General features: G+C 71.7%; 211 protein-coding genes, 3 tRNA genes and 1 pseudogene (1 of these 215 running past the window's edge). 149 read left to right on the top strand and 66 right to left on the bottom strand.

Annotation, left to right across the window (positions count from 1 at the left end; translation table 11 throughout):
- From DEJ22_RS08555 to DEJ22_RS08545, 4 genes and pseudogenes are all read left to right on the top strand, one after another.
- Nucleotides 1-1091: the 3' end of a transglutaminase TgpA family protein gene (locus DEJ22_RS08555; RefSeq protein ID WP_111226167.1), read on the top strand. Its footprint begins 1324 nt before the window's first position; the window shows 1091 of its 2415 coding nt (coding positions 1325-2415); its start codon lies off the left edge, out of view; it ends in the stop codon at nucleotides 1089-1091.
- Nucleotides 1088-1156 (top strand): annotated as a pseudogene (locus DEJ22_RS15835) (zinc-ribbon domain-containing protein); the annotation flags it as partial. The gene DEJ22_RS08555 and the pseudogene DEJ22_RS15835, both read left to right, overlap by 4 nt.
- Nucleotides 1157-1201: 45 nt before the next feature.
- A complete protein-coding gene (locus tag DEJ22_RS08550) occupies nucleotides 1202-3187 on the top strand; it encodes an FHA domain-containing protein (RefSeq protein ID WP_146241673.1) in 1986 nt (661 codons plus the stop codon).
- Between the two features lie 156 nt (nucleotides 3188-3343).
- Nucleotides 3344-4345: a hypothetical protein gene (locus tag DEJ22_RS08545; protein ID WP_111226165.1), complete on the top strand. Its 1002-nt coding sequence runs from the start codon at nucleotides 3344-3346 to the stop codon at nucleotides 4343-4345.
- An 88-nt stretch (nucleotides 4346-4433) separates the two neighbouring features.
- On the opposite strand, the gene DEJ22_RS08540 is transcribed toward DEJ22_RS08545, so the two are convergent.
- Nucleotides 4434-5426 (bottom strand): asparaginase, encoded by a 993-nt coding sequence (locus DEJ22_RS08540; protein WP_111226435.1) that lies wholly within the window; start codon nucleotides 5424-5426, stop codon nucleotides 4434-4436.
- 104 nt (nucleotides 5427-5530) lie between these two features.
- Here DEJ22_RS08540 and DEJ22_RS08535 point away from each other — a divergent pair, with 104 nt between their 5' ends.
- The 12 genes from DEJ22_RS08535 (at nucleotide 5531) to rbfA (ending at nucleotide 19833) form a co-directional block, all read left to right on the top strand.
- Entirely contained in the window at nucleotides 5531-6007 is a 477-nt protein-coding gene (locus DEJ22_RS08535; protein ID WP_111226164.1) for an OsmC family protein, read from the top strand.
- A gap of 6 nt (nucleotides 6008-6013) precedes the next feature.
- The gene (locus DEJ22_RS08530; protein WP_111226163.1) at nucleotides 6014-6985 is read left to right on the top strand and encodes an FKBP-type peptidyl-prolyl cis-trans isomerase; all 972 of its coding nucleotides are present in this window, start codon (nucleotides 6014-6016) and stop codon (nucleotides 6983-6985) included.
- 3 nt (nucleotides 6986-6988) lie between these two features.
- Nucleotides 6989-8071, top strand: coding sequence for a 1-deoxy-D-xylulose-5-phosphate reductoisomerase (gene dxr / locus DEJ22_RS08525; protein ID WP_111226162.1), 1083 nt, complete (start codon nucleotides 6989-6991; stop codon nucleotides 8069-8071).
- 205 nt (nucleotides 8072-8276) lie between these two features.
- The gene (locus DEJ22_RS08520) at nucleotides 8277-9611 is read left to right on the top strand and encodes a M50 family metallopeptidase (RefSeq protein WP_258379533.1); all 1335 of its coding nucleotides are present in this window, start codon (nucleotides 8277-8279) and stop codon (nucleotides 9609-9611) included.
- Between the two features lie 48 nt (nucleotides 9612-9659).
- On the top strand, nucleotides 9660-11156 hold the full coding sequence (locus tag DEJ22_RS08515; RefSeq protein WP_111226161.1) for a purine-cytosine permease family protein: 1497 nt from the start codon (nucleotides 9660-9662) through the stop codon (nucleotides 11154-11156).
- A complete protein-coding gene (locus DEJ22_RS08510) occupies nucleotides 11153-11728 on the top strand; it encodes a cysteine hydrolase family protein (RefSeq protein WP_111226160.1) in 576 nt (191 codons plus the stop codon). Before DEJ22_RS08515 ends, DEJ22_RS08510 begins: the two co-directional genes overlap by 4 nt.
- Nucleotides 11729-11778: 50 nt before the next feature.
- Nucleotides 11779-12912 carry a flavodoxin-dependent (E)-4-hydroxy-3-methylbut-2-enyl-diphosphate synthase gene (gene ispG, locus DEJ22_RS08505; protein ID WP_111226433.1) on the top strand — a complete coding sequence of 378 codons (1134 nt, stop codon included), beginning with the start codon at nucleotides 11779-11781 and terminating at the stop codon, nucleotides 12910-12912.
- 109 nt (nucleotides 12913-13021) lie between these two features.
- Nucleotides 13022-14776, top strand: coding sequence for a proline--tRNA ligase (locus DEJ22_RS08500; protein WP_111226159.1), 1755 nt, complete (start codon nucleotides 13022-13024; stop codon nucleotides 14774-14776).
- A 145-nt stretch (nucleotides 14777-14921) separates the two neighbouring features.
- Nucleotides 14922-15917, top strand: a complete 996-nt coding sequence (gene nusA, locus DEJ22_RS08495; protein ID WP_111226158.1) for a transcription termination factor NusA — start codon at nucleotides 14922-14924, stop codon at nucleotides 15915-15917.
- Between the two features lie 156 nt (nucleotides 15918-16073).
- Nucleotides 16074-16391 (top strand): YlxR family protein, encoded by a 318-nt coding sequence (locus DEJ22_RS08490; RefSeq protein ID WP_111226157.1) that lies wholly within the window; start codon nucleotides 16074-16076, stop codon nucleotides 16389-16391.
- A gap of 75 nt (nucleotides 16392-16466) precedes the next feature.
- The gene (infB, locus tag DEJ22_RS08485) at nucleotides 16467-19283 is read left to right on the top strand and encodes a translation initiation factor IF-2 (protein WP_111226156.1); all 2817 of its coding nucleotides are present in this window, start codon (nucleotides 16467-16469) and stop codon (nucleotides 19281-19283) included.
- Nucleotides 19284-19371: 88 nt separating this feature from the next.
- A complete protein-coding gene (rbfA, locus tag DEJ22_RS08480; protein WP_111226155.1) occupies nucleotides 19372-19833 on the top strand; it encodes a 30S ribosome-binding factor RbfA in 462 nt (153 codons plus the stop codon).
- Between the two features lie 55 nt (nucleotides 19834-19888).
- Here rbfA and DEJ22_RS08475 read toward each other — a convergent pair whose 3' ends face one another.
- Nucleotides 19889-20785, bottom strand: a complete 897-nt coding sequence (locus tag DEJ22_RS08475; protein ID WP_111226154.1) for an iron-sulfur binding domain-containing protein — start codon at nucleotides 20783-20785, stop codon at nucleotides 19889-19891.
- Between the two features lie 80 nt (nucleotides 20786-20865).
- On the opposite strand from DEJ22_RS08475, the gene DEJ22_RS08470 reads away from it, so the two are divergent.
- The 5 genes from DEJ22_RS08470 to DEJ22_RS08450 all read left to right on the top strand — a co-directional run bounded on the left by DEJ22_RS08470 (nucleotide 20866) and on the right by DEJ22_RS08450 (nucleotide 24237).
- Nucleotides 20866-21312 carry a hypothetical protein gene (locus tag DEJ22_RS08470; RefSeq protein WP_111226153.1) on the top strand — a complete coding sequence of 149 codons (447 nt, stop codon included), beginning with the start codon at nucleotides 20866-20868 and terminating at the stop codon, nucleotides 21310-21312.
- 36 nt (nucleotides 21313-21348) lie between these two features.
- Nucleotides 21349-22329 (top strand): tRNA pseudouridine(55) synthase TruB, encoded by a 981-nt coding sequence (gene truB, locus DEJ22_RS08465; protein WP_111226152.1) that lies wholly within the window; start codon nucleotides 21349-21351, stop codon nucleotides 22327-22329.
- Nucleotides 22326-22691, top strand: a complete 366-nt coding sequence (locus DEJ22_RS08460; RefSeq protein WP_111226151.1) for a hypothetical protein — start codon at nucleotides 22326-22328, stop codon at nucleotides 22689-22691. The genes truB and DEJ22_RS08460 overlap by 4 nt, the downstream gene beginning before the upstream one ends.
- Nucleotides 22692-22820: 129 nt before the next feature.
- Entirely contained in the window at nucleotides 22821-23261 is a 441-nt protein-coding gene (locus DEJ22_RS08455) for a hypothetical protein (RefSeq protein WP_111226150.1), read from the top strand.
- A gap of 10 nt (nucleotides 23262-23271) precedes the next feature.
- A complete protein-coding gene (locus DEJ22_RS08450; RefSeq protein WP_111226149.1) occupies nucleotides 23272-24237 on the top strand; it encodes a bifunctional riboflavin kinase/FAD synthetase in 966 nt (321 codons plus the stop codon).
- 99 nt (nucleotides 24238-24336) lie between these two features.
- Here DEJ22_RS08450 and DEJ22_RS08445 read toward each other — a convergent pair whose 3' ends face one another.
- Both DEJ22_RS08445 and DEJ22_RS08440 read right to left on the bottom strand, forming a co-directional pair.
- On the bottom strand, nucleotides 24337-25569 hold the full coding sequence (locus tag DEJ22_RS08445) for a DUF349 domain-containing protein (protein ID WP_181430670.1): 1233 nt from the start codon (nucleotides 25567-25569) through the stop codon (nucleotides 24337-24339).
- Between the two features lie 135 nt (nucleotides 25570-25704).
- A complete protein-coding gene (locus DEJ22_RS08440; protein ID WP_111226148.1) occupies nucleotides 25705-26523 on the bottom strand; it encodes a peptidylprolyl isomerase in 819 nt (272 codons plus the stop codon).
- 129 nt (nucleotides 26524-26652) lie between these two features.
- On the opposite strand from DEJ22_RS08440, the gene DEJ22_RS08435 reads away from it, so the two are divergent.
- The 23 genes from DEJ22_RS08435 to DEJ22_RS08325 all read left to right on the top strand — a co-directional run bounded on the left by DEJ22_RS08435 (nucleotide 26653) and on the right by DEJ22_RS08325 (nucleotide 53372).
- Complete coding sequence (locus DEJ22_RS08435) at nucleotides 26653-28035, top strand: replication-associated recombination protein A (RefSeq protein WP_111226147.1); 1383 nt, start codon at nucleotides 26653-26655, stop codon at nucleotides 28033-28035.
- A 253-nt stretch (nucleotides 28036-28288) separates the two neighbouring features.
- A complete protein-coding gene (gene rpsD, locus DEJ22_RS08430) occupies nucleotides 28289-28918 on the top strand; it encodes a 30S ribosomal protein S4 (RefSeq protein ID WP_058726527.1) in 630 nt (209 codons plus the stop codon).
- A gap of 130 nt (nucleotides 28919-29048) precedes the next feature.
- Nucleotides 29049-29231: a hypothetical protein gene (locus DEJ22_RS08425; protein ID WP_111226146.1), complete on the top strand. Its 183-nt coding sequence runs from the start codon at nucleotides 29049-29051 to the stop codon at nucleotides 29229-29231.
- 72 nt (nucleotides 29232-29303) lie between these two features.
- Complete coding sequence (alaS, locus tag DEJ22_RS08420) at nucleotides 29304-31961, top strand: alanine--tRNA ligase (protein WP_111226145.1); 2658 nt, start codon at nucleotides 29304-29306, stop codon at nucleotides 31959-31961.
- Nucleotides 31962-31969: 8 nt separating this feature from the next.
- Nucleotides 31970-32413 (top strand): Holliday junction resolvase RuvX, encoded by a 444-nt coding sequence (ruvX, locus tag DEJ22_RS08415; RefSeq protein ID WP_181430689.1) that lies wholly within the window; start codon nucleotides 31970-31972, stop codon nucleotides 32411-32413.
- An 89-nt stretch (nucleotides 32414-32502) separates the two neighbouring features.
- The gene (gene mltG, locus DEJ22_RS08410) at nucleotides 32503-34026 is read left to right on the top strand and encodes an endolytic transglycosylase MltG (RefSeq protein WP_111226143.1); all 1524 of its coding nucleotides are present in this window, start codon (nucleotides 32503-32505) and stop codon (nucleotides 34024-34026) included.
- A gap of 57 nt (nucleotides 34027-34083) precedes the next feature.
- On the top strand, nucleotides 34084-35304 hold the full coding sequence (aroC, locus tag DEJ22_RS08405) for a chorismate synthase (RefSeq protein WP_111226142.1): 1221 nt from the start codon (nucleotides 34084-34086) through the stop codon (nucleotides 35302-35304).
- A 71-nt stretch (nucleotides 35305-35375) separates the two neighbouring features.
- Nucleotides 35376-35867 carry a shikimate kinase gene (locus tag DEJ22_RS08400; protein WP_111226431.1) on the top strand — a complete coding sequence of 164 codons (492 nt, stop codon included), beginning with the start codon at nucleotides 35376-35378 and terminating at the stop codon, nucleotides 35865-35867.
- Nucleotides 35864-36961 (top strand): 3-dehydroquinate synthase, encoded by a 1098-nt coding sequence (aroB, locus tag DEJ22_RS08395; protein ID WP_258379532.1) that lies wholly within the window; start codon nucleotides 35864-35866, stop codon nucleotides 36959-36961. Before DEJ22_RS08400 ends, aroB begins: the two co-directional genes overlap by 4 nt.
- Nucleotides 36962-37028: 67 nt before the next feature.
- Nucleotides 37029-38717, top strand: a complete 1689-nt coding sequence (locus DEJ22_RS08390) for an ABC1 kinase family protein (protein WP_111226141.1) — start codon at nucleotides 37029-37031, stop codon at nucleotides 38715-38717.
- 138 nt (nucleotides 38718-38855) lie between these two features.
- Complete coding sequence (gene efp / locus DEJ22_RS08385; RefSeq protein ID WP_058729119.1) at nucleotides 38856-39419, top strand: elongation factor P; 564 nt, start codon at nucleotides 38856-38858, stop codon at nucleotides 39417-39419.
- Nucleotides 39420-39429: 10 nt separating this feature from the next.
- Nucleotides 39430-39915 (top strand): transcription antitermination factor NusB, encoded by a 486-nt coding sequence (nusB, locus tag DEJ22_RS08380; protein WP_111226140.1) that lies wholly within the window; start codon nucleotides 39430-39432, stop codon nucleotides 39913-39915.
- 57 nt (nucleotides 39916-39972) lie between these two features.
- On the top strand, nucleotides 39973-40569 hold the full coding sequence (pyrR, locus tag DEJ22_RS08375) for a bifunctional pyr operon transcriptional regulator/uracil phosphoribosyltransferase PyrR (RefSeq protein ID WP_111226139.1): 597 nt from the start codon (nucleotides 39973-39975) through the stop codon (nucleotides 40567-40569).
- Nucleotides 40566-41528, top strand: coding sequence for an aspartate carbamoyltransferase catalytic subunit (locus DEJ22_RS08370; protein ID WP_111226138.1), 963 nt, complete (start codon nucleotides 40566-40568; stop codon nucleotides 41526-41528). The genes pyrR and DEJ22_RS08370 overlap by 4 nt, the downstream gene beginning before the upstream one ends.
- Nucleotides 41525-42871, top strand: coding sequence for a dihydroorotase (locus DEJ22_RS08365; RefSeq protein WP_111226137.1), 1347 nt, complete (start codon nucleotides 41525-41527; stop codon nucleotides 42869-42871). Before DEJ22_RS08370 ends, DEJ22_RS08365 begins: the two co-directional genes overlap by 4 nt.
- A 16-nt stretch (nucleotides 42872-42887) precedes the next feature.
- Entirely contained in the window at nucleotides 42888-43430 is a 543-nt protein-coding gene (locus DEJ22_RS08360; RefSeq protein WP_111226136.1) for a PH-like domain-containing protein, read from the top strand.
- A complete protein-coding gene (carA, locus tag DEJ22_RS08355; protein ID WP_111226135.1) occupies nucleotides 43430-44659 on the top strand; it encodes a glutamine-hydrolyzing carbamoyl-phosphate synthase small subunit in 1230 nt (409 codons plus the stop codon). Before DEJ22_RS08360 ends, carA begins: the two co-directional genes overlap by 1 nt.
- A complete protein-coding gene (gene carB, locus DEJ22_RS08350) occupies nucleotides 44659-47952 on the top strand; it encodes a carbamoyl-phosphate synthase large subunit (RefSeq protein WP_111226134.1) in 3294 nt (1097 codons plus the stop codon). Before carA ends, carB begins: the two co-directional genes overlap by 1 nt.
- Nucleotides 47953-47972: 20 nt before the next feature.
- A complete protein-coding gene (gene pyrF, locus DEJ22_RS08345; protein ID WP_502862533.1) occupies nucleotides 47973-48848 on the top strand; it encodes an orotidine-5'-phosphate decarboxylase in 876 nt (291 codons plus the stop codon).
- Nucleotides 48845-49783 (top strand): guanylate kinase, encoded by a 939-nt coding sequence (gene gmk / locus DEJ22_RS08340; RefSeq protein ID WP_111226132.1) that lies wholly within the window; start codon nucleotides 48845-48847, stop codon nucleotides 49781-49783. The genes pyrF and gmk overlap by 4 nt, the downstream gene beginning before the upstream one ends.
- Nucleotides 49784-49898: 115 nt before the next feature.
- Entirely contained in the window at nucleotides 49899-50162 is a 264-nt protein-coding gene (rpoZ, locus tag DEJ22_RS08335) for a DNA-directed RNA polymerase subunit omega (RefSeq protein ID WP_022906709.1), read from the top strand.
- A 4-nt stretch (nucleotides 50163-50166) separates the two neighbouring features.
- Nucleotides 50167-51381 (top strand): methionine adenosyltransferase, encoded by a 1215-nt coding sequence (metK, locus tag DEJ22_RS08330; protein WP_111226131.1) that lies wholly within the window; start codon nucleotides 50167-50169, stop codon nucleotides 51379-51381.
- 8 nt (nucleotides 51382-51389) lie between these two features.
- Nucleotides 51390-53372 (top strand): primosomal protein N' family DNA-binding protein, encoded by a 1983-nt coding sequence (locus tag DEJ22_RS08325; RefSeq protein ID WP_111226130.1) that lies wholly within the window; start codon nucleotides 51390-51392, stop codon nucleotides 53370-53372.
- 9 nt (nucleotides 53373-53381) lie between these two features.
- Here the strand turns inward: DEJ22_RS08325 and DEJ22_RS08320 are convergent, their stop codons facing one another.
- Together DEJ22_RS08320 and DEJ22_RS08315 are read right to left on the bottom strand one after the other, a co-directional pair.
- A complete protein-coding gene (locus DEJ22_RS08320; RefSeq protein WP_181430669.1) occupies nucleotides 53382-53837 on the bottom strand; it encodes a DUF4383 domain-containing protein in 456 nt (151 codons plus the stop codon).
- Between the two features lie 13 nt (nucleotides 53838-53850).
- Nucleotides 53851-54183, bottom strand: a complete 333-nt coding sequence (locus DEJ22_RS08315; protein WP_111226129.1) for a DUF8129 domain-containing protein — start codon at nucleotides 54181-54183, stop codon at nucleotides 53851-53853.
- Between the two features lie 168 nt (nucleotides 54184-54351).
- Between DEJ22_RS08315 and DEJ22_RS08310 the strand changes: the two genes are divergently transcribed.
- The 18 genes from DEJ22_RS08310 (at nucleotide 54352) to DEJ22_RS08225 (ending at nucleotide 75913) form a co-directional block, all read left to right on the top strand.
- The gene (locus tag DEJ22_RS08310; protein ID WP_111226128.1) at nucleotides 54352-55287 is read left to right on the top strand and encodes a methionyl-tRNA formyltransferase; all 936 of its coding nucleotides are present in this window, start codon (nucleotides 54352-54354) and stop codon (nucleotides 55285-55287) included.
- Entirely contained in the window at nucleotides 55284-56849 is a 1566-nt protein-coding gene (locus tag DEJ22_RS08305) for an RsmB/NOP family class I SAM-dependent RNA methyltransferase (RefSeq protein ID WP_111226127.1), read from the top strand. The genes DEJ22_RS08310 and DEJ22_RS08305 overlap by 4 nt, the downstream gene beginning before the upstream one ends.
- A gap of 28 nt (nucleotides 56850-56877) precedes the next feature.
- Nucleotides 56878-57537: a ribulose-phosphate 3-epimerase gene (gene rpe, locus DEJ22_RS08300; RefSeq protein ID WP_111226126.1), complete on the top strand. Its 660-nt coding sequence runs from the start codon at nucleotides 56878-56880 to the stop codon at nucleotides 57535-57537.
- Between the two features lie 92 nt (nucleotides 57538-57629).
- A complete protein-coding gene (locus DEJ22_RS08295) occupies nucleotides 57630-57893 on the top strand; it encodes a phosphoribosyl-ATP diphosphatase (RefSeq protein WP_058726551.1) in 264 nt (87 codons plus the stop codon).
- Between the two features lie 73 nt (nucleotides 57894-57966).
- On the top strand, nucleotides 57967-58806 hold the full coding sequence (gene hisG, locus DEJ22_RS08290; protein ID WP_111226125.1) for an ATP phosphoribosyltransferase: 840 nt from the start codon (nucleotides 57967-57969) through the stop codon (nucleotides 58804-58806).
- The gene (hisF, locus tag DEJ22_RS08285; RefSeq protein WP_258379530.1) at nucleotides 58803-59609 is read left to right on the top strand and encodes an imidazole glycerol phosphate synthase subunit HisF; all 807 of its coding nucleotides are present in this window, start codon (nucleotides 58803-58805) and stop codon (nucleotides 59607-59609) included. The genes hisG and hisF overlap by 4 nt, the downstream gene beginning before the upstream one ends.
- Before the next feature lie 25 nt (nucleotides 59610-59634).
- Nucleotides 59635-60060 (top strand): phosphoribosyl-AMP cyclohydrolase, encoded by a 426-nt coding sequence (gene hisI, locus DEJ22_RS08280; RefSeq protein WP_111226124.1) that lies wholly within the window; start codon nucleotides 59635-59637, stop codon nucleotides 60058-60060.
- Nucleotides 60057-61601, top strand: a complete 1545-nt coding sequence (locus tag DEJ22_RS08275) for an anthranilate synthase component I (RefSeq protein WP_111226123.1) — start codon at nucleotides 60057-60059, stop codon at nucleotides 61599-61601. The genes hisI and DEJ22_RS08275 overlap by 4 nt, the downstream gene beginning before the upstream one ends.
- Nucleotides 61598-62272 (top strand): Trp biosynthesis-associated membrane protein, encoded by a 675-nt coding sequence (locus DEJ22_RS08270; RefSeq protein ID WP_111226122.1) that lies wholly within the window; start codon nucleotides 61598-61600, stop codon nucleotides 62270-62272. Before DEJ22_RS08275 ends, DEJ22_RS08270 begins: the two co-directional genes overlap by 4 nt.
- A gap of 45 nt (nucleotides 62273-62317) precedes the next feature.
- A complete protein-coding gene (locus DEJ22_RS08265; RefSeq protein ID WP_058729692.1) occupies nucleotides 62318-62557 on the top strand; it encodes a DUF6704 family protein in 240 nt (79 codons plus the stop codon).
- 14 nt (nucleotides 62558-62571) lie between these two features.
- Entirely contained in the window at nucleotides 62572-63372 is an 801-nt protein-coding gene (trpC, locus tag DEJ22_RS08260) for an indole-3-glycerol phosphate synthase TrpC (RefSeq protein WP_111226427.1), read from the top strand.
- Nucleotides 63373-63437: 65 nt separating this feature from the next.
- On the top strand, nucleotides 63438-64652 hold the full coding sequence (gene trpB, locus DEJ22_RS08255; protein WP_181430668.1) for a tryptophan synthase subunit beta: 1215 nt from the start codon (nucleotides 63438-63440) through the stop codon (nucleotides 64650-64652).
- Nucleotides 64649-65452 (top strand): tryptophan synthase subunit alpha, encoded by an 804-nt coding sequence (gene trpA / locus DEJ22_RS08250; RefSeq protein WP_111226120.1) that lies wholly within the window; start codon nucleotides 64649-64651, stop codon nucleotides 65450-65452. Before trpB ends, trpA begins: the two co-directional genes overlap by 4 nt.
- A 224-nt stretch (nucleotides 65453-65676) precedes the next feature.
- Nucleotides 65677-66672 carry a prolipoprotein diacylglyceryl transferase gene (lgt, locus tag DEJ22_RS08245; protein WP_111226119.1) on the top strand — a complete coding sequence of 332 codons (996 nt, stop codon included), beginning with the start codon at nucleotides 65677-65679 and terminating at the stop codon, nucleotides 66670-66672.
- 216 nt (nucleotides 66673-66888) lie between these two features.
- Complete coding sequence (gltB, locus tag DEJ22_RS08240) at nucleotides 66889-71496, top strand: glutamate synthase large subunit (protein WP_258379529.1); 4608 nt, start codon at nucleotides 66889-66891, stop codon at nucleotides 71494-71496.
- A gap of 95 nt (nucleotides 71497-71591) precedes the next feature.
- A complete protein-coding gene (locus DEJ22_RS08235; protein ID WP_111226118.1) occupies nucleotides 71592-73049 on the top strand; it encodes a glutamate synthase subunit beta in 1458 nt (485 codons plus the stop codon).
- Between the two features lie 140 nt (nucleotides 73050-73189).
- Complete coding sequence (gene pyk, locus DEJ22_RS08230; protein WP_111226117.1) at nucleotides 73190-74635, top strand: pyruvate kinase; 1446 nt, start codon at nucleotides 73190-73192, stop codon at nucleotides 74633-74635.
- Between the two features lie 192 nt (nucleotides 74636-74827).
- On the top strand, nucleotides 74828-75913 hold the full coding sequence (locus DEJ22_RS08225) for a VIT1/CCC1 transporter family protein (protein WP_111226116.1): 1086 nt from the start codon (nucleotides 74828-74830) through the stop codon (nucleotides 75911-75913).
- A gap of 83 nt (nucleotides 75914-75996) precedes the next feature.
- Here the strand turns inward: DEJ22_RS08225 and DEJ22_RS08220 are convergent, their stop codons facing one another.
- Nucleotides 75997-76521 carry an HdeD family acid-resistance protein gene (locus DEJ22_RS08220; RefSeq protein ID WP_111226115.1) on the bottom strand — a complete coding sequence of 175 codons (525 nt, stop codon included), beginning with the start codon at nucleotides 76519-76521 and terminating at the stop codon, nucleotides 75997-75999.
- A 274-nt stretch (nucleotides 76522-76795) separates the two neighbouring features.
- Between DEJ22_RS08220 and DEJ22_RS08215 the strand changes: the two genes are divergently transcribed.
- The 4 genes from DEJ22_RS08215 (at nucleotide 76796) to DEJ22_RS08200 (ending at nucleotide 78935) form a co-directional block, all read left to right on the top strand.
- Nucleotides 76796-77431 carry an MOSC domain-containing protein gene (locus tag DEJ22_RS08215; protein WP_111226114.1) on the top strand — a complete coding sequence of 212 codons (636 nt, stop codon included), beginning with the start codon at nucleotides 76796-76798 and terminating at the stop codon, nucleotides 77429-77431.
- Between the two features lie 41 nt (nucleotides 77432-77472).
- Nucleotides 77473-77553 (top strand) — tRNA-Leu (locus tag DEJ22_RS08210).
- A gap of 167 nt (nucleotides 77554-77720) precedes the next feature.
- Entirely contained in the window at nucleotides 77721-78326 is a 606-nt protein-coding gene (locus tag DEJ22_RS08205) for an ANTAR domain-containing response regulator (RefSeq protein WP_022903868.1), read from the top strand.
- 138 nt (nucleotides 78327-78464) lie between these two features.
- On the top strand, nucleotides 78465-78935 hold the full coding sequence (locus tag DEJ22_RS08200; protein WP_111226425.1) for a GNAT family N-acetyltransferase: 471 nt from the start codon (nucleotides 78465-78467) through the stop codon (nucleotides 78933-78935).
- A gap of 19 nt (nucleotides 78936-78954) precedes the next feature.
- Here the strand turns inward: DEJ22_RS08200 and DEJ22_RS08195 are convergent, their stop codons facing one another.
- Nucleotides 78955-79323: a PaaI family thioesterase gene (locus DEJ22_RS08195; RefSeq protein WP_111226424.1), complete on the bottom strand. Its 369-nt coding sequence runs from the start codon at nucleotides 79321-79323 to the stop codon at nucleotides 78955-78957.
- A 112-nt stretch (nucleotides 79324-79435) separates the two neighbouring features.
- Here DEJ22_RS08195 and polA point away from each other — a divergent pair, with 112 nt between their 5' ends.
- The 15 genes from polA (at nucleotide 79436) to DEJ22_RS08120 (ending at nucleotide 101060) form a co-directional block, all read left to right on the top strand.
- Nucleotides 79436-82108, top strand: coding sequence for a DNA polymerase I (gene polA / locus DEJ22_RS08190; RefSeq protein WP_111226113.1), 2673 nt, complete (start codon nucleotides 79436-79438; stop codon nucleotides 82106-82108).
- A 366-nt stretch (nucleotides 82109-82474) separates the two neighbouring features.
- Complete coding sequence (locus tag DEJ22_RS08185; protein ID WP_111226112.1) at nucleotides 82475-84154, top strand: DUF885 domain-containing protein; 1680 nt, start codon at nucleotides 82475-82477, stop codon at nucleotides 84152-84154.
- A 255-nt stretch (nucleotides 84155-84409) separates the two neighbouring features.
- Nucleotides 84410-85879, top strand: coding sequence for a 30S ribosomal protein S1 (gene rpsA / locus DEJ22_RS08180; protein WP_111226111.1), 1470 nt, complete (start codon nucleotides 84410-84412; stop codon nucleotides 85877-85879).
- A 90-nt stretch (nucleotides 85880-85969) separates the two neighbouring features.
- On the top strand, nucleotides 85970-86572 hold the full coding sequence (coaE, locus tag DEJ22_RS08175) for a dephospho-CoA kinase (RefSeq protein WP_111226423.1): 603 nt from the start codon (nucleotides 85970-85972) through the stop codon (nucleotides 86570-86572).
- Between the two features lie 85 nt (nucleotides 86573-86657).
- Complete coding sequence (gene uvrB / locus DEJ22_RS08170; protein WP_181430667.1) at nucleotides 86658-88742, top strand: excinuclease ABC subunit UvrB; 2085 nt, start codon at nucleotides 86658-86660, stop codon at nucleotides 88740-88742.
- Between the two features lie 10 nt (nucleotides 88743-88752).
- Nucleotides 88753-89658 carry an SDR family NAD(P)-dependent oxidoreductase gene (locus tag DEJ22_RS08165; RefSeq protein ID WP_181430666.1) on the top strand — a complete coding sequence of 302 codons (906 nt, stop codon included), beginning with the start codon at nucleotides 88753-88755 and terminating at the stop codon, nucleotides 89656-89658.
- Nucleotides 89659-89707: 49 nt separating this feature from the next.
- A complete protein-coding gene (gene uvrA, locus DEJ22_RS08160) occupies nucleotides 89708-92743 on the top strand; it encodes an excinuclease ABC subunit UvrA (RefSeq protein ID WP_111226109.1) in 3036 nt (1011 codons plus the stop codon).
- The gene (gene uvrC / locus DEJ22_RS08155) at nucleotides 92744-94855 is read left to right on the top strand and encodes an excinuclease ABC subunit UvrC (protein WP_111226108.1); all 2112 of its coding nucleotides are present in this window, start codon (nucleotides 92744-92746) and stop codon (nucleotides 94853-94855) included.
- A 143-nt stretch (nucleotides 94856-94998) separates the two neighbouring features.
- Nucleotides 94999-96012: an RNase adapter RapZ gene (rapZ, locus tag DEJ22_RS08150; RefSeq protein WP_258379528.1), complete on the top strand. Its 1014-nt coding sequence runs from the start codon at nucleotides 94999-95001 to the stop codon at nucleotides 96010-96012.
- 75 nt (nucleotides 96013-96087) lie between these two features.
- A complete protein-coding gene (gene whiA / locus DEJ22_RS08145; protein ID WP_058749582.1) occupies nucleotides 96088-97068 on the top strand; it encodes a DNA-binding protein WhiA in 981 nt (326 codons plus the stop codon).
- A gap of 257 nt (nucleotides 97069-97325) precedes the next feature.
- Nucleotides 97326-98336 (top strand): type I glyceraldehyde-3-phosphate dehydrogenase, encoded by a 1011-nt coding sequence (gene gap, locus DEJ22_RS08140; RefSeq protein WP_058749583.1) that lies wholly within the window; start codon nucleotides 97326-97328, stop codon nucleotides 98334-98336.
- Nucleotides 98333-99550, top strand: a complete 1218-nt coding sequence (locus DEJ22_RS08135; protein ID WP_111226107.1) for a phosphoglycerate kinase — start codon at nucleotides 98333-98335, stop codon at nucleotides 99548-99550. The genes gap and DEJ22_RS08135 overlap by 4 nt, the downstream gene beginning before the upstream one ends.
- The gene (gene tpiA, locus DEJ22_RS08130; protein ID WP_111226420.1) at nucleotides 99547-100326 is read left to right on the top strand and encodes a triose-phosphate isomerase; all 780 of its coding nucleotides are present in this window, start codon (nucleotides 99547-99549) and stop codon (nucleotides 100324-100326) included. The genes DEJ22_RS08135 and tpiA overlap by 4 nt, the downstream gene beginning before the upstream one ends.
- Before the next feature lie 119 nt (nucleotides 100327-100445).
- The gene (gene secG, locus DEJ22_RS08125; RefSeq protein ID WP_058727797.1) at nucleotides 100446-100697 is read left to right on the top strand and encodes a preprotein translocase subunit SecG; all 252 of its coding nucleotides are present in this window, start codon (nucleotides 100446-100448) and stop codon (nucleotides 100695-100697) included.
- A 3-nt stretch (nucleotides 100698-100700) separates the two neighbouring features.
- Nucleotides 100701-101060 carry an RNA polymerase-binding protein RbpA gene (locus DEJ22_RS08120; protein ID WP_058727798.1) on the top strand — a complete coding sequence of 120 codons (360 nt, stop codon included), beginning with the start codon at nucleotides 100701-100703 and terminating at the stop codon, nucleotides 101058-101060.
- Between the two features lie 427 nt (nucleotides 101061-101487).
- On the opposite strand, the gene pgl is transcribed toward DEJ22_RS08120, so the two are convergent.
- The 5 genes from pgl to tkt form a co-directional block, all read right to left on the bottom strand.
- Complete coding sequence (gene pgl / locus DEJ22_RS08115; RefSeq protein WP_111226106.1) at nucleotides 101488-102258, bottom strand: 6-phosphogluconolactonase; 771 nt, start codon at nucleotides 102256-102258, stop codon at nucleotides 101488-101490.
- A gap of 107 nt (nucleotides 102259-102365) precedes the next feature.
- Nucleotides 102366-103310 carry a glucose-6-phosphate dehydrogenase assembly protein OpcA gene (locus tag DEJ22_RS08110; RefSeq protein WP_111226105.1) on the bottom strand — a complete coding sequence of 315 codons (945 nt, stop codon included), beginning with the start codon at nucleotides 103308-103310 and terminating at the stop codon, nucleotides 102366-102368.
- On the bottom strand, nucleotides 103307-104845 hold the full coding sequence (gene zwf / locus DEJ22_RS08105; RefSeq protein ID WP_111226104.1) for a glucose-6-phosphate dehydrogenase: 1539 nt from the start codon (nucleotides 104843-104845) through the stop codon (nucleotides 103307-103309). The genes DEJ22_RS08110 and zwf overlap by 4 nt, the downstream gene beginning before the upstream one ends.
- Nucleotides 104846-105038: 193 nt before the next feature.
- On the bottom strand, nucleotides 105039-106151 hold the full coding sequence (gene tal, locus DEJ22_RS08100; protein ID WP_111226103.1) for a transaldolase: 1113 nt from the start codon (nucleotides 106149-106151) through the stop codon (nucleotides 105039-105041).
- 156 nt (nucleotides 106152-106307) lie between these two features.
- Entirely contained in the window at nucleotides 106308-108401 is a 2094-nt protein-coding gene (gene tkt, locus DEJ22_RS08095) for a transketolase (RefSeq protein ID WP_111226102.1), read from the bottom strand.
- A 386-nt stretch (nucleotides 108402-108787) separates the two neighbouring features.
- On the opposite strand from tkt, the gene DEJ22_RS08090 reads away from it, so the two are divergent.
- On the top strand, nucleotides 108788-109720 hold the full coding sequence (locus tag DEJ22_RS08090) for a heme o synthase (RefSeq protein ID WP_111226101.1): 933 nt from the start codon (nucleotides 108788-108790) through the stop codon (nucleotides 109718-109720).
- Between the two features lie 504 nt (nucleotides 109721-110224).
- Here DEJ22_RS08090 and DEJ22_RS08085 read toward each other — a convergent pair.
- Nucleotides 110225-111211 carry a COX15/CtaA family protein gene (locus DEJ22_RS08085; protein ID WP_111226100.1) on the bottom strand — a complete coding sequence of 329 codons (987 nt, stop codon included), beginning with the start codon at nucleotides 111209-111211 and terminating at the stop codon, nucleotides 110225-110227.
- Nucleotides 111212-111462: 251 nt separating this feature from the next.
- Between DEJ22_RS08085 and sufB the strand changes: the two genes are divergently transcribed.
- From sufB to DEJ22_RS08060, 5 genes are all read left to right on the top strand, one after another.
- Nucleotides 111463-112881 (top strand): Fe-S cluster assembly protein SufB, encoded by a 1419-nt coding sequence (gene sufB, locus DEJ22_RS08080; protein ID WP_111226099.1) that lies wholly within the window; start codon nucleotides 111463-111465, stop codon nucleotides 112879-112881.
- Entirely contained in the window at nucleotides 112882-114252 is a 1371-nt protein-coding gene (sufD, locus tag DEJ22_RS08075) for a Fe-S cluster assembly protein SufD (protein ID WP_181430665.1), read from the top strand. It begins immediately after the preceding gene.
- On the top strand, nucleotides 114252-114578 hold the full coding sequence (locus tag DEJ22_RS08070) for a non-heme iron oxygenase ferredoxin subunit (protein WP_502861837.1): 327 nt from the start codon (nucleotides 114252-114254) through the stop codon (nucleotides 114576-114578). The genes sufD and DEJ22_RS08070 overlap by 1 nt, the downstream gene beginning before the upstream one ends.
- A gap of 62 nt (nucleotides 114579-114640) precedes the next feature.
- Nucleotides 114641-115408, top strand: coding sequence for a Fe-S cluster assembly ATPase SufC (gene sufC / locus DEJ22_RS08065; RefSeq protein WP_066654406.1), 768 nt, complete (start codon nucleotides 114641-114643; stop codon nucleotides 115406-115408).
- Entirely contained in the window at nucleotides 115408-115737 is a 330-nt protein-coding gene (locus tag DEJ22_RS08060) for a metal-sulfur cluster assembly factor (RefSeq protein WP_022902786.1), read from the top strand. The genes sufC and DEJ22_RS08060 overlap by 1 nt, the downstream gene beginning before the upstream one ends.
- 249 nt (nucleotides 115738-115986) lie before the next feature.
- Here DEJ22_RS08060 and DEJ22_RS08055 read toward each other — a convergent pair whose 3' ends face one another.
- Entirely contained in the window at nucleotides 115987-116586 is a 600-nt protein-coding gene (locus DEJ22_RS08055) for a biotin transporter BioY (RefSeq protein WP_111226098.1), read from the bottom strand.
- Nucleotides 116587-116702: 116 nt separating this feature from the next.
- Here DEJ22_RS08055 and DEJ22_RS08050 point away from each other — a divergent pair, with 116 nt between their 5' ends.
- Nucleotides 116703-118301 (top strand): ABC-F family ATP-binding cassette domain-containing protein, encoded by a 1599-nt coding sequence (locus DEJ22_RS08050; protein ID WP_111226097.1) that lies wholly within the window; start codon nucleotides 116703-116705, stop codon nucleotides 118299-118301.
- A gap of 105 nt (nucleotides 118302-118406) precedes the next feature.
- Here the strand turns inward: DEJ22_RS08050 and DEJ22_RS08045 are convergent, their stop codons facing one another.
- The 3 genes from DEJ22_RS08045 to DEJ22_RS08035 are packed head-to-tail and all read right to left on the bottom strand — an operon-like array spanning nucleotide 118407 to nucleotide 120162.
- On the bottom strand, nucleotides 118407-119381 hold the full coding sequence (locus tag DEJ22_RS08045) for an SURF1 family cytochrome oxidase biogenesis protein (protein WP_111226096.1): 975 nt from the start codon (nucleotides 119379-119381) through the stop codon (nucleotides 118407-118409).
- Complete coding sequence (locus DEJ22_RS08040; protein WP_502861836.1) at nucleotides 119378-119686, bottom strand: hypothetical protein; 309 nt, start codon at nucleotides 119684-119686, stop codon at nucleotides 119378-119380. The genes DEJ22_RS08045 and DEJ22_RS08040 overlap by 4 nt, the downstream gene beginning before the upstream one ends.
- On the bottom strand, nucleotides 119686-120162 hold the full coding sequence (locus DEJ22_RS08035; protein WP_284174498.1) for a DUF3099 domain-containing protein: 477 nt from the start codon (nucleotides 120160-120162) through the stop codon (nucleotides 119686-119688). The genes DEJ22_RS08040 and DEJ22_RS08035 overlap by 1 nt, the downstream gene beginning before the upstream one ends.
- Before the next feature lie 168 nt (nucleotides 120163-120330).
- Between DEJ22_RS08035 and fabG the strand changes: the two genes are divergently transcribed.
- The gene (fabG, locus tag DEJ22_RS08030) at nucleotides 120331-121044 is read left to right on the top strand and encodes a 3-oxoacyl-ACP reductase FabG (protein WP_111226094.1); all 714 of its coding nucleotides are present in this window, start codon (nucleotides 120331-120333) and stop codon (nucleotides 121042-121044) included.
- Nucleotides 121045-121075: 31 nt separating this feature from the next.
- On the opposite strand, the gene serB is transcribed toward fabG, so the two are convergent.
- On the bottom strand, nucleotides 121076-121714 hold the full coding sequence (gene serB / locus DEJ22_RS08025) for a phosphoserine phosphatase SerB (RefSeq protein ID WP_111226093.1): 639 nt from the start codon (nucleotides 121712-121714) through the stop codon (nucleotides 121076-121078).
- Nucleotides 121715-121792: 78 nt separating this feature from the next.
- Nucleotides 121793-123034, bottom strand: a complete 1242-nt coding sequence (locus DEJ22_RS08020) for a glucose-1-phosphate adenylyltransferase (RefSeq protein WP_111226092.1) — start codon at nucleotides 123032-123034, stop codon at nucleotides 121793-121795.
- Nucleotides 123035-123081: 47 nt separating this feature from the next.
- Here DEJ22_RS08020 and glgA point away from each other — a divergent pair, with 47 nt between their 5' ends.
- The 3 genes from glgA (at nucleotide 123082) to DEJ22_RS08005 (ending at nucleotide 125459) form a co-directional block, all read left to right on the top strand.
- Nucleotides 123082-124281 carry a glycogen synthase gene (glgA, locus tag DEJ22_RS08015; protein ID WP_111226091.1) on the top strand — a complete coding sequence of 400 codons (1200 nt, stop codon included), beginning with the start codon at nucleotides 123082-123084 and terminating at the stop codon, nucleotides 124279-124281.
- 9 nt (nucleotides 124282-124290) lie between these two features.
- Nucleotides 124291-125073, top strand: coding sequence for an ABC transporter ATP-binding protein (locus DEJ22_RS08010; RefSeq protein ID WP_111226090.1), 783 nt, complete (start codon nucleotides 124291-124293; stop codon nucleotides 125071-125073).
- 137 nt (nucleotides 125074-125210) lie between these two features.
- Nucleotides 125211-125459 (top strand): type B 50S ribosomal protein L31, encoded by a 249-nt coding sequence (locus tag DEJ22_RS08005; protein WP_022905175.1) that lies wholly within the window; start codon nucleotides 125211-125213, stop codon nucleotides 125457-125459.
- A 342-nt stretch (nucleotides 125460-125801) separates the two neighbouring features.
- On the opposite strand, the gene DEJ22_RS08000 is transcribed toward DEJ22_RS08005, so the two are convergent.
- Nucleotides 125802-126509 (bottom strand): 3'-5' exonuclease, encoded by a 708-nt coding sequence (locus DEJ22_RS08000; RefSeq protein WP_111226089.1) that lies wholly within the window; start codon nucleotides 126507-126509, stop codon nucleotides 125802-125804.
- A gap of 189 nt (nucleotides 126510-126698) precedes the next feature.
- Complete coding sequence (gene treS, locus DEJ22_RS07995; RefSeq protein ID WP_111226088.1) at nucleotides 126699-128411, bottom strand: maltose alpha-D-glucosyltransferase; 1713 nt, start codon at nucleotides 128409-128411, stop codon at nucleotides 126699-126701.
- 212 nt (nucleotides 128412-128623) lie between these two features.
- On the opposite strand from treS, the gene DEJ22_RS07990 reads away from it, so the two are divergent.
- Both DEJ22_RS07990 and DEJ22_RS07985 read left to right on the top strand, forming a co-directional pair.
- Nucleotides 128624-129673: an alpha/beta fold hydrolase gene (locus DEJ22_RS07990; RefSeq protein ID WP_111226087.1), complete on the top strand. Its 1050-nt coding sequence runs from the start codon at nucleotides 128624-128626 to the stop codon at nucleotides 129671-129673.
- Nucleotides 129670-130752 carry a glycosyltransferase family 4 protein gene (locus tag DEJ22_RS07985; protein WP_111226086.1) on the top strand — a complete coding sequence of 361 codons (1083 nt, stop codon included), beginning with the start codon at nucleotides 129670-129672 and terminating at the stop codon, nucleotides 130750-130752. The genes DEJ22_RS07990 and DEJ22_RS07985 overlap by 4 nt, the downstream gene beginning before the upstream one ends.
- Nucleotides 130753-130784: 32 nt before the next feature.
- Here DEJ22_RS07985 and DEJ22_RS07980 read toward each other — a convergent pair whose 3' ends face one another.
- From DEJ22_RS07980 to DEJ22_RS07970, 3 genes are all read right to left on the bottom strand, one after another.
- Nucleotides 130785-131525: a hypothetical protein gene (locus DEJ22_RS07980; protein WP_111226085.1), complete on the bottom strand. Its 741-nt coding sequence runs from the start codon at nucleotides 131523-131525 to the stop codon at nucleotides 130785-130787.
- Nucleotides 131526-131723: 198 nt separating this feature from the next.
- Entirely contained in the window at nucleotides 131724-132359 is a 636-nt protein-coding gene (locus DEJ22_RS07975; protein WP_111226084.1) for a histidine phosphatase family protein, read from the bottom strand.
- A gap of 7 nt (nucleotides 132360-132366) precedes the next feature.
- The gene (locus tag DEJ22_RS07970) at nucleotides 132367-133248 is read right to left on the bottom strand and encodes a Sir2 family NAD-dependent protein deacetylase (RefSeq protein ID WP_111226417.1); all 882 of its coding nucleotides are present in this window, start codon (nucleotides 133246-133248) and stop codon (nucleotides 132367-132369) included.
- Nucleotides 133249-133322: 74 nt separating this feature from the next.
- Between DEJ22_RS07970 and DEJ22_RS07965 the strand changes: the two genes are divergently transcribed.
- Nucleotides 133323-134150, top strand: a complete 828-nt coding sequence (locus DEJ22_RS07965) for a TrmH family RNA methyltransferase (protein ID WP_111226083.1) — start codon at nucleotides 133323-133325, stop codon at nucleotides 134148-134150.
- Between the two features lie 33 nt (nucleotides 134151-134183).
- On the opposite strand, the gene DEJ22_RS07960 is transcribed toward DEJ22_RS07965, so the two are convergent.
- Both DEJ22_RS07960 and DEJ22_RS07955 read right to left on the bottom strand, forming a co-directional pair.
- Complete coding sequence (locus DEJ22_RS07960) at nucleotides 134184-135758, bottom strand: AtzH-like domain-containing protein (protein ID WP_111226082.1); 1575 nt, start codon at nucleotides 135756-135758, stop codon at nucleotides 134184-134186.
- Nucleotides 135755-136915: an acetamidase/formamidase family protein gene (locus DEJ22_RS07955; protein WP_111226416.1), complete on the bottom strand. Its 1161-nt coding sequence runs from the start codon at nucleotides 136913-136915 to the stop codon at nucleotides 135755-135757. The genes DEJ22_RS07960 and DEJ22_RS07955 overlap by 4 nt, the downstream gene beginning before the upstream one ends.
- A 153-nt stretch (nucleotides 136916-137068) precedes the next feature.
- Between DEJ22_RS07955 and DEJ22_RS07950 the strand changes: the two genes are divergently transcribed.
- Nucleotides 137069-138367, top strand: coding sequence for a D-alanyl-D-alanine carboxypeptidase family protein (locus tag DEJ22_RS07950; protein ID WP_181430664.1), 1299 nt, complete (start codon nucleotides 137069-137071; stop codon nucleotides 138365-138367).
- A gap of 10 nt (nucleotides 138368-138377) precedes the next feature.
- Nucleotides 138378-139775 carry a serine hydrolase domain-containing protein gene (locus tag DEJ22_RS07945; protein WP_111226080.1) on the top strand — a complete coding sequence of 466 codons (1398 nt, stop codon included), beginning with the start codon at nucleotides 138378-138380 and terminating at the stop codon, nucleotides 139773-139775.
- Nucleotides 139776-139848: 73 nt separating this feature from the next.
- On the opposite strand, the gene DEJ22_RS07940 is transcribed toward DEJ22_RS07945, so the two are convergent.
- The gene (locus tag DEJ22_RS07940) at nucleotides 139849-140640 is read right to left on the bottom strand and encodes an SGNH/GDSL hydrolase family protein (protein WP_111226079.1); all 792 of its coding nucleotides are present in this window, start codon (nucleotides 140638-140640) and stop codon (nucleotides 139849-139851) included.
- Nucleotides 140641-140663: 23 nt separating this feature from the next.
- Between DEJ22_RS07940 and DEJ22_RS07935 the strand changes: the two genes are divergently transcribed.
- The 7 genes from DEJ22_RS07935 to DEJ22_RS07905 all read left to right on the top strand — a co-directional run bounded on the left by DEJ22_RS07935 (nucleotide 140664) and on the right by DEJ22_RS07905 (nucleotide 148622).
- A complete protein-coding gene (locus DEJ22_RS07935; protein WP_111226078.1) occupies nucleotides 140664-141821 on the top strand; it encodes an acyl-CoA dehydrogenase family protein in 1158 nt (385 codons plus the stop codon).
- Between the two features lie 55 nt (nucleotides 141822-141876).
- Nucleotides 141877-143127, top strand: coding sequence for a DNA polymerase IV (dinB, locus tag DEJ22_RS07930; RefSeq protein ID WP_111226077.1), 1251 nt, complete (start codon nucleotides 141877-141879; stop codon nucleotides 143125-143127).
- A 164-nt stretch (nucleotides 143128-143291) separates the two neighbouring features.
- Complete coding sequence (locus DEJ22_RS07925; protein ID WP_111226415.1) at nucleotides 143292-145091, top strand: DEAD/DEAH box helicase; 1800 nt, start codon at nucleotides 143292-143294, stop codon at nucleotides 145089-145091.
- A 43-nt stretch (nucleotides 145092-145134) separates the two neighbouring features.
- Nucleotides 145135-145344 (top strand): hypothetical protein, encoded by a 210-nt coding sequence (locus DEJ22_RS07920; RefSeq protein WP_058727828.1) that lies wholly within the window; start codon nucleotides 145135-145137, stop codon nucleotides 145342-145344.
- Nucleotides 145345-145432: 88 nt separating this feature from the next.
- Entirely contained in the window at nucleotides 145433-146761 is a 1329-nt protein-coding gene (locus DEJ22_RS07915; protein ID WP_111226076.1) for an NAD(P)/FAD-dependent oxidoreductase, read from the top strand.
- Between the two features lie 128 nt (nucleotides 146762-146889).
- Nucleotides 146890-148029: a zinc-dependent alcohol dehydrogenase gene (locus DEJ22_RS07910; RefSeq protein ID WP_111226075.1), complete on the top strand. Its 1140-nt coding sequence runs from the start codon at nucleotides 146890-146892 to the stop codon at nucleotides 148027-148029.
- Nucleotides 148030-148040: 11 nt separating this feature from the next.
- Nucleotides 148041-148622, top strand: a complete 582-nt coding sequence (locus tag DEJ22_RS07905; RefSeq protein ID WP_258379527.1) for a CxxCxxCC domain-containing protein — start codon at nucleotides 148041-148043, stop codon at nucleotides 148620-148622.
- A gap of 337 nt (nucleotides 148623-148959) precedes the next feature.
- On the opposite strand, the gene DEJ22_RS07900 is transcribed toward DEJ22_RS07905, so the two are convergent.
- Nucleotides 148960-149045 (bottom strand) — tRNA-Leu (locus DEJ22_RS07900).
- Nucleotides 149046-149245: 200 nt separating this feature from the next.
- On the opposite strand from DEJ22_RS07900, the gene DEJ22_RS07895 reads away from it, so the two are divergent.
- From DEJ22_RS07895 to mshC, 3 genes are all read left to right on the top strand, one after another.
- Nucleotides 149246-150562 carry a M20/M25/M40 family metallo-hydrolase gene (locus DEJ22_RS07895; RefSeq protein WP_111226074.1) on the top strand — a complete coding sequence of 439 codons (1317 nt, stop codon included), beginning with the start codon at nucleotides 149246-149248 and terminating at the stop codon, nucleotides 150560-150562.
- 61 nt (nucleotides 150563-150623) lie between these two features.
- Nucleotides 150624-151454 (top strand): undecaprenyl-diphosphate phosphatase, encoded by an 831-nt coding sequence (locus tag DEJ22_RS07890; RefSeq protein ID WP_111226073.1) that lies wholly within the window; start codon nucleotides 150624-150626, stop codon nucleotides 151452-151454.
- Entirely contained in the window at nucleotides 151451-152695 is a 1245-nt protein-coding gene (gene mshC / locus DEJ22_RS07885) for a cysteine--1-D-myo-inosityl 2-amino-2-deoxy-alpha-D-glucopyranoside ligase (protein ID WP_111226072.1), read from the top strand. The genes DEJ22_RS07890 and mshC overlap by 4 nt, the downstream gene beginning before the upstream one ends.
- Before the next feature lie 200 nt (nucleotides 152696-152895).
- Here mshC and DEJ22_RS07880 read toward each other — a convergent pair whose 3' ends face one another.
- Nucleotides 152896-153831, bottom strand: coding sequence for a proteasome assembly chaperone family protein (locus DEJ22_RS07880; RefSeq protein WP_111226071.1), 936 nt, complete (start codon nucleotides 153829-153831; stop codon nucleotides 152896-152898).
- A 148-nt stretch (nucleotides 153832-153979) separates the two neighbouring features.
- Here DEJ22_RS07880 and DEJ22_RS07875 point away from each other — a divergent pair, with 148 nt between their 5' ends.
- The 9 genes from DEJ22_RS07875 to DEJ22_RS07835 all read left to right on the top strand — a co-directional run bounded on the left by DEJ22_RS07875 (nucleotide 153980) and on the right by DEJ22_RS07835 (nucleotide 164395).
- The gene (locus tag DEJ22_RS07875; protein WP_258379526.1) at nucleotides 153980-154690 is read left to right on the top strand and encodes an HAD family hydrolase; all 711 of its coding nucleotides are present in this window, start codon (nucleotides 153980-153982) and stop codon (nucleotides 154688-154690) included.
- Nucleotides 154687-155781: a tRNA (adenine-N1)-methyltransferase gene (locus DEJ22_RS07870; RefSeq protein ID WP_258379525.1), complete on the top strand. Its 1095-nt coding sequence runs from the start codon at nucleotides 154687-154689 to the stop codon at nucleotides 155779-155781. The genes DEJ22_RS07875 and DEJ22_RS07870 overlap by 4 nt, the downstream gene beginning before the upstream one ends.
- A gap of 40 nt (nucleotides 155782-155821) precedes the next feature.
- Complete coding sequence (locus DEJ22_RS07865; RefSeq protein WP_111226070.1) at nucleotides 155822-156748, top strand: FKBP-type peptidyl-prolyl cis-trans isomerase; 927 nt, start codon at nucleotides 155822-155824, stop codon at nucleotides 156746-156748.
- 71 nt (nucleotides 156749-156819) lie between these two features.
- The gene (locus DEJ22_RS07860; protein WP_111226069.1) at nucleotides 156820-157860 is read left to right on the top strand and encodes a helix-turn-helix transcriptional regulator; all 1041 of its coding nucleotides are present in this window, start codon (nucleotides 156820-156822) and stop codon (nucleotides 157858-157860) included.
- Nucleotides 157853-158824 (top strand): helix-turn-helix transcriptional regulator, encoded by a 972-nt coding sequence (locus tag DEJ22_RS07855; RefSeq protein ID WP_111226068.1) that lies wholly within the window; start codon nucleotides 157853-157855, stop codon nucleotides 158822-158824. Before DEJ22_RS07860 ends, DEJ22_RS07855 begins: the two co-directional genes overlap by 8 nt.
- A 233-nt stretch (nucleotides 158825-159057) precedes the next feature.
- Nucleotides 159058-159810 carry a twin-arginine translocase subunit TatC gene (gene tatC / locus DEJ22_RS07850; RefSeq protein WP_111226411.1) on the top strand — a complete coding sequence of 251 codons (753 nt, stop codon included), beginning with the start codon at nucleotides 159058-159060 and terminating at the stop codon, nucleotides 159808-159810.
- Nucleotides 159810-162251, top strand: a complete 2442-nt coding sequence (locus tag DEJ22_RS07845; RefSeq protein WP_111226067.1) for a DEAD/DEAH box helicase — start codon at nucleotides 159810-159812, stop codon at nucleotides 162249-162251. Before tatC ends, DEJ22_RS07845 begins: the two co-directional genes overlap by 1 nt.
- A gap of 12 nt (nucleotides 162252-162263) precedes the next feature.
- Nucleotides 162264-163940 (top strand): apolipoprotein N-acyltransferase, encoded by a 1677-nt coding sequence (lnt, locus tag DEJ22_RS07840; RefSeq protein WP_258379524.1) that lies wholly within the window; start codon nucleotides 162264-162266, stop codon nucleotides 163938-163940.
- A gap of 104 nt (nucleotides 163941-164044) precedes the next feature.
- Nucleotides 164045-164395 (top strand): RNA polymerase-binding protein RbpA, encoded by a 351-nt coding sequence (locus tag DEJ22_RS07835; RefSeq protein ID WP_111226066.1) that lies wholly within the window; start codon nucleotides 164045-164047, stop codon nucleotides 164393-164395.
- A 63-nt stretch (nucleotides 164396-164458) separates the two neighbouring features.
- On the opposite strand, the gene DEJ22_RS07830 is transcribed toward DEJ22_RS07835, so the two are convergent.
- Nucleotides 164459-165613, bottom strand: coding sequence for an SPFH domain-containing protein (locus DEJ22_RS07830; protein WP_111226065.1), 1155 nt, complete (start codon nucleotides 165611-165613; stop codon nucleotides 164459-164461).
- The gene (locus tag DEJ22_RS07825; protein ID WP_258379523.1) at nucleotides 165610-166080 is read right to left on the bottom strand and encodes an NfeD family protein; all 471 of its coding nucleotides are present in this window, start codon (nucleotides 166078-166080) and stop codon (nucleotides 165610-165612) included. Before DEJ22_RS07825 ends, DEJ22_RS07830 begins: the two co-directional genes overlap by 4 nt.
- Before the next feature lie 184 nt (nucleotides 166081-166264).
- Here DEJ22_RS07825 and DEJ22_RS07820 point away from each other — a divergent pair, with 184 nt between their 5' ends.
- The 4 genes from DEJ22_RS07820 to DEJ22_RS07805 all read left to right on the top strand — a co-directional run bounded on the left by DEJ22_RS07820 (nucleotide 166265) and on the right by DEJ22_RS07805 (nucleotide 168236).
- Nucleotides 166265-167026: an SDR family oxidoreductase gene (locus DEJ22_RS07820; protein ID WP_111226064.1), complete on the top strand. Its 762-nt coding sequence runs from the start codon at nucleotides 166265-166267 to the stop codon at nucleotides 167024-167026.
- 34 nt (nucleotides 167027-167060) lie between these two features.
- Complete coding sequence (locus tag DEJ22_RS07815; protein ID WP_111226063.1) at nucleotides 167061-167516, top strand: NUDIX hydrolase; 456 nt, start codon at nucleotides 167061-167063, stop codon at nucleotides 167514-167516.
- 126 nt (nucleotides 167517-167642) lie between these two features.
- Nucleotides 167643-167942 (top strand): DUF4190 domain-containing protein, encoded by a 300-nt coding sequence (locus tag DEJ22_RS07810; RefSeq protein ID WP_111226062.1) that lies wholly within the window; start codon nucleotides 167643-167645, stop codon nucleotides 167940-167942.
- A gap of 129 nt (nucleotides 167943-168071) precedes the next feature.
- Nucleotides 168072-168236 (top strand): hypothetical protein, encoded by a 165-nt coding sequence (locus DEJ22_RS07805; protein ID WP_181430663.1) that lies wholly within the window; start codon nucleotides 168072-168074, stop codon nucleotides 168234-168236.
- A 178-nt stretch (nucleotides 168237-168414) separates the two neighbouring features.
- On the opposite strand, the gene DEJ22_RS07800 is transcribed toward DEJ22_RS07805, so the two are convergent.
- The gene (locus DEJ22_RS07800; protein ID WP_111226061.1) at nucleotides 168415-168759 is read right to left on the bottom strand and encodes a cupin domain-containing protein; all 345 of its coding nucleotides are present in this window, start codon (nucleotides 168757-168759) and stop codon (nucleotides 168415-168417) included.
- A gap of 85 nt (nucleotides 168760-168844) precedes the next feature.
- A complete protein-coding gene (locus tag DEJ22_RS07795) occupies nucleotides 168845-169876 on the bottom strand; it encodes a zinc-dependent alcohol dehydrogenase family protein (RefSeq protein WP_111226060.1) in 1032 nt (343 codons plus the stop codon).
- Between the two features lie 243 nt (nucleotides 169877-170119).
- Here DEJ22_RS07795 and DEJ22_RS07790 point away from each other — a divergent pair, with 243 nt between their 5' ends.
- A complete protein-coding gene (locus DEJ22_RS07790) occupies nucleotides 170120-170311 on the top strand; it encodes a hypothetical protein (protein ID WP_146241672.1) in 192 nt (63 codons plus the stop codon).
- A gap of 43 nt (nucleotides 170312-170354) precedes the next feature.
- On the opposite strand, the gene dhaM is transcribed toward DEJ22_RS07790, so the two are convergent.
- The 3 genes from dhaM to dhaK are packed head-to-tail and all read right to left on the bottom strand — an operon-like array spanning nucleotide 170355 to nucleotide 172727.
- Nucleotides 170355-171071 carry a dihydroxyacetone kinase phosphoryl donor subunit DhaM gene (gene dhaM / locus DEJ22_RS07785; protein WP_111226058.1) on the bottom strand — a complete coding sequence of 239 codons (717 nt, stop codon included), beginning with the start codon at nucleotides 171069-171071 and terminating at the stop codon, nucleotides 170355-170357.
- Nucleotides 171068-171694 carry a dihydroxyacetone kinase subunit DhaL gene (dhaL, locus tag DEJ22_RS07780; RefSeq protein WP_111226057.1) on the bottom strand — a complete coding sequence of 209 codons (627 nt, stop codon included), beginning with the start codon at nucleotides 171692-171694 and terminating at the stop codon, nucleotides 171068-171070. Before dhaL ends, dhaM begins: the two co-directional genes overlap by 4 nt.
- Nucleotides 171695-171725: 31 nt before the next feature.
- Nucleotides 171726-172727: a dihydroxyacetone kinase subunit DhaK gene (dhaK, locus tag DEJ22_RS07775; protein ID WP_111226408.1), complete on the bottom strand. Its 1002-nt coding sequence runs from the start codon at nucleotides 172725-172727 to the stop codon at nucleotides 171726-171728.
- Nucleotides 172728-173037: 310 nt separating this feature from the next.
- Here dhaK and DEJ22_RS07770 point away from each other — a divergent pair, with 310 nt between their 5' ends.
- A complete protein-coding gene (locus tag DEJ22_RS07770) occupies nucleotides 173038-173763 on the top strand; it encodes an MIP/aquaporin family protein (RefSeq protein ID WP_111226056.1) in 726 nt (241 codons plus the stop codon).
- Nucleotides 173764-173816: 53 nt separating this feature from the next.
- Nucleotides 173817-175328 carry a glycerol kinase GlpK gene (glpK, locus tag DEJ22_RS07765; RefSeq protein WP_111226055.1) on the top strand — a complete coding sequence of 504 codons (1512 nt, stop codon included), beginning with the start codon at nucleotides 173817-173819 and terminating at the stop codon, nucleotides 175326-175328.
- 201 nt (nucleotides 175329-175529) lie between these two features.
- On the opposite strand, the gene trpD is transcribed toward glpK, so the two are convergent.
- Nucleotides 175530-176585 (bottom strand): anthranilate phosphoribosyltransferase, encoded by a 1056-nt coding sequence (gene trpD, locus DEJ22_RS07760; protein ID WP_111226054.1) that lies wholly within the window; start codon nucleotides 176583-176585, stop codon nucleotides 175530-175532.
- 70 nt (nucleotides 176586-176655) lie between these two features.
- Here trpD and ctaE point away from each other — a divergent pair, with 70 nt between their 5' ends.
- The 5 genes from ctaE (at nucleotide 176656) to DEJ22_RS07735 (ending at nucleotide 182068) form a co-directional block, all read left to right on the top strand.
- Nucleotides 176656-177294: an aa3-type cytochrome oxidase subunit III gene (gene ctaE, locus DEJ22_RS07755; protein WP_058727853.1), complete on the top strand. Its 639-nt coding sequence runs from the start codon at nucleotides 176656-176658 to the stop codon at nucleotides 177292-177294.
- Nucleotides 177295-177315: 21 nt separating this feature from the next.
- On the top strand, nucleotides 177316-178122 hold the full coding sequence (gene qcrC / locus DEJ22_RS07750; protein WP_111226053.1) for a cytochrome bc1 complex diheme cytochrome c subunit: 807 nt from the start codon (nucleotides 177316-177318) through the stop codon (nucleotides 178120-178122).
- 33 nt (nucleotides 178123-178155) lie between these two features.
- Nucleotides 178156-179226 (top strand): cytochrome bc1 complex Rieske iron-sulfur subunit, encoded by a 1071-nt coding sequence (gene qcrA / locus DEJ22_RS07745; RefSeq protein ID WP_111226052.1) that lies wholly within the window; start codon nucleotides 178156-178158, stop codon nucleotides 179224-179226.
- Nucleotides 179226-180920, top strand: coding sequence for a cytochrome bc1 complex cytochrome b subunit (gene qcrB / locus DEJ22_RS07740; protein WP_111226051.1), 1695 nt, complete (start codon nucleotides 179226-179228; stop codon nucleotides 180918-180920). The genes qcrA and qcrB overlap by 1 nt, the downstream gene beginning before the upstream one ends.
- Nucleotides 180921-181108: 188 nt before the next feature.
- Nucleotides 181109-182068 carry a phosphodiesterase gene (locus tag DEJ22_RS07735; RefSeq protein WP_111226050.1) on the top strand — a complete coding sequence of 320 codons (960 nt, stop codon included), beginning with the start codon at nucleotides 181109-181111 and terminating at the stop codon, nucleotides 182066-182068.
- A gap of 227 nt (nucleotides 182069-182295) precedes the next feature.
- On the opposite strand, the gene DEJ22_RS07730 is transcribed toward DEJ22_RS07735, so the two are convergent.
- The 4 genes from DEJ22_RS07730 to DEJ22_RS07715 form a co-directional block, all read right to left on the bottom strand.
- Nucleotides 182296-183849, bottom strand: coding sequence for a stealth family protein (locus DEJ22_RS07730; RefSeq protein WP_111226049.1), 1554 nt, complete (start codon nucleotides 183847-183849; stop codon nucleotides 182296-182298).
- 153 nt (nucleotides 183850-184002) lie between these two features.
- Complete coding sequence (locus tag DEJ22_RS07725) at nucleotides 184003-184455, bottom strand: DUF6804 family protein (RefSeq protein ID WP_258379522.1); 453 nt, start codon at nucleotides 184453-184455, stop codon at nucleotides 184003-184005.
- Nucleotides 184455-185039 carry a GDSL-type esterase/lipase family protein gene (locus DEJ22_RS07720; RefSeq protein WP_111226048.1) on the bottom strand — a complete coding sequence of 195 codons (585 nt, stop codon included), beginning with the start codon at nucleotides 185037-185039 and terminating at the stop codon, nucleotides 184455-184457. Before DEJ22_RS07720 ends, DEJ22_RS07725 begins: the two co-directional genes overlap by 1 nt.
- A complete protein-coding gene (locus DEJ22_RS07715) occupies nucleotides 185036-186568 on the bottom strand; it encodes an SDR family oxidoreductase (RefSeq protein WP_111226047.1) in 1533 nt (510 codons plus the stop codon). Before DEJ22_RS07715 ends, DEJ22_RS07720 begins: the two co-directional genes overlap by 4 nt.
- 93 nt (nucleotides 186569-186661) lie before the next feature.
- Here DEJ22_RS07715 and deoC point away from each other — a divergent pair, with 93 nt between their 5' ends.
- The 3 genes from deoC to DEJ22_RS07700 all read left to right on the top strand — a co-directional run bounded on the left by deoC (nucleotide 186662) and on the right by DEJ22_RS07700 (nucleotide 189093).
- Nucleotides 186662-187372, top strand: coding sequence for a deoxyribose-phosphate aldolase (gene deoC / locus DEJ22_RS07710; protein ID WP_111226406.1), 711 nt, complete (start codon nucleotides 186662-186664; stop codon nucleotides 187370-187372).
- A 116-nt stretch (nucleotides 187373-187488) separates the two neighbouring features.
- A complete protein-coding gene (locus tag DEJ22_RS07705; protein ID WP_111226046.1) occupies nucleotides 187489-188448 on the top strand; it encodes an ROK family protein in 960 nt (319 codons plus the stop codon).
- 105 nt (nucleotides 188449-188553) lie between these two features.
- Nucleotides 188554-189093, top strand: coding sequence for a type IV toxin-antitoxin system AbiEi family antitoxin (locus DEJ22_RS07700; RefSeq protein ID WP_181430662.1), 540 nt, complete (start codon nucleotides 188554-188556; stop codon nucleotides 189091-189093).
- A gap of 26 nt (nucleotides 189094-189119) precedes the next feature.
- Here the strand turns inward: DEJ22_RS07700 and DEJ22_RS07695 are convergent, their stop codons facing one another.
- The 14 genes from DEJ22_RS07695 to DEJ22_RS07630 all read right to left on the bottom strand — a co-directional run bounded on the left by DEJ22_RS07695 (nucleotide 189120) and on the right by DEJ22_RS07630 (nucleotide 203322).
- Nucleotides 189120-191459, bottom strand: coding sequence for a RelA/SpoT family protein (locus DEJ22_RS07695; RefSeq protein WP_258379521.1), 2340 nt, complete (start codon nucleotides 191457-191459; stop codon nucleotides 189120-189122).
- A 57-nt stretch (nucleotides 191460-191516) separates the two neighbouring features.
- A complete protein-coding gene (locus tag DEJ22_RS07690) occupies nucleotides 191517-191882 on the bottom strand; it encodes a rhodanese-like domain-containing protein (RefSeq protein ID WP_111226043.1) in 366 nt (121 codons plus the stop codon).
- The gene (gene secF, locus DEJ22_RS07685; protein WP_111226042.1) at nucleotides 191882-192886 is read right to left on the bottom strand and encodes a protein translocase subunit SecF; all 1005 of its coding nucleotides are present in this window, start codon (nucleotides 192884-192886) and stop codon (nucleotides 191882-191884) included. The genes DEJ22_RS07690 and secF overlap by 1 nt, the downstream gene beginning before the upstream one ends.
- Nucleotides 192886-194634, bottom strand: a complete 1749-nt coding sequence (secD, locus tag DEJ22_RS07680) for a protein translocase subunit SecD (protein WP_111226041.1) — start codon at nucleotides 194632-194634, stop codon at nucleotides 192886-192888. Before secD ends, secF begins: the two co-directional genes overlap by 1 nt.
- A gap of 92 nt (nucleotides 194635-194726) precedes the next feature.
- The gene (locus DEJ22_RS07675) at nucleotides 194727-195140 is read right to left on the bottom strand and encodes a preprotein translocase subunit YajC (RefSeq protein WP_111226040.1); all 414 of its coding nucleotides are present in this window, start codon (nucleotides 195138-195140) and stop codon (nucleotides 194727-194729) included.
- Between the two features lie 178 nt (nucleotides 195141-195318).
- Nucleotides 195319-196347, bottom strand: coding sequence for a Holliday junction branch migration DNA helicase RuvB (ruvB, locus tag DEJ22_RS07670; RefSeq protein WP_111226039.1), 1029 nt, complete (start codon nucleotides 196345-196347; stop codon nucleotides 195319-195321).
- Nucleotides 196344-196964, bottom strand: coding sequence for a Holliday junction branch migration protein RuvA (gene ruvA / locus DEJ22_RS07665; RefSeq protein ID WP_111226405.1), 621 nt, complete (start codon nucleotides 196962-196964; stop codon nucleotides 196344-196346). Before ruvA ends, ruvB begins: the two co-directional genes overlap by 4 nt.
- A 10-nt stretch (nucleotides 196965-196974) precedes the next feature.
- On the bottom strand, nucleotides 196975-197598 hold the full coding sequence (ruvC, locus tag DEJ22_RS07660) for a crossover junction endodeoxyribonuclease RuvC (protein ID WP_258379520.1): 624 nt from the start codon (nucleotides 197596-197598) through the stop codon (nucleotides 196975-196977).
- A 4-nt stretch (nucleotides 197599-197602) separates the two neighbouring features.
- The gene (locus DEJ22_RS07655; protein WP_111226038.1) at nucleotides 197603-198367 is read right to left on the bottom strand and encodes a YebC/PmpR family DNA-binding transcriptional regulator; all 765 of its coding nucleotides are present in this window, start codon (nucleotides 198365-198367) and stop codon (nucleotides 197603-197605) included.
- A gap of 105 nt (nucleotides 198368-198472) precedes the next feature.
- Nucleotides 198473-199066 (bottom strand): pyridoxal 5'-phosphate synthase glutaminase subunit PdxT, encoded by a 594-nt coding sequence (pdxT, locus tag DEJ22_RS07650; protein ID WP_111226037.1) that lies wholly within the window; start codon nucleotides 199064-199066, stop codon nucleotides 198473-198475.
- Nucleotides 199063-199983, bottom strand: coding sequence for a pyridoxal 5'-phosphate synthase lyase subunit PdxS (gene pdxS / locus DEJ22_RS07645; protein ID WP_058727871.1), 921 nt, complete (start codon nucleotides 199981-199983; stop codon nucleotides 199063-199065). The genes pdxT and pdxS overlap by 4 nt, the downstream gene beginning before the upstream one ends.
- Nucleotides 199984-199995: 12 nt before the next feature.
- Nucleotides 199996-200697 (bottom strand): HIT family protein, encoded by a 702-nt coding sequence (locus DEJ22_RS07640; protein ID WP_181430661.1) that lies wholly within the window; start codon nucleotides 200695-200697, stop codon nucleotides 199996-199998.
- On the bottom strand, nucleotides 200697-202685 hold the full coding sequence (gene thrS / locus DEJ22_RS07635; RefSeq protein ID WP_111226402.1) for a threonine--tRNA ligase: 1989 nt from the start codon (nucleotides 202683-202685) through the stop codon (nucleotides 200697-200699). Before thrS ends, DEJ22_RS07640 begins: the two co-directional genes overlap by 1 nt.
- A 94-nt stretch (nucleotides 202686-202779) precedes the next feature.
- Nucleotides 202780-203322 (bottom strand): adenine phosphoribosyltransferase, encoded by a 543-nt coding sequence (locus tag DEJ22_RS07630; RefSeq protein ID WP_066654284.1) that lies wholly within the window; start codon nucleotides 203320-203322, stop codon nucleotides 202780-202782.
- Between the two features lie 175 nt (nucleotides 203323-203497).
- On the opposite strand from DEJ22_RS07630, the gene DEJ22_RS07625 reads away from it, so the two are divergent.
- Nucleotides 203498-204508 carry a glycoside hydrolase family 6 protein gene (locus DEJ22_RS07625; protein WP_181430660.1) on the top strand — a complete coding sequence of 337 codons (1011 nt, stop codon included), beginning with the start codon at nucleotides 203498-203500 and terminating at the stop codon, nucleotides 204506-204508.
- Between the two features lie 136 nt (nucleotides 204509-204644).
- Here the strand turns inward: DEJ22_RS07625 and DEJ22_RS07620 are convergent, their stop codons facing one another.
- The 3 genes from DEJ22_RS07620 to ybaK form a co-directional block, all read right to left on the bottom strand.
- Nucleotides 204645-204878 (bottom strand): hypothetical protein, encoded by a 234-nt coding sequence (locus tag DEJ22_RS07620; RefSeq protein WP_111226035.1) that lies wholly within the window; start codon nucleotides 204876-204878, stop codon nucleotides 204645-204647.
- Between the two features lie 693 nt (nucleotides 204879-205571).
- Complete coding sequence (locus tag DEJ22_RS07615) at nucleotides 205572-208160, bottom strand: ATP-dependent Clp protease ATP-binding subunit (protein ID WP_111226034.1); 2589 nt, start codon at nucleotides 208158-208160, stop codon at nucleotides 205572-205574.
- Between the two features lie 95 nt (nucleotides 208161-208255).
- On the bottom strand, nucleotides 208256-208741 hold the full coding sequence (gene ybaK, locus DEJ22_RS07610) for a Cys-tRNA(Pro) deacylase (RefSeq protein WP_111226033.1): 486 nt from the start codon (nucleotides 208739-208741) through the stop codon (nucleotides 208256-208258).
- 67 nt (nucleotides 208742-208808) lie between these two features.
- Here ybaK and DEJ22_RS07605 point away from each other — a divergent pair, with 67 nt between their 5' ends.
- Together DEJ22_RS07605 and DEJ22_RS07600 are read left to right on the top strand one after the other, a co-directional pair.
- Nucleotides 208809-209117 carry a DUF6412 domain-containing protein gene (locus DEJ22_RS07605; RefSeq protein ID WP_146241669.1) on the top strand — a complete coding sequence of 103 codons (309 nt, stop codon included), beginning with the start codon at nucleotides 208809-208811 and terminating at the stop codon, nucleotides 209115-209117.
- 56 nt (nucleotides 209118-209173) lie between these two features.
- Nucleotides 209174-209911, top strand: a complete 738-nt coding sequence (locus DEJ22_RS07600; RefSeq protein ID WP_111226401.1) for a YidC/Oxa1 family membrane protein insertase — start codon at nucleotides 209174-209176, stop codon at nucleotides 209909-209911.
- Between the two features lie 6 nt (nucleotides 209912-209917).
- On the opposite strand, the gene DEJ22_RS07595 is transcribed toward DEJ22_RS07600, so the two are convergent.
- Nucleotides 209918-210256, bottom strand: coding sequence for a hypothetical protein (locus tag DEJ22_RS07595; protein ID WP_111226031.1), 339 nt, complete (start codon nucleotides 210254-210256; stop codon nucleotides 209918-209920).
- Nucleotides 210257-210365: 109 nt separating this feature from the next.
- Between DEJ22_RS07595 and DEJ22_RS07590 the strand changes: the two genes are divergently transcribed.
- Together DEJ22_RS07590 and DEJ22_RS07585 are read left to right on the top strand one after the other, a co-directional pair.
- Complete coding sequence (locus DEJ22_RS07590) at nucleotides 210366-211268, top strand: hypothetical protein (RefSeq protein WP_284174816.1); 903 nt, start codon at nucleotides 210366-210368, stop codon at nucleotides 211266-211268.
- A 230-nt stretch (nucleotides 211269-211498) separates the two neighbouring features.
- Nucleotides 211499-212881, top strand: coding sequence for an MFS transporter (locus DEJ22_RS07585; protein WP_181430658.1), 1383 nt, complete (start codon nucleotides 211499-211501; stop codon nucleotides 212879-212881).
- A 63-nt stretch (nucleotides 212882-212944) separates the two neighbouring features.
- Here DEJ22_RS07585 and DEJ22_RS07580 read toward each other — a convergent pair whose 3' ends face one another.
- From DEJ22_RS07580 to DEJ22_RS07565, 4 genes are all read right to left on the bottom strand, one after another.
- Nucleotides 212945-213415, bottom strand: coding sequence for an NUDIX hydrolase (locus tag DEJ22_RS07580; RefSeq protein WP_258379519.1), 471 nt, complete (start codon nucleotides 213413-213415; stop codon nucleotides 212945-212947).
- Between the two features lie 77 nt (nucleotides 213416-213492).
- Nucleotides 213493-214542 carry an SGNH/GDSL hydrolase family protein gene (locus DEJ22_RS07575; RefSeq protein WP_111226029.1) on the bottom strand — a complete coding sequence of 350 codons (1050 nt, stop codon included), beginning with the start codon at nucleotides 214540-214542 and terminating at the stop codon, nucleotides 213493-213495.
- Nucleotides 214543-214670: 128 nt separating this feature from the next.
- Nucleotides 214671-215027 carry a PRC-barrel domain-containing protein gene (locus DEJ22_RS07570; protein ID WP_111226028.1) on the bottom strand — a complete coding sequence of 119 codons (357 nt, stop codon included), beginning with the start codon at nucleotides 215025-215027 and terminating at the stop codon, nucleotides 214671-214673.
- Nucleotides 215028-215088: 61 nt separating this feature from the next.
- Complete coding sequence (locus tag DEJ22_RS07565) at nucleotides 215089-216066, bottom strand: glycosyltransferase family 9 protein (protein ID WP_111226027.1); 978 nt, start codon at nucleotides 216064-216066, stop codon at nucleotides 215089-215091.
- A gap of 61 nt (nucleotides 216067-216127) precedes the next feature.
- Here DEJ22_RS07565 and DEJ22_RS07560 point away from each other — a divergent pair, with 61 nt between their 5' ends.
- From DEJ22_RS07560 to DEJ22_RS07530, 7 genes are all read left to right on the top strand, one after another.
- Nucleotides 216128-216679 (top strand): D-glycero-alpha-D-manno-heptose-1,7-bisphosphate 7-phosphatase, encoded by a 552-nt coding sequence (locus tag DEJ22_RS07560; protein WP_111226026.1) that lies wholly within the window; start codon nucleotides 216128-216130, stop codon nucleotides 216677-216679.
- Nucleotides 216676-217743 carry a glycosyltransferase family 9 protein gene (locus tag DEJ22_RS07555; RefSeq protein WP_111226025.1) on the top strand — a complete coding sequence of 356 codons (1068 nt, stop codon included), beginning with the start codon at nucleotides 216676-216678 and terminating at the stop codon, nucleotides 217741-217743. The genes DEJ22_RS07560 and DEJ22_RS07555 overlap by 4 nt, the downstream gene beginning before the upstream one ends.
- 146 nt (nucleotides 217744-217889) lie before the next feature.
- Nucleotides 217890-218891: a glycosyltransferase gene (locus DEJ22_RS07550; protein WP_111226024.1), complete on the top strand. Its 1002-nt coding sequence runs from the start codon at nucleotides 217890-217892 to the stop codon at nucleotides 218889-218891.
- On the top strand, nucleotides 218888-220291 hold the full coding sequence (locus DEJ22_RS07545; protein WP_111226023.1) for a glycosyltransferase: 1404 nt from the start codon (nucleotides 218888-218890) through the stop codon (nucleotides 220289-220291). Before DEJ22_RS07550 ends, DEJ22_RS07545 begins: the two co-directional genes overlap by 4 nt.
- Entirely contained in the window at nucleotides 220288-220914 is a 627-nt protein-coding gene (locus DEJ22_RS07540) for a D-sedoheptulose-7-phosphate isomerase (RefSeq protein WP_111226022.1), read from the top strand. Before DEJ22_RS07545 ends, DEJ22_RS07540 begins: the two co-directional genes overlap by 4 nt.
- Entirely contained in the window at nucleotides 220911-222344 is a 1434-nt protein-coding gene (locus DEJ22_RS07535) for a PfkB family carbohydrate kinase (RefSeq protein WP_111226021.1), read from the top strand. Before DEJ22_RS07540 ends, DEJ22_RS07535 begins: the two co-directional genes overlap by 4 nt.
- A 140-nt stretch (nucleotides 222345-222484) precedes the next feature.
- A complete protein-coding gene (locus DEJ22_RS07530; protein WP_111226020.1) occupies nucleotides 222485-223189 on the top strand; it encodes an SDR family oxidoreductase in 705 nt (234 codons plus the stop codon).
- A gap of 201 nt (nucleotides 223190-223390) precedes the next feature.
- On the opposite strand, the gene DEJ22_RS07525 is transcribed toward DEJ22_RS07530, so the two are convergent.
- On the bottom strand, nucleotides 223391-224512 hold the full coding sequence (locus DEJ22_RS07525; protein ID WP_111226019.1) for a glycosyltransferase family 9 protein: 1122 nt from the start codon (nucleotides 224510-224512) through the stop codon (nucleotides 223391-223393).
- Nucleotides 224513-224667: 155 nt separating this feature from the next.
- Here DEJ22_RS07525 and DEJ22_RS07520 point away from each other — a divergent pair, with 155 nt between their 5' ends.
- The 5 genes from DEJ22_RS07520 (at nucleotide 224668) to DEJ22_RS07500 (ending at nucleotide 230207) form a co-directional block, all read left to right on the top strand.
- A complete protein-coding gene (locus DEJ22_RS07520; RefSeq protein WP_111226399.1) occupies nucleotides 224668-226092 on the top strand; it encodes an aldehyde dehydrogenase family protein in 1425 nt (474 codons plus the stop codon).
- The gene (gene rfaE2 / locus DEJ22_RS07515) at nucleotides 226089-227642 is read left to right on the top strand and encodes a D-glycero-beta-D-manno-heptose 1-phosphate adenylyltransferase (protein WP_258379518.1); all 1554 of its coding nucleotides are present in this window, start codon (nucleotides 226089-226091) and stop codon (nucleotides 227640-227642) included. Before DEJ22_RS07520 ends, rfaE2 begins: the two co-directional genes overlap by 4 nt.
- Nucleotides 227643-227677: 35 nt before the next feature.
- Nucleotides 227678-228529: a glycosyltransferase family 2 protein gene (locus tag DEJ22_RS07510; RefSeq protein ID WP_181430657.1), complete on the top strand. Its 852-nt coding sequence runs from the start codon at nucleotides 227678-227680 to the stop codon at nucleotides 228527-228529.
- 290 nt (nucleotides 228530-228819) lie between these two features.
- Nucleotides 228820-229413: a molybdopterin-dependent oxidoreductase gene (locus tag DEJ22_RS07505; RefSeq protein ID WP_111226017.1), complete on the top strand. Its 594-nt coding sequence runs from the start codon at nucleotides 228820-228822 to the stop codon at nucleotides 229411-229413.
- The gene (locus DEJ22_RS07500) at nucleotides 229410-230207 is read left to right on the top strand and encodes an FAD-binding oxidoreductase (RefSeq protein WP_258379517.1); all 798 of its coding nucleotides are present in this window, start codon (nucleotides 229410-229412) and stop codon (nucleotides 230205-230207) included. Before DEJ22_RS07505 ends, DEJ22_RS07500 begins: the two co-directional genes overlap by 4 nt.
- Before the next feature lie 86 nt (nucleotides 230208-230293).
- Here DEJ22_RS07500 and DEJ22_RS07495 read toward each other — a convergent pair.
- Nucleotides 230294-230365: transfer RNA gene (locus DEJ22_RS07495), tRNA-Gly, on the bottom strand.
- Nucleotides 230366-230475: 110 nt separating this feature from the next.
- Between DEJ22_RS07495 and DEJ22_RS07490 the strand changes: the two genes are divergently transcribed.
- The gene (locus DEJ22_RS07490; protein ID WP_111226016.1) at nucleotides 230476-230682 is read left to right on the top strand and encodes a hypothetical protein; all 207 of its coding nucleotides are present in this window, start codon (nucleotides 230476-230478) and stop codon (nucleotides 230680-230682) included.
- Nucleotides 230683-230686: the final 4 nt, after the last annotated feature.

The raw sequence follows: 230686 nt of genomic DNA, 5'->3' as shown, positions 1-230686 counted from the left end.
TGGCGGCGATCGCGGCGCTCAAGCGCTCCGGGTACGTCAGCCACGGGGTCGGCGACGACCGCGCGAGCCGCTCGGGGCACGGCGCCGACCGCATCCAGGAGCTCCTCACCTCGCCGCTCATGATCGGCGACCAGGAGCAGTACGCCGTCGCCGCCGCGCTGATGGCTCGGGAACTCGGGTTCCCGGCGCGGGTCGTGATGGGGTTCACCCCCGGCGGCGACTCCGGGGGAGCGACGTCCGGCGGTGGCCCTGGCGGCACGACGACGCTCCGTGGCTCGGACGTCACCGCGCGGGTCGAGGTGGACACCGCCCAGTGGGGCTGGGTGACGATCAACCCGAACCCCGTGGTGCGGGAGATCCCGGACGAGCAGGACCAGACGCCGCAACCCGTCACCCGGCCGGAGACCATCGTGCCGCCGCCTCCCGCCGAGCAGCAGGACCAGGACCAGCAGGCACCCCCGCAGAGCGACCGGGACACCCCACCGGTGCAGCCGCTGTGGCTGCAGATCCTGCTCGCGGCGCTGCCGTGGGTGCTCGCGGCCCTCGGTCTCGTCGCCCTCGTGCTCCTGCCGTCCGCCGTGGTGGTCACGCTCAAGCGGGTGCGCCGCCGGCGACGGCGACGGGCACCCACCCCGCGTGCGCGGGTCGTCGGAGCCTGGGACGAGTACCGTGACGCCCTCGTCGACCGCGGGCACGAGGTCGGGCGTGCTGCCACGCGGCGCGAGGTCGTCGCCGGTGCGCCCGGCGAGGGCGGAGCGGGACTCGCGGCCCTGGCCGACCGGACCGTCTTCGGCCCGGACGACGTCGACGCCGCCACCGCCGACCGGATGTGGGCGGCGAGTGGGGCCGCCGTCGAGAGCCTGCGACAGGGGCGGACGCGGCGGGAACGCTGGCGCGACGCCGTCTCGCTCCGGTCGCTCCGGCACGGAGCCGCGCGGGCATCCACCCCGCAGCGGACGGGGACGGTCGGCACGACGGGTGTCGCCCTGCTGGTCCGTGGCGGCCAACGTCGTCGCGGGGGCCGTGACTACGATGGGCGGGAAGCCGGCGAGTGTCGTGGACGGCTGAGTGAGGACAGAGGCGAACCGTGATCAGATGCGAACACTGCGGCTCGGTGCTGCCCGACGGGGCGATCTTCTGCGGTGAGTGCGGGCGATCGGTGAACGTCTCCGCGAACCGCCGGCCCGCACCGGCTGCGCCCGTGGACGACACGCCGCCGCCGCCGCTGCGCCAGCCGGACCAGCAGGGCCGCCACCCCGACCCCGCATCCGAGGCGTGGCTGCCGGAAGCGACGCTCGACCCCGCCACCCGCGCGTGGCTCACGGGCGAGGACCGCCAGCGCGGCGGCTCGGTGCCGGCCGAGCGACCATCCGTTCCCCGTGTTCCCCGGACCCCCACGGCCGAGCGCGCGGCGACCGAACCGTCGCCGGATCCACAGCAGGCCCCGGCACGTTTGGACCGTGGCGCCCCCGGCACCCGCGACCTGGTCGGCAGTGACGGTTCCGAGCCCGCTGACCGTCCGGACGTCGCTGACCGTACCGACGTCACCGACCGTGCGGACTCCGTCGAGCGCCCGGGCTCCGTGGAGCGCCAGGACGCCACCCCCGCGGGCGAGCCACTGCCGACGTCGGACGTGACGGTCCTTCCGGAGCCGTCGCTCGATCCCGACGCACAGCCCGTTCCGGCGGAGGACCGCGCGAGCGCCACCGCCCCTGCGGCACTCCCGCGTGCGGAGGAGCCTGCCGGTCAGGACGTCGACGACCGTGGAGCGTCCCTCGACCCCGCTCTGCCCGCAGAACCGCGCGAGGCGCCGGTGTGGGCCCCGCCCGCGCAACAGGTCCCCGTCGCGCCGTCGCGCCCGTCCTGGTGGGTCGGCCGGAGCGCGTCGGAGGCGACCACGACCGACGGTCAGGAACGGCAGGACGACCTCACCGACCAGCGACCGCAGCCCGGCGACACGGCCGTGGTCGAGCCGCTCGTCGACCGCCGCCCGGCACCGACCCCGCTCGTCGCTCCGGGGAGCGGGCCGGCCGCGTGCCCGGTGTGCGGGCACACCCTCGAACCCGACGACATCTTCTGCGCGGAGTGCGGTGCCGTCCGACCGACGGTGACCGCGGCCTTCACCGGACCGGTGGTCCCGCTGCCGGTGGCCCGTCCGGACTGGGCGGCCGACGGAGAACTGTCCAGCGACGAACAGCCCGGCGACGAACAGCCCGGCGACGAACAGTCCGGCGACGAACAGCTCGGCGACGAACAGCCCGGTGACGAAGAGCCCGGAGCCGAACTGCGCGCGGACGGAGCGCGCGGCGATGTCCCGAGCAACGGGGCACCGAGTGAGCAGCGCCGTGGGCTGCGGTCGGACCTCCCGGGAGACGAGGCCGCGCCACCGAGCGACGGCGTCGGCGATGCCGACGTCCCGGTCGCGCCCGACACGACACCGCGCACGCCGGTGCCGCGAACATCGGGACTGCGTCTCCCCGGGCGCCGTCGCCGGGCCGCAGCTGCAGCCGCGGCCGCGGCCGCGGCCGACCCTGCCGGCGACGCCGCCACGGGGGCGCCGGCAGCTCCTGCGTCGCCGACAGTCCCTTCGTCCGCACCCCGCCACGGTGCCGACGCAGCCCCGCAGGTGCCGACCGCCGCACCGCTCCCGCCGCTGCCGACCGCGGAACCGTTCTCGCCGCTGCCGACCGCGGCACCGCTCCCGCCGCTGCCGACCGCGGAACCGCTCCCGCCGATGCCGGGCGCGACCGGTCCGGTGCTCCCCGCCGTCGGGCAGTCGACCGCCCCGACGAGCGGCGAGGCAGCTCCCGACGACGACGAGGACGTCGAGGAGACCCGCATCGTCGAGGCGAGCGCGACGAACGCCCCCTTCGTCCTGCACTTCAGCACGGGTGAGCGCTCTGCCGTCCGAGGCACCGGGTTGCTCGGACGCCTGCCTCGTCCGCAACCGGGCGAGCGGTTCGACGACCTGCTCACGGTTCACGACCCGGGCAAGTCGGTGTCGAAGACGCACCTCGAGCTCGGTCGCGACGCCGACGACCTGTGGGTGTCCGATCGCTTCTCCGGCAACGGCACGGTGATCCGGCACATCGACGGCAGCATCCGGCGGTGCGAGCCAGGGCGTCGCTACCGCGTCGAGCGTGGGGCACGAGTCGACATCGGGGAGCAGTTCTTCCTCGTGCAGTGACCGCCCGTCGACGGACGCGGTTGCCCGCCGCGCCGGCCCTCTCCGCGCCGGCCGTCGCTCCCAGCGGTTCCTGCACAGGATCACGAGGGGCGCTGGTCCACCCACAGGCACCACACCTCCGCACGACGGGGAGCGCCGAGCTGCTTCGCTCTGCACGTGTCCCCGTTCGCCGCTCGCTGTTGCCTCGTCGGAGCCGCCCTCCTGCTCGCGGCCCTCGGCGTGCTCGGTGACGTACCGGGAACGGCGCGAGTGGTGCTGCTCGTGGCGGCCGCGTGCTGCGGCGGGCTCGACGTGTTGGTCGTCCGGACGGCGCCCTCGGTCGAGACAGGCTCCGCACCCCTGATCGACCCACTCGGTGCGGACCCGTTCGCGACAGCGACGCCTGACGCGGACCCGCTCGCCGCCGGCCCGGTCGACACAGGCCGGCTCGGCGCCGATCCGCTCGGTGCCGGCACGACCGGCGCTGAGCCGGACGGCGCGCACCGACCCAGCGCAGACGAGGCCAGCGCAGACGAGGCCAGCGCAGACGAGGCCAGCGCAGACGAGGCCAGCGCAGACGAGGCCAGCGCGGACCAGCGCGGCGCGGACCGTCTCGAAGCGGCCCCGTTCAGCGATCCCGAGGAGGAGCGGCGACGGGGCGTGATCTCGCTCGGGCGGACGGCCGACGGCCGGCCGGTCCGGGTCTCGACGGGTGCGGACGGCACCTGTCACCTGGTCGTCGTGGGCGTCGGAGCGCTGGCCGATGCGGTGTTCGCCGCGATCGCCACGCAGCTCACCGTGCTCGACGGGAGCGCTCCGGGCGGCACCGCGGTCGAGGTGCGGGAGGCCTTCGGGCCGGGAGTCGGTCGAGGGGCGGTGACCGGAGCGGAGAGCCCCGCGTTGCCGGACGGCACGGCGGTCGCCGTCCGGCTCGAGCCCGACGGGGGACCACTCCTGACCGTCGTCCTCGTGCCGGGCCTCCACCTGCTGCCCAGGCAGTGGGACCACCTCGTCGAGGTCTCGCGGCACGGTTGCCGGGTCCAGGACCGGTCGGGGGCACGCTGGACCACGATCGAGCCGGTGCTGCCCGTCCTGACCGAGGCGGCCGACGCCGGACGGGTCGATGCCGGTCGGGGCCATGCCGGTCTCGCCGGTGCCGGTCGGGTCGAGCCCGGTTGAGTCGGCTCGGACGGATCGCGGCAGACGGGTCGGGGTCCGGAGGCCCGGGGCCGAACACGCGTGGCCGACGCCCGACGGACGCTACCGTTCAGCGCAGACCGGCACCCGCTCGCACCGTGCCGACGGGCACTCCGCCGCCGAGCACCTGCTCGCCGGTCGCCGCCATCACGTCCGCGACACCCGCGGCGTCGACCAGACCGTTCCGTTCGAGGAGCGTGAGCGCCGCGAGCGTGCCCGCACGCTGCGAGCCGTCCAGGGTCTTGACCGCCACGGCCGCTCCACCGGGGAGGCCCATCACCATGACCCCCTCGGCACCGAACTTCGCGAGCACCCGCAGGCGCTCGATCGTCACGGTGTTCGCGCGTCCGACGCCGTCGATCGCCCACGGGTGGTCGAGCACGGCATCGACGAGCGCCGCGGTGTCCTGGTCGGATCGGGCGACGACGCCGGCGAAGCCCCGTGCGAGTCCGCTCAGGGTCAGCGGGAAGACCGGGGCGCCGCAGCCGTCGGTGCCGACGACGTCGACGACCTCGCCCGTGTACTCCTCGACGGTCTCCCGGACGCGCTGCTGGAGCGGGTGCGCCACGTCGAGGTAGCTCGCCTCGTCCCAGCCGTTGACGCGACAGGCGGCGAGCATGCCCGCGTGCTTGCCGGAGCAGTTCATCGCCAGGCGCCGCGGACCCGTCATGGTGCGGGCCGTGGCCCGGTCGAAGGGCAGGTCCGGCGGACACCCGAGGTCGGCCTCCTGGTGGTCGAAGGACTCGAGCATGTGCAGCGCGAGCGCCTGGTGCGCGGCGGTCCCCGCGTGGCTCGCGGTGGTGAGGACGAGTTCCTCGTCACTGAAGGACGCACCGGCGCGGCGGATCGCGAGGGCCTGGAACGGCTTCATCGTCGATCGCGGGTAGATGCTCGCGCCGATGTCGCCCACTGCGTCGAGCACGCTGCCGTCCGCGGCGACGACGACACCGGCACCGATGTGCCGACTCTCGTCGAAACCGTTCCGGTCGAGTACCGCGAGCTCGACGGAGCCCTCGGCGGTGAGAGGATGGCGGTCGGTTCGGACGTCGGGGCTCACCGTCATGTCGTCATCGTAGCGAGCCGACCGCGAGCCGCGAGCCGCCGCGTCGGGCCGGACGACCCGCACGAGCACGCCGGACGACCTACACGAGCACGAAGGAGCGCACCGTGACCGACCACACCTACGAGGTCTCCGTCCGCTGGACCGGTGACCGCGGTACCGGTACGAGCGGGTACCGCGACTACGGGCGCGACCACGACGTGCTCGCCGACGGCAAGGCGGGCATCGCCGGGTCTGCCGATCCCGCGTTCCGCGGTGACCGCGACCGGTGGAACCCGGAGGAACTGGTGCTCGCCGCCCTCACGCAGTGCCACATGATGAGCTACCTGTACGTCGCCGTGCAGCAGGGCTTCACGGTCGTCGACTACGAGGACACCGCCACGGCGTCCCTCGACGTCCACCGGGACGGCACCGGCGAGCTCACCTCCGTGACGCTGCGTCCGGTGGTCACCGTGCTCGAGGCCGACCGCGTGGCCGACGCCGAGGCCGCGCACGCCGAGGCGAACCGGCTCTGCTTCATCGCCCGCTCGGTGGCGTTCCCCGTCCACCACACGCCCGTCACCAAGGTCCGTACGGCAGGATAGGTCCCCGTGAAGCGTCTCCGTCTGCTCCCGATCGCCATCGTCCCCGCCGTCGTGCTGGGACTCGCCGCCTGCTCCGGGAACGGCTCGGGTGACGCCTCGGCATCGCCCAGCGCGTCGGCGAGTGCCACCGCGACGCCCATCTCGTCGTGCCCGGAGTCGGGGTCCGCCTCGAAGTCGATCGAGGTCAGCGGGGCCGTCGGCGGCGACCAGGCACCGGAGGTGACGTTCGACAAGGGCATCAGCGCGAAGGAGCCGCAGGCGACCACCCTCGTCGAGGGCTCCGGCAAGGCCCTCGAGGACGGCGAGTTCGCCCAGGTCTCCTACGCCGTCTACAAGGCGTCGGACGCGTCGAAGCTCGGCGCGGTCGGCTTCGACCAGGGCAACCCGCAGGTGCTGTCGGTCGGCGGCACCGGCTTCGGCGCCCTCCTCGCGTGCACGAAGGTCGGCGACCGGGTCGCGGCCGTCGGTCAGTCCGCGTCGCTCGGTTTCACGACCGGCGGCGAGATCGTCGTGGTCGCCGACGTCATCGCCCAGACGCCGACCAAGGCGACCGGCACCCCGCAGCAGCAGGACCCCTCGCTGCCGACCGTGCAGGACAAGGCCGACGGCGAGCCCGAGATCACCATCCCGTCCGGTGCGAAGGCGCCCTCGAAGACCGAGGTCGAGGTGCTCAAGCAGGGCGACGGCGAGACGATCGCGAACGGCGACACCGCGCTGGTGCAGTACAAGGGCGTCCAGCTCGACGGCGGCAAGGAGTTCGACTCGTCCTGGTCGAAGGGCACCCCGACGACCTTCACCGTCTCCGAGAGCTCCCTCATCAAGGGCTTCGTGACCGGACTCGTCGGCCAGAAGGTCGGCTCGCAGGTGCTCATCGTCACCACGCCGGAGGACGCCTACGGCGCCAACCCGCCCGAGGGCTCGGGAATCCCGAAGGACGCGTCGCTCGTCTTCGTCGTCGACATCCTCGCCAAGGGCTGACCCGTGGACCGGCGCCGCATCGTCGTCCTCGGGAGCACCGGGTCCATCGGCACCCAGGCGCTGGACGTCGTCGCCCGGAACCCCGACCGCTTCGACGTCGTCGGCCTGACCGCCGACACGAACCGCGAGCTGGTCGCCGAGCAGGCCTCGCGGTTCGGGGTCCGGGACACGGCGTTCGGGGCCGAGGACGCGGAGCGGCTCGTCCGGAGCGTCGAGGCCGACGTGGTGCTCAACGGCATCACCGGCTCGGTCGGCCTCGGCCCCACGCTCGCCGCGCTGGAGTCCGGTGCCACGCTCGCCCTGGCGAACAAGGAGAGCCTCATCGTCGGCGGCCCGCTCGTGCAGCGGGCCGCAGCCCCGGGGCAGATCGTGCCCGTCGACAGCGAGCACTCCGCGATCGCGCAGGCGCTGCGGTCCGGCTCCGGCGCCGAGGTCCGTCGACTCGTCCTCACCGCGAGCGGTGGTCCGTTCCGCGGGCTCGGACGCGCCGACCTCCTGGACGTCACGCCGGCACAGGCGCTCGCGCACCCGACGTGGGACATGGGCCTCGTCGTCACGACCAACTCCGCGACGCTGGTCAACAAGGGGCTCGAGGTCATCGAGGCGCACCTGCTGTTCGACGTGCCCTACGACCGCATCGACGTGACCGTGCACGCGCAGTCGATCGTCCACTCGATGGTCGAGTTCGTCGACGGATCGACGATCGCCCAGGCTTCCCCGCCCGACATGCGGCTGCCGATCGCGCTCGGCCTCGCCTGGCCGGAGCGGGTCCCCGGCGTCGGGGTGCCGCTCGACTGGACGACGGCGAGCACCTGGACGTTCGAACCGCTCGACACCGACGCGTTCGGCGCGGTCGACCTCGCGAAGCACGTGGGCGTCCTCGGCGGCACGTTCCCGGCGGTCTTCAACGCGGCGAACGAACAGGCCGTCGCCGCGTTCCACGCCGGTACGATCGGCTTCCTCGACATCGTGGACACCGTCCGACGCGTCGTCGACCAGCACACCGCGGGGGAGTCGTCCCTCGAGGGCGTGCTCGCCGCCGAGCGCTGGGCGCGCGCCACGGCGGACCGCCTGCTGGCCCGCTGACGCGACCGGGCGTGGCGAGCCCGCCACGCGGACCGGTGACGGACGCGTCTGCGGTGATCCGTGCCTCCAGGCCGGCCGGGAGGCTGGGCCCACGCCGCCGGTTCCGGGGCGACGCGCCAGCGGCGGTCCGGCCGTGCCGGTGGGGAGGCAGACCTCCCAGGGCGCGCTCGGCTCCGTCATGGGCATGGTCCCGTACCCTCTGACGGTGACCGTCGAATCCGTGCTCCTCTTCGTCCTCGGCGTGGTCGTCTTCATCATCGGCCTGCTGGTCTCGATCGGACTCCACGAACTCGGACACCTGTCGTTCTCGAAGCTCTTCGGCGTCAAGGTGACGCAGTACTCGCTCGGGTTCGGCAAGGCCATCTGGTCGTTCCGCCGGGGCGAGACCGAGTACGGCATCCGACCGATCCTGCTCGGCGGCTACATCTCGATGGTCGGCATGCTCAAGCCCCGCGCCTCGGGTCGTCAGCGCGGGATCACGAACACCGGCATGTACGGCGCGTTCGTGCAGGACGCCCGCCAGGCGAGCGCGGAACAGATCGCGGACGCCGGCGGCGACGACGCTCGGGCGTTCTACCGCCTGACCCCGTGGAAGCGCATCATCGTCATGATCGCCGGACCCGCGATGAACCTGGTGATCGGCATCGTGCTGTTCGGTGTGCTGCTCTGCGGCTTCGGCGCTCCGACGACCACCTTCACGTCGAGCGTCGACTGCGTCCTTCCGACCAGCCAGTCGACCGCCTGCGCTCCCGGCGACGGAGCGTCCCCCGCGAAGGAGGCGGGCATCCGCGACGGCGACGTCGTGCTCGCGGTGAACGGCACGCAGGACCCCAGCATCGCCGAGGTCTCCCGGGTCTTCCAGCGGTCGGCGGGCGAGACGGTGACCGTCGTCGTCGAGCGCGACGGCCAGCGGAGGACGCTCGAGGTCACGCCGCAGCTCGCGACGCGCGACGTGGTCACGGACCGGGGCACCGTGGCGAAGAACGCGGACGGCACCACGAAGACCCAGCGCGTCGGCGTCGTCGGCGTGAGCATCGGGCAGTCGCTCGTGCGGCAGTCGCCCGCCGCCGTGCTGCCTGCGACCGGTGCACAGATCGCCGCGTCCGCGCACCTCATCATCGACCTGCCGCAGCGCCTGGTCGCCGTGTGGAACGCCGCGTTCGGCGCCCAGGAGCGGTCGCAGGACAGCCCGGTGTCGGTCGTCGGCGTCGGGCGCGCCATCGGCGAGGTCTCCTCGATGAGCGGTGTGCCGGTCGTCGACAAGGCCTACACGATCCTCGGGCTCCTCGCCTCGCTGAACATCGGCCTGTTCGTGCTCAACATGGTCCCGCTGCTGCCGCTCGACGGCGGGCACATCGCCGGAGCCCTGTGGGAGGCCGTGAAACGCCGCGCGTACAAGCTCGCGGGCAAGCCCGACCCGGGTGCGATCGACCTCGCGAAGTCGATGCCGCTCACGATGGTCGTCGTGGTCCTGCTCGCGGGGATGAGTGCGCTGCTCATCTACGCCGACCTCGTGCGCCCGGTGGACCTGTTCGGGTAGCGCGGACCGCTCGCGCGCACCGGCCCCGCCGCCCAGTACGCTCGGCGCATGAGCACCGCTGGTGAGGTCCGCGCCGTCGAGCGCCAGGGCATCGACGTCATCGCCGAGTCCGACCGCAAGGGTCGCCCGCGTGGCCTGTTCTGGCCGTGGTTCGCGGCCAACGTCTCGGTGCTCGGGCTGAGCTACGGGTCGTTCGTGCTCGGTTTCGGCATCTCGCTCGCGCAGGCAACGATCGTCTCCGTCGTGGGCGTCGCGTTCTCGTTCCTGCTCTGCGGCGTCGTCGCGATCGCCGGCAAGCGCGGATCCGCGCCGACGATGGTGCTCAGCCGCGCGGCCTTCGGAGTCCGCGGCAACCGCCTGCCGTCGTTCCTCAGCTGGGTGCTCACGGTCGGGTGGGAGACCGCGTTGGCCTCCCTCGCCGTGCTCGCCACGTCGACGGTGTTCCGCGAGCTCGGCTGGGACGACGGCGTCGTGACGAAGCTCGTCGCCCTGGTCGTGGTCGCCGCGCTCGTCGTCGGCGCGGGCATCGCCGGCTTCGACGTCATCATGCGGCTGCAGACCGTCATCACGGTCGTCACCGCGGTGCTCACCGTCGTCTACGTCGTCCTCGCGGTGCCGTCGATCGACCTCGGTACGCTCGGTGCCCTCCCCACGGGCAGCGCGCAGAACGTCATCGGCGCGCTGGTGCTCGTGATGACCGGTTTCGGGCTCGGCTGGGTGAACGCGGCGGCGGACTACTCGCGGTACCTGCCGCGGACGTCCTCGACGGGCGGTGTGGTGTGGTGGACGACCTTCGGCGGCGCCCTCGCCCCCGCGGTCCTCGTCGTCGTCGGCGTCCTGCTCGCCGGATCGTCGGAGGACCTGGACGGCGCGATCAGCGCCGACCCGATCGGCGCGCTCACGACGATCCTGCCGGTCTGGTTCCTCGTCCCCTTCGCCCTCGTCGCGATCCTCGGGCTCGTCGGCGGTGCGGTGCTGGACATCTACTCGTCCGGACTCGCGCTGCTGAGCGCCGGCGTCCGCATCCCGCGCCCGGTGGCAGCGGGGGTGGACGGCGTCTTCATGGTGGCAGGCGCCGTGTACGTGGTCTTCTTCGCGAAGGACTTCATCTCGCCCTTCCAGGCGTTCCTCGTCACCCTGGGCGTGCCGATCGCCGCGTGGGCAGGGGTCTTCGTGGCCGACGTCCTGCTGCGTCGCCGTGCGTACGCCGACGCCGAGCTCGACGACGTCCGTGGACGCTACGGCGACGTGCGGTGGCCGGCGATCGGGCTCGTCGCGCTCGGCACGGCGCTCGGCTGGGGTCTCGTCACGAACACGTACGGTGTGCCGTCCTGGCTCAACTGGCAGGGGTACCTGCTCGGCCCGTTCGGTCTCGGCGGTCGCGAGGGCGCGTGGGCGTACGCGAACCTCGGTGTCCTCGTCGCCCTGGTCGTCGGGTTCGCGGGCACGCTCCTCACGGCGCGTGGAGCGGTCCGGCGGCAGGAGCGCCTCCCGGTGTCCGTCGCCGAGCCTGCCGTCGACGCCCGTCGGGAGCCGACCGCGTGAGCGTCACGGTACCGGCCGACGCCTGGCTCGTGGCGATCGACCTGCAGGAGGTCTTCACCGGCGACAGCCCGTGGGCGACGCCCCGCTACGACGACGCCGCGGCCGGGACGGAACGGCTGCTGCCGCGGTTCGCCGGACGGACCGTGTTCACACGCTTCGTCGCGCCGGAGCGCCCGCAGGGCGCCTGGGTGCCCTACTACCGCGAGTGGCCCTTCGCCCTGGTCCCGGACGGTGATCCCCTGTACGACCTGACGGCTCCCTTCGCGGCCACCGCGGCGGACCACGGCGCCCCCGTCGTCACCGAGCCGACCTTCGGCAAGTGGGGGACGAGCCTCCGGGCCGTCGTCGGGGACCACCCGCACCTGGTGCTCACCGGGGTCTCCACCGACTGCTGCGTCATCACGACCGCCCTCGCTGCGGCGGACGCCGGGGTGACCGTCACGGTCGTCGCGGACGCCTGCGCCGGGGCGAGTGACGAGGACCACGAGCGGGCGCTCGCGCTCATGCGGCTCTACGCCCCGCTCATCACGGTGGTGGACCGCGGGTCGGACCTGGTCGCCGGCCAGGTGTGACGTCACCCGGAGCGCGTAGAGTCACCCCCGTGCCAGCAGTGAACCTCGGTCTGCCGAAAGTCCCCGAAACCCTGAGCCCGCGTCGGAAGTCGCGCCAGATCCGGGTGGGGAAGGTCCTCGTGGGCGGCGACGCACCGGTCTCCGTGCAGTCGATGACGACGACGCCGACGACGAACATCAACGCGACACTGCAGCAGATCGCCGAGCTGACGGCGTCCGGCTGTGACATCGTCCGCGTTGCCGTGCCGAGCCAGGACGACGCGGACGCGCTGCCGATCATCGCGAAGAAGTCGCAGATCCCGGTCATCGCCGACATCCACTTCCAGCCGAAGTACGTCTTCCAGGCCATCGACGCCGGGTGCGCCGCCGTCCGCGTGAACCCGGGCAACATCCGGAAGTTCGACGACCAGGTCGGTGCGATCGCCAAGGCCGCGAAGGACGCCGGCGTCTCGCTCCGCATCGGCGTCAACGCGGGGTCGCTCGAGCCGAGCCTGCTGCAGAAGTACGGCAAGGCCACGCCCGAGGCGCTCGTCGAGTCGGCCGTCTGGGAGGCGTCGCTGTTCGAGGAGCACGACTTCCACGACTTCAAGATCTCGGTCAAGCACAACGACCCGATCGTCATGGTCAAGGCCTACCGGCAGCTCGCCGCGGCGGGGGACTGGCCCCTGCACCTCGGTGTCACCGAGGCCGGGCCGGAGTTCCAGGGCACCATCAAGAGCGCGACCGCGTTCGGCATCCTGCTCGCCGAGGGGATCGGTGACACCATCCGCGTCTCCCTCTCGGCACCGCCCGCGCAGGAGGTGAAGGTCGGCCTGCAGATCCTGCAGTCGCTCAACCTGCGCGAGCGCAAGCTCGAGATCGTCTCGTGCCCGAGCTGCGGTCGCGCGCAGGTCGACGTCTACCAGCTGGCCAACGACGTCACGAAGGGGCTCGAGGGCATGACCGTCCCCCTGCGCGTCGCCGTCATGGGTTGCGTCGTGAACGGCCCGGGCGAGGCCCGCGAGGCCGACCTCGGCGTCGCCTCCGGCAACGGCAAGGGGCAGATCTTCGTGAAGGGCCAGGTCATCAAGACCGTGCCGGAGCGCGAGATCGTGCAGACGCTCATCGAGGAGGCGAACCGCATCGCCGACGAGATGGGTCCCGAGGCGGCCACCGGCACCCCGCAGGTGATCACCACCACCTGAGCCGTCGCGTCCGGCGACACCAGCAGGCGGACGGGAGGCGCGGTGCCGGCGTGCGCCGCGCCTCCCGTCCGTGGTCAGGCGACCCGAACGCGCCGGTAGGCTTGCGTCCGTGGTCACACGGCTCTCCCATCTCTTCCTCCGCACGCTCCGCGACGACCCCTCCGACGCCGAGGTCACGAGCCACAAGCTGCTCGTCCGCGCCGGGTACGTCCGTCGCCAGTCCCCGGGCATCTTCGCGTGGCTGCCGCTCGGCCTGCGGGTGCGGCACAAGATCGAGGACATCATCCGCGAGGAGATGGTCGCAGCCGGCGCGCAGGAGGTCCTGCTGCCCGCGCTCCTGCCCCGCGAGCCCTACGAGGCGACCAACCGCTGGACCGAGTACGGCGACGGCATGTTCCGGCTGCAGGACCGCAAGGGTTCCGACTACCTGCTCGCACCGACGCACGAGGAGATGTTCGCCCTCCTCGTGAAGGACCTGTACGGCTCGTACAAGGACCTCCCCGTCACGCTGTTCCAGATCCAGGACAAGTACCGCGACGAGGCCCGACCGCGCGCCGGTCTGCTGCGCGGCCGCGAGTTCACGATGAAGGACGCGTACTCGTTCGACCTCACCGACGAGGGGCTCGAGCGCAGCTACCAGGTGATGCGCGACGCGTACGAGGCGATCTTCGCGCGCCTGGGCCTGGAGTACGTCATCGTCAAGGCCGACGCCGGTGCGATGGGCGGCTCGAAGTCCGAGGAGTTCCTGCACCCGATCGGTGTCGGGGAGGACACCTTCGTCCGCAGCGCGGGCGGCTACGCGGCCAACGTCGAGGCGTACGTCACGCCGGTGCCCGACGCCCTGCCGATCGCGGGCCAGCCCGAGCCCGTGCTCCTGCCCGCCGCCGACACCCCGACGATCGACACGCTCGTCGCGCACGCCAACGAGGTCGCTCCGCGTGACGGAGCTCCCTGGACCGCCGCGGACACGCTGAAGAACGTCGTGCTGGCGCTCACCCACCTCGACGGCACCCGCGAGGTCGTGGTCGTCGGGCTGCCCGGCGACCGCGAGGTCGACCTGAAGCGCGCCGAGGTCGCCTTCGCGCCGGCCGAGGTCGAGGCCGCGGGTGACGACGACTTCCGGAAGCACCCGGGCGTCTTCGTGAAGGGGTACATCGGGCCGCAGGTCCTCGGTGCCGAGAGCGCGTCCGGCATCCGCTACTTCGTCGACCCGCGCGTGGTCGAGGGCACGAGCTGGATCACCGGCGCGAACGAGCGCGGCGTCCACGTCTCCGGTCTGGTCATGGGCCGCGACTTCACCGCCGACGGCGTCGCCGAGGTGTCCGACGTCCGCGCCGGGGACCCGGCACCCGACGGGTCCGGCCCGCTCGAGACCGCCCGTGGCATGGAGATCGGCCACGTGTTCCAGCTCGGCCGCAAGTACGCCGAGGCGCTCGACCTCAAGGTGCAGGACGAGAACGGCAAGCTCGCCACGGTCACGATGGGCTCGTACGGCATCGGCGTGACGCGCATCATGGCGATCCTCGCCGAGGCGCACAACGACGAGAAGGGCCTCGCCTGGCCGAAGGAGGTCGCCCCGTTCGACGTCCACGTCGTCGCCACGGGCAAGGACCAGGTCGCCTACGACCTCGCGTCGTCGCTCATCGACACCCTCGAGGGCGAGCGCTACGACGTCGTCTACGACGATCGTCCGAAGGTGTCGCCGGGCGTCAAGCTGCGGGACGCCGAGCTGCTCGGCGTGCCGGTGGTCGTCGTCGCCGGCCGGAACGCCGCCGACGGCGTCGTCGAGCTGTGGGACCGCCGCTCGGGCGAGCGGCGCGACGTGCCGGTCGCCGACCTGCTCGAGGCGATCCGCGCGATCTGATCGCAGCTCCACGACGCAACGGGAGGCGCGGTGCCAGCTGGCACCGCGCCTCCCGTTGCGTCTCGCGGTTCTGGGGTACGCTTGACGCCGACTTCCGCGCAGATCCATCCGCGGGAGCGACTCAGCTGAATACGGAGGCACCTCGGTGAAGATCGACCTCGCAGTCCTGCGACTCATGGAGCGCGAGCGGGAGATCCCGTTCGACGAACTCGTCCGCATCATCGAACAGGCCATCCTGACGGCGTACCAGAAGCACCGCGTGGAGAACGACGAGCCCGTCGACGCCCAGGCGCGCGTCGAGCTCGACCGGAAGTCCGGCGAGGTGTCGGTGTACGTCCCGGAGCGCGACGACGAGGGCACCGTCGTCGGCGAGGCCGTCGACCAGCCGAGCGACTTCGGCCGCATCGCCGCCTTCGCCGCGAAGCAGGTCATCAACCAGCGCCTGCGCGACATCGGCGACGACAAGATCCTCGGCCAGTTCCGGGGCAAGGAGGGCGACATCGTCGCCGGCGTCATCCAGCAGGGCCCGAACCCGAAGATGGTGCACGTGGACCTCGGCACGGTCGAGGCGATCCTGCCGCCCGAGGAGCAGGTGCCGGGCGAGGAGTACAAGCACGGCAACCGCATCCGCGTCTACGTCACGAGCGTCGGCCGCGGCGCGAAGGGCCCGCAGATCACCGTGTCCCGCACACACCCGGGCCTGGTCCGGAAGCTGTTCGCCCTCGAGGTGCCGGAGATCGCCTCGGGCGTCGTCGAGATCACCTCGATCGCTCGCGAGGCCGGACACCGCACCAAGCTCGCGGTGAAGGCGAACGAGCCGGGCGTCAACGCGAAGGGCGCCTGCATCGGCGAGCTCGGTGCCCGTGTCCGCGCGGTGACGACGGAGCTCGGGGCCGAGAAGATCGACATCGTCGACTACTCGTCCGACCTGGCGTCCTTCGTCGCGAGCGCGCTGTCGCCGGCGAAGGTGACGAGTGCGTTCGTGCTCGACGCGTCGACGAAGGCCGTCCGTGCCCTCGTGCCGGACTACCAGCTGTCCCTCGCGATCGGCAAGGAGGGGCAGAATGCCCGCCTCGCCGCGAAGCTGACCGGTGCGCGCATCGACATCCAGCCGGATTCGATCCTGGACGGCGACGAGTGATGATCGACATCCAGGCAGCGCCGGTCGGGGGCTCGGTCCTGGACGGCGACGAGTAGGACACGAGCAGTGCCGGGCGGCGACCGTCGCCCGACACCGTTCCGCTGGTGGCGTGACCGGTCCGGGCGCGCCGGATCGCGGTGGTCGGAGGCAAGGAGTATGGTGGTTCCCGTCAGAACATGCATCGGCAGTCGTCGTCGTGCTCCCCGGTCCTCCCTCCTCCGTGTCGTCGCCCTGAGTGACGGTCGCGTCGTGGCGGACCCGAAGGCAGTCATGCCGGGGCGGGGAGCCTGGCTCACCCCGACCGTCGAAGCACATGATCAGGCCGTCAAGCGCAGGGCCTACCGCCGCGCGCTCCGGCTCGACCGTGAACCCGACACGTCAGCGGTACGTGACTACCTCGAGGCGCTCGACGCCGAAGAGCAGGCGCGTCACCGGGACACGACAGAACAGGCTGAACGGCTTATGGACAACTGATGAGCGGCTCGAAATGAGACCCGTCATCCAGTGAGTCCTGCCCCCTTCGCGGGGTGGGACCCGTGAAGGAGAACAGTGGCAAAACCACGCGTACACGAGATCGCATCCGAACTCGGTGTCGACAGCAAGACCGCAATGGAGAAGCTCAAGGAACTCGGCGAGTTCGTCAAGGGCCCGAGCTCCAGTGTGGAACCCCCCGTCGCGCGCAAGCTCCGTGCTGCGCTGCAGGCGGACGGCGCCGCGACGGCGTCGAAGCCCGCGACCCCGAGCGCTCCCGCGAAGACCGCGGCTCCGCGGTCCGGTGCCCCGAAGCCCGGCGGTCCCCGCCCGGGTCCGGCGCGTCCGGCCCCGGCACCGAAGGCCGAGCCCGAGGTGCAGGCGCCAGTCGCCGACGCCCCGACGCCGGCCGCGCCGAAGTCCGTCGCGCAGCGCCAGGCCGAGGCCGAGGCTGCGCAGAAGGCCGCTGCCGCCGAGAAGGCAGCCGGTGGCTCGTCCGAGTCGAAGGGTGACGCCGTCAAGCCCGGCGGCGCGCCGAAGCCCGGCTCCGCAGCCGGCCCGAAGCCCGGCGGCCCCAAGCCGGGTGCCCGTCCGGGTAACAACCCCTACGCGTCGAGCCAGGGCATGGGCTCGCGCCCGCCGCGTCCGGGCAACAACCCGTTCGCGTCGAACCAGGGCATGGGTCAGCGTCCCGCCGGCGGTGCCGGTGGTGGCAACGGCATCCCGCGTCCGGCCCCGCCGCGTCCCGGTGTGCCCCGTCCGGGCGCTCCGCGTCCGGGTGGTCCCGGTCAGGCGAACCGTCCCAACGGCTTCGGGCAGCGCCCGGGCCAGGGTGGCGGTCGTGGCGGTCCCGGCGGTCGTCCGGGTGGTGCCGGTGGTGCCGGTGGTGGCTTCCCGCGTCCGGCCTTCAGCGGCCCGCGTCCCGGCGGTGGCGGTGGCCGTGGTCGTGGCCCCGGCGGCGGTACCGCTGGTGCCTTCGGTCGTGGTGGCGGCAAGAGCCGCGCCCGGAAGTCGAAGCGGACGAAGCGCGCCGAGTACGAGATGCGGCAGGCGCCGTCGCTCGGCGGTGTGCAGGTCCCTCGTGGCGACGGCAACACGGTCGTCCGTCTGCGTCGTGGTGCGAGCATCTCGGACTTCGCGGACAAGATCGACGCGAGCCCCGGCAACCTGGTGACCGTGCTGTTCCACCTCGGTGAGATGGCCACGGCGACCGAGTCGCTGGACGAGGCCACGTTCGAGGTCCTCGGCGAGGAGCTCGGCTACAAGATCCAGATCGTCTCGCCGGAGGACGAGGACCGCGAGCTCCTCGAGGGCTTCGACATCGACATCGACGCCGAGTACGCCGACGAAGACGACTCCGTCCTGCAGCAGCGTCCCCCGGTCGTCACCGTCATGGGTCACGTCGACCACGGCAAGACCCGCCTCCTCGACGCCATCCGCAACTCGAAGGTGGTCGAGGGCGAGGCCGGTGGCATCACGCAGCACATCGGTGCGTACCAGATCGTCACCGAGCACGAGGGCATCGAGCGTCCGATCACGTTCATCGACACCCCGGGTCACGAGGCCTTCACGGCCATGCGTGCCCGCGGTGCGCAGGTGACGGACATCGCGATCCTGGTGGTCGCGGCGGACGACGGCATCATGCCCCAGACAATCGAGGCACTGAACCACGCGCAGTCGGCCGGTGTGCCGATCGTGGTCGCGGTGAACAAGATCGACAAGGAGGGCGCGAACCCGGCGAAGGTCCGGCAGCAGCTCACCGAGTACAACCTGGTGGCCGAGGAGTACGGCGGCGACGTCATGTTCGTCGACGTGTCGGCGCGCAACAACGTCGGCATCCAGGACCTGCTCGACGCGGTGCTGCTCACGGCGGACGCCGGTCTCGACCTGCGTGCGAACCCCGACAAGGACGCCCGCGGTGTCGCGATCGAGGCCCGACTCGACAAGGGTCGCGGTTCCGTGGCGACGGTGCTCATCCAGTCCGGCACGCTGCACGTCGGTGACGCCATCGTGGCGGGCACGGCCTACGGCCGCGTCCGCGCCATGACGGACGAGAACGGTGTGGCGGTCAAGGCCGCGACGCCGAGCCGTCCGGTCCAGGTGCAGGGTCTGTCGTCGGTGCCGCGCGCCGGTGACACCTTCCTGGTCACGGAAGAGGACCGCACGGCCCGCCAGATCGCCGAGAAGCGTGAGGCCGCCGAGCGCAACGCCCAGCTGGCCAAGGCCCGCAAGCGCATCTCGCTCGAGGACTTCACCCGTGCGCTCGAAGAGGGCAAGGTCGACTCGCTCAACCTCATCATCAAGGGTGACGTCTCCGGTGCCGTCGAGGCACTCGAGCAGTCGCTCCTGGACATCGAGGTCGACGACAGCGTCCAGCTCCGCATCCTGCACCGCGGTGTGGGTGCGATCACGGAGTCGGACATCGACCTGGCCACGATCGACAACGCGATCGTCGTCGGCTTCAACGTCCGTCCGGACGTCAAGGCCCGCGAGCGTGCCGCCCGCGAAGGCATCGACGTGCGCTTCTACTCGGTCATCTACAACGCACTCGAGGACATCGAGCAGTCCCTCAAGGGCATGCTCAAGCCCGAGTACGAAGAGGTCCAGTCGGGTGTCGCCGAGATCCGCGAGGTGTTCCGTTCCTCGAAGTTCGGCAACATCGCGGGTGTCATCGTCCGCTCCGGCACGATCACGCGCAACGCCAAGGCGCGCGTCATCCGTGAAGGTGTGGTGCTCGCCGACGGCCTGGCCATCGAGTCGCTGCGTCGCTTCAAGGACGACGTCACCGAGGTCCGCACGGACTTCGAGGCCGGTATCGGTCTGGGCAAGTACAACGACATCCAGATCGGCGACGAGATCGAGACCACCGAGCTCGTCGAGAAGCCGCGCGACTGACGCTGGTTATCCTGGACCCCGCTCCTCCTCCGGGAGGGGCGGGGTCCGTCCCGTTCCACCAGAAGATCCCCTGCCCCAGGAGGCACCCATGGCCGATCCGCAGCGCGCTCGCAAGATGGCGGACCGCATCAAGGAAGTCGTCGCACGGCGGCTCGACAAGGGGCTGCGCGACCCGCGGCTCGGTTTCGTCACCATCACCGACGTCCGTGTGACCGGCGACCTGCAGCACGCGTCGGTCTTCTACACCGTCTACGGTTCGGAGCAGGAGCGCGCCGACTCGGCCGCCGCCCTCAAGGCGGCCACCGGCATGCTCCGCAGCGAGGTCGGCAAGAACATCACCGCCCGGCTCACCCCGTCGCTCGAGTTCATCGCGGACGCGCTGCCGGAGACGTCGGCGCACATGGAGGACCTGCTCGTCCAGGCGCAGCAGCGTGACGCGCAGGTGCGTGCCGCGTCGGCCGGCGCGCAGTACGCCGGTGACGCCGACCCGTACAAGCACGACGACGACGAGGGCGATGACGACGACGTGGAGCGCGAGCCCCGCGCCTGACCGCTGTCGCGCCCTGACGGCCGCCGGACACCACGTGTCCGGCGGCCGTCGGTCGTCAGGCGTCGGGGAGCCGGTAGCCCGTCGCGTCGTCGCCGACGACGAGCCCGTCGCGGAGCAGGGACGCGAGGGCCCGAGCGCGCTGTTCGGCGTCGGGCCAGACCAGGTCGATCTCGTCGCGCGTCACCGGGACGTCGCTCGCACGCAGCTCCGCCATCACCAGGCCGCGCACCTGCCGGTCGCTCCCGGCGAACCGCGCCTGCTTCGGCGCGCGCGGCCCGTCGTGGTCGGGGTAGCCGGCAGCACGCCACGCGCACCGGTCGGCGATCGGACACACGTCGCACGCGGGGGAGCGGGCGACGCACACGAGCGCGCCGAGCTCCATGACCGCGGCGTTCGTCGCGGCCGCGTCGTCGCGGTCCTCCGGGAGCACCGACTCCATGAGCGGCAGGTCGTGCTTCGCCCTCGCGGGTCCCGGCTCGCCGTGGCCGAGCACGGCCCGGGCGAGCACCCGACGGACGTTCACGTCGACGACGGGGTGTCGGTCTCCGTACGCGAAGACCGCCACCGCCCGTGCGGTGTAGTCGCCGATGCCGGGCAGCGCGAGGAGCGCGTCCACGTCCCTCGGCACGACGTTGCCGTGCCGTTCGGCGATGGCGGTCGCCGCTGCGTGCAGCGCGAGTGCGCGTCTCGGGTACCCCAGCCGGTCCCACGCGCGAACCGCCTCGCCCGGAGGCGACGCCGCGAGGTCCGCGGGGGTCGGCCACCGGGTGAGCCACGCCTCCAGTCGGGGGACGACGCGCGCCACCTGTGTCTGCTGGAGCATGATCTCGCTGACGAGCGTGCCCCACGCCGGGAACCCCGGTCGGCGCCACGGCAGGTCGCGCGCCTCGGTGCGGAACCAGGCGACGAGCGGCGTCGCGATGTCCGTCCCGTCGCGATCGGGTCCCTCCACAGCGACTGCAGCCGACGGATCGTCCACAACCTGCCCGGAGGCTCGACGCGCGTTCACCACGACAGCCTACGGTGGGAGCCATGGCACGCTGGGCACCGCAGGAGACCGACACGATGGCTGCGATCGCGCAGGAGGTGATCGCCCAGGTCGGCACGAACCGCACCGTCGTCGGCATCGACGGGCAGGACGGCGCAGACCTCGAGCGCGTCGCCGCGGGCCTGGTCACGGGCTTCCAGCAGCACGGCGTCTCCGCGATGGCGGCGGCGGCCCCGTCGTCGGACGTCGACGTGCTGCGTTCGGACATCGTCACGCCCTTCCGCACGACCGGTGCGGGTGAGGGGGTCCTCGTGGTGCACGGGCACGGGCTGCTCGCACAGGGCGCCCGCGGCCTCTGGCGCTGGTCGCTCTGGGTCGAGCAGGAGCAGGGGCGGTTGGAGCGCCGTGCCGACGTCAAGATCGCGGCGTCCGCGATCCTCGACGTCACCGATCCGGAGCACCCGCGCCGCGAGTGGAACGACGCCTGCTGACCCGCTGTCCGCCGGCGGCGCTGGTACCCTCGTCCGGTGCTCGCAACCGCGCCTGACGGCATCCTCCTCGTCGACAAGCCGCAGGGCATCTCCAGTCACAGGGTGGTGTCGATCGCCCGTCGTCGGCTCGGACTCAAGAAGATCGGCCACGCCGGCACACTCGACCCGATGGCGACCGGTCTCCTGCTGCTCGGCGCGGGGCCCTCGACGCGGCTGCTGACGCACCTCGTCGGACTCGGCAAGACCTACACGGCGACGATCCGCTTGGGGGTCGGCACCGACTCCGACGACGCCGACGGCACGCCCACGTCGACGCACGGTGTCGACGGCATCGACGTCTCCGAGGGTGCCGTGGAACGGGCGGTCGCCGCGCAGCGCGGGGTCATCGCCCAGGTCCCCTCGACCGTCAGCGCCATCAAGGTCGACGGCCGCCGCGCCTACGACCTCGCGCGCAAGGGTGAGGAGGTCGTCCTGCGCTCGCGCACCGTCACCGTCGCGCGGTTCGACGTCACCGGGCGGAACGACCGGACCGTGCGGGTCGACGGGCAGGACGTCGCCGTGGTCGACGTCGACGTCGTCGTCGACTGCTCGTCCGGCACCTACGTCCGCGCGCTCGCCCGTGACGTCGGTGCCGCGCTCGGCACGGGTGCCCACCTCACCGCGCTCCGCAGGACCGCCGTCGGGCCCTTCGACGTCGGGTCCGCGATCGACCTCGAGGACGACGGCGTGGACGTCGGCGCCGCACTCGTCCGTCCGGCAGACGTGGCGCGGCGCCTGTTCGACGTGGTCTCCCTCGACCCCGCCGCCGCGAAGGACCTGTCGGACGGCAAGCGGGTCGCTGTCGAGCACCCCGACTCGGACGGTCCGGTCGCTGCGATCGCCACCGAGGACGACCGGCTCGTGGGGCTGGTCTCGGTGCGACGCGGGCGGCTCCGTGCGATCACGAACTTCCCGGCACCGGCACCGGCACCGGCAGCGACCGGCGCGGGCAGGACCACGGACGGAGCGGACGCGTGATCGAGTGGTTCATGTGGGTGCAGCTCGCGGTGGCCGTGGTCGCGGGGCTGTTCGCCGTCGTGGTCGGGTTCATCGGGTGGAAGCCGAACGACTACACCGTCGGGTCGCTCGCGCTCATCGAGCTGCTGCTCCTGGTGCAGGGCGTGATCTCGCTCGTGCTCCCCGCGGTCGGCAGCCCGCCGCAGGGGAACGTGCTCGAGTTCGGTGTGTACGCAGTGTCCGTGCTGCTCGTGCCACCGGCAGCGATCCTCTGGGCGCTCATCGACCGGACGAAGTGGAGCACCGTCGTCCTCGGCGCCGGTGCCTTCACCGTCGCGGTGATGGTGTACCGGATGTACCAGATCTGGTTCGCCCTGAACTGACGCGTCCGTGCGTCCGCGTGGGCGCCTCGGTCCGACCGGGCCCGACCCGACGGCCGGGGCCGGACGACGCGCGGCGCGACGTCCCCGTGTGCGTCGCCCGGGTCGTCGCCCGTCGGTAGACTCGGTGCAATGGCGACCAGATCCTCCCTCGCGACCGGCGTCGGCCGAGTCCTCATCGCCGTGTACGGCATCCTCGCCCTCGCGGCGACCGGGCGCAGCGTCGTCCAGATCATCGAGAAGTTCTCCTTCGCGCCGTTCGCCTACACGCTCAGCGCCGTCGCGGCGGTCGTCTACATCGTCGCGATGATCGCCCTCATCGCACCTGGCCGCGCCTGGTACCGGGTCGCGTGCGTCACGATCGGCTTCGAGATGGCGGGCGTGCTGGTCGTCGGCACCCTGTCCCTGGTCGACCGCCAGCTCTTCCCCGACGACACCGTGTGGTCCTACTACGGTCTCGGGTACCTCTTCGCACCGCTCGTGCTGCCGATCGCCGGACTCTGGTGGCTCCGCAAGCACCACCGTGCCGCCGTGGCCGAGCCCGCACCGGCGACCGCGACGGCAGGCGAGTAGGGGGTCGGCCGTGCAGTACTACGACGACCTCGCGGACGTGGCGCAGGGCTTCGGTCCGAGCGCAGTGACGATCGGCAAGTTCGACGGCGTGCACGTCGGGCACCGGGCGGTCATCGCACACCTCGAACGTGCCGCGCGTGAACGTGGCCTGGTGTCGACCGTCGTGACCTTCGACCGGCACCCGCTCAGCGTGATCGACCCGGAGCGCGTCCCGCCGGCGCTGACGAGCACCGCGCAGCGACGGGAACTCCTCGAGGAGATCGGCGTCGACGCGATGCTCCTCCTGCGGTTCGACCAGGACCTGCAGTCCCAGGCGCCCGAGGCCTTCGTGTCCGAGGTCCTCGTCGGCACCCTGCACGCCGAGCTCGTGTTCGTGGGCAGCGACTTCCGCTTCGGGGCGCGCGGTGCCGGTGACGTCGCGCTGCTGCGACGCCTGGGGGAGCGGTACGGCTTCCAGGTCGAGCTCATCGACGACGTCGACCTCCGCGACGACGTCCGCCCGTCCGACGAGCGCCGGGTGTCCTCGACGTGGATCCGGGAGCTGCTCGGTGTCGGACGCGTCGCCGAGGCCGCCCGACTGCTCGGCCGCGAGCACGCCGTGCGCAGCACCGTCGTGCACGGCAACCAGCGCGGCAGGGCCATGGGTTACCCGACGGCGAACCTCGACCCGGCGTGCGAGGGCTTCGTCCCCGCGGACGGCGTCTACGCCGCACGCGTCCTGCACGAGGGCACCGTGTACCCGGCAGCCGTCTCGGTGGGCAACAACCCGACGTTCGAAGGCGTGCCTGCCAAGCAGATCGAGGCGCACCTGCTCGACGTCGACATCGACCTCTACGGTGACACGATCTCGGTGCTCTTCGTCTCGTACGTGCGGGGCATGGTCGCCTTCTCGTCGATGGACGAACTCGCCACCCAGATGCGACAGGACGACCTCGACATCCGCCTGCTGCTCGGGCTCCCCGCGCCGGTCCAGTAGACCGGTCCACGGGCGGGCGGTCCCGGCTGACGGTCCCCACAGACGAGAACCCCCGCGACCGATGGTCGCGGGGGTTCTCGTCGTGCGGTGCTCCGGGCGTCAGCCGCCGAGCGCGTCCAGCCAGATCTTGCGGGCGTCGAGGGCTTCCTGCGCTGCCTTGATCTTCCGGGCGTCGCCCGATGCCTGCGCCGCCTCGAGCTCCGACTGCAGCTTGCCGATCGCGTCCTCGAGCTGGCTCGCGAGACCGTTCTGCCGGGCCTTGCGCTCCGGGTCGGACGCCTTCCAGTGCTCGTCCTCGAGGCTGCGCACGTGGTCCTCGACCGCACGGAGCCGGTCCTCGATCCGGCGGACGTCACCGCGCGGGACCTTGCCGATCTCGTCCCAGCGGCGCTGGATGTCCGTCAGGGTGCGACGTGCGGCGATGCGGTCCCGCTGCTGGAGCAGCGGCTCCGCCTCGGTCAGCAGCGCCTGCTTCGCGACGAGGTTGGCGGAGAACTCCTCGTTCTCCGCTGCCGCCTCGGCGTGACGGTGCTCGAACAGGACGTCGCCGGCTGCCTTGAAGCGCGCCCACAGTGCGTCGTCGTGGCGCTTGCCGGCCCGTCCGGCACGCTTCCAGTCGTCGAGCAGCTCCCGGTAGGCCGGGATGCCGTCGGAGCCGCGCGACGCGAGGGCCTCGGCCTGCTGCACGAGCTCCTGCTTGCGGTTGCGGGCGTCTCGGTGCTGCGCGTCGAGCTCCGAGTAGAAGGCGCGCCGGTGCTGGTCGACGGTCGAGCGCGCGGCGCGGAAGCGCTTCCACAGCTCGTTCGCCTCGTTCTTCGGCAGTCGGGGACCGTCGTGCTGGTGCTGCTGCCACCGGGCGAAGACGTCGTCGAGCTGGGCGGTGACCTGCTTCCACTGCGCGCGAGCGGGATCGACCGCGGCGAGGGACTCGGCTTCCTCGACCAGCGCCGTGCGGTACGCGAGCGCCTCGGTGAGGGCCTGCTGCGCCTGCGCCTGCTGCTCCCTGGTGAGCGAACCGACCTGCTCGGACAGCGCCGCGACGCGGTTCTCGAGCGCCTTGAGGTCACCGACCACGCGGGCCTCCGACACCTGCGAGCGCAGGTGTTCGACGGTCCGGGCGACGTCGTTCGCCGAGGCACCACGCTGTGCGCGCTGCTCCGCGATCTTCACCTGCCCCTCGAGGTCGGCGTACTTGCGCGCGAAGTACGCGAGGGCCTCGTCCGGGGTGGCGTCCGGGTACTCACCGACCGCCTTCTCGGTGTCCTCGTACCGGACGTACACCGTCCCGTTCTCGTCGACCCGGCCCCAGGTCGTTGCTTCGTCAGGTCCCACAGGTCTCGCCTCGATCGTGGTCGTGCATCGCCGACGTCCCCGTCGGCACGGTCAGGTCGTCAGCCTATTGCACGGAAGGTCCCCTGCGACCAGCGTGACGTGCTGGCTGTGGACGAGCATCCGACGACGGACCGCTCAGTCGCCCTCGCGGATCGTCGCGCCGGTGATCGTCGTCGCCACCTTCGGCTCCCCGGTGCCGTCCGCCCCGGGCGAGGTGATGCCCTTCGAGGTGATCTCCGACTCGAGGTCGTCGAGGCCGCTGGTGACCTTGCCGACCACCGTGTACCCGCCGGACGAGCCGTCGAGGGTGGTGTCGCCGTAGACGATGAAGAACTGCGTGCTCTGCGAGTACGGTGACGCCCCGCGGGCGATCGCCAGCGTGCCCGCCGCGTACTCCCCGTCGCTCGGCACGTTCTCGAGCGGGCCGTACTCGAAGCCGGCGTCGCCGGTTCCGTCGCCGTTGGCGGACCCGCACTGCAGGAACCGGAAGTCGCTGCTGTCGGCGAGTCGGTGGCAGGTGGTGCCCTGGTAGAACTGCTTGCGGATGAGGTCGATCTCGACGCTCGCGGCCTGGGGTGCCCGCTCTCCGTCCAGCTCGATGCCGAGCTCGACGTCGTCGTTGAGCGTCAACGTCCCGGTCCAGGTCCTCCCGTCCGCGATGTCCTTGCTGGGCACCTCGCCGGTGTTCCCGGCGGTCGCACTGGCGCTCGGGGTCGGACTCGCCGAGGCGGTTGCGGTCGCGGTCGCGCGCGCGTGGTCGGCGCCGCGGGAACCGGCGAAGGCCAGCTGCGATCCGGTCGCGAGTGCCGCGACGAGCACGAGCACACCCACCCCGACCACGTCGTCCCGCACCCGACGGCGTCGCTGCCGCTCGTGCAGGCCCTGTCGGGCCTGGTACAGGCGGAGTCGCTCGCGCGCCTCGCGGTTGTCACGCGCCTGGTTCTTCGGTGCCACGGTGCTGATCGGACCTCTCGTCGACTGTGCCGACGAGCGTAGCGGAACGAGTGCCGCGCCCGGCCGGGAGGCGCGGAGCGCGTCGGTGGGTCGGCCTACGATTGGACCATGGCAGCGGATCGATCGGGCATGCGCGCGCCCACCACCGGCGGTCGCGCCGGGTTGGCCCAGGGCTCCGTCCCGCTCGCCGTGCGGATGCGTCCGACGAGCCTGGACGAGGTCGCCGGCCAGCAGCACCTGCTCGGGCGGGGGAGCCCGCTCGTCCAGCTCGCCACCGGGACGCGCGAGAACCCCGGCGGCGTCTCGGTGATCCTCTGGGGTCCGCCCGGCACGGGCAAGACGACCCTCGCACAGGCCATCGCGCGCCAGTCCGGCCGTGAGTTCGTGGAGCTCTCGGCCGTCACCGCGGGGGTGAAGGACGTGCGCGAGGTCATGGAGAAGGCCCTCACGCACCGCGACCTCTACGGGTCGACCACCGTGCTGTTCCTCGACGAGATCCACCGCTTCAGCAAGGCCCAGCAGGACGCCCTGCTGCCCGGCGTCGAGAACGGCTGGGTCATCCTCATCGCGGCGACGACCGAGAACCCCTCGTTCTCGGTCATCTCGCCGCTCCTCTCTCGGTCGTTGCTGTTGACGCTCAAGCCGCTCACCGACGAGGACCTCGGCATGCTCGTCGACCGCGCGGTCGAGGACCCCCGCGGTCTCGGCGGGTCCGTGGTGCTCGGTGACGACGCCCGGTCGGCCATCGTCCGGCTGTCCTCCGGCGACGCGCGACGCGCGCTCACGGCGCTCGAGGCGGCGGCGTCCTCGGCGATCGCGGCGCAGACCGACGACGACGAGGACGAGGACGTCTCCCTCGACGGCGTCGAGACGGTGCCGCTGGTCGACGCGGACACGGTCGCGGCAGCGGTCGACCGTGCCCTGCTCCGGTACGACCGTCAGGGCGACGAGCACTACGACGTGATCAGCGCCTTCATCAAGTCCGTCCGGGGGAGCGACGTCGATGCGGCGCTGCACTACCTCGCCCGCATGATCGAGGCCGGGGAGGACCCCCGGTTCATCGCCAGGCGCATCATCATCTCGGCGTCGGAGGACATCGGCATGGCCGACCCGCAGGCGCTGCCGATCGCGGTCGCCGCCGCGCAGGCGGTGCAGCTCATCGGCATGCCGGAGGGGCGGATCCCGCTGGCCGAAGCGGTGGTGTACCTGGCCACAGCGCCGAAGTCCAACGCGGCCTACAACGGCGTGAACGCAGCGATCGCCGACGTCAAGGCCGGTCGCATGGGTGTCGTGCCGGTGCACCTCCGCGACGCGCACTACCCCGGGGCGAAGCGCCTCGGGCACGGCAAGGGCTACGTGTACTCGCACGACGCCGAGCACGGTGTCGCCCGGCAGCAGTACCTGCCCGACGCGCTCGAGGGCACCGAGTACTACGCGCCGACCGCCAACGGGTACGAGCGCGAGGTCGGCCCGCGGCTGGAACGACTCCGGAAGATCACACGCGGCGAGTGAGCAGGGTGCTCCTGTCCACGGCGGAATGCTGCTATCGTTGACGGGCCTACGTCCTGGTCCTCGCGTGCGGCTGCGTCGAGGACAGAGTCCCACCGCGGTGGGACGGGGGCAGAGGTTCGGACTGTAGCCGTCCGATCCCACAGGCTCATCCCTCTGGATCCCGTCGTCGGGATCGATTCCCGCCGTGTGCCCAGCGTGCGCGGACGATCGAGTGTCCGGCGAGTCATTCAGTTCAGACAGAGAAAAGGACCCTGTGTCTACCAAGTCACGTACCCGCAGCAAGACCCGCCTCTCGCGTGCGCTCGGCATCCCGCTGACGCCGAAGGCGGCCCGTTACCTCGAGAAGCGCCCCTACGGCCCCGGTGAGCACGGCCGCACCCGCCGTCGCGCGGACAGCGACTACGCCGTCCGTCTCCGTGAGAAGCAGCGTCTGCGCGCCCAGTACGGCATCCGCGAGAAGCAGCTCCGCATCGTCTTCGAAGAGGCCCGCAAGACGAAGGGCCTGACCGGTGAGAACCTCGTCGAACTCCTCGAGCAGCGCCTCGACGCCCTCGTGCTCCGTGCCGGCTTCGCCCGCACCACCGCGCAGGCCCGTCAGCTGATCGTGCACCGTCACATCCTCGTCGACGGCAAGCTCGTCGACCGTCCGTCCTTCCGCGTCAAGGAGGGCCAGCTCATCCACGTGAAGCAGCGCTCCGAGTCGCTCGAGCCGTTCCAGGTCGCCGCCGCCGGTGGCCACCAGGAAGTGCTCCCGAAGGTCCCGGGCTACCTCGAGGTCGAGATCGACAAGCTCCAGGCCCGCCTGGTCCGTCGTCCGAAGCGCGCCGAGGTCCCCGTGACCTGTGAAGTGCAGCTCGTCGTCGAGTACTACGCAGCTCGCTGATCCACGGATCACACCCGAACGGCGGGTCGGCCTCTCAGGAGGGCGACCCGCCGTTCGGCGTCCCGGGGGTGCTGCGCCACTACACTCGTTCGGGCACGCACCGCTCGCGTGCGCGAGAGGGAGAGGCACCGTGAAGCAGCTGTTCTTCGTCGTGGTCGGCGTCGTCATCGGGTTCGCGGCCGCGCACCGGATCGCGAACACCCCGGGCGGCGCACGCTTCTTCGCGGACGTGAACGCCAGGACGAAGGCGTTCACGGATGCCGTGGCCGACGGGTACCGCTCCCGTGAGGCCGAACTCCGCACCGACGCCTGAGCGCCACCGTCGACCGACCCGTCCCCGCGCCCGCTCCACGTACCCTCCCGCCGACCTGAATCAGGAAGCACCATGCAGACCGCAGAGATCCGCCGCCGTTGGCTCCAGTTCTTCGGCGACCGCGGACACACCGTCGTCCCGTCCGCGTCGCTCGTCTCGGACGATCCGTCGCTGCTCTTCACGGTCGCCGGCATGGTCCCGTTCATCCCCTACCTCACCGGTCTGGTCCCTGCGCCGTACCCGCGTGCGACGAGCGTCCAGAAGTGCATCCGCACCAACGACATCGAGGAGGTCGGCAAGACCCCTCGGCACGGCACGTTCTTCCAGATGAACGGCAACTTCTCGTTCGGTGACTACTTCAAGGAGCAGGCGATCCAGTACGCCTGGGAGCTCCTGACCACGCCGGAGGCGGACGGCGGCCTCGGGTTCTCGCCGGACGACCTGTGGGTCACGGTGTACGAGGAGGACGACGAGGCGATCGTCTTCTGGAAGGAGCACTCGTCGCTCCCCGACGAGCGGATCCAGCGCCTCGGCAAGGACACCAACTACTGGTCGACGGGCCAGCCGGGCCCCGCCGGCCCGTGCTCCGAGATCTTCTTCGACCGCGGTCCGGCGTACGGCATCGACGGCGGTCCGGCGACCGACGACGACCGCTACGTCGAGATCTGGAACCTGGTCTTCATGCAGTACCAGATCGCGGACGTGCGATCGAAGTACGACTTCGCGATCACGGGCGAGCTGCCGAACAAGAACATCGACACCGGCATGGGGCTCGAGCGCGTCGCGTTCATCAAGCAGGGCGTCGACAACATGTACGAGATCGACCAGGTGCGTCCGGTGCTCGACCGTGCCGCCGCGATCTCCGGTCGTGAGTACGGTGCCGTGCACGAGGACGACGTCCGCATGCGCGTCATCGCGGACCACGTCCGCTCCTCGCTCATGCTCGTCGCCGACGGGGTCACGCCGTCCAACGAGGGCCGCGGCTACATCCTGCGCCGCCTGCTCCGCCGGACCGTGCGCGCCATGCGTCTGCTCGGTGTCGAGGGGGCGACCTTCCCCGAGCTCTTCCCCGCGTCGCGCGACGCGATGCAGGGGGCGTACCCCGAGGTCGCCGAGCAGTACGACCGCATCGCACGGATCGTCTACGCCGAGGAGGAGACGTTCCTCCGCACCCTGGCGCAGGGCACCACCATCCTCGACGTCGCGGTCGAGCGCGCCAAGCAGGACGGTGCCCCGTCGATCGGTGGGGACACGGCGTTCCTGCTGCACGACACCTTCGGGTTCCCGATCGACCTCACCATGGAGATGGCCGAGGAGGCCGGGGTCCGGGTGGACCGAAGTGCCTTCGAGACCCTGATGTCCGAGCAGCGTGCCCGGGCGAAGGCCGACGCGAAGAGCAAGAAGACCGCTCTCGCCGACCTCAGCGTGTACAGCGCCTTCCGTGCCGCCGGCGAGACCGTCTTCCTCGGCTACGACGCGCTCGAGGCCGAATCCGCCGTGCTCGGCATCATCGTCGACGGCGTGAGCGTCGACCGTGCGGTCGCCGGCGACATCGCCGAGGTCATCCTCGGGGAGACCTCGCTCTACGCGGAGTCCGGCGGTCAGGACGCCGACCAGGGCTCGATCGTCGGCAACGGGTTCGACCTCGAGGTCCTCGACGTGCAGCGTCCGGTCGCCGGGCTCTGGAGCCACAAGGTGCAGGTCCGCTCCGGCGAGGTCGGGGTCGGGGACGCCGCGACGACGGTGGTCGACGCCGAGTACCGCCGCGGGGCGACGCAGGCGCACTCCGCCACGCACCTCGTGAACGCGGCACTCCGCGACGTGCTCGGACCGGAGGCGCTCCAGGCCGGCTCGTACAACAAGTCCGGCTACATGCGGCTCGACTTCTCCTGGTCCCAGCCCGTCTCGGGTGAGACGCGCTCGGAGATCGAGGAGGTCGTCAACGCCGCGATCCGGTCCGACCTCGCGGTGCAGACCCGGGTGCTGCCGCTCGACGAGGCGAAGGCCCTCGGTGCCCAGGCCCTCTTCGGGGAGAAGTACGGTGCCGAGGTCCGCATGGTCGACATCGGTGGCCCGTGGTCGCGCGAGCTCTGCGGTGGCACCCACGTCGCCTCGAGCGCGCAGGTCGGGCTCGTCAACCTCGTGGGGGAGTCCAGCGTCGGGTCGACCAACCGTCGCGTCGAGGCGCTCGTCGGGCTGGAGGGCTTCCGTGACCTCGCGGTCGAGCGGACCATCGTGTCGCAGCTGTCGAGTGCACTCAAGGCGCCCCGCGAGGACCTGCCGACGCGTGTCCAGGGCCTGATGGAGGACCTGCGCGCCGCCCAGAAGCGGATCGCGGAGTTCGAGTCGGCGAACCTGCAGCAGCGCGTGCCCGCGATCGCACGCCAGGCGACGACCGTCGGGACGACCACGGTGGTCGCCGAGACCGTCGACGGCCTGCAGTCCGGTGACGACCTCCGCTCGCTCGCGACCGGCGTCCGAGGGCAGCTCGGTGACGGAGCAGCCGTGGTCGTCCTCGGCGCGGTGGTCGGCGGCAAGCCGGTCGTCATCGTGGCGACGAACGACGCGGCCCGTGCCGCTGGCGTCGCGGCAGGTCCGCTCGCGAAGGAGGCCGCCGGCGTCCTCGGCGGCGGTGGTGGCGGCAAGCCCGACCTGGCCCAGGGCGGTGGCACGGACGCGGGCGCGCTCCCGGCGGCGCTGCGTGCCGTGACGGCGCGCCTGGCGGGCTGAGCGTGGCGATCCGCACGGGCCGTCGGCTCGGTGTCGACGTCGGCAGGGCGCGCATCGGGGTCGCCGTCTGCGACCGGGACGGCCTGCTGGCCACCCCGGTCGAGACGGTGCCTCGGGACGAGGCGACGGACGTCCGTCGCATCGTCGAGCTCGCCGACGAGTACGACGTGCTCGAGGTCGTCGTGGGGCTGCCCCTGTCGATGTCCGGTGACGACACACCCTCGACCGCGGACGCCCGCGCCTTCGCCGAGCGCCTCGCGGAGCACCGACCCGTGCGCCTGGTCGACGAGCGGCTCTCCACGGTGACGGCCCAGCGCGGTCTGCACCAGGCGGGGCGGAACACGAAGAAGTCCCGGGCCGTGATCGACCAAGCGGCCGCTGTTATCATTCTGCAACACGCGCTCGACCACGAGCGTGCGTCCAGCGCCGCCCCCGGCGCCACGCTCCCCTGACCGACCGGCCCCGGAGCGGGTCGGGAGACCGACGTTCCCGGACCGTCGGGGCCCTGGTGGAGCCCCCGACCCGAGAGACCGAGGATCCCTTGGCAGACGACCTGGACTGGGACGCGATCATCGCGCCCGGCGACGATGCCGGCCGACGACGCCGGTCCGCCGACTCCGCAGCCGACCCGGACCGTCCGATGTCGCGCCGCGAGGCTCGGGCCGCCGAGGCGGCCGCAGCAGCCTCCGCGCCAGCGGGTCCTGAGGCCGAGGACGCCCGACCCGTGACCACCGACGTGGGCTCGGCGGGTACGCGACATCCGGTCGCACCGGCCGATGCGCCGGTCGCCCGGTCGCACGACGAACTGCACCCGGAGGTGCAGGCGCTCCTCACCGGCGAGGTTCCCGCGCCCGACGCCCGGGCGGTGGGCGACGCCCACGGCGGTACCGGAACCGGTCCGGACGGACCGCGCGACGGGGCCGGCGGTACGGGAGACGGCGGACGCGGGGGACGCGGCGGGGGAGGCGGTGCCTCCCGGCAGCCGCGCGGACCGCGACCGCCGCGTCGCCGTGGACCGCTCATCGCGGGGATCGTGATCGTCGCCCTCGTGCTCGCGGTCGGCGTCGGCGCCTACGCGTTCGCCGCGCCCAAGATCCAGCAGGTCGTCGGAGCGATCGGCGGATCGAGGGAGCCGGACGATTACACGGGCGACGGGACGAGCAAGGTCACCGTGACGATCAAGCAGGGCGACATCGGCGAGGACGTCGCCAAGACCCTGCAGCGCAGCGGCGTGGTGAAGAGCTCGAAGGTCTTCTACAAGCTGCTGCTGACCTCGCCGGACGTCTCGTTCCAGCCGGGGTCGTACGAGCTGAAGAAGGAGATGAGCTCGAAGGCCGCACTCGCCGCCCTCAGGGACTCCGACAACCGCGTCGAGGCCTCGATCGTGATCCCCGAGGGGACCGCGCTGCAGGACATCGAGGCGGGCATGGTCTCGAAGGCGGGACTGACGGAGGCTGAGGTGACCGCTGCAGCGAAGGACGTGCAGGCCTACGGCCTCCCGGCGGGCACGACGACGCTCGAGGGGTGGCTCTTCCCGGCGACCTACCCGATCAACCCCGGGTGGACCGCGAAGCAGTACTTCCAGTCGATGGTCGACACCATGAAGGAGCACCTCGCCGCCGCCGGCGTGGCCGAGGGCGACCAGGAGCGGGTGATCGTCTTCGCCTCGCTCGTGCAGAAGGAGGCCGGCCTCGCCGCCGACTACCCGAAGGTCGCCCGGGTCTTCCAGAACCGGCTCGACATCGACATGCCGCTGCAGTCGGACGCGACCGTCGCGTACGGGACGGGCAACACGCACAAGGTGACCACGACCGACGCCGAGCGTGCGGACGCGGGGAACGAGTACAACACCTACGTGCACAAAGGCCTGCCCCCGGCACCGATCTCCAACCCGGGCGACGTGGCCATCAAGGCCGTCACGAACATGGCGGACGGCAAGTGGCTGTACTTCGTGACCGTGGACCTGGACACGGGGGAGACCGTCTTCTCGGACACGTACGCGCAGCACCAGGTGGCGGTGAAGCAGTTCCAGGCCTGGCTCCGGGCGCACCCCGAGTACCAGTAGCGGCACGGCCGCCGGCGGCGGCGTCTCACGGCGACCCGCTGTGGGATGATTGACACCATGCTTCGTTGGTTGACCGCTGGTGAGTCCCACGGACCCGAACTCATCGCGATGCTCGAGGGCCTGCCCGCGGGCGTCCCGGTGTCGTTCGAGTCCATCCGCACCGACCTCGCGCGGCGCAAGCTCGGCTACGGACGCGGCTCGCGCATGAAGTTCGAGCAGGACGAGCTCCACGTCTCCGGCGGTGTCCGCCACGGCTTCTCGCTCGGCAGCCCGATCGCCATCCGCATCGGCAACACGGAGTGGCCGAAGTGGGTCGAGGTGATGAACCCCGAGCCCGTCGAGTCCACCGAGATGTCTCGCGGCCGCAGTGCGCCCCTCACCCGTCCTCGTCCCGGACACGCGGACCTGGTCGGCATGCAGAAGTACGGCTTCGACGAGGCGCGGCCGATCCTCGAGCGCGCTTCCGCCCGCGAGACCGCGGCCCGCGTGGCGCTCGGGGCCGTCGCGAAGTCGTTCCTCGCCGAGCTCGGCATGCGTTCGATCGCCCACACCCTCCAGGTCGGCACGGTCCGGGTGCCCGACGGCACCGCGCTCCCGCTTCCGGACGACGTCGACCGGCTCGACGAGGACCAGCTCCGCTGCGCCGACCCCGAGACCTCCGCACGCATGGTCACCGAGGTCGAGGCCGCGAAGAAGGACGGCGACACGCTCGGCGGCGTCGTCGAGGTCCTCTTCCACGGCGTCCCGCCGGGGCTCGGCTCGCACGTGCAGTGGGACCGACGACTCGACGCGCGCCTCGCCGCCGCGATCATGGGCATCCAGGCGATCAAGGGCGTCGAGGTCGGCGACGGGTTCGCGACGGCCGGTCGTCGCGGCTCCGCGGCACACGACGAGCTGTACCGCGAGGACGGTGAGATCATCCGCACGAGCGACCGCGCCGGCGGCACGGAGGGCGGCATGTCCACCGGCACCGTCCTGCGGGTCCGAGCTGCCATGAAGCCGATCGCAACCGTGCCCCACGCGCTCCACACCATCGACGTCGCCACGGGTGAGGACGCCTCCGCGCACCACCAGCGCAGCGACGTCTGCGCCGTCCCCGCCTCCGGTGTCGTCGCCGAGGCGATGGTCGCACTGGTGCTCGCCGACGCCGTGCTCGAGAAGTTCGGCGGCGACAGCCTGGCCGAGACGAAGCGCAACCTCGAGGCGTACCTCGCGTCCATCCCGGAGACCCTGCGCTCCCGTCGGACCGAGACCGCCGAGCCCTCGACGACCCGGTGAGCAGCACCGACGCGTCGACGCCCGACGGCCGCGTGCCGGGCGTCGACGCGGCCGTCGTGGTGATCGGACCGATGGGCGCCGGCAAGTCGAGTGTCGGCAAGCGTGTCGCGAAGGCCCTCGGCGTGTCGTTCACCGACACCGACAAGGTCATCGCGCGGACGCACGGACCCATCCCCGGCATCTTCGCCGACCGCGGAGAACCGGCGTTCCGGGAGCTCGAGGCCGAGGCGGTCCGGACCGCCGTCGCCACCGGGGGAGTGGTCTCGGTCGGCGGCGGCGCGGTGACGCACCCGGACACGCGCGCGGCCCTGCGCGGGGCCCGCATCGTGCTGCTCACCGTCTCGCCCGAGGCCGTCGCGGAGCGGATCGCGGGCAGCGACCGGCCGCTCCTCGCCCAGGGGGGCATCGATGCCTGGCAGACGATCGCCGACGCCAGGGCAGCCACCTACGCCGAGCTCGCCCACGCCACCTTCGACACGTCGCGACGCCCGATGTCGCACGTCGTCCGTGACGTGGTCGCCTGGCTCACCGAAGACCAGCACACCACCGGAGGGACACCGTGACCGCGTCGAACCTGCCCGAGGGCACCACCGAGATCCGCGTCGGCGGCGAGGACGGCTACCCCGTCGTGGTCGGCAACGGTCTGCTCGCCTCGGTCCCCGCGCTGCTCGGCCCCCGGGTCGCGAAGGTCCTCATCGTGCACGCGCCGACGCTCGGCGCCAGGGCGAACGACCTCCGTGCCGTCCTGGTCGAGGCCGGACTCGACGCGCTCATCGCCGAGGTGCCGGACGCCGAGGCCGCCAAGCGCGTCGAGGTCGCGGCGTTCTGCTGGCAGGTCATGGGCCAGGCCGACTTCACCCGCACCGACGCCGTCATCGGTCTCGGCGGCGGAGCCGTGACGGACCTCGCGGGCTTCGTCGCCGCGACCTGGTTGCGTGGCGTGGCGTTCGTCGCGATCCCGACGAGCGTGCTCGGGATGGTGGACGCGAGCGTCGGCGGCAAGACCGGGATCAACACGAACGAGGGCAAGAACCTCGTCGGGGCGTTCCACCACCCGCGCGCCGTCGTCGCCGACCTCGACCTCGTCCGGACGCTGCCGCGCAACGACGTGCTCACCGGCTTCGCGGAGATCGTGAAGGCCGGGTTCATCGCGGTGCCGGAGATCCTCGACGTGATCGAGGCGGACGTCGCGCGCGTCACCGACCCCACGACCCCGGAGTTCCGCCGCGTCGTCGAGCTCGCCATCGCGCTGAAGGCCGAGGTCGTCGCGGACGACTTCACCGAGCAGGGGCGCCGGGAGGTCCTGAACTACGGGCACACCCTCGGCCACGCGATCGAGCACGCCGAGCGCTACCAGTGGCGGCACGGCGCTGCCGTGTCGGTCGGGATGGTGTTCGCCGCCGAGCTCGCCAGGCTGACGGGACACCTGGACGACGCGACGGTGGACCGGCACCGCTCGATCCTCGAGTCCCTCGAGCTGCCCACGTCCTACGGGCTCGGGCGGTGGGAGGGGCTCCTCGCCACGATGCGGCGGGACAAGAAGGCGCGGGCCGGCATGCTCCGGTTCATCATCCTCGACGGCGTCGGCAAGCCGGTCACGCTCGAGGGTCCGGAGGACCACCTGCTGTTCACCGCCTACCAGGAGGTCGGCGTCTAGCGGAGGACGTCCTCCTGGCTGTGCAGGAACGGGGTGGGCCCGCAGGACGGGGGAGCACACTGGTCCGGTGCCCACCCCGCCCCGTCTGAGCGACCTCGGCCAGCAGGACGCCACCGTCGGCAGTCTGCGCTCCCGCGCGCGGCGCTTCGCCGAGCTGCTGGCGATCGCCCGCCGACACGGACTCGTCCCCTTCCGACGCCTCGACTTCTCACGCGACCCGGAGACCTCCGACCTGCGGCGACGGCAGGCCGAGCACCTGCGCCGTGCCCTCGAGGAGGCCGGAGGCGGGTTCGTGAAGATGGGACAGCTCCTCTCGACGCGCGACGACCTGCTGCCGGACGAGTGGACAGAGGGGCTCGCGCACCTGCAGCGGAGCGTCCGACCCGCGGACCCGGCAGCGGTCGCAACCCTGCTCGCGGAGGAGCTCGGCGCGCCCGTCGGAGCGGTCTTCGCCTCGTTCGACCCGGAACCGGTCGCCGCCGCGTCGATCGCCCAGGTGCACCGGGCGACACTGCGCGACGGCACCGTCGTCGCCGTCAAGGTCCAGCGCCCCGGGATCGACGTCGCGGTCCGCCGTGACGTCGAGATCGCGCTGCGGGTCGTCCGGTTCCTCGCGCGGACGAGCACCGAGGCCCGGCAGGTCGGCGTCGCCGACGTCGCGCAGCAGTACGCCGACGACCTCGTCCGGCAGGTGGACTTCACGTCGGAGATGCGGAACCTGACCGCCCTGCGTGCAGCGCAGACCCGGAGTGCCCGCCCCGACGCGGTCGCCTACCCGGAGCCCTACCGCGAGCTCTCGGGACGCCGGGTGATGGTGATGGAGTTCCTCGAGGGCGAGACCCTCAGTGCGCTGCGGGCGGCGGGCGCCGGGCCGGACCTCGACACCCCGATGCGCGCCGTGCTGGACGCCTTCCTCCGGCAGGTCGTCTTCGACGGGATCTACCACGCCGACCTCCACCCGGGGAACGTCGTGCTCCTGCCCGACGGGCGTCCCGCCCTCATCGACTTCGGGTCGGTCGGGCGACTCGACCCGGGGCTGCGGGCCACCGTCCAGGACCTCCTCGCCGGGTACATCCAGGACGACACCGAACGGATCGCCGACGCCGTGATGCGGATGGCGCCCGTCCGTGACGCCGAGGACGAGCCGGACTTCCGACGCGACATCGCCGCCTTCGTCGCGGACGAGCTCGGGCCGGGTGCTCGCATCGGGGTCGAGACGGTCGACGACGCCGTCGCGGTCTTCGGGCGCTACCGGCTCAAGCCGCCGCCGGACTTCGTCGCCGCCGCGCGGGCGCTCGCGATCTTCGAGGGGACGCTCCGCAGCCTCGCCCCGTCGTTCGACCTGCTCGAGGAGTCGCGGGACCTGGCGCGACGGCAGATCCGCGACCAGCTGCGTCCGCGGGCGGTGCGGGACCTCGCCCTCCGCGAACTGTTCGGCGTCGTCTCGACGGGCCGCAAGCTGCCGCGACGGGTGGACCGCATCGGGGAGGCGCTCGAGACGGGTCGGCTCGCGGTGAACATCCGGCTGTTCTCGGACCGGCGCGACCGCGAGGTGGTGTCCGGGCTGGTCCGTCGGGTGCTCCTCGTGCTCCTCGGTGCGGGTGCCGGAGTGCTCGCGATCGTGTACCTCGCGGCCCCGACGCGGCCGGGCGCGGTGCTGTCCACCGGCGCAGCGGGCGGGATCCTCGGCGGGGCGGCGGTGGTGCTGCTGGTGTGGGCAGCGGTCGACGCATGGTGGGCGCGCCGCCGACGGTGACGGGCCCGGAGCGGGGCCCGGGACGCGAGCCGTGGGTCCGCTACACTCGTCGGGGCGTCGGCACGGGCTCTGGCCCGCCGTCGCCGGGACCGGACGCACGTCCGGGAGACCTTCACAACCACATCGAACGGAAGACCCATGGCGAGTACCACTGACATCAAGAACGGCGCCGTTCTCATCATCGACGGGCAGCTCTGGTCGGTCGTCGAGTTCCAGCACGTCAAGCCGGGCAAGGGCGGCGCGTTCGTCCGGACCAAGCTGAAGAACGTCGTCTCGGGCAAGGTCGTCGACCGCACGTTCAACGCCGGTGCGAAGATCGACACCGCGACCGTGGACCGTCGCGACTACCAGTACCTGTACCAGGACGGCGAGTCCTACGTCTTCATGGACACCGACACCTACGACCAGGTCCCCGTCTCCGAGACCGTCGTCGGCGACGCGAAGAACTACCTGCTCGAGTCCGCCATGGTCACCATCGCGATGAACGAGGGCAACCCGCTCTACATCGAGCTCCCGACGTCCATCGTCACCGAGGTCGAGACCGAGCCGGGCCTGCAGGGCGACCGCTCCTCGGGCGGCACGAAGGACGCGACGATCATCGCGACCGGTCACCGCATCCAGGTCCCGCTGTACCTCGAGAACGGCACCACGGTGAAGATCGACACGCGCGACGGCAGCTTCCTCGGCCGCGTCAACAACTAGGCGCTCGCCCATGAGTGCTCGTTCGAAGGCCCGGAAGCGCGCCCTCGACATGCTGTACGTGGCGGAGGTCCGCGAGCTGCCGATCGCGGACGTCCTGGCCACCGAGACGGTCCGTCACCTCGACCAGCCCGAGCGAGCGTCGAGCTGGGACTACGCCCGGCAGATCGTCACGGGCATCGACGACGACCGTGCGGCGATCGACAAGGTGATCGTCGAGCACGCACAGGGCTGGTCCATCGCCCGGATGCCCGTGCTCGACCGGTGCATCCTGCGGATGGGTGTCTGGGAGCTCCGGTACAACCCGGAGGTCCCGGACGCGGTCGCGATCGCCGAGGCGGTCGAGCTCGCCCAGTCGCTGTCCACCGACGACTCCGCCGGCTTCGTCAACGGTGTGCTCGGTGCCGTCGCGGGTGGCCGTGCACCGTCCGGTCGGACCGCCGACCAGGCAGCCGCACCGTCCGGTCGGACGGTCGCAGGGGGCCAGGAGTCCGAGTAGGGTTGTCCACGTCAGCGTCCTTTAAGTCCGTCCGGTGAGGCGGGGAAGGAGGTCGGCGTGGGCACCAGAACGGTCCTGCAACACCCCGACATCACGCGTGCTCTGACACGCATCGCGCACGAGATCCTCGAGGCCAACCACGGTGCCTCGGACCTCGTGCTGCTGGGCATCCCGACACGGGGTGCCGTCCTGGCCGAGCGGCTCGACCGCGTCCTGGCCGACATCGAACCCGAGTGGGCAGCGGACCGCGACCAGCGGCTCGGCACGCTCGACGTCACGATGCACCGGGACGACCTCGGCCACGGCATCGGTCGTGCGCCGCACCGCACGACGATCCCGACGAGCGGCATCGACGGCAAGGTCGTCGTGCTGGTCGACGACGTGCTCTACTCCGGTCGTACCGTCCGGGCAGCGCTCGACGCCCTGCAGGGCATCGGGCGCCCCCGGGCGGTGCGGCTCGCGGTGCTCGTCGACCGTGGCCACCGCGAACTGCCCATCCGTGCGGACCACGTCGGCAAGAACCTGCCGACCGCGTCCGACGAGCGGGTCACGCTGCGCCTGACCGAGACCGACGGCAGCGACGAGGTCGTCATCGAGCAGAGCGATCCGCAGCAGGGCGACCCGCAGCAGTCCCAGCAGGGTGGTGCCTCGTGAAGCACCTCCTCTCCACCGCCGACCTGTCGCGTGCTGACGCAGTCCGGATCCTCGACGTCGCCGAGGAGATGGCCGAGGTCAACACCCGTGAGGTCCGGAAGCTCCCGGCCCTCCGCGGCAAGACCGTCGTGAACCTCTTCTTCGAGGACTCGACCCGCACCCGCATCTCCTTCGAGGCCGCCGCCAAGCGCCTGTCCGCCGACGTCATCAACTTCGCGGCGAAGGGCTCCAGCGTCTCGAAGGGCGAGTCCCTGAAGGACACCGTCCAGACCCTCGGCGCGATGGGCATCGACGGCATCGTCATGCGGCACCCGGCATCCGGTGCCCCGCGGGTGCTCGCCGAGGCCGACTGGATCGACGTCCCGGTCGTGAACGCCGGCGACGGTACGCACGAGCACCCCACGCAGGCCCTGCTCGACGCCTTCACGATGCGCCGCCGCCTGCACGGCGAGGCGAGCCGCGGGAAGGGCCTCGACGGCGTCCGGGTGACGATCGTCGGCGACGTCCTGCACAGTCGCGTCGCGCGGAGCAACGCCTGGCTGCTCGGCACGCTGGGTGCCGAGGTGACGTTCGCGGCCCCGCCGACCCTGCTGCCCGCCGTCGACCGTCCGTTCGGCGCCGCGGTGCACCACGACCTCGACGCCGCCCTCGCCGAGGACCCGGACGTCGTGATGCTCCTCCGCATCCAGCAGGAGCGGATGAACGACGCGTTCTTCCCGAACCCCCGCGAGTACACGCGGCACTTCGGCCTCACGGCGGCACGGGCGGCAGCGCTGTCCGAGCGCACGCTGATCATGCACCCGGGCCCGATGAACCGCGGCCTGGAGATCGCCGGTGTCGCCGCCGACGATCCGCGCTCGACCGTCGTCGAGCAGGTCGCCAACGGCGTCTCCGTCCGGATGGCCGTCCTGTACCTCGCCCTGACCGGCGAGCACGAACCGAAGGAGCCCGTCGCATGACCGCCCACCTCATCCGCGGCGCGCAGCTGGTGGACGGCTCGCGTGCCGACATCCGCCTGGAGGGACGACGCATCACCGCGGTCGGGTCCGGTCTCGACGCGACCGGTGCCACGGTCGTCGACGCGGACGGTCTGATCGCCCTGCCCGGTCTCGTGGACCTGCACACGCACCTCCGCGAGCCCGGCTTCGAGGAGTCGGAGACCGTCCTCACCGGCTCGCGCGCCGCGGCAGCCGGTGGCTTCACCGCCGTCAACGCCATGGCGAACTCCTCGCCGGTCGCGGACACGGCGGGCGTCGTCGAACAGGTGCAGGCGCTCGGGGACGACGCCGGCTACGTGACGGTCCGCCCGATCGGTGCGGTGTCACAGGGCCTGCAGGGCACGCACCTGTCGGAGATCGGCGCGATGGCGACGAGCCGCGCGAAGGTCCGCGTCTTCTCGGACGACGGCTCCTGCGTGGCGGACCCGCTCCTCATGCGCCGGGCGCTCGAGTACATCAAGGGCTTCGGCGGCGTGCTCGCACAGCACGCGCAGGAGCCCCGGTTGACCATCGGTGCGCAGATGAACGAGGGCCGGCTGTCGTCGGAGCTCGGGCTCGCCGGCTGGCCCGCAGTGGCGGAGGAGGCGATCATCGCCCGCGACGTCCTGCTCGCCGACCACGTCGGCGCCCGGCTGCACGTCTGCCACGTCTCGACCGCGGGCAGCGTCGAGGTCATCCGGTGGGCGAAGTCCCGCGGGATCGACGTCACCGCCGAGGTCACGCCGCACCACCTCGTGCTCACCGAAGACCTCATCGCCGGTGTCGACGGTGCCCCCGGGTACGACGCCCGCTACAAGGTCAACCCGCCGCTGCGCTCCCGCGAGGACGTCGACGCCCTGCGCACCGCCCTGGCCGACGGCACGATCGACATCGTCGCGACCGACCACGCCCCGCACACCGCCGAGGCGAAGTGCTGCGAGTGGCCCGCAGCGGCGAACGGCATGGTCGGGCTCGAGTCGGCGCTGAGCGTCGTGCACGCCGCCGTGGTCGAGGACGGCCGGCTCGACTGGGCCGACGTCGCCCGGGTGCTGTCCGAGGCCCCGGCACGCATCGGGCAGGTCGCGGGTCACGGCCAGCGCATCGCCGAGGGTGCCCCCGCCGAGGTCACGCTGTACGACCCGACCGCGGTCCGGGAGTTCTCGGTCGACGACCTCGCCGGCCAGTCGCAGAACTCCCCGTACCTCGGGATGCGCCTGCCCGGGCGGGTCGTCGCGACGTTCCACCAGGGGTACCCCACGCTCCTCGACGGGGCGCTCGTCGACACCGAGACCGTGGCGGCCGCGGCGAAGGCGGCGGCAGCGTGAGCCGGGCGGTGACCCGGTGAACGGTGACGCGCTCCGCTGGCTGGTCGGGGGAGTCGTCCTCCTCCTGGTGGCCGCGCTGTTCGTCGCGATGGCGCGCACGTGGCGGACGCGGACCCGGCGACAGGCCGACACCGTGCCTCCCGTCCCGGTCCCGGTCGACCCCGGGCCGGCGGTCGGGTCGTGGGACGGGTTCTCCGTCGCGACGACCCGCGCCGACGAACCCCTCGAACGGATCACGGCGGGCGGTCTCGGGTTCCGCGCACGCGGAGGCGTGACCGTGCACGACACCGGGGTGGTCCTGCACCACGCCGGCACCGCCGACCGGTGGATCGCCGCGGCCGACGTCCGCGGCGCCGACCGGGCCACCGTGGCCATCGACCGGGTGGTCGAACCCGGGGGACTGGTCCGTCTGCGATGGACGGCGACCGGCGCCGCAGCAGCGACGGACCTCGACACCTACTTCCGGTTCCCGGAGGGCGACGCAGCAGCACTCGCCGCCCTGCAGGGACTGACGACGACGCACGAACACCCGCACACCGCGGGCGAAGGGACGAACTGATGACACGCGAACGGGCCGTACTGGTCCTCGAGGACGGCACCCGCTACGACGGACGGGCCTACGGCGCCCGAGGCCGATCCCTGGGAGAGGTCGTCTTCGCCACCGGCATGACCGGCTACCAGGAGACGCTGACCGACCCGTCCTACGCCGGACAGATCGTGGTGCAGACCGCGCCGCACATCGGCAACACCGGCGTCAACGACGAGGACCCCGAGTCCCGTCGCATCTGGGTCGCCGGCTACGTGGTCCGCGACCCCAGCCGCGTCGTGTCGAACCACCGGGCGAACGCGACGCTCGACGACCACCTGGTGCGCGACGGCATCGTGGGCATCTCCGGCGTCGACACCCGCGCGCTCACCCGACGCATCCGCGACGCCGGTGCCATGAAGGGCGGCGTGTTCAGCGGCGCGGACGCGGAACTGTCCGCCGACGAGCAGCTGCAGGCCGTGCGCGACCAGGCCGCCATGGCCGGCGCGAGCTTCTCGTCGATCGTGTCGACCCCGGAGACCTACGTGGTCCCCGCGGTGGGCGAGCAGATCGGCACGCTGGCCGTGCTCGACCTCGGGGTGAAGGCCTCGACCACCCGCTACCTCGCCGAGCGCGGCTTCGAGGTGCACGTCGTGCCGCAGGACATCACGGCGTCCGCGCTGCAGGAACTCGACCCCGACGCGCTCTTCTACTCGAACGGCCCCGGTGACCCGGCGGCGTCCGACGCGCAGGTGTCGCTGCTGCAGGAGTCCCTGAAGACCGGCCGCCCGTTCTTCGGCATCTGCTTCGGCAACCAGCTCCTCGGCCGCGCGCTCGGCTTCGGTACGTACAAGCTGCCCTTCGGCCACCGCGGCATCAACCAGCCCGTGCTCGACACCGCCACCGGCAAGGTCGAGATCACGAGCCAGAACCACGGCTTCGCGGTCGACGCGCCCCTGGGCGAGGTGCTCGAGTCGCCGGCCGGGTTCGGTCGGGTCGAGGTCTCGCACTACTCCCTGAACGACCAGGTCGTCGAGGGCCTCCGCGCGCTCGACGTGCCCGCGTTCAGCGTGCAGTACCACCCCGAGGCGGCGGCCGGCCCGCACGACTCCATGTACCTGTTCGACCGGTTCGCGGACCTGGTCCGTGCGCGACGCGAGGGCAAGCCGCTCGACGCGGCGACCGCCACCGCCACGACCCCCGCAGCCGACCCGACGACCGACGCCGGCGCGTCGGCCGCGCAGAACGAAAGCAGCAACTGATGCCGAAGCGCGCAGACATCAACTCCGTCCTCGTCATCGGCTCGGGCCCGATCGTCATCGGTCAGGCCGCCGAGTTCGACTACTCCGGCACCCAGGCGTGCCGAGTCCTCCGCGCCGAGGGCGTCCGCGTCATCCTCGTCAACCCGAACCCGGCGACGATCATGACCGACCCGGACTTCGCCGACGCGACCTACATCGAGCCCATCACGAGCGCGTCGCTCGAGGAGATCATCAAGATCGAGCGCCCTGATGCGGTGCTGCCGACGCTCGGCGGTCAGACGGCGCTGAACGCGGCGATCAAGCTCGACGCCGAGGGCATCCTCGCGAAGTACGACGTCGAGCTCATCGGCGCGAAGGTCGACGCGATCCAGCGCGGCGAGGACCGGCAGCTCTTCAAGGAGCTCGTCCTCGAGTCCGGCGCCGATGTCGCCCGCAGCCACATCGCGCACACCCTCGAGGAAGCCAAGGAGTACGCGCAGGACCTCGGCTACCCGCTCGTCGTTCGACCGTCCTTCACGATGGGCGGCCTCGGTTCCGGCTTCGCCTACAACGAGGAAGAGCTCGTCCGCTTCGTGGGCGACGGCCTGCAGTCCAGCCCGACCACCGAGGTGCTCCTCGAGGAGTCGATCCTCGGTTGGAAGGAGTACGAGCTCGAGCTCATGCGCGACAACTTCGACAACACCGTCGTCATCTGCTCGATCGAGAACGTCGACCCGGTGGGCGTGCACACCGGCGACTCGATCACCGTCGCCCCCGCGCTGACGCTGACCGACCGCGAGTACCAGAACATGCGGAACATCGGCATCGACATCATCCGCCGCGTCGGTGTCGACACCGGTGGCTGCAACATCCAGTTCGCCGTCGACCCGTCCAACGGGCGCGTGATCGTCATCGAGATGAACCCGCGCGTGTCCCGCTCGTCCGCGCTCGCGTCGAAGGCGACGGGCTTCCCGATCGCGAAGATCGCCGCGAAGCTCGCCATCGGGTACCGCCTCGACGAGATCGAGAACGACATCACCCGCGTGACCCCGGCGAGCTTCGAGCCGACGCTCGACTACGTCGTCGTGAAGACCCCGCGGTTCGCGTTCGAGAAGTTCCCGGCCGCCGACGCGACACTCACCACGACCATGAAGAGCGTCGGCGAGGCGATGGCCATCGGCCGGAACTACGCCACCGCGCTGCAGAAGTCGCTCCGTTCCCTCGAGAAGCGCGGCTCGAGCTTCCACTGGGACACCCCGGCGGCCGAGCTCGACAAGGACGCACTGCTCGAGAAGGCGAAGACACCGACCGACGGCCGGATCGTCACGGTGCAGCAGGCCCTCGTCGCCGGTGCCACCGCGGACGAGGTGTTCGAGGCCACGAAGATCGACCCCTGGTTCATCGACCAGATCGTCCTCATCAACGACGTCGCGGACGAGGTCCGGGCGGCGGAGACCCTCGACGCCGACACGCTGCGCTGGGCCAAGGAGCACGGCTTCAGCGACGCGCAGATCGCCTCGCTGCGGAGCAGCGGCGACCAGCAGGTCACCGAGCAGGACGTCCGCGCCACCCGCCACGAGCAGGGCATCCGCCCGGTCTTCAAGACCGTGGACACCTGCGCCGGCGAGTTCCCGGCCCTGACGCCGTACCACTACTCGTCGTACGACGCCGAGACCGAGGTCGCCCCGAGCGACCGGAAGAAGGTCGTCATCCTCGGGTCCGGCCCGAACCGCATCGGCCAGGGCGTCGAGTTCGACTACTCGTGCGTGCACGCCTCGTTCGCGCTGTCGGACGCCGGCTACGAGACGATCATGATCAACTGCAACCCGGAGACGGTGAGCACCGACTACGACACCTCGGACCGGCTCTACTTCGAGCCGCTCACCACCGAGGACGTCCTCGAGGTCATCGAGGCCGAGGCGGCGTCCGGCGAGCTCGTCGGCGTCGTCGTCCAGCTCGGCGGGCAGACCGCCCTCGGGCTGGCGAAGCCGCTCGAGGCCGCCGGCATCCCGATCCTCGGCACGACCCCGAGCGCGATCGACTCCGCCGAGGAGCGCGGCCAGTTCGCCGCGATCCTCGAGCAGGCCGGGCTGCTCGCACCGCGCAACGGCACCGCGCACGACCTCGCCAGCGCGACCGCGGTCGCGGAGGAGATCGGCTACCCCGTCCTCGTCCGCCCGTCCTTCGTGCTCGGCGGCCGCGGCATGGAGATCGTCTACGACCCGACCGCCCTGGCGGACTACTTCGAGCGGATGGCCGACCAGGCGATCATCGGCCCGGACCTGCCGCTGCTGGTCGACCGGTTCCTCGACGACGCAGTGGAGATCGACGTCGACGCGCTCTTCGACGGCGAGCGGCTCTACGTCGGCGGCATCATGGAGCACATCGAGGAGGCCGGCATCCACTCCGGTGACTCGGCCTGCACCCTGCCGCCGGTCGGACTCGGCAAGGCGGAGATCCGTGGCGTGGTCGAGGCGACCGAGAAGATCGCCCGCGGCATCGGCGTGCAGGGCCTGCTCAACGTGCAGTTCGCGATCGGCGCGGGCGTGCTCTACGTCCTCGAGGCGAACCCGCGCGCCAGCCGGACGGTCCCGTTCGTGTCCAAGGCGCTCGGCATCCCGCTCGCCAAGGCGGCCTCGCGGGTGATGACCGGCACGTCGATCGACGCGCTCGTCGCCGAGGGCCTGCTGCCGGAGCGCGACGGCTCCTCGGTGCCGCCGCAGGCACCGGTCGCGGTCAAGGAGGCCGTGCTGCCCTTCCGCCGCTTCCGCACCCACGACGGTCAGGTCGTCGACTCGGTGCTCAGCCCCGAGATGCGTTCGACCGGTGAGGTCATGGGCATCGACCGCGACTTCCCGCGCGCGTTCCTCAAGTCGCAGGACGCCGCGTACGGTGGCCTGCCGACGAGCGGCACGGTCTTCGTGAGCGTCGCCGACACCGACAAGCGCCAGGTCGTCCTGCCCGTGCACCGCCTGCAGCAGCTCGGGTTCACGATCACCGCGACGGAGGGGACCGCCGAGGTCCTGCGCCGCAACGGCATCGAGGTCACGCTGGTCGGCAAGTACAGCGAGGGCGGTGAGAGCGTCGTGGACCTGCTCGCGCGGGACGCGGTCGACATCGTCATCAACACCCCGTCCGGCGCCGCCGGTCGTGCGGACGGCTACGAGATCCGCGCGGCCACGGTCGCCGCGGACAAGCCGCTGTTCACGACGATCGCGCAGCTCGGCGCGGCGGTCGCGGCGATCGAGACGATCGGCACCCCGCTCAGCGCCCGCAGCCTGCAGGACTACGCGCTCGAGCGCGCGACCTGGTGACGGCTGTCGACGTGACCACCGTGCAGCCGGGAGGCGCGGCCTCCTTCGGCGTCCGGCTCGCCGCCGCCGTCGGGGAGCGTTCCCCCCTGTGCGTCGGCATCGACCCCCACGCCGCCACCCTGGCGGCGTGGGGGCTCGGCCGCGACGAGCAGGGCCTGACCGCCTTCGGCGCGACCCTGGTCGACGCGGCCGCCGGCCGCGCAGCGATCGTGAAGCCGCAGATCGCCTTCTTCGAGGCGGCCGGGATCCCCGGCTACCGCGCGCTCGACGCGACCCTGCGTCGTGCGCGTGATGCGGGCCTCCTGGTCGTCGCGGACGTGAAGCGGGGCGACATCGGGTCGACCGGTGACGACTACGCGCTCGCGTGGCTCGACCGCGACGGGCCGTTCCGCGCGGACGCGATGACCGTGTCGCCGTACCTCGGGTACGGCTCGCTCGCCGGCACGGTCGACGTCGCCCGGCGGAACGACGCCGGCGTCTTCGTCCTCGCCGCGACGAGCAACCCCGAGGCGCGCGTGCTGCAGACCGCGGTGCTCGCCGAGGGGCCGCGTGCCGGACGGTCCGTCGCTGCCGGTATCGTCCTTGATGTGGCAGACGACAACCGGACCGGCGGCGACCAGCCGCTCGGGGACGTCGGGCTCGTGCTCGGCGCCACCCTCGACCTCGACGACTTCGGCATCGACGCGGCGACCATCGGCACCGCGCCGGTGCTCGCCCCGGGCTTCGGTGCCCAGGGTGCGCGGATCGAGGACCTGCGCGCGCGGTACGGTGCGCGCGCGGAGCAGGTCCTGGTGAACGAGTCGCGCGGGCTGCTGACCGACGGTCCGGACGGGGTCGCCGGGCTCGTGCAGGACCGTGTCGACCGCATCGCCGCCGCACTCGGGGTCGCCGCGTGACGGACGAGACGCCCGGCTCCGGAGCCCCCGACCGCAGCGACCTCCCCGCGCACCGCAACCCGCCGGAGGTCGACCGCGTCGCGGCCGCCCGGGCAGCGGTCGCCGCACGTCGCGCCCGTGCCGCGGTCAAGGCGCAGGTGGCGTCGGGGGAGCGCAGTGCCCTCGAGGTCGCCCGCGCCGCCTGGTCCGACGAGGACCTGCCCGCCGAGAAGTCCCTGCGCGTGCGGGACCTGCTCACGAGCATGTCCGGCATCGGACCGGCGCGCGCCGAGGCCGTGATGGGGGAGCTCCGCATCGCCCCGTCGAAGCGGCTCGGCGGTCTCGGCACCCGGCAGCGCGCGGCCCTGGCCGACTGGCTGGCCGCGCGGGGGCGGAAGCGCGGTGCGTCGAAGCTCGTCGTGCTGGCCGGACCGACCGCGGTCGGCAAGGGCACCGTCAGCGCCCACATCCGCGAGCACTACCCCGACGTGAACCTCAGCGTCTCGGCGACGACCCGCAAGCCCCGTCCGGGCGAGGTCGACGGCGTGCACTACTACTTCGTCGACGACGCCGAGTTCGACCGGATGATCCGCGATCGCGAGCTGCTCGAGTGGGCGGTCGTGCACAACTCCTACCGGTACGGCACGCCGCGACCGCCGATCGACCGTGCGCTCGACGCCGGCGACAAGGTCATGCTCGAGATCGACCTGCAGGGTGCCCGTCAGGTCCGCGACGCCATGCCCGAGGCGGTGCTCGTGTTCCTGCTCCCGCCGACGTGGGAGGAGCTCGTCCGCCGGCTCATCGGCCGGGGCACCGAGTCCGCCGAGGAACAGGCGCGTCGTCTCGAGACCGCGAAGGTCGAACTGGCGGCGCAGGACGAGTTCGACGTGCGGATCGTGAACTCCGATGTCGGCACGGCGGCACGCGAGGTCGTAGACTTGTTCTCTGCGCCCTGACACGGCGCACCCGCGCGCGCCTCCTCGGCGCCGCGCCCGCGCAGCCCGACCTCGGTCGGGCGGTCCGATCCGGTCGGACCCGCGCCCCACGCACCCGCAGCCGACAGGAGACACCATGGCCAACCCCCAGGGCATCATCGACCCGCCCATCGACGACCTGCTCGCCAAGGTGGAGTCGAAGTACGCGCTCGTCATCTTCGCCTCGAAGCGCGCCCGCCAGATCAACGACTACTACGCCGACCTGCACGAGGGCTCGCTCTTCGACAACGTCGGCCCGCTGGTCGACTCGACGATCGACGACAAGCCGCTCTCGGTGGCGCTGCACGAGATCAACGAGGACAAGCTGACCGTCACCAAGCAGCAGCAGCCCACCGACTGATCCGGTGAGCGGCACCAACCTGCGCCTCTTCACGTCCGAGTCGGTGACGGAGGGGCACCCCGACAAGATCTGCGACCAGATCTCGGACACGATCCTCGACGCCCTGCTCACGGTCGACCCGCACGCGCGCGTCGCCGTCGAGACGATGGTGACGACCGGGCTCGTGCACGTCGCCGGCGAGGTCACGACCTCCGGCTACGTCGAGATCCCGAAGCTCGTCCGCGACGTCATCACGGGCATCGGCTACGACTCGTCCGAGGTCTCCTTCGACGGCCGCACCTGCGGCGTCGAGGTGTCGATCGGTGCGCAGTCCCCGGACATCGCCCAGGGCGTCGACGAGTCGCTCGACAGCCGTTCCGGCGCGGGCGTCGACCCGCTCGACCGCCAGGGCGCGGGCGACCAGGGCATCATGTTCGGCTTCGCGACGAACGAGACCCCCGAGTACATGCCCGTCGCGATCTGGCTCGCGCACCGCCTGGCGGAGCGTCTGGCCGAGGTCCGCAAGACCGGTCTGCTCGACTTCCTCCGTCCGGACGGCAAGACGCAGGTCACGGTCGGGTACGACGGTGTCGTCCCGAAGACCGTCGAGACGGTCGTGCTCTCCACGCAGCACTCGCCGGCGGTGACGCTCGACGAGCTGACCGCGCAGATCACCGAGCACGTGATCCGTCCGGTCCTCGACCTGGTCGACCTCGACTCGTCCCACGTCGACGTCATCGTGAACCCGACCGGCCGGTTCGAGATCGGTGGGCCGCAGGGCGACGCCGGACTCACCGGACGCAAGGTGATCGTCGACACGTACGGCGGTGCCTCCCGGCACGGCGGTGGGGCGTTCAGCGGCAAGGACCCGTCGAAGGTCGACCGCTCGGCCGCCTACGCGCTCCGCTGGGTCGCGAAGAACGCCGTCGCCGCGGGACTCGCGGACCGGCTCGAGGTGCAGGTCGCCTACGCGATCGGCCGGGCCAAGCCGGTCGGGCTGTACGTCGAGTCGTTCGGCACCGGACACGTCGACGACGCCACGATCGAGGCAGCGATCACCGAGGTGTTCGACCTGCGTCCGGCCGCGATCATCCGCGACCTCGACCTGCTCAAGCCGCGGTACGCGCAGACCGCCGCGTACGGTCACTTCGGCCGCGAGCTGCCCGGCTTCACGTGGGAGCAGCTCGATCGCGTCGAGGAGCTCCGCGCCGCAGCAGGACTCGTCACCGCCGCCGTCTAGGGCACGGTGTGACCACCGTCGCGCGCGTCGTCCTCGACTCGCCGCTCCCGCAGTTGGACCGTCTGTTCGACTACCGGGTGCCGGCCGAGCTCGAGGACGACTGCGTGCCGGGGGTCCGCGTCAAGGTGCCGCTGCGCACCGGTGCGCGGATGTCCGACGCGTACGTCGTCGAGGTGGTCTCGGAGGGGGACTGGCCGGGCGAACTCAGCTCCGTCGAGCAGGTCGTCTCGCCGGTGCCGGTCCTGGCTCCCGAGATCTGGTCGCTCGCGCGCGCTGTCGCCGATCGTGCCGCCGGCGTCGCCTCCGACGTCCTGCGGCTCGCCGTGCCGACCCGACAGGTCCGTGCCGAGAAGGCCTGGCTGGCCCGCGACACCTCGTGGTCGCCCCCGTCGATCGAGCCCGCCCCTGTCACGGGCTACGCCGAGGGCGTCCTGGAGGCACTGCTCGCCGAGCGCGGACGGGCCGCGGTCGACGCCGTCCCCCACCCCGTCGACCTCGGGACCGCCGACGACCCCGTGTGGGTGCCCGGCTGGGCCGCGACGCTCGCGCAGGCCGCGTCGCACGTCGTCGCCCGCGAGCAGTCGGCCGTGCTCGCGGTGCCGGACTTCCGTGACGTCACCGACCTGGAGCGTGCGCTCCTCGCCGTGCTGCCGCCGGAGCGCGTCGTCCGGTTCGACGCGAAGCAGACGAACGGGCAGCGGGCGAAGGCGCTGCTGCAGGCACGGACGCACGCGGTCGTCGCGATCGGCAACCGGACGGCAGCGTTCGCGCCCGCCTCCGAGCTCGGACTCGTCGCGATGTGGGACGACGGCGACGCGTCCTTCGTCGAGCCCCGGGCGCCGTACGTGCACACGCGCGACGTGGCACTCGTGCGGACCGCCCAGTCCGGCGCCGCGCTCCTCTTCCTCGCGCACGCCCGGTCGACCGACGTCCAGCGGCTCGTCGAGCTGCACTGGCTCCAGGAGCTCGCGCCGTACCGGGTGCCGTCGCCGAAGGTGATCCCGACCGCGCAGCAGGCGAGCGCCGAGGGCTTCGCCGCTCAGGCGCGCATCCCGAGCACGGCGTGGCGCGCCGCGCGCGAGGCCAGTCAGCACGGCCCGGTCCTCGTGCAGGTGGCGAACCCCGGCTTCGGCACCGGGCTGGTCTGCGCCGACTGCGGGGAGCGTGCGCACTGCCGGGTGTGCGGGGGACCGCTGGGCAGCCCGCACCGGAACGCGACCCCGCAGTGCCGGTTCTGCGGTGCCCTGGCCGTGGGCTTCCGTTGTCCGACGTGCGGCGGCGGGAAGCTCAAGCCCGTCGGTCAGGGTGCGCAGCGGACGGCCGACGAGCTCGGTCGGGCGTTCCCCGGCACCCGGATCGTGGTCGCGGACGGCTCCCGTCCGCTCGACGAGGTCCCGGCCCGCCCCGCGGTCGTCGTCGCCACTCGCGGCGCGGAACCGAGCGTGCCGGGTGGCTACGCGTGCGTGCTGCTGCTCGACGGCGAGCGGCTCCTGGCCCGCGAGGGGCTCCGGGTGCAGGAGGACGTGCTCCGCTTCTGGACGAACGCCGCCGCGAAGGGTGCGCCCGGGGCCGAGGTGTACCTCGTCGGCATCGGCGGGAAGCTCGCCACGGCGATGGCGCTCTGGCGACTCGACGGGCCGGCACACGACGAACTCGTCGACCGACGGGCCCTGCACTTCCCGCCGGCCGTCCGGGTGGCGACGCTCACCGGTACGGACGAGGCGGTGACCGCGGCGGTCGAGGCCCTCGGCGACGCGGTCGTCGGCGCGGTGCTCGGACCGGTGCCGGTGCCCGAGGACCCGGTGCCCGGCACGGTCCGCGCGATCGTGCGTTTCGCCTACGCGCACGGGGCCGAGGTCGCGGCGACGCTCAAGGCCGAGGTCATCCGTCGGTCGTCGACGCGGCGGGTGCTGCCGGGCGGCAACCGGCGTCGTGCGGCCCCGACGCTGCGCGTGCGGCTCGACGACGCCGAGCCCTTCACCGAGGTCTGAGAGCGAGGGTCAGGCGCCGACCGGGCGGCGACGCTCCCGCGGGAAGACGACGCCGAGCGCGACCATGCCGATCGCGAGCACGAGGTGCAGCCAGTTGTCCGCCCAGTTGAGGGGGACGAAGTTGGCGCCGGACATCGTGCCCGCCGTGAACAGGCCGTAGACCCAGAGCACGAAGTACACGACTCCGCCGATCACGAGGTACATGCGCGACCCGCTTGCACGGTTCGCCGCGAGCAACCCGACGACGCCGAACAGCAGGTGCACGACGTTGTGCAGGACCGACACCTGGAAGATCCCGAGCAGCATCGCCATGGAGTGGTGCCCGGCACCGCCGAGCTCGCCGGTGGTCAGCCCCGGCACGAACCCGGCGATCCCGACGAGCAGGAACACGATGCCGACGACGAGCGCGACCTTCTGGATCGACGAGCCGGCGTAGCGGTTGCTGGAGGTGGTGACGTCACTCATGGGTGCTCCTTCGTCAGCGGCGCGGCTGCGCCGGGTTGGTCGGGACGCCGTGCGAGGGCGGGTTGATCGTCGGGCCGGCGGTGTCCGGGGACACCTGCTCGGGCGCCGCCACGCCGTCGGCGACCTCGGGGAGGTCGTGCGGCACGGAACCGCTCGGCTCCGCGCTGGCGTCGAGTGCCTCGGCGCGGTGCCGGAGGACCTCGAGGACCGGCAGCCGGTCACCGTGCGCCTGCTCGTGGTCGAGCAGGGCCTGCAGCTGCGTCCGGTCGAGCGGTCGGATGCGTTCGGCGAGGTTCCCCAACGGCAGGTGGTCGAAGTCCGGCAGGGGCAGGTCGGTGTCGGTCATGGTGCTCCTCCTGGCGTGCTGTGGTCCGGGTGCTGCGGAACGGGTACTGCGGAACGGGTACTGCGAGTCCGCGTCGCCCCGGACGCTACCCAGCACCCCCTCCGCGCGTCCGGAGACCGCTCCGGCCCCGCGCACGCGGGACACCTCGCCCGTGGGACGATGGAACCCATGCGCCTCGTCGTCGCCGGCAGCCCCGCTGCGGCCGTCCCCACCCTCCGCCGTCTCGCGGCGTCCGACCACGAGATCGCGGCGGTGCTCACCCGTCCGCCGACACCCCAGGGTCGGAAGCGCGTCCTCACGCCCACCCCGGTGGCGCAGGCGGCACAGGAACTCGGACTGCCCGTCATCGAGGCCACCCGCGTGGACGATGCCGTGACCGCGCGGCTCGTCGAGCTCCGGGCCGACCTCGGGGTCATCGTCGCGTACGGTGCGCTCCTCCGCCGTCCCGCCCTCGACGCTCCGCGCCTCGGCTGGGTCAACCTGCACTTCTCCGACCTGCCGGCGTACCGCGGGGCTGCGCCCGTGCAGCGCGCCGTGATGGCGGGGGACACCCGGACCGCCGCGACGGTCTTCCAGCTGGTCGAGGCGCTCGACGCCGGACCGGTCTACGCATCCGACCCGTTCACGATCGACCCGGACGCGACGAGCGGGGACGTCCTCGCCGCGATGGCCGAGACCGGAGCGGACACCGTCCTGCGGGTCGTCGACGCCCTGGCTGACGGGAGCGCGGTCGCCGTCGAGCAGTCCGGGCCGGTGACCCTCGCCCCGAAGCCGACGGCCGACGACGCGCACGTGGCCTTCCACGAGTCGGCCCTCGCCGTCCACGCCCACATCCGCGGTGTGACGCCCGAGCCCGGCGCCTTCGCCCACCTCGGCGAGACGCGCGTGAAGCTGCTCCGCAGCGCGCTCCTGCCGGGAGGCACGCCCTCGTCGGTGCCGCACCTCGCGCCCGGCGCACTCGCGCTGGTCGACGGTCGGCTGCTGGTCGGGACCGCCGACGAACCCCTCGAGCTCGTCGAGGTGCAACCCGCGGGGAAGAAGCCCATGGCGGCCGCCGCCTGGGCTCGTGGCCTCGGTCGCCTGGAGGGGGTGGTGCTCTCGTGAACCCGTCGCCGCAGGCCCGCACCGACCGTCGCCCCCGCGCGACCAGCGCCCGCCGGGTCGCGTTCGACGTGCTGCGCGCGGTGCAGGTCGAGGACGCCTACGCCAACCTGCTCCTGCCGACCCGCATCCGCCGTGCCGGCCTGTCCGCGCGCGATGCGGCCTTCGCCACCGAGCTGACGTACGGGTCGATCCGGATGCTCGGGCGGTACGACGCGATCGTCGGGGTCGCCTCCGGCCGCCGCGTCGACAACATCGAGTCCGACGTGCTCGACGTCATGCGGCTCGGTGTGCACCAACTGCTCGGGATGCGCACCCCGACGCACGCCGCGGTCTCGGCCACGGTGGAACTCGCGCGCGAGGTCGGCGCCCGCCGTGCCACCGGCTTCGTCAACGCGGTCCTGCGCAAGGTCGCCGCGCGCACCGACGACGAGTGGGACGCGCTCATCACGGAGGGCCGGAGCGGCGACGCCCTGCTCGCGACGCGCTGGTCGCACCCGTCGTGGGTCGTCTCCGCGCTCCGGGACGCCCTGGCGGCCGAGCGTTCCCGCGATGAACTCGCCGCCCTGCTCGCCGCCGACAACGTGGCGCCGAGGGTGCAGCTCGTCGCCCTGCCCGGGCTCGCCACCGACGAGGACGTCCGCACCGCGACCACCGGCGCCACGACCGGCCCGGGCGACGACGCGGACCCGCTCGGGCCCGCCACCGCGACTGACGGTGTGCCCGGCACCGATGACGAGACCGTGGACGAGGACGAGGACGAGAGCGAGGCCGAGACCGCCACCGCGCCTCCCGTCCGGGCCCCCGAGGCGGACGCCGGTCCGGTGTCGCCCGTCGGCATCCGCGGCACGGCCGGTGACCCCGCACGGGTCCCCGGTGTCGCCGCCGGTCGCCTCCGGGTGCAGGACGAGGGCTCGCAGCTCGCGGCCCTCGCGCTCACGCGGTCCTCGCCGGTGCGTGCGGGCGAGCGGTGGCTCGACATGTGCGCCGGCCCCGGCGGCAAGGCCGCGCTCCTCGCTGCCGAGGCCGCGCAGGGCGGAGCGACCCTGCTGGCGAACGAGCTCGTGCCCGCGCGCGCCGGACTCGTGCGCAAGGCGCTGGCCACGGTCGCCGACCAGGACGTCGTCAGCGTCGTCGAGGGCGACGGCCGTCGGTTCGGCCGTCCGGGCGACGAGCCCTTCGACCGCATCCTGCTGGACGCGCCCTGCACGGGCCTCGGTGCACTCCGTCGTCGTCCCGAGGCGCGGTGGCGCAAGCAGCCCGAGGACGTCCCCGAGCTCGCGGCACTGCAGGCCGAGCTGCTCGACGCGGCGGTCCGTGCGCTCGCACCCGGCGGCACGCTGGCGTACGTGACGTGCTCGCCGCACCTCGCCGAGACGCGCGGACAGGTCGACGCGCTCATGGCCCGTCACGGCGACGTCCTCGAGCAGCTCGACACCGCCGGTGTGGTCCGGTCGGTGGCGGCGCGGGACCCGCAGGTCGCCGACGGCCCGACGGTGCAGCTCTGGCCCCACCGCATCGGCACCGACGCGATGTTCGTCGCACTCTTCCGTCGTCGCGCCTGACCCCGGTGGTGCTCGGTAGGGTTGCACGGTGACGATCCGCATCTCGCCGAGCATCCTGTCCGCCGACTTCGCGAACCTCGAACGCGAGCTCCACCGCATCGAGACGGCCGACATGGTGCACGTCGACGTGATGGACAACCACTTCGTGCCGAACCTCACCCTGGGCCTGCCGATCGTGCAGCGCCTGCAGGAGGTCTCGCCGGTGCCGCTCGACGTGCACCTCATGGTCACCGACGCGGACACGCAGGCGCCGAAGTACGCCGAGACGGGGGCCTCGAGCGTCACGTTCCACTTCGAGGCCGCCGACGACCCGGTGGCGACCGCCGCGGCGATCCGCTCGAACGGCGCCCGAGCGGCTGTCGCCGTGAAGCCCGGAACGCCGATCACGCAGGTGCTCCACCACCTCGACGCCTACGACATGATCCTGCTCATGACCGTCGAGCCCGGGTTCGGCGGGCAGTCGTTCATGCCTTCCGTGATGCCCAAGCTCGCCGATGCGCGCGCGGCGGTCGACGCCTCCGGCCTCGAGGTCTGGCTCGAGGTCGACGGCGGCATCGCGGTCGACACCGTGCCCGAAGCGGTGCGCAGCGGTGCGGACACGCTCGTGGCCGGGTCCGCCGTCTACGGCGGCGAGCCCGCGCAGCGCATCGCCGACCTGCGCGAGGCGGCCGCGGCGGCACGCGCGTGACCGACCAGGTGGGTGGCGAGCCCGAGGCGACCAGCGCCTCCCGTCCGGACGGTGCGTCCGGCGCACCCGCGCGGGACGGTAGCCTGGTCCCCGTGAAGACGTTCGACGACCTGTTCGCGGAGCTGACCGAGAAGGCGCGCACGCGGCCCGAGGGCTCCGGCACCGTCGCCGAACTGGACGCCGGCGTGCACCAGATCGGCAAGAAGATCGTGGAAGAGGCCGCCGAGGTCTGGATGGCGGCCGAGTACGAGGGCGACGAGCGCACCTCGGAGGAGATCTCCCAGCTGATCTACCACCTCCAGGTGCTCATGGTCGCGAAGGGGCTCACCCCGGCGGACGTCTGGCGACATCTGTAGGCACCCGCGACGCGCCGACGAGCGCAGCCGCGACCCGCAGTCGTCCGACCTCCAGCAGAAAGCAGACCCACTGATGCTCCGCATCGCCGTGCCCAACAAGGGCTCGCTGTCCGAGACCGCCTCCGAGATGCTCAAGGAGGCCGGGTACGCCGGCCGCCGCGACCCGAAGGCACTCCACCTGCTCGACGAGCGCAACGGCGTCGAGTTCTTCTTCCTCCGTCCGCGCGACATCGCGACGTACGTCGGCTCCGGGGCACTCGACGTCGGCATCACCGGCCGCGACCTGCTGCTCGACTCCGGTTCGGCGGCGCACGAGGTCGACGCGCTCGGGTTCGCCGACTCGACGTTCCGGTTCGCCGGGACGCCCGGGCGGTTCACCGACCTGCAGGACCTCGACGGCGTCCGGGTGGCGACGAGCTACCCGGGTCTGGTCGGTGAGTTCCTCGCGCAGCACGGCGTCACCGCGACGCTCGTCAAGCTCGACGGCGCCGTGGAGAGCGCGGTCCGCCTCGGGGTCGCCGACGCCGTCGCCGACGTCGTGTCCACCGGCAGCACGCTCCGCGCCGCCGGCCTCGAGATCTTCGGCCCGGTCATCCTCGAGTCGACCGCCCTGCTCATCTCGACCGACGAGACCATCCCGGGCATCGACGTCCTCCGGCGCCGTCTGCAGGGCGTGCTCGTCGCGCGCGGCTACGTCATGCTCGACTACGACATCCCGACGGACCTGCTCGAGCAGGCCACGGCCGTGGCGTCGGGCATCGAGTCGCCGACCGTCTCCCCGCTGCACGGCCGCGACTGGTCGGCGGTCCGGGTGATGATCCCGCGCGAGGACGCGAACCTCATCATGGACGCGCTCTACGACCTCGGCGCCCGCGCGATCCTCGTCAGCCCGATCCACGCCGCACGCCTGTGAACGCGGCCGCGACGCCGGACAGCGGCGCGGCCGGCGTCGCCGGGGGCGTGTCGGTCCGGGTCATCCCGTGCCTCGACGTGCAGGGCGGTCGCGTCGTCAAGGGCGTGAACTTCCTCGACCTGCAGGACGCCGGCGATCCGGTCGAGCTCGCGGCCCGCTACTACGAGCAGGGCGCCGACGAGCTGACCTTCCTCGACGTCGGGGCGACGGTCGAGAACCGCGCGACGATGTACGACACCGTGACCCGCACGGCGGAGCAGGTCTTCATCCCGCTCACCGTCGGCGGCGGCGTCCGGAGCGTCGACGACGTGTCCCGCCTGCAGCAGTGCGGTGCGGACAAGATCGGCGTGAACAGCGCGGCGATCGCCCGGCCGGAGCTGGTCAGCGAGATCGCGGACCGCTTCGGCGCGCAGGCGGTGGTGCTGTCGCTCGACGTGAAGCGCTCGGACCGGATGCCGTCCGGCTTCGTCGTCACGACGCACGGCGGTCGCACGGAGTCCGACCTCGACGCGATCGCCTGGGCCCGCGAGGGCGTGGAGCGGGGCGCGGGTGAACTGCTCGTCAACTCGATCGACGCCGACGGCACGAAGAACGGCTTCGACCTCGAACTCATCGCCGCGGTCCGCGCGGTCTCGTCGGTCCCGGTCATCGGCTCGGGAGGCGCGGGTCGCCTCGAGCACTTCGCTCCTGCCGTCGAGGCGGGCGCGGACGCCGTGCTCGCCGCCAGCGTCTTCCACCGCGGCGAGATGACCATCGGGGACGTCAAGGCGGCGCTGCGCGCCGCCGGCCAGCCCGTCCGCTGACACCCCGCCGTAGGCTAGGAGTCCCATGACCGACAGCACCAGCACCAGCACGGAGGCGGTCCTCGACCGCGCACGGTTCGGGCACGACGGGCTGCTCCCCGCAGTCGTGCAGGAGGAGTCCTCGAAGGACGTCCTCATGCTCGGCTGGATGGACCGCGAAGCCCTCCGCCGCACCCTGACCGAGGGCCGCGTGACCTTCTGGTCGCGCTCGCGCCAGGAGTACTGGCGGAAGGGCGACACGTCCGGGCACGCGCAGTACGTGCGGGCGGCCGCGCTCGACTGCGACGACGACACCCTGCTCGTCACCGTGGAGCAGGTCGGTGCGGCGTGCCACACCGGTGCCCACAGCTGCTTCGAGGTCGACCCGCTCGACCCGGTGACGGCGTCCGCGCCGGCCGGAGCCACGACCGGTGCGCCTGGACCGACCACGGCCGTGGAGGAGACCCGATGAGCACCGCCACCGGCGCGGAGGAACCGCGCACGACCTCCCGTGCGGCGTTCGACGAGCTGCTCGACGACCACCGCGTGGTCCCCGTCGTCCGGGCGCTGTACGCCGACAGCGAGACGCCCGTCGGCGTGTACCGCAAGCTCGCCGACGGCCGCCCCGGTTCGTTCCTGCTGGAGTCCGCCGGACAGGGTGGGCTCTGGTCGCGCTGGTCGTTCGTCGGTGTCCGGAGCTTCGGCGTCCTGACCCAGGACGGCGACAGCGCCGCGTGGATCGACACCGGCATCCCGGCGTCCCGCGCCGTGGACTCGCTCGAGGGCGCGCCCCTCGACGTGCTCGCCCGTCTGCACGAGCGCTGGGCGACCCCGCGCGTCCCCGGAACCCCGCCGCTCGTCGGCGGCACCGTCGGGTTCATCGGGTGGGAGGCCGTCCGGCAGCTCGAACACCTGCCGAACGTGCCGGCCGCCGACTTCGAGGTGCCGGGTCAGGCGCTCGCCTTCGTGTCCGAGCTCGCCGCGCTCGACCACCGGACCGGCCTCGTGCTGCTCGTCGCCAGTGTCCTCAACGACGGCACCGACGACGCCGACACCTTGTGGTCCGACGCGCAGGCCCGGCTCGACCGGATGCAGGCGGACCTGGTGCAGCCGAGCCCGGCGACCGTCGCCGAGGCCTTCGAGATCGCCGAGCCGACGCCCCGTCACCGGACGTCCCCCGAGGACTACATGGCCGCGGTCGAGCGGTCGAAGGACTTCATCCGCGACGGCGACGTCTTCCAGGTCGTGGTCTCGCAGCGGTTCGACCACGACGTGACGGCCGACCCGCTCGACGTGTACCGGGTGCTGCGGACGCTCAACCCGAGCCCCTACATGTACTTCCTGGCCCTGGCGGACACCGCGGACGAGCGCTTCTGGATCGTCGGCGCCTCACCCGAGGCGCTCGTGAAGGTGCAGGACGGGCGTGCGATCACCCACCCGATCGCCGGATCGCGCCCGCGCGGCGGCTCCCCGGTCGAGGACGTCCGGCTCGGCGACGAACTGCTCGCCGACCCGAAGGAGCGGGCGGAGCACCTCATGCTCGTCGACCTCGCGCGCAACGACCTGCAGAAGGTCTGCGAGCCGGGGACCGTCGCGGTGACCGAGTTCATGACGGTCGAGCGCTTCAGCCACATCATGCACCTGGTGTCGAGCGTCGAGGGGTCGGTCCGGCCGGAGGCGTCCGCGATCGACGTGTTCCGGGCGACCTTCCCGGCAGGCACGCTCTCCGGCGCGCCGAAGCCGCGTGCGCTCGAGATCATCGACGAGCTGGAGCCCGCGAAGCGCGGCGCCTACGCAGGCGTGGTCGGGTACTTCGACTTCGCCGGTGACGCCGACCTCGCCATCGCCATCCGAACGGCGCTCATCAAGGACGGCGTCGCGCGGGTGCAGGCCGGCGCCGGACTCGTCGCCGATTCCGACCCGCACACCGAGCACGTCGAGGCCGTCAACAAGGCCGCCGCACCGCTCCGTGCGGTCGCGACCGCGAACCGGATGCGTGAGGTGCGCTCGTGAAGCGCTCCCGTCCGCTCGTCGTCGTCGCGGGCCTCGCGGTCGCCGGCATCGTGATGCTCTCGTGGACCCAGACGTGGTTCACGGTGCACCTGCACGCCGGTACCGCGGTCGTGCCGCGGGTCGTCGCCGACGGCGCGGCGGTCGTGCCGCAGTACACGGCGCTGGCCATCGCGAGCCTGGCGCTGTTCCTCGCACTGACGATCGCGGGTCGGGTGCTCCGCGTCGTGCTCGCGGCGGTCGAGGTGCTGCTCGGCCTCGCGGTCGTGGCGACCGGGATCGGCGCCCTGGCGGACCCGGTCGCCGCGTCGAAGGGCGCGGTCGGCGAGGTCGCCGGTGTCAGCGACACCGGGGCCGTGCGCCAGGTCGTGGACCGGGTGGACGTCACCGCCTGGCCTGCCGTCGGTATCGCCGGTGGCGTGCTCGCCGTGGCCCTCGGCATCGTCGTGTTCGTGGTGCAGCGGAACTGGCCCGGGCCGACCCGGAAGTACGCTGCGGCGACCGCCGGTGCCACCGCCGACGCCCGCGCTGCGGCCCCGACCCAGCGCGACGCGATCACCGACTGGGACGACCTGAGCGCCGGTGACGACCCGACCGCCGATCCCGCGGCCGGCCCCGACGCTCGGGACGGCGCGGTGGGGGAGTCGCCCACGAGCGGCACGGTAGGATCGTGAGCGGCGTCGATCGGACGACGGCGCCGGAGCAGAACGAGGAGCACCGTGAGCAACACTGAGCCCGCAGAACTCGGCGAAGGCCACTCGCCCGCCGCCTGGACCGCCGTCGTGATCATGCTGATCGGCTTCGCGGCAGGCACGCTGTTCTTCTGGTTCGACCTGGCCTGGGGCGTCTGGGCCTCCGCCGCCGTCGTCGTGATCGGCCTCGTCGTCGGTGCCGTGATGGCGAAGGCCGGCTACGGCGTGAACGGTCCGAAGTTCGTCCCCAAGCACCACTCGGAGTAGTCGCCGTGCCGAACGTGCTCGAGACCCTCGTCGCGGGCGCGCTCGAGGACGCCGCCACCCGTCGTGCCGACCGTCCGCTCTCGGACGTCGAGCGCGACCTGGACCGGGTGGCGTCGCCGCTCGACGCCCTCGAGTTCCTGTCGCCCGGCGACCGCGTCAAGATCCTCGCCGAGGTCAAGCGCGCGAGCCCGTCGCGCGGTTCCATGGCGCCCATCGAGGACCCGGCCGCCCTCGCCGCCGACTACGAGCGTGGGGGAGCCTCGACGATCAGCGTGCTCACCGAGGGGCGGAAGTTCCTCGGCAGCCTCGCCGACCTCGAGGCCGTGAAGGCCCGGGTCGCGCTGCCGGTGCTGCGCAAGGACTTCATCGCCGACCCGTACCAGGTGCTCGAGGCCCGTGCCGCCGGTGCCGACCTGGTGCTGCTCATCGTGGCCGCGCTCGAGCAGCGGCAGCTCGTCGAACTGCACGAGCTCGCCGAGCAGCTCGGCATGCGCGTGCTCGTCGAGGCCCACTCCGGCGACGAGGTCTCCCGCGGCCTCGACGCCGGCGCGCGCATCCTCGGTGTCAACGCCCGCGACCTGACCGACTTCTCGCTGGACCGCGACCTGTTCGGCTCGCTCGCCGACCGCATCCCCGACGGGGTCGTGCGCGTCGCCGAGTCCGCCGTCGCCGGTCCTGCCGACGTCGCGCACTACCGCGCCGCGGGCGCCGACGTCGTCCTGGTGGGGGAGGCGCTCGTCACCGGCGCCGACCCCGCCGCCACCCTCGCGTCGTTCATCGCCGCAGCGGACGGCCTCGGCCGCCCGCGCGTCTGACCGGCCCCGTCCCACCGGCCACCGGCACCCGCCGGGTCCGGCCGCTCCACCCCGGGAGACCCACCGTGACCTCACTCCGTGACCTGCAGGGCCCGTACTTCGGTGACTTCGGCGGACGCTTCGTCCCCGAGTCCCTGGTGCTCGCGCTCGACGAGCTGGAGACCGCCTTCCGCGAGGCCTGGGCGGACCCGGCGTTCCGCGAGGAGCTCGACACGCTCCAGCGCGAGTACACCGGTCGCCCGTCGATCATCACCGAGGCGCCCCGGTTCGCGAAGCACGCCGGTGGTGCGCGCATCATCCTCAAGCGCGAGGACCTCAACCACACCGGCTCGCACAAGATCAACAACGTGCTCGGGCAGGCGCTCGTGGCGAAGCGGCTGGGCAAGACCCGGCTCATCGCCGAGACGGGTGCGGGCCAGCACGGCGTCGCCACCGCGACGGCCGCTGCGCTCTTCGGGATGGACTGCGTCGTCTACATGGGCGCCGTCGACACCGAGCGCCAGGCGCTCAACGTCGCCCGGATGCGGCTGCTCGGGGCCGAGGTGATCCCGGTCGAGACCGGATCCCGCACGCTGAAGGACGCCATCAACGACGCGCTGCGCGACTGGGTGGCGAACGTCGAGTCGACGCACTACCTGCTCGGGACGGTGGCCGGACCTCACCCGTTCCCGGAGATGGTCCGTGAGTTCCACAAGGTGATCGGGGAAGAGGCGCGCCAGCAGGTCCTCGACCGGGTCGGCCGGCTGCCGGACGCCGTCGCCGCGTGCGTCGGTGGCGGTTCGAACGCGATGGGCATCTTCGAGGCGTTCCTCGACGACGAGTCCGTCCGACTGCACGGCTTCGAGGCGGGCGGCGACGGCATCGAGACCGGTCGCCACGCCGCGAGCATCTCGCTCGGACGCACGGGTGTGCTGCAGGGCACGATGTCCTACCTCATGCAGGACGAGGACGGCCAGACGATCGAGAGCCACAGCATCTCCGCGGGCCTCGACTACCCGAGCGTCGGGCCGGAGCACGCCTACCTGGCGTCGATCGGCCGCGCGCAGTACGCGTCGATCACGGACGCCGAGGCGATGGAGGCCTTCCGCCTGCTCGGTCGGACCGAGGGCATCCTGCCGGCCATCGAGTCGGCGCACGCCCTGGCCGGGGCGATCAAGCTCGGCAAGGAGCTCGGCCCCGACGGCGTCGTGCTCGTGTCCCTGTCCGGCCGCGGCGACAAGGACGTGGCGTCCGCCAGCCGCTACTTCGGCATCCTCGACGAGAACGCGGTGCAACTGTGACGAACACCGAGAGCAACCGGTCGGTCGCGACGACGATCGACACCGCGAACGCCGAGCGTGCGGGCGCCGTCGTCGGGTACCTGCCCGCCGGGTTCCCGGACCTGCGGACCAGCGTGGACGCCGCCGTCGCCCTCGCCGAGAACGGCGTGGACGTCATCGAGCTCGGCCTGCCGTACTCGGACCCCGTGATGGACGGGCCGGTCATCCAGCGTGCGGCCGAGGAGAGCCTGGCGAACGGGTTCCGTGTCGCGCAGGTGTTCGACGCGGTCGACCAGATCACCAGCCGCGTGGACGTGCCGGTCCTCGTGATGACGTACTGGAACCCGGTGCTCCGCTACGGCGTCGACCGGTTCGCCGACGACCTCGTGGCCGCCGGCGCGTCCGGGCTCATCACGCCGGACCTCATCCCCGACGAGGGCCGGGCGTGGATCGACGCCTCGGAACGCACCGGGCTCGACCGTGTCTTCCTCGCGGCGCCGTCCTCGACGGACACCCGCATGGAGCAGGCGGTCCGGTCCAGCCGGGGCTTCGTCTACGCCGTCTCGACGATGGGCGTGACCGGAGCCCGCGTCGGCGTCGACACCGCCGCGCGCACGGTCGTGTCACGGCTCCGCGACGCGGGCGTCGAGCGCACCTGCGTCGGCCTCGGCATCTCGACCGCCGACCAGGTGGCCGAGGTGCTCGAGTACGCCGACGGCGCGATCGTCGGGTCCGCCTTCGTGCGTGCCCTCGCCGACCTCGGCGTGCAGGGCGTGGCGGGCCGAGCCGCCGACCTGACCAGCGGCGCCCGACGCGGCTGAGGCGGTCTGGTCCGACACGCACGACACCGGCGACGCCGGACGGGAGGCGCGGTGCGGGTAGGCCGACCGGCGCACCTGCACCGCGCCTCCCGTGCGTGTCGGTCACAGTTCCCACAGGACCGCACCCCTGGTTCCTGGTCGGCGCGGTTCCCGCGCTACAGTGAGCGGGGCCGACCCTCCAGCGGCACCGCGGCCGTCCAGCACCGAAAGGCGACAGCACCTCCATGCCCCTCCTGAGCATCCCGAGCCCGAGCACCGCGTGGCAGTACTTCGACCTGACCGCCTGGCTCCGCGACGCGTTCGGGTGGTCGCTGCCGCTCGACTTCCGGATCCACGCCTACGCCATCTGCATCCTGCTGGGGATCGTCGCGGCGGTCGTGCTCGCGAACCGGCGGCTCAACGCCCGCGGGGTCGAGCGGTGGATCATCATCGACATCGCGATCTGGGCCGTGCCGGCCGGCATCATCGGTGGGCGCCTGTTCCACGTCTTCACGCACGTCAGCGACTACTTCGGCCCGGGTCGGGACCCGTTCTCGCTCTTCTACATCTGGGAGGGCGGCCTGGCGATCTTCGGCGCGCTCATCCTCGGGTCCGTCGGCGCGTACATCGGGTGCCGACAGGTGGGCCTGCGGTTCTCGACCCTGATCGACGCGATCGCCCCGGGCGTGCTGCTCGCGCAGGCCTTCGGCCGTCTCGGCAACTACTTCAACCACGAGCTGTTCGGCATGCCGACCAGCCTGCCGTGGGGCCTCGAGATCGAGTCCTCCAACCCGGCGTTCCCGAAGGGGCTGCCCGAGGGGACGCTGTTCCACCCGACGTTCCTCTACGAGATCATCTGGAACGTCGTCGGCGTCGTCGTGATCCTGCTGCTCGACAAGCGGTTCCGTCTGCAGTGGGGCAAGGTCATGGCCCTCTACCTGATCTGGTACGGCACCGGCCGCTCGGTCCTCGAGTCGATCCGCGTCGACACGAGCGAGACCTTCGCGGGCATCCGCACGAACGTCTGGATGTCCTTCGCCGCGATCCTGCTCGGCATCGTCATCTTCCTGGTGCAGTCGCGTCGCCACACCGGAAACGAGCCGAGCCCGTACCTGCCGGGTCGCGAGCCGCGTCGGAGCACCGATGTAGACTCGGACGACACCTGGTCGGAACACGACGACGACGCTCCTGCGGCGGACGCCGACGCCGATCCGGTCCCCGCAGCGGGTCCCGCCCGGTAACACCCCGACCGGCCGACCCGCTCCGTGGACGGCACCCGCCGGTCACGAGCACCCGCCGCAACACGGTCGGGCCACCACGAGCGGCCCCGCCACCTCGCGCGTCGTCCGCGCACCCTGCACGACGACGCGCACGGGCACCAGTCCCGCCCGTTCGGGCGGAACGCACCACCGGGCCACCGACGTCCCTGTTCCACTTCCTCGTGAGGACGGTTCCCCATGGCGCTCCAGCCAGACCCTGCCCCCCGTTCGACGCGCTCCCTGCAGCCGGCGCACCGACGCTTCTCGGCCGTGCCGGAGGCGACGGGTGCGTACGACCCGGCGAACGAGAAGGACGCCTGCGGCCTGGCGATGGTCGCCACGCTCCGCGGTTCCGCGGGCCACGACATCGTCGACGCCGCGCTCGGCGCGCTCCGGAACCTCGAGCACCGCGGCGCCGTGGGGTCCGATGCGGGCACCGGTGACGGCGCGGGCATCCTGTGCCAGGTGCCGGACGCGTTCCTGCGCGACGAGGTGCCGTTCGAACTGCCCGCGGCTGGGGAGTACGCCGTGGGAACGGCCTACCTGCCCGTCGACGAGGACGAGCGCCACGCGGTGAAGGGCGCCGTCGAGCGCATCGCGCGCGAGGAGGGCCTCAAGGTCCTCGGCTGGCGCGAGGTCCCGGTGCGCCCCGAGGTCCTCGGTACGCTCGCGCGCGCCGCGATGCCGGCCTTCGAGCAGCTCTTCGTCGCGTCGACGCGGCACGACGTGCACGGTGCGTCGTGGAGCGGGATCGCGCTCGACCGCCAGGCCTTCCGGCTCCGCAAGCGCGCGGAGCACGGCGTCGAGGTCTACTTCATGTCGCTGTCGAGCCGGACCATGGTCTACAAGGGCATGGTCACGACGCTCCAGCTCGAGCCGTTCTACCCGGACCTCAGCGACGAGCGCTTCGCCTCGAAGCTCGCGATCGTCCACTCGCGCTACTCGACCAACACCTTCCCCTCGTGGCCGCTGGCGCAGCCGTTCCGGACGCTCGCGCACAACGGAGAGATCAACACCGTCCGCGGCAACCGCAACTGGATGCGCGCCCGCCAGTCGCAGCTCGAGAGCGAGCTGCTCGGCGACCTCGCGCCGCTGCTGCCGATCGTCAGCCCGGGTGCGAGCGACTCCGCGTCCTTCGACGAGACCCTCGAGCTGCTCACGCTGACCGGCCGGAGCCTGCCCCACGCGGTGTCGATGATGGTGCCGGAGGCCTGGGAGAACCAGGTCGGCATGGACCCGGACCTCCGCGCCTTCTACGAGTACCACTCGATGCTCATGGAGCCGTGGGACGGTCCGGCGGCCATCACCTTCACCGACGGTGCGATCGTCGGCGCGACGCTCGACCGCAACGGTCTGCGTCCCGGGCGCTTCCTCGTCACCGACGACGGTCTCATCGTGATGGGGTCCGAGACCGGTGTGATCGACGTGCCGCCGGGCAAGGTGGTGCGCAAGGGGCGCCTGCGTCCCGGTCGCATGTTCGTCGTCGACACCGAGGCCGGACGCATCATCGAGGACGACGAGGTCAAGCGCGACCTCGCGGCCTCCGGCCCCTGGGCGCAGTGGCTCGACGAGGGCCGGATCAACCTGTCCGACCTGCCGGAGCGCGAGCACATCGTGCACACCCCGGCGTCGGTGACCCGGCGGCAGCGCGCCTTCGGTTACACCGAGGAAGAGGTCCGCATCCTGCTGCGTCCGATGGCGCAGACCGGTGCGGAGCCCCTCGGTGCCATGGGTTCGGACACACCGATCGCCGTGTTGTCCGAGCGTCCGCGCCTGCTGTTCGACTACTTCACGCAGCAGTTCGCGCAGGTGACCAACCCGCCGCTCGACTCGATCCGCGAGCAGGTCATCACGTCGATGGGCATGGGGCTCGGTCCGGAGCGCAACCTGTTGAGCGCGGGCCCCGAGCACGCGAAGCAGATCGTGCTCGACTTCCCGGTCATCGACAACGACGAGCTCGCCAAGATCCAGCACTTCGAGACGGAGTCCGGCCGGCACCTCACGGTGACGATCAAGGGCCTGTACCGGGTGGACGCGGGTAAGAAGGCGATGCAGAAGCGCATCGCCGCGGTGTGCGACGAGGTCGACCAGGCCATCGAGTCGGGCAAGCAGTTCATCGTGTTGTCCGACCGTGACGGCAACGCCGAGCAGGCGCCCGTGCCGAGCCTGCTGCTGCTCGCGGCCGTCCACCACCACCTCATCCGCACCGAGCAGCGCATGAAGGTCGGGCTCATCGTCGAGGCCGGCGACGTGCGCGAGGTCCACCACGTCGCGACCCTGATCGGCTACGGCGCCTCGGCGATCAACCCGTACCTGGCGATGGAGACGTGCGAGAACCTCGTGCGCTCGGGGATGATCCCCGGCATCACGCCGGAGCAGGCCGTGAAGAACGTGATCAAGGCGCTCGGCAAGGGCGTGCTGAAGATCATGTCCAAGATGGGCATCTCGACCGTGTCCAGCTACGCGGGCGCCCAGGCCTTCGAGGCGGTCGGGCTCAGCCAGGAGTTCGTCGACCGGTACTTCACCGGGACGTCGTCGATCCTCGGCGGCGTCGGCATCGAGGTCATCGCGAAGGAGAACGCCGAGCGGCACGCCCAGGCATACCCGCAGGACGGTGCGGTGCTGTCGCACGAGCGGCTGCAGACGGGTGGCGAGTACCAGTGGCGCCGCGAGGGGCCGCCCCACCTCTTCAACCCGGACACCGTCTTCCGCCTGCAGCACGCGACCCGCGCCCGCCGCTACGACATCTTCCGCGAGTACTCGCAGGCGGTCGACGACCAGTCCGAGGAGCTCATGACGCTCCGCGGTCTGTTCCGGTTCCGTCACGGTGTCCGGAAGCCGATCGCGCTGGACGAGGTCGAGCCGATCGAGTCGATCGTCAAGCGGTTCAACACCGGTGCGATGTCCTACGGGTCGATCTCGCAAGAGGCCCACGAGACCCTGGCGATCGCGATGAACCGTCTCGGCGCGCGCTCGAACACGGGCGAGGGCGGCGAGGACGTCGAACGCCTGCTCGACCCGGAGCGGCGGAGCGCCATCAAGCAGGTCGCCTCCGGGCGCTTCGGCGTCACGAGCATGTACCTGACGCACGCGACGGACATCCAGCTCAAGATGGCGCAGGGCGCGAAGCCGGGCGAGGGCGGGCAGCTGCCCCCGACGAAGGTGTACCCGTGGGTCGCGCGCACCCGGCACGCGACCGCCGGTGTCGGGCTCATCTCGCCGCCGCCGCACCACGACATCTACTCGATCGAGGACCTCAAGCAGCTGATCTTCGACGTGAAGCGGGCCAACCCGTCCGCACGCGTCCACGTGAAGCTCGTGAGCCAGTCCGGCATCGGCGCGGTCGCAGCCGGGGTGACGAAGGCGCTGGCCGACGTCGTGCTCGTCTCCGGCCACGACGGCGGCACCGGTGCGTCCCCGCTCAACTCGCTCAAGCACGCGGGCACCCCGTGGGAGATCGGCCTGGCCGAGACCCAGCAGACCCTCATGCTGAACGGCATGCGCGACCGCGTGGTCGTGCAGGTCGACGGGCAGATGAAGACCGGCCGCGACGTGGTCGTGGCGGCGCTGCTCGGGGCCGAGGAGTACGGCTTCGCGACGGCTCCGCTCGTCGTCGAGGGCTGCATCCTCATGCGTGTGTGCCACCTGGACACGTGCCCGGTGGGCGTCGCGACGCAGAACCCGGAGCTCCGCAAGCGCTTCACGGGCAAGCCCGAGTTCGTCGTGAACTTCTTCGAGTTCATCGCGCAGGAGGTCCGCGAGCTCCTCGCAGAGCTCGGCTTCCGGTCCCTCGACGAGGCGATCGGGCAGGTCGACGCGCTCGACACCGACCGTGCCGTCGAGCACTGGAAGGCGTCCGGCCTCGACCTCGCGCCGGTCCTGCACGGACCGGAGTTCGGCCGGGACGAGCCCCGGCGCCACCTGCGCGAGCAGGACCACGAGCTCGACGAGCACTTCGACGTCCAGCTCATCCAGCAGACGGCCGACGTGCTCGAGCACGGCGGCTCCGTCGCCCTCGACCTGCCGATCCGGAACACCGAGCGCGCGGTCGGCACGATGCTCGGACACGAGGTCACGCTCCGCCACGGCGAGCACGGGCTGCCCGCAGGATCGATCGACATCACCCTGCGCGGCTCCGCCGGGCAGTCGCTCGGAGCGTTCCTGCCCGCCGGCATCACGCTCCGACTCGTCGGCGACAGCAACGACTACGTCGGCAAGGGCCTGTCCGGCGGCGCGATCGTCGTGCGGCCGGACTCCGAGTCGGCCTTCGAGCCGTCGGAGAACGTCATCGCCGGCAACGTCATCGGCTACGGTGCGACCCAGGGCAGCATGTTCATCCGCGGGATCGTGGGCGAGCGCTTCCTGGTCCGCAACTCCGGTGCCACCGCCGTCGTCGAGGGTGTGGGCGACCACGCACTCGAGTACATGACGGGCGGCCTCGCGCTCATCCTCGGTGAGACCGGCCGCAACCTCGGCGCGGGCATGTCCGGCGGGACCGCCTACGTCCGCGGACTCCGGCGCGAGCACGTGAACGCCGACGCGCTCGCGAGCGGCGAGCTCCGGCTCGAGGAGCTGGACAGCGCCGACGTCGAGATCGTCAGCGACCTGCTCCGGCAGCACCACGCCGAGACCGGGTCGACCGTGGCCGGCGACCTGCTCGAGTCGGGCGACCTGGGCGACTTCGTCAAGGTGCTCCCGCGCGACTACGCAGCCGTCCTCGAGACCCGCAGGCAGGCGGTCGACGAGGGGCTCGACCCGGACGGCACCGTCGTCTGGAACCGCATCCTCGAGGTGACCGGTGGCTGACACGACCCCGAGCGCCACGCGGCGGCCGATCCGGACCGACCCGCGCACGCAGACCCACACCCCAGTACAGACCAAGACCGAACAGGAGGCGGACCATGGCTGACCCGAAGGGCTTCCTCAAGGTGCAGGAGCGCGAGCTCCCGCCCCGTCGCCCCGTCCCCGTGCGGCTCATGGACTGGAAGGAGGTCTACGAGCAGCAGGAGTCCGGTGCCCTCAAGCGCCAGGCCGGGCGCTGCATGGACTGCGGCGTGCCGTTCTGCCACCAGGGCTGCCCGCTCGGGAACCTCATCCCGGAGTGGAACGACCTGACCTGGCGTGGCGAGGGCCGACAGGCCATCGAACGGCTGCACGCGACGAACAACTTCCCGGAGTTCACCGGGAAGCTCTGCCCGGCCCCGTGCGAGGCGTCCTGCGTGCTCGGCATCAACCAGCCGCCGGTGACGATCAAGCAGGTCGAGGTCTCGATCATCGACGAGGCCTACAAGAACGGCTGGGTGACCCCGCACCCGCCGGAGCGCCTGACCGGCAAGACCGTCGCGGTCGTCGGGTCGGGCCCGGCCGGGCTCGCCGCCGCGCAGCAGCTCACGCGCGCCGGGCACACCGTCGCCGTGTACGAGCGCGACGACCGCATCGGCGGCCTGCTCCGCTACGGGATCCCGGACTTCAAGATGGAGAAGCGGCAGATCGACGCGCGTCTCGCGCAGATGCAAGCCGAGGGCACCCGGTTCCGTGCGGGCGTCGAGATCGGCGTCGACATCACCTGGGACGACCTGAAGTCGCGGTACGACGCGGTCGTCGTCGCCACCGGCGCCACGGTGCCGCGTGACCTGCCGATCCCGGGGCGCGACCTCGAGGGCGTCCACTACGCGATGGACTACCTGGTCCAGCAGAACAAGGCGAACGCCGGCACGACGGTCGACAACCAGGTCACCGCGGAGGGCAAGCACGTCGTCGTCATCGGCGGCGGCGACACCGGCGCGGACTGCATCGGCACGGCCCACCGGCAGGGCGCACTGAGCGTGACGAACCTGGCGATCGGCAAGCAGCCGCCGCTCGAGCGCCCGTCCGAGCAGCCCTGGCCGATGTTCCCGACCGTGTTCGAGGTCACGAGCGCGCACGAGGAGGGCGGGGAGCGCCAGTTCCTCGCGTCGACGGTCGAGTTCCTCGGCAACGCCGCGGGCGAGGTCCGGGCGCTCCGCGTCGCCGAGACCGAGTACCTCGACGGCCGCCGCGTGCCGAAGGCCGGCACGGAGCGCGAGATCCCCGCGGACCTCGTCCTCATCGCCATGGGCTTCACCGGTCCGGAGACCGCGACGCTCGAGCCGCAGCTCGGGCTGCCGGTGACGGTGTCGGGCGCGGTCTCCCGCCAGGCGGACTACTCGACGAACGAGCCCGGCGTGTTCGTCGCCGGGGACGCCGGGCGCGGGCAGTCGCTCATCGTCTGGGCGATCGCGGAGGGCCGTGCCGCCGCTTCCAAGGTCGACGAGTACCTCGAGGGTTCGACGATCCTCCCGGCCCCCGTCAAGGCCACCGACCGCGCGCTCACGATCTGACGTCGTGAACGCCCACGGAACACCGGTCCGCCGGTGAGCAGCAGGCCACCGGCACTCGATAGGGTGCTGGTGGCCTGCTCTCGTTCCGCGCGGCCCCACAGCGCGGAAACCCGGCACCACCCACCACACGAAGGAATCCATTGAGACGCGCAAAGATCGTTTCGACGCTCGGTCCGGCTACGTCGGACTACGAGACCGTCAAGGAGATCATCGAAGCGGGCGTCGACGTCGCCCGCCTCAACCTCAGCCACGGTGACTACAGCGTCCACGAGGCCAACTACGAGAACGTCCGCCGTGCCGCCGAGGACCTCGGCAAGCCGGTCGCGATCCTGGTCGACCTGCAGGGCCCGAAGATCCGTCTCGCGAAGTTCGCCGACGGCCCGCACGAGCTCGCCGTCGGTGACGTCTTCACGATCACGACCGAGGACGTCCCCGGCTCGAAGGAGATCTGCGGCACGACGTTCAAGGGCCTGCCGCAGGACGTCAAGCCCGGCGACCCGCTGCTCATCGACGACGGCCGGGTCCGTCTGCGCGTGCTCGACACCGACGGCGTGCGCGTGCGCACCGAGGTCGTCGTCGCCGGCACGGTCTCGAACAACAAGGGCATCAACCTGCCCGGCGTCGCGGTCAACGTGCCGGCACTGAGCGAGAAGGACGAGGCCGACCTGCGCTGGGCGATCCGCCAGGGCGCAGACCTCATCGCGCTCTCCTTCGTGCGCAACGCCAAGGACGTCGAGCGTGCCCACGAGATCATGGACGAGGAGGGCAAGCGCCTCCCGGTCATCGCCAAGGTCGAGAAGCCGCAGGCGGTCGACGCGCTCGAGGAGATCATCGACGCCTTCGACAGCATCATGGTCGCCCGCGGTGACCTCGGCGTGGAGCTCCCGCTCGAAGCCGTCCCGATCGTGCAGAAGCGCGCGGTCGAGCTGTCGCGCCGCATGGCGAAGCCGGTCATCGTCGCGACCCAGATGCTCGAGTCGATGATCTCGTCGCCCATCCCGACGCGCGCCGAGACCTCCGACGTCGCCAACGCCGTCCTCGACGGCGCGGACGCGGTCATGCTCTCGGGGGAGACCAGCGTCGGCGAGTACCCGGTGCAGACGGTCCGCACGATGGCCCGCATCGTCGAGTCGACCGAGGACCACGGCCTCGAGCGCATCGCCCCGCTCGGCACGAAGCCGCGCACACTGGGCGGTGCCATCACGCTCGCCGCGGTGGAGATCGCGGAGTTCACCGAGGCGTCGTACCTCTGCGTGTTCACCGAGTCGGGCGACTCGGCTCGCCGCATGTCGCGTCTGCGCCACGGCCTGCCGATCATCGCCTTCACCCCGAACGAGGCGACGCGTCGCCGCATGGCGCTCACGTGGGGCGTCCGCTCGTTCCTCGTGGAGCGCAAGACCCACACCGACGAGCTGTTCTCGCAGGTCGACGACGTGCTGCTCGCGAACGGCCTGGCCGCTCCCGGCGACCGGGTCATCGTGACGGCGGGTTCGCCCCCCGGACTCGAGGGGTCGACGAACGACCTCCGCGTGCACCGCGTCGGTGACGCGCACGCAGAGGCAGCCCCGGCCTACGTGCGGGACTGACCCCGACCACCACGCCGACAGGGCGCGGACGGGAGGCACGGCGCAGCACGCGCACGTCGCCTCCGGTCCGCGCCCTGTCGCATCGTGCCCGCCCTGTCGCATCGCGCCCGCCCTGTCCCGCCACCCGCCGCTCGCCGTCGGGGAGTGCCCGGTGGGCTCGTCGTCACCCGACCGTCGGAGCGAGCGGGCAGGATGGCTGCTGTGAGCCTCCAGGACGAACGCCCCACCGCACCCACCGCCGCGGACGTGCGCCGCTGGCGCCGCTACCTGGCGGACGAGCGGGCCGAGGCGGCCGTCTACCGGAACCTCGCCGCGCGGCGGTCCGGGGAGGAACGCGAGATCCTCGCCGCCCTGGCAGAGGCGGAGGGACGCCACGAGCAGCACTGGCTCGACCTGCTCGGGGACGACGTCGGGCGTCCGCTCCGGGGGAGCCTGCGCACCCGGGTGCTCGCTGCGCTGGCCGGGCGCTTCGGCTCGGTGTTCGTCCTCGCGCTCATGCAGCGCGCCGAGGACCGGTCGCCCTACGCCGACGACGACGACGCGACCGCCCGCATGGCGGCCGATGAACGGATCCACGGGGAGGTCGTCCGCGGGCTCGCGAACCGAGGACGGATGCGGCTGTCCGGCACCTTCCGGGCTGCCGTGTTCGGTGCGAACGACGGTCTCGTCTCGAACCTGGCGCTCATCATCGGCATCAGTGCCTCCGGGGCCGACCGGCACTTCGTGCTGCTCAGCGGGATCGCGGGTCTGCTCGCCGGTGCGCTCTCGATGGGGGCGGGGGAGTACGTGTCGGTGCGGTCGCAGCGCGAGCTGCTGGCCGCTTCGGCGCCGCATCCGGAGGCCGGCCGGGCCGTCGCGGACCTCGACGTGGACGCGAACGAGCTCGCCCTGGTCTACCGGGCCAGGGGGATGAGCGGGGCCGACGCGCAGGCGCACGCCGCCGAGGTCCTGGGCGGTCGGACGGCCACCGCGTCCACCGCCGTCGACGACCACGAGGCGGTCGGCAACGGCATGAGTGCCGCCGTCTCGAGCTTCTGCTTCTTCGCCTCGGGAGCGGTCATCCCGGTGCTGCCGTACCTGATCGGGCTCGAGGGCTGGCCGGCGATCGTGCTGGCGGCCGTCCTCGTCGGCATCGCGTTGCTCGGCACCGGCGCGGTGGTGGGCGTGCTCAGCGGGGCGTCCCCCCTGAAGCGTGCACTGCGGCAACTGGCGATCGGCTTCGGCGCCGCAGTCGTCACGTACGGGCTCGGCCTGCTGTTCGGCACCGGGAGCGCCTAGCCCGGGTCATCGGCGACCCGGCGTCGTCGGCGTTCAACGTCGTCGGCAGCTCGGCGGCGAGTGCGATCCGGCGGCGTCGGCGGTCAGCGGCGCACCGCGGCGCGTGGCGGCAGCAGCAGGAGCGCGGCCGCCCCGACCACGACGAGTGCGATCCCGGAAAAGACCGTGAACACCGTGAGCGCGAGCCCCGGGGCGACGAGCACCACGACACCGCCGATGATCGACAGCAGGCCGCTCACCACGGTGGGCAGGCGCGAGGAACCAGGGTGCCCGACGATCGCACCCACGAGTGCCGTCACGCCCTCGACGAGGAACGCGACCCCGGCGAGCACCGCGTACGCCAGCAGGGGGATCGCGGGGTCGAGCAGGGCGACGAGCCCGGCCACCCCGACCAGGCCACCGACCACCCCTGAGGTCCAGCGCCAGACCGCAGGCGTCCCGTGGCCGCGCACGGCGGCCACCGCGCGCATCACGCCCGAGACCACCAGGTAGACGCCGAACACCAGCGCGACGAGCACGAGCGACGGTCGCGGCCAGACGACCGCGACCACGCCGAGCACGATCGCCACCGTCGCCGACATGACGACGAACGCGCGGAACGTGCGCACGGCACGAGAGTCCACGGGTGCACCTCCCTCTCGGTCCCGCGAGGACCCCGACGGTACCCGGCACGGGGCGGCCCCGTCCGGCGCGGCCGGATGCGACCCATCGGGGGATCGGCCGGCCCGTGCGCTCCCGGTACGAGGCACCTGGCCAGGAGGCACGGCAAGGCGTGTACCGCGGGACGACCGACCCACGTGTGGCGCCACCACCGGTGTCACTCGTGCAGCGCGGCTGCAACCGGGGCTCGACCCGGTCCACCGGCGCCGCTAGCGTCGGAACATGGACAGGGACACACTGCTCGACGAGGCGCACCCCGACCGCGGACTCCACCCGGAGGAGGCGACGGCGGAGGACCGTGGCGCGGGCGGTCCGCCCCCGGGGCGCGTCGTCTCGGTCAGCCGCGACGACGAGCACCGGTTCAGCAAGCCCGTCGTCGAGGAGATCACGCTGGTCGCGGGCTGGGGCATCGAGGGCGACGCGCACGCCGGCACCACCGTGCAGCACCGGTCGCGCGTCGCCCGTGACCCGTCGCAGCCGAACCTGCGGCAGGTGCACCTGCTGCACGCCGAGGTGTTCGACGAGGTCGCCGAGGCCGGGCACCACGTCGTCGCCGGCGACATGGGTGAGAACGTCACCACCCGGGGCGTCGATCTGCTCGGACTGCCCACCGGCACGCTGCTCCACCTCGGCGACCGAGCCTGCGTCCGCGTGACGGGCCTCCGGAACCCGTGCCAGCAGATCAACGACTTCGACCCGGGGCTGCTCCGCGCGGTCCTCGGGCGCGCGGAGGACGGATCCGTCGAGCGCAAGGGCGGCGTGATGGGCGTCGTGGTGTCCGGCGGCGTCGTCCGGGCCGGCGACGCAGTGCGGGTGGAGCTGCCCGAGGGGGCGCCGCAGCCGCTCGTACCGGTGTGACGGCCGTCAGCGCGCGTCGTCCCTGCTAGCCTGGGGCCCTCGCGAGTGTGGTGGAACGGTAGACACGGGGCACTCAAAATGCTCTGCCTCACGGCGTGCGGGTTCGAATCCCGCCACTCGTACAAGGTCGCTCACGGCGTGCGGGGCTGCGCACACCGAGGATCCCGCCACTCGTACAAGGTCGCTCACGGCGTGCGGGGCTGCGCACGCCGAGGGTCCCGCCACTCCTCCGAGGAGCTGGACGAACGGCTGACGGAAGCCTCGCGCTCCGTCTAGTAGGCTCTCGGTCGTGAGTGACACAGAAGCAACCCCAGCAGCACCGCGTCGCGTCGTCGTCGCCGAGGACGAGTCGCTCATCCGTCTCGACATCGTCGAGATCCTCCGCGACAACGGGTTCGACGTGGTGGGCGAGGCCGGCGACGGCGAGACCGCCGTCCAGCTCGCGACCGACCTCCGCCCGGACCTCGTCGTCATGGACGTCAAGATGCCCCAGCTCGACGGCATCTCCGCTGCCGAGAAGCTCTCCAAGAACCACATCGCTCCGGTGGTCCTCCTCACGGCGTTCAGCCAGAAGGACCTCGTCGAGCGTGCGACCGAGGCCGGCGCCCTGGCCTACGTCGTGAAGCCGTTCACCCCGAACGACCTGCTCCCCGCGATCGAGATCGCTCTCTCGCGGCACCAGCAGATCATCACGCTCGAGGCCGAGGTCGCCGACCTCGTCGAACGCTTCGAGACCCGCAAGCTCGTCGACCGCGCCAAGGGCCTGCTCAACGAGAAGATGGGCCTCACCGAGCCCGAAGCGTTCCGCTGGATCCAGAAGGCGTCGATGGACCGCCGTCTGACCATGCACGACGTCGCCAAGGCGATCATCGAGCAGCTCAGCGCCAAGAAGTAACGAGCACCCGCTCGCTCACGCGGAGAGCGCCGCCGGACCTGGTCCGGCGGCGCTCTCCGCGTCCCGGGCCGTGGCACGAGCCGGACGGGAGGCGCGGCTCGGCCCCGCCGCAGACCGTCAGCTGGCAGGGTGGACCCCGTGGACGACGTGGTGATCCGTTCCTCCCGGCCGGAGGACATGCCGACGGTGGCCGACCTGCGCTGGCGGTGGAGCGTGGACGAGGACGGACGGGCCCCGTCCGTGACCCGGGACGAGTACCGCGAGGCGATGACCGCCTTCGCCCGTGAGCACGCCGACTCGCACCGCTGTGTGGTCGCGGAGCGCGACGGGCTCGTGCTGGGCACGGCGTGGCTCGCGCTGAACCCGCGTCCGCCGGTGCCGCACCGACCGCGGGGACGTGTCGCCGCCGAGCTGCAGAGCGTCTACGTGCACCCGGACCTGCGTGGCGCGGGCGTCGCGAGGAAGCTCGTCGCCGCCCTGCTCGACGCCGCCGACGAGGCGGGTGCGGAGCGTGTCGTCGTCCACTCGAGCGTCGACGGCGAGACGCTCTACCGACGGCTCGGGTTCGGGGATGCCCGTCTGCTCCTGCAGCGACCGCCGGAGGACTGACCGGGAGCCTCCGAGCGGGCTAGCGCCGCTCGCGGATCATGTTCGTGATCCGCACGGTGGAGCAGCGTCGGCCCTCGTCGTCGGTCAGGACGATCTCGTGCGTCGTGAGCGTCCCGCCGAGGTGGATCGCGGTGCAGGTCCCGGTCACGCGACCGCTCGTGGCGCTCCGCGAGTGCGACGCACTCAGCTCGATGCCGACGGCGTAGCGACCGGGACCGGCGTGCACGTTCGCGGCCATCGACCCGAGGCTCTCGGCGAGCACGACGTAGGCGCCGCCGTGCAGCAGTCCGACCGGCTGGCGGTTGCCCTCGACGGGGATCGATCCGACGGCGCGCTCGGCCGTGAGCTCGGTGATCTCCATGCCCATCTTCGTTGCGAGTTCACCCATCCCGCGGTCGGACAGTCGCTCGTCGACGGCTCCGGAGGTGGTCGGTTCGTGGGTCACGTCGTCGGTCACGCTCGCGGACTCCCGTGTCGGATGGCGTCGGTAGGCTGTCCGGGTGTCGGACTCCGCAAAGCCTACCCTCATGGTCATCGACGGCCACTCGCTCGCCTTCCGGGCCTTCTACGCGCTCCCGGTCGACAGCTTCGTGAACCGCGAGGGGCAGCACACGAACGCCATCCACGGCTTCATCTCGATGCTGCTCATGCTCCTGCAGCGCGAGAAGCCGACGCACCTGGCGGTCGCGTTCGACATCTCCCGGTTCTCCTTCCGCACGCGCGAGTACGAGGACTACAAGGGCACCCGCTCCGAGACCCCGCCGGAGTTCAAGGGCCAGATCCCGCTGCTGCAGCAGGCGCTCGAGGCGATGGGCATCACGACGGTCACGAAGGAGGACTACGAGGCCGACGACATCCTCGCGACCCTCGCGCGTCAGGGGTCCGAGCAGGGCTACCAGGTGTACGTCGTGTCCGGTGACCGCGACTCCATCCAGCTCGTGAACGACGACGTCACGCTGCTGTACCCGTCCGTGCGCGGCGTCTCGGAGCTCACCCGCTACGACCGCGACAAGGTGTACGAGCGGTACGGCATCGAGCCGCACCAGTACCCGGACATCGCGGCACTCGTCGGTGAGACCAGCGACAACCTGATCGGCATCGACAAGGTCGGCGAGAAGACCGCGGTGAAGTGGATCACCGCGTACGGGTCGCTCGACGGTGTGCTCGAGCACGCCGACGAGATCAAGGGCGTCGTCGGCAACAACCTCCGCGAGCAGAAGGACCGGGCGATCCGGAACCGGAAGCTGAACCGGCTCGTGAACGACGTCGAGCTGCCCGTCGGCCCGGCCGACGTCGCCCTCCGACCGCTCGACGAGCAGGCCGTGCGCGACCTCTTCGCGAAGCTGCAGTTCCGCACGCTGCTCGACCGGGTCGTCAAGGTCGCCGGCACCGGTGAGCCGAGCGAGGCGGCCGACGCCCCCGGCTCCGTCGACAGCGGCGCGCCGACCCCACCGAAGGTGACGACGGTCATCGACGAAGAGCTCGGCTACTGGCTCGAGCGCAAGGGCGCGAACGACGCCGAGAACGGGTTCGGCGTCGCGGTCGAGGTCATCGACGGCCGGCTCAGTGCCATCGGCATCGCCACCCACGACGACGCGGTCCTGGTCCCCGGTGGCAGCGGCGCGAAGGACTACGAGCAGCTCGCCGCCTGGTTCGCCTCCGACGCTCCGAAGCACTTCCACGACGCCAAGGCCGCCATCAAGGCCCTCGGCACGGTCGGCATCTCCGTGCACGGGATCGCCGGTGACGCGCGCATCACGGGATGGCTCGCGCAGCCCGGCAAGCAGGGGCAGCCCCTCGCCGACCTCGTGTACCAGGAGCTGGGCGAGGAGCTGCCGACCGCCGACCCGAACCAGCTCGTCCCCGAGACCGAACCGGTCAACGTCGGCGTGCACGCCTGGTACGTGCTGCGGGTCGACACCGCGCTGCGCTCCCGCGTCGACGAGTCCTCGCTCCGCGTGCTCGACACGATCGAGCTGCCGCTCGTCCCGGTGCTCGCCGGCATGGAGACGATCGGCGTCGGCATCGACCGTCCCGTGCTGACCGGGCTGTCGCACGACCTGGGGGAGCGTGCGGCCGAGCTGGCGCAGCAGGCCTTCGCCGAGATCGGGCACGAGGTGAACCTGGGTTCGCCGAAGCAGCTGCAGGAGGTCCTGTTCACCGAGCTCGCGATGCCGAAGACCCGGAAGACGAAGACCGGCTTCTCGACCGACGCCGCGAGCCTGGCGGACCTGCAGGAGCAGCACCCGCACCCGTTCCTCGGCCTGCTGCTGCAGCACCGCGACGCGACGAAGCTCCGGCAGATCGTCGACACGCTGGACGCCGCGGTCGTCGACGGCCGCATCCACACCCGCTACGAGCAGACCGGCACGAGCACGGGCCGCGTCTCGTCGACGGACCCGAACCTGCAGAACATCCCGGTCAAGACCGCGGTCGGTCGCCGCATCCGTTCGGCCTTCGCCGTCGCCGAGCCCTACACGACGCTCGTCACGGCGGACTACTCGCAGATCGAGATGCGGATCATGGCGCACCTGTCCGGTGACCCCGGGCTCATCCAGGCCTTCAACGAGGGCGAGGACCTGCACCGCTTCGTCGGCGCCCGGGTCTTCTCGGTCGAGCCGGCGGACGTGACGCCCGAGATGCGCACCAAGGTCAAGGCGATGTCGTACGGCCTGGCGTACGGTCTGAGCCCGTTCGGCCTGTCGAAGCAGCTCCGGATCGAGCAGTCCGAGGCGCGCACGCTCATGAACGAGTACTTCGCCCGCTTCGGCGCGGTCCGCGACTACCTGCGCGGCGTGGTCGAGCAGGCCCGCGAGGACGGCTACACCGAGACGATCTTCGGGCGCCGTCGCCCGTTCCCGGACCTGAAGAGCCCGAACCGCGTGCTCCGCGAGAACGCCGAGCGCGCCGCGCTGAACGCGCCGATCCAGGGATCGGCCGCCGACATCATGAAGATCGCCATGCTCGGCGTCGACGAGGACCTCCGCGAGGGCTCGCTCGAGTCGCACCTGCTGCTCCAGGTGCACGACGAGCTCATCCTCGAGGTCGCGCCGGGGGAGCAGGAGCGGGTCGAGGAGATCCTGCGCACCCGGATGGGTGCGGCCGCCGAGCTGAGCGTCCCGCTCGACGTGTCCGTCGGCGTCGGCCCGAACTGGGAGTCCGCGGCGCACTGACATGTGATGGCGGTGTGGTGGTGTGGCGCTGCGGTCACGCCGCGACCGACTCGGACGGGAGGCACGGTGCCGGACGGCACCGTGCCTCCCGTCCGTCGTCGAGCCTGTCGCGAGCCGCGGTCGCGTCCGTCGCCTGCGCACCGCGACGCCGCCGTCGCGTCGAGGCGCCGCCGGAGCGTCGAGGCGCCGCCGACCCGTCGAGACGCCGCCGAACACGGGGCGTCTCGCCTGAGGGAGGGCGTCTCACGTCGACACCCCCGTCTCGCCGACCGGATGGTGCGGACGCGACGGCGGCGTCTCGTGTCGACGCCCCCGTCTCGCGGTCCGGACCTCCGCCCGCGCCGCACGGCTCGGTAGGGTCGGGGCATGAGCGAAGACCGACCCGTCCGCCAGCCGTCCGCCGTCGACCGCGTCGCCGAGGACTGGGTGTCCACCCTCGTCGATCTCGACCCCACCGTCGCCACGTACATCGGCGTCCGGGGGCGTACCGACGGCTACGGTGATGCCTCGCCCGCCGGCGCGGACGCCCTCGCCGACGCTGCACGCTCCGCCCGTCGCGCCCTGGAGGTCGCCGAGTCCACCGACGACGTGGACCGCGTGACGAAGACCGACCTCGGCGCGGAGCTCGACCTGGTCGTCGAGTCGCACGAGCGGAAGCTGCACCTGCGGAACCTCAACGTGATCGCGAGCCCCGCGCAGGAGCTCCGCGACGTCCTCGACCTCATGCCGACGGCGACGGCCGACGACTGGCAGGACGTCGCCGGCCGCCTGCACGCGCTGCCGGACGCCCTCGAGGGCTACCGTGAGACCCTGCTCCAGGGCACCCGCGACCAGGTGACGCCCGCGAAGCGCCAGGTCGAGCTGGTCGCCGAGCAGGCCGCACGCAACGGTGCCGAGGACGGGTTCTTCCGGCAGCTCGTCGACGGTGCCGTGCTCGAGGGCGGCGCGCCGGTGCCGGACGCGCTCCGCACCGAACTCGTCCGCGGAGCCGAGGTCGCCGCGGCCGCCTACCGGTCGTTCAGCGGCTTCCTGGAGCACGAGCTCCTGCCGCTCGCCACCCCGGTCGACGCGGTCGGACGCGAGGACTACGAGCTGCACTCCCGGCGCTTCCTCGGCGCGGTCGTCGACCTCGACGAGACGTACGAGTGGGGCATCGAGGAGCTCGCCCGGATGCGCGACGAGCAGGAGCGCATCGCCGACCGCATCGAGTCCGGCGCCTCGGTGGCGCGCGCGATCGAGGTGCTCGACGCCGACCCCGCCCGCATCCTGCACGGCACCGACGCCCTGCAGCGGTGGATGCAGGAGACGAGCGACGCGTCGATCCGGGCGATGGACGGGGAGTACTTCGACATCGCCGACCCGATCAAGCGCCTGGAGTGCCGGATCGCCCCGACGCAGGAGGGCGGCATCTACTACACCGGCCCCTCCGACGACTTCTCCCGTGCGGGGCGGATGTGGTGGTCCGTGCCGCAGGGCGTGACGGAGTTCGGCACGTGGCGAGAGAAGACGACGGTCTACCACGAGGGCGTCCCCGGTCACCACCTGCAGATCAGCCAGGCGGTCTACAACCGCGGTGAGCTGAACACCTGGCGCCGCCAGCTGGCGGGTCCCTCGGGTCACGTCGAGGGCTGGGCGCTCTACGCCGAGCGGCTCATGGAGCAGCTCGGGTTCCTCGACGACGACGGTGACCGTCTCGGCATGCTCGACGGCCAGCGGATGCGGGCGGCGCGCGTGGTGCTCGACATCGGCGTGCACCTGCAGAAGACGAACCCCGACGGCGGCGGCTGGACCTGGGAGTACGCGCTCGACTTCATGGGGCAGAACGTCAACATGGCGCCGGAGTTCGTGCAGTTCGAGGTCGCCCGGTACTTCGGCTGGCCGGGACAGGCACCGTCCTACAAGGTCGGGCAGCGTGTCTGGGAGTCGGTCCGCGACGAGCTCGCCGCGCGCGAGGGTGCCGCGTTCGACCTGAAGGCGTTCCACCACCGCGCGCTCGCGCTCGGCGGCGTGGGCCTGGACACGCTCCGGAGCGCCCTGCTCGGCTGATGCATCCGGACGGCTGAGCGGCGGGTCTTCGGACAGGAGGCGCACGGCGGCGCCGCCACGCGCCTCCCGTCCGTCCCGCGTCACCGGGCGACACGCCCGGTTGTCACCGCGGTCGCGCTGCGGTTAGACTCGAGCGGCGCAATCCGCGCCAACCAACACACCGCTGCGACGGCTCGCACCTGCGACAGGTGCGGACCAGGGGGTCGCTCCCTCGCCGTCACGGCCCGACTCATGTCCGTTCGGAGCAATCTCTACATGACAACCACCACGACCAAGGCTCCCAAGCAGGTCGCCATCAACGACATCGGCTCGGCTGATGACTTCCTGGCCGAGGTCGAGAAGACCCTGAAGTTCTTCAACGACGGAGACCTCATCTCCGGCACCGTCGTGAAGATCGACCGCGACGAGGTCCTCCTCGACGTCGGGTACAAGACCGAGGGTGTCATCCCCTCGCGCGAACTCTCGATCAAGCACGACGTCGACCCCAACGAGGTCGTCGAGGTCGGCGACGAGGTCGAGGCCCTGGTCCTCCAGAAGGAGGACAAGGAAGGTCGCCTCATCCTGTCGAAGAAGCGTGCGCAGTACGAGCGCGCGTGGGGCGACGTCGAGAAGATCAAGGAGTCCGACGGCGTCGTGACCGGAACGGTCATCGAGGTCGTCAAGGGCGGTCTCATCGTCGACATCGGCCTCCGTGGCTTCCTCCCGGCCTCGCTCATCGAGCTGCGTCGCGTCCGCGACCTGACCCCGTACCTGGGCCAGGAGCTCGAGGCGAAGATCCTGGAGCTCGACAAGAACCGCAACAACGTGGTCCTCTCGCGCCGCGCCCTGCTCGAGCAGACGCAGTCCGAGTCGCGCACCACCTTCCTCAACAACCTCCACAAGGGCCAGGTCCGCAAGGGCATCGTGTCGTCGATCGTCAACTTCGGTGCGTTCGTCGACCTGGGTGGCGTCGACGGTCTCGTCCACGTCTCCGAGCTCTCCTGGAAGCACATCGAGCACGCCAGCGAGGTCGTCGAGGTCGGTCAGGAAGTCACCGTCGAGATCCTCGAGGTGGACCTGGACCGCGAGCGCGTGTCGCTCTCGCTCAAGGCCACGCAGGAGGACCCGTGGCAGGTCTTCGCCCGCACCCACGCGATCGGTCAGATCGCACCGGGCAAGGTCACGAAGCTCGTGCCGTTCGGTGCCTTCGTCCGCGTCGCCGACGGCATCGAGGGTCTCGTCCACATCTCGGAGCTCTCGAACAAGCACGTCGAGCTCGCCGAGCAGGTCGTCTCCGTCGGTGACGAGGTCTTCGTCAAGATCATCGACATCGACCTCGACCGCCGCCGCATCTCGCTCAGCCTCAAGCAGGCCAACGAGGGCGTGGACCCGGAGGGCACCGAGTTCGACCCGGCGCTCTACGGCATGCCGACCGAGTACGACGAGCAGGGCAACTACAAGTACCCCGAGGGCTTCGACCCGGAGACCAACGAGTGGCTCGAGGGCTACGACACCCAGCGCACCGAGTGGGAGGGCCAGTACGCGGCCGCCCAGTCGCGCTGGGAGGCGCACAAGGCGCAGGTCGCGAAGACCATCGCCGAGGAGGCGCAGGGTGGCTTCGACCTCCCCGCCACCGCGTCGAGCTCGTCCTCGTCGTCCTTCTCGAGCGAGTCGAACGGGCAGGGCACCCTGGCCGACGACGCCTCGCTCGCGGCGCTCCGCGAGAAGCTCAGCTCGAACAACTGATCGAGCGGGTCGCACCGTACCGGAAGCCCGGTACCCCTGCGGGGGTGCCGGGCTTCCGGCGTTCCCGGACGGTCTCGGTAGCCTGTGCTCGTGCGCATCATCGGTCTGACGGGCGGCATCGCCGCGGGCAAGTCCACCGTGTCCCGGCGGTGGCTGGAGCACGGGGCAGTGGTGGTCGACGCGGACCAGCTCGCCCGCCGGGCCGTGGGCCCGGGGAGTCCGGGGCTCGCACGGGTCGTCGAGCGCTTCGGCGACGGCGTGCTCGCTCCCGACGGGTCGCTGGACCGGCCGGCGCTCGGCAGGATCGTCTTCGCGGACGAGGCGGCACGGAAGGACCTCGAGGGCATCACCCACCCGGAGGTCTGGCGACTGGCGCAGCAGGCCTTCGACGCGGCCGAGGCAGCGGACCCGGACGCGGTCGTCGTCTACGACGTCCCGCTGCTCGCCGAGGCCCGGGGGAGCCGAACGATCCGGTTCGACCAGGTCGTCGTCGTCGACGCGCCGGCGGCACAGCGGGTGGAGCGCCTCGTCGAGCACCGGGGGATGCCCCGTGAGGAGGCCGAGCGGCGGGTGGCGGCGCAGGCCTCCGACGCCGACCGGCTCGCCCTCGCCGACCACGTCGTCGACGCGACGGGCACGCTCGCGGACACGCTGCGGTCGGCGGACGAGGTGTGGGAACGCGTCTCCCGCTGAGCGATCCCGCGACGGCTCAGTCGGGCGCTCTGCTGTGGGCGATCAGGGCCGTCCGGTGTCAGGGGTCGCGACTACCGTTGACGGCATGGCAGTGTCGATCGAGCCCACGCGGGCGATCCGTCCGTTCGAGGTGATCAGCGAGTACTCGCCGAGCGGTGACCAGCCGGCGGCGATCGCCGAGCTGGCCGGTCGCATCAACGCCGGTGAGACGGACGTGGTGCTGCTGGGCGCCACGGGTACCGGCAAGTCGGCCACCACGGCCTGGCTCATCGAGCAGGTGCAGCGGCCGACGCTCGTGCTCGCGCACAACAAGACCCTCGCGGCGCAGCTCGCGAACGAGTTCCGCGGACTGCTGCCGAACAACGCGGTCGAGTACTTCGTCTCGTACTACGACTACTACCAGCCCGAGGCGTACGTCCCGCAGACCGACACCTTCATCGAGAAGGACTCCTCGGTCAACGCCGAGGTCGAGCGCCTCCGGCACTCGACGACGAACTCCCTGCTCAGTCGGCGCGACGTCGTCGTGGTCTCGACCGTGTCCTGCATCTACGGCCTCGGCACCCCCGAGCAGTACATGAACGCGTCCATCGCGCTGCACGTCGGCCAGACGATCTCGCGCGACCAGCTCGTCCGCAAGTTCGTCGGCATGCAGTACCAGCGCAACGACGTCGACTTCGCACGCGGCACCTTCCGCGTCCGCGGGGACACCATCGAGATCATCCCGATGTACGAGGAGCACGCGATCCGCATCGAGATGTTCGGTGACGAGATCGAGGCGCTGACGTCGCTGCACCCCCTGACGGGCAACGTCATCGCCGACCTGCCGGGTGTGTCGATCTTCCCCGCGTCGCACTACGTGGCGGACACCGACGTCATGCACCGGGCGATCGAGCGGATCAAGGACGAGCTGGCCGAACGCCTCGCCGAGCTCGAGGGGCAGGGCAAGCTGCTCGAGGCGCAGCGGCTGCGGATGCGCACGACGTTCGACATCGAGATGATGGAGCAGATCGGCTTCTGCTCCGGCATCGAGAACTACTCGCGCCACATGGACGGGCGCGAGGCTGGCGAGGCGCCGCACTGTCTCATCGACTACTTCCCGGACGACTTCCTCATCGTCATCGACGAGTCCCACGTCACCGTGCCGCAGATCGGGGCGATGTACGAGGGCGACGCGTCCCGCAAGCGCACGCTCGTCGAGCACGGCTTCCGTCTGCCGAGCGCGCTCGACAACCGACCGCTGACGTGGGAGGAGTTCCTCGACCGCGTCGGGCAGAAGGTGTACCTGTCGGCCACCCCGGGCAAGTACGAGCTCGGCGTCACGGACAGCGTGGTCGAGCAGATCATCCGGCCGACCGGCCTGGTCGACCCGGAGATCGTGGTGAAGCCGAGCGACGGCCAGATCGACGACCTGCTCGAGGAGATCAAGGTCCGCGTCGAGCGCGACGAGCGCGTGCTCGTGACGACGTTGACGAAGCGCATGGCCGAGGAGCTCACCGACTTCCTCGGCAACGCGGGGGTCCGGGTGCGCTACCTGCACTCCGACGTCGACACGCTCAAGCGCGTCGAGCTCCTGACCGAGCTGCGCCAGGGTGTCTACGACGTCCTCATCGGCATCAACCTGCTCCGCGAGGGCCTGGACCTGCCCGAGGTGTCGCTCGTGGCGATCCTCGACGCCGACAAGGAGGGCTTCCTCCGGTCGTCGACGTCACTCATCCAGACCATCGGCCGTGCAGCCCGCAACGTGTCCGGCCAGGTGCTCATGTACGCGGACAAGATGACCGACTCGATGCGCAACGCGATCGAGGAGACCGACCGTCGCCGCGAGAAGCAGATCGCGTACAACACCGAGCACGGCATCGACCCGCAGCCCCTCCGCAAGAAGATCGCCGACATCACCGAGGTGCTGCAGCGCGAGAGCGACGACACCAAGGCGCTGCTCGAGGGCCGACCCGCTGCCGACGGTCGTCGCTCGCCCACGCCGAACCTCCGGCGCGAGGGCATCGCGGGCGAGGGCGCGAGCCAGCTCGAGGCGACGATCGCCGACCTCAACGACCAGATGCTGCAGGCGGCTGCGGAGCTGAAGTTCGAGCTCGCCGCGCGCCTCCGCGACGAGGTCCAGGACCTCAAGAAGGCGCTGCGCCAGATGGAGTCCGCGGGGCATGTCCGCTGACGCTCGTCGTGTGACGGAGCCGCGCACGGTCGTCGTCACCGGCGCGAGCGCCGGCCTCGGGTACCACGCGGCCGAGCAGCTCGCTGCTCGGGGGTACCGCGTCGTCCTCGGAACGCGGAACGCGGAGCGCGGCGCTGCCGCCGAACGCAGCATCCGGAAGCACGTCGACGGCGCCGACCTGGCGCACCTGCACCTCGACCTGGCGGACCTGGAGAGCGTGCGCTCCGCGGCACGGGCCCTGGCCGGGTTCGGTCCCGTGCACGCGCTCCTCAACAACGCGGGTGTCGTGGGGTCGGCCGCACGGCAGGACACCGCGCAGGGCTTCGAGCTCCAGGTGGGGACGAACCACCTCGGACACTTCGCGTGGACGGCACTCGCACTGCCGGCGCTCGACCAGGAAGTCGGTCGCGTCGTACACCTCGGCTCCATCGCGCACCGGTTCGCGACGCTCGACCGGTCGGACCCGCTCGCGGTCGGACGGTACGAGGGACACCGGCAGTACGCCAGGAGCAAGCTCGCGGTGATGCTGTTCGGCTTCGAGCTCGCGCAGCGCCTGGGCGACGCCGGCTCCCGCGTCCGCAGCATCGTCGCCCACCCCGGGCTCGCGCTCGACGCGGCGGCGCCGCCGCGACCCGACATCGCGCCGACCCGCTCGGAGCCGGCGTGGATGCGTGCCGGAGCGGGATGGGTCGCGCAGGGCAAGGACGCCGGGGCCTGGCCGCTCGTGCACGCCGTCGCCGGCGACGACGTCCGGTCGGGGGAGTACTGGGGTCCGGGCGGCCCGTTCCAGTTCGTCGGCCCTGCGGCGCTGGTACCGGCACGTCCCCGTGCGCACGACCGCAACGCCGCGGCCCGTCTCTGGACCGCGAGCGAGCGGGCCACCGGGATCGCGTTCGCTCTCGACGCACTCGGGTGAGGCGCCACGCCCGGACGGATGTCGGTCCCGCTTCGTAGAATCATCTGCGATGACCATCACCTCTGACCGCGGTACCGCGACCCCTGGCCGGAACGCCTTCGGCGAGCCTGCTGACCTCCACATCCCCGGTGGGACGGCACCGCACAGCACCTCGACGCTCAGCGTCCGCGGTGCCCGCGTCCACAACCTCCGCGACGTCGACCTCGAGATCCCGCGGGACTCGCTCGTCGTCTTCACCGGGCTCTCCGGGTCGGGCAAGTCCTCGCTGGCGTTCGACACGATCTTCGCCGAGGGGCAGCGCCGCTACGTCGAGTCGCTGTCCGCCTACGCACGGCAGTTCCTCGGCCAGGTGGACCGCCCGGACGTCGACTTCATCGAGGGCCTGTCGCCCGCGGTGTCGATCGACCAGAAGTCCACCAACCGCAACCCCCGGTCGACCGTCGGCACCATCACCGAGGTCTACGACTACATGCGCCTGCTCTGGGCACGCATCGGCGTCCCGCACTGCCCCGTCTGCGGTGAGGTCATCAGCAAGCAGAGCGTGCAGCAGATCGCCGACCAGCTCATGGAGTTCGAGTCCGGTACGCGCTTCCAGGTGCTCGCTCCGGTCGTGTCGAAGAAGAAGGGCGAGTTCGTCGACCTCTTCCAGGAGCTCGCGGCGTCCGGGTACGCTCGCGCGATCGTCGACGGCGAGCGGATCCAGCTGAGCGACCCGCCCAAGCTGAAGAAGCAGGTCAAGCACGACATCTCGGTCATCGTGGACCGTCTCGTGGCGAACGAGGACATCCTCGGGCGCCTGACCGACTCGCTCGAGACGGCGCTGCGGCTGACGAACGGCACCGTGGCGATCGACCTGGTCGACCACGAGGGGCCCGGAGCCGTCCGCACGTACTCCGAGAACCTGTCCTGCCCGAACAACCACCCGCTCGCGCTCACCGAGATCGAGCCTCGCACCTTCTCGTTCAACGCGCCCTTCGGCGCCTGCCCCGAGTGCTCCGGTCTCGGCACCCGCATGTCGGTCGACCCGGACCTCGTGCTCGGCGACCCCGAGGCATCGTTGCGTGATGGCGTCCTGCTGCCCTGGACGGGGACGAGCGGCCTGTACTCCTACTTCGAGAAGCTCCTCGCGGGTCTCGGCAAGGACCTCGGGTTCAGCCTCGACACCCCGTGGAACCAGCTCGACCCGTCGGTCCAGGCGGCGATCCTGACCGGCAAGGACTTCCAGGTCTCCGTGTCGTGGAAGAACCGGTTCGGTCGTGAGATGCGCTACACGAGCGGGTTCGAGGGTGTCATGCCCTACATCGAGCGCAAGTTCGCCGAGGCCGAGTCGGACTCGCAGCGCCAGCGCTTCCAGGGGTACCTGCGCGAAGTGCCGTGCCCCGTCTGCGACGGCACCCGCCTCAAGCCCGAGGTCCTGGCCGTGACGGTCGACGGCCGCAGCATCGCGGACGTCACCGACATGTCCCTCGACCAGGCCTACGGCTTCATGGAGTCCCTCACGCTCACGGAGCGCGAGGCCCACATCGCCGCCGCGGTCCTCCGCGAGATCCGGGCGCGTCTCGAGTTCCTGCTCGAGGTCGGGCTGAACTACCTCACGCTCGCGCGTGGTGCGGGTGGCCTCTCCGGTGGCGAGGCGCAGCGCATCCGGCTCGCGACGCAGATCGGATCGGGCCTGACGGGCGTGCTCTACGTCCTCGACGAGCCGAGCATCGGTCTGCACCAGCGCGACAACCGGCGGCTCATCGACACGCTCGTCAAGCTCAAGGACCTCGGCAACACGCTCATCGTCGTCGAGCACGACGAGGACACGATCCGCACGGCCGACTGGGTCGTCGACATCGGACCGGGCGCCGGCGTGAACGGCGGCAAGGTCGTCCACTCGGGCTCGTACGAGGGGATCATCGCGAACCGCGAGTCGGTCACGGGCGACTACCTGGCGGGTCGACGTGCGATCGAGGTGCCGAAGGAGCGTCGGAAGATCAACCCGAAGCGCGTCATCAGCGTGCAGGGTGCCCGGGCGAACAACCTCAAGCAGGTCGACGTCGACTTCCCGCTCGGCGTCTTCACCGCCGTCACCGGCGTCAGTGGCTCCGGCAAGTCCACCCTGGTGAACGACATCCTGTACAAGGTGCTCGCCAACCAGCTCAACGGCGCACGGCACATCGCCGGCAAGCACACGCGTGTCAAGGGTCTCGACCAGCTCGACAAGGTCGTGCACGTCGACCAGGCACCGATCGGTCGCACCCCGCGGTCGAACCCGGCGACCTACACGGGCGTCTTCGACCGTATCCGGCAGCTCTTCGCCGAGACCCCAGAGGCGAAGGCGCGCGGGTACCAGCCCGGGCGCTTCAGCTTCAACGTCAAGGGCGGCCGCTGCGAGAACTGCTCGGGTGACGGCACCATCAAGATCGAGATGAACTTCCTGCCCGACGTCTACGTCGCGTGCGAGGTCTGCGGCGGGGCACGGTACAACCGTGAGACGCTGCAGGTGCACTACAAGGGCAAGGACATCTCCGAGGTCCTGGACATGCCGATCAGCGAGGCGGCCGAGTTCTTCGAGCCGATCTCCGCGATCCACCGCTACATGGCGACCCTCGTCGACGTCGGCCTGGGCTACGTCCGGCTCGGCCAGAGTGCGACGACGCTGTCGGGTGGTGAAGCACAGCGTGTGAAGCTCGCCACCGAGCTCCAGCGCCGGTCGAACGGTCGCACCGTGTACGTGCTCGACGAGCCGACGACGGGGCTGCACTTCGAGGACGTCCGCAAGCTGCTCCTCGTGCTGCAGAGCCTGGTCGACAAGGGCAACACGGTGATCACCATCGAGCACAACCTCGACGTGATCAAGTCGGCCGACTGGCTGGTGGACATGGGGCCCGAGGGCGGCGCCGGCGGCGGGACCGTCCTGGCCGTCGGCACCCCGGAACACGTGGCCGACGTGCCCGAGAGCCACACCGGCGTCTTCCTGCGCGAGATCTTCGATGCGCAGGACGCCCGTGTCGGCAAGGAACAGGCGGTCGGCGCGCGTCAGGCCACGCAGCAGCACCAGGGCAAGCAGCAGAGCAAGCAGAAGGCGGGTGCGCGCTAGGTGGCGAACACCGTCTCCTGGCGGCCGAAGGCGAGTGAGATCCCGACCGACCCGGGGGTCTACCGGTGGCGTGACGAGGCCGGTCGGGTACTCTACGTCGGCAAGGCGAAGAACCTCCGCGCCCGTCTCAGCAACTACTTCGCTCCGCTGCCGACGTTGCACGAGCGCACCCGGCGCATGGTGCTCACGGCGCGCAGCGTCGAGTGGACCACCGTCGGCTCCGAGATCGAGGCACTCCAGCTCGAGTACACGTGGATCAAGGAGTTCGATCCGCCGTTCAACGTCAAGTTCCGGGACGACAAGTCGTACCCGTACATGGCGATCACCCTGGGCGAGGAGTCGCCGCGGGTGATGGTGACGAGGAACCGGAAGATCAAGGGCGCGAAGTACTTCGGGCCCTACCCGAAGATCTGGGCGGTGCACGACACCATCGACCTGATGATCAAGGTGTTCCCGATCCGCACCTGCTCGGACTCGTCGTACAAGAAGGCGATGCAGACCGGCAAGCCGTGCTTCCCGGGGCAGATCGGCAAGTGCGGCGGGCCCTGCTCGCAGAAGGTCACGATCGCCGAGCACCGGGCGATCGTCGAGCAGTTCGTCCGTTTCATGTCGAGCTACGACCGCCGGGTGATCACCGAGCTGCGCCAGCGGATGGCGGCGTCCGCCGATGCCATGCAGTACGAGCAGGCCGCGCGGTACCGCGACCAGGTCGGCGCGCTCGAGGCCGTCCTCGAGAAGTCGGCCGTCGTCCTCCGCGACTCCGTCGACCTCGACCTGTTCGGCGTCGCCGAGGACGAGCTCGCTGCCGCCGTGCAGCTGTTCTCCGTCCGCGGCGGCCGCATCCGTGGTGTCCGGGGGTGGGTGGTCGACAAGGAGCTCGACATCAGCACGGGCGACCTCGTCGAGCAGATCGTCCAGGGGCAGTACGCGACGAGCGACGACGTCCCGCGCGAGGTCGTCGTGCCCGAGCTGCCCGAGGACGCCGACGCGCTGCAGCAGTGGCTGAGCGAGCGCCGTGGCGGTCGCGGCACGAAGCTCAGCACCGCGCAGCGCGGTGACCGTGCCGGGCTCGCGCGCACCGCGGCACAGAACGCCGCGCAGGCGCTCATGCTCTACAAGACGAAGCGCAGCGCCGACTACACGACCCGTTCGGCCGCGCTCGCGGACATCCAGGACGCCCTGGGAATGACCGAGGCGCCGCTGCGCATGGAGTGCTACGACATCTCGCACCTGCAGGGCACGAACGTGGTCGCGTCGATGGTCGTGTTCGAGGACGGACTGCCCCGCAAGGACCAGTACCGCCGCTACACGATCGCCGAGACGACGGACGACACCGACAGCATGTACCAGGTGCTGTCGCGGCGGCTCGCCCGGCTCGACGAGGACGCGACGGTGCCGGACGTACCGGACGCCACGAGCGACGACGTGGTCGAGGGCACGAAGCCCACGAAGCGCTTCGCCTACCGTCCGCAGCTCCTCATCGTCGACGGCGGGCAGCCGCAGGTGCAGGCGGCGAAGCGGGCCATGGACGAGGCCGGCGTGCACGACATCGCCCTCGTCGGGATCGCGAAGCGACTCGAGGAGCTCTGGTTGCCGGACGACGACTTCCCGGTGATCATGCCGCGGAACTCGGAGGCACTGTTCCTCATCCAGCGGATCCGTGACGAGGCACACCGGTTCGCCATCACCCACCAGCGGACGCGGCGGAAGCGTGACGTCCGGTCGCAGCTGTCGGAGATCCCCGGGCTCGGGCCGTCGCGGGTGAACGCACTGCTCAAGCACTTCGGGTCGGTGGCGCGACTGCGCGATGCCACGGCGGAGCAGATCGCCGAGGTGAACGGCGTCGGACCGACGACCGCGGCCGCCGTGGTGGACAAGCTGGCGCAGGCGCCCCGCAGCGCCCTGACGGCGAGTGCGGCGAGCCCGACGAGTGCGGCCAGTCCGACCGAGGCGACGGGCACGACCTCCTCGCCCGTCCACGCCGACGCGTCGGTCCGCGCCGACGCGTCGGTCCGCGCCGACGGGTCGGTCCGCGCCGATGGGTCGGTCCGAGCCGACGGGCCGGTCCGGGTCCCCGACGTGACCGACGACGGGCCGCAGCGACCGCTGTGACGCCGGCCGAGCACGGTGCCGGACGCGGCCGCCCGGGGCTGCGTCCGGCCCGGCCCGGGCTCGCACGCGGACGGTAGCCTGGACGCGCAGCCGAGACCTCCCCGGGCCCTGGCCCGGGCCGCCACGACGGAGCCCTCCCACACATGAGCGACACGAGCGACGACCACGCCCGCGACGACGACCGCGCCCGCGACGACGACCGCGCCCACGACACGTCCGCGGGCGACCCGCACGCGGGCGACCCGCACACCACAGACGACCGTGCGCACGGCGTGACGACGTCGGCGTCGCAGCAGCACGACATCCTCATCGTCACCGGCATGTCGGGTGCGGGCCGGTCGACCGTCGGCAAGGCCCTCGAGGACCTCGGCTGGTACGTGGTGGACAACCTGCCGACGCAGATGCTCGGCCCGCTCACCGAGCTCGCGGACCGTGCGGGGGAGAAGATCCCGAAGATCGCCACGGTGGTGGACGTCCGCGGCGGTCGGTTCTTCACCGATCCGGAGCAGGCGGTCGAGCAGGTCCGCGCGAGCACCTCGGCTCGGGTGCGGGTGCTGTTCCTCGAGGCCACGGACGCCGTTCTGGTGCGCCGCTTCGAGCAGGTCCGCCGTCCGCACCCGCTCCAGGGCGACGGCACCCTGCTCGACGGCATCGGCCTCGAGCGGTCGCGTCTCTCGGGCCTCCGCGAGGCCTCCGACGTCGTCATCGACACTTCGGACCTCAACATCCACCAGCTCGCGAACACCGTGACCGAGCGTTTCGCGGACGACCACTTCGTCGGTGTGCAGGTCACGCTGATGAGCTTCGGGTTCAAGTACGGACTGCCCGCGGACGCCGACATGGTGGCCGACGTCCGCTTCATCCCGAACCCCTACTGGGTGCCGGAACTCCGGCCGCACACGGGCCTCGACGCCCCCGTCTCCGAGTACGTGCTGGCGCAGCCCGGCGCCCGCTCCTTCGTGGAGCGCTACGCCGCCGTGCTCGAGCCCGTGCTGGCCGGCTACCAGCGCGAGAACAAAAGACACGCTACGATCGCCATCGGCTGTACCGGCGGCAAGCACCGCTCGGTCGCCGTCGTCGCCGAGTTGGCGAACCTCCTCCGCGGGATGTCCGACGTCGCCGTGCGTGTGAAGAACCGAGATCTCGGCCGGGAGTGACCGTTCCTCCGGCCGCTCCACACGACGTGCGCCGGGGCCGCGGACCCCACCAGAGAAAACGTTAGGAATGATGCTGTGCCGTTGACTGCCGAGGTCAAGGACGAACTGGCCCGGGTCGTCGTGAACCGCAACACGGTCCGCGCCGCCGAACTCGCGACCATCCTGCGGTTCGCGGGCGGCCTGCACGTCATCTCGGGCAGGATCGCGGTCGAGGTCGAGCTCGACACCCGGATCATCGTCCACCGTGTGCGCAAGGACCTGGCGGAGCTGTACGGCGTGCGGAGCGAGGCGTCGGTGGGGTCGTCCGCCTCCTCCCGCCGCGGCACCCGCTACCTGGTGCGCGTGCTCGAGGCGGGGGAGACCCTCGCCCGTCAGACCGGGCTCATGGACGCCCGCCGTCGTCCGGTGCGCGGCCTGCCGAACCGCCTGACGACCGGCAACCGGGAGGACCTCGCCGCCATCTGGCGTGGTGCGTTCCTCGCCTCCGGCACGCTCACGGACCCGGGTCGTGCCGCGGCCCTCGAGGTCACCTGCCCGGGCAACGAGGCAGCGATGGCCCTGGTCGGCGCCGCGTCGCGCCTCGGCATCGCCGCGAAGGGCCGTGAGGTCCGTGGCGTCCACCGCGTGGTCATCCGCGACGGCGAGGCCATCGGGCAGATGCTCACCGTCATGGGGGCCGCCCGCACCACCGCTGAGTGGGAGGAGATGCGGCAGCGCCGCGAGGTCCGCGCCACCGCCAACCGCCTGGTGAACTTCGACGACGCCAACCTCCGCCGCTCGGCGCAGGCCGCCGTCGCCGCGTGCGCTCGCGTCGAGCGCGCACTCGAGATCCTCGGCGACGAGGTCCCGGACCACCTCAAGTACGCCGGATCGCTCCGCCTCGAGCACCGCGACGCGTCGCTCGACGAGCTCGGCCAGCACGCCGAGCCGCCCATGACCAAGGACGCCATCGCCGGCCGCATCCGCCGCCTGCTCGCGATGGCCGACAAGAAGGCGTCGGACCTGGGGATCCCCGGGACCGAGGCCAGCGTGCCGGAGGAGCTCGAGGGGGCGTAGCCCCGGGAGTCCCCACGCTCGGACGGGAGGCGCGGTGCCGGCTGGTACCGCGCCTCCCGTCCGTCCGGGGGAGCGTCCACCGCCACCCTCACCACCGTCCGGACGGACCGTCATCCGGCGCGGGCGTGCAGTGTCCGACTGCTAGGGTCGTTACGGCGACGTTACGGGGCGTATCGTCCACCACACGTGGGTCCGCAGGGCCGCACGACTCCGAAAAGCAGCGCCCCCGGGGCGCTCCACACCCACCAGGAGATCCATTGACCGTCAAGATCGGCATCAACGGCTTCGGCCGCATCGGCCGTAACTTCTTCCGGGCCGCCCTCGCCAAGGGCTCCGACCTCGAGATCGTGGCGGTGAACGACCTCACCGACAACGCAGCCCTCGCGAACCTGCTGAAGTTCGACTCCATCACGGGTCGTCTCGGCGTCTCCGTCGAGCTCGACGGCGACAGCATCGTCGTCGACGGCAAGCCGATCAAGGTCCTCGCGGAGCGCGACCCCGCGAACCTCCCCTGGGGCGAGCTGGGCGTCGACATCGTCATCGAGTCGACCGGCTTCTTCACCAAGGCCGCCGACGCGCAGAAGCACATCGACGCGGGCGCCAAGAAGGTCATCATCTCCGCCCCGGCGACCGGTGACGACGTCACCATCGTCCTCGGCGTGAACGAGGACCAGTACGACCCCGAGAACCACAACATCATCTCGAACGCGTCGTGCACCACGAACAGCCTCGCGCCGCTGGCCAAGGTCTTCCACGACAAGTTCGGCATCGAGCGTGGCCTCATGACGACGGTCCACGCGTACACCGCTGACCAGAACCTGCAGGACGGCCCGCACAAGGACCCGCGTCGTGCCCGTGCCGCCGCGCTGAACATCGTCCCGACCTCGACCGGTGCGGCGAAGGCCATCGGCCTCGTCATGCCCGAGCTCGCCGGCAAGCTCGACGGGTACGCGCTCCGCGTGCCGGTGCCCACCGGTTCGATCACCGACCTGACCCTCGAGACGTCGTCCGAGGTCACCGTCGACGAGATCAACGCCGCGTACAAGGAGGCCGCCGAGGGCCCGCTCAAGGGCATCCTGCTCTACAGCGAGGACCCGCTGGTGTCGACCGACATCACCACGGACCCGCACTCCTCGATCTACGACTCCGGCCTGACCAAGGTCATCGGCAAGCTCGTGAAGATCACCTCGTGGTACGACAACGAGTGGGGCTACTCGAACCGCCTCGTCGACCTGACCGAGTACGTGGGCGAGCGACTCTCGGCATGAGCCTCCGCACCCTCGAGGACCTCGGCGACCTCGCCGGCAAGCGCGTCGTCGTCCGGTGTGACCTGAACGTCCCGCTCAAGGACGGCACGATCACCGACGACGGCCGCGTGCGGGCGTCGCTGGGCACGCTCAACACGCTCGTCAACGCCGGGGCGCGGGTGATCGTGATCTCGCACCTCGGCCGTCCCGACGGCACGCCCGCGCAGGAGTACTCGCTCGCCCCCGTGGCGCAGCGCCTCTCCGAGCTGCTGGGCAAGGAGGTCACCTTCGTCGGCGAGACCGTCGGCGACGAGGCGACCTCGGCCGCCGAGGCCCTCGGGGACGGCGACGTCCTGCTGCTCGAGAACCTCCGCTTCAACCCGGAGGAGACCTCGAAGGACGCGTCGGAGCGCCAGGCCTTCGCCGAGCGGATCGCCGCCCTCGGCGACGCGTTCGTCTCGGACGGCTTCGGTGTCGTGCACCGGAAGCAGGCTTCGGTGTACGAGCTGGCGGCGGCGCTCCCCAGCGCGGCCGGCTCGCTCATCGAGTCCGAGCTGACGGTGCTCGAGCGGCTGACGAAGGACCCGGAGCGGCCGTACACGGTCGTGCTCGGCGGATCGAAGGTCAGCGACAAGCTCGGCGTCATCGAGCACCTGCTCCCGCAGGTCGACACGCTCTGCATCGGCGGCGGCATGCTCTTCACGTTCCTCGCGGCCCAGGGCCACGGGGTCGCGAAGTCGCTGCTCGAGCAGGACCAGCTCGACACGGTCCGCGCGTACCTCTCCAGGGCCGACGAGCTCGGCGTCACGATCGACCTGCCGACCGACGTCGTGGTGGCCTCCGGGTTCGCCGCTGACGCCGATCACGAGACCGTCGCGGCCGACGCGATCGAATCGTCGTCGTTCGGTGCGGACGGCATCGGCCTCGACATCGGCCCGGAGACGGCGTCGCGCTTCGCGACGGCGGTGTCCGGCTCGAAGACGGTGTTCTGGAACGGGCCGATGGGCGTGTTCGAGTTCCCGGCGTTCGCGGCCGGGACGAAGACCGTCGCGCAGGCCCTGACCGAGGTCGACGGCCTCGGCGTCGTCGGCGGTGGCGACTCCGCCGCTGCCGTCCGATCCCTCGGGTTCTCGGACGACCGGTTCGGGCACATCTCGACCGGTGGCGGTGCGAGCCTCGAGTTCCTCGAGGGCAAGTCGCTGCCCGGTCTCGAAGCGCTGGGGTGGTCGCGATGAGCCGCACCCCGTTCATCGCGGGCAATTGGAAGATGAACCTGGACCACCTCCAGGCCATCGCCACCGTGCAGAAGCTCGCGTGGACGCTGAAGGACGCCCGCCACGACCACGACGACGTCGAGGTCGCGGTGTTCCCGCCCTTCACCGACCTCCGCAGCGTGCAGACGCTCATCTCGGCGGACAAGCTGTCCATCCGGTTCGGCGCCCAGGACCTCTCGCAGTACGACTCCGGTGCCTACACCGGTGACGTCTCGGGAGCCTTCCTCGCCGCACTCGACGCGCAGTACGTCATCGTCGGGCACTCCGAGCGTCGCACGATGCACGGCGAGACCGACGAGGTCGTCGCCGCGAAGACCGCCGCAGCCGTCAAGCACGGCCTCGTGCCCGTCGTCTGCGTCGGCGAGACCGGCGAGGAGCGCGAGCAGCGCGGAGCGGGCGTCGTCCCGGTCGAGCAGCTCCGGGTGGTCCTCGACGCAGTGAAGCCGTCCGAGATCGTCGTGGCGTACGAGCCGGTCTGGGCCATCGGCTCCGGCCAGGCAGCCACGCCCGAGCAGGCGCAGGACGACTGCGCGGCCCTCCGTCGTGCGATCGCAGCAGCCTGGGGCGACGAAACCGCCGCGGCCACGCGCGTGCTCTACGGCGGATCCGTGAAGTCGGGCAACATCGCCGGCTTCCTCCGCGAGCCGGACATCGACGGCGCGCTCGTCGGTGGCGCCTCGCTCGACGTGCAGGAGTTCGCGGCGATCGCGCGCTTCCGGCAGCACGTCGGACTCTGATCCACCCCGCTCAGGCCGGCCGCGTCGACGTGGCCGGCCTGAGCCACGCCCGTGCCGGTGCTCCGGTGGCCCACACAGCCCGGTACACTTGCATGGCTGACTGACACGAAAGGTACGTCGTGGCGATACTCTCCGTCGTGCTGCAGGTCCTGCTCGCGATCACGAGCCTCCTGCTCACGCTCCTCATCCTCCTGCACAAGGGCCGCGGTGGCGGTCTCTCCGACATGTTCGGCGGCGGCGTGACGAGCAACCTCGGGGCGTCCGGCGTCGCCGAGCGCAACCTCAACCGCATCACGGTGATCCTCGGTCTGGTCTGGATCGTGTCGATCATCGTGCTCGGTCTCATCAACAAGTTCACGGCGGGGAGCTGATCCATGGCAACCGGAGGCAGTGCAATCCGAGGGTCGCGCGTCGGCGCGGGCCCGATGGGGGAGCAGGACCGCGGCGTCCAGGCGGAGCGCGTGGCCGTCTCGTACTGGGACGCACTCGGCAACGAGGTGGTGCGGTACTTCTCCGCCACCCTGCCGGAGGACGAGATCCCGGAGACGGTCGACTCGCCGTCCACGGGTCTCCCGGCCGGTCGTGACAAGGAGAACCCTCCCGTCGTCGCGAAGACCGAGCCGTACAAGACGCACCTCGCGTACGTGAAGGAGCGCCGCACCGAGGAAGAGGCAGCGCAGCTCCTCGAGGACGCGCTGCAGCAGCTCCGGCAGCGCCGCGGTACCGCGAAGTAGCACCAGACGTCCGAAGGCCCCTGCACCGATCCGGTGCAGGGGCCTTCGTCGTACGCGGTCGCGGCGTCGAACGAGCGGGACATGCCGCGGCCGGTGCGCCGGGTGGGCACGATCCGTCGTCGCGCGACGTCGATCGGGCCAGGTGCGGCTCGTTCGCGCAACACCGTCGCTGCGCTCCGAGCCGTCTGCTCCGCCCACCGGGTGGTCGCATCGTCCAAGAGCTCCGAGGGCGAGCGGGCGGACGCGCCGTGTGTCACTCGTCTTGCGGGAGAGATCTGTCGGCGGGCGATGCCGAACATGACAGATCTCGCCCGCTCGGCGGAGCCGCCGTCCCGGGCCGACCGACGGGGTCGGGCACGGACGGACGGACGGACGGGAGGCGCGGTGCCAGCTGGCACCGCGCCTCCCGTCCGTCAGTGGGTCGCGTCTAGTACGTCGATGCGATGAGGTTCTCGGGGACGTCGCGAGCGGCATCCTGGTCCACGAAGAACACCGTGCGCTTCCGGCCCTGCACACCGCCGACAGGGACCTCGTCCACCGCGGCGCCGGCCAGGGCGAGACCGAGCACGGACGCCTTCTCCGCACCCGACAGGATGACCCACACGCGCTGCGAGGCGTTGATCACCGGGAACGAGAGCGTCAGGCGCTGCGGCGGCGGCTTGGGGGAGTCGTCGACGGTGAGCACCGCGCGGTCGATGACCGCGAGCTGCGGGAACTCCGGGAACAGCGAGGCCGTGTGCCCGTCCGGACCCACCCCGAGCAGCGTGATGTCGAAGCGCGGGGCGACGGCGCCCTCGGGCGCGGCGTCCTGCAGCTCCCGCTCGTACTGCGCAGCAGCCTCGTCGATCGACAGACCCGCGTCGGACGCAGCCATCGGGTGGATGTTCTCCTGCGGGACGTCCACGTGCGCGAAGAAGTCGCTCTGCGTGCCGGTGACGTTGCGGTCCGCGTCGCCCTCGGCGACCCAGCGCTCGTCGACCCACCACACGTGCACCTTCGACCAGTCGACGCTCTCACGCGCAGGCGACTGCCCGATCGCCGCGAGGACGAGGGACGACACCGAGCCACCGCTGATCGCGATGTCGGCGCGCTCCTGCTCGTCGAGCACGTCGATGATCTTCGTGATGAAGCGAGCGGCGACCGACGCGCCGAGGGACTGCTTGTCCGGGTGCACCAGCACCCGTCGTTCGTTGGTCACGTGTCTCCCGTGTTCGTGGCGGCCGACCGGTGCGACCGCCTTCGGTCCGACCGGGGGCGGGTGGTACTCGGTGCGAGCACCACCCGGGGTCCGGTCGTGTGGGGCGTTCAGCCGGCGATCGACTCGCGGAGCTGCGGCACCCCGTGCTTGACGACGTCCCCGAACAGGACGTCGGGGTCGAGTCTACGGAGTTCCTCTGCGAGGCAGTCACGCAGGTTCCGCCGCGGCAGCGACAGGTCGTGCGTCGGCTGGCCCGGCATCGAGAGCGTCGCGACGTCGACGAGCGACCGCTCGAGGTCGATCGCGCCCGAGGCACGCTCGAGCTTCACGCCGTGGATACCGCTCGACCCGGTGGCACGGGGCGACGTGACGACGGACACCGGGACCTGCAGCTGCAGCTGGAGCCACGCAGCGAGCAGGATCGTCGACGGGCTGTCGCTCGCACCCGAGACCTCCACGCCCGTGACCGGCTCGTAGGGCGGCTGGTCGAGCGCCGCGGCGAGCTGGTTCCGCCAGAGCGTGAGACGCGTCCACGCGAAGTCGGTGTCGCCCGGCACGTAGGACTTCCCGAGCGCCTCGATCGCGCCGTTCGGGTCCTTCTGTGCGGCGGCGTCCGTGATGCGGCGCTGCGCGATCCGGCCCAGCGCAGATGCTGCCGGCTGCTCCGGAGCGGTCTGCGGCCACCACGCGACGACGGGCGCGTCGGGGAGGAGCAGGCCGGTGACCAGGCTCTCCTCGTCCGTCGCGGTCTCGCCGTAGGCGCGGAGGACGATGACCTCGCTCGCACCCGCGTCGCTGCCGACGCGGATCTGTGCGTCGAGACGCCCGGGGGACTTCGTGTCACCGTCGTTCTTGGAGACGATGATGACGCGCATCGGGTGCTCGCGCGACGCCTCGTTCGCGGCCGAGATCGCCTCTTCCTCGTGACCGAGGGCCGTCGAGATGATGAGGGTCAGGACGCGGCCGAGGGCGACCGCGCCGCCCTCCTCGCGGATGTGGACGAGCTTCTTCTGGATCTTCGAGACCGTGGTGTTCGGCATGTCGATCTTCATGGACGCCTCCAGGTCCGGCCGTCGCGGGCGAGCAGGGCATCGGCGGACGCCGGACCCCAGGTGCCGGGACGGTACTGCTCGGGCTGGCCCTGCGTGGCCCAGAACTCCTCGATCGGGTCGAGGATCTTCCACGACAGTTCCACCTCTTGGTGACGGGGGAACAGGGGCGGGTCGCCGAGGAGCACGTCGAGGATGAGTCGCTCGTACGCCTCCGGCGAGGCCTCGGTGAACGCGTGCCCGTAGCCGAAGTCCATCGTCACGTCGCGCACCTGGGTGCCGACGCCGGGGACCTTCGAGCCGAAGCGGAGCGTGACGCCCTCGTCCGGCTGGACACGGATGACGAGCGCGTTCTGGCCGAGCGGCGCCTGCGTGTTGCCGTAGACGTCCTCGGGGACGCGCTTGAAGACGATCGCGATCTCGGTGACCCGACGGCCGAGACGCTTCCCCGCACGCAGGTAGAACGGCACGCCCTGCCAGCGTCGCGTCGCGATGTCGAGCTTGATGGCGGCGTAGGTCTCGGTGGTCGACTCGGGGTTCATGCCCCCCTCCTCGAGGAAGCCGAGCACCTTCTCGCCGCCCTGCCACCCACCGGCGTACTGGCCGCGGGCGGTCGCAGTGGCGAGGTCCTCGGGGAGCCGCACCGCCGAGAGCACCTTCTCCTTCTCGGCGCGCAGGTCCGCGGCCTTGAACGAGACGGGCTCCTCCATCGCGGTGAGGGCGAGGAGCTGCAGCAGGTGGTTCTGGATGACGTCGCGCGCAGCGCCGATGCCGTCGTAGTACGCAGCACGACCGGCGACACCGATGTCCTCGGCCATCGTGATCTGCACGTGGTCGACGTAGTTCGAGTTCCAGATGGGTTCGTACATCTGGTTCGCGAACCGGAGCGTCAGGAGGTTCTGGACGGTCTCCTTGCCGAGGTAGTGGTCGATGCGGAACACGTCGTCGGGCGCGAAGACGCTCTCGACGATGGCGTTCAGCTCGCGGGCGGTGCGGAGGTCGGAGCCGAACGGCTTCTCGACGACCACGCGGCTCCAGGAGCCCTCGCGCTTCTCGGTGAGGCCGGAGACCTTGAGCTGCTCGGTCACGACCGGGAACATCTTCGGCGGGATCGAGAGGTAGAAGGCGTGGTTGCCGAGCGTCCCGCGCTGGGCGTCGAGCTCGTCGACGGTGCGCTTCAGCTCGAGGAACGCCTCGGGGTCGTCGAACGAGCCCTGGACGAAGCGGATGCCCTGTTCGAGCTGCTTCCAGACGGCTTCGTCGAAGGGGGTGCGGGAGTGGTCCCGGACCGCGTCGTGCACGAGCTGGGAGAAGTCCTGGTCCTCCCAGTCGCGCCGGGCGAACCCGACGAGCGCGAAGCCCGGGGGCAGGAGGCCCCGGTTCGCGAGGTCGTAGACCGCGGGCATCAGCTTCTTGCGCGACAGGTCGCCCGTCACGCCGAAGATGATGAGGGTGCTTGGGCCCGCGATCCGGTTCAGACGTCGGTCGGTCGGCAACCGGAGCGGGTTGTGCTCCGGGGTGATCGCCACCGGTGACATGAGTCGGTGAACTCCTTACGAGTCGAACGGAGACGGCGGAGCGCTGCGCTGCGGGGGCAGCGGCGACTCCGCCGTCGTGGTGGTCAGGTCCGGACGGGAGGCCCGTGGCGGCGCCGGCGGACCGGTCCTGACCGTGGGTGCCCGCGTCCCGAGGAGGGTGGTGCCGCCCTCGGGACGCGGGCTCCGGTTCTGCTTACTTGCTGTTCTCGAGCGCGGTCTTCACCGTGTCGACGAGCTCGCCCCAGGAGACGTTGAACTTGTCCACGCCCTCCTTCTCGAGCAGTGCGACGACGTCGTCGTAGTCGACGCCAGCGGCGGCGATCTGGTCCATGACCTGCTGCGCGCCCTCGTACGAGCCGGCGATGGCGTCGCCGTGGATCTCGCCGTGGTCGAACGTCGCGTCGAGCGTCTTGCCCGGCATGGTGTTGACGGTGTTCGGCGCCGCGAGCTCGGTCACGTAGAGCGTGTCGGGCAGCGCCGGGTCCTTGACACCGGTCGAGGCCCAGAGCGGACGCTGGGTGTTCGCACCCGACTCGAGCAGGCCCAGGGCGCGCTCGGTCGCGAACGCCTCGGTCCAGACCTGGTAGGCGAGCTGCGCGTTGGCGATGCCGGCCTTCGACTTGAGGGCCTTCGCCTCGTCGGTGCCGACGGCGTCGAGACGCTTGTCGATCTCGGAGTCGACGCGCGACACGAAGAACGAGGCGACCGAGTGGATCTTCGAGAGGTCGTGGCCGGCGGCCTTGGCCTTCTCGAGGCCACCGAGGTAGGCGTCGATGACGGCGCGGTAGCGCTCGAGCGAGAAGATCAGCGTGACGTTGACGGAGATGCCGGCGCCGATGACCTCGGTGATGGCCTCGAGGCCCTCGAGGGTCGCGGGGATCTTGATGAGCACGTTCTCGCGACCGACCTTCTCGAACAGGAACTTCGCCTGCTCGATGGTCTTCTGCGCGTCGTGGGCCATGCCCGGCTCGACCTCGATCGAGACGCGGCCGTCGAAGCCCTTGGTCTCGTCGTAGATCGGCTTGAAGACGTCGGAGGCGTTGGCGACGTCCTGCGTGGTGATCTCGAAGATCGCCTCGGTGACGTCGGTGCCCTTCGCCGCGAGCTCCTTCACCTGCGCGTCGTAGCGCTCGCCCTTGGCGAGGGCGGACGCGAAGATCGTCGGGTTCGTCGTGACGCCGACGACGTTCTTCTGCTCGATGAGCTCGGTCAGCTTGCCGGTCTCGAGCAGCTCGCGCGACAGGTCGTCGAGCCAGATGCTGACGCCGACCTCGGAGAGGGCGGCAGTGGGGGTGTTCTCAGCCATGGGTTTCTCTTCTTCTTTCGTCGACCGACCCGGAGCGCGTGACGCGACCGGAGCCGTGGTGTCGTGGTCTGTGGGTCGGGAGGCGCGGGGCGGACCCGCACCGCGCCTCCCGGCAGAGGGGCCGGACCCGGCGTACCGGATCCGGCCCCTCGTGGGTCAGGAAGCTGCGATCGATTCCTTGGCGGCGGCGATGACGTGCTCGGTGGTGAAGCCGAACTCGGCGAACAGGCGCTGGTAGTCCGCCGACGCACCGAAGTGCTCGATCGAGACGCTGCGGCCCTTGTCACCGACGATGTCGCGCCAGCTCATGCCGATGCCGGCCTCGACGGAGACGCGCGCGGTGACGGCCTCCGGGAGGACCTGCTCGCGGTAGGCCTCGTCCTGCTCGAAGAACCACTCGAGCGACGGGGCGCTCACGACGCGGGCGTTGATGCCCTCGCCCTTGAGCTGCTCGCGGGCGTCCACGGCGATCTGGACCTCGGAACCGGTCGCGATGAGGATCACGTCCGGGGTGCCGTTCGGCGCCTCGGCCAGGACGTACGCGCCCTTCGCGACGTTCTTCGCCGAAGCGAGCGTCTCGCCGGAGGCGTCGCCCTCACCGCGCTCGAAGACCGGGAGGTTCTGGCGGCTCAGCGCGATGCCAGCCGGACGGTCCTTGTGCTTGAGCATCTCGAGCCAGGCGTACGAGACCTCGTTGGCGTCGGCCGGACGGACGACGTCGAGACCCGGGATCGCACGGAGGGCGGTGAGCTGCTCGATCGGCTGGTGCGTCGGGCCGTCCTCGCCGAGGGCGATGGAGTCGTGGGTCCAGACGTAGATCGCCGGCGCCTTCATGAGCGCGGCGAGACGGACCGCCGGACGCATGTAGTCGCTGAAGATGAGGAACGTGCCGCCGAAGGGGCGGGTGTTCCCGTGCAGCACGATGCCGGACAGGATCGAGCCCATCGCGTGCTCGCGGATGCCGAAGTGCAGCACGCGGCCGTACGGGTCGGTGCTCCAGGTCTTCGTGCTGGCCTCGGCCGGGCCGAAGGACTTGGCGCCCTCGATCGTGGTCAGGTTCGACTCGGCGAGGTCCGCCGAACCGCCCCAGAACTCGGGCATGAGCGGCGCGATGGCGTTGATGACCTTGCCGGAGGCGGCGCGGGTCGAGACGGCCTTCTCGGTGGAGAAGACCGGCAGGGCCTCCTCGAGGCCCTCGGGGAGCTCGCCGGCGTTGATGCGGTCGAGCATCGCCTTCTTCTCCGGGTTGGCCGCGGCCCACGCGTCGAAGGTCGTGTTCCACTCGGCGTGCTGCTCCTGGCCCTTGGCGATCGCGCCGCGGGTGTACTCGAGCACCTCGGGGTCGACGTCGAAGGTCTTCTCCGGGTCGAAGCCGAGGACCTCCTTGAGGCCCTTCAGCTCGTCGGCGCCCAGCGCGGAGCCGTGGATCTTGCCGGAGTTCTGCTTGGTCGGCGACGGCCAACCGATGATCGTCTTGAGGACGATGAGCGACGGCTTGGTCGTCTCGGCCTTGGCGGCCTCGACGGCGCGGTACAGCTCCTCGACGTCCTCGGAGTACTCGCCGGTCTTCTTCCAGTCGACGTGCTGGACGTGCCAGCCGAGGGACTCGTAGCGGGCGGCGACGTCCTCGGAGAACGCGATGTCGGTGTCGTCCTCGATCGAGATCTGGTTCGAGTCGTAGAAGACGACCAGGCGACCGAGCTGCTGGCGGCCGGCGAGGCTCGCGGCCTCGTTCGTGACGCCCTCCTGCATGTCGCCGTCGCCGGCGATCACGTAGGTGAAGTGGTCGAAGGGCGACTCGCCGTCGGCGGTCTCCGGGTCGAACAGGCCGCGCTCGAAGCGCTGCGCGTAGCCGAAGCCCACTGCCGAGGCGAGACCCTGGCCGAGCGGGCCGGTGGTGATCTCGACGCCGTCGGTGTGGCCGTACTCCGGGTGACCCGGGGTCTTCGAGCCCCACTTGCGCAGGTGCTGCAGGTCCTCGAGCTCGAGGCCGTAGCCGTGCAGGTAGAACTGCACGTACTGCAGGATCGAGGCGTGACCCGCCGAGAGGATGAAGCGGTCGCGGCCGATCCAGGTGGAGTCGCTGGGGTCGCGACGCATCACCTTCTGGAAGAGCAGGTGGGCGACGGGCGCGAGGCTCATCGCGGTGCCGGGGTGACCGTTGCCGGCAGCCTCGACCGAATCGGCGGCGAGGACGCGCGCCGTGTCGACGGCCTTCCTGTCGATGGCGTCCCAGGTGAATTCAGCCACTTGGATGTTGACCCTTCGTTGTTGCGACATGTGCGAGGGCTCGTGCCATCGCACGGACATGATCGCCGTCCCGGGGCCGTGTGTCGTGTCGCCGTCTGCGCGGCGGCCGACCGGCTCGTCACGGACCGACGTCTTCGGGGCACGCGATGCGGGAGGGCGTCTCCAGCATACTGACCACGCACACAGAAGGTGTCCAGGTGACGAAGGCGCCGTGTCGGGCATCGGCCCGGTCGGCGGGGCGGGGCATCGTCGCGGCGCCTCGATGGCCTAAACTGGCGTCGACCCGTGTGCATTCCGGGTCGACGCACGCCCCGACGACGACGGAGCCGTCCACCGAGTGTGCAAGCTGATGCGAACAGACTGAGGTTCCCCTGTTGACTGCCACCGTGACCCGGCCCGACACCGATCGACCCCGCTCGTCGCTGTCCCGCAAGGTCCGTGCGTACGTCTCGCTGACGAAGCCCCGCGTGATGGAGCTCCTGCTCGTCACCACCGCGCCGACGATGTTCCTCGCCGAGCGCGGTGTGCCGGACCTCTGGCTCGTCTTCTGGACGATGCTCGGCGGTGCGATGTCGGCCGGTTCGGCCTCGGCGTTCAACTGCTACATCGACCGGGACATCGACCGGCTGATGAAGCGCACGAGCCAGCGCCCGCTGGTCACCGGCGAGCTCTCGGACCGTGAGGCCCTGGTGTTCTCGTGGGTGCTCGCGGTCCTGTCCACGGCGGTGCTGGGCTTCCTCGTGAACTGGCTCGCCGCGGCGCTGAGCGTCGTCGCGATCGTCATCTACGTCTGCGTGTACACGCTGTGGCTCAAGCGCCGCACCCCGCAGAACATCGTCTGGGGCGGTTCGGCCGGCTGCATGCCTGTGCTCATCGGGTGGGCCGGCGTGACGGGGTCGCTCACCTGGGCGCCCGTCGTCCTGTTCATGGTGATCTTCCTCTGGACGCCGCCGCACTACTGGCCGCTGTCGATGAAGTACCGCGACGACTACGACGCGGCCGACGTGCCGATGCTCGCGGTGGTCCGCGGACGCACGGTCGTGGGCCTGCAGGTCGTCCTCTACGCCTGGGCGACACTCGTCTGCTCGCTGCTGCTGATCCCGGTCGCGAACATGGGGCCGCTCTACACGGTCGTCGCGCTGGCCGGGGGGATCTGGTTCGTGGTCGAGTCCCACCGCCTGTACTCGCGAGCGATCCAGCACGTCGAGCAGGTGCAGCCGATGCGGGTCTTCCACAGCTCGATCACCTACCTGACGCTGCTCTTCATCGCCGTGGGCATCGACCCGCTGCTGCCGCAGGTCTTCACCTTCACGATCTAGTCCGGGCTCGTCGCCCGCTCCGACAGCGCCGCCGGTCCGCCGGCGGCGCTGTCGTCCGTCGTGGGCGCGGGCGCGGACTCGGACGTGGGGCGGTCGGCGCGGGTGGGTGCTTCGGCGCGCACTCGAGCGTGGGGCGAGGAGGCGGGCCCGGCCGGGACGACACGTCCGCCGTCGTACGACGACGACGGTGTCGCGGCAGCCGCAGGACGGGGAGCGGCACCGGACGGGAGGCGCGTGGCGGGCAGGAGACGGGCATCCCGTCCGTCCAGTCGCCGGGTCGGCGTTCGAGTGCGACGGGGACGTGCCTGCAAGACGGTCGCGTCAGCGGGAGGCGGCGCTGGACCCGGAGGCGGCTCGCGCGGTCGGCGGTGTCGTAGGGCAACTGCGGCGCGTCGAGCGCGGTCGCGGCGCCGAAGCCGCCCGAACGACGACGTCCCACGCGTCGGCGCTCGGGACGGAGGCGCTGCGTGGGACGTCGCGGGGAAGGGCCGGGGCGGGCGCCGGTCAGGCGGCGATGCGCTCCCGGACGGCCTGGCGCCCGGCGCTGCCGCGCGTCGAGAGCACGACGACGGTCACCGCGCCGACGAGGAGCCCGGCGAGCACCATGTGCGTGCCCACCAGGCCGACCGGCAGGCCCGTGCGGGCCTGTGTCAGGCCGACCGCGATCTGCACGAACTCGACGACGAGCAGGACCAGGGCCCAGCGGCTCGAGAGCCGCAGGACGACCGCGCCGACCACGAGCGCGAGGGTCAGGGCGAAGAGCGCGTAGGCCGGGATCGCGTGCAGGTGCTCCATGAGCTGGGGGTCGAAGCCGGTGCGGTGGAGGCGCCCTCCGTCGACCGCCTCGCTCGCTCCCGCGTGCGGACCGGAGCCCGTGGTCAGGATGCCGACCAGGACGGTGACGACGACCGCTGCGACGGTGCCGCGGACGACGCCCGTGTACCAGCCGGGGACGAGCCGGGCCGCGGTGCGCGGGCCGTTCATCGCCCGGTACACGAGCGTCGCCGTGACCGCGACGAGCGTCGTCGACACCACGAAGTGCAGGCCGACGACGAACGGATTGAGGTTCGTGAGCACGCTGAGGCCGCCGATGACCGCCTGCACCGGGATCGCGATGCCCTGGGCGAACGCGAGCCAGAAGAGCTCGGGGCGGGTACGGCGCATCCGCACGACGAGCAGGAACATGGCGATCGCGACGACCACGAGGACGAACGTGAGGAGACGGTTCCCGAACTCGATCACGCCGTGGACGCCCATCTCCGGGGTGGAGACGAGCGACTCGGCGGTGCACTTGGGCCACGTCGGGCAGCCGAGGCCGGAGGCGGTCAGGCGGACGAGGCCGCCGGTGCCGATGAGCACGACCTCGACGACGAACGACGCCCACGCGAGCCAGATGACGCGGCGGTCCACGACGCGGGGGAGCGACCACCACCTCGGGTTGCGGGTGTCCGGCTGGACGCCCTGCTCGACGGTGGGTCCGACGCGAGTCACGAGGGTGGTGCCTTCCTGTTGTTCCGTCCGGTGAACCTGTAGGATTCGAGGGTTCAGCAGCAGTCAAGTCTAGGCAGGCGCCGGCTCCGAATGGGCCGAGATCGCCGATCGGTCCGAGGACTGCGTGGGACCATCGACGTTGCGAGGCAGCGACGCCGTGGAACTCCTGTCGGGGGTCCACGGTGGAATGGCGTCCGGACGCCACGGGTTGCACCCGACAGACGCTGCCGCGAGAAGGAAACGAGGAGACCATGTCCGACGTGCTCATCGACCGCCCCGAGCTCGAAGGGCTCGGCCAGTACGAGTTCGGCTGGTCCGACTCCGACTCGGCCGGTGCCTCCGCGCGCCGTGGCCTCTCGGAAGAGGTGGTCAGCGACATCTCCGCCCGCAAGGACGAGCCGGAGTGGATGCGCAAGCTCCGCCTCAAGGCGCTGACGCTGTTCGACCGCAAGCCGATGCCCTCGTGGGGTGCCGACCTGTCGGACATCGACTTCGACAACATCAAGTACTTCGTGAAGTCCACGGAGAAGCAGGCCCAGACCTGGGAAGAGCTGCCCGAGGACATCCGCAACACCTACGAGCGCCTGGGCATCCCCGAGGCCGAGCGCCAGCGCCTGGTCGCCGGCGTCGCCGCGCAGTACGAGTCCGAGGTCGTCTACCACCAGATCCGCGAGGACCTGGAGCAGCAGGGCGTCATCTTCATGGACACGGACACGGCCCTCCGCGAGCACCCGGAGTTCTTCGAGGAGTACTTCGGCTCCGTGATCCCGGCCGGCGACAACAAGTTCGCTGCACTGAACACGGCCGTGTGGTCCGGCGGCTCGTTCGTCTACGTGCCGAAGGGCGTGCACGTCGAGATCCCGCTGCAGGCCTACTTCCGCATCAACACCGAGAACATGGGCCAGTTCGAGCGGACGCTGATCATCGCGGACGAGGACTCCTACGTCCACTACATCGAGGGCTGCACCGCCCCGATCTACAAGTCGGACTCGCTGCACTCGGCCGTCGTCGAGATCATCGTGAAGAAGAACGCCCGCGTGCGTTACACGACGATCCAGAACTGGTCGAGCAACGTCTACAACCTCGTCACCAAGCGTGCCATCGCGCACGAGGGCGCCACGATGGAGTGGATCGACGGCAACATCGGCTCGAAGGTCACGATGAAGTACCCGTCGATCTACCTCGCGGGTGAGCACGCCAAGGGCGAGACCCTGTCCGTCGCCTTCGCCGGTCCGGGCCAGCACCAGGACGCCGGCGCGAAGATGATCCACATGGCGCCGTACACGACGTCGTCGATCGTCTCGAAGTCGATCGCCCGCGGCGGCGGCCGCGCCGGCTACCGCGGTGAGGTCCGGGTCGACCCGGCCGCCCACCACGCCGCCAACACGGTCCGCTGTGACGCGCTGCTCGTCGACACGGTCAGCCGCAGCGACACGTACCCGGCGATCGACATCCGCGTCGACGACGTGCAGCTCGGACACGAGGCGACGGTCTCCCGCGTGAGCGAGGAGCAGCTGTTCTACCTGATGTCCCGCGGCATGCCGGAGGACGAGGCGATGGCGATGATCGTCCGCGGCTTCATCGAGCCCATCGCGCGTGAGCTCCCGATGGAGTACGCGCTCGAACTCAACAAGCTCATCGAGATGAGCATGGAAGGATCCGTCGGCTAGATGTCGAACACCAGCACCAACCCGACACCGACCGACGGGGCCACGACCGACCCCGCACCGCGCATCGACCAGCCGGTCGAGCCCTCGGCCGTCGCGCAGGGTCAGCAGGCCCCGTCGACGCAGGGCACCGAGCGCAGTGCTGCGTCGGAACAGCACGGCGCTCGTGCGCACTCCGACGGCGCCTGGGACACGAAGGTCCCGGTCCAGACCCGCTCGGAGCGCCCGCAGTCCGGCGAGCTCGACGCGTTCCCGCCGGTGACCGGCCGCGAGGTCAACTGGAAGTTCGCGCCGCTCGCGAAGCTCCAGCCGCTGCTCGACGGCGGCCTCGACGGCTCCGCGTACCCGTTCCTCGCCCGCCAGACCGAGGGCGCCGACGTCGAGTGGGGTCGCAGCGACGACCCGGCCGTCGGCACCGCCGGACTGCCCGAGGACCGCGCCGCGGCGGCTGCCTGGACCGCGCGCGACGCCGTGCTCAAGGTCACGGTCAAGGCGACCGAGACGCACGAGTCGATCTCGATCACCCGGTCGGACTTCGGCACGCAGGCCCGCGCAGCGCACACGGTCATCACGGCCGAGCAGCACGCGCAGGGCATCGTCGTGATCGACAACCGCGGCTCGGCGCTGCTCAGCGAGAACGTCGAGATCGTCGTCCGCGACGGTGCGCGTCTGACCGTCGTCAGCCTGCAGGACTGGGACGACGACGCGGTCCACGTGTCGACGCAGTTCGCCGAGGTCGGGCGCGACGCCTTCCTCAAGCACGTCGTGGTCTCGCTCGGTGGCGACGTCGTCCGCGTCAACCCGTCGACGCACCTCGGCGCGCAGGGCGCGGACACCGAGATGTACGGCGTGTACTTCGCGGACGCCGGGCAGTACATCGAGCAGCAGGTGTACGTGAACCACGACGCACCGAACACCCGCGGCCGCGTCAACTACAAGGGCGCGCTGCAGGGCGAGGGCGCGCACACGGTGTGGATCGGCGACGTGCTCATCGGGCGTGCCGGCGACGGCACCGACTCGTACGAGCAGAACCGCAACCTGGTCCTCACCGACGGCACCCGGGCGGACAGCATCCCGAACCTCGAGATCGAGACGGGCAACATCGAGGGCGCCGGCCACGCGAGTGCGACCGGGCGCTTCGACGACGAGCAGCTCTTCTACCTGCAGGCCCGCGGCATCCCCGAGGAAGAGGCCCGTCGACTCGTCGTGCTCGGCTTCCTGGTCGAGGTCATCCAGAAGATCGGTGCGCCGGAGCTCGAGGAGCGCCTCATCGCTGCGGTGGAGCAGGAGCTCGCCGACGGCCGCACCGCGGTCGCCGCTGCGGAGCCCGATGCGGACCAGACCGCACCCACGGCCGAGCAGGCGGACGCCTGATGGCCGAGAAGGTCTGCGCCGAGTCGGAGATCGCGGTCGACAGCCCCATGCGGGTCGTCGTCGACGGTACCGCGGTCGCGATCGTCAAGGACTCCGCGGGTACCGTGCACGCGATCGGTGACACCTGCACGCACGGGGACATCTCCCTGTCCGAGGGGTTCGTCGAGGGCGACACGCTCGAGTGCTGGGCCCACGGGTCCCGGTTCTCGCTCGCGACCGGCAAGCCGCAGAACTTCCCGGCCTACGAACCGGTGCCGGTCTTCCGGGTCGAGGTCCGTGACGGCGACGTCTACGTCGACGTGCACGACCCGGTCCCCGTCGACTGAGCGACACCCCCACTCTTCCCGCGCGGCTGACGCCGCACAGCAGCTGTAACCGAAGGAACGCAATGTCCACTCTCGAAATCCGCGACCTGCAGGTCTCGATCGACACCGACCAGGGCACCAAGGAGATCCTGAAGGGCGTCGACCTCACCATCAACGAGGGCGAGATCCACGCGATCATGGGGCCGAACGGCTCCGGCAAGTCCACCCTCGCGTACACGATCGCCGGCCACCCGCGCTACAACGTCACCGGCGGCTCGATCACGCTCGACGGCGAGGACGTGCTGGCGATGAGCGTCGACGAGCGCGCCCGTGCCGGCATGTTCCTCGCGATGCAGTACCCGGTCGAGATCCCCGGCGTCACGGTGTCGAACTTCCTCCGCACCGCGAAGACCGCGATCGACGGTGAGGCCCCGGCGCTCCGTGGCTGGGTCAAGGACCTGCGCCAGTCGATGGCCGACCTCAAGATGGACTCGTCGTTCGCCGAGCGCAACGTCAACGAGGGTTTCTCCGGTGGCGAGAAGAAGCGCCATGAGATCATGCAGCTCGAGCTCCTCAAGCCGAAGTTCGCCGTGCTCGACGAGACGGACTCGGGGCTCGACGTCGACGCGCTGAAGATCGTCTCCGAGGGTGTGAACCGTGCGAAGGCCGCCACCGGCCTCGGTGTCCTGCTCATCACGCACTACACGCGCATCCTCCGCTACATCAAGCCGGACTTCGTGCACGTGTTCGTTGCGGGCAAGGTCGCCGAGCAGGGTGGTCCGGAGCTGGCCGAGCGCCTCGAGAACGAGGGCTACGACCGCTACGTGCAGGCCGCAGCGGCGGGCAACTGATGATCACCGCACTCTCCCCGGAGAAGTTCGACGAGGTCGTCGAGGGCCTCAAGGAGGTCCAGGACCCGGAGCTCGGCGTCAACATCGTCGACCTCGGCCTGATCTACGACCTCGCGATGGACGACGAAGCGAACGCGCTCGTGATCAGCATGACGCTGACGAGCGCGGGATGCCCGCTGACCGACGTCATCGAGGGTGACACCGCCAACGCGCTGGACGGCATCGTCGACGCGTTCCGCATCAACTGGGTCTGGATGCCGCCGTGGGGTCCGGAGCGGATCACGGACGACGGGCGCGAGATGATGCGCGCGCTCGGCTTCTCGATCTAGCCGCCACCACCCAGACGGACGGGAGGCGCGGTGCCAGCTGGCACCGCGCCTCCCGTCCGTCGTCGGTCCGGGTCACCCGCCGAGCGGGTCCGATCGGTCACGCTCGACGAGTTCCCACGACGTGCTCCGCCCGCTCGGCGTCCGACGCGCGGCGTGTCGTGCTCGCTCGCGGAGTGACACGACGGGCCGGGCCGGAACGATGACGGGCCCCGCACCAGCAGGTGCGGGGCCCGTCATCGTTCGGGTGCGTCAGCGGCGGCCGACGAGCTTCCACGCCAGGGGCAGGACGCCCGCGGCGATGAGGGCCTTCGCGACCCCACCCACGATGAAGGGGTAGAGGCCGGCGGCGAGCACCGACTGCAGGTCGTTCGGTGCGCCGAGCTGACCGAGCACCACCGCGAGCCAGGGCAGCCCCGTCACGAAGGGGACGGCGGTCGCCAGCAGCATGGCGACCGTGGCACGACCGAGCCCGCGGTCCCAGTTGCGTCGCGCGAGCCACCCGACCAGGCCGGCGGCCGGCACGAAACCGATCACGTAGCCGAAGCTCGGCGAGGTCAGGGCCGCGAGGCCGCCGGAGAACTCGGCGAAGAACGGCGCTCCCGCGAGGCCGGCGACCGCGTACACGAGCAGCGAGAGCATGCCGCGGCGGGCGCCGAGCGTGGCGCCGACGAGCACGACCGCCAGGGTCTGCCCGGTGATCGGCACCGGCCACATCGGGACCTGGAGCTGCGCCATCGCGGCGGTGAACAACGCGCCGCCGGCGACCAGGGCGGCGTCGGTGGCGAGCCCCGAGGTGCGAAGACGGTCGGCGAGGACTGCGCGGCGAGCGAACCCGGTGGCGTTCGTCATGGATTCTCCTAGAATGGACTGCTGGTCCCGTTCGAGGACCATCGGTCCCGTCAGCGTAGCGGTGCACCTCCCGCACACGTCGTTGTGCACATCACCAACTGATTGGACGTCCTCCTGTGCTTGCCGTGCACGACCTCGAGATCCGCGTCGGGGCCCGCCTCCTGATGGAGCACGTGTCCTTCCGTGTCGAGAAGGGTGACAAGATCGGGCTCGTCGGGCGCAACGGCGCCGGCAAGACCACGATGACGAAGGCCCTCGCCGGCGAGGCCCAGCCGACCGACGGCAAGATCGAGCGCTCCGGCGAGATCGGCTACCTGCCGCAGGACCCGCGATCGGGGAACCCCGAGGACACCGCGCGCAAGCGCATCCTCGACGCCCGCGGCCTCGGCGAGCTCGTCGAGGGCATCCGTCAGGCGACGCTCGACATGGCGAGCGAGGACCCGGACACCGCCGAGAAGGCCATGCGTCGGTACAGCCGCCTGGACGACCAGTTCAACGCCCTGGGCGGGTACGCGGCCGAGGCGGAAGCGGCGTCGATCGCCTCGAACCTCAAGCTGCCGGACCGCATCCTCGACCAGCCGCTCAAGACCCTGTCGGGTGGTCAGCGGCGCCGCATCGAGCTGGCACGGATCCTGTTCTCGGACGCCGAGACGATGATCCTCGACGAGCCGACGAACCACCTCGACGCCGACTCGATCATCTGGCTGCGCGAGCACCTCAAGACCTACGCGGGTGGCGTGATCGTCATCTCGCACGACGTCGAGCTCGTCGACGAGGTCGTCAACCGCGTCTTCTACCTCGACGCGAACCGCCAGACGATCGACGTCTACAACATGGGCTGGAAGCTCTACCAGCGGCAGCGCGCCGCCGACGAGGAGCGCCGCCGCAAGGAGCGCGCGAACGCCGAGAAGAAGGCCGCGACGCTCAAGGACCAGGCTGCCCGGTTCGGGGCGAAGGCCACGAAGGCGGCTGCGGCCCACCAGATGGTCGCCCGCGCCGAGAAGCTCCTGGCGGGGCTCGAGGACGAGCGCGCCGTGGACCGCGTCGCCAAGCTGCGCTTCCCGACGCCCGCCGCGTGCGGCCGCACCCCGCTCATGGCCGAGGGACTGTCGAAGTCCTACGGATCGCTCGAGATCTTCGCCGGCCTCGACCTGGCGATCGACCGCGGCTCGCGCGTCGTCATCCTCGGGTTCAACGGTGCCGGCAAGACGACGCTGCTGCGCATCCTCGCGGGCGCGGACCAGCCGGACACGGGAGAGATCCTGCCCGGGCACGGCCTGCGCATCGGGTACTACGCGCAGGAGCACGAGAACATCGACGTGAACCGCACGGTGATCGAGAACATGGTGTCGGCGTCGCCGAACCTGACCGAGACCGAGGCGCGCCGCGTGCTCGGGTCGTTCCTCTTCACCGGCGACGACGGCTACAAGAAGGCCGGCGTGCTCTCCGGCGGCGAGAAGACCCGTCTGTCCCTGGCGATGATCGTCGTCTCGGGCGCGAACGTGCTGCTGCTCGACGAGCCGACCAACAACCTCGACCCCGCGTCGCGCGAGGAGATCCTCGGCGCCCTCGCCGGCTACGAGGGCGCGGTCGTCCTCGTGTCGCACGACGCGGGTGCGGTCGAGGCCCTCAACCCGGAGCGCGTCCTGCTGCTGCCGGACGGCACGGAGGACCACTGGAACAAGGACTACGCGGAACTCATCGAGCTCGCGTAGCGACTCGGTGACGGACGGGAGGCGCGGTGCCGGACCGGCACCGCGCCTCTGTCCGTGGAGGGGCTGGCCGCGAGCGTGCCCGAGTGCGCGAGGTACCCGGGGCGCTCAGTGCCGCGTGCCGAGCAGTTCGTCCTCGACCTCGTCGTCGGACCGCGGCCGGGCGTCCTTCCGCCGCTGGCGCTCGAGAGCGCGCTCGCGTTCCTCCGGGTCGTCCTGGTTGAGGTTCCGGTACTCCTGCACCATCACGTAGGCGAGGAACCCGAACCCGCCCGCGGCGAAGAGGAACCACTGGATGAAGTAGCTGAGGTGCAGACCGGTGTCGGCCGAGGGGCGGTCCCAACCGAGCGGCCGCGACTCCGTCGGCGCGGGCGACTCGGACGCGAGCTGTCCGTACGCGCCGGTCCAGATCGGCGCGTCCACCTTGCCTGCCACGTCAGCGAGCGTGACGGACTGCACCTGGTCGGTGTGCGACGGGTCGGTGCGACCGGGGATGCGCGGCTCGCTCTGCTGCAGGCGGGCGGTGACGGTGACCTCGCCACTCGGCGGGGCGGGCACGTGGTCCGGTGCGTCCTGCCGGTTGCCCGTCGGCACCCAGCCGCGATCGACGACGAAGGCCCGGCCGTCCGCGGTCACCAGCGGCGTGAGGACCTCGAAGCCGGGCTGTCCGTTGTGCACGCGGTTCCGGACGAGGAGCTGGTCGTCGACGTCGTACGTGCCGGTGACCTCGACGCGGAACCACTGCTGGTCGTCGTCCCAGCTCGAGGCGCGGGGGAGTGCCTGGTCGAGGGGTACGGGTGTGTGGTCGTAGTTCCGGGCGATCTGCTCGTTCTGGCGCACCGCTTCGTTGCGGCGGTCCCACTGCCACATGCCGAACAGGGCGCAGATGATCGCGAAGGCCACCGCGATCGCGAAGTACCCGAGCCAGCGACGGCTGCGGACGAAGCGCCAGCCGACCGACGGGCCGTCGGCGGTGCCGCCGCGCTGCTCCGGTTCGGCCGTGGCGCGATCGGCCGAACCGCGCTGGAGCTTCGCGGCGTGCTTCCGGCCGTAGCGGTCGCTGGGGTCGAACTCGTCCGTCATCGCCCGGTGCCGGTGGAGCGCACCCCGACGTCGTTCTTCGGCGCGTCGTCGCGCACGCGGACGTCGTCGAGGTGGTCGACGTCCTCCTGCATCCCCGTCACGCGGACGGGGAACGCCCGGGAGCGCAGGTAGTCGGCGAGGAAGTCGCAGTGGTCCTCGCACGCCGCCCAGATCTTCACGCGGTCGATGGCGTGGATGCGCGGGTTCCGCCAGTTGATCCGCCACTCGGCGGTGTTCGTGCACCCGGCGCGGGAGCACACCGGTGTCGAACCCGGCTCGGTGAAGAGGTCGAAGGTCGCCCCCATCAGCGGCGCGTCCTCGGCCTGGCCGACCACACGCGGGACCGGTCGCCGTTGCGCTGCCACTCCTCCTGCGCGTGCTGGGCAGCTTCGCGCAGGCGGTCCTGCTCGGCCCGGTAGGCCTCTGCGCGGGCGTCCTCCTGCTGCTCGCGCAACCGCGGGTCGACGGCGTCGTACAGCTCGATGGCCCCGGCCGGCGAGACGATGTCGCTCTCGGCGCGGCTTCCGGCGTTCGCCAGGATGACCGCGACCCAGGGGATGACGGCGGCGAGCACGATCGGGATCACCGCGAGCCACGTGTGCCACGTCGTCCAGACGAGCACGGCGCCGATGAAGCAGACCACGCGCACGGCCATCTGCCAGACGTACTTGGACAGGCGGTGCGCCCGGTCCAGCTCGGGGGAGTCCGGCAGGGACGTGATGCTCTGCGTGGAACCCGAGTGGGTGTGCGTCGCGTGGAACCGGCGCTGCGTCGACTTCATACGGTGTTCTTCCATTCGCCCGAACACAAGCCTAAGCCCGCACCACCGACAGTGTGCCAGCCGCGCGGGGGACAGCTGCGGGGAACGGCTCCGGTACGCTCGGTCGGGCGTGTCCGGCCGGCGTCGGACGACGACACGCAGCGTCACCACCACTCGAACGGAGCGATCATGACCACCCCCCGTACCGTCCTCATCACCGGCGGCAACCGCGGCATCGGCCACGCCCTGGCGACGCGCTTCGTCGCCGCCGGGCACCGTGTCGCCGTGACGTCCCGCAGCGGTCAGGGCGGTCCCGAGGGGGCGCTCACGGTCGCGGCCGACATCACCGACTCCGCCTCGGTCGACGCGGCCTTCACGCAGGTCGAGGCCGAGCTCGGTCCGGTCGAGGTGCTCGTCGCCAACGCCGGCATCACGAACGACCAGCTCCTGCTCCGCATGTCGGAGGAGGACTTCACGAGCGTGATCGACACGAACCTCACCGGAACCTTCCGGGTCGTCAAGCGCGCGACGAAGGGCATGATGAAGGCGAAGTTCGGCCGGATCGTGCTCATGTCGAGCGTCGTCGGCGCCTACGGGCAGGTCGGCCAGGTCAACTACGCGTCGTCGAAGGCCGCTCTGGTCGGCATGGCCCGGTCGATCACCCGTGAGCTCGGGTCGCGTGGCATCACCGCGAACGTCGTCGCACCCGGCTTCATCCAGACCGACATGACGGCCGCGCTCCCCGAGGAGCTGCAGGCCGAGTTCAAGAAGCAGATCCCCGCCGCGCGCTACGGGACGGTCGACGACGTGGCGGACGTCACGCTCTTCCTCGCCGGCGACGGCGCCGGGTACGTGTCCGGTGCGGTCATCCCGGTCGACGGCGGCCTCGGGATGGGCCACTAGCCAACTCGGCCCGCGCGCGGCGCGGGTGCGGTCAGCCGCGGAGCCCGAGCGTCGCGAGCACGGCGGACAGGTCACGGTCGACGACCGCCACGTCCGCCCGCTCGCGCACCAGCGGCTTGGCGTCGAAGGCCACGCCCAGGGCAGCGACGCCCATCATCACGAGGTCGTTGGCACCGTCGCCGACCGCGACCGTACGGGACAGCGGAACGCCGTCCGCCCCGGCCCACGCCCGCAGCGTCTCGGCCTTCGCGTCGGCGTCGACGACGTCGCCGAGCACCCGGCCGGTGAGCACGCGGTCGACGACCTCGAGCCGGTTGGCCCGGCAGTGGTCGAGCCCGAGCCGTGCGGCGAACGGGTCGAGGACCTCGTGGAACCCGCCGGACACGACCCCGACCGTGCCACCCGCGGCCTGCACGCCGCGGACCAGTTCCGCTGCACCGTGCGTCACACGGACCGCGTGCTGCGCGTGCGTGCAGACGTCGGCCGGGAGGCCCGCCAGCGTCGCGACCCGCTCCCGGAGGCTCTCCGCGAAGTCGATCTCCCCGCGCATGGCCCGCTCCGTCACCGCCTGGACCTGTGGCCGGGTCCCGGCGTGGTCGGCGAGCAGTTCGATGACCTCGTCCTCGAGCAGCGTGGAATCGGCATCGAGGACGACGAGGAAGCGTGGCACGCACCAACGGTACCGACAGCAGGAGGCGCGGCCGACGTCTGTGACGTCAGCCGCGCCTCCAGGCCGGGTGCGGTGCGGTCACGCCTCCACACGCACGCCCTTGCCGACGACCGTGATGCCGGAGTCGGTGACGGTGAAGCCGCGCGCCTCGTCCGTCTCGCGGTCGACACCGACCTGCGCGCCCGGGGCGATCACCACGTCCTTGTCCAGGATCGCGCGGTTCACGACCGACCCCGCGCCGATCGACGCACGTTCGAAGACGATCGAGTCGAGCACCTTCGCGCCGGAGTCGATGCCGCACCAGGGGCCGATCACGCTCCGCTCGACCTGCGCGCCGGACAGCAGACAGCCGAGCGCGACGATCGAGTCGACCGTCGAGCCCGTGTTGCCGTTCGCGTCGCGCACGAACTTCGCCGGGGGCAGGTTCGTCTGCTGGTTGAAGATCGGCCAGTCCTGGTTGTACAGGTTGAAGACCGGCACCGGCGCGATGAGGTCCATGTGCGCGTCGAAGAACGAGTCGATCGTCCCCACGTCGCGCCAGTAGTACCGGTCGCGCTCGTTCGAGCCGGGGACGTCGTTGCGCTGCAGGTCGTACACGCCGGCGTCGCCGCGGGCCACGAAGTCCGGGACGATGTCACCGCCCATGTCGTGCTTGCTCGACTCGATCTGCCCGTCGCGGAGCACCGCGTCGACCAGCGCGTCGGCGTCGAACACGTAGTTGCCCATCGACGCGAGGATCTCGCCGGGCGAGTCGGCCAGGCCGACGGCGTCCTTCGGCTTCTCGAGGAACGCGTCGATCCTGGTCGGGTCGTCCTGGTCGACCTGGATGACACCGAACTGGTCCGCGAGCCCGATCGGCTGCCGGATCGCCGCGACCGTGGCACTGCGGCCGGAGGCGATGTGGGCCTCGATCATCTGGTGGAAGTCCATGCGGTAGACGTGGTCGGCACCGACCACGACGACGATGTCCGGACGCTCGTCGCGCAGCAGGTTCAGCGACTGGAGGATGGCGTCCGCGGAACCGGCGAACCAGCGCTTGCCGAGACGCTGCTGCGCCGGCACCGACGCGACGTAGGAACCGAGGAGCCCCTCCATGCGCCAGGTCTCCGCCACGTGGCGGTCGAGACTGTGCGACTTGTACTGGGTCAGGACGACGATCTTCTGCAACCCGGAGTTGACCAGGTTGGAGAGCGCGAAGTCGATGAGACGGAAGTTCCCGCCGAACGGGACAGCGGGCTTCGCGCGGTCGGCGGTGAGCGGCATGAGCCGCTTGCCCTCGCCTCCGGCGAGGACGATGCCGAATACCTTCTTTGGTGCCATGTGGTTCACAGTAGGCGTCCGGACTGCGAACCCGTTACGTTGAGTCCGTGCGAGTCGATCTACTGACCAGGGAGTATCCGCCGGAGGTCTACGGCGGAGCGGGTGTCCACGTGGCCGAGCTCACGGCTGCGCTGCGGTCGGGGACGGACACGGACGTGCGCGTGCGTGCCTTCGGGGCGTACCGCGACGAGGAGGGCGTGTGGGCGTACCGCACGCCCGAGGGCCTCGACGACGCGAACGGTGCGCTCCAGGCGCTCGGCACCGACGTCCGCATCGCCGCGGACGTCGAGGGCGCCGACCTGGTGCACTCCCACACCTGGTACGCGAACGCCGCCGGACGCATCGCGCAGCTCACCCACGGCATCCCGCACGTGGTGACCGCCCACAGCCTCGAGCCCCTGCGCCCGTGGAAGGCCGAGCAGCTCGGCGGTGGCTACCGCCTGTCGAGCTGGATGGAGCGCGAGTCGTTCGAGCAGGCCGACGGCGTCATCGCGGTGTCGAAGGCGATGCGCGCGGACATCCTCCGGTCGTACCCGTCGATCGACCCCGAGAAGGTCCACGTCGTCTACAACGGCATCGACATCGACGAGTGGAAGCCCACCGTCGACGAGGACGCCGTCCGTGCACTCGGCATCGACCCGTCCCGTCGGTCCGTCGTGTTCGTCGGGCGCATCACCCGGCAGAAGGGCCTGCCCTACCTGCTCCGCGCGGTGGCGTCCCTGCCGGAGGACGTGCAGATCGTCCTCTGTGCCGGTGCGCCGGACACGCCGGAGATCATGGCCGAGGTCACCGGTCTCGTCGAGTCCCTGCGGGCCGACCGCGACGGCGTGGTCTGGATCGACCGGATGCTCGCGCACCAGGAGATCGTGAACGTGCTGTCCTCGGGCACGGTCTTCGTGTGCCCGTCGATCTACGAGCCGCTCGGCATCGTCAACCTCGAGGCCATGGCCTGCGGCATCCCCGTGGTCGGCACGCGCTCCGGGGGCATCCCCGAGGTCGTCGCCGACGGGCTCACCGGCCGCATCGTCCCGATCGACCAGGCGCAGGACGGCACCGGCACGCCGAACGACCCCGACCGGTTCGTCGCCGACCTCGCCCGCACCCTCGAGGAGGTCCTGGCGGACGAGGGGCTCGCGAAGCTCATGGGACGAGCCGGACGCCTGCGCGTCGAGAGCGAGTTCACGTGGGACGCGATCGCCCGCCGGACACGGCAGGTCTACGACGAGGTGCTCGCCCGGAAGCCGTAGGCTGGAGCCATGCCCTCGGTCGTGCGCTTGTCAGACGTCTCCGTGGTCCGCAACGGGGCCACCATCCTCGACGCGATCTCGTGGGAGGTGCAGGACGACGAACGCTGGGTGGTGCTCGGTGCCAACGGTGCCGGCAAGACCACGCTGCTGCAGGTGGCCGGTGCCCAGACGTTCCCGACCTCGGGCAGCGTCGAGGTGCTCGGCACGGAGCTCGGCGGCGCGGACCTGTTCGAACTGCGCCCGCGCATCGGCTTCGCGTCGACGGCCCTCGCCCGCCGGATCCCGGTGACCGAGCGTGTCGTCGACGTCGTGCTGACGGCCGCGTACTCCGTCACCGGCCGCTGGAACGAGGAGTACGAGGAGCTCGACGTCCGTCGCGCCCAGCGCGTGCTCGACGAGTGGGGCCTCGGTGACTTCACCGACCGCACCTTCGGCGAGCTGAGCGACGGCGAGCAGAAGCGCGTGCAGATCGCCCGAGCGGTCATGACCGACCCCGAGGTGCTGTTCCTCGACGAGCCGGCGGCCTCGCTCGACCTCGGCGCCCGCGAGAGCCTCGTCCGCACGCTCGGCGGCTACGCCCAGAGCAGCGACTCGCCCGCGATCGTCATCGTGACCCACCACGTCGAGGAGATCCCCGCGGGCTTCACGCACGCCCTGGTGCTCGCGGACGGCAGGGTGCAGTCCGCCGGTCCCATCGACGAGGTGCTCACCGCCGAGACGCTCTCCCAGGCCTTCGGCGTCGAGCTCACCGTGTCGAAGGACGCGGGTCGGTACACGGCGCGCGCGGCCTGACGCTCCCGATCCGGCCGGTCGTCTGGTAACGTGGACGGCTGGCGCACGCCGCAGACTTCCCGCGCGGAGGTCTCCGATCGAGTCCGCTCGAACCGGCCGTCCGCGCACCTCCCACCATCTCCAACCGAGGAATCTCCATGAAGACCGACACCCACCCCGAGTACAACGCCATCGTCTTCCGCGACCTGGCCTCCGGTGAGACGTTCCTGACGCGTTCGACTGCGACCAGCGACAAGACCATCGAGCTCGACGGTGCGACCTACCCGGTCATCGACGTCGAGATCTCGTCCGCTTCGCACCCGTTCTACACGGGCAAGCAGCGCATCCTCGACTCGGCCGGTCGCGTCGAGAAGTTCAACCAGCGCTTCAAGGGCTTCAGCAAGTAAGCAGCCCAGCGCGCTCGAACGGGCGGTCCTCCTGCGGGAGGGCCGCCCGTTCTGCGTTGCGGGGACGCCCGCGGTGCGGCGTCCGCCGGATCACGCGCGTGAGCCGACTGGTCGTCCCCGGCAGCGCAGCGCGCGGTTCTGCCGTGGCGCGCGGTGCTCGCGCACCACGCCGAGCACGTCGCACCACGCAGTCCCGTGGTTCGGCGTGCTTCCGGTCGTGCGCGGTCGCGGGCTCGGCAACGCGTGCGCGTCGAACCACGGGTCCGACATGGAACCAGCGCGAAGGCCTGGTTCGGTGTCGGGAACGTGGTTCGACACGCCGCGGCAGCGCGGCGCCGAGCGCTACGAGCCGTTGCGGTGCGGCCAGCGCCCGTCGGCGGTGAAGGCGGCGTCGCGCTTCTTGCGCATGTACTCCTGGAACGACGACGCCTGTTCTGCGCACCAGGCGACCTGCTTGCGGTGCAGCTCCTCGGCGGAGACGCCGAGCTCCTCCGGGTACTTCGCCGCGATGGCCTGCGCGACACGCCCGGCCGCGATGGCGTCCGCACCGGCGTCGTGCGCGTCCGACAAGGTGACGCCGTACAGCTCGGACGCCGCCTCGAGCGTGCGCTTGCCCTTGCGGAAGGTGTCGAGCGCCTTGTCGATCACGAGCGGGTCGACGACGTTGCCGATGACGGGGGAGGCGATGCCGTGCCGTCGGGCCTCCCGGTCGAGGACGGTCAGGTCGTACGGGGCGTTGTAGATGACGAGCGGGATGCCGCGCGCGAACACGGCCTCGACCGCCGCGACGATCTCGGCGACGACCTCACCCGCGGGGCGACCCTCGGCCTGTGCGCGCTCCGTCGTGTAGCCGTGCACGGCCGCCGCACCCTCGGGGATCTCGACCCCGGGATCGGCGATCCACGCACCCTCGACGATGGAGCGGCCGGTCATGTCGATGAGGCCGACGTGGGCGGTGACGATGCGCGCGGTCTCGACGTCGACACCGGTCGTCTCGAGGTCGAACACGCCGAGGGCGTGCCACCAGGGGCGACCGCTGAGGTCCTGCACCGCGGGGGCCGGTGCGGGCGTGTCGAGCGCTGTAGCGGAGTACGTCACGGCACGAGGCTAACGGGACGCACCGACACGCTCCACGCGACCCGCCCGCCGGGGTCGAGCCGCGCCTCCCGGCCGGGACGACGACGCGGTCACCGGCCGGAGCCGGTGACCGCGCGGGGGACCGCGGGCGCGACCGGGGCCCTAGACCCCGACCGGCGCACCCACGTGCAGCCAGTAGAACGACTGGGTGCCCATGGTGAGGGTGACGTTCCCGTCCTCGTCGAACGACGGGAACGACCCGCCGCCGAACAGGTCGTAGAGCGGTCGGCCGGCGAACTCCGGCGCCGAGATCGTGACCGACGTCGGGTTGGTCGCGAACGAGAAGACGCAGAGGACGTCCTCGGCGGACGGGCCGAACTGCTGCCCGGAGCCCTCCCAGGACCGGACGAACGCGAGCACCGACTCGTTCGTCGTGTCCTGCACGTGCAGCGATCCCATGCCGAACACCGGGTGCGCCTTGCGGACGTGGATGACGTTGCGGACCCAGTGCAGCAGCGAGCGCGACTGAGCGAGCTGCGCCTCGACGTTCACCTGCGCGTAGTTGTAGACGAGCGACTGCACGACGGGCAGGTAGAGCTTGCCCGGGTCGGCGGTCGAGAACCCCGCGTTGCGGTCCGGGGTCCACTGCATCGGCGTGCGCGACGAGTCACGGTCCGGCAGCCAGATGTTGTCGCCCATGCCGATCTCGTCGCCGTAGTACAGGAACGGCGAGCCGGGCAGGGAGAACAGCAGCGCGTGGATGAGCTCGAGCTCGGCCCGCGAGTTGTCGAGCAGCGGCGCGAGGCGGCGGCGGATGCCGATGTTCGACCGCATCCGGGGGTCGTAGCCGTACCAGCCGTACATCGCCTGGCGGTACTCCTCGCTCACCATCTCGAGCGTCAGCTCGTCGTGGTTGCGGAGGAACACGCCCCACGCGGCCTTCTCGGGCACGTCGAGCGTCTCGGACAGGATCGCCTTGAGCTCGGCAGCGTGCTGGGCGCGCAGCGAGTAGAAGATGCGCGGCATGACCGGGAAGTCGAAGGCCATGTGGCACTCGGGCTCCTCGTCGGTGCCGAAGAACGCGGCGGTCTCGCGCGGCCACTGGTTCGCTTCGGCGAGCAGGACGCGGCCGGGGTACTCGTCGTCGACCATGGCACGGAGCTTCTTGATGAACTCGTGCGTCTCGGGCTCGCCCTCGCCGTTGCCCTCCTCGGACTCGAAGAGGTACGGGATCGCGTCGAGCCGCAGCCCGTCCACGCCCAGGTCGAGCCAGTGCCGGACGACCTCGTACACTGCCTCGACCACGGCCGGGTTCTCGAAGTTGAGGTCGGGCTGGTGCGAGAAGAACCGGTGGAAGAAGAACTGTCGGCGGACCGGGTCGAACGTCCAGTTCGACTCCTCGGTGTCGACGAAGATGATGCGGATGTTCTCGTAGTGCTCGTCGGTGTCGCGCCAGACGTAGAAGTCGCCGTACGGCCCGTCCGGGTCCTCGCGGGACTGCTGGAACCACTCGTGCTGGTCCGACGTGTGGTTGATCACCATGTCGATGACGATGCGCATGTTCCGCTCGTGCGACTTCGTCACGAGTTCACGGAAGTCGTCGAGCGTGCCGAACTCGGGCAGGATCGCCTTGTAGTCGGAGATGTCGTACCCGCCGTCGCGCATCGGCGACTGGAAGAAGGGCGGCAGCCAGATGGCGTCGACACCGAGCCACTGCAGGTAGTCGAGCTTGCCGATGACGCCCTGGATGTCCCCGATGCCGTCACCGTTCGAGTCCACGAACGAGCGGATCATGCACTCGTAGAAGACCGAACGCTTGTACCACTGCGGGTCCAGCGTGAGTCCGGGCAGCTGGATCGGGGCCGTGAACGTCAAGCGTGCTCCTCGTCGTCTGCGGGCCGGCGTGGCCCGACCCAGCACACAGTAGGCGCGTGCTCCTGCTGCTGTCCGCGGGTTGCGCTCGCGCCCGCGTGTTGCGTGCCGGACGGGAGGCGCGGCCTCCTCCACAGGCCCCTCCGGTCCGGCGTCCTCCACGGCCCGGGCGCGGGGCGCCGCCCGCCGGGCTGCCGCTTCGTAGACTGGCCGCGATGCAACCGCCCGTGATCTCCCCGTACCAGTCGCTCGTCGCCGCGACCCCGGTCGTGCACCGTGCCGTGTCGGTCGACGGACGCACCACGCACTACTGGGAGTACGGACCCGACGACGCCACCGGGACCGTGCTGGCCGTGCACGGGTTCCGCGGCGACCACCACGGGCTCGAGACGATCGCGGCACACCTGCGCGGTGTCCGGGTGATCGTGCCGGACCTGCCCGGGTTCGGCGTCTCCGACCCGTTGCCCGCGGCCGACATCGACTCGTTCGTCGGGTGGCTGACCGGGTTCCACCGCGCGCTCGGTCTCGACCGCGACACGGTGGTGCTCGGCCACTCGTTCGGCTCCATCGTCACCGCCGCCGCGGTGGCCGCAGGGCTCGCGACGCGGCTCCTCGTGCTCGTGAACCCGATCGCCGCGCCGGCGCTGCAGGGTCCACGCGCGGTGGCGACCGGTGTCGCCATCGGGTACTACCGCGCGGGTGCGGTGCTGCCGCAAGCGCTCGGCCTGGGACTACTGCGGAACCCGGCGATCGTGCGGGCGATGAGCGTTGCGATGCTCAAGTCGCACGACCGCGAGCTCCGGCGGTGGGTGCACGACCAGCACGACCGGTACTTCTCCGCCTTCGCGGACCGCACGAGCGTGCTCGAGGCCTTCCGCACGTCGGTGACGCACGACGTGTCGGAGTACGCGGACCGCATCCACGTCCCCGTGCTCCTGGTCGCCGCCGAACACGACGACATCACCGCCGTCCCCGAGCAGCGGGCGCTGGCAGCACGCCTGGAGGACGCCGAGCTGGTGGTCGTGCCGGACGTCGGGCACCTCGTCCACTACGAGACGCCGGGTGCCGCTGCCGATGCGGTCCTGCGCCGCATGGCGGACACCGCGTCGAAGCGTCCGCGGCGGACCGCGCCGAAGCGCTCGGCACGGAAGGGCTCGCGCTCCGACGTCGACGCCACCCCAGGCGCGTCCCCGTCAGCACGGCCGTCCGCACCGCCGTCGCCGTCTGCGGGACGGGCCGGGAACCCGGGGGAGTCGGCCTCGTGAGGCGGCTCCGGATCGGGATCGACTGCCGGTACGTCCGCATCGGGCGGCACGACGGCATCAGCCGTTTCACGGCGGGCATCGTCGCGCACCTGCCCGACCGACACGACCACGTGCTGCTCGTCCACGACGAGCGGCAGCTCGACTCGTTGCCCGACGGCATCCCGTGGGAACGCATCCCCGCGCCGACCGACGCCGGCGAACCGCTCGTCGCGCGGACGGTCAACCGTCTCGGGCTCGACGCCGTCTTCTCGCCGATGCAGACGATGGGGTCGCGCGGTCGCCGGTACGCGCTCGTGCTGACCCTGCACGACCTCATCTACTACCGGAACCGCACACCGCCGCGGGAGTTCTCGTGGCCGATCCGGCTCGGCTGGCGGCTGTTCCACCTGACCTGGGCACCGCAGCGGTTCCTGTTGAACGGCGCGGACGGGGTGGTCACCGTGTCGGAGACCACCGCCGGTCTCATCGAACGCCACCGGCTGACCGACCGTCCCGTCACCGTCGCGTACAACGCCGCTGACCCGGCGGAGCCCCGGGACCCGGCCGCGGGCCGCGAACGCTCGCTCGTCTACATGGGCTCGTACATGCCGTACAAGAACGTCGAGACCCTCGCGGCCGCGGTGCCACTGCTCGGGGCGGACTGGACGCTGCACTGCATGTCGCGGGTGTCCGACGCCGACCGCCGACGTCTGGAACGGCTCGCGCCGGCCGGATCGATCGTGTTCCACGACGGCGCGACCGACGACGAGTACCTCGGCGTGCTGCGGTCGGCAACCGCGCTCGTGACGGCGTCGCGGGACGAGGGCTTCGGCATCCCGCTGGTCGAGGCGATGGGTGTCGGGACGCCCGTCGCGGTCAGCGACATCCCGATCTTCCGTGAGATCGGCGGCGACGCGGCCGAGTACTTCGATCCTTCGTCGCCGTCGGCGGTCGCCGCGGCCGTCCGCCGACTCGAGGAGCGCTGGGACGACGCATCGCGGGCGTCGCGCGGACGGGCTGCTCGGTTCCGGTGGCAGGACTCCGCAGAACAGGTCGTCCGAGCGGTCGAGCGGGCGGTGGCGGACCGTCGGGAGCGCTGACCGATTGGCCCGCTGGCCGGCGGGTCATCTCGTCAGGACGGCGCGCGGGAGCTGAGCTCGGCCCCGGGGAAGACCGCGTGCGTCTCCTGCTCGGCGACCGCCGTGATCGCCGCGAGGGCGACACCGGTCCCGACCGTGACGAACTCGACGCGCTGGGCCTCCGGTTCGTCCGAGGGGTCGCCGTCACCCCAGTCGCACCGGACGCCGACGACACCGCCGATACCGGCGACCGCCCGCGCCACCTCGAGGCGCTTCGCCGACGCGTCGGCGTCCTTCGTGACCCCGACGACCAGGGACCCGAAGCGCACCTCGGCGGCGACCAGGACCCCGTTGCCGTCCGCTGAGTCCGCTGCTGCGCTGAGCGCCCGCACGGCGTCGACCTGCTGGCCCGCGGAGAGGTCGCCGGCGGCGTCCACGACGGCCGTGACCTGGTACGCCGCCAGGGAGTCGCGCGTCGTCTCCTCGTCGCGCACGGCCCGGACACCGGGCACGTCGCCCGCAGCGGTCCGGAAGCGGTCGAGTGCGGCCTGCGGTTGCGGGAACACCCCGCCGACGCCGGTCTGGATGCTGCCGACGATCGTGGACAGCACGACGGCGATGACGACGCCGACGGCGACGAACGCGAGCGTGATGAGGGTGCCCCGACGGATCCGCTGCCCGGTCGACGGGGTGGTGACCGAGGCAGTCTCCGGGCCGAACGCGCGGTCGAGGTCGTCGCGTGCCGACGGCCGCTCGGTCCGGTCCGGCCCCTCGCTCGGTCCCTGGATCGTCATGGCCCCTCCTCGCGCGCCTGCGAGCACCGTCGGTCCCGGCCGGACCGCTCGTGGACGGGAGCCTAGTCGGCACCGACCGTGCCGCCTCCGGAGGTCGAGGTCACGGTCCCGTCTCGTTCTCGGACGACGGGGCGCGCGTCACGCCCGGCACCGTCCGCGTCGCCGCGCCCGGTGCCGGTGCTGCCGGTGCTGTCTGCGCTACCGGCGCTCGAGCGGGTTCTGCTCGGCGAAGGACTCGTCGCCCGTCTGCTCCGAGACCTCGTCCACCGGGTCGTCGAACCGCACGAGTTCCGCGCGGAACCGCTCCGGGTCCCACCGGAACGAGTGCACGGACCCGTTGCGGATGGGCGTCGTCCACCGGTCCGCCGTCCCGGGCGCCGCGGCGTTGACGACGCTGCGGATGACGGCCCCGTGCGTGGCGACGACGACCGACCCGGCGTCGTACCGCACGGCGATCTCGGCGAGGGTCTCGGTCGCGCGGGCCAGCAGCGCCGAGCGCGACTCGCGGCCGGGGATGTCGTCGTGCGGGTAGCGCTGCGCGACCTCGGTGTCGGTGAGTCCCTCGGCTTCGCCGTAGGAGCGCTCCGCGAGCCCGCCGTACGTGTCCGGTTCCGGGAGCCCGAGGTGCCGGGCGATGATCGCGCCCGTCTCGAACGCCCGGGACAGCGGCGACGCCACGACCGCGTCGAACCGCCGTCGTCCGAGCAGCAGCGCCGTCGCCGCGGCCTGCGACCGTCCGGTCTCGTTGAGGGGGATGTCGGTCGAGCCCTGGATGCGGCGCTGCGCGTTCCAGTCGGTCTCGCCGTGCCGGACCAGGGTGAGGAGCGTCGTCACCCCTCGATCATCGCAGAGTGCTCGGGTCCGGGCGCCGGACGTCCGACGGTTCGGTGTCCGACGGGCCGACCGCGGTCGGCAGGAGCCGCGTCGCCAGGGCCTCGAGCGTCTCGGTGGTCCCGGCGTCGAGCTTCGCGACCGCGCGGCGGTCGCTCCGCGTCGCACCACGGTTGACGATCACCACGGGGTGCTTCCGCCGCGTGGCGTGGTCCACGAGTCGGACGCCGGAGTTCACGGTGAGCGATGATCCGACGACGAGGAGTGCGTCCGCGTCGGCGACGATCGACACCGCCTCACGGAACTTCTCCGCCGGCACGAACTCCCCGAAGAAGACCACGTCGGGCTTCAGCACGCCGCCGCACACCGAGCAGTCCGGCACGCGGAAGCGCTCGACGTCGTTGATCTCGACGTCCCCGTCGGGCTGCAGCTGCACCGTGCCGGGCTCGTCGATCCACGGGTTGTCCCGGTCGAGCACGGCAGCGAGGTCGGCGCGCGAGAACACCTGGCCGCAGGTCAGGCAGACCGCGCGGTCCATCGAACCGTGGATCTCCACGACCCGGCGCGAGCCGGCACGCAGGTGCAATCCGTCGACGTTCTGCGTCACGATCCCGCTGACCACGCCGGCGCGTTCGAGCTCGGCGAGCGCGCGGTGCCCGGCGTTCGGCCGGGCGGCGGCGAAGGTGCGCCAGCCGAGGTGCGAGCCAGCCCAGTACCGCTGTCGCTTCGCGGGGTCCGACCGGAACTCCTGGAAGGTCATCGGTTTCCGCACCACGCGTCCCGCTCCGCGGTAGTCGGGGATGCCCGAGTCGGTGCTCAGTCCGGCACCGGAGAGCACGGCGATGCGCTTGCCCGCCAGGAGCTCGACGACGCGGTCGAGCTCGTCCTGCATCGGGTCGGTCAGCACGTCGTCCACGGTACCCTCAACAGCCGAACGCCCAGCCGCCTTCCCACGAAACGAGCCCCGTGCACCCCGTCCGCATCGACTCCCTCGACGACCCCCGCCTCGACGACTTCGCACGGCTCACCGACGTGGCGCTGCGCCGGGTGACCGAGCCTGAGGGCGGGCTGTACATCGCCGAGTCGAACACCGTCATCGAGCGTGCGGTCCGCGCCGGGCACGTCCCGCGCAGCGTCATCGTGCAGGAGAAGTGGCTCGACAGCGTGCTGCCGCTCGTGGCGGACCACGACGGCCCGGTGTTCGTCGGACCGGACGCACTGCTCGAACAGCTCACCGGCTTCAAGATGCACCGTGGTGCCCTCGCCGCGATGCACCGCCCGGAGCTGCCGTCCGTCGCCGACGTCGTCCGGGACGCGAAGGTCGTCGTGGTGCTCGAGGACGTCGTCGACCACACCAACGTGGGCGCGGTGTTCCGGAGCGTCGCCGGGCTCGGGGCTGATGCGGTGCTCGTCAGCCCGCGCTGCGCCGACCCCCTCTACCGCCGGAGCGTCCGGGTGAGCATGGGCACCGTGCTGCAGGTGCCGTGGACCCGCATCGGCGAGTGGCCCGCCGCCGGGGAGGAACTCCGCGCACAGGGCTTCCACCTCGCGGCGATGGCGCTCACCGACCGCTCGGTCGACCTGGACGCGTTCGTCACCGACGTCCCCGAGCGGGTCGCGCTCGTGATGGGCACGGAGGGGCAGGGCCTGACCGACGCGGCGATCGCCTCCGCCGACACCACGGTCCGCATCCCGATGGCGCACGGCGTCGATTCGCTCAACGTGGCCGCGGCGAGCGCCGTGGGGCTCTGGGCGGTCACGCACGCGCAGCGTGCGGCCCGACCGAGCGACTGACCGCTCGGCCCCGGGTCACGCACGCGCGTCTGCTCAGACCGCTCCGGCCGGGAGGCTCGCCCCGACCCCGTCACGCAGCCACCGTTCCGCCGTGGCCACCAGGGCACGGTCCGTGCCGGTCCCGCCGGTCAGGCACAGTCCGACGGGTGCGCCGTCGACCGTGAGCGCCGGCGCGCTCGACGAGGGCACGCCGCCCACACTCGCGAGCGCGGTCATGGTGGTCGTGGCGCTCCGGACCCGCTCCAGTTCCGCCGTGTCGGCCGTGAGCGACGGCGCCGGGCCGGGTGCGGTCGGCGTGACGAGCACCCGGTCGGCCAGCGCGGCCCGGACGGCGGCGCGGACCCCGGGGAAGCGGTCCCTGGCCGTGGCGACGAGTTCCGGTGGGTTCGCCGCGGCCGCGGCGAACCGCTGCCCGACGACGGCTCCGAGGGCGCCGGGGTGGGCGGCGATCCACGCCCCGTGGACCGCCGTCGCCTCGGCGCCCTGCACGAGCCGCAGGAGTTCGCGGAGGTCGTCGAGCGTGGGGAGCCCGAGGTCGTCGAGCGTCACGACCGGCAGGTCACCGACGAGCGCCCGGAACGCGTCCTGCGTCGCCGGGTCCGCCGCAGCGAGGAGCTCGGCGAGCACGACCGGCGACCCTGCGTCCGACGCGTCCGGGGACACCCGCGGCACCGATGCGTCGAGGGTCCGGAGCATGGTGGCGGCGTCCCTGGTCAGCCACCCGACGGTGTCGAACGACGGCGCGAGCGGCAGCAGCCCGGCGCGGTCGACGACGCCGTGGGTCGTCCGCAGCCCCCAGAGCCCCTGGTACGAGGCGGGGATCCGCAGCGACCCCGCGGTGTCCGTTCCGAGTCCGACGTCCGCCGCGCCGGAACGGACGGCCGACGCGGAGCCGCTGGACGAGCCTCCCGGCACGCGCGACGGGTCCGCGCCGTTCGGCGGGGTGCCGTGGTGCTCGTTGCGTCCGGTCAGGGCGTAGGCGAACTCGTCGGTGCGTGCGATGCCGCGGATCGACGCGCCCGCGTCGAGGAGCGCGGCGACCGCCGCTGCGGACGCGGCAGCGGGCTCGGACTCCCGCAGGTACGTCGGGTTGCCCGCGCCGACGCGGTGCCCGGCGACGGCGTACAGGTCCTTCACCGCGACCGTGGCACCGTCGAGGGGACCACTGCCGGTGGGTGGGAGGAGCGGATCGCCGACGACGCGCCACACGGTGGTGTCGAGGGGACGGCTCCGACCGGTGACGTGTGCCGCCTCGATGCGCCACGCGTCGGTTCCACGGCGCCAGAGCTGCGTCTGCAGGCCCGAGCCGCCGTCACGGAAGGTGGAGACCGAGACCACGAGGGCGAGGTCCTCGGCGAGCACGCGGACCTCGACGCGGCTGAGGTGCCGCGGCGCGATCCCGCCGCGGGCGCCGCGGAAGGTGCTGATCGCGTCGTGCCCGACGAGCAGCCCACGGTCGTCACCGCGCAGGGTGTCGGCGGAGCGGACGAAGGCGTCGTCGAGCGCGACCAGGTCGTCGTCGGCGAGCGCCCGCTCGTACGCGTCGAGGGCGTCGAGCAGCCCGGCGGGTGCCGTCGGACCGCCCGTCTGCCGTGCCGCGGTGCTCACCGGACGTCCGCGAAGTCGGCCTTGCGGATGCGGGCGTGCGCCCCGGTGACCAGGTCGACGACCTGCGAGACGTCGAAGTCCGTCGCCGCGCTGAGGTAGGCGTACGCCAGGTGCGGCTCCATGCCGTACCGCGCGCCGAGGATCGCGATGGCGTGCCGGACGCAGGCCCGGACGGCCTCGTCGAGGTCGGGGTCGAGCCCGGTCGGCACCAGGTGGTCGTGCGTCTCGACGAGCGGCCAGACGAGCTCCCCGAACTGCTGCGCGGCCTCGGCGGCCGGCGTCACGTCGAAGCGCACGGTGGCCCGGAGCGATGCCTCCATCGCGGTGAGGGCGACCTCGCCGTCGCCCTGCGCGAAGTGCGGGTCGCCGACGTACGCCAGGGCACCGGACACGAGCACGGGCAGGTGGAGCTGGGCGCCGACCTGCAGCAGGTTCACGTCGATGTTGCCGCCGTGGCGTCCGGGCGGGACCGAGTGGAGCCGCTCGCCGGGGGTGGCGACGCCCATGATGCCGAGGAAGGGTGCGAGCGGGAACCGGGCGTACCGGTGGCCGCCCTCGGTGATCGGGATGCGGCCGCGGGGCCCGTCGTCGCCGGGCACCACGTCGGCGAAGACGCTGACGGTCGTGCCGTCGACGGGGTACTCGCCGTGCAGGGCTCCGCGGCCGTGCCGGTTCGACACGACGCCGTAGGGCACACGGGGGAGCGTCTCGAGGACGGTCATGGTCAGGACGTCGCCGGGCTCGGCGCCCTCGACCGCGATCGGACCGGTGACGACGTGGGGGCCGTCCCGCTCGGGGTCGCGGCGACCGGACCGCGCGATCGCGACGGCGTCGGCGAGCACGTGCTCCGGCGGGACGCCGTGGCGGCCGAAGAAGGCGACGGGGTCGCTGCCCTGGTCCGGCAGGAGCCCCTCGTGGCTCACCGTGTCGATCGTCAGGTCGTCGCCGGGGGAGAGGGTGACGACGGGGCGGTCGTCGTCGTTCGGGAGGCGACCCCAGAGCACCTGGTCGGGCTCGGCGGGCAGGTACCGGGACGACCGGACGGGGCCCGACCCGGGCTGGAGCACCGTCACCGGGGCTGGTTCGGTGCTCGGGTCGTCGGGCCGGACGGTCGAGCGGCCGCCGTGCGTGGCGGCCGGGGTGCTTCCGTGGTGCATGTGCAGCACGCTAGGGGCAGCGCGCAACCCGACGGAGGCCGGCGCCCGATGTTTTACGTGTTCGTCACACGGGGACGACGGAACGACCCGCCCTGTCGGCTCGCGGCCCGCTGTCGGCCGGCATCCCGGTACCGCCCGGTACCCTCGGTTCCCGTGCCCCGTGTCGTCCGCAGCCCTCGCTCCGTCCGGAAGCCCGTGACGATCGGCGTCGTCGCGGTGCTCCTGCTCGCGGTCGGGTACCTGGTGGCCGTCGCGGTGGTGCCGTTCGCCCCGGCGAGCGCCACCACGACGAAGTACTCCGCTCCGACCTCGACGCTGCCGGACCTGCGGTTCCCCGGCTACGGCGCGACCGCGGTGCAGGCGACCGGGTTCCCCGAGAGCCTCCGGACGAGCGGCGACACGGAGCCACGCTCCATCGCGAGCATCACGAAGGTCGTGACGGCCCTGGTCGTGCTCGACGAGAAGCCCCTCGACCGCGGGGCGTCCGGCCCGACGATCCGGTTCGACGCGCAGATGCAGGCGCTCTACGCCGAGTACCTGGCGCGGAACGGCGAGGTCGCACCGATGCCCGACGGGCTGCGTCTGTCCGAGTACCAGACCATGCAGGTCATGCTCATGGAGTCGGCGAACAACTACGCCGGCGCCCTCGCGCTCTGGGCCTTCGGGTCGATGGACCGGTACCAGCGCGCAGCCTCGACCTGGTTGGACGAGCACGGGCTCGACGACACCACCATCCACGAGCCGACCGGTCTCGACCCCGCGAACCAGTCGACCGCGACCGACCTCGTACGCCTCGGACAGCTCGCGCTGGCAGACCCCGTGGTGAAGGAGATCGTCGGTACCGAGCAGGTTACCGTGCCCGGTGCCGGCGAGATCGAGAACTCGAACAAGCTCCTCGGACTGGACGGGATCGAGGGCATCAAGACCGGCACGCTCGACGAGGCGGGCGCCTGCCTGCTCTTCGCCGCCACGTACCAGCGCGGGGGTCGTCAGGTCACCGTCGTCGGCGTGATGCTCGGCGGCAAGGACCACCCGTCGCTCGATGTCGACGTCCGCACCTTGCTCCGCTCGGTCGCCGACAACTTCCAGGTGGTCACGCTGACGCACGCCGGCCAGACCTTCGGCACCTTCTCGACCCCGTGGCGGGACGATGCCGACGCCGTGGCCGCCCGAGCCGCCGAGGTCCTGGTCTGGGGCGACACGACGGTCACCGTGCGGACCCGGCTCGACAGCGTCACGCTGGGCGAACGGGGCGAACGGGTCGGCTCCGTGCAGTTCACGATCGAGCACCACGACCCGGTGACCGTGCCCCTCGAGCTCGAGCGCTCCATCGAGGACCCCGGGCTGTGGTGGCGCTGGACGAACCCGTTCCGTGGCGTCGAGACGAGCCCCGCAGCCGCGGCCGTGCCCACTGCCGCGGCGTCGACGGAGCGCTGGGGACTCGCCGCGTAGGCTCGGCAGCGTGACGACGACGTTCCCGCGCAGCACCCCGTCCGCCCTCGGCATCGACGCACGCGGGATCACCGCGTTCCTGGACACCCTCGAGTCGACCCCGGACGTCGAGCCGCACGGCGTCGTGCTGCTGCGGCACGGCCGCGTCGCCGCCCAGGGGTGGTGGGCGCCGTACGCCGCGGATCGCGTCCACCTGCTCTACTCGCTCAGCAAGAGCTTCACGGCCGCCGCCGTCGGCATCGCCGTGCGCGAGGGTCTCGTCGACCTGGACGCCACGGTGCTCTCGTACTTCCCGGAACTCGACGCGGACGTCACCGACGACCGCAGTCGTCGGATGCGGGTCCGGCACCTGCTCGCGATGGCCTCCGGGCACCGCGAGGAGACCCTGCAGCGGGCCGAGGCCACCGACCCGGAGGACCTGGTCCGCGGCTTCCTCCTCACCCCGCCGGACGAGGAACCCGGCACCGTCTTCGCCTACAACCAGCCGTGCACGTACACGCTCGCCGCGATCGTCCGCCGGACCAGCGGCGTCACGCTCGTCGACTACCTGCGCCCGCGCCTGCTCGACCCGCTGGGCATCCACGACCTCGCCTGGAAGCGCGACGACACCGGTGCCGAGCTCGGCTTCAGCGGCGCGTACGCACCGACCGCCGCCGTCGCAGCGCTCGGCCAGCTGTACCTGCAGCGGGGCGTGTGGGACGGCGCGCGGATCCTCGACGAGGACTGGGTCGACGCCGCGACGAGCACGCAGGTCGAGAACCCGGACGAGGAGGACCCGGACTGGCGCCAGGGCTACGGCTTCCAGTTCTGGATGGCCCGCCACGGCTTCCGCGGCGACGGCGCGTACGGCCAGTTCTGCGTGGTCCTGCCCGAGCAGGACGTCGTGCTCGCCCTGACCGGACAGTCCCTCGACATGCAGGCCGTGCTCGACGCCGCCTGGCAGCACCTGCTGCCGGCGATCGTGCCGCAGGACGGCTCGACGGCGCAGGAAGGTGCCGCGGTCGTCCCCGACGCGGATGCCGGTCTGGAGGCGCGACTCGCCTCCCTCGGGCTGCCCCCGGTGTCGGGTGGGCGCCTCGCCGACGGCGCGGCCGGGTCGTACGAGTCGGACGGCGTGCTCGAGGGGCTCCGGTTGGAACCCGACGCCGAGGACTGGCGGCTCACGGTCGACGTCGACGGCGGTCTCCTGTCGGTCCCGGTCGGGCAGGGAGCGTGGGCCGTCGAGGGACCGCTCGCCGCGAGTGCCGCGACCGGGCCCGACGGCACCGTGCAGGTCGTCGTCCGGTTCGTCGAGACGCCGCACGCCGCGCGGCTCCGGCTCGACCCCGCGACCGGGACGGCGTCGGGGGAGTGGGTCACCCAGCCCCTGCACGACGGACCGCTGACGCTGCGTCGCCCGACCGACTGACCGGTCGCGCCACCGGCCGGACACCACGCCTCCGCACACGGGGGTGCAGCGGTCGTCCGGGGCGCGGTCCGCGTCAGGGCGTGTCGGACGCCTCGACGACGGGCTGCAGGTCGGGACGCTTGGCGCTGATGCCGTCGCCGGACGACGTGTGCCGGATGCGCCGCACGACCCAGGGGACGAGGTACTCGCGCGCCCAGCCGAGGTCCTCGACCCGGGCCTCGCGCCACGGCCGGGCCTCGAGCGGCTCCGGCGTCACCGGGTCGAGTCCGTGCTCGACCCCGAGGGCGTCGAGGACGGCGGCGGCGACGGTCGCGTGACCGGTCGGGGAGTGGTGCAGTCGGTCGGGCGCCCACATCCGGGGGTCCCGCAGGACACGCAGCGCCCACATGTCGGCGACGAGGGCGTCGTGCTTGAGCGCGATCGCGTGCAGGTTCTCGTTGTAGACCGCCGTCTTGCCCCGGACCATGCCGAGCACGGGCGTCATGCCGACGTCCGGCCCGGTGAAGAGCACGACGGTCGCGCCGTCGCTCCGCAGTCGCTCGACCATGCCGTCGAACCGCTCGGCGAGCTCGTCGGGGTCCGACCCCGGCCGGATGATGTCGTTGCCGCCGGCGGAGACCGTCACGAGGTCGGGGTGGAGGGCGAGGGCCGGCTCGACCTGCTCATCGACGATCTGTCCGAGCAGGCGCCCGCGGACCGCGAGGTTGGCGTACGCGAAGTCGTCCGTCTGCCCGGCGAGGACCTCGGCCACCCGGTCGGCCCAGCCGCGGTGGCCGCCGGGGACCGTGGGGTCGGGATCGCCGATCCCCTCGGTGAACGAGTCACCGATCGCGACGTACCTGGACCACGCATGACGAGCTGACACCCCTCCGACCGTAGTCTCGTCGCATGACGTTGGTCGACGACCCCGGGTGGACGCTGCCGGAGGACCTGCTGGAGCGGATCGCCGCTCGCGCGCCGCGGTACGACGCCGAGAACGCGTTCTGCACCGAGGACCTCGACGAGCTCCGTGCGGCGGGCTGGCTCCGGATCGGGGTGCCCGTCGAGCAGGGCGGCGCCGGGCTCGGGCTCGCGGCCACCAGCGCCCTGCAGCGGCGGCTCGCGCGGGCCGCGCCGGCGACGGCGCTCGGGCTCGGGATGCACCAGGTGTGGGTGCAGGCAGCGCGAGCGGTCACCGTGCGGGGCGGGTCGTTCCTCCGGACCGTCACCGACCAGGCGGCGGACGACCACCTGCTCGCGTTCGGGGTGAGCGAACCCGGCAACGACGCCGTGCTGTTCGACTCGTCGACGACGGCGGAGCCGGACGGCGACGGTGGCTACCGCTTCTCCGGCACGAAGGTGTCCACCTCCCTCGCCCCGGCGTGGGACGTCCTCAGCGTGTTCGGCAAGGACACCAGCGGGCCCGAACCGCGGCTCGTGCACGGCTTCGTGCTGCGGTCGGACGGCGACGTCGAGCACCTCGACGACTGGGACACGCTCGGGATGCGCGCCACCCAGAGCCGCACGACGCTGCTCCACGGTGTGCACGTGCCGGCGTCGCGGATCGTGCGGGTGCTCCCCGTCGGGCCCACGCAGGACCCGCTCGTCTTCGGCGTCTTCGCGGCGTTCGAACTGCTCGTGGCATCGGTGTACGTCGGGATCGCCGAGCGGGCGCTCGAGCTGGCCGTCGCGGCGGTGTCCGGGCGACTCGGGCGGGACGGGCTCCCGCGGTCGCAGGACCCCGACGTGCGGCGGGCGGTCGCCGACCTCCGCGGCTCGGTGGACGCGGTGACCCTGCAGGTGTCCTCGCTGGCACGGTCCGTCGACGAGCTGGACGACCTCGGCGCCCGGTGGTTCCCGCTGCTCGTGGGCACGAAGGCGCGGACGGTGGACGCGGCGCAGCACGTGGTGGACGAGGCGCTGCGGCTCGCCGGCGGGTCGGCCTTCCGGGCGTCGTCGGAGCTCGCCCGACTGGCCCGGGACGTCCGGGCCGGGCAGTACCACCCGTCGACGCGCGACTCCGCGGCCCGCACGATCGCCGCGAAGGAGCTCGGGCCGCTCGCCTGAGCCGGTGCCCGGCGCTGGCGATGTCCGTGTCGGTGGCACGTGGCATCATCGCCGGGTGAGCAAGCAGGACGGACGCAACCGGCTCGTCTCCGACCGCCCGGTCGACGACGTGACGGCGACCGTGCTGCACGTCGACATGGACGCCTTCTTCGCCTCGGTCGAGCTGCTGGACCGTCCTGACCTGCGCGGGCTCCCCGTCATCGTCGGGCACGACTCCGACCGATCCGTCGTCACCGCCGCGACGTACGAGGCGCGCCGGTACGGCGTGAACTCCGCGATGCCGATGGCCGTGGCCAAGCGGCGCTGCCCGAACGCGGTCATCGTCGAGCCGCACTTCGAGAAGTACGCGGCGAAGTCGGCGGCGGTGATGCGCGTCTTCGGGCAGTTCACCCCGAAGGTCGAGAAGCTCGGCATCGACGAGGCGTTCCTCGACGTCGCCGGCGCCCTCCGCCTGTACGGCACCCCGTGGCAGATCGGCACCGCGATCCGCGCCGCGGTGCTCCGCGAGACCGGACTGCACTGCTCCGTCGGAGCGGCGTCGACGAAGTTCGTCGCCAAGCTCGCGTCGAGCCGGTCCAAGCCCGACGGGCTCCTCGTCGTGCCGGCCGAGCACACCGTGGCCTTCCTGCACCCTCAGCCGGTCTCGGCACTCTGGGGCGTCGGCGGCACGACCCAGGAGAAGCTCGAACGGCGGGGGATCCGAACCGTCGGCGACCTCGCGCACACGCCGCTGCCGTCGCTCGTCGCCGCGCTCGGGTCCGCTGGCGGTCAGCGCCTGCACGACCTGTCCTGGGGTCGCGACCCCCGCGTGGTCGACACCGGTGTCAGCGAGAAGTCGATCGGGCACGAGGTCACCTTCGGCCGCGACCTGACCGAGCGCGACGACGTCGCCCGCGAGCTCCTGCGCCTCGCCGACAAGGTCGCCGTCCGCCTGCGCCGGGCCGACGTGCAGGCCCGCACCGTCGCGCTCAAGGTCCGGTACACCGACTTCAGCACGCTGACCCGGTCCCGCACGCTCGCCGAACCGACCGACGTCGCCAAGCGACTGCACCACGAGGCGGTCGAGCTCTACGACGTGCTGCACCGGCCGGGCAACCGGATCCGGCTGATCGGCGTCCGTGGTGAGAACCTCGTGCCCGCCGCAGCGAGCAACGCCCTGTGGGACGACGACGCGCCGTGGCGGGAGACGGAGACCACCGTCGACGCGGTCGCCGCACGCTTCGGCGCCGGCGTGCTGCGACCCGCCTCGCTGGTGCGCGGCACGCCCGAGCAGCGTCCGCCGCACGCCCGGCAGGACCCGTCCTGACGGTAGGATCGCGTGAAGTGAGCGCAGCGGAGTACGACGACCAGCAGCAGCCCGCGACGCTGTGGGGCGACACCCCGGACGGCGTCGACCAGGCGACGCGGGAGCAGTCCGCGGCCGGCGGCGAACCGGCCGGGCCGGCTGCTGCCCGACCCCGTGACGAGGCCGTGGTCCAGGCGGAGAACGCCGGTAACGCGGCCGCCGAGCACCTGTCGCCGGCGTTCCCGGAGCGGGCGGCCTGGGGGACCGCGTCGAAGCTCCGCGCGTGGCAGGTCGAGGCGCTGACGAAGTACTTCGAGACCGAGCCGCGCGACTTCCTCGCAGCCGCCACCCCCGGCGCCGGCAAGACGACCTTCGCGCTCCGCCTCGCGACCGAGCTCCTCGCCCGCGGGACCGTCGACCGCATCGTGGTCGTGGCCCCGACGGAACACCTCAAACGGCAGTGGGCGGACTCCGCCGACCGAGTGGGCATCCGGATCGACCCGATGTTCAGGAACGGCGACGGGATGTTCGGGCGCCACTACCAGGGCGTGGCGATCACCTACGCGCAGGTCGGCATGAACCCCGAGGTGCACCAGAAGATCACCGCGGGCGGCAAGACGCTCGTCATCCTCGACGAGGTGCACCACGGCGGCGACGCGCTCACGTGGGGTGACGGCATCCGCGAGGCGTTCACCGGGGCCACCCGCAGGCTCTCACTGTCCGGTACGCCGTTCCGCTCGGACACCGCGCCGATCCCGTTCGTGCAGTACGCCCCGGACGCGCAGGGGATCCGCACCTCGATCTCCGACTACAACTACGGCTACGGGCGCGCGCTCAAGGACGGCGTGGTCCGGCCGGTGCTCTTCATGGCCTACGCGGGCCAGATGCGCTGGAAGACCCGGATGGGCGACGAGATGTCGGCGTCCCTCGGTGAGCAGGTGACGAAGGACATCACGGCCCAGGCCTGGCGGACCGCGCTCTCGCCCGAGGGCGAGTGGATGCCCGCCGTGCTCTCGGCGGCCGACAAGCGTCTGACCGAGGTCCGGCGCGGCGTGCCGGACGCCGGCGGCCTGGTGATCGCCACCGACACCACGACGGCCCGCGCCTACGCCCGGATCCTGCAACAGATCACCGGTGAGCGTCCGACCGTGGTGCTCTCCGACGAGGCAGCTGCCTCGAGCCGCATCCAGGCGTACTCGGAGGACACCTCGCGCTGGATGGTCGCCGTCCGCATGGTGTCCGAAGGTGTCGACGTGCCCCGGCTCTGCGTCGGCGTGTACGCCACGAGTGCGAGCACGCCGCTGTTCTTCGCCCAGGTGATCGGCCGCTTCGTGCGGGCGCGCCGCCGCGGTGAGACCGCGAGCGTCTTCCTCCCGAGCGTGCCCGGGCTCATGGCCCTCGCCGCGTCGCTCGAGCTCGAGCGGGACCACGCCCTCGACCGGCCGAAGGACGCCGACGACGGGATGTACAACCCCGAGGACGCCATGGTCGCCGAGGCGAACAAGGAGGACCGGGCGTCCGAGAGCCTGCTCGAGGTGCAGCCGTTCGAGGCGCTCGACTCGCAGGCCTCCTTCGACCGGGTGCTCTACGACGGCGGTGAGTTCGGCACCGGTGGCGAGGTCGGTTCGCTCGAGGAGCTCGACTTCATCGGGATACCGGGACTGCTCGAACCCGACCAGGTGCGCGACCTGCTGCGGGCCCGCCAGGCCTCGCAGGCGAAGCGGTCGCGGGGCCGCGCCGCGAAGGACGGCCTGCCCAAGCCGAAGCAGGACGAGGCGCGCCCGATGTACCAGACGCTCAAGGAGCAGCGGACCGAGCTCGCACGGCTCGTGTCGATCTGGTCGCGCCACTCGAACGAGCCGCACGGCGCGATCCACGCCGAACTCCGGCGCATCAGCGGCGGACCGGCCGTCGCGCAGGCGAGCATCGAGCAGATCCAGAAGCGCATCGACGTGCTGCGCTCCCGCATCGGCGGCCGCCGGTGACAGCGGGCCCGGGCGCGATGACGGAACGGTCCGGGGTCCCCGCGTGATCGAGCCCGTCGACGACCGCACGTGGCTCGTGAAGCGCACACCCGAGTCCTCGCCCGAGGCGATCATCGACCGCTTCGGCGGCGGCTACCGCCTGCGTCGGTTCTCGCTCACCGAGTCCCGCCGCACCCAGCACGGCGTCTACACCGGCCCCGAGCTGGCCGAGACCGCCTGGTGGCGCCTGCAGGACCGTCCGCGCGGACGGTGACGGGCCGAGCGACCGATCCGGCTGCGGTGCGCGGACCGGGCGGCGCGGCTTGGTGACGTCACAGGGGTTCTTCCGGTAGACCGGGTGCATGGCAGACTCCATCCCTCACGTCCTCGTCCTCGGCGGCGGTTCCGCCGGCTACACCACGGTCAAGCAGCTCCAGAAGCACGCCGCGACCGTGCCGATGCGGATCACGCTGGTGGACCAGAACACGTACTACACGTACCTGCCGTTCCTGCCGGAGGTCGCCGGCGGCCACATCGCGCCGAAGGACGTGACCTTCGAACTGCGTCGTGCGCTGAAGAAGACCCGCGTCATCCAGGGCAAGGTCACCGGGATCTCGTCGAAGGACAAGACGGTGTCGATCGCCACGGCGGGCGGCGACGACCGCACGCTCGGCTACGACCAGCTCGTCGTCGCGCTCGGCTCGGTCACCCGCACCTTCCCGACCCCCGGGCTCGAGGAGCACGGCGTCGGCTTCAAGACCGTGGAGGAGGCGGCCTACGTCCGCGCGAAGCTCCTCGACAACATCGCGAAGGCCGCCGCGACCCGCGACGAGGACGAGCGTCGCCGTCTGCTCACGAGCATCTTCATCGGCGGTGGCTACACCGGCGTCGAGGCGATCGGTGAGCTCTTCGACGTGTCGCAGGCCGCCATCAAGACGTACCCGTCGCTCGCGGGTGAGCAGCCCCGTTGGGTGCTCATCGACGCGCTCGACCGCGTCGCGCCGGAGGTCGGTCCGGAGCTGTCGAAGTGGACCCTCGAGTCGCTCCGTGCCCGCGGGATCGACGTCCGCCTGAAGACGACGATGCCGAGCTGCGAGGGCGGCGTCGTCAAGCTGTCCGACGGTGACGAGTTCGCCGCCGGGCTCATCGTCTGGACCGCCGGCGTGAAGCCGAACCCGCTGCTCGACGCGTCCGACCTGCCGCGCGGCCCGAAGGGCCACCTCGCGGCGAACGCGAAGCTGCAGGTCGAGGCCGAGGACACCCACGAGGTCGTCCCGGGCGTCTGGGGTCTCGGCGACGTCGCGCAGGTCCCCGACCTGACCGCGGAGAAGCAGCCGGCCTACTACCCGCCGAACGCCCAGAACGCGGTCCGTCAGGCCGTCGTCGCGGCGGACAACGTGGTCGCAACGATCACGGGGAAGCCGCTCGAGGAGTACCGCCACCCGTCGATCGGCACCGTCGCCTCGTACGGCGTCGGCAAGGGCGCGGGCAACATCAAGGGCGTCAAGATGACGAACCTCCTCGCCTGGCTCGCGCACCGCTCGTACCACGTGTACGCGATGCCGACGCTGAACCGGAAGGTCCGGATCGTCATCGGTTGGATCACCGGTGCGGTGTCCGGTCGCGACGCGACCTCCCTCATCAAGGAGACCGACCCGCGACGCAACTTCGTCGAGGCCTCGAAGAGCTGACGCACGTCGACGTCACCACGTGACGGACGGGAGGCGCGGTGCCGGCTGGCACCGCGCCTCCCGTCCTTTGTGTGTCGGCACCCACCGGCAGAGGACCACCGTGGCGCGCACGAGCGAGAGGAGCGCCCATGCGCGCCATGACGTACCGCGGGCCGTACCGGGTCCGCGTCGAGGAGAAGCCGGACCCGCGGATCGAACACCCGAACGACGCGATCGTCCGGGTGGAACGGGCGGCGATCTGCGGTTCGGACCTGCACCTGTACCACGGCATGATGCCGGACACCCGCGTCGGGCACACGTTCGGCCACGAGTTCATCGGCGTCGTCGAGCAGGTCGGACCGTCCGTCCGGAGCCTGGCGGTCGGGGACCGGGTGATGGTGCCCTTCCACATCTCCTGCGGCAGCTGCTGGTTCTGCGCCAGGGGACTCTTCACGAACTGCCACAACGTGAACCCGAACGCCACGGCGGTCGGCGGCATCTTCGGCTACTCGCACACCACGGGCGGGTACGACGGCGGCCAGGCCGAGCGCGTCCGCGTGCCGTTCGCCGACGTCGGACCCCAGGTGATCCCGGAGTGGCTGGACCCCGACGACGCCCTGATGATGACGGACGCGCTCGGCACGGGGTACTTCGGCGCGCAGCTCGCGTCGATCCGTGAGGGCGACACGGTGGTGGTGCTCGGCGCGGGTCCCGTGGGGCTGTACGCCGCGAAGTCGGCGTGGTTCATGGGCGCCGGTCGGGTGATCGTCGTCGACCAGCTGGAGTACCGGCTCGAGAAGGCGCGGACGTTCGCGCAGGCCGAGACGATCAACTTCGCCGAGGTTGACGACGTCGTGCTCGAGATGAAGAAGCAGACCGACTTCCTCGGTGCGGACAGCGTGATCGACGCGGTCGGGGCCGAGGCCGACGGCAACTTCACCCAGCAGCTGACGAGCGCCAAGCTCAAGCTGCAGGGCGGGTCGCCGACGGCGCTCAACTGGGCGATCGACGGCGTCCGCAAGGGCGGCACGGTGTCGGCGATGGGCGCCTACGGCCCGATCCCGAACGCGGTGAAGTTCGGCGACGCCATGAACAAGGGCGTCACCGTCCACATGAACCAGGCGCCCGTGAAGCGCCAGTGGCCGCGGCTGCTCGAGCACATCCAGGCCGGCCACCTGAAGCCGAGCGAGATCATCACCCACCGGATCCCGCTGGAGCACATCGACGAGGCGTACCACCTGTTCTCGGCGAAGCTCGACGACTGCATCAAGACGGTGATCGTGCCGTGAAGGAGACACCCGTGACCGACAACACGCCCTACATCGCCGACCCGCCCCGACGGGTGCCGTCGTCGGCAGAGCTCCGCGAGCGCATCCCCGGGTGGGGGAGCGACCTCGACGTCGCCGACCGTCCGTCGGTCCCGAAGCTCTCCCGCGAGGTCGGACTCGCCTCGGGCGCCCACTGGGACGTGCCCGAGCAGCAGCCCGGAGCCGAGGGCCGCGAGCGGTCGATCGAGCACGCCCACGTCACGCCGGTGTTCGGGACGGCGCAGCCGCTGTCCGGGCTGCCCCGTGTCGTCAAGCGGTACGCCTACCGCCGGTTCAGCGAGGGCCGGCTCGCGCACTGGATGCTCCTCGTCGTCGGAGACCGGCTCGACGTCGCGACGCACCGGGTGACCGATGCGTTCCGCGGCCGCCCGGACCGGGTCGTGCACGAAACCGGTGTCCGCGCCGAGTGGCGGGCGCACCCGGTGCGGTCACGGACCGGGTCCTCACGACGGGACTGGCGCCACGGGCTGCTGGACCCGCTCGTGGCCAACTGGGGGTGGCTGGCCGCGCTCGGCGGCGTGGTGCTCGTGGTGCGGCGACTGCGTCGCCGCTGACGCCCCGCGGACGGACCGCACGACGGCGGCCGACCGGATCGGGGGTGGCCGCCGGCCCGAACCTGCCCCGCTCCGGACGGGAGGCGCGGCGCGTCCCCGCCCCGCGCCTCCCGTCCGGTGCCCGGCCGGGTCGGTTCGCAGTCGGGTGTGGAGGCGCGGCGCGGTCGCGCGGCCCGTCCGCGCTCCTTGCGCGACGAGACCGCTGTCGGTCGACAGCGTCTTCGTCGCGCACGCCGCACGCCCGCGGGGCCTGGGTGCAGCGATGGCGATGCTCGCCGGCGGCCGACCAACAGGAGATGCCCCTGGCCGAAAGGCCAGGGGCATCTCCTGTTTCCTGTGTCCGAGGGGGGACTTGAACCCCCACGCCCTAATACGGGCACTAGCACCTCAAGCTAGCGCGTCTACCAATTCCGCCACCCGGACAGGGTGTTCTTCACTTGTTCGGCTGTCGTTCCGGGCTGTTTCCCCGGCGTTCCTGCCGAGAGAAGACACTAGCACGGCTCTGAACGCACGATGAACACGGCCGTGCATCCCGGGCGAGTCCCCTGGAACGGGTGCGGGAACGGCGAGGGGGCAGGGGGCCCCGACCGGTCGACGCGCGGGCTGCCGGTAGCGTTGGCGGCATGAGCGACGCCCAGCCGACCGAGCCGGACCTCGAGGCCACCGCCGCCATCGCGCGGGATCTCATCCGCTTCGACACCACGAACTGGGGTGAGGGCAGGTCGGCCGGCGAGACCGAGGCGGCGCACTACGTCGAGGCGGCGCTGCGCGACCTGGGCCTCCAGCCGCAGCTCTTCGAGTCGGAGCCGGACCGTGTGAGCGTGGTCGCCCGTGTGGCGGGGCGGAACGCCGACAAGCCGGCGCTGGTCGTGCACGGCCACCTCGACGTCGTCCCCGCCGACCCGGAGAACTGGACCGTCGACCCGTTCGGCGGCGTCGTCCGTGACGGGATGCTCTGGGGCCGCGGCGCCGTGGACATGAAGAACATGGACGCGATGATGCTGACGTCCCTCGCCGACGTCGTCGAGCGGCAGGGCGCTCCGGAGCGGGACCTCGTGATCGCGTTCTTCGCCGACGAGGAGGCCGGCGGGGTGCTCGGCGCCCACCACGTCGTCGACACGCACCCGGAGGTCTTCGCCGGCGCGACCGAGGCGGTCAGCGAGGTCGGCGGCTACTCGGTGACGCTCGGCGGGCAGCGTGCCTACCTGCTGCAGACCGGCGAGAAGGCCCTGATGTGGATCAAGCTCGTCGCCCGCGGCACGGCTGCGCACGGCTCGCACGTCATGCGCGACAACGCGGTGACCAAGGTGGCCGCGGCGGTGGCCAGGATCGGCGCCGAGGAGTGGCCGGTCCGGCTCTCCGGCACGACCGAGGCGATGGTCCGTGAGCTCGCGCGGCTGCTGGGCGTCGATCCCGTGACGACCGGGCCGGACGAGGTCGCCCTGGCGACGGGGTCCGCGTCGCGCTTCATCCACGCGGCGCTGCACACGACGACCAACCCGACGGTCCTCCGCGCCGGGTACAAGCACAACGTGATCCCGGACACAGCCGAGGCGCTCGTCGACCTCCGCTGCCTGCCGGGCGACGAGGACGCCGTGCTCGAGCGGGTCCGGGAGCTCGCCGGCGACGACGTGGAGGTCGTCATGACCCACCGCGACGTCGGCCTCGAGCAGGACTTCGGCGGGCCGCTCGTCGACGCCGTGCGCGACACGCTCGAGCGCCACGACCCGGGGGCTCCGGTCCTGCCGTACCTGCTCTCCGGCGGCACCGACAACAAGGCCATGTCGCGGCTGGGGATCGCTGGGTACGGGTTCGTCCCGCTGCGGCTGCCGGAGGACGTCGACTTCCCGGCGATGTTCCACGGGGTCGACGAGCGCGTGCCCCTCGATGCCCTGGCCTTCGGGCGGCGCGTCCTCGGCGACCTGCTCGCCACGTACTGATACATTGCCGGGTCGCCCGTCGGAGGCGACCCGTGACGACCGGCACGAAAGGCCCCGTTCGATGCACATCCTCGAGGCGATCTTCCTCGGCTTCGTGCAGGGACTCACCGAGTTCCTGCCCGTGTCCTCCAGTGCGCACCTGCGCATCGTCGGGCTGTTCCTGCCCGACGCGAAGGACCCGGGTGCCGCGTTCACCGCGGTGACGCAGCTCGGCACCGAGACCGCCGTCCTCATCTACTTCTGGAAGGACATCATCCGGATCATCGGACGGTGGTTCCGTTCGGTGTTCCGGCGCGACGTCCCGAAGGGCGACCCGGACGTGCGGCTCGGGTGGCTGGTGATCCTCGGCACGATCCCGATCGGCGTCGCCGGGCTCCTGCTCAAGGACTCGATCGAGACGACCTTCCGCTCGCTGTGGATCGTCGCGATCGTCCTCATCGTGTTCGGCATCGTGCTCGGCGTGCTCGACGTCGTCGGGCGGAAGGTCCGGCCGATCGAGCAGATGACGTTCCGGAGCGGTCTGCTCATCGGCGTCGCCCAGATGCTCGCACTCGTGCCCGGCGTCTCGCGCTCCGGCGCCACGGTGTCGATGGGGCTCGCCCTCGGCTACACCCGACCGGCGGCGGCGCGCTTCGCGTTCCTCCTCGCCGTGCCGGCGGTGTTCCTGTCCGGCTTCTACGAGGCGGCGACGAGCCTCGGGGACCACGGGGCCCCCTTCGGACTGGTCGACACGCTCGTCGCGACCGTGGTGGCGTTCGTCGTCGGCTTCGTGGTGATCGCCGCGTTCATGAACTACATCGCCAAGCGGAGCTTCATGCCCTTCGTGGTCTACCGGATCGCGCTCGGTATCGTGCTCATCGTGTTGCTGTCGCTCGGAGTGATCCAGCCGTGAGGGCCTGGCAGGTCCCGTCCGTCCCGTCCGTCCCGGGCGACGCGCCCCGTCCCGTGGTGCACGACACCGCTGCCGGGCAGCCGGTGGACCCGACGCGCGGCGCGGAGGGTGCGACGCTCTACGTCTGCGGCATCACGCCGTACGACGCCACCCACCTCGGTCACGCGGCGACCTACCTGGCGTTCGACACGCTCGGCCGTGCCTGGCGGGACGCGGGGCTCGAGGTCGAGTACGCGCAGAACACCACCGACGTCGACGACCCGCTGCTCGAGCGTGCTGCTCGCGACGGCGTCGACTGGCGGGAGCTCGCCGCGTCGCAGATCGACCTGTTCCGTCGCGACATGGAGGCGCTCCGGGTCCTGCCGCCGGACGACTTCGTCGCGGTGACCGACGAGGTCGAGCGGATCGCCGAGGCCGTCGCGTACCTGCAGGAGACCGGGTACGCCTACGACGTGCCGACCGACGGTGCCGAGGGCGACGACGTCTACTTCGACGTCAACCGCCCGACGGAGGCATGGGTGCTCGGCGACGAGAGCCGCCTCGACCGCGAGACGATGACCGTCCTGTCGGCGGAGCGCGGCGGCGACCCCGAGCGCCCCGGCAAGCGCGACCCGCTCGACCCGCTGCTGTGGCGCGCCGCGAGGGAGGGCGAACCGAGCTGGGACACCGCCGTCGGTCCCGGGCGTCCGGGATGGCACATCGAGTGCAGCGTCATCGCGGGCGACCGTCTGGGCCTGCCGATCAGCGTGCAGGGCGGAGGCAGTGACCTCGTCTTCCCGCACCACGAGATGAGTGCCGGGCACGCCGCGGCGCTCGCGCACCAGCCGCTCGCGAACGCGTTCGTGCACACCGGGATGATCGCCTACCAGGGGTCGAAGATCTCGAAGTCGCTCGGCAACCTCGTCACCGTGCGGGGTCTGCTCGACGACGGCGCCGACCCCCGGGCGATCCGGCTCGCGCTGCTGTCGCACAAGTACTCGGACGACTGGGAGTGGTTCGACGGTGAGCTGTCGAGCGCGACCACCCGGCTGGTGACCTGGGACGCGTGGGCATCGGGGGACGCTCCGGGGCACGAGGACGACGCGGACGACGCGATCGCCCGGATCCGCGCCCGCGTCGCGGACGACCTCGACACGCCCGGCGCCGTCGCCGCGGTCGACACCGCGATCGCGGCGGGGACGCGCGCGACGCCGGAGCTCGTCGACCTGGTCGACGCGTTGCTCGGCATCCGCCTGGCCTGAGTCCGGGGCCCGCCCCGCTCCGGCGAGGTCCCGGGACTCCCCGTGGGCACGACGCCGCGGTTCCACGTACAGCCCCGGCCGACGCCGAGAGCACATCGTCCTGGGACCTCGGCGACGCCGACCGACGCGACCGGCACCACGACGGACGGGAGGCGCGGTGCCAGCTGGCACCGCGCCTCCCGTCCGGACGTGTCCCGCGGCTACTGCTGCGGGGGCTGCGGGGGCCGCCACGGGCCCTCGCCGCCGGCGGTGCCGCCGTCCTTGCCGTCCTTGCGCTCCCGGCGCCGGAGGTACTGCTCGAACTCCTGGGCGATCGCGTCGCCCGAGGCCTCGGGGGAGTCGACGGTGTCGCGCGCCTGCTCGAGCTGGCCGATGTAGCTCGCCATGTCCTCGTCGTCCGCGGCGAGGGCGTCGATGCCCTCCTCCCACTCCGTGGCCTCGTCGAGCAGGCTGCCCCGCGGGACCGTGACGTCCGCGAGCTCCTCGATCTTGTCGAGCAGCGAGAGGGTGGCCTTCGGCGACGGCGAGTTGTGCACGTAGTGCGGGACCGAGGCCCAGAGCGAGAGCGTCGTGAGGCCCGCGGTGTCCATCGCGTCGGACAGCACGCCGAGGATGCCCGTCGGGCCCTCGTACGTCGACCGGTCGACGTCGAAGGCGGCACGCACGCCGGCGTTCTCGCTCGACACGAACACCGAGATCGGCCGGGTGTGCGGGACGTCGGCGAGCATCGCCCCGACGAAGACCACGGCGTCGATCGAGTACACGTCCGCCAGGTCGATGACCTCGGCGCAGAAGCCGCGCCAGGTCCGCGACGGCTCCGGCCCGACCAGGACGAAGACCTCGCGGTCGGACTCCGAACCGGCAGCGCCGATCACCGGGCGGCCCGCCGCACCGGGACCGTGGAGCACGATCCGGGGCCACTGGATGCCGCGGGAGCCGTCCTCGGCGATACCGACGTTCGGGCGGTTGAACTGGTAGTCGACGTACCGCTCGCCGTCGATCTCGCGCAGCTCGTCGAGCTCCAGTGCGTCGACGATGCGGCGGGCGAGGCCGCTGGCCGCCTCACCGGCATCGTTCCAGCCCTCGAACGCGACGACGAGCAGCCGTCCGTCGCTGAAGGGGGAGTGCTGTGGCACGGAGGGGCCTCCTGGTGGTGGAGCGGGGCACGCGCGACGCAGCGCGCGCGGCCGGACACGGTCGATCACCCAGGATAGGCCTCGGCGTGGCGTCGGCACCCCTCCGTCCGCCCGGAGCGGAACGCGCGCCCCGGTAGACTCGTCGCCCGTGACCGCCGAGCACCCCGAACGCGTCCTCCCCGCAGCCGTGCTGTGGGACATGGACGGCACGATCATCGACACCGAGCCGATCTGGCAGCAGTCCCAGGTCGAGCTGACCGCGCGGTACGACGCCGAGTGGACCCACGAGGACGGCCTGTCCCTGGTCGGGAGCGGCCTGGAGCGCTCGGGCGAGATCCTGCGCGACAAGGGCGTCGACATGGATGTCGAGGAGATCGTCCAGTGGATGACCGACTACGTGATGGAGCGGCTGCAGGCCGGTGAGTTGCCGTGGCGCCCCGGAGCGCGTGAGCTCGTCGAGGAGCTCCACGACCGCGGCGTCCCGACGGCCCTGGTGACGATGTCCCGCCGCAAGATGGCGCTCGTCACCGCCGACGCCCTGGGCGCCCGCGGCTTCCGCGTGGTGGTCGCCGGCGACGACGTCGACCGCCCCAAGCCGTACCCGGACGCGTACCTGGCGGCCGCCGCGCAGCTCGGGGTCGACCCGACCGCGTGCATCGCGATCGAGGACTCGGCCACCGGTGTCGCCTCCGCCGTCGCGTCCGGCGCGGTCACCGTCGCGGTCGAGCACATCGTGCCGCTGTCGGAGATCGCCGGCGGCGACGTGCACCTGACGACGCTCGCCGACGTGGACGTCGACCGACTCGTCGAACTGACCACCCCGGCCCTCGCGGCCCGTACCGAGACGGCGAGCCGATGACCGAGCAGACCCAGCAGCCCGACCAGACCCAGCAGCCCGGGCAGCCCGACGGGGTCGCGCTGCCGCACACCGCGGGCGGCGCCCCGCACACCCCGCCGCGCGGTCCCTTCCGCGCCGGTGACCGCGTGCAGCTCACCGGCCCGAAGGGCAAGCTCACGACGCTGTCGCTCGAGACCGCCGGCGAGTACCACACGCACCGCGGCGTGCTCCGGCACGACGACGTCATCGGGCAGCCCGACGGCTCCGTCATCCGGGCGAGCACCGGCGACGAGTACCTGGCGCTCCGTCCGCTCCTCAACGACTACGTGATGTCGATGCCGCGCGGTGCGGCGATCGTCTACCCGAAGGACGCGGCCCAGATCGTCGCGTTCGCCGACGTCTTCCCCGGTGCTCGCGTGGTCGAGGCCGGCGTCGGCTCCGGGGCGCTCTCGCTCTTCCTGCTCCGGGCGATCGGCCCGACCGGCCAGCTGCAGTCGTTCGAGCGCCGCGAGGAGTTCGCCGCGATCGCCCGCGGCAACGTCGGCACCTTCCTCGGTGCGGTCCCCGACAACTGGTCGGTGACCGTCGGCGACCTCGTCGAGGAGCTCCCCGGCGCCGCCGAGCCGCAGAGCGTCGACCGCGTGGTCCTCGACATGCTCGCGCCGTGGGAGTGCGTGGACGCCGCCGCCGACGCCCTCGTGCCCGGTGGCCTCATCGTCTGCTACGTGGCCACGGTCACGCAGCTCTCCCGCACGGCGGAGGCGCTCCGCGACACCGGCCGTTTCACCGACCCGCAGTCGAGCGAGACCCTCGTCCGGACCTGGCACGTCGAGGGGCTCGCCGTCCGGCCGGACCACCGCATGGTCGGGCACACCGGTTTCCTGGTCACGGCCCGACGCCTGGCCGACGGTGTCGTGCTGCCGAACCTGAAGCGTCGCGCAGGCAAGGTGGAGTTCTCGGACGAGGACGTCGAGGCCTGGACCCCCGGCGCCGTCGGCGAGCGTTCCGCCAGCGACAAGAAGCTCCGGAAGGTCGCCCGGCAGGCAGCCGCGCAGGCCCGGAAGGTCGCCGCTGCCGAGGCCGCCGCCGACCAGCCCGACGGCGACCGCTAGGCTACGCATGCCCGTCCAGCACCGAACGGAAAGAGGGTCCGTGCGCACCATCCCCGCACTCCTGGTCACCATCGGCCTCGCCGCCTCCCTCACGGGCTGCGCCGCGAGCGGAGCCGGTTCCGCACCGTCGGCGTGCCCCGCGCCCGGTGCCGCGTCGGCGGCGGTGACGGCGACGGGTGCGTTCGGCGAGGAGCCGGAGGTGTCGGTGCCGTCCGGACTGACGACGAAGGGCACCCAGGTCTCGGTCCTGCGCTCCGGCGACGGTCGACAGATCGAGGAGGGCACGCCCACCCTCGTCGAGTACACCCTGGTGGACGGCGCGACCGGCAAGGTCGCCCAGACCAGCGGCTACTCGGGTCAGACCGCACCGATCACGGCCGGAGCGGCGAACTACGGCGCGCTCGGCAGCGCGCTCGAGTGCGCGCACGTCGGGGACCGGCTCGCGGTCGCGCTGCCGAAGAGCGAGCTGAGCGGTGCGGCCACCGCGGTTCCGGGGTCGTCCAGCAAGGCCGAGGACGCCGTCGTCGCGGTCATGGACGTCAAGCAGGCGTTCGACGCTCGCGCGACGGGCACCCCGCAGCTCGCCGGCGACGGCATGCCCGCCGTCGTCCTGGCTCCCTCCGGCGCCCCGGGCATCACCATCCCGTCCTGGAGCGCACCCCAGGACGACGCCCTGCACCTGCTCCGCAAGGGGTCGGGCGCGAAGCTCACCGCGAAGGACTCCGCGGTCGTCAAGTACACGGCCGTGTCGTGGGCGGGCAGCAACGGCGACTCGTCGGTCGTCGGCTCGAACTGGACCGACGGCTCGGGCGCACAGGCGATCCCGCTGGCGAAGGGCCAGGTCATCGACGGCGTCCGGAACGCCGTCGTCGGCCACCGTGTGGGCGACCAGGTCCTCGCGATCGTCCACCAGCAGGACGGCACCACCGCGTACGTGATCGACGTGCTCGGCAAGATGCCCGCCTGACCCGAGCGACCCTCCACCGACCGCGGCGCGGGTGCACTCCCGTGCACCCGCGCTGCCGTAGGATCGGGCTCGTGCCAGCCACCCGAGCCCCCCGCGTCCCCGCCGAGGAGCGGCTCTTCAGCCTGGTGCTCGCGCTGCTCTCGACGGAGTCCGGGTTGACCAAGGCGGAGATCCTGGCCAACGTCCAGGGCTACCGGCAGCGGTACGCGCCCGGTGGCGACAACGCCTCGTTGGAGCGCCAGTTCGAGCGCGACAAGGACGACGTCCGCGAGCTCGGCATCCCCCTCGAGACCATCGAGACACCGGGTTCCGCCGGCAACAACCAGACGCTGCGGTACCGGATCCCGAAGGGCGAGTACGACCTGCCGCTCGACGTCCGCTTCACGCCGGACGAGTCGGCGCTGCTCTCGCTCGCCGCGATGGCCTGGCGTGAGGGCGCGTTGTCCACGGACTCGCGGCGCGCCCTGCTCAAGGTGCGCTCGGCCGGGTCGGACGACACCGAGTCGTCCGCCGGTCAGGCCCCGGCCGGCATGGCCGCCTACGCCCCGCGTCTCCGCGCACGGGACGCCGCGTTCGAGCCGCTGCGCTCCGCGCTCGACCGTGCGGCCGCCGTGCGCTTCGACTACATCACGCCGGGGGAGCACGAGCCCCGTCGACGGGAGCTCGCCCCGCTCGCGCTCGTGCAGCACGGCGGGCGCTGGATGCTCGCCGCGCACGAGTTCTCGACCGGTGGCACGAAGAACTACCTGCTGTCCCGCATCGTCGGACCGGTCTCGGTGCACCAGGCCGGACAGCACCCCGCGCCCGCCGGCGCCGCCGAGCGTGCGCTGGCCGAGCTGGACCGCGTGTGGTCCGAGCGCACCGCACGCATCGCGGTCGTCCCCGGTTCGGACGCCGAGCGCCGGTTGCAGCGTCGCCGCGGCACCGAGGTCGACACCGACGGCGTGCTCGTCGTGCACCACGTCGACCCGCAGATCCTCGCCGAGGACCTCGCGGCCTTCGGGCCGGAGGTCCGCGTGCTCGAGCCCGCCGACCTCCGCGAGCGGGTCGTCGCCCGGCTCCGCGCACTCGTCGCCGACCACACCGACCCCGCCGGAGCTGCCCGTGGCTGACCAGCAACCGCTCCAGGCGCAGGACAAGCTCGCGTTCCTGCTCGTCCTCGTGCCGTACCTCATCGACCACGAGCGCGTCTCGGTGGCCGAGGCCGCGCGGCACTTCGGTGTGCCCGAGCAGCGGATCCGCCGGGCGGTCGAGCTCATCGCGGTCTCCGGGGTGCCGGGCGAGACCATGCAGTACCAGCACGGCGACCTGTTCGACATCGCCTGGGACGACTTCGAGCAGAACGACATGATCGTCCTGACGAACCTCGTCGCGATCGACGACTCGCCCCGGCTCTCCGCGCGCGAGGCGTCGGCCCTCATCGCCGGGCTCCAGTACCTGTCGGCGCTGCCCGAGGCCGCCGACCGCGACGCCATCCGCGCGCTCATGGCGAAGCTCTCGCGCGGTGCCGGGGGAGCGGCGTCGAACGTCGCCGTCGGGCAGGACCTGCACGACGCCGCACTGACGACGATCCGCCGGGCGGTCGCCGACGGCCGCGGCCTCGCGTTCGAGTACGCCGGACCGCGGACCCGGGGTGGCACCCGCCGGGTCGACCCCCTGCGCGTCGAGTCCATCGACACGGACTGGTACCTGCGCGCGTGGGACCTCGACCGGCAGGCGCTCCGGACCTTCCGGCTCGACCGGATGTCCGCCGTGCGCGTGGACGACCGTCCCGCCGAGAAGTCCATCGACGACGTCGTGATCCCGGACACGCTCTTCCAGCAGTCCGGCGGGGACGTCATCGTCACGGTCGAGCTGGACTGCTCGTCGCTGCCGCTCGTCGCCGACTACCTGGCCGACACCGCCGACGCCGAGGACGCCGACGGTCGGGTGCGCATCCGACTGGCCGCGTCGAACGGCTTCGACGGCGTGGTGCGGCTCGTCGCCGGCCTGCCCGGGCGCGCGGTCGTGCTCGACCCGCCCGAGGCGCGCGACGCCGTGCGCGCCTTCGCCGAGGCGGCCCTCGCCGCCGAGTGACGCGGACAGGAGGCACGGTGCGACCCCGCCGCGCGCCTGCCGACCGGCGGTGGCCGGCCCCGTCGCAACACGGCCACGGCTCTCCAGCGGACCGTGGACACGCGGCCCCTGTGGGTCCGCCGTCCCGGGCCGGACTGTCGGTCCCGGTCCCGTAGGATCGGTCCATGGCTTCGACGACCGCGAGCGGACGAGCGGAGCGGCCCGGGCGCCCGAAGAAGGACGCCGACGGTCGCATGTCGCTCGGGCAGCACCTCATCGAGCTGCGGAACCGCCTGTTCAAGGCCGTGGTCGCGGTCGCCGTGTGCGCCGTCGGTGGCTGGTTCCTCACGCCGTTCGTGCTCGACGCCCTGCGCCAACCGGTCACGTCCCTGGCCGAGGTCGGCGGGCACACCGCCGAACTGAACTTCCCGATGATCACCGGAGCGTTCGACCTGCGGCTGCAGATCGCGATCACCATCGGCGTCGTCATCGCGAGCCCGGTGTGGCTCTACCAGATCTGGGCGTTCATCGTCCCGGCGCTCGTCCGGCGCGAGAAGCAGTACGTCTTCGGCTTCCTCGGCACCGCGATCCCGCTGTTCTTCGCGGGCTGCTGGTTCGGGTGGTACATCCTGCCGCACGTCGTCGGCATCCTCGGCAGCTTCGTCTCGGCACAGGACACCTCGATCGTCGATGCGAAGGCGTACTACGACTTCGTCATCAAGCTCATCGTCGCCGTCGGCATCGCCTTCGTGCTGCCCGTGTTCCTCGTGCTGCTGAACTTCGTCGGCGTGCTGTCGGCGAGCTCGATCATCCGGTCGTGGCGCATCGCGGTCGTCTGCATCCTGGTGTTCTGCGCCATCGTCACCCCGTCGGCCGACGTGATCTCGATGTTCCTGCTCGCGGTGCCGATGGTGGTGCTGTACCTCGCCGCCTGCCTGGTCGCGTGGCTGCACGACCGACGTCTCGCCAAGCGGCAGGCGAAGCTCGACGAGGAGTACGGACTCTGATGGCGACCGTCCCCAGCGCCGCCGAGCGCTTCCAGGCAGCGAAGGTGCGGAACCGCTCGCGGAACCTCGAACTGTTCCGCTCCGACCTGCGCTTCGACCTCGATCCGTTCCAGATCGCGGCGTGCGACGCGCTCGACCAGGGCCGCAGCGTCCTCGTGGCGGCGCCCACCGGTGCGGGCAAGACGATCGTGGCGGAGTTCGCGATCTGGCTCGCGATGCGCCAGCCCACGGCGAAGGTCTTCTACACGACGCCGATGAAGGCGCTGAGCAACCAGAAGTACAACGAGCTGGTCGCTGACTACGGCGAGTCCGAGGTCGGCCTGCTGACCGGTGACACCAACGTCAACCCGCGTGCCCGCGTCGTCGTCATGACGACCGAGGTGCTCCGCAACATGATCTACGCGGACTCCGACCTGCTCGACGACCTGGCGTGGGTCGTGCTCGACGAGGTGCACTACCTGGCCGACCGCTTCCGCGGCGCCGTGTGGGAAGAGGTCATCCTCCACCTGCCGACCGAGGTCCGGCTCGTCTCGCTGAGCGCGACCGTGTCGAACGCCGAGGAGTTCGGCGACTGGCTCCAGACGGTCCGTGGCGACACCGACGTGATCGTGTCCGAGGACCGTCCGGTCCCGCTCGAGCAGCACGTGCTGGTCGGCTCGAAGATGGTCGACCTGTTCGACTCGAGTGGCGCCGCGGCGACGAACCGCGTCAACCCGGAGCTGCTCCGGCTCGTCGGCGGTGCCTCGCGCAGCGAGCGGCACGGCGGGGGACACCGTGGACGTCGCGGCCGTGGGGGCTACCCGGAGCGCCGCGGCCCGCGCACCGAGAAGATGTACCGCGAGCAGATCGCGAAGGTGCTCGACGAGCGGATGCTGCTGCCCGCGATCTTCTTCGTGTTCAGCCGGAACGGCTGCGACCAGGGCGTCCGCCAGGTCCTGCGCTCGGGCATCTCCCTCACGACGGCCGACGAGCGCAACGAGATCCGCGAGACGGCCGAGTACCACTGCCGGACCCTGCTCGACGAGGACCTCGCCGTCCTCGGGTACTGGGAGTGGCTCGAGGGCCTCGAGCGCGGTGTGGCGGCCCACCACGCCGGGCTGCTGCCGGCCTTCAAGGAGGTCGTCGAGGACCTCTTCCAGCGCAAGCTCCTCAAGGTCGTCTTCGCCACCGAGACGCTCGCGCTCGGTGTGAACATGCCGGCGCGCACCGTCGTGCTCGAGAAGCTCGAGAAGTTCAACGGCGAGGCCCGGGTGCCGATCACGCCGGGGGAGTACACGCAGCTCACCGGCCGGGCTGGCCGCCGCGGCATCGACGTCGAGGGGCACTCGGTCATCCAGTGGTCGGACGGGCTCGACCCCCAGGCCGTCGCCTCGCTCGCGAGCCGCCGCACGTACCCGCTCAACTCGTCGTTCAAGCCGACCTACAACATGGCCGTGAACCTCATCGAGCAGTTCGGCCGACAGCGCACGCGCGAGGTCCTCGAGACGTCGTTCGCCCAGTTCCAGGCCGACCGCTCCGTCGTCGACCTCGCCCGTAAGGTCCGGTCGCAGCAGGAGTCCCTCGACGGCTACCAGCGCGCCATGGAGTGCCACCTCGGGGACTTCACCGAGTACGCCGCGTTGCGCCGACGGCTGTCCGACCTGGAGCGGACGAACGTGCCCGGCGGCCGTGAGGCCTCGCACGGTGCCCGTCAGGAGCGCCAGGCGGCCATCGCCGAGGTCCGTCGCCAGCTGCAGCGGCACCCCTGCCACGCCTGCCCGGACCGCGAGGCACACGCACGATGGGCCGAGCGCTGGTACAAGCTCAAGCGCGCCAACGACAAGCTCGTGCAGCAGATCCGCTCCCGTACGGGTGCGGTCGCCACGACCTTCGACCGGGTCACCGACGTGCTGCTGCAGCTCGGCTACCTCGTCGCGACGGGTGACGGCGAGGCCACGGTGGCTGCTGGTGGTCGTCGTCTGCAGCGCATCTACGGGGAGCGCGACCTGCTCGTCGCGGAGTGCCTCGAGGCCGGTGTCTGGAAGGACCTGACGCCGGCGCAGCTCGCCGCGATGGCCGCCACGATCGTGTACCAGCCCCGCCGCGAGGACGCACCCGGCACCGAGCACGCACTGCCGCGGGGCGCGTTCCGCCCGGCGCTCGACGAGACGCTGACGATCTGGGCACGACTCGACGACATCGAGCGGGACGCCCGCCTCGCCGGTTCGCAGCCGCCCACCCCGGCGATGTCGGTCGGCATGTTCCGGTGGGCGTCGGGCTCGGCGCTCGACGACGTGCTCCGCACCCTCGACATGCCGGCCGGTGACTTCGTGCGCTGGTCGAAGCAGGTGATCGACCTGCTCGACCAGGTCCGGAACGCCGGTGACGACGAACTGGCCCAGACCGCCCGTCGGGCGACGGACGCGGTGCGCCGCGGCATCGTCGCCTACGCGACGGTCTGACGGGAGGGCACGGTGCGCGTTCCCGACGCTGCGGCGCGTCCGCAGGACACCGGCTCCTCCGCGAGACGCGGCGTCCTCCGCGGGACGCCGTCGTACCCGGCGGCGTCCCGCGCCCGGAACGGGGTCTCCTCGGAGGGCCGCCGTGGCGAGTTCGAGGCCCTGCCGCTGCGCACCGCGTTCCCGCTCGCCGTGGTCGGCGGCCTGCTCTTCGCCCTGTCCTTCCCGTCGCCGGGCTGGTGGTTCCTCGCGTACCCGGCGATGGCGTGCATGCTGCTCGCCGCGATGGGGCAGCGCGCGCGACGCGCCGCCTGGCTCGGGTACGTCGCCGGCGCGGCGTTCTGGCTGCCCGCGATCTCGTGGGCCGGCCGGTACCTGGGCCCGGTCCCGTGGCTCGCGCTGGCGCTGTTCGAGGCCGCCTACTTCGCCCTCGGCAGCGTCGCGATCGCGCTGGCCTACCGCTGGGTCGCGCGCGTCCTGCCGTCGACCGCATGGCGGGTCTGGGGCCTCCCGGCCGTCGTTGCCGGGCTCTGGACCGGGCGCGAGTGGTTCTCGGGGAGCTGGCCGTACGAGGGCTTCGCCTGGGGCCGTGTGGGTCTGTCGCAGTCGCAGGGCCCCTTCACGCACCTGGCGGCCTACGTCGGGGTGCTCGGGGTGACCTTCGTCGTCGTGTACTGCGTCGCGGTCGTGCTGTCGCTCGCGCTCGTCGTGCCGCGCGCACCCGGGGCGGTGCTCCGTGCGCCGGTGCGGGTCGCGACCGCGGGGCTCCTGGTCGCCGTCGTCCTCGCCGTCCCGGCCTGGACGACGCGCACCGACGGCAGCATCCGTGTCGAGGCCGTGCAGGGGAACGGCCCGGCCGGGTACTTCGACCGCGCTCAGCCGGGCGAGGTCCTCGCCGCGCAGGTCGCCGCGACCGACGTGGAGGCGCGTGACGTCGACCTGGTCGTCTGGCCGGAGGCCGCAGCGGAGGCGGACCCGCGGCGGTTCCCGGTCGTCGCGGACGCGCTCGACTCCGTGGTCGACACCGTCGGCGCGCCGCTCGTCGCCGGAGCCATCACGCAGACGTCGTCCGGGGTGCTGCACAACACGTCCTTCGTCTGGACCGACGACGGCTGGCAGTCGTCCTACGACAAGAAGCGTCCGGTGCCGTTCGGGGAGTACGTGCCCGACCGTTGGTTCTTCTCCAAGCTCGCGCCGTCGCTCATCGGGCTGCTGCAGCGCGACTACACGCCGGGCACGAAGCCGAACGTGCTCGACGTCGCCGGCATCAAGGCGGGGATCGCGGTCTGCTTCGACATCGTCGACGACGGGCTCACGTCGGACATGGCGCGCGGGGGAGCGCAGGTGATCCTGGCCCAGACGAACAACGCGGACTTCTCCGGGACCGACGAGAACCTGCAGCAGCTCGAGATCGCCCGACTCCGTGCGGTCGAGACCGGTCGGTCGCTCGTGAACATCTCCACGGTCGGTGCCTCCCAGGTCATCGATCCGTCCGGGCGCACGATCGACCGGATCCCGGAGTACACGGCGACGTCGATGATCACCGACGTCCCGCTCGGCACCGGGACCACGCCGGCGACGGTCGTCTCCGGCTCGGTGACCCTCCTGGTGTCGCTCGGCGCCCTCCTGGCTCTGCTCGCCTGTGCGCCGTGGGGCCGTCGGTCCGCCCGTCTCCCGCGCCGCGCTTCCTGAACACCGCCACTGCCCACTGGGAACGCTCTGTGAATGCGCCCCATCGGGATGCAACCCGGGTGGGACAGTGTTGAGGAGGGCAGACGAGCGAGAGGAGCACACACATGGCTGATCGGAGTCTCCGCGGGATGCGGCTCGGGAGCCAGAGTCTCCAGAGCGAGGAGGGCGTCGAGCTCTCCGACCGGAAGCGCGCGGTCTACCAGACCGAGTCGGGGGAGACGTTCGACGTCGTCTTCTCCGCCGAGGCGGACGTGCCGCAGACGTGGTCCGAGCCCCGGACCGGACGCGAAGGACGACTGCTCGGCGACGACGGGGTCCCCGTCGAGGTCGCCGCTGAGGACGTCAAGGCACCCAGGACCCACTGGGACATGTTGCTCGAGCGGCGTTCCCGAGAGGAACTGGAGGAGCTGCTGCAGGAGCGACTGCAGTTCCTCCGTGCACGCCGCGGCGCCTAGGTACCGCACAGACGACGACGCCCGCCCCGGGAGACCGGAGCGGGCGTCGTCGTGTTGGTCGGCCTACTGCTGGCGATCGTCCCCGAGGGCGGTCTGCGAGGCCTCGTCCGCGGCCGCGAGGTGGGCGTCGACGCTGCGGTTCGACTCCTCGAGCCGCTCGTCGAGGGCGGCGTCCGGGACGATGTCCGCCGCGGTCGCGTCCGGGCGGGGGTTCGCCGCCGCGGCACCGTCCGCCGTCGCCGTGTTCGCGAGGCTCTCGTTCGCGAGCTTCGAGATCCGTGACAGGAAGTCCGTGCCGCCCGCGGCACCGGCCACCGGGCCGCTGCCGGAGCGTCCGCCCGTGAACCCCTTGGCGATCCCGGACAGCGCCTCGGTGAACTCGCTCGGGATCATCCAGAGCTTGTTCGCGGTGCCCTCGGCGATCTTCGGCAGGGTCTGCAGGTACTGGTAGGACAGCAGCTTGTCGTCCGGATCGCCGGTGTGGATCGCGTCGAAGACCGTCGCGATGGCCTGCGCTTCACCCTCGGCACGGAGGACCTGCGCCTTGGCGTCACCTTCGGCGGCGAGGATCGCGGCCTGCCGCTGGCCCTCGGCCTCGAGGATCTGCGACTGCTTGGTGCCCTCGGCCTGCAGGATCGCAGCACGTCGGTTGCGCTCTGCGCGGAGCTGCTGCTCCATCGCGTCCTGGATCGACACGGGCGGCTCGATGGCCTTGAGCTCGACACGGCCGACACGGATGCCCCACTTGCCCGTCGCCTCGTCGAGCACGACGCGGAGCTGCCCGTTGATGTTGTCGCGGCTCGTCAGGGCCTCCTCGAGGTTGAGACCACCGACGACGTTGCGGAGCGTGGTCGTCGTGAGCTGCTCGACGGCCCCGAGGTAGTTCGCGATCTCGTACGTCGCCGCGCGGGCGTCGGTCACCTGGAAGTAGACGACCGTGTCGATCGAGACGACCAGGTTGTCCTCGGTGATCACGGGCTGCGGCGGGAAGGACACGACCTGCTCGCGCATGTCGATGAGCGGCCGGAGCCGGTCGATGAACGGCACCAGGATGTTCAGACCCGGGTTGAGCGTCTTGTGGTACTTGCCCAGTCGTTCGACGATCCCGGCCGTCGCCTGCGGCACGATGCGGATCGCGCGGGACAGGACGACGATCACGAAGATCACGACGACGAGGACGAGGACGATCAGGGCGATCGTCCCGGCTGAGATGGTCACGAGGTGGCCCTTTCTCCGAGGCGGACGACCGCGGTCGACCCCTCGATCGACTCGACGACCACGGGGGTGCCGAGCGGTGGTGTGCGGTCGGGGGAGTCCGAGGCGAGCCGGGCGCTCCACGTCTCGCCGTTCGCGAGACGGACCTGCCCGGGGGACGACGAGGTGAACGCCACGGCGACGGTGCCACGCAGTCCGATGAGTCCCTCGATGTTCGTGCGGTGCGGGTCGGCGTTCCGGCCGAGCGCCACCAGCAGGCGAGGGCGCACGAGCGAGAGCAGCACGAGTGCGACGAGGGCGGCGACGATCGCGGCGAGCCACCACGGTGCGCCGATCAGCGCCGCGATCAGGCCTCCCGCCGCTCCGGCCGCCAACATCAGGAAGACGAAGTCGAGGGTGAAGATCTCGACCACGCCCAGCAGCAGTGTCAGTCCGATCCAGACGACGGTCTGGATCCAGTCGATGTTCACGCGATCTCCCTCCCTCGGCCGCGCGCTCCGGAGTGCAGCGTCGCGACTGCCGGTACAACTCCGTTCAACATATCAAGTCACGCTCGGCTCCGCGCGACCGCGGGCGCCCGTCCGGCTCGGCCCACGCGGTTGGTAGGCTCGTCCGCGGCCGACCGGCCACAGCAGCGACCTGGAGAACACGACCGTGACGAACCCCCTCGCCCCCGGATCCCTCACCGACAAGCGCGCCCTCGTCACCGGGTCGTCGCGCGGCATCGGCGCCGACACCGTCGGCTACCTGGCGGAGGCCGGCGCGAAGGTCGTCGTCAACTACCGCAACAAGGCCAAGCGCGCGGAGCAGATCGCCGAGAAGGTCGTCGCCGCGGGGGGTTCGGCCCTCGCCGTCGGCGCCGACCTGACCGACCACGACTCGGTCCAGGCCATGGTCGACACCGTGGTCGCCGAGTGGGGCGGCATCGACCTGCTCGTCCTGAACGCGTCGGGCGGCATGGAGTCGGGTGTCGGCGAGGACTACGCGCTCCGCCTCAACCGCGACGCGCAGGTCGACATGCTGCAGACGGCCGTGCCGCACATGCCGGCCGGGTCCCGTGTGGTCTTCGTGACGAGCCACCAGGCCCACTTCGTCGAGACCGCCGAGACCATGGACGAGTACGTGCCGGTCGCGAAGAGCAAGCGTGCCGGCGAGCTCGCCCTGCGTGAGCTGATCCCGCAGCTCGAGGCCGCCGGCATCGAGTTCGTCGTCGTCTCCGGCGACATGATCGAGGGCACGATCACGGCGACCCTGCTCAACCGGCTCAACCCGGGCGCGATCGAGGGGCGCCGCCAGGAGGTCGGGAAGCTCTACAGCGTGTCCGAGTTCGCGGCCGAGATCGCCCTCGCCGCCGTCGAGCCGATCCCCGCCGACCACACGAAGCTCGTCGGCGACACCAGCGGCTTCACGGCCTGATCCGCTCCGACCATCCTCGGGTAGCGTCGACCGGGTGACCGCCAAGCCCGGCCTGCGCCGTTCCTCCCGGATCATCCTGCTCGACCCGGACGACCGCGTGTTCCTCATGGACACGCGGTCGCCGTCGTCCGACGGCTCGCACCGCTGGATCACGCCAGGTGGGGGCGTCGACCCGGGGGAGTCCCACCGGGACGCCGCCGTCCGCGAGCTGCGCGAGGAGACCGGCATCGTCGTCGACGATCCGGGCGATCCGGTCTGGACCTGGGACTTCACGGTCGAGTGGGACCTCGCCGACCACGACCGGGGTCACAGCGAGTTCTACGTCGTCCGGACGCCAGGGTTCGAACTGTCCGACGCCGAGTGGACCGACGACGAGCGCGTCGACATCCTCGCGTCGCGGTGGTGGACCGCGGACGAGCTGGACGCGACGGACGAGGTGTTCGAACCGGCGGAGCTCCCTGCGCTGGTGCGGCGCCACGGTCGACGCTGAGGCGAACCCGTCCGGCTCCCGGCGCTTCGTCCCAGCGAACCTGAACACAACTCGCAGGAATCGCATACCTTGTGTGATGACAACCGCAGGCAACCCGTGCCAGCGGCCCCAGACACGAGGAGCGACATGTCCACGAACGGTTACCCGCCTGCACCCAAGGCCCCCGGCGCGGCGCCCGCGTCGAGCGGTGGAAACGGTCTCGCGATCGGTTCGCTCGTGCTCGGCATCATCGGCACCGTGTTCGGTCTTCTGATCGCGATCATCGGGATCATCGCGGGCGTGATCGGCCTGGTGCTCGGCATCATCGCGCGCCGCCGCGGCCAGAGCCGCGGGATGGTCCTCGCCGGGATCATCCTGTCCGCGATCGGCATCGTGCTCGGCATCATCGGCTACGTCGCCACGGCGGTCCTGCTCACGCAGTCCTGACCAGGCGATCCGAGCCGATCAGCAGACGGGAGGCGCGTGGCGGGGTCGCCACGCGCCTCCCGTCCGTCTGTCCGGCGGCACCTCGCGCACCACGGACGGATCCAGCACCGCCCGAGTAGCGTCCCGGGCATGACGTACAGCCAGCCGGACCCCGCAGAAGAGACCACCCAGGCCGACGCCCCGGAGCAGCCGGACACGGACCGCTCCGAGGTCGAGGAGGACGGCCGCGAGCAGGCCGCCCTCGAGATCGACACCGACGACGTCCCGACGGGCGACGAGACGCCCGAGCACTGAGACACCGGAGGGACGGCGTGTCGAGCGACGCACATCGCGCCGTCCGTCGGAGCCTGACGTCCTGATCGCAGGACACGGCACGCACGATGGTCGTGAGTGCCGTGTCCTGTCATCGGGCGCGTCGCAGGAGGCCTGTCCTCGACGGAACCGAGCAGTCGGCAAGCGCCGATAATGCATATTATGTCAACTTGGCGGGGCCGCGGGCCGCTGCCGTGCTCAGTGGCACTCCCTCCGGCCGTGCCGCGACGAACACGAGCACCAGCTCCTCGTCCGACACGTTCGAGGCCTCGTGGTCGACTCCCGGTCGCTCGACGAGCACGTCACCGGGCCCGTGGAACCGCTCGGCGTCGGCCGTGCGGTGTCGCAGGCGGCCGCGCGCGACGATCCCCGTCTGCCACGCGTGGTGCCGGTGCCACCCGGTCGATCCGCCCGGCGGGATCGTCGCCACGAGTGAGTGGACGACGCAACACGCGCCCCGGGTCCTCGTGAACTCGTCGACCCGGATCCCCTGGTCCCCTGCCATGGCCGCAGTATGTCAGATTCCGTTCGTCGTGTCCGCTGTCGCACGTGCTGAACGGGCAACGGAGGCCGGACGCCGCGACACTCGGTCAGAAGACGGCGACCGTCATCCCGGCGCCCGTCGCAGGGCGATCCATCGACTCGATCGCCGCCGGCAGGTCGTCGAAGCCGATGGTGCGCCCGATCGAGTCGGCGGGCCGGAGGCGGCCGGCGACCACGTCGTCGAGCATGGCGGCGTACTCCCCCACGGCGATCCCGTGGCTGCCGAGCAGTTCGAGCTCGTCCGCGATGACCCGGCCCATCGGGATCGCCGGCACTGCCTCGTCGTCGAGCAGGAGCCCGACCTGCACGTGCCGACCGCGGGGCCGGAGGGACGCCACGGCGGCGACCGACGTCCCACGGCTGCCGTAGGCGTCGATCGACACGTGCGCGCCCCCGCCCGTGACCGCGTGGACCGTCGCCGCCACGTCCTCGCCCATCGAGAGGGTGGTCGCGCCGAGGGCCGCCGCACGCTCCAGCGCCGCCGGTGAGACGTCGACGGCGACGACGCGTGCACCGGTCGCGACGGCGACCAGGATCGTGGACAGCCCGACGCCGCCGCAGCCGAACACGGCGACCCACTCCCCCTCGGCTACACGCCCGCGCGCGTGCAGTGCGTGGTAGGCGGTGCCGAAGCGGCACCCGAGCCCCGCTGCCTCGGCGAACCCGACCTCGTCGGGCAGTGGGACGAGGTTGACGTCGGCATGCGGCACGACCACGGACTCGGCGTACGAGCCCGGCAGCGTGAAGCCGGGCTGCTGCTGCCGCGTGCACACCTGCGTGGCGCCGTCCCGACACTGCTCGCACGTCCCGCAGGCGAACACGAACGGTGCGGTCACCCGGTCGCCGACCGCGAACCCGGTGACGTCCGCCCCGACGGCGGACACGGTCCCGGAGAACTCGTGACCCGGTACGTGCGGCAGCGACACCGAGTCGTCGTGCCCCTTCCACGCGTGCCAGTCGCTCCGGCAGACCCCCGTCGCTCGGACAGCCACGACGACACCATCGGCCGGTGCGTCCGGCGTCGGGAGGTCGACGATCACGGGAGTGGCTCCGAAGCGGTCGTACCGGACTGCGCGCATGCCGTCATCCTGGCAGACCGCTGGACCGGAGGCTCACGCCGACCAAGCCACCAGTCTCGCGTCTGGCACGCACGAGCCCGAGCGGTGGTTGCATCTCCTCTCGATGGGGTACCGCATCGTGAAGACCTCTTCATGCATCTCGCCGGGATCATTCGGGATCGGGCTCCCGAAAAGCAGGGAATCGTCCGTAGAGTCGCGGCATCGTTCGGGGGCGCCGGCGATGGAGAGGACACGATGCCCACCGTGAGCGGAAAGATGGTGGCACAGCTCGACAACCGACAGGTGAAGAACTACGGAGATCTCCTCCATCGCCTGGAGTCCGGGTACAAGGCGTCACAGAAGTGGTGTTCCGAGAACTCGCTGACCTGCACCATCGTCACAGCGGTCGGTTCGACCCTGCTCGGCGGGGTCATCAAGCGCACCATCGAGGGCTGAGTATCCAGGGGCACCGGCTACGGACCTCCTCCCGAGCAGGTGGTCACTCACCGAAGCCGGAACGGACGAGCGCGACGAGGGCGTCCACCGCGTCCTGCGCATCGGGGCCGTCGGCCTCGATCGTCACGGCGGCGCCCTTCGGCAGGGCGAGCGCCATGATGGCGAGCAGGCTCTTCGCGTCGACGCCGTTCACCCGGACGCGCGACTCGTGCTTGGCCGCGGCCTTCACGAACTCGGCGGCTGGACGGGCGTGCAGGCCGCTCTCGTTGACCAGCTCGACGGTCTCGGTGACCACCCCGTCGACGGGTCCCGCTTCGTCGCCGGGGGTCGCGCCTCCCGGCTGGTCCGTCGGGTCGGAGGCTCCCCCGGCGTCGTCCGCGGATCCCGCGGCCGAAGCCGCGGCGGCGAGGACGGTGGCGACGTCACCGCCGGTCTGCGCGGCGACCGCCGCAGCGACCGTGCCCTCGACCAGCGGGGCCTGCGAGACGTGCACGCGCTCGCGGTCGGCGTCGTCGAGGAAGTCCAGCGCGGTGTCGGTGGTCAGGTAGGCGGAACCGAGGTCGCAGAGCACCACGACGGCGTCGGCCGACGCCAGCTCCTGGATGCCGTCCGTGATCGCCTCGAAGGACGTCCCGATGCCACCGTCGTCCGTCCCGCCCGCAGCGACGAGCGGCACGTCCGCGGCCATCTGCCGGGCGAGCTCCACCGTCCCGGTCGCGATCGCCGCGCTGTGCGAGACGACCAGGATGCCGACGGTCACGCTGCGTCCACCGCGGCGCGGAGGATGTACGCGGTCGACTGCGCCCCGGGGTCGCGGTGCCCGACGGCCCGCTCGCCGAGGTAGCTCGCGCGACCCTTGCGGGCGACGAGCGGATCGGTCGACTCCGCACCGGTGACGGCGGCGTCGGCGGCCGCCTCGAGCACGCGCTCCGGTGCCTCCCCCGCGGCGGCAGCGGTGTGCGCGGCGTCGACCGCAGCGGACCAGGCGTCCACCATGGTCTTGTCGCCGACCTCGGCCTTGCCGCGCGACACGACGCCGTCCCGGGCAGCGGTGAGCACCGCGACCAGCGTGTCGGCGTCGAGCTCGCTCGCCTCACCGGCGGCCTGGGCTGCCTTGAGGTACGCGGTCCCGAACAGCGGCCCCGCCGCCCCGCCGACGGTCGAGATGAGCTTCGTCGCAACGACCTTGAAGACCGCGCCGGGGGTGTCGAAGGAGCCCGCCTCGACCGCCTCGACGACGGCACGGAAGCCGCGGTCGAGGTTCTCGCCGTGGTCCCCGTCACCGATCTCGCGGTCGAGGGTGACGAGCTCCGCGCGGTGGTCGTCGATCGTCGAGGCGGTGCGGCGCACCCAGTCGATGGCCCATGCGGTGTCGAGCGCCAATTCGTGTCCCTTCCTGGATGGTGGTCGGTGGTCAACGACCCCAGCGCAGCGCCGGGGTCTCCACCGGGGCGTCCCAGAGGGCCGTGAGCTCCTCGTCGAGCACCGTGACGGTGATCGAGAAGCCGGGCATCTCGAGGGACGTGACGTAGTCGCCGACCACGCTACGCGCGACGTGGTGGCCGCGGTCCGAGAGCACCTCGGCGGCGCGTCGGTAGACGATGTACAGCTCGGAGAGCGGGGTGCCGCCCATGCCGTTCACCAGGAGCAGCAGCTGCGAGCCGGCGGGTGCGTCGAGGTCGGCGAGCACCGGTTCGAGCACGCGGTCGACGAGCTGGTCGGCGGGGGCCATCGCGATGCGTTCGCGGCCCGGCTCGCCGTGGATGCCGATCCCGAGCTCGACCTCGTCGTCCGCGAGCGTGAAGGACGGCTCCCCCGCGTGCGGGACCGTCCCGGAGCCGAGGGCCAGGCCCATCGACCGGGTGACGTCGTTGACCCGTCGGGCGACCGCCGCGACGGCGTCGAGGTCGTCACCGCGCTCGGCAGCGGCACCGGCGCACTTCTCGACGACGACGGTGCCGGCCACGCCTCGACGTCCGGCCGTGTACAGGGAGTCCTGCACGGCGACGTCGTCGTCGACCACGACGGACTCGACGCGGATGTCCTCCATCTCGGCGAGCTCGGCGGCAGTCTCGAAGTTGAGGACGTCGCCGGTGTAGTTCTTCACGATGTGGAGCACACCGGCTCCCCCGTCCACCGCCTTCGTCGCGGCGAGGATCGGGTCCGGTGTCGGGCTCGTGAAGACCGGTCCGGGTACCGCGGCGTCGAGCATGCCGTGTCCGACGAAGCCGGCATGCAGGGGCTCGTGGCCGCTGCCGCCGCCGCTGATGATGCCGACCTTCCCGCGCACGGGAGCGTCGGCGCGGTGCAGGTGGATCGGGCCCTCGACCAGCACGACGTGTCCCTCGTGCGCCCGGGCGAACCCACGGACGGTCTCCGTCACGACGTCGTGCGGATCGTTGATGAGCTTCTTCATGCTGACCTCCACGGGTACGGGGCCGACCGTCTGCGGAGCACCACCGCCGTCGTCGACCGGAGTGCGTTCACCCTACAGCGGCCGCCCGTTCGGCTACGGTGCACGTTCGTGCAGCACGATGCCATCGCGGCCCGCTCGCACGATGCTCCGCCGCACACCCGACGTGCACGTTCGTGCAGTTTCGCGAACTCGGCTCGCCCCGTGATCGCATCGCGGCGACCGGCCTCACTATGCTCGGCCCCAATCACTCGACGGGGAGTGCCGGACGCAGCAGCCACCGGACCCCCACCACTCGCACTGGAGGTCCCCGATGGACGGCATCGGCGTCAATTTCATGTCAGAGCTCGTCGGAACGGCGTTGCTCATCATCCTCGGTGGCGGTGTCGTCGCCGCCGTCTCGCTGACGAAGTCCAAGGGCTTCGGCGCCGGCTTCCTCATGGTCACGATCGGCTGGGGCTTCGCGGTCTTCGCCGGTGTGACCGTCTCCTACAGCTCCGGCGGTCAGCTCAACCCCGCTGTGAGCCTCGGTCTCGCCCTGCTGGGGAAGATCACCGTCGGCGAGATGTTCCTGTACTGGCTCGCCCAGCTGATCGGCGCGATCATCGGTGCCGTCATCGTCTGGCTCGCGTACAAGCAGCACTTCGACGAGGAGCCCGACGCCGCCGCCAAGCTCGGCGTGTTCTCGACCGGCCCGGCCATCCGCAGCTACGGCTGGAACGTCGTGACCGAGATCATCGGCACGTTCGTCCTCGTGTTCGTCGTCCTCGCCTTCACGAACGGCCAGACCCCGGCCGCGCTCGGCGCCGTGCCCGTCGCCTTCCTGGTGATCGCGATCGGCGTCTCGCTCGGTGGCCCCACCGGCTACGCCATCAACCCGGCCCGTGACCTCGGCCCCCGCATCGCGCACGCCATCCTGCCGATCAAGGGCAAGGGCTCCAGCGACTGGTCCTACGCCTGGGTCCCGGTCGTCGGCCCGCTGATCGGTGGCGCCCTCGCCGCCGGCGCCTCCACCTTCCTGCTCCCCGTCGTCTCCTGACGACCGCAGCCGCACCCCTCCGCACACACCGAACACACCCGTAAGGAGCACCAATGGCCGACTACATCGTCGCCATCGACCAGGGCACGACCTCGACGCGCGCCATCGTCTTCGACCACTCCGGTTCGATCATCTCGGTCGGGCAGAAGGAGCACGAGCAGATCTTCCCGCGCGCCGGGTGGGTCGAGCACGACCCGGCGGAGATCTGGGACAACACCCGTGAGGTCATCGGCCAGGCGCTCTCCCGCGCCGACATCACCCGCCACGACGTCGCGGCGGTCGGCATCACGAACCAGCGCGAGACCGCGGTGGTCTGGGACAAGAACACCGGCAAGGCCGTCTACAACGCCATCGTCTGGCAGGACACCCGCACGCAGGCGATCGTCGACAAGCTCGCCGACGGTGACACTGACCGCTACAAGGCGATCGTCGGCCTCCCCCTCGCCACGTACTTCGCCGGCACCAAGATCGCCTGGATCCTCGAGAACGTCGAGGGCGCACGCGAGAAGGCCGAGGCGGGCGACCTGCTCTTCGGCACCACCGACACGTGGGTCCTCTGGAACCTGACCGGCGGCACCGACGGCGGTGTCCACAAGACCGACGTCACGAACGCCTCCCGCACGCTCTTCATGGACCTCGAGACGCTGCAGTGGCGCGACGACATCCTGGCCGACTTCGGGGTACCGAAGTCGATGCTCCCGGAGATCGTCAGCTCCTCCGAGGTCTACGGCCACGTCGAGTCGTCCAGCCTGCTCCGCGAGGTCCCGATCGCGGGCATCCTCGGCGACCAGCAGGCCGCGACCTTCGGCCAGGCGGCGTTCGACCAGGGCGAGTCGAAGAACACCTACGGCACCGGCAACTTCCTCATCTTCAACACCGGCACGGAGATCGTCCGGTCGGAGAACGGGCTGCTCACCACCGTCGGGTACAAGCTCGGCGACCAGGAGACGCACTACGCCCTCGAGGGCTCGATCGCCGTCACGGGCTCGCTCATCCAGTGGCTCCGCGACAACCTCGGCATCATCGGCAGTGCACCCGAGGTCGAGGCGCTCGCGAAGACCGTCGAGGACAACGGAGGCGTCTACTTCGTCCCGGCGTTCTCGGGCCTGTTCGCGCCGTACTGGCGTCCGGACGCCCGCGGTGCCCTGGTCGGCCTGACCCGTTACGTCAACAAGGGCCACATCACCCGTGCCGCCCTCGAGGCGACGGCGCTGCAGACCCGCGAGGTTCTCGACGCCGTCAACGCGGACTCCGGCGTGGACCTGACGGAGCTCAAGGTCGACGGCGGCATGACCGCCAACGACGCCCTCATGCAGTTCCAGGCGGACATCCTCAACGTGCCGGTCGTCCGTCCGGTCGTCGCGGAGACCACCGCCCTCGGTGCCGCGTACGCAGCCGGCCTGGCCGTCGGGTTCTGGGCGAACCTCGACGAGCTGCGCGCCAACTGGCAGGAGGACCAGCGCTGGGAGCCGCAGCTCGACGACGCCGAGCGCGACCGCCAGCTGCGCCTGTGGAAGAAGGCCGTCACGAAGACCTTCGACTGGGTCGACGAGGACGTGCGCTGACACGCTGCTGAGGTGACCGCCTGGAGGCGCGGTGCGGGTCCCATGGGCCGGCACCGCGCCTCCAGGCCGTTGCGGTGCTCGCGGGGTGGCTGACCCTGACCGCGAGTCGCCGCTGACACGGCGAGACGCCCCCGGATCCGGGGGCGTCTCGCCGTACTGGATGCGTCTCGCGTCGGCGCCGGCGTCTCGAGCGGCAGTGTGTCAGGCGGCGGGAGCGACGCCGACCCAGTCGGCGAGCTTCTGCGCCGCGGCACCGGAGTCGATCGCCTCGGCGGCCACCACGAGCTGCTCGCGGAAGCGCTGGAGGATCGGACGGTCCGCCTGCTCCGGGTCCTCGGCCAGGCGGAAGGACACCAGACCGGCGGCGGCGTTGAGCAGGACGATGTCGCGCACCGGGCCGGTCTCCCCCGCGAGCACACGGTGCACGACTCCGGCGTTGTGCTCGGGGTCCCCGCCGAGCAGGTCCTCCGTCCGCGCACGTGCGATGCCGAGGTCACGTGGATCGAGGTCGTGCTCGATCACGCGCCCGCCCGTGACCTCCCAGATGTGGGAGTGCCCGGTCGTGGTGAGCTCGTCGAGCCCGTCGTCGCCGCGGAACACCAGCGCCGTCGCGCCCCGCGTCTGGAACACGCCCGTGATGATCGGCACGAGGTCGAGCTGCGCCACGCCCACCGCGTTCGCCTCGCAGCGGGCCGGGTTCACGAGCGGCCCGAGGAAGTTGAACACCGTCGGCACACCGATCTCGCGGCGGACCGGAGCCGCATGCGCGAATCCCGGGTGGAACGCGCTCGCGAACGCGAACGTCAGACCGACACGCCGGAAGGTGTCCGCGACACGCGCGGCGTCCATGCCCAGGTCCAGTCCCAGCGCGGCGAGCACGTCGCTCGACCCGGACTTCGAGGAGCTCGCGCGGTTGCCGTGCTTGACGACCGGCACGCCCGCCGCCGCGATGACGATCGCGGCCATGGTCGACACGTTGACGGTGCCGACGACGTCCCCGCCGGTGCCCACGATGTCCAGCGCCATCGGGTCCACGTCGAGCGGCACGGCGGCGTCCAGGATCGCGTCGCGGAACCCGACGACCTCGTCCACGGTCTCGCCCTTCGCGCGCAGGGCGACCGCGAAGGCGGCGATCTGGGCGGCCGTCGCACGACCCTGGACGATCTCCTCCATGGCCCACGAGGACTGGCTGATCGACAGGTCCTCGTGCGCCATGAGCGCGCTGATCACCACGGGCCAGGAGAGTGTGAGCGACATGCCTCGATCGTACTGAGTTCGAACGACCCGCCAGTGTCCTGCGAAAACACTGTCAGTGGTTTCGGCCATAATGGAGGACGTGACTAGCACCCCTCTCTCCAGATCCGCCAGCGGTCCGGTCCTGAACAGGCCGAACGCCGTTGCCGTGGGGACGATCGTGTGGCTGGGCAGCGAGGTCATGTTCTTCGCCGGCCTGTTCGCGATCTACTTCACGCTGCGCAGCACCTCGCCCGAACTCTGGGCGACCGAGACCGCCAAGCTCGAGGTGCCGTTCGCCTCGGTGAACACGATCATCCTGGTGCTGTCCAGCTTCGCCTGCCAGTTCGCGGTGTTCGCCGCTGAGCGCTTCCAGGTGCACCGCACGAGCTGGAACCCCAAGGACTGGGGCATGACGGAGTGGTTCTTCGTCACGTACTGCATGGGCGCGATCTTCGTCTGCGGCCAGATCTTCGAGTACGCGAACCTCTGGCACGAGGGCGTGACGCTGTCGTCCAGCGCCTACGGTTCCGCCTTCTACATGACCACCGGCTTCCACGGCCTGCACGTCACGGGTGGTCTCATCGCCTTCCTCCTGACCCTCGGTCGTGGCTTCGCCGCGAAGAACTTCGGTCACAAGGAAGCGACCACCGCGATCGTCGTGTCGTACTACTGGCACTTCGTCGACGTCGTCTGGATCGGCCTCTTCGCCGTCATCTACCTTCTCAAGTAGGAACTGGATAGCCCCCACCGCATGTTCACCAGAAGCAAGTCCAAGAAGGGCCGCCGTTCCCCGATGGCGACCGTCTCGCTCATCGTCGTCGGTCTCATGACCACCGGCGGTGCGTACGCGCTGTTCAGTTCGACGGCCAACGCCGACGACAGCACCACCCCCGCGGTGTCCAGCCAGTCGCAGGTCAACGAGGGCGAGAAGCTCTTCGCCTCGAACTGCGCCACGTGCCACGGTCTCGACGCCCAGGGCACCGGCGAGGGCCCGTCCCTGGTCGGCGTCGGCGCTGCGTCGGTCGACTTCCAGGTCGGCACCGGCCGTATGCCGATGGCGGCCCAGGGGCCCCAGGCCGAGGAGAAGCCCGCCCAGTTCACGGACGAGCAGGTCGACGCGATGGGCGCCTACGTCGCCTCGCTCGGCCCCGGCCCGTCTGTCCCCTCGTCCGAGCTCACCGACGGCAAGAACGGTGACGCGGCCGAGGGTGCGGAGCTCTTCCGCATCAACTGCGCCATGTGCCACAACGTGGCCGGTGCGGGCGGCGCCCTGACCGAGGGCAAGTACGCCCCGAACCTGCAGACGGTCTCCGGCAAGCACATCTACGAGGCCATGGTCACTGGCCCGCAGAACATGCCGGTGTTCAACGACCTGAACCTCACGCCGGAGCAGAAGGCCGACATCATCACGTACCTCAAGTACGTGCAGGACAACAAGTCGCCCGGCGGCTTCGCACTCGGCTCCCTCGGCCCGGTGGCAGAGGGTCTGTTCATCTGGATCTTCGGTCTCGGCGCGGTCGTCGCGATGACCGTCTGGCTGACCGCGAAGTCCAACTGATCGTCCGTGTCGAACGACACTGAAGGGAACACCATGGCAGAGCACGACGACGAGGCACTGAACTCGTCCTCGGCTGTCGAGAAGCACGGCACGACCACCAGCACGCCGGCCGGTACCGCGGTCGTCCCCGCGGACCCGTTCGAGAACCCGGGCGAGCCGCCGCACCGCGCGCGCCGCACCGACGTCGACCCGAAGAAGCAGCGGCTCGCCGAGCGGCAGGTCGCCACGTTCTTCTACCTGTCCATCGTGGGCAGCGTCCTCGCGATCGCGGCGTACATCGCCTTCCCGATCGACCCCGAGGACTTCGGCACCGTCCGCGCCGGGAACCTCTGGCTCGGTCTCGCGATCGCCCTCGCGCTCCTCGCGCTCGGCCTCGGCGCCGTGTACTGGTCGAAGTCCCTCGTGGTCGACCGCGAGATCACCGAGATGCGTCACGGCACCCGTGGCACCGACGCGACCCGCGCCAAGGCGGTCGAGGCGTTCCAGCTGGCCGACAAGGAGTCCGGCTTCAGCCGTCGCAAGTTGATCCGCAACTCGATGATCGGTGCGCTGGCGGCCTTCCCGCTGCCGGGCATCGTCCTGGTCCGCGACCTCGCTCCGGCGGAGGACCCGAACGAACTGCTGCGGCACACCTTCTGGAAGTCCGGCCTGCGCCTGACGAAGGACCCGACCGGTCTGCCGATCAAGGCGTCCGACGTCACCATCGGCTCCGTGTTCCACGTCATCCCGGAAGGGATGCTGGAGTCCGAGCACATGCTCGAGGAGAAGGCCAAGGCCTCCGTCCTCCTGATGCGTCTCGACCCGAAGGACCTCAACCCCGCCAAGGGGCAGGAGGACTGGGGCTACGACGGCATCGTCGCCTACTCCAAGATCTGCACCCACGTCGGGTGCCCGGTCGCGCTCTACGAGCAGCAGACGCACCACCTGCTGTGCCCGTGCCACCAGTCGACGTTCGACGTCTCGAACAACTGCGAGGTCATCTTCGGCCCGGCTGCACGTCCCCTCCCCCAACTTCCGATCGCGATCGACGACGACGGCTACCTGGTCGCCAAGAGCGACTTCCACGAGCCGGTCGGACCGTCCTTCTGGGAGCGTGAACGCTGATGACCAGCACCACCACAACCAGCGCGCCGACGACGGCCACGCGGCCTGAGCCGACGCGCGGGTCCCGCCTCATCGGGGCCACCGCCAACTACATCGACGAGCGCACCAGCATCTCCGGTCTCGTGAAGGAGGTCGGACGCAAGATCTTCCCCGACCACTGGAGCTTCATGCTCGGTGAGGTCGCGCTCTACAGCTTCGTCGTCGTCCTGCTGTCCGGGACGTTCCTGACGTTCTTCTTCCAGGCCTCGATGACCGAGGTCGTCTACAACGGCTCGTACGTCCCGCTCAAGGGCGTCGAGATGTCGACGGCGCTGCAGTCCACGCTGAACATCTCGTTCGACATCCGCGGTGGCCTGTTCGTCCGACAGATCCACCACTGGGCCGCCCTGCTGTTCGTGGCCTCGGTCATGCTCCACATGGCGCGCGTCTTCTTCACCGGTGCCTTCCGCAAGCCGCGTGAGCTGAACTGGGTCTTCGGCTTCCTGCTGTGGGTCCTGGCCATGGCCGAGGGCTTCACCGGCTACTCGCTCCCCGACGACCTGCTCTCCGGCAACGGTCTCCGCATCATCGTCGGCATGATCGAGGGCGTCCCGGTGATCGGCGTCTGGATCGCCTACCTGCTGTTCGGCGGCGAGTTCCCGGGCACCGACATCGTCGGCCGTCTCTACACGTTGCACATCCTGCTGCTGCCGGCGATCCTCGTCGCGGTGCTCGGCGTCCACCTCGTGCTGGTCGTCATCAACAAGCACACGCAGTTCGCGGGTCCGGGCAAGACGAACGACAACGTCGTGGGCGTCCCGATCCTCCCGGCGTTCGCCGCGAAGGCCGGTGGCTTCTTCTTCATCGTCGCGGGCATCCTCGCCGTCATCGCGTCGCTGTTCACGATCAACCCGATCTGGAACTACGGCCCGTACGACCCGTCCCCCGTGTCCGCGGGTACCCAGCCCGACTGGTACATCGGCTTCGCCGACGGTGCGCTCCGCCTGGTGCCGCCGCACTGGGAGGTCGTGTGGTTCGGCTACACGGTGTCGTTCAACATCCTCGTGCCGATCGCCGTCCTCGTCGGTCTGATCGTGGCGATCCTCATGTACCCGTTCCTCGAGGCGTGGGTGACCGGCGACAAGCGTGAGCACCACCTGGCCGACCGTCCCCGCAACGCTCCGACCCGGACGGCGATCGGTGCCGCCGGCATCGTGCTCTACCTGAGCCTGATGTTCGCCGCGTCGTCCGACATCATCGCCACGCACTTCATGGTGTCGATCGAGCACGTGATCCACGTCATCCAGGCCACGACGGTCCTCGGCCCGTTCGTCGCCTTCTGGATCACGAAGCGCGTCTGCCTCGCACTGCAGAAGAAGGACCGCGAGATCGTGCTCCACGGCTACGAGTCGGGTCGCATCGTCCGCCTGCCGCACGGCGAGTACATCGAGGTGCACGAGCAGCTCGACGAGTACGAGCGCTGGAAGCTGCTGCAGTTCAACGAGTACAAGCCGCTGATGGTCCGTCCGGACGCCAAGGGCCGGATCACCGGGGTGCAGAAGCTCCGTGCCAACGTCTCCCGCTTCTTCTTCGAGGACCGCATCGCGCCGGTCACGAAGGCAGAGCTCGAGGCGGCGCACGCCGCGCACCACGGCCCGGAGCTGGAGGGTGACCACCAGGCCCAGGCGCCCGCGCTCGGCGCGAGCAACCACTAGCGAGCTGCCCCGCTCCTCGCTGGACACGAACGCCCCCGACCACGATGTGGTCGGGGGCGTTCTCGTCTTCCACGGTTCGCTCGGAGACTCCTTCCGATTCACGCGGCGTTCAGGCTTGCCTGCTGGACTCGTCAGAGACGGTGTGGCAACGTGTTGCACCACGCATCCGCCAACGGAACGAGAGACCGATGGACAGCCGGACGGCCGAACACCCCAGGCCGAACCACTTCCTCCTCCACCTCAGTGACACCCACCTCGTGGCTGGTGACGGTGCCCTGTACGGCGACGTCGACTCCGCGGCCCGGTTGTCGGCGATCATCGCCGACGTCGAGGCGTCGGGCACCCGCCCGGAAGCCATCGTCGTGACCGGCGACGTGGCCGACAAGGGCGAAGCAGGCGCGTACGTGCGGGTCCGCGACATCGTCGAGCCGGCCGCACGACGGATCGGTGCGCAGGTGATCTGGGCGATGGGCAACCACGACGAGCGCGGCGCGTTCCGGCAGGAGCTCTTCGGCCTCCACCCCACCGACCGGCCCGTCGACTTCGTCTACGACGTGAACGGGTTGCGCGTCATCACCCTCGACACCAGCGTGCCAGGCGCGCACCACGGCGAGGTCTCCCCCGCACAGCTGGACTGGCTCGCCGAGGTCCTGTCCGAGGCGGCGCCGCACGGAACCATCCTCGCGATGCACCACCCGCCGGTCCCGAGCGTCCAGGACCTCGCGGTGCTCGTGGAGCTGCGCGACCAGGCAGCCCTGGCCGAGGTCGTCGAGGGCTCCGACGTCATCTCGATCATCGCCGGACACCTGCACTACTCGACCAGCGCGGTCTTCGCGGGCGTCCCGGTGTCCGTCGCGAGTGCCACGTGCTACACGCAGGACCTGACCGAGTACCAGGGCGGGACGCGCGGCCAGGACGGTGCGCAGTCGTTCAACCTCGTGCACGTCTACGGCAACAACGTCGTGCACTCGGTCGTACCGATCGGTCACTACTCGACGGTGGGTGAGCCGGTCTCGTCCGAGCAGACCGAGGCCCGCCTGCGGGCGGCCGGGGTGACGATCTCCCCCGCGGTCGAACCGGCCCCGGTGACGGCGAGCATCCCGGTCTTCACGCTGGACACCGTGCCCGCCTCGCCCGTCCGTCGCTGAGCACCCGGCACCGTACCGGCGGCGGCCGTCCAGGTCGCAGGACGTGCGACAGGTCGGCGGTCAGGGAGCAGTGCGTGCTGTGCGCTGCCGTTCGGGTCCGGAGGCGTGCTGCCGAGCCCGGACCTGGGTCCGCGGGTCGCGCGACAGGGCCCGGACGGCACACGCGCGCTGTCGCGGGTGCCTGGTCTGCGAGCGGACGTGGTCCAGGTGGACCGCGCCCCCCAGGGCTACTGTGCGTCCTTCTCCCACGGGGCCGGGAACGGGAAGTACTTCTCGAGGAAGTCCGTCACGCGCCGGGTGCGCTCCTCGTCGGAGACCTCGGGGAAGCTGCCGTCGTTCAGGCAGAAGAAGTCGACGTTCCGCTTCTTGAGGAGTTCCTCGAGCGCCTTCAGCCCGGACTGCATCGTCGTGTCCACGTACCTGACCGGCGCGTTCTCCTGCACGATCGCCCGACCCGTCAGCAGTGCGTAGTAGTGGTACAGCGAGTTGGTCACGGAGATGTTGTCCGCCGCTCGGAAGCGCGACGCGGCCGTGGCCTGGAACTCCGCCGCGAACTCGTGCTCCATCTCGGTCATGATCGACGCACGCAGGGGCGTCGGCGCGTGTTCGAGGTGCCGGGTGGTGACAGCGCCGAACCGCTGCTGCAGCAGCCGCCGGTTCACCCGGGCGGAGTTCTCGAACCCGCTGCGCGCGGGGTTGTTCGAACCGAGTCCGATCCGGGTCGTCGCGAGGATGAACTTCGTCACTGAACCGGGGCTGAAGAACACCGACGGGTCGACCATCCGACCGAAGAACATGTCGTCGTTCGAGTAGATGAAGTGCTCGCTGATGCCCGGGATGTGGTGCAGCTGCGACTCGACGGCCTGCGAGTTGTGTGTCGGCAGCACGGACGGGTCGGCGAAGAACTCCTCGCTCCGGACGATCCGCACCTTCGGGTGGTCGGCGAGCCACGCCGGCGCCGGGGAGTCCGTGGCGATGTAGATCTGGCGGATCCAGGGCGCGAACGTGTGGACGGAGCGGAGCGCGTACTTGAGCTCGTCGATCTGCCGGAACCGGGCGGGAGCGTCGTCCCCCTCCCCCAGGACGGCGTTCGCCTGGGCGGCCTGTCGAGCGCGCTGGTACTCGATCGCGTTGCCGTCGACCCACGAGAAGACGATGTCGATCGGGAACCGGATGTCGGAGACGTGGTCGTCGAACATGTGCTCGACCGTGCGCCAGGTGCGACCGTAGCGCTCGATGTCGACGAGGACGAACTCGTCGATGGGCAGGCTGCGGCGCATCAGGGCGTTCTCGACGGGTGCGAGGACCTCGGTGTCGGTGACGCGCCAGAACTCGAGCTGCACGCTGGTCTCCGCGCCGTAGCGGAGCCGACCGAGGGGCTCCAGGCGCGGGCGGAACACGCGGAGCACCGGCTCGTCGGGCGATCCGAGGCCGTCGTCGAGCACCAGGACCGCCGGCTCGCCCGGCGGCTTCGCGTAGAACGGCTCGTTGGCCGCGGCCGCCATGATCGCGCTCTCCGCGCGCTGGCGGTCGCGTTCGTCGACGGCGATGACGGGGCGCTGGTCGTTGCCGCGGATGAGCAGGTGGTCGACGTCACCGGCGGTGAGCGCGTCGTCGAGGAACAGCAGGTCCTCGATCATGGACTGCTGGGGCGTGAGGTGCCCGTTGACCAGGGTCAGTCGTCCCTTGCGGACGACGACGTCGGGACGGTCGAGACCGCCGGAGGACGGTCGAGGGTTCAGCAGAGGACTCTCGGTCGCCGGCTCGGTCTCGTGGCTCATCCATGCCCTTCGGATCGGTGGTCGGGCCCCGTGCCCGCCGCTTGCGATCCTACCGTCCGCCGGGAGGCCCGGCTCGCGCGTGCGCGCAGGGGCGGGTCCGGCCCGCCGTCCTGCCGCGGCTCGTCCACGACGGCCGCGCTGCGGACACAGCGGCTACGGACGGGAGGCGCGGGTCTGCTCGGTCTCGCGCGGCACCTTCACGACGAGGCCGACGACGACGAAGAGGGCGGCCGCGAGGATCTGCAGCGCCGCCCACACCTCGCCGGGGATCGGCACGACGACCACGGGGTTCCAGCAGACCGCGATCGCGGCGACGAGCGCCGCCGCCCACCACGTCCGCCCTCGGACGGCGAAGACCAGGACGATGAGTGCGAGCACGGTGACGCCCCAGCGCGCGAAGACGAACGCCGGTGCGTCGACGATCGCCGTGCACGCGAGCAGCACGACCGCCGCGAGCAGCGACGGAGCGAGTGCGGGTCGGGTGAAGGGCGGGGTCGCCCCTGACCCCGCGCCCGGCGCGACCGGCGCCGACGGTCGCTGGTCGCTCGGCCGCGACGGCACGCCGTGCAGCGAGGACCCCGCCGGGGGCCGGCCCTTCCGGGCCATCAGGCGCCGGCCTCCTCGAGGTCGATCGCCTGGATGGGCCGGGACATCGGCGGCAGCCCGCGCAGGCGCTCGAGTGCCGGGAGGAGCTCGTCGACGACCGCACGGTAGCCGTCGGCGTTGAGGTGGAGCCCGTCCTCGGTGAAGCGCTCGGCCAGGTGGTCGCCCTCTGCGAGTGCCGGCCAGAGGTCGAGGTACTGGGCGTGGCACGTCGCGACGAACTGGCGGAGGTGCCGGTTCGCCTCCTCGATCTTGGCGCACCAGTCCGACTGGCGCGGGAGGATCGACACGAGCAGGAGCCGCACGCCCGGGAGCTCACGGCGGAGCGTGACGAGGATGGACTCGACCCCGCGCACCACGTGCTCGACGCTCGAGCGGTGGTTGCCGAAGTCGTTCGTGCCGATGAGCAGCACGATCACCTCGGGCTGCTCGGCGATGACGGCGTCGAGACGTGCCAGGACCCCGTCGGTCGTGTCACCGCCGACGCCCTGGTTGCTGGTGCGTTCGCCGGGGAGCCACTGGTCCCACGAGCCCTGCTCGGTGATGCTGTCGCCCAGGAACAGGACGCTGGGGTGTTCCGTGGTCATGCTGCCTCCTCGTGTGCCGGTTCCTCCCGGCCATTCTGCTGGGTCCAGTTCCGCCCCGTCGACTCGGTGTGCTGCGACTCGCGTTCGGCCGCGGCGGTGATCCGCTCGACCATGCCGGGGAAGATGATGCCGTGGAAGGGCAGGATGCCGTACCAGTACAGGCGGCCCGGCAGTCCCTGGGGGAAGTAGATCGCCCGCTGGTGGTAGTCGCTGCCACCGTCGTCGCTCGGGGTCACCCGCATCTCGAGCCATGCCCGCCCCGGGGACTTGAACTCCGCGCGGAGCCGGAGGTACCGGCCCCGCTCGAGCCGCTCGACGCGCCACCAGTCGAGCGCGTCGCCCTGTTCGAGACGGTGCGGGTCCCGGCGGCCCCGGTTGAGCCCCACACCGCCGGCGACCTTGTCCATCCAGCCGCGCGCGACCCAGGCGAGGGGGAAGGAGTACCACCCGTTCTCGCCGCCGATCGACTCGACCACCCGCCACACCTCCTCGGCGCTGGCCGAGGAGTGCCGCTTCCGGTCGTCGACGTAGACGGTGTGCCCGGCCCAGTCGGGGTCGCTCGGCAACGGGTCGGCCGGGGTCGACGAGATCGTGGCGCTGCGCCAGCTCGTCTCCACCTCGCCCGTGCGCATCTTCGCCAGGGCAAGCCGGACGGCGCGTCGGTACGACGTGAGACCGCCCTCGGGCCGCGGCACGTACTGGTCGATGTCGTGCTCGCGTTGCACGCACTCGAACTGCAGCGACTCGATGATCGGCGTCGCGAGCTTGCGCGGGATCGGCGTGACGATGTTGAACCAGTGCGCGGACAGCCCGGGCGTGAGCACCGGCAGCACGGTGAAGCGGCGCTGCGGGAGCTTCGCCTCGACCGCGTAGCCGTTGAGCATCTGCCCGTACTTGAGCACGTCCGGCCCACCGATGTCGAACGTGCGGTTGACGTCGGCGGGGATGTCGAGTGCCCGCACCAGGTAGTACAGGACGTCGCGGACGGCGATCGGCTGGATGCGGTTGCGCACCCACCGTGGTGCGGGCATCCAGGGCAGCACGTCGGTCACGTGGCGGATCATCTCGAACGAGGTGCTCCCCGAACCGATCACGACGCCCGCCTGGTACGCGACGGTCGGCACGCCGGACGCCAGCAGCACGTCGCCGACCTCCTTGCGGCTGCGGAGGTGCTTCGACAGCTCCCCGTCCGGGTGCAGTCCGCCCAGGTAGACGAACCGGCGCACCCCCGCGTCGCGGGCCTCTCGTGCCATCGTCTCCACGGCGTCGCGCTCCGCCTGCTCGAAGTCACCGTCGGCTCCCATGGCGTGGGCGAGGTAGTAGACCGCCTCGACGCCCTGCACGGCGGACCGCACCGCCTCCGCGTCCTGGAGGTCGCCCTCGGCGATCTCGACGTCGTCGTGCCAGGGGACGTCCTGCAGCTTCCGCGGGGTGCGGACGAAGACGCGGACGACGTGCCCGGCCTCGAGGAGGCGGGGGACGAGGCGTCCGCCGATGTACCCGGTCGCGCCGGTGACGAGGACCTGCATGCAGGGCACGGTACGCGCGTCGCCTCCGGGTAGGCTTGCCGCGTGGACAACGCATCGATCCCCGCCGACCAGAACGACCTCCGTCAGGCGCCCCTGGGTGCCGACGCCGTGCGGGCGCTCATCGACCACGCGATCCTCAAGCCCGAGCTCACGCGCGCCGACGTCGACGCCCAGCTCGACGAGGCCGCGGCCCACCGCGTCTTCAGCGTCTGCGTCCGCCCGAGCGACGTCCAGCACGCGGTCGAGCGTCTGCAGGGCACCGGGGTCGGCGTCGGTACGGTGATCGGCTTCCCGCACGGCACCACCACGACGGCCACCAAGGTCGCGGAGTCGCTCCAGGCCCTCGCCGACGGCGCCTTCGAGCTCGACATGGTGCAGAACGTCGGCGCAGCGCGGTCCGGCGACTGGGAGCGCGTCGAGCAGGACGTCCGCGCGGTCGTCGACGCGGCGGGCGACACCGTCGTCAAGGTCATCCTCGAGACGGCGTTCCTCACCGACGACGAGATCGTCGCGGCGTCCCGCGCCGCCCAGCGTGCCGGTGCCGCGTTCGTGAAGACCTCCACCGGGTTCGCCGGCGGCGGGGCGACCGTCGAGCACATCCGCCTCATGCGCGAGACCGTCGGACCGGGCACCGGGGTGAAGGCGTCCGGTGGTGTCCGTGGGCTCGACACGCTGCTCGGGATGGTCGAGGCCGGCGCCGACCGGATCGGCACGAGCGCCTCGGCCCGCATCCTCGACGAGCTCGCGCACCGAGCCGAGACGGGCGCCGCGTCCGCCCTCGGCGACGACACCACGTCGTACTGACCCACCCCCGTACCGACACCAGACCACCCGCCCCACCCGCCGGGGCCGGCACGCACCGACGCGAGGACGCGTCGGGAAGCCGTGACGAGCCTCCAGACCGCCGCATCGGAGCGCGCATGTCCAGCACCGCAGCACTGTCCTCCTCCCCCGCGCTCGCGCTGGCCGTCGATCTCGGCGGGACCAAGGTCGAAGCCGCCCTGGTGACCGACCAGGGCGTCGTCGTACCGGGCAGCCGCCACCGCAGCCCCACCGGACCCGAGCGTTCCTCGGACGAGCTGCAGGCGGCCGTCGACGAGGTCGTCACCGCGACGCTCGCGGCCCTGCCGGCAGACGCCACCCTGGTGGGTGTCGGGGTGGGTGCTGCCGGGCCGGTGGACGAGGATCACGGACTGGTGTCGCCCCTCAACATGCCGGTGTGGCGCGACTACCCGCTGCGCGACCGCGTCGCAGCCCTCGTTCCCGCAGGCGTCCCGGTGACCCTCCGCATGGACGGGCTCGCGATCACACTCGCCGAGCACTGGGTCGGCGCGGCCCAGGGCTCGGACCACGTGATGGGCATGATCGTCTCCACCGGTGTCGGTGGCGGGCTGATCCTGCACGGGCGGACGGTGAGCGGCCCGACCGGCAACGCCGGCCACATCGGTCACGTCGAGTGCGGTGGGTTCGACGACCCCTGCGCCTGTGGCGGGACCGGCTGCCTCGAGGCGATCGCGAGCGGCCCGAAGACGGTCGCCTGGGCGCAGCGCCAGGGCTTCGCCGGCACGACGGGCGAGGAGCTCTCGGCGGCCTACGCAGCGGGCGACGAGGTCGCCGTCGCCGCCGTGCGCCGGAGCGGCCGGGCGCTCGGACAGGCGATCGCAGCGGCGACGAGCCTGGTCGACCTCGAGGTCGTGGCCATCGGCGGTGGGTTCTCGCACGTCACCCCGGACCTGTTCGCGTTCGCCCGCGAGGCGGTGGCCGAGCGCGTCGAGTTCGGCTTCGTGACCAAGGTGCGGATCGTGCCGACGGGTCTGTCGCAGGACGGGCCGCTCATCGGCGCGGCTGCGCTCGTGCACCGTGCCGAGGTCCTGCGCTGAGCCCCTGCGCTGTGGTCCTGTGCTGATCGGCAGCGGCGCGGGCGGCCCGGTACTGCTCTCCACAGGGCCGACGCGGGGACCGTGTTCGTCCGGCAGGATGAGCGGGTGCCGACGCCCCGCCTGCTGACGAGCGACGACTGGCCGGAGGCGGAACTGCGTGCCGCGGTGCTGGCCGGCGACCTCGTGCCCGTCGGATGCTGCTGGGCGTCCCCGGCGGAGCCGCAGGTTCCAGCGCTCCGTGCCGCCGCGCACGCCTGGCGCCTGTCCGACCGGCGGCTGGTGGCCTCCGGGCGGACCGCCGCGTGGATCTGGGGCGCGACTTCGCGTCCGCCCGCGACCGACGAGGTGAGCATCCCGCCCAACGTGCGCGTCCGGGTCGCCGCCGACGTCCGGCTTCGCGAGGTCAGGCTGGGGCCCGATGACGTGGTGCTGCTCGACGGCGTCCGGGTCACGACACCACTGCGGACCGCGATCGACCTGCTGCGGGCTCCCGGTGCGTTCGATGCGGCTGCGGCCGACGCCCTCCGCGGTCTGATCGCGGTGGGCGCCGTCCGGGAGCCGGAGCTCCGACACCGCGTCGACGCCCTCGGGACGATCCCGATGGCGCGCCAGGCGGCACGCCGGCTCGACCAGGTGACCGCCTGAGCCGAGCCCCGCTCCGACGGACCCGCTCAGCCCGCGCTGACGCGGTAGACGTCGTACACGGCGTCGATGCGGCGCACCGCGTTGAGGACGCGGTCGAGGTGCGTGGTGTCCCCCATCTCGAACACGAAGCGGCTGAGCGCCAGGCGGTCGGACGACGTCGACACCGTGGCGGACAGGATGTTCACGTGGTGGTCGGTGAGGACGCGCGTGACGTCGCTGAGCAGACCGGAGCGGTCGAGTGCCTCGATCTGGATCTGCACGAGGAACACCGACTTCGACGACGGGGCCCACTCGACCTCGATCATCCGGTCGGGCTCGTTCATGAGCGACTTCACGTTCGTGCACGACGCCTGGTGGACCGAGACGCCCTGCCCGCGGGTGATGAAGCCCACGATCTGGTCACCGGGCACCGGGGTGCAGCACTTCGCGAGCTTCACGAGGATGTCCGGCGCGCCGCGCACGAGCACGCCGCTGTCACTGTTGCGGAGCTGACGGCTCGTGACCTGCCGCGGGAAGGCGAGTTCCGGCTCGTCCGTCTCGGTCTCGGCCTGGACGTTGCCGAGCACCTTCTCGATCACGGACTGCGTCGAGACGTGCCCCTCGCCGACGGCCGCGTACAGGGCGGAGACGTCGTCGTACCGCATCGACGAGGCGACCTCGGCGATGGAGTCCTGGCTCATGATCCGCTGCAACGGCAGGTTCTGCTTCCGCATCGCCCGCGCGATCGCGTCGCGGCCCTGCTCGATCGCCTCCTCGCGGCGCTCCTTGGTGAACCACTGCTTGATCTTGTTGCGCGCACGGGGGCTCCGCACGAAGGTCAACCAGTCCTGGCTCGGGCCGGAGTCCGGGTTCTTCGAGGTGAAGATCTCGACGACGTCACCGCTCGACAGGGTGCTCTCGAGCGGCACGAGACGGCCGTTCACCTTGGCACCCATGGTGCGGTGCCCGATCTCGGTGTGGACCGCGTAGGCGAAGTCGACCGGGGTCGCGCCCGCCGGGAGGCCGATGACCTTGCCCTGCGGGGTGAAGACGTAGGTCTCCTTGGCGCCGATCTCGTAGCGGAGCGAGTCGAGGAACTCCCCTGGGTCGCTGGTCTCGGCCTGCCAGTCGGTGATGTGGGCGAGCCACGCCATGTCCTGGTCGTCCGTGGTCGTCGTGTCGACGTCGCGCCCCTGCGCACGCTGCTTGTACTTCCAGTGCGCCGCGACACCGAACTCGGCGCGCTGGTGCATCTCGTGCGTCCGGATCTGGATCTCGACCGCGCGCCCCTGGGGCCCGAGCACGGTCGTGTGCAGGGACTGGTACAGGTTGAACTTCGGCGTCGCGATGTAGTCCTTGAACCGACCCGGCAGCGGCGTCCACCGCGCGTGCACCGACCCGAGCATCGCGTAGCAGTCCCGCACCGTCGGCACGAGCACCCGGATGCCCACCAGGTCGTAGATCTCGTCGAACTCGCGCCCGCGGACGATCATCTTCTGGTAGATCGAGTAGTACTGCTTCGGCCGACCCATGACCTCGCCACGGATCTTGGACGACTTCAGGTCCTTCTTGAGCGTGCCGATGACGTTCTGCACGAACTGCTCGCGCTTCGGCTGGCGCTCCTTGACCAGGCTGTCGATCTCGACGTAGAGCTTCGGGTGGAGGACCGCGAACGACAGGTCCTCGAGCTCCAACTTGATCATCTGGATGCCGAGACGGTGCGCCAGCGGCGCGTAGATCTCGAGCGTCTCCTTGGCCTTGCGCGTCGCCGAGGCGGACTCCACGAACCCCCACGTGCGGGCGTTGTGCAGGCGGTCGGCCAGCTTGATGACCAGGACCCGGATGTCCTTCGACATCGCGATGACCATCTTGCGGACCGTCTCGGCCTGCGCACTGTCGCCGTACTTGACCTTGTCGAGCTTCGTGACGCCGTCGACGAGCATCGCGATCTCGTCGCCGAAGTCGGCACGGAGCTCGTCGAGCTGGTAGTCGGTGTCCTCGACGGTGTCGTGCAGGAGCGCCGCGGCGATCGTGATGGTGCCGATGCCGAGGTCGGCCAGGATCTGGGCGACCGCGACGGGGTGCGTGATGTACGGCTCGCCGGACTTCCGCTTCTGCCCGTCGTGCGCCCGCTCGGCGACCGAGTAGGCGCGCTCGATGAGCGTCACGTCGGCTTTGGGGTGGTGCGACCGCACGGTCCGGATGAGCGTGTCGACGGCCCCTGCGGGCTGCGCCCGCGAGAACAGCCGTGGGAGCAGCGAGCGGAGGGACCCGAGGTTACCGGTGGTCGTCGCGTTCAACGGGCTGGAGGGCCGTGGCGCGGAACCAGGACGGCTCGCGCCGGGCGCCGGGGCACCCTGGGGCGAGGACTCACGGGTGTCCGTCATGATGCGCCTCCTGCGACCGGTGTCCGGGTACGGTCTGGCAAGCCTACGCGCGTCCGGTCAGTGCTCGTGACGCGGTTCGCCCTGGGCGTCGCCGCCCTGTGCTCCCGCTCGCACGACGGGCTGACCGGCCTGCTCCCAGGAGACCATGCCGCCGGTGAGGTTCACCGCGGGGACGCCGGACTGCTCGAGGGCAGCCACCACCCGGGCCGACCGCGCGCCGGAGTGGCACACGACGATGGCGGGCTGGTCGCCGCCGTCGATCTCCTGCCAGCGGGCGACGAGCTCGGACATGGGCACGAGCGTCGCCTCGGGCGCGTGCACCTCGTCCCACTCCGCCTGCTCGCGGACGTCGAACAGGCGGGCGCCCGCGTCGAGACGACGACGGGCCTCGGCGACGTCGACGGCGTGCACCTCGACCGCCATCAGGCGACCTCGGCCGCGGCGTCGACCTCGCGCTGGCGCTTCTCGGCCGCACGCGTCTTCTTCGCGTCGGCCTCCTTGACCTTCGGCTCGTTCTCGCGCAGGTGGGCGTACATCGGCGACGCGATGAAGATCGTCGAGTACGTGCCGACGATGATGCCGATGAAGAGCGCGAGCGAGATGTCCCGCAGGGTGCCGGCGCCGAGCACGTACGACCCGATGAAGAGGATCGCGGCGACGGGCAGGAGCGCCACGACCGAGGTGTTGATGGACCGGACGAGCGTCTGGTTGACCGCGAGGTTGACCGACTGCACGAAGGTGCGGTGCGACTCCTGCGACGTGTTCTCGCGCACCTTGTCGAACACCACGACGGTGTCGTACAGCGAGTAGCCGAGGATCGTCAGGAAGCCGATGACGGCCGCCGGCGTGACCTCGAGCCCGACGATGCCGTAGACGCCGGCCGTGATGAGCAGGTCGTGCAGCAGCGCGACCATGGCGGACACCGACATCTTCCACGTGCGGAAGTAGACGGCCATCACCACGGCCGCCAGCGCGAGGAAGATGACCAGACCGCGGATCGCCTGCGCGAGCACGTCGGCACCCCAGGTGGCACCGATGTAGGTGGACGCGACCTGGTCCTCGGACACGCCGTAGGCCTGCGCCAGGGCGTCCTGCACCTCGGTCGTCTCGCGGTCCGTCAGCTGCTCGGTCTGGACGCGGATGCCGTCCTGGCCGACCTGGGAGACGCGCGGGATCCCCTCGGGGACGATCGACTCGACCGTGCGGGTGGCGATCGACTGGTCGAGGTCCTTCGCGTCCGAGATCGTGAACTCGGAGCCGCCGGTGAACTCGATGCCGAGGTGGTAGCCGCCACGGAGCCACGGCACCACGAGCGACACGACGATCGCGATCAGTGCGATGAGGTACCAGGTCTTGCGGCGCCCGACGATGTCGTAGGAGCGCTTCCCGGTGTAGAGGTCGCTGCCGAACTGGCTGAAGCTGGCCATCAGTCGTCCTTCCCGTCCGGCGTGGTGCCGTTGTCGCCGGCGCCCTGCTGGGCCTTCCGCTCTGCGATCGTCTGGCGGCGCTGGGCCTCGCCCGCGCTGCGCTGGCGCTTGCCGTCCACGACCGGCGCGCGGAACTGCGCACGGCCGCGGTAGACGGCGCCGAGGGCGGACGGGTCGAGTCCGCTGAACCGGTGCCCCTCGCCGAAGAACCGGCTGCGGGCGATGAGCTGCATCATCGGGTGCGTGAAGAGCACCACGACGATGACGTCGATGAGGGTCGTGAGCAGCAGCGTGAACGCGAAGCCCTTCACGTCGCTGACGGCGAGGATGTAGAGCACCACCGCGGCGAGGAAGTTGATCGAGTCGGACGCCAGGATCGTGCGCAGGGCTCGCTTCCAGCCGGACTCCACCGCGCTCTCGAGCCCTCGGCCGTCCCGCAGTTCGTCACGGATGCGTTCGAAGTACACGATGAACGAGTCGGCCGTGATGCCGATGGCCACGATGAGACCGGCGACACCCGCGAGCGAGAGACGGTAGTCGACGCGCCACGACATGATCGCGATGACCAGGTAGGTCAGGACCGCCGCGACGCCGAGGGAGAGCACGGTGACGAAGGCCAGCGCTCGGTACTGGATGATCGAGTAGACCACGACGAGGATCAGGCCGATCAGGCCGGCGACGAGACCGCCGACGAGCTGCGCGGTCCCGAGCGTCGCCGAGATGTTCTCGTTCGACTGCACCTGGAAGTTGATCGGCAGGGCGCCGTACTTCAGCTGGTCGGCGAGGGTCTTCGACGACTCCGCGGTGAAGTTGCCGGTGATCTGGGCCTTGCCGTTCGTGATCGCGGCGTTCGAGGCGGGCGCCGTGATGACGGTGCCGTCGAGCACGATCGCGAACTGGTTCTGCGGCGAGGGCAGCTTGACGAGGCGGCTCGTGACGTCGCGGAAGTCTTCCGAGCTCTTGCCCGAGAACGTCAGGTTGACCGCCCACTGGCCGGTGGTCGCGCCCTGCGAGTCGGTGGCGAGGCCCGAGGTCGCGTTGCTGATGCCCGAACCGGAGACCTCGACCGGGCCGAGGATGTACTTGGCGGCACCGTCCTGGTCACACGTGACGAGCGGCTCGTCGTCGGGCGCGGTCGTCACGTCGTCCGGGGCCGCACAGTTGTAGTTCGTGTACAGGTCCTGCAGCGCCGGCGTGACCTGGGCCAGGTCGCTGCCGTTGGTCGGCTTCGTGCTCGGCGTGGCGTCGAGCGATGCCGGGGGCGAGTACGGCGTCGGCGACGCGGTCTTCCCGTCGCCGCCGACCGCGGTGTTGGTGGCCGCCTCGGTGTAGAGCACCGGACGGAAGGTCAGCTTCGCCGCTGCCTCGATGCGGTCGATCGTCGCCTTGTCGGGCTTGCCCGGGATCGACACGACGATGTTGTTCGTGCCCTGGGTGTTGATCTGCGACTCGGAGACACCCGTGGCGTTGATGCGCTGACGGATGATGTTGACCGCCTGGTCGAGCTGCTGCGAGGTGACGGAGCCGCCCTCGGTGTTCTGCGCCGCCAGGGTCAGCTGCGTGCCGCCCTGCAGGTCGAGCGCCAGCTCGGGCACCCAGCTCGCACCGGCGAACCACTCGTTCGTGTCGTCCTTGCTGTTGGCCGCGAGCACCGACGCAGCGGTGTTCAGGCCGGCCAGGGCCGCCATGATGATCACCAACCAGGTGAGCGAACGCAGCGCCTTCTTGACGGGTGTCGATCGTGCCACCGGTCGTCTCGTCTCTCTGTTCAGGACCGACGGCGACGCGGCCGGCGGCGGTGGTGTGGTCGCCGGGTCCCGTGACCCGGCGACCGGGGGCGTCAGTCTTCGGTCTTGCGCTTCGTCGCGTCGGTCTCGGTGGGCTCGATGCGCTCACCGAACTCCGGGTCCGTCCGACGGTCGGCACCGAGGTCGAGGGCGGGTTCGCCCGCGACGGCGGTGTCATCGGCGACGACGGCGGTCTCGACGTCGGAGGCGTTGTCGTCGACGACACGCGAGAGCGTCTGGCGGTGCACGGTGACGACGGTGCCCGGGGCGATCTCGACGTCGGCGGTGACCTTCTCGTCGTCGACGGACAGCAGCGTGCCGTAGAGACCGAAGGACAGCATGACGCGGGCGCCCGGGACCATCTTGGTCTGCAGCTCCGCCTGCTGCTTCTTGCGCTTGCGGCTGCTGTAGAACATGAAGGCGGCGAACGCGACGATGATGACGATGAGGAAGAGTGATTGGTCCATGGGGCGTTGCCTTCTCTGGTTGCTCGGATCCAGCCGGAGCGGTCGTTGCTCGGCTTCGGGCCGTAGCAGTCTAGGGCACGGGCGTGTCCGGGTCCGGGCAGCCACCTGAGTGGTCTCGAGCGCTGACGACACCGGACCGCGATCACGGTCCTGGTCGGCCAGAATACTGCATACGAGTTCAGTCGTCGAACAGGCCGGGCTGGGCAGCGGCTCCTTCGCCAGGTGTGAGGCCGAAGTGTCGCCAGGCCTGCGGTGTCGTGATGCGGCCGCGGGGTGTCCGGGTCACGAGCCCCACGCGCACGAGGAACGGTTCGACCACGGACTCGATGGTCTCGGACTCCTCACCCACCGACACCGCGAGGGTGTTCAGACCGACGGGACCGCCGTCGAACCGGGTGAGCATCGTCTCGACCACGGCACGGTCGAGACGGTCGAGGCCGAGCTCGTCGACGTCGTACAGGTCGAGCGCGCCCTGCACGGCCGCCATGCCGTCGGAGGTGCGGTGCACGAGCGCGTAGTCCCGCACACGACGGAGCAGGCGGTTCGCGATGCGTGGGGTGCCCCGGGAGCGACCGGCGATCTCGCGCAGCGCCGAGCGGTCGATCGAGAGCTCGAGCAGGTGCGCCGCGCGGATGAGGACCTGTTCGAGTTCGTCCTTCTCGTAGAACTCGAGGTGGGCCGTGAACCCGAAGCGGTCGCGCAACGGGTTCGGCAGGAGGCCGGCGCGGGTGGTCGCGCCGACCAGGGTGAACGGCGCGAGGTCGAGCGGGATGCTCGTCGCGCCGGCCCCCTTGCCGACCATGACGTCGATGCGGAAGTCCTCCATCGCGAGGTAGAGCATCTCCTCCGCCGACCGTGCCATGCGGTGGATCTCGTCGATGAAGAGCACCTCGCCCGGGACGAGTGACGACAGCACCGCGGCGAGGTCACCCGCGTGCTGGATCGCCGGGCCGCTCGACATGCGCAGGGGACGACCCGACTCGTGGGCGACGATCATCGCGAGGGTCGTCTTGCCGAGTCCAGGCGGGCCGGCCATGAGGATGTGGTCGGGCGTGCGGTCCTGCAGGGCCGCTGCCTTGAGCAGGAGGTCGAGCTGACCGCGGACCTTGCGCTGTCCGACGAACTCGTCGAGCGACTTCGGGCGCAGGGCACCCTCGAACGCGAGTTCCTCCTGTGACTCGGCGCCGGCGGACGTGATGCCGCTCACCGGCCGGCCCCCGCGGGGCGCAGCGTGCCGAGCGCGGCACGGAGGAGCGCCTGCGTGCCCATCGCCGCGGCGCCCGGATCGTTCGCGACGACCGCGTCGACGGCGGACTGCGCCGCGTCCTCCCGCCAGCCCAGCCCGACGAGTGCCGAGACCACGTCGACGGCGGCCGGGTGGGCGGCGGCGGCACCGCTCGCAGCACTCGCCGGCGCCTGCTCGAACGCGACGAGCTTGCCGGACAGGGCGACGGTGATGAGCTTCGCGGTCTTCGGGCCGATGCCCGACACCTTGCGGAAGGCCGCATCGTCCTCGCTCGCCACGGCGTTGGCGACCTGTGCCGGGTCCATGTGCGCCAGCACGCCGAGGGCGGACTTCGGGCCCACGCCGGACACACTGCGGAGCAGGTCGAAGACCTGCAGCGCGTCGGTCGACTCGAAGCCGAACAGCAGGTGCTCGTCCTCGCGGACGATCATCGCCGTCCGCAGGAAGACCTCGGCCCCCTGACGCATCGTCAGTGCGTGCGCGGGCGTGACCGTCACGGCGTACCCCACTCCCCCGACCTCGACCACGACGGCCGATCCGGTGACGTCGATGCAGGTGCCCCGGAGACTCGCGATCATGCCCACGAGCCTAGGGCCGACCACCGACGAAGCCGGACCGCCGCGCGGCTGCCGCCTCGGCGCGGGCGAGCGGGGTGTCCGCCGCGCCGGCCTGCGCGTCGCGCCATGCGCGCTGCGCCGGGGTGAGGGTCGCCGGACCCGGGCCGACGCGGTCGGGTGACCCGAGCCTCCAGGCGTGGCACACGGCCAGAGCGAGCGCGTCCGCCGCGTCTGCGGGCTTCGGGGCCTCGTCGAGCCCGAGCACGCGCGCGATCATGGTCTGCACCTGCCGCTTGTCCGCGTTGCCGTAGCCGGTCACGGCCGCCTTCACCTCGGACGGGGTGTGCAGTCCGACGGGCAGGCCCCGCGCGGCCGCGGCGTGCAGCGCGAGACCGGCCGCCTGCGCGGTCCCCATCACGGTGCGGACGTTCGCCTGCGCGAAGACCCGCTCGACGGCCACCGCGTCGGGGCGGTGGTCGTCGATCTCGGCCGCGATCCCGTCGGCGATGCGCAGGAGCCGCTGCTCGAGCGCCATGTCCGCCGGCGTGCGCACGACCGTCACGTGGACGAGCCGTGCGCGCCGGTTCGGTGCGACCTCGACGACGCCGACGCCGCACCGGGTGAGCCCGGGGTCCACCCCGAGCACACGGAGCACCGGACTAGTCCTCGTCCTCGTCGAGCTCGGCCTGGACGTCCGCGGGGATGTCGAAGTTCGCGTAGACGTTCTGCACGTCGTCGCTGTCCTCGAGCGCGTCGATCAGCTTGAAGACCTTGCGCGCCGTCTCGGCGTCGACCGGCACCTTGACCCCGGGCACGAACTCGGCGTCGGCGGAGTCGTAGTCGATCCCGGCGTCCTGCAGCGCGGTGCGCGCCGCGACGAGGTCGCTCGCCTCGGTGATGACCTCGAACCCGCCGCCCTGGTCGATGACGTCCTCGACACCGGCGTCGAGCACGGCCGTCATGACGGTGTCCTCGTCGAGTCCGTCGGTCTTCGTCACCGAGATGACGCCCTTGCGCGAGAAGTTGTACGCGACGCTGCCCGGGTCGGCCATGGTCCCGCCGTTGCGGGACATCGCCGTCCGGACCTCCGCCGCGGCTCGGTTCTTGTTGTCCGTGAGGCACTCGACGAGCATCGCGACGCCGTTCGGGCCGTAGCCCTCGTACATGATCGTCGTGTACTCGATCGACTCACCGGTCAGGCCGGCACCGCGCTTGATGGCACGGTCGATGTTGTCGTTCGGCACCGAGGTCTTCTTGGCCTTCTGGACGGCGTCGACCAGGGTCGGGTTGCCCGACAGGTCAGCGCCACCCATCTTCGCGGCGACCTCGATGTTCTTGATGAGCTTGGCGAACGACTTCGCACGGCGCTGGTCGATGACCGCCTTCTTGTGCTTGGTCGTTGCCCACTTGGAATGCCCGGACACGGTGCTCCTTGCGTCTAGCGGAAGATCCGGTCCAGTCTACCGGCCGGCAGGCGCAGACCGCCGCCGCCCCGCGGGTCGCGTCCGGCCCGTGGCCGGTCGCGGCGGTCAGACGGAGCGGACCATCTCGAGGAACCGGCGGTGGAACCGGTCCTCGCCCGCGACCTCGGGGTGGAACGCGCTCGCCAGCACGTTGCCCTGCTGCACGGCGACGACCTGACCGTCCGCGAGGGCACCGAGCACCTCGACGTCCGTGCCGTGCTCCTCGACCACGGGCGCGCGGATGAACACCGCGTGCACCGGGGCATCGCCGAGCGCCGGCATCGGGATGTCGGTCTCGAACGAGTCGTTCTGGCTGCCGAAGGCGTTCCGGCGCACGGTGGTGTCGAGCACGCCGAGGGTCTGCTGCCCCGGGATGCCCGCGGCGATCCGGGACGACAGCATGATCATGCCCGCGCAGGTGCCGTAGGCGGGCAGGCCGTCGCGGATCGCGGCGCTGAGCGGCTCGGCCACGCCGAACGTCCGGGACAGCTTGTCCATCACGCTCGACTCGCCGCCGGGGATCACGACGCCGTCGAGCGCCTCGATCTCCTCGGGCCGACGGAGCGGCACCACGTCGGCGCCGAGCTCCGTCAGCGAGGCGATGTGCTCGCGGAAGTCACCCTGCAGCGCGAGGACCCCGATGCGGGGCCGGGCGCTCACCAGCCGCGCTCGGCGAGACGGTGCGGTGCGGGGACGTCGGCGACGTTGATGCCGACCATGGCCTCGCCCAGACCGCGGGAGACCTCGGCGATGACCTTCGGGTCGTCGTGGAAGGTGACGGCCTTGACGATCGCCGCGGCGCGCTTCGCCGGGTCGCCCGACTTGAAGATGCCGGAGCCGACGAACACGCCGTCCGCGCCGAGCTGCATCATCATCGCGGCGTCGGCCGGGGTGGCGACACCGCCGGCGGTGAAGAGCACGACCGGGAGCTTGCCGGTCTGTGCGACCTCCTTCACGACGTCGAACGGGGCCTGTAGCTCCTTCGCGGCGACGTAGAGCTCGTCCTCCTTGAGGTACCGGAGGGCCGCGATCTCCTTCGAGATCGTGCGGATGTGCTTGGTGGCCTCGGACACGTCACCCGTGCCGGCCTCGCCCTTGGAGCGGATCATCGCCGCGCCCTCGGTGATGCGACGGAGCGCCTCGCCCAGGTTGGTGGCACCGCAGACGAAGGGGGTGGTGAAGTTCCACTTGTCGATGTGGTTGACGTAGTCGGCCGGCGAGAGCACCTCGGACTCGTCGATGTAGTCGACACCGAGCTCCTGGAGGACCTGCGCCTCGACGAAGTGGCCGATGCGGGCCTTCGCCATGACCGGGATCGACACCGCGGCGATGATCTCCTCGATCATCGACGGGTCGGACATGCGGGCGACGCCGCCCTGTGCGCGGATGTCGGCGGGGACACGCTCGAGGGCCATGACGGCGGTCGCGCCGGCCTCTTCCGCGATGCGGGCCTGCTCGGCGTCGATGACGTCCATGATGACGCCACCCTTGAGCATCTCCGCGAGGCCGCGCTTGACGCGGTCGGAGCCGGTGATCGAGGTGCCGTTGGTGCCCGAGGTGCTGGTGCTGTCGCTCATGATGCCGACAGTCTAGTCCGCAGCGGGCCAGCCTTCGGCGACGAGTCGACGGGTGTCCCCGAGCAGCTGCGACATCGACTTCGTCCGGGCGATGATCGGGAAGAAGTTCGAGTCCGACGCCCACCGCGGCACGATGTGCTGGTGCAGGTGCGCTGCCACCCCGGCCCCGGCGATCTCGCCCTGGTTCATGCCGATGTTGAAGCCGTCGCAGTGCGAGACCGCGCGGAGCACGCGCATCGCGGTCTGGGTGAGCTCGGCGATCTCGCGGGTCTCCTCCGGGGTCGCCTCGTCGTAGAGCGGGACGTGCCGGTAGGGGCAGACGAGCAGGTGCCCGTTGTTGTACGGGTACAGGTTGAGCAGGACGTAGGCGTGCTCCCCCCGGGCGACGATGAGGGCGTCCTCGTCGGACTTCCGCGGCGCCTCGCAGAACGGGCAGTCGTCACGGTGGCCGCGGCCCTCGCCGTCGCGTCCGGCGTCGATGTACGCCATGCGGTGCGGGTTCCAGAGCCGTTGGAAGGCGTCCGGCACGGCGGCGCCGGTGGCGGCGTCCCGGATCACCAGCGGGTCGTCGGCGCCGCCGGTCCCCGCGGCTCCGGCCGCGCTCGTCCGCCCGGTCCGAGCCGACGCGTCCGGCGCGGCGGGCGCCCCGGAGCCGGCCACGTCGACGACGTGACCGGTCCCGGGGACGTGCTCGGTGCCTCCCGTGCGGTCCATCAGACCTGCGCGCGGTCGCGGATGGCGGTGAGGATGCGGTCCACGGCCTCGTCCACGGGCACGCCGTTGTCCTGGCGGCCGTCCCGGAAGCGGAAGCTCACCGCACCGGCGTCGCGGTCGTCGCCGCCGGCGATGAGCTGGAACGGCACCTTCGCCTTGGTGTGCGTGCGGATCTTCTTCTGCATGCGGTCGTCGGAGTGGTCGACCTCGGCACGGACGCCGTGCGCGCGGAGCTTCGCGACGACCTCGTCGAGGTAGTCGCCGTACTCGGCGGCGACGGGGATCGCGACTACCTGCACCGGGGACAGCCAGGCCGGGAACGCACCGGCGTAGTGCTCGGTGAGCACGCCGAAGAAGCGCTCGATCGAACCGAACAGGGCACGGTGGATCATCACCGGGCGCTGTCGGGAGCCGTCCGGCGCCGTGTACTCGAGCTCGAAGCGCTCCGGCAGGTTGAAGTCGAGCTGCACGGTCGACATCTGCCAGGTCCGGCCGATGGCGTCGCGGGCCTGCACCGAGATCTTCGGGCCGTAGAAGGCCGCACCCGCGGGGTCCGGGACGAGCTCCAGGCCCGACTCCTCGGCGACCTCACGCAGGGTCTTCGTCGCAACCTCCCAGACCTCGTCGTCGCCGACGTACTTCTCCGGGTCCTTCGTCGACAGCTCGAGGTAGAAGTCGTCGAGGCCGTAGTCACGGAGGAGCGACAGCACGAACTGGAGGGTCGTGGTGAGCTCCTCCTTCATCTTCTCCTGCGTGGTGAAGATGTGGGCGTCGTCCTGCGTCATGCCGCGCACGCGGGTCAGGCCGTGGATGACGCCGGACTTCTCGTTGCGGTACACCGTGCCGAACTCGAACATCCGCAGCGGCAGGTCGCGGTACGACCGGGCCTGCGAGCGGTACGCCAGGATGTGCATCGGGCAGTTCATCGGCTTGAGGTAGTAGTCCGCCCCCTGCCGGGTGACGTTGCCGTCCTCGTCGCGTGCCTCGTCCATGTGCATGGCCGGGAACATGCCGTCCTTGTACCAGCCGAGGTGGCCGGACTGCTCGAACAGGTCGCCCTTGGTGATGTGCGGCGTGTAGACGAAGGAGTAGCCCTCCTGCTCGTGCCGACGGCGCGAGTAGTCCTCCATCTCGCGGCGGATGATGCCGCCCTTCGGGTGGAAGATCGCCAGGCCCGAGCCGATCTCGTCCGGGAACGAGAACAGGTCGAGTTCGGCGCCGAGCTTGCGGTGGTCGCGCTTCGCGGCCTCCTCCAGACGGAGCTGGTACGCCTTGAGCTGCTCCTTGTCCGGCCATGCGGTGCCGTAGATGCGCTGGAGCTGCGGGTTCTTCTCGGAGCCGCGCCAGTACGCCGCGGCGACGCGCATGAGCTTCGACGCGTTCCCGATCCAGCGCGTGTGCGGGACGTGCGGGCCCCGGCAGAGGTCCTGCCAGACGACTTCGCCCGACTTCGGGTCGACGTTCTCGTAGACGGTCAGCTCGCCGGCTCCGACCTCGACGCTCTCGCCGGAGTCACCCTCGTCCGCGGCGCCCTTGAGCCCGATGAGCTCCTGCTTGAAGGGCTCCCCCGCCATGCGCTCGCGGGCTTCCTCGTCGGTCACGACGACGCGACGGAAGCGCTGGGCCTGGCGGACGATCCGGTCCATGCCCTTCTCGATCGCCTTGAGGTCCTCGGGCGTGAACGGCTCGGCGACGTCGAAGTCGTAGTAGAAGCCGTCGGTGACGGGCGGACCGATGCCGAGCTTCGCGTCCGGGTTGATCTGCTGGACGGCCTGCGCGAGCACGTGCGCGGCCGAGTGCCGGAGGATGTCGAGTCCGTCCTGCTCCTGCAGCGTCACGGCCTCGGCGGTCTCGCCGTCCTGGACGTCGGCGTCGAGGTCCTTGAGGACGCCGTCGACGCGGATCGCGACGACACCGCGCTCGCCGTCGAAGAGGTCGGTGCCCGTCGTGGCCGTCGTCGCGGTGCGGGGCTCGGGTGCCTGGGGCAGGTCTGCGGGCTCGGGTGCGACTGCGTCGGTCACGATCGTGGTGCTCCTCGGTCGGTTCAGGGGTGGGTCAAGACTAGTGCGCGGCCGCGGCCGCTCAGGCGGGGACGCGGCCGAGCGTCGTGACGGGCAGGCGGGGCTCGAGGCGCTCCCGGCCGGAGAGTCCGTCGAGCTCGAGGAGCGAGGCGAAGCCGATCGCCTCGTACCCCGCGCGTTCGAGCAGCGTGATCGTCGCCGCAGCGGTGCCACCCGTGGCGAGGACGTCGTCGACCACGAGCACCCGCGTGCCCTGCGGGAGCTGGCCCGGGCGGAGCTCGAGCTCGGCCTCGCCGTACTCGAGCGCGTACTGCTCGCTGAGGACCTCACCGGGGAGCTTGCCGGCCTTCCGCACCGTCAGCACGCCGACCTGGTGCTGCGCGGCGATGCCACCGGCGAGGGCGAAGCCGCGGGCCTCGATGCCGGCGACCGCCTGGAAGCCGGCGCCGATCGCGAACGGCGCCGCGAGGGCTTCGCACACACGGCCGAACGCCACCGGGTCGGAGAACACCGGCGTCACGTCGCGGAACAGGATGCCCGGCTTCGGGAAGTCCGGCACGATGGCGGTCAGGCGTTCGACGAGTGCAGCTGCGGTTTCGGTCACCGCACAACGGTACGCGACCGCGGAGGCCGCACACGCACGGCCCTCCGGCGTCTGTCCCTCGTTCTGGAGATCGCCCGGGCGCCGCTCCGTGGGTTCTGATGGTCTGCGACAGGTGGAGCAGGGCGTCCGGGGCGTCCGGGTCGTCCTCGCAGCGGACGGGAACAGGACGGGGACCATGCACTCGAGGACCAGGACGATGGTCGCGCTCGCACTCGCCGCGACGGTGGTGGGCGCGGGCGTCGTCACGACTCCGACCACTGCGTCGGCGGCCTCCGTCGCACCGCTGCCGCCCGCAGCCCTCCACACCGCGACGCCCGGGCAGGTCTTCGCCGGCGGGTTGTTCGTGCAGCCGGACAGCCAGGCCGCGCAGGCTGCGGCGGCGCTCAGCGCAACGGGGACGGCGACCGAGGCTGCAGCGGCCCGGACCATCGCGCAGCAGCCGGTCGCGATCTGGCTGGGTGAGTGGTACACCGACGAGGCGCTGGACCGGGTGATCGCTCGGAACCTCGCCGCCGCCGAGCGGGTCGGCAGGACCCCGGTGTTCGTCACCTACGCCGTCCCGAACCGCGACTGCGGCGGGTACTCGGCGGGCGGCCTGTCACCGGCCCGGTACGCCGAGTGGAACCGGCGCATCGCAGCAGGCCTCAGGGGCCACCGAGCCGTCGTGATCGTCGAGCCGGATTCGCTGGCGCACCTGAGCTCGTGCACCGCCGAACGCGCGCGGCGACCGGGCATCATCGCCGGGGCCGTGCACGAGTACACCGCCGCGGGCGTCCCCACCTACCTCGACGGCGGCAACGAGAACTGGAACGACCCGGAGCTGCAGGCGACGTACCTGCGGGAGGCCGGCATCACCGAGGCCCGCGGCTTCTTCACGAACGTGGCGAACTTCTACCGCGTCGACGGCGAGCGGGCCTACGCCGAGCGGCTCAGCGCGATGACGGGCGGTGCACGGTACGTCATCGACACGTCGCGGAACGCCCGCGGGTGGCTCGGCACCTGGTGCAACCCGACGGGGGCCGGCCTGGGCCGCAGTCCGCACGTGGCCGCGGGACGCACACGACTCGACGCCCTGCTCTGGATCAAGACGCCGGGTGCGAGCGACGGGACCTGCAACGGTGGACCGGCGGCGGGGACGTGGTACCCGACGTACGCGGTCGCGCTGGTGGCGAACCGGAAGCGCTGAGCGGTTCGAGGAGGCTGCCTGCACGGCAGGCTCCGGGCGTCGAACCAGGAACACGACATCGAACCAGGCGGGAGCGCTGGTTCGATGTCGTGTCCGTGGTTCGACCGCGGGGCGGACCCCGCCGTCACGCCGCGCGTCAGCGCCACATGCGCATCGCAGCGGTCTGCACGAGCAGGGCGAGTTCGCGCTCGCGCCGTTCGCGCTCGATCCACTGTCGGGTCGCGAAGTCGACCGGGGGTCGCACGTGGTGCGTCCGCCGGCTCCAGATGATCAGCGACATGCCGATCCGGAGGGCGATGCGGTCGGCGAGCGTGACCCGGCGGCGCACCGCGCGGGTATCGGGGGGACGGACGTCGATGTCGTTCGACACGATGGTGCCTTTCGTGGGTGCCCGAGGGCATGACGGTGAACCCGACTGCCGCGCGCACGAATGCGTCGGGAACGGGTCCGCAAGAACGCCCGGGAATGCGGGCGAGAATGATCGCAGGGTGCGCAGGAATGCGCACGGCTGCATTGTCGGTGACCGGTTGCGGTCACCGCGTGGAGTCGTCACGGGAGACGTCCGCCGCTCGCGGTCCGACCTCGATCCACCCCGTCGCGCGCCTGGCTGCCGTCACGCGAACGGGCAGCCGACCGGACGGACGCTCGTCAGGAGGACGTGCGACCGCAGCGGAGGCGGGAGGTGCGGCGCAGCGCCGTCGGGCTGTGCCGGAGCGACCGGGGCAGCGTCACCGCGCCGTCAGCGCGGTGGTGCAGTACCTCGATCGATCGAGGGAGAACGGCTGGAGCGGGACGTCCCGCGTCAGTGCGAACGGAGCGGGGTGCCGCTGATCACACGGATTCCACGGAACGGGTTCGTCGTGAAGATCATCATTGTGTCGGCCCCCTCTCGGTCTCGTACAGCCGGTGATGCTCGTGAACACTATCGGGGCCGGGAATGCGAGCGCAAGCCCTTTCTCGGACATTTCCGGAATTGCATCCCGGAACACGATCGGCGCTGCCGGACGCAGCACGGCCCCGGTACCGCTGGGGGCACCGGGGCCGTGCTCGTGTGCGGGCCGGACTAGACGGTCGCGGGCTCCTCGACCCGGGCGACGAGCGCGTCGCCGACCACGTCGATCCGGACGGTGTCGCCCTCGTGCGCCTGCTCGTCGACCACCAGGGTCGCGATGCGGTCGTCGACCTCGCGCTGGATGAGCCGACGGAGCGGACGGGCGCCGTACTCGGGCTCGTACCCGTGCTCGGCGAGCCAGTCGGTCGCGGCGTCGGACACCGACAGGGTCATCCCCTGCGCGAGCAGCCGGAGCGCGGTGTCCTGCAGCAGCAGGTCGACGATCGACCGGAGCTGCCCGCGCTCGAGCTTGCGGAACAGGACGATCTCGTCGATGCGGTTGATGAACTCCGGTCGCATGGACTCGCGCAGCCTGCCCATCACCCGGGCGCGGAGGTCCTCCTCCGCGTACCCGCCGTCGGCCGAGGCGGAGAACCCGAGCGCCCCGGAGCGCGACGCGAGGAACTCGGACCCGATGTTCGACGTCATGATGACGACCGTGTTCCGGAAGTCGACCGTGCGCCCCTGCCCGTCGGTGAGCCGCCCGTCGTCGAGCACCTGCAGCAGCAGGTTGAAGACGTCGGGGTGCGCCTTCTCGACCTCGTCGAGCAGGACGACCGAGTACGGGTTGCGACGGACGCGCTCGGTGAGCTGGCCGGCCTCGTCGTAGCCGACGTACCCGGGAGGGGCACCGACCAGGCGCGAGACGGTGTGCCGCTCGCCGAACTCGCTCATGTCGAAGCGCAGCATCGCGGACTCGTCGCCGAACAGCGATCCGGCCAGGGCCTTCGCGAGCTCGGTCTTGCCGACGCCGGTCGGGCCGAGGAACAGGAAGCTGCCGACCGGGCGACGAGGGTCGCCCATGCCGGTGCGGCTGCGTCGGACCGCGGTCGCGATGGCGCGCACGGCGTCGTCCTGGCCGACGACGCGCTCGTGGAGCTCGCCCTCGAGGGCGGCGAGCCGGGAGCGGTCGCCCTGGGACAGGCGGGTGGCCGGGATGCCGGTGGCGCGGGAGACCACCTCGGCGATGTCGCCTTCCGTGATGACACGGTCAGCAGGTGCGAGACGGGAGGCCCGACCGGCGTCGCCCTCGGAGGCGGCGGTGATCCGCGCCTCCAGTCCGTCGATCTCGTCGCGCAGGCGCGACGCCTCCTCGTAGAGCTCCTCGGCCACCGCGCGGTCCTTGTCGGCCTGCAGCTCCGCGACCTGGTCGCGGAGCGCCTCGACGTCGACGTCGCCCGACAGGGCGAGGCGACGACGGGCACCGGCCTGGTCGATGAGGTCGATGGCCTTGTCCGGCAGGTGCCGGTCGGTGACGTACCGGTGCGAGAGCTCCACCGCGGCGCGCAGGGCGTCGTCGGTGTAGGTCACGTCGTGGTGCTCGGCGTAGCGCGGGGCGAGGCCACCGAGGATCGCCACGGCGTCCTCGACGCTCGGCTCCCCCACCGTCACCGGCTGGAAGCGACGCTCGAGCGCGGCGTCCTTCTCGATGCGGCGGTACTCGTTCAGCGTGGTCGCGCCGACCAGGTGCAGGTCGCCACGGGCGAGGCGGGGCTTCAGGATGTTGCCCGCGTCCATCGAGCCGCCCTCGCCGCCGCCACCGGCTCCGACCACCGTGTGGAGCTCGTCGACGAACACGATGAGCTCGTCCGCGTGTGCCGCGATCTCGTCCATCGCCTTCGTCAGGCGCTCCTCGAAGTCGCCGCGGTACCGGGTGCCGGAGAGCATGCCGGCGAGGTCGAGTGCGACGACGCGCTTGCCCTGGAGCAGCGCGGGCACGTCGCCGTCGGCGATGCGCTGGGCGAGACCCTCGACGATCGCGGTCTTGCCCACGCCGGGCTCACCGATGAGGACGGGGTTGTTCTTCGTGCGGCGGAGCAGGATCTCGACGGTCTGCTCGATCTCGTCGGCACGGCCGATCACCGGGTCGATGCGCCCGTCGCGGGCGCGCTCGGTGAGGTCGGTGCCGAACTGGTCGAGCGTCGGCGTGTCGCTCTCGGTGGCCTGCGTGTCGGTCGTCCCGGGCATCGGTCGCCCCTCTCGTGCTGCTGCCGCGGCCTGCTGGGCGTGGTCCTGCATGTGCTGCGGGGTGACACCGGCGCTCGCGAGCAGCTGCCCGGTGACGGTGTCCTGGTCCATGACGAGCGCGAAGAAGACGTGCTCGGGGTCGGTGTAGGTGCTGCCGAAGCCCTTGGCGGCCTGGGTCGCCTCGAGCAGGATCCGCTGGGCGGTCCCGGTCAGCGCGGGCCGGCCGGTCTGCTCGGGCCGGGGCTCGGCTGCGACGGGCAGTCGCTCCTCGACCTCCGCGGCGAAGTGCTCCGGGTCGACGCCGGCGCTGCGGACGACCGCGGTGAAGGGCTCGGTGCGCACGAGGACGTGCAGGATGTGGAGCGCGTCGATCTCGTGCTGCCCCTGCGAGACGGCGTACTCGGCGGTGCGCTGGAGCATCTCGTGGGTGCGGCGGCTGAGGAGCCGGGTGATGTCGACCGGGCGTCCCAGCGGTACGGATCGCTGGGCGCCGGCCTGCTGGGCCGCGAGGAGCCGTGCGAGGAACGCGTCGAACGCGTCGTCGCCACCGGTCGGGCCGAACGTTGCTGGCAAAGGGACCTCCTGGGAACTTGAGTGCCTTCGACTCAATGCAACGCAGGAGGACCCGCTCCATTCCCGGCGGGCGGAGAAAGTTGCGTCAGCGCGACTCAGGTCCGGGCGATGGCAGCCGTCGCGGCCTCGGTCACACGGACGAGGTCGGTCGGCGCGACCTCGATGTCGAACCCGCGACGACCGCCGGACACGAAGATGCTCGGGTAGGTGAGGGCGGACGCGTCGACGACCGTGCGGAGTCGAGTCTTCTGGCCGACGGGGCTGATGCCACCGACGACGTACCCGGTGCGCTTCTCGGCGAGGGCCTGTTGTGCGAGCGTCGCCTTCTTGCCCCCGAGCGCCGCCGCGATGGCCTTCAGGTCGAGCCGGTTCGCGACGGGCACGACCGCGACCGCGAGCTGGCCGTCGACCGACACGACCAGCGTCTTGAAGACCTGCTCCTCCCGCAGACCGAGCGCTGCGGCCGCCTCCTCGCCGAAGTTCGTCGCCGTCTCGTGGTGCTCGTAGACGTGGGGCGTGAACGGGATCCCCGCCCGCTCGAGGGCGAGGGTCGCTGGGGTGCTCGGCGATCCTGCGGTCATGCCTGTGATCCTGCCCGTCCGCACCTGCCGGTCCTCGGCGGCACGCGGGGGTTACGCTGAACCGGTCATGACCGTCGTCGAACTGCTGCTCCGCGCGCTCGCCGCGCTGCAGCTCGGCGACGCGTCGGTGCTCGCGGCCGGGGGCGCGCTCGCGCCCGGAACGGCGCTCGCCGTGGCCGCCCTCGGACTGGCCGCAGTCACCGTCACCGTGCTCGTCGTCCGCCTGCTCGCGGCGGCGCTGGGCCTCGACGTCGACCCGACCCGCGCGGCGAACCGCGGTCGGGCCGTCGAACGGCCGACCCGCATCGCGTGGAGCCACCCCGACGCCGACGGACACGTGCGGTCACGGGCACCGGGAGCGTCGACCCCGGCCTGACCACCCGCGGGTGGCCGGGTCACGTCGTCGCGTACCCCTCCACCGATCGGATCGTCATGGACCTCTCGAACCTGCCCGTCGTCGGCAGCCTGCTGCACGCCGGCGCCGACCTGCTCACCACCCTCACCGTCGGGCTCGCGCCCGTCACCGGCGATGCCGCCGCCGCCCTCGCGGTCGTCGTGCTCACCGTCGGCATCCGCACCGCCCTCGTCCCGCTCGCGGTCCTGCAGGTGCGAGCCGAGCGTGACCGCCGCCGTCTCGCCCCGCAGCTCGCCGCGCTGCGCCGACGGTACGGATCGGACACCCGACGCCTGCAGGAGGCGGTGCAGCGGCTGTACACCTCGGAGCGGGTGTCCCCGCTCGCGGGCTGCCTGCCCGTGCTCGCCCAGGCGCCGGTGCTGTCCCTCGTGTACGCCCTCTTCACCCACGCGAGCCTCGGCGGCACCGCGAACACCCTGCTCGACGCGACCTTCTTCGGGATCCCGCTCGGACACTCGTTCCTGGCCGTGCTCGGCTCACCGCTCTGGACGCATGCGTGGGTGCTGCTCCTGCTGCTCGCCGTCCTCGCCGTCGCGATCGGACTCGGCCAACGGGCCGCGGCGCGCTGGAACCCGGCAGGAGCGCCGGCGCCCGGTACGCCGGGTGCCGGGACGGCCGCGACGCTCGCGCGGTGGCTGCCGTTCCTGTCGGTGGGGTTCGCCGCCGTGGTCCCGCTCGCCGCGACCGTGTACGTCGTGACCAGTGCGGTCTGGGCCCTCGGCGAGCGGGCACTCCTGCGACGGGTGGTGCGCTGAGGGCCGTCAGCCGCCCTGGCCCTCCTGCTGCGGCCCCTGGTCGACCGGGTCGTACTCCGTGTCACGGCCCTGCTCCTCGTCGGGGGTGGGGACGTGCCGCTCGGTGCCGGCTCCGAGCGGACTCGTGGCGACGTAGTCGGCCTCGCCCGACTGGGTGTCGTGGGCGAGCGGTTCGAGGGTCTCGGGGTCGGCGTCGCGACGGACCCCGTCCTGCTGCTCGCCGGTGCTGTCCGTCGCGGCGTGCTCCGTGGGCGGGGTCGTCGGCACGCCGCCTCCGGCACCGCCCGCTGACGGGTCGTGTCCGGGGAGGCCGGTGGTCGGGTCGTCGTCGGTCGCTGGGGTCATGCACCCCGTCTACCCGTCGGGCACTGGACGGACACCGCCTGACGGCGGACGGCGAGGCGTCCGGGTGGGAGCATGGGCACGTCCGGTGCGTCCGGACCCGGGAGAGCGCATGGCCGACGACGACGTGACGGCAGGACGGGCTCGACTCGAGGCCCTCGCGTGGGGAGGGCAGTCGACCCCGGAGGAAGCAGCGCGTGCGCGTGTCGCGCTGCGGGAGATGGACCGGCCCGGCTCGGGAGGCGCATCCGGCGGCACCGCAGTCACCCCCGGTCCGCCACCGGATGCGACCGGCCGTCCGACCGGCACCGGGACGACACCGGAGGAGCGCCGACCCGACGGCGATGGGCCGGAACGCGCTGGTCTGCCCAGCGACGGAGCGGAGCCCGCTGGTCGGCCCGGCGACGGCCCGGACGACGCCCGTCCGGACAGCGACGGAGCACGCGGTCCCGGCGCCGTGCGTACCGGAGGTGGGTCGGGCCTCCCGGCTGCGTCGTCCACCTGGCGCTCGCGCGTCGGCGGACTGCTCTGGACGGCGCGACCGCGCGCGTGGATCGCGCTTGGCACCGCGGCGGTCGTCGCGCTCGCGTTCGCCGCGGGGACGTTGGTCGGCACCTCGCACGAGGAGCGGGTCGCCGCGCCGCGCACGACCCCCACGCCCGGCACCGTCACGCTCGAGGAGCTCCTCGACGTCCCGCAGACGTACGCCGACCAGCTGCCCGGCCCGGTCGAGGCGCCCGTGAGCCTCCGGACGACCCGACTCGTGTTCACGAACCGGGCACTCGACGGCACGTCGTTCGAGACACCGTGGAACGTCTGGGCCGGGGTCGGCACCGACCGCGAGACGATCTGCCTGGTCGCCACGGCGAACCGACTGGAGTCGACCACCGCGTGCTACCCGCGTACGGACGCCCTGCACGGGAACGTCTCGCTGTCGGCGCAGTCGATGAGCGGGACGCTGACGATCACGCTGCGCGGCGGTGGCGTCCAGGGGACCGTGACGAACGAGAACTGATCGGGTGCCCGCTGCGACTGCGTTGGAGCGCTCCGAGAATCTGCGACGCAGCCCTCGCGCGATCCGGACGGACCGTGCAACACTGGGAGGGCGCACTCGCCGTGGAGTCGTACCCACACCACGTCCGGGTCGACCGGTCCGGACGACGAACCGCGAGCGCGCACCGCACACCCGCTGACCAGACGGCGGGCGGACGCGTGCTCCGGCATCCCCCGGAGGAGGTCAGCAGCGTGTCCACCAACACCACCACCTCGGCCGTGTCGACGAACACGCGGCCGATCACCGTCACCACGCAGTCCGTGGTCGGCATCGCCGTGCTCGGACTGGCCACCTTCTTCGCGATCACCACCGAGCTCATGCCGGTCGGGCTCCTCGGCACCATGAGCCGCGACCTCGGCGTCAGCGAGTCGACCATGGGGATCGTCGTCACCGTGTACGCCGCCGCCGTCGCGATCCTCGCCCTGCCGCTCACCTCGCTGACCGCGCGGCTGCCGCGCAAGGCCGTGCTCGTGTCGACCCTCGTCGGGTACGCGGTGTCGAACGTGCTCATCGCGGTCGCACCGTCCTTCGCCGTGGTCTGCGCCGGTCGGGTCGTCGGCGGCGTCGCACACGCGCTGTTCTTCTCCGTCGCGTCGGCGTACGCCACACGGATCGTGCCACCGCGCCTCGCCGGCCGTGCCATCGCCTTCGTCTACTCCGGCAGCTCGCTCGGCTTCGTCCTGGGTGTGCCGCTGGCGACCTGGGTCGCGCAGACCATCGGGTGGCGGCCGGCCGTCGGTGCGGTCGCGCTCGCCGCAGGAGCACTCGCCGTGGTCGCCCTTGCCTTCCTGCCGAGCGTGCGCGGGACCGCCTCACCGCACATCGGGTCCCCCCGGGCGTGGGCACGGACCGGCCTGCTGTCGGTGGTCGTCGCCGACCTGCTGCTCTTCGCCGGGCACTACGTCGTCTACACCTACATCGGCCCCTACGCGATCGACGCCGGGCTCGACGCCGGCATGGTGAGCGGTGCGCTCCTCGTGCTCGGCGGCACCGGTGTCGTCGGGCTCTGGCTCGCGGGCACGTTCGTCGACCGGGCACCGCGCCAGACGCTGATCGCGGCCGTCGCCGTGATGGCCGCAGCCTTCGCCGTGCTGCCGTTCGTGCACGGGTCGCTGCTCGGCACCATGGTCGTGGCCGGCGTCTGGATGGCCGCGAACGGCACGACCGGCACGCTGTTCATGGCCGCGGCGATCCGGACCGGCGGCGTCTCCCCCGACATCGCGGGCGCCCTGGTGAACGGTGCGTCGAACATCGGCATCGCGGGCGGTGCGGCCGTCGGCGGCCAGGCCCTCGGCGCCGTCGGGCTGCAGTACCTGCCGTTCGCCGGGGCGGTCGTGCTGATCGGGTCGCTCGGCATCGTGCTGGCGGCACGGCGCGGGTTCCCCGTGCACACGCACGCGCAGGAGCACCTGTCGACGACCTCCGTCGAGGCGATCACGTCGTCGCTCGCGGTGGTCACGACCTCGGTTCCCGTCGTCAGCCGCGCGATCCAGACGATCACCGGGTCCGTCGGCATCGCCACCGGCACGGTGCAGACCGCCACGGGGTCGGTACGCACGCGACGTCGGCGCTGATCCCGGCGCAGCGACTCGCGGGCGTCGACGCGCGGGTCGGCGGCTCGGACGTCGGCGTGACGGTCAGGCGTTGCGCTCCGCCGCGAGCAGGCGGTCGAGCGCGGCGACCTGGCCGGACACGAGCAGGGCGCGGGCCTCGTCGAGCGACACCCACCGTGCGTCGTCCACCTCGGGGACCTCGACGAACCGCCCCGAGCCGCGCGGGAGCTCGAGACGGACGATGTTGCTGCGGACCTCCCCGACCGTGAAGTCGTCGGCGCGCAGCGCGAAGACCCGGACGCGCTTGCCCGACGCCTGCTGCACCTCGCCGAGGTCGACCACCTCGCCCTCGGGAGCGGGCACACCGATCTCCTCGGCGAACTCGCGCCGGGCGGCTCCCAGCGGGTCCTCGCCGTCCTCGAGCAGCCCCTTGGGGATCGACCACGCTCGCGGCCGTGCGCGCCAGAACGGTCCGCCCATGTGCGCGATGAAGACCTGTCGGTCAGCGCGCACCGTCGGGCCCCGGTGGAGCAGGAGTCCAGCGCTGGTGACCACGCACCCACGCTAGCCCCGGCGACGTGGACCGGTCCGGCTCCGCCCTGCGGAGCGCACCGCCCGCGTCGGTCGTGCTGTCAGCGGGACCGGTCGGCGACCGACCGCAACTCCGCCGCGACGCGATCGGTCAGCCAGGCGACCCCGCGTTCGTTGGGGTGCAGCGCTCCCGGCTCGAGGTCGATCCGACTGAGGTCGCCGGTGCCGGTGAGCGAGACGCCGGCCACGTACGACCGCTCGCTGGCGCACGCGGAGTGCGCCTGGGACCGGGCGAAGACGTCGACGAACGGCACCCGGGCGGCCTCTGCCGCGGAGGCCGACACCTCGTCGAGTGCCGCCTGGACGCCGTGGAGGTACTCGACGTCCGTGTCCGTGAAGGGGTACGTGTCCTCCGGGAACGTCCCGGCGAGCGTCCCGAGGTCGAGCGCCGAGCGGAAGCAGCCGCGCGCCGGGGTGTGCTCGGCGTCCGGGAAGATCGCGGGGTAGCCCACGAGGACGACCACGGCGTTCGGCGCGGCGCGTCGCACCGCGGCGAGGGTGTCCGCGATGCCCAGGGCGACCCGCGACCGGATGCGCACGTCGAGGTCGTCGACCCCGTCGTGGACGAGGGTGCTGCGGCAGGAGGGGGCGTCCCGGCCCGAGAAGACCGGCCCGATCGGCGACAGCGCGAGGCACGATGCAGCCGTGCCGAACAGGTCGGCGTCGTTGCCGCCGATCGTGAGCGTGACGAGCCGCGTGCGGTCCGACAGCGCCCGGACCTGCGGCGGCACCCCGCGGAACTGGTACCCGGACACGACGTCGCGGCTCGTCGCACCGGCACACGTCACGTCGGTGAGGTCGAGACCGAAGCGGGCCGCGATGCGGTGCGGGTAGTCACGAGCGGACTGCCCGCAGGCGTTCGTCGGCAGGCGCGTCGGGTCGGACAGGCCGTACCCGGCGGAGTAGGAGTCGCCGAGCGCGACGTACTCGCTGCCCGGCGGGACGTCCGACAGCGTCTGTTCCGGATCGTCGGTGACGGGGTACGGCTCCGGCACCGGCCACATCGGCGCTGCTGCCGCCCGTTCCGCGCCGAGGCCGTCGGGCCCCCACGGAACGAGGACGGTCGCTGCCAGGACGGCGAGGACCGCCACGACGGCGGTGAGCCGGTTCCGGCGGGTGGAGCGGTGCAGGAGGTCCTCCGGTGGGGCGTGCGTCGGGCCGCCCCGGGGTGGGCGGCGGCGGGACGGGCAAGGTTACCGGCCCGTCCCGACCGCCGTGGTCAGCGACGTCCCAGGCGCCGCTCGCCCCCGCTGCCGGTCTGGTACTGCAGGCCGTAGTGCTCGTACAGCACGGGCTCGGTCGAAGCCTCGAGCTCGCCGTCCGTCGGGATGGTGGGCGAGTCCTTCACGAGCTTCTTCGGGAAGGCGGTGCGGAGGTGCTTCGGCGCGACGGTGGCGCCGGTGAGCGGGACGAAGAGCAGCTTCTGGAACCCGGGCAGGCCCGTGGTCACGGCGCCGAACGCCGGCTCGGACGTCGCGGTGTCGTAGTAGATGCTCTCGAGCGTGCCGATCTTGTCCTCGGCGTCGTCGACGACGGGCAGGCCGATCCAGTCACGGATGTTTGCGGCTTCGAACACGGGGCGCTCCCTTCGAGCGGTACAGGTCGCCCCTGACGCTACCGACGGGCGTCCGGCGCGTTCACGGCGAACCGGGTGAACCGACCGGCAGCGAGTCCACCGCGGCGAGCACGTCGTCCACGCCGACCGCCAGGAGCGCCGGGTCCGGGTCCTCCGCGAAGACGTCGCCGCGGCGCACGGACGCGTCCGTGAGCACGACGTGCGGTCCGGACGCGGGCGGCCCCCAGGCCTCGGGCGGGGCAGGACCGAAGACCACGACGGACGGGATGCCGTAGGCCGACGCCAGGTGGGCTGCCCCCGTGTCGACGGTGACGACGAGCGCGGCGGACGCGATGACGCCCGCGAAGGCCTGCAGTTCCAGCGCGCCTGCCAGGACCGCCTCCGGCGGCAGGCCGGCCGCCTTCGCGACGGTGGTGGCGCGCTCGACGTCGTCTGCGCCTCCCGTCAGGACGACGTCGAGACCGCGCGCACGCAGCCCGCGCACCACGTCGGCGAAGCGGTCGGTCGGCCAGTGCCGGGCACCGTGGAAGGCACCGATGTGCACGACGGCGGCACCGGGTGCGACCGACGGGGTCTCGGGGCGGGCGATGGCGACCTCGTCCGGGTCGGCGGGGATGCCGTGCCAGGTGAGCAGGCTCGCCCAGCGCTCACGCTCGTGGACGTCGTCCGGCCACACGGGCCCCTCGTACCCGTGGGTCGGGTCGGCGTGCCCGATGACGCGCCTGGCACCGAGCGCGGCGACGAGGTCCGAGGACTCCGGACCGGCACCGTGCAGGTTCACCGCGACGTCGACCGCGCCGGCGGGTGCGGCGATCGCGTGGTCCAGCCCGTGCTGTGCGAGGTGCACGTCGACCGGCAGCAACTCGACCACCGGGGCGAGCCAGGCGGTGGTCGCCAGGGTGATCCGGTGGCCCGGGAACGCGCGCCGGAGGGCGTGCAGGGCGGGGACGGCGACGAGCGCGTCGCCGAGTTTGATGGCGCGGAGGACGAGGAGGTCCGGGCGCCCGTCGGACGGGGGCAGGACGGGGACGGCGGTCACGCTGCGACGCTACCCGGACCTCGCTGGGGCGGTTCCCGGCCGCCGCACGGTACCAAGGAGCATGGCTCTCGCGAAGGACCGTGCGGTGCGCGGCCTGCTCTTCGACCGTGACGACACGCTCGTCATCGACGTCCCGTACAACGCCGACCCGCACAAGGTCGTGCCCGTCCCCGGTGCACACCGTGCCGTGGAGCGTGCCCGCGCCGCGGGACTGCGCGTCGGCGTCGTGACGAACCAGTCCGCGATCGCGAAGGGCCTCGCGACCCGCGAGCAGGTCGACGCCACGAACGCACGGGTCGACGAACTCGTCGGGCCGTTCGACGTCTGGTGCGTCTGCCCGCACGACGCCGGCGACGGGTGCTCCTGCCGCAAGCCCCGCCCGGGCATGGTGCTCGACGCGGCGGAGCGGCTCGGCCTGGACCCCGCCGAGGTGGTCGTCGTCGGTGACATCGGCGCCGACGTCGGTGCCGCCGTGGCCGCCGGCGGGCAGGGCATCCTCGTGCCGACGCCGCGCACCCGCGCCGAGGAGGTCGAGTCCGCCGACACCGTCGCGGCGACCCTCGACGAAGCGGTCTCCCTCGTCCTGGCCCGCGTCCCGGCGGCCCGCGCGTGAGCGGGGGCGAGGGGCCCCGCGTCCTGGTCGTCCGCCTCGACTCGTTCGGTGACGTCCTGGTGGCCGGGCCCGCCGTCCGCGCCGTCGCCGCCGGCGCATCACACGTGACGATGCTCTGCGGTCCGCAGGGCGCTCCCGCTGCCGACCTGCTCCCCGGTGTCGACCGGGTCCGGGTGTGGGCAGCACCGTGGGTCACCGAGACCGCGCGCCCGATCGACGACGCCCTGCTCGGCGAGTTCCGTGCCCTCGTCACCGAGGAGCAGCCCGACGAGGCCGTCGTCCTCACCTCGTTCCACCAGTCCCCGCTGCCCGTCGCCCTGCTGCTCCGGCTCGCCGGTGTCGCGCGCGTGTCCGGAGCGTCCGTCGACCACCCGGGATCGCTGCTGGACGTGCGGCTCCGGCCCGGCGAGGACCTGCCCGAGGACCTGCCGGAACCCGAACGTGCGCTCCGCATCGCCGAGGCCGCGGGGTTCGCGTTGCCGCCCGGGGACGAGGGGAGGCTCGCGGTGCGCCACGAGGCCGTCGCGCCGCCCGAGGTGGTCGCGCTGGACCGGTACGTCGTGGTCCACCCGGGCGCGAGCGTCCCCGCACGTTCCTGGCCGGAGGACCACCACCGCGCGCTCGTCGCGGCGTACGCCGGACGGGGCGTGCCGGTCGTCGTCACGGGGAGCCCGGGTGAGCGCGCACTGACCGCCGCCGTCGCCGGTGACACCGCGGTCGACCTCGGCGGCCGCACGACGCCCGCCGAGCTCGCCGCCGTGCTGGCGGGCGCCGAGGTCGTCGTCGTCGGCAACACCGGACCCGCGCACCTCGCCGCCGCCGTCGGGGCCAGGATCGTCAGCCTGTTCTCCCCCGTCGTGCCGGCCGTGAAGTGGGCGCCGTACGCCCCGGACGTCGAACTGCTCGGCGACCAGTCCGCCGCGTGTCGTCTGAGCCGTGCCCGCGAGTGCCCGGTGCCGGGCCACCCGTGCCTGTCCGGAGTGCGCGTGGAGGACGTCCTCGCGGCCCACGACCGCCTGGTGGGACGGGGGACGACGGTCGGTCGGACTGCGCTCAGCGGATGAACCGGAGAAGTCTGCGAAGCACCGCAGCGACCACTGCGTAGCGTGCGCCACTGCTCCTCCTGCTCCTCACACCGGCAGCCGCGCGACGCGCGGAGGGCCGCGTGGGCAGCTGCCCGGAGGGGCACCGACCCGTCGAAAGGCCCTGCATGCGGATCCTCGTGTGGCACGTGCACGGCGGCTGGATGGACGCCTTCGTCCGCGGCCCCCACGAGTACCTCATCCCGACCACACCGGCCCGCGACGGCTGGGGTCTCGGCCGGGGTGGCCGCGAATGGCCCGACTCCGCGATCGAGATCGACCCGGCCGACGTCGCCGACGCCGAGGTCGACGTGGTCGTCCTGCAGCGCACCGAGGAGCTCGAGGAAGCACGCCGCCTGCTCCGGGGACGGGACGTCCCGATGGTGTTCGTCGAGCACAACGCCCCGCGGGTGGACGTGCCGAGCAGCCTGCACCCGATGCGTGACCGCGACGACCTGGTGATCGCGCACGTCACGCACTGGAACGCGTTGATGTGGGACTGCGGCACCACCCGCACGACCGTGGTCGAGCACGGTGTCGTGGACCCGGGCCCCCTGTACACCGGCGAGCTCGAACGCTTCGGCGTCGTCATCAACGAACCGGTGCGCCGCGGTCGTGTCGTCGGGACCGACCTGCTCCCCCGCTTCGCACAGGTCGCCCCGGTCGACCTGTGGGGCATGGGCACCGAGCGACTCCCGGAGCTCGGCTTCGGTGACCGCGTCGTCGCGCTCGGCGACGTGCCCGCAGTCCCCATGCACGCGGCGCTCGCGCAGCGACGCGCGTACGTGCACCCGAACCGCTGGACCTCGCTCGGGCTGTCGCTCATCGAGTCGATGCACATGGCGATGCCGGTGCTCGTCCTCGCGACGACCGACGCGGTGCGGACCGTGCCCCCCGAGGCCGGCGCGATCGCGACCGACGTCGACGAGCTGGTCCGGGCCTCCAGGACGCTCCTGGAGGACCCCGAGGAGGCCCGCCGTCGCGGTGCCGTCGCCCGCGAGGCCGCACTGGCGCGGCACGCGCTCGGTCGGTACCTCGCCGACTGGGACGACCTCCTCGACGACGCCGTCGCGCGCGGTGCGCGACGGGAGCACGCGGCGTCCGCCGCGCTGGAAGGGAGCCTCCGATGAAGATCGCGATGGTGTCCGAGCACGCGAGCCCCCTCGCCGTGCTCGGCGGTGTCGATGCCGGTGGTCAGAACGTGCACGTCGCCGAGCTCTCCGGCGCCCTCGCCGACCGCGGCCACCAGGTCACCGTCTACACGCGGCGCGACGACGCCCACCAGCCCGTCCGCGTGCTCCTGCGTCCGGGCGTCGAGGTCGTGCACGTCGACGCCGGTCCCGCTCGGCACGTGCCGAAGGACGACCTGTTCCCGTACATGGACACGTTCGCGTCCGTGCTCGCGGCGGAGTGGTTCGTCGACCGGCCGGACGTCGTGCACGGGCACTTCTGGATGTCCGGGCACGCAGCGCTCGAAGCCGTCAAGCAGGTGCAGAACCGCACCGGCGGTGTGCGCATCCCCGTCGTGCAGACCTTCCACGCGCTCGGCGTCGTGAAGCGTCGCCACCAGGGCACCGCCGACACCAGCCCCGCCGAGCGCGAGTGGATCGAACCCGCGGTCGGCCGCAGCGTCGACCAGGTGGTCGCGACGTGCTCGGACGAGGCGTTCGAGCTCAAGGCGCTCGGCGTCCCGCTGCACGCCATCTCGGTCGTGCCGTGCGGCGTCGACACGGAGCTCTTCCGTCCCGACGGGGCCGTCGAGGAGCGCGGCCGCCCGTTCCGCGTCCTCACCGCGTCGCGTCTGGTCCGTCGGAAGGGCGTCGGCACGACGATCGCCGCCCTCGCGAAGCTGCTCGACGAGGGCCGCGACGTCGAGCTCGTCGTCGTGGGCGGTGCCGGCACCGCCGGAGCCGACCTGCCGGACGACCCGGAGTACCAGCGTCTCGACGCCCTGGCACGCTCGCTCGGCGTCCGCGAGCACGTCACCTTCCGTGGCCAGCTCGGGCAGCAGGACATGCCGTCGGTCTACCGCAGCGCCGACGTGGTCGTGTGCGCCCCCTGGTACGAGCCGTTCGGCATCGTCCCGCTCGAGGCCATGGCGTGCGGTCGTCCGGTCGTCGCGTCGAGCGTCGGCGGGCTCATCGACACGGTGGTCGAGGACGCCACCGGCCTGCACGTCCCGCCGCGCGACGAGGACGCGGTCGCCGCCGCCGTCGGAGCGCTGCTCGACGACGCCGAGCGGCGCGAGGCCTACGGCCGGGCCGGACGCGAGCGTGCCGAGACCCGCTACACGTGGCACAAGGTCGCCGCGGACAGCGAGCGCGTCTACGAGCGGCTCGTGGCCGGCTCCGCGAACGGCGTCCACGCGACGAACGGTGTCCACGCGACCCCGGCCGCGGCCACCGGCAGCACCCCCGTCCCGACCCCACCCGCCACCCTGACCCCGGGCGCACGCACCGGACGCGCCGGACGGACCTCCCGTCCGACGCCCGCGGCGCTGCCGCACCCGACGGAGAGGACCGCACGATGACCATCGAGCAGCAGACCGGCACGCGCGAGCCGGCGACCGAGAACGACAGCGTCCGGACGGTCGTCGACCACGTCGCCGCCTCCGTCCCCGTGATCGCCTCGCTCGTCGACCACAAGGACCACATCGCCGCCTGGGCCGACGACATCGCCGCCCGCCTGGTCGCCGGCCGCCGACTCCTGGCCGCAGGCAACGGCGGGTCCGCCGCGGAGGCGCAGCACCTGACGTCCGAGCTCACCGGCCGCTTCGACGGCGACCGCCCGGCGTACTCGGCGATCTCGCTGCACGCCGAGAGCTCCGCCGTCACCGCGATCGGGAACGACTACGGCTACGACGAGGTGTTCGCCCGCCAGGTCACGGCACACGCCCGCGCCGGCGACGTCGTCGTCCTCCTCAGCACGAGCGGGAAGAGCCCGAACCTCCTCCGCGCCGCCGCGGCCGCGCGAGCCGTGGGTGCGCGGTCGATCGCCATGACGGGCCCCGGTCCGAACCCCCTGGCCGAGGCGGTGGACGACGCGATCTGCATCGACGGCCCCTCCGCGAACGTGCAGGAGGCCCAGCTCGTCCTCGTGCACGCCCTCTGCCGCGCGATGGAGCCGGCCCTCCGTCGGGGCGGCCGCCGGTGAGCGGCGGCCAGCGCGCAGCGGCCGACGGCACCCGTCGCCGCATCGTCGTCGTCGGCGACACCCTGCTCGACGTCGACGTGTCCGGCACGAGCGAGCGGCTCAGCCCGGACGCTCCGGTGCCCGTCGTCGACGTCCGCACCGACGACCGCCGTGCGGGCGGTGCCGGCCTGGTGGCCTCCATGCTCGTGCGCGACGGACACGACGTCACGCTCGTGACCGTCCTCAGCGACGACGACCGTGCCGACGAGATCCGCGCCCTGCTGCCGGACGTGCACGTCGTCGCCGGTCCGTCCGGCGCCCCGACGCCCGTGAAGACCCGCGTCCGCGTCGTCGACCACGCCCTGGTCCGCATCGACGAGGGCTGCGCGACTCCCCCGGTGCCCGACGCGACCCCCGAGATGACCGCGGCGCTCGAGGGCGCCGATGCGGTCGTCGTCGCCGACTACGGTCGCGGGGTCGCCGCCTCCGAGGGCCTCCGTCAGGCCTTGACCGCCGTCGCGCAGACCACCCCGGTCGTCTGGGACCCACACCCCAAGGGCGCGGCACCCGTGGTCGGCACCGCCGTCGTCACGCCGAACTCCGCCGAGGCGCGTCGGTTCACCGACCTGCCGGGCGAGGGCGTCCCCTTCGCCACCGACGCCGCCGCGACACTCGTCGAGACGTGGGGGGTGGACGCGGTCGCCGTGACCCTCGGAGACCGCGGCGCACTCGTCGCCTCCCGCCGCGGCGACGGCGATGCCCGCGCGTCGTCGCTCGACAGCCGCTTCGTCCCTGCGCCCTCCGTCACCGCCGGCGACCCGTGCGGTGCCGGCGACCGACTCGCCGCCGGCGTCGCGGTCGCCCTGGCCGAGGGGGCCGACGTCGCAGACGCCGTCGCCGCCGGTGTCCTCGCCGCCTCGGAGTACCTGGCGGCGGGTGGCGTCACCGCGCTCTTCGCCGACGACGGGCCGGCCCCCGTGCAGGTCCCCGGCGTCGACCGCGACGCGATGCGGGTCGTCCACGACGTCCGGAGCGCCGGCGGCACGGTCGTCGCCACCGGCGGGTGCTTCGACCTGCTGCACGCCGGGCACGCCCGGACGCTGTCGGCGGCGCGGGCGCTCGGTGACTGCCTGGTCGTGTGCCTCAACTCGGACGACTCGGTCCGCGCGCTCAAGGGCCCGGAGCGGCCGATCATGAGCCAGGACGACCGCGTGGAGCTCCTCCTCGCGCTCGACTGCGTCGACGCCGTGGTCGTCTTCGACGAGCACACCCCCGACGAGGCGCTCCGTCGCTTCCGCCCGGACGTCTGGGCCAAGGGCGGCGACTACGCCGCGAGCGAGCTCCCCGAGGCGGCCACGCTCGCCGAGTGGGGTGGCCGCGTCGTCACCGTCCCGTTCCACCCCGGTCGGTCCACCACCCGGCTCGCGGCCGCACTCGCCGCCGTCGGCTGACCCCGCACCGTCCCGACCGCGCACCGGACGGGAGGCACGGCGCACCGCCGCCACGTGCCTCCCGTCCGGTGGGCGGCACCACACTCGTCCCGTCGGCACCGCCGACGGACCGGCACCACGCACCTCCCGGAAGGAAGTCCATGCCCGTCCCCACCACCCCCATCGGCCGCGTCCTCGTCACCGGCGGCGCCTCGGGTCTCGGCGCGGCGGTCGTCGCCGCGGTCGCCGAGGCCGGCGGTACCCCGATCGTCCTGGACCTCCGTGTCGACGCCGTGCCCGAGGGCACCGACGCCGTCGCCGTGGACGTCACGGACACCGAGGCGACCGAGCGCGCCTTGCGCGAGGCCGCGGAGCGCCACGGCGGCCTCGACGCCGTCGTCACCGCGGCCGGCATCGACACCCCGGCCCCGATCGGCGGCATCTCGTCGGGTGACTGGGAGCGCATCGTCGGCGTCAACCTCCTCGGCACCGCCGCGGTCGTCCGTGCGGCGCTGCCCGCCCTCGAGGCCACGCACGGCCGTGTCGTCACGATCTCGTCGTCCCTCGCGCTGCGCGGTGTCGGCGACGGCACCGCGTACTCGGCGTCGAAGTTCGGCGTCCGCGGGTTCTCTCAGGCGCTGGCGGCCGAGACCGCGGGTCGCATCGGTGTGACGAACATCATCCCCGCCGGCATGCGCACGGCGTTCTTCGAGGGCCGCACGGAGCAGTACAAGCCGGGCCCGGACGCGCAGCTCATCGAGCCGGAGTACGTGGCGAACTCGATCCTGTTCGCGCTGTCGCAGCCGGCCGGCTGCGAGATCCGCGAACTGTCGATCATGCCCGCGACGGAGCCGAGCTGGCCGTAGGCACTCGCTGACGCGACGACGGGAGGCGCAGTGCCGGACGGCACCGCGCCTCCCGTCGTCCGTCCGGTGACGTCGCAGTGGGATGTCCGGGATTCCGATCCGTGGATCCACGACACCAGCCGCGCGTCGGTCGCGACCTCGGCGGACGTGAGCGGGATGTCGTGGAACCTCGAGGATCGCACCCGCGCAGGCGCGGAGTGGTCAGGCGACCGGTGTCGCAGCACGCTCTCGCGGACGCACCGTCGCGAGCAGGTCCGCGACGTCGGCGAGCACGGCGTCGGGCTGCACCTCGTCGACGTACGACGGGTCGTGCTCGCACCGTTCGGCGGTCCACCCGACCTGCGTGACGTCGATCCCGCACACCGGGCAGCGCGTGACGAACGACAGGTGCACGCGGTGGCGTCCACGGTCGATCGGACCCGCGTTCACGACGTTGCCGAACCAGAAGACGCCGACCGTGGGCGTGCCGACGGCGACCGCCAGGTGCCGCGGACCGGAGTCGTCGCCGACCAGCACGTCGGCCGCGGCGAGCACGGCGGGCAGGTCGGCGAGCGGCAGCGCGTCCGTCAGGTCGTGCAGCCGCTCCTGCAGCCCCGTCGGGACCGCATCCCGGATCGCCCGGGAGGCGGGGACGTCGGTCGCGTCGCCGACGAGCACGACGTCGTCACCGGCGTCGAGACGGGCGGCGACCACGGCGGCGAAGCGTTCCGGGCTCCAGCGGCGCCGAGGGTCGGTGGCACCCGGGTGGACGGCGACGAGGTGCCCGCTGACGCCGAGCCGCTCGCGCGCGGCCTCCCGCTCCTCGGCGGCGACGTGCACACGCGGGTCGAGCGTGACCGGTGCCGCCCCGGCGAGCGAGGCCACCTCGAGCCCGCGGAGCACCTCGTGCTGGTAGTAGACGTAACGGACCCAGCGCTCCAGGACCTCGGCGTCCTCGGTCGCGGTGCCGACGGTGTGCCGTGCCCCGAGGCGGAGCAGGAACGGGTTCGAGTTGCGCCCGCCGCCGTGCAGCTGGACGGCCAGGTCGAACCGGCCACGCAGGCGCGACTCGAAGTCCTCGACGGTGGGTGCGTCCTCGCCGGCATCACGCACCCCCGGCGAGACCGGGAGTTCCTCGAAGGCGTGGACGGCGTCGGTGCGGCCCCGGAGGACGGCCGGAGCCAGCGGGCTGCCGAGGAGGGTGATGCGGGCGTCGGGGTACGCGGCGTGCAGTGCCTCGAGCGCGGGGACCGCGAACAGCAGGTCCCCCAGGCCACCGCCGCGGAGCACCGCGATCTCCCGGACGTCGTCGAAGCGTTCTCCACCGTTGCCGATCAGTTGCACCAGACCCGTCTACCGGAACGGAGCCGTGAGCGCTGCCGGGACCACCCGTCCAGGGCACACGCGGTGCGCTCTCCGGACCGATCACCCGAAACCGGCACCCCGCACAGGGTCCCGGGAGCAGCGTGGAACGGTACGCCCGTCTCCGGAAGGACACCATGACCCTCGCCACCCCGTCAGCGACCGTGACCGACAGCGACCACCTGGTCGTCTCCGACCCCGTCGACGGGTCGATCGCCACGACGACGCCGCGCTCCACGAGCGAGGACGTCGCGAACGCGGTCGCGCGTGCACGGGCGGCCGCCCCCGGCTGGGCGCGGACCGCACCGGCGGAGCGCGGAGCCCTGCTGCACGCCGCAGCGGCACACCTGCGCGAGCACGCCCAGGAACTCGCCGACCTGAACACCCGCGAGACGGGCAAGGTCCCCGGCGACGCGATGGGCGGGGTGCAGGCCGGCATCGGCACGCTCGTGCAGTACGCCGAGCTCGGTCCGGTCCACCGCGGTGAGGCACTCCGCGGGCAGTTCGGTGCCGCCGACTGGTCGGTCCCCCACCCCCGCGGCGTGGTGCTCGCCCTGACCCCGTGGAACGACCCGGTGGCCGTGGCACTCGGCATCATCGGTGCGGCCGTCGTCACCGGCAACACCGTGGTGCACAAGGGCAGCGAGCGGTGCCCCGGAACGATCGCCCGCCTGAACGCGTTGCTCGCCGAGGTCCTGCCGGAGGGGGTCCTGGTGGGCGTCGACGGCGACGCCGCGACCGGCGAGGCCCTGCTCGGGCAGGACGGCATCGACGTCTACGCACACGTCGGCTCCACCGCGACGGGCGACCGCCTGACCGAGGTCGCCGCCGGGACCCGCGCACACGTCATCCGCGAGAACGGTGGCAACGACGCGGTCGTCGTCGACGCCGATGTCGACCCCACCTGGGCCGCCGCGCAGGTGGCACTCGGCGCCTTCGCCAACACGGGCCAGATCTGCACGAGCGTCGAGCGCGTCTACGTGCACCGCGACGTCGCCGAGGAGTTCACCGCGGCGCTCGTCGCCGAAGCCGAGCGGCGGACCGCATCGCCCGCCGCGGAGTTCGGTCCCCTCGTCGACGACCGGCTCCGCACAACGGTGCAGGCGCACGTCGACGACGCCGTGCAGCGTGGCGCCGTGGTGCGCACGGGCGGCACGACGCCCGGTGGCGTCGGCACGTTCTACCCGGCGACCGTCCTGGCCGACTGCACGGACGACATGGTCGTCATGACCGAGGAGACCTTCGGCCCGATCGCCCCGGTCCGGGTCGTCGAGTCGTTCGACGAGGGGCTGCGTCTCGCTGCAGCCGACCGGTACGGCCTGGCCGCGACGGTGCTCACGGGCGACACCGGTCACGCGCTCCGCGCGGCGGCCGAGCTGCCCGTGGGGACCGTCAAGGTGAACGCCGTGTTCGGCGGTGCTCCGGGCGGCAGCGCCCAGCCCCGTGGCGCGTCGGGTGCCGGTTTCGGCTACGGCCCGCACCTGCTCGACGAGATGACCACGACGACGGTCGTCCACCTCGAGCCCGCTCCCGCCCGCACGACCACCGGAGGCACCCGATGACCGCCGACGTCCGTCTCGTCCGCGACCTGGTCGCCTCGGTCGACGACCGCGAACCCCTCGTCGTCGTCATCGGCGACTGCATCCTCGACCGGTGGACCGTCGGCGAGGCCGAGCGGGTCTCCCGCGAGGCTCCGGCACCCGTCGTGCGCGTCACCGAGACGGTGGCCGTGCCGGGCGGCGCCGCGAACACCGCGGTGAACGCCCGCGCCCTCGGCGCCCGCGTCCGCATGGTCGGCCTGATCGGCGACGACGAGTCCGGTCGCGTGCTCCGTGAACGCCTCGAGACCGCAGGCGTCGACACGTCGTACCTGGTCGAGGTCGCCGGTGCCCGCACCACGACGAAGTCGCGCGTCGTCGGCGGTGACCGCGTCGTGGTCCGCGTCGACGAGATCGCGGCCACGCCGGACGCCCATGCCGGAACCCGCCTCGGCGAGGCCGTCGCCCGCGCCGTCCGCTGCGCCGACGCCGCCGTGGTGTGCGACTACGGCCTGGGCGTGCAGCCCGAGGACGTCGTGCCCGTGCTCGACCGTGACCGTCCCGGTGCCGTCGTGGTGGACGCTCACGACCTCACGCGCTGGGCCGACCTGCACCCGGACCTCGTCACGCCGAACGCGGGCGAGACCGCCGCGCTGCTCGGACGCGACCTCGGCGCCGGCTCCGCCCGGGTCCCCGTGGTCGTGGACGCCCGCCACGAGGTCCTCGCCCGCAGCGGCGCCCACGCGGCCGTCGTCACCCTCGACCGCGACGGCACGGTCCTGCTCGAGCCCGGCGCGGACCAGGCCTTCCGCACCCGTGCCACGCCGGCATCCGAGCAGCAGGCCTCCGGCGCGGGCGACACGTTCTGCGCGGCCGCCACGGTCGCCCTGGCCGTGCGCGCTCCGCTCCGCGACGCGATCGCCGTCGCCCAGGCCGCTGCCGACGTCGTCGTCCGCGAGGCGGGCACCTCGGTCTGCACCGCCGCAGCGCTGATCGACTCCGTGACGGCGCCCGCCGCGACCGTGGTCGACCACGACGACCTCGCGCTGGCCGTCGAGGCCGCTCGCGCCGCCGGCCGCCGGGTGGTCTTCACCAACGGGTGCTTCGACGTGGTGCACCGCGGGCACACCACCTACCTGCGGCAGGCGCGCGAGCTCGGTGACCTGCTCGTCGTCGCCCTCAACGACGACGACTCGGTCCGACGGCTCAAGGGCCCGGAGCGACCGATCAACACGGCGGAGGACCGTGCCGGCGTCCTCGCCGCGCTCGCCTGCGTCGACCTGGTGACCGTCTTCGCGACGGACACCCCGATCCCCCTCATCGAGCGCCTGCGCCCCGAGGTCTACGTCAAGGGCGGCGACTACTCGCCGGAGATGCTCGAGGAGACGGGCGTCGTCCGGGCGTACGGCGGCGAGGTCGTCATGGTCGACTACGTGCCGGAGCACTCGACGACCGCCGTCGTCCGACGCATCCGCGAGGCCACCGCTGCCGCGGCTGCCGCGGCCGGCACGACTCCCGCGTCCGACGACGCGGACTCCCCGGCACCCGCCGTCGAGCCGGACCCGGCACCGTGACCGCCGCCCGCTGGTCCGGCGCCTGGGCACGACCCGTGACGGACGACCGCGGTCCGGCCGAGGTCGACGTCCTGGTGCCGACGGTCGGGCGCCCCGCCGAGCTCGCGACGACGCTCGCCGGGCTCGCGGCGCAGACCGACGTCGCGTTCCGCGTCGTCCTCAGCGACCAGTCGGCGGGCCAGGACGCCGCAGCGGTGCCGGCGGTTGCCGCGATGCTGCGCGTCCTGGAGGCGCAGGGCCGTCCCGTCACGCTCCTCGCCCACCCGGAACGGCGTGGCCTGGCAGAGCACCGGCAGCACCTGCTCGACCACGCCACGGCGCCGACGGTGCTGTTCCTCGACGACGACGTCTGGCTCGAACCGGGCACCGTCCGCCGGATGCTCGACGCGCTCCGCGACCTCGGGTGCGGCTTCGTCGGCAGCGCCGTGCAGGGTCTGTCGTACCTGCAGGACCGTCGTCCGCACGAGACGGCCGTCTTCGAACCGTGGGACGGCCCCGTCGTGCCCGAGGTCGTCCGACGCGGCACACCCGGCTTCGACCGGCTGTCGTTGCACAACGCCGCGAACCCGGCGCACGTCGCGGCGGAGCTCGACGTCGAGCCGGGCGGCTGGGTGCCCTACCGGGTCGCCTGGGTCGGCGCGTGCGTGCTGTACGACCGCGAGGCGCTCGAGGCGGTCGGCGGATTCGGCTTCTGGCCGTCGTTGCCCCCGGAGCACTCGGGCGAGGACGTCGTCGCGCAGTGGCGGGTGATGGAGCGCTTCGGGGGCGCGGGCATCCTGCCGTCCGGTGCGGTGCACCTCGAGAGCCCGACGACCGTGACCGACCGCCGTGTCGACGCTCCGGACGTCCTGTTCGACGACCACGAGCCGAGCCGGCACCGGCGCTGAGCCCACACCGGGCACGAGCGGCGCTCGTCGTCTTCGTCCCGGTCGCTGCCGGCCCTCGTGGTGCCACCCGCTCGGGCGTGACGAGGACGGGGCAGCGGAGCGGTTCCGGCAGGTGGACGGGAGCGGACGGCGCGGTGAACGCTCGCCGGCGCTCCCGCGAGAGGCCCGTGACGGCGCCGCCACGGGCCTCCCGGCCGGTCCGCCGGACGCGGAGCCCACCGGACGTGACCTGTGCTCCGGGCCGGCAACAGGGCAGGATGGCCACACCACCAGTGAGCAGGAGGACCACGATGGCGACGTTCACCCGAGGCTTCGGCGGCCGACGCGACGACCGTGACGACCCGCGCATCCCGCCCGGACAGACCCTCGTCCGCGACTGGCCGGTCCTCTCCGCCGGTGCCACTCCCGACATCGAGCCGGCCGACTGGAGCTTCTCGATCCGCACCGAGTCGGGGCTGCGCACCTGGAGCTGGGACGAGGTGCACGCGCTCGGTGTCGAGGACGTCACCGTCGACATCCACTGCGTCACCCACTGGACGAAGCTCGACATGCCTTGGCGGGGCGTGCCGCTCGACCGCCTGTTCGCGGACGTCGAGACCTCGCTCGACTTCTGCACGGTGCACAGCTTCGGCGGCTACACGACGAACGTGCCGCTCGACGAGCTGCTCGACGGGCAGTCGTGGATCGCCTTCGAGGCGGACGGCGAACCCCTGACCCCCGAGCACGGCGGCCCGGCCCGCCTGCTCGTGCCCCACCTGTACTTCTGGAAGAGCGCGAAGTGGGTGCGCGGCATCGTCATGCAGGCCGAGGACGAGCCCGGCTTCTGGGAGAACGCCGGGTACAACATGCACGGCGACCCCTGGAAGGAGGAGCGGTACTGGTGAGCGGCCCCTCCCCCGTCGACGGCCTGGAGGCCCGGACCGGCCCGCGCACGCCGGTCCCTGTCCGCAGGCGGCCGGCCTGGCACGCCGCCACCGTCGCCTCCGTCGCGCAGGAGACACCGAACGCGCGCCGCATCGTCCTCGACGTGCCGACCTGGCCCGGCAACGACCCGGGCCAGCACCTCGACCTCCGACTCACCGCGGAGGACGGCTACCAGGCGTCCCGCTCGTACTCCGTCGCCTCGGCAGGCGAGGGCACCCGTGTCACGCTCGCGGTCGACCGGGTCGAGGGCGGCGAGGTCTCGCCCTTCCTCGTCGACGCGATCGAGGTCGGCGACGCCCTCGACGTGCACGGCCCGCTCGGCGGGTGGTTCGTGTGGCGCCCCGGCGAGTCGACGAGGCCGGTGCAGCTCGTGGCGGGTGGCTCCGGCATCGTCCCGCTCCTGCCGATGGTCACGTCCCACGCCGAGGCCGACGACCCGACGCCCTTCCGACTGCTCATCGCCACGCGCACACCGGACGACGTCTTCTTCCGGCGGGAACTCGACGAGGCGTCCCGAGCGTCCGCGCCGCTCGACGTCACGCACGTCTACAGCCGACGAGCACCCGAGGGCTCCGACGAGCCGGTCGGCCGGCTGACACGTGAGCGGCTCGCGCGGGCGGTCCTGCCGGCCGACGCGGGCGCCCGCGTGTACGTCTGCGGGTCGACGCCGTTCGTCGAGCAGGTCCTCCGGTGGCTCGGCGAACTGGGGCACGACCTGTCGGACGTCCGGGCCGAGCGCTTCGGCGGAGCCTGACGAGGTCCCCAGGGGGTGCCGGGCACCGTCGATCCAGCAGGACGACGACGAAGGCCCTGGTCGGTGACCAGGGCCTTCGTGTTCCGAGCGGATGACGAGATTCGAACTCGCGACCCTCACCTTGGCAAGGTGATGCGCTACCGCTGCGCCACATCCGCGTACGGCATCACTCTACCCTGATCGGGTCGACGGACCGCGATCCGCGCGCCGGCCGGGCGCGTCGTCCCGGACGTCCCCGGCTCACAGGCCCGGCGGGTTGACTCGCAGCATGAGCTACGTGCACGACAACCCGGGCGGTACCGAGGCCCACGGGGTCGACCTCGTCGACGGCGACTCCCCGGCGGTGCGGATCCTGGTCCACGGGGACCTCCCGACGACCATCGAGCACGAGGGCCGCACCTGGTTGGCGACCGGCGACGCGCACGACGACGGCGACCCGTCCGCTCCCCCGATCGCGATCTACCGCCCGGTCTGACCCG

The sequence above is a fragment of the Curtobacterium sp. MCSS17_007 genome (assembly GCF_003234175.2).
Classification (GTDB): domain Bacteria; phylum Actinomycetota; class Actinomycetes; order Actinomycetales; family Microbacteriaceae; genus Curtobacterium.
The sequence above is the reverse complement of the archived record's forward strand: the minus strand, read 5'-3'. Positions and strand labels throughout refer to the sequence as shown.

Excerpts from the sequence above, each read along its gene's own strand:
- DEJ22_RS08540 (WP_111226435.1), bottom strand. The coding sequence starts at position 5,426 with ATGACGGTGAGCCCCGACGTCCGAACCGACCGCCATCCTCTCACCGCC.
- DEJ22_RS08515 (WP_111226161.1), top strand. The coding sequence starts at position 9,660 with ATGAGCACCGCTGGTGAGGTCCGCGCCGTCGAGCGCCAGGGCATCGAC.
- DEJ22_RS08490 (WP_111226157.1), top strand. The coding sequence starts at position 16,074 with ATGGTGGTTCCCGTCAGAACATGCATCGGCAGTCGTCGTCGTGCTCCC.
- rbfA (WP_111226155.1), top strand. The coding sequence starts at position 19,372 with ATGGCCGATCCGCAGCGCGCTCGCAAGATGGCGGACCGCATCAAGGAA.
- DEJ22_RS08470 (WP_111226153.1), top strand. The coding sequence starts at position 20,866 with ATGGCACGCTGGGCACCGCAGGAGACCGACACGATGGCTGCGATCGCG.
- DEJ22_RS08455 (WP_111226150.1), top strand. The coding sequence starts at position 22,821 with ATGGCGACCAGATCCTCCCTCGCGACCGGCGTCGGCCGAGTCCTCATC.
- DEJ22_RS08435 (WP_111226147.1), top strand. The coding sequence starts at position 26,653 with ATGCGCGCGCCCACCACCGGCGGTCGCGCCGGGTTGGCCCAGGGCTCC.
- alaS (WP_111226145.1), top strand. The coding sequence starts at position 29,304 with ATGCAGACCGCAGAGATCCGCCGCCGTTGGCTCCAGTTCTTCGGCGAC.
- aroC (WP_111226142.1), top strand. The coding sequence starts at position 34,084 with ATGCTTCGTTGGTTGACCGCTGGTGAGTCCCACGGACCCGAACTCATC.
- DEJ22_RS08400 (WP_111226431.1), top strand. The coding sequence starts at position 35,376 with ATGGGCGCCGGCAAGTCGAGTGTCGGCAAGCGTGTCGCGAAGGCCCTC.
- efp (WP_058729119.1), top strand. The coding sequence starts at position 38,856 with ATGGCGAGTACCACTGACATCAAGAACGGCGCCGTTCTCATCATCGAC.
- nusB (WP_111226140.1), top strand. The coding sequence starts at position 39,430 with ATGAGTGCTCGTTCGAAGGCCCGGAAGCGCGCCCTCGACATGCTGTAC.
- DEJ22_RS08365 (WP_111226137.1), top strand. The coding sequence starts at position 41,525 with ATGACCGCCCACCTCATCCGCGGCGCGCAGCTGGTGGACGGCTCGCGT.
- carA (WP_111226135.1), top strand. The coding sequence starts at position 43,430 with ATGACACGCGAACGGGCCGTACTGGTCCTCGAGGACGGCACCCGCTAC.
- carB (WP_111226134.1), top strand. The coding sequence starts at position 44,659 with ATGCCGAAGCGCGCAGACATCAACTCCGTCCTCGTCATCGGCTCGGGC.
- rpoZ (WP_022906709.1), top strand. The coding sequence starts at position 49,899 with ATGGCCAACCCCCAGGGCATCATCGACCCGCCCATCGACGACCTGCTC.
- DEJ22_RS08320 (WP_181430669.1), bottom strand. The coding sequence starts at position 53,837 with ATGAGTGACGTCACCACCTCCAGCAACCGCTACGCCGGCTCGTCGATC.
- DEJ22_RS08315 (WP_111226129.1), bottom strand. The coding sequence starts at position 54,183 with ATGACCGACACCGACCTGCCCCTGCCGGACTTCGACCACCTGCCGTTG.
- DEJ22_RS08310 (WP_111226128.1), top strand. The coding sequence starts at position 54,352 with ATGCGCCTCGTCGTCGCCGGCAGCCCCGCTGCGGCCGTCCCCACCCTC.
- hisG (WP_111226125.1), top strand. The coding sequence starts at position 57,967 with ATGCTCCGCATCGCCGTGCCCAACAAGGGCTCGCTGTCCGAGACCGCC.
- hisI (WP_111226124.1), top strand. The coding sequence starts at position 59,635 with ATGACCGACAGCACCAGCACCAGCACGGAGGCGGTCCTCGACCGCGCA.
- DEJ22_RS08275 (WP_111226123.1), top strand. The coding sequence starts at position 60,057 with ATGAGCACCGCCACCGGCGCGGAGGAACCGCGCACGACCTCCCGTGCG.
- lgt (WP_111226119.1), top strand. The coding sequence starts at position 65,677 with ATGCCCCTCCTGAGCATCCCGAGCCCGAGCACCGCGTGGCAGTACTTC.
- gltB (WP_258379529.1), top strand. The coding sequence starts at position 66,889 with ATGGCGCTCCAGCCAGACCCTGCCCCCCGTTCGACGCGCTCCCTGCAG.
- DEJ22_RS08235 (WP_111226118.1), top strand. The coding sequence starts at position 71,592 with ATGGCTGACCCGAAGGGCTTCCTCAAGGTGCAGGAGCGCGAGCTCCCG.
- DEJ22_RS08225 (WP_111226116.1), top strand. The coding sequence starts at position 74,828 with ATGGCTGCTGTGAGCCTCCAGGACGAACGCCCCACCGCACCCACCGCC.
- DEJ22_RS08215 (WP_111226114.1), top strand. The coding sequence starts at position 76,796 with ATGGACAGGGACACACTGCTCGACGAGGCGCACCCCGACCGCGGACTC.
- DEJ22_RS08195 (WP_111226424.1), bottom strand. The coding sequence starts at position 79,323 with ATGGGTGAACTCGCAACGAAGATGGGCATGGAGATCACCGAGCTCACG.
- DEJ22_RS08185 (WP_111226112.1), top strand. The coding sequence starts at position 82,475 with ATGAGCGAAGACCGACCCGTCCGCCAGCCGTCCGCCGTCGACCGCGTC.
- rpsA (WP_111226111.1), top strand. The coding sequence starts at position 84,410 with ATGACAACCACCACGACCAAGGCTCCCAAGCAGGTCGCCATCAACGAC.
- uvrB (WP_181430667.1), top strand. The coding sequence starts at position 86,658 with ATGGCAGTGTCGATCGAGCCCACGCGGGCGATCCGTCCGTTCGAGGTG.
- uvrA (WP_111226109.1), top strand. The coding sequence starts at position 89,708 with ATGACCATCACCTCTGACCGCGGTACCGCGACCCCTGGCCGGAACGCC.
- rapZ (WP_258379528.1), top strand. The coding sequence starts at position 94,999 with ATGAGCGACACGAGCGACGACCACGCCCGCGACGACGACCGCGCCCGC.
- DEJ22_RS08135 (WP_111226107.1), top strand. The coding sequence starts at position 98,333 with ATGAGCCTCCGCACCCTCGAGGACCTCGGCGACCTCGCCGGCAAGCGC.
- tpiA (WP_111226420.1), top strand. The coding sequence starts at position 99,547 with ATGAGCCGCACCCCGTTCATCGCGGGCAATTGGAAGATGAACCTGGAC.
- DEJ22_RS08120 (WP_058727798.1), top strand. The coding sequence starts at position 100,701 with ATGGCAACCGGAGGCAGTGCAATCCGAGGGTCGCGCGTCGGCGCGGGC.
- DEJ22_RS08110 (WP_111226105.1), bottom strand. The coding sequence starts at position 103,310 with ATGAAGATCGACATGCCGAACACCACGGTCTCGAAGATCCAGAAGAAG.
- zwf (WP_111226104.1), bottom strand. The coding sequence starts at position 104,845 with ATGTCACCGGTGGCGATCACCCCGGAGCACAACCCGCTCCGGTTGCCG.
- tal (WP_111226103.1), bottom strand. The coding sequence starts at position 106,151 with ATGGCTGAGAACACCCCCACTGCCGCCCTCTCCGAGGTCGGCGTCAGC.
- sufB (WP_111226099.1), top strand. The coding sequence starts at position 111,463 with ATGTCCGACGTGCTCATCGACCGCCCCGAGCTCGAAGGGCTCGGCCAG.
- sufD (WP_181430665.1), top strand. The coding sequence starts at position 112,882 with ATGTCGAACACCAGCACCAACCCGACACCGACCGACGGGGCCACGACC.
- DEJ22_RS08070 (WP_502861837.1), top strand. The coding sequence starts at position 114,252 with ATGGCCGAGAAGGTCTGCGCCGAGTCGGAGATCGCGGTCGACAGCCCC.
- sufC (WP_066654406.1), top strand. The coding sequence starts at position 114,641 with ATGTCCACTCTCGAAATCCGCGACCTGCAGGTCTCGATCGACACCGAC.
- DEJ22_RS08060 (WP_022902786.1), top strand. The coding sequence starts at position 115,408 with ATGATCACCGCACTCTCCCCGGAGAAGTTCGACGAGGTCGTCGAGGGC.
- DEJ22_RS08055 (WP_111226098.1), bottom strand. The coding sequence starts at position 116,586 with ATGACGAACGCCACCGGGTTCGCTCGCCGCGCAGTCCTCGCCGACCGT.
- DEJ22_RS08045 (WP_111226096.1), bottom strand. The coding sequence starts at position 119,381 with ATGACGGACGAGTTCGACCCCAGCGACCGCTACGGCCGGAAGCACGCC.
- DEJ22_RS08040 (WP_502861836.1), bottom strand. The coding sequence starts at position 119,686 with ATGGGGGCGACCTTCGACCTCTTCACCGAGCCGGGTTCGACACCGGTG.
- DEJ22_RS08035 (WP_284174498.1), bottom strand. The coding sequence starts at position 120,162 with ATGAAGTCGACGCAGCGCCGGTTCCACGCGACGCACACCCACTCGGGT.
- fabG (WP_111226094.1), top strand. The coding sequence starts at position 120,331 with ATGACCACCCCCCGTACCGTCCTCATCACCGGCGGCAACCGCGGCATC.
- DEJ22_RS08020 (WP_111226092.1), bottom strand. The coding sequence starts at position 123,034 with ATGGCACCAAAGAAGGTATTCGGCATCGTCCTCGCCGGAGGCGAGGGC.
- DEJ22_RS08010 (WP_111226090.1), top strand. The coding sequence starts at position 124,291 with ATGCCCTCGGTCGTGCGCTTGTCAGACGTCTCCGTGGTCCGCAACGGG.
- DEJ22_RS08005 (WP_022905175.1), top strand. The coding sequence starts at position 125,211 with ATGAAGACCGACACCCACCCCGAGTACAACGCCATCGTCTTCCGCGAC.
- DEJ22_RS07990 (WP_111226087.1), top strand. The coding sequence starts at position 128,624 with ATGCAACCGCCCGTGATCTCCCCGTACCAGTCGCTCGTCGCCGCGACC.
- DEJ22_RS07980 (WP_111226085.1), bottom strand. The coding sequence starts at position 131,525 with ATGACGATCCAGGGACCGAGCGAGGGGCCGGACCGGACCGAGCGGCCG.
- DEJ22_RS07970 (WP_111226417.1), bottom strand. The coding sequence starts at position 133,248 with ATGCAGGACGAGCTCGACCGCGTCGTCGAGCTCCTGGCGGGCAAGCGC.
- DEJ22_RS07955 (WP_111226416.1), bottom strand. The coding sequence starts at position 136,915 with ATGCACCACGGAAGCACCCCGGCCGCCACGCACGGCGGCCGCTCGACC.
- DEJ22_RS07935 (WP_111226078.1), top strand. The coding sequence starts at position 140,664 with ATGACGTTGGTCGACGACCCCGGGTGGACGCTGCCGGAGGACCTGCTG.
- DEJ22_RS07915 (WP_111226076.1), top strand. The coding sequence starts at position 145,433 with ATGGCAGACTCCATCCCTCACGTCCTCGTCCTCGGCGGCGGTTCCGCC.
- DEJ22_RS07910 (WP_111226075.1), top strand. The coding sequence starts at position 146,890 with ATGCGCGCCATGACGTACCGCGGGCCGTACCGGGTCCGCGTCGAGGAG.
- DEJ22_RS07895 (WP_111226074.1), top strand. The coding sequence starts at position 149,246 with ATGAGCGACGCCCAGCCGACCGAGCCGGACCTCGAGGCCACCGCCGCC.
- DEJ22_RS07890 (WP_111226073.1), top strand. The coding sequence starts at position 150,624 with ATGCACATCCTCGAGGCGATCTTCCTCGGCTTCGTGCAGGGACTCACC.
- DEJ22_RS07870 (WP_258379525.1), top strand. The coding sequence starts at position 154,687 with ATGACCGAGCAGACCCAGCAGCCCGACCAGACCCAGCAGCCCGGGCAG.
- tatC (WP_111226411.1), top strand. The coding sequence starts at position 159,058 with ATGTCGCTCGGGCAGCACCTCATCGAGCTGCGGAACCGCCTGTTCAAG.
- DEJ22_RS07845 (WP_111226067.1), top strand. The coding sequence starts at position 159,810 with ATGGCGACCGTCCCCAGCGCCGCCGAGCGCTTCCAGGCAGCGAAGGTG.
- DEJ22_RS07835 (WP_111226066.1), top strand. The coding sequence starts at position 164,045 with ATGGCTGATCGGAGTCTCCGCGGGATGCGGCTCGGGAGCCAGAGTCTC.
- DEJ22_RS07810 (WP_111226062.1), top strand. The coding sequence starts at position 167,643 with ATGTCCACGAACGGTTACCCGCCTGCACCCAAGGCCCCCGGCGCGGCG.
- DEJ22_RS07805 (WP_181430663.1), top strand. The coding sequence starts at position 168,072 with ATGACGTACAGCCAGCCGGACCCCGCAGAAGAGACCACCCAGGCCGAC.
- DEJ22_RS07800 (WP_111226061.1), bottom strand. The coding sequence starts at position 168,759 with ATGGCAGGGGACCAGGGGATCCGGGTCGACGAGTTCACGAGGACCCGG.
- DEJ22_RS07795 (WP_111226060.1), bottom strand. The coding sequence starts at position 169,876 with ATGCGCGCAGTCCGGTACGACCGCTTCGGAGCCACTCCCGTGATCGTC.
- dhaK (WP_111226408.1), bottom strand. The coding sequence starts at position 172,727 with ATGAAGAAGCTCATCAACGATCCGCACGACGTCGTGACGGAGACCGTC.
- DEJ22_RS07770 (WP_111226056.1), top strand. The coding sequence starts at position 173,038 with ATGGACGGCATCGGCGTCAATTTCATGTCAGAGCTCGTCGGAACGGCG.
- glpK (WP_111226055.1), top strand. The coding sequence starts at position 173,817 with ATGGCCGACTACATCGTCGCCATCGACCAGGGCACGACCTCGACGCGC.
- trpD (WP_111226054.1), bottom strand. The coding sequence starts at position 176,585 with ATGTCGCTCACACTCTCCTGGCCCGTGGTGATCAGCGCGCTCATGGCG.
- ctaE (WP_058727853.1), top strand. The coding sequence starts at position 176,656 with ATGGAGGACGTGACTAGCACCCCTCTCTCCAGATCCGCCAGCGGTCCG.
- qcrC (WP_111226053.1), top strand. The coding sequence starts at position 177,316 with ATGTTCACCAGAAGCAAGTCCAAGAAGGGCCGCCGTTCCCCGATGGCG.
- qcrA (WP_111226052.1), top strand. The coding sequence starts at position 178,156 with ATGGCAGAGCACGACGACGAGGCACTGAACTCGTCCTCGGCTGTCGAG.
- qcrB (WP_111226051.1), top strand. The coding sequence starts at position 179,226 with ATGACCAGCACCACCACAACCAGCGCGCCGACGACGGCCACGCGGCCT.
- DEJ22_RS07735 (WP_111226050.1), top strand. The coding sequence starts at position 181,109 with ATGGACAGCCGGACGGCCGAACACCCCAGGCCGAACCACTTCCTCCTC.
- DEJ22_RS07730 (WP_111226049.1), bottom strand. The coding sequence starts at position 183,849 with ATGAGCCACGAGACCGAGCCGGCGACCGAGAGTCCTCTGCTGAACCCT.
- DEJ22_RS07725 (WP_258379522.1), bottom strand. The coding sequence starts at position 184,455 with ATGGCCCGGAAGGGCCGGCCCCCGGCGGGGTCCTCGCTGCACGGCGTG.
- DEJ22_RS07720 (WP_111226048.1), bottom strand. The coding sequence starts at position 185,039 with ATGACCACGGAACACCCCAGCGTCCTGTTCCTGGGCGACAGCATCACC.
- DEJ22_RS07715 (WP_111226047.1), bottom strand. The coding sequence starts at position 186,568 with ATGCAGGTCCTCGTCACCGGCGCGACCGGGTACATCGGCGGACGCCTC.
- DEJ22_RS07705 (WP_111226046.1), top strand. The coding sequence starts at position 187,489 with ATGTCCAGCACCGCAGCACTGTCCTCCTCCCCCGCGCTCGCGCTGGCC.
- DEJ22_RS07695 (WP_258379521.1), bottom strand. The coding sequence starts at position 191,459 with ATGACGGACACCCGTGAGTCCTCGCCCCAGGGTGCCCCGGCGCCCGGC.
- DEJ22_RS07690 (WP_111226043.1), bottom strand. The coding sequence starts at position 191,882 with ATGGCGGTCGAGGTGCACGCCGTCGACGTCGCCGAGGCCCGTCGTCGT.
- secF (WP_111226042.1), bottom strand. The coding sequence starts at position 192,886 with ATGGCCAGCTTCAGCCAGTTCGGCAGCGACCTCTACACCGGGAAGCGC.
- DEJ22_RS07675 (WP_111226040.1), bottom strand. The coding sequence starts at position 195,140 with ATGGACCAATCACTCTTCCTCATCGTCATCATCGTCGCGTTCGCCGCC.
- ruvA (WP_111226405.1), bottom strand. The coding sequence starts at position 196,964 with ATGATCGCGAGTCTCCGGGGCACCTGCATCGACGTCACCGGATCGGCC.
- pdxS (WP_058727871.1), bottom strand. The coding sequence starts at position 199,983 with ATGAGCGACAGCACCAGCACCTCGGGCACCAACGGCACCTCGATCACC.
- DEJ22_RS07640 (WP_181430661.1), bottom strand. The coding sequence starts at position 200,697 with ATGGACCGCACGGGAGGCACCGAGCACGTCCCCGGGACCGGTCACGTC.
- DEJ22_RS07625 (WP_181430660.1), top strand. The coding sequence starts at position 203,498 with ATGCACTCGAGGACCAGGACGATGGTCGCGCTCGCACTCGCCGCGACG.
- ybaK (WP_111226033.1), bottom strand. The coding sequence starts at position 208,741 with ATGACCGCAGGATCGCCGAGCACCCCAGCGACCCTCGCCCTCGAGCGG.
- DEJ22_RS07605 (WP_146241669.1), top strand. The coding sequence starts at position 208,809 with ATGACCGTCGTCGAACTGCTGCTCCGCGCGCTCGCCGCGCTGCAGCTC.
- DEJ22_RS07600 (WP_111226401.1), top strand. The coding sequence starts at position 209,174 with ATGGACCTCTCGAACCTGCCCGTCGTCGGCAGCCTGCTGCACGCCGGC.
- DEJ22_RS07595 (WP_111226031.1), bottom strand. The coding sequence starts at position 210,256 with ATGACCCCAGCGACCGACGACGACCCGACCACCGGCCTCCCCGGACAC.
- DEJ22_RS07590 (WP_284174816.1), top strand. The coding sequence starts at position 210,366 with ATGGCCGACGACGACGTGACGGCAGGACGGGCTCGACTCGAGGCCCTC.
- DEJ22_RS07560 (WP_111226026.1), top strand. The coding sequence starts at position 216,128 with ATGGCTCTCGCGAAGGACCGTGCGGTGCGCGGCCTGCTCTTCGACCGT.
- DEJ22_RS07550 (WP_111226024.1), top strand. The coding sequence starts at position 217,890 with ATGCGGATCCTCGTGTGGCACGTGCACGGCGGCTGGATGGACGCCTTC.
- DEJ22_RS07545 (WP_111226023.1), top strand. The coding sequence starts at position 218,888 with ATGAAGATCGCGATGGTGTCCGAGCACGCGAGCCCCCTCGCCGTGCTC.
- DEJ22_RS07540 (WP_111226022.1), top strand. The coding sequence starts at position 220,288 with ATGACCATCGAGCAGCAGACCGGCACGCGCGAGCCGGCGACCGAGAAC.
- DEJ22_RS07530 (WP_111226020.1), top strand. The coding sequence starts at position 222,485 with ATGCCCGTCCCCACCACCCCCATCGGCCGCGTCCTCGTCACCGGCGGC.
- DEJ22_RS07520 (WP_111226399.1), top strand. The coding sequence starts at position 224,668 with ATGACCCTCGCCACCCCGTCAGCGACCGTGACCGACAGCGACCACCTG.
- rfaE2 (WP_258379518.1), top strand. The coding sequence starts at position 226,089 with ATGACCGCCGACGTCCGTCTCGTCCGCGACCTGGTCGCCTCGGTCGAC.
- DEJ22_RS07505 (WP_111226017.1), top strand. The coding sequence starts at position 228,820 with ATGGCGACGTTCACCCGAGGCTTCGGCGGCCGACGCGACGACCGTGAC.
- DEJ22_RS07490 (WP_111226016.1), top strand. The coding sequence starts at position 230,476 with ATGAGCTACGTGCACGACAACCCGGGCGGTACCGAGGCCCACGGGGTC.